199 protein-coding genes, 2 tRNA genes, 7 pseudogenes and 1 riboswitch (2 of these 209 running past the window's edge) are annotated in these 229300 nt (G+C 72.5%); of the genes and pseudogenes, 123 read left to right on the top strand and 85 right to left on the bottom strand.

All coding sequences use genetic code 11. From position 1 onward, the window contains the following. The 3 genes from ACQP1S_RS30170 to ACQP1S_RS30160 all read right to left on the bottom strand — a co-directional run. Nucleotides 1-284: the 5' end (the start) of a M23 family metallopeptidase gene (locus tag ACQP1S_RS30170; RefSeq protein ID WP_432901304.1), read on the bottom strand. 394 nt of this gene lie to the left of the window's left edge; 284 of the gene's 678 nt are visible here — the first part of the coding sequence; its start codon is at nt 282-284; its stop codon lies off the left edge, out of view. A 495-nt stretch (nt 285-779) separates the two neighbouring features. Then, complete coding sequence (locus tag ACQP1S_RS30165) at nt 780-1052, bottom strand: hypothetical protein (protein WP_432901302.1); 273 nt, start codon at nt 1050-1052, stop codon at nt 780-782. Nucleotides 1053-1055: 3 nt separating this feature from the next. Beyond that, complete coding sequence (locus ACQP1S_RS30160; protein ID WP_432901300.1) at nt 1056-1394, bottom strand: hypothetical protein; 339 nt, start codon at nt 1392-1394, stop codon at nt 1056-1058. Nucleotides 1395-1541: 147 nt separating this feature from the next. Between ACQP1S_RS30160 and ACQP1S_RS30155 the strand changes: the two genes are divergently transcribed. Beyond that, nucleotides 1542-2954 (top strand): helix-turn-helix domain-containing protein, encoded by a 1413-nt coding sequence (locus ACQP1S_RS30155; RefSeq protein ID WP_432901298.1) that lies wholly within the window; start codon nt 1542-1544, stop codon nt 2952-2954. Nucleotides 2955-2957: 3 nt separating this feature from the next. On the opposite strand, the gene ACQP1S_RS30150 is transcribed toward ACQP1S_RS30155, so the two are convergent. After that, complete coding sequence (locus ACQP1S_RS30150; protein WP_432901296.1) at nt 2958-3524, bottom strand: NUDIX hydrolase; 567 nt, start codon at nt 3522-3524, stop codon at nt 2958-2960. A 571-nt stretch (nt 3525-4095) separates the two neighbouring features. Here ACQP1S_RS30150 and ACQP1S_RS30145 point away from each other — a divergent pair. The 6 genes from ACQP1S_RS30145 to ACQP1S_RS30120 all read left to right on the top strand — a co-directional run bounded on the left by ACQP1S_RS30145 (nt 4096) and on the right by ACQP1S_RS30120 (nt 12313). Continuing rightward, on the top strand, nt 4096-4653 hold the full coding sequence (locus ACQP1S_RS30145; RefSeq protein WP_432901294.1) for a hypothetical protein: 558 nt from the start codon (nt 4096-4098) through the stop codon (nt 4651-4653). After that, nucleotides 4643-6580 (top strand): hypothetical protein, encoded by a 1938-nt coding sequence (locus ACQP1S_RS30140; RefSeq protein WP_432901292.1) that lies wholly within the window; start codon nt 4643-4645, stop codon nt 6578-6580. The genes ACQP1S_RS30145 and ACQP1S_RS30140 overlap by 11 nt, the downstream gene beginning before the upstream one ends. Before the next feature lie 784 nt (nt 6581-7364). Then, entirely contained in the window at nt 7365-8285 is a 921-nt protein-coding gene (locus ACQP1S_RS30135; protein ID WP_432901290.1) for a hypothetical protein, read from the top strand. 1057 nt (nt 8286-9342) lie between these two features. Further along, a complete protein-coding gene (locus ACQP1S_RS30130; RefSeq protein ID WP_432901288.1) occupies nt 9343-10902 on the top strand; it encodes a replication initiator in 1560 nt (519 codons plus the stop codon). Continuing rightward, on the top strand, nt 10899-11096 hold the full coding sequence (locus ACQP1S_RS30125; RefSeq protein WP_432901286.1) for an excisionase family DNA-binding protein: 198 nt from the start codon (nt 10899-10901) through the stop codon (nt 11094-11096). The genes ACQP1S_RS30130 and ACQP1S_RS30125 overlap by 4 nt, the downstream gene beginning before the upstream one ends. Then, nucleotides 11096-12313: a tyrosine-type recombinase/integrase gene (locus ACQP1S_RS30120; protein WP_432901284.1), complete on the top strand. Its 1218-nt coding sequence runs from the start codon at nt 11096-11098 to the stop codon at nt 12311-12313. The genes ACQP1S_RS30125 and ACQP1S_RS30120 overlap by 1 nt, the downstream gene beginning before the upstream one ends. Nucleotides 12314-13178: 865 nt before the next feature. Here ACQP1S_RS30120 and ACQP1S_RS30115 read toward each other — a convergent pair. After that, on the bottom strand, nt 13179-13751 hold the full coding sequence (locus tag ACQP1S_RS30115) for a hypothetical protein (RefSeq protein ID WP_432901282.1): 573 nt from the start codon (nt 13749-13751) through the stop codon (nt 13179-13181). A 208-nt stretch (nt 13752-13959) separates the two neighbouring features. Next, nucleotides 13960-14820, bottom strand: coding sequence for a sigma-70 family RNA polymerase sigma factor (locus tag ACQP1S_RS30110; RefSeq protein ID WP_432901280.1), 861 nt, complete (start codon nt 14818-14820; stop codon nt 13960-13962). A gap of 230 nt (nt 14821-15050) precedes the next feature. Here ACQP1S_RS30110 and ACQP1S_RS30105 point away from each other — a divergent pair, with 230 nt between their 5' ends. The 5 genes from ACQP1S_RS30105 (at nt 15051) to ACQP1S_RS30085 (ending at nt 20357) form a co-directional block, all read left to right on the top strand. After that, on the top strand, nt 15051-15506 hold the full coding sequence (locus ACQP1S_RS30105; RefSeq protein ID WP_432901278.1) for a hypothetical protein: 456 nt from the start codon (nt 15051-15053) through the stop codon (nt 15504-15506). Then, nucleotides 15506-15868 carry an HNH endonuclease gene (locus ACQP1S_RS30100; RefSeq protein WP_432901276.1) on the top strand — a complete coding sequence of 121 codons (363 nt, stop codon included), beginning with the start codon at nt 15506-15508 and terminating at the stop codon, nt 15866-15868. Before ACQP1S_RS30105 ends, ACQP1S_RS30100 begins: the two co-directional genes overlap by 1 nt. A 297-nt stretch (nt 15869-16165) precedes the next feature. Then, the gene (locus ACQP1S_RS30095) at nt 16166-17326 is read left to right on the top strand and encodes an AAA family ATPase (protein ID WP_432901274.1); all 1161 of its coding nucleotides are present in this window, start codon (nt 16166-16168) and stop codon (nt 17324-17326) included. Between the two features lie 948 nt (nt 17327-18274). Then, a complete protein-coding gene (locus ACQP1S_RS30090) occupies nt 18275-18610 on the top strand; it encodes a helix-turn-helix domain-containing protein (protein ID WP_432901272.1) in 336 nt (111 codons plus the stop codon). A gap of 517 nt (nt 18611-19127) precedes the next feature. Next, nucleotides 19128-20357: a tyrosine-type recombinase/integrase gene (locus ACQP1S_RS30085; protein WP_432901270.1), complete on the top strand. Its 1230-nt coding sequence runs from the start codon at nt 19128-19130 to the stop codon at nt 20355-20357. A 90-nt stretch (nt 20358-20447) separates the two neighbouring features. On the opposite strand, the gene ACQP1S_RS30080 is transcribed toward ACQP1S_RS30085, so the two are convergent. Together ACQP1S_RS30080 and ACQP1S_RS30075 are read right to left on the bottom strand one after the other, a co-directional pair. Continuing rightward, nucleotides 20448-20521 (bottom strand) — tRNA-Pro (locus ACQP1S_RS30080). A 302-nt stretch (nt 20522-20823) separates the two neighbouring features. Continuing rightward, complete coding sequence (locus tag ACQP1S_RS30075; RefSeq protein ID WP_091247765.1) at nt 20824-21717, bottom strand: metallophosphoesterase; 894 nt, start codon at nt 21715-21717, stop codon at nt 20824-20826. A 25-nt stretch (nt 21718-21742) separates the two neighbouring features. On the opposite strand from ACQP1S_RS30075, the gene ACQP1S_RS30070 reads away from it, so the two are divergent. Next, the gene (locus ACQP1S_RS30070) at nt 21743-22198 is read left to right on the top strand and encodes a GatB/YqeY domain-containing protein (protein ID WP_357895804.1); all 456 of its coding nucleotides are present in this window, start codon (nt 21743-21745) and stop codon (nt 22196-22198) included. Nucleotides 22199-22348: 150 nt separating this feature from the next. Here the strand turns inward: ACQP1S_RS30070 and ACQP1S_RS30065 are convergent, their stop codons facing one another. Beyond that, a complete protein-coding gene (locus tag ACQP1S_RS30065) occupies nt 22349-24778 on the bottom strand; it encodes a penicillin-binding protein (protein WP_432901267.1) in 2430 nt (809 codons plus the stop codon). Nucleotides 24779-25181: 403 nt separating this feature from the next. Between ACQP1S_RS30065 and ACQP1S_RS30060 the strand changes: the two genes are divergently transcribed. Next, complete coding sequence (locus tag ACQP1S_RS30060) at nt 25182-25505, top strand: WhiB family transcriptional regulator (RefSeq protein WP_091247760.1); 324 nt, start codon at nt 25182-25184, stop codon at nt 25503-25505. A 71-nt stretch (nt 25506-25576) separates the two neighbouring features. On the opposite strand, the gene ACQP1S_RS30055 is transcribed toward ACQP1S_RS30060, so the two are convergent. The 3 genes from ACQP1S_RS30055 to ACQP1S_RS30045 are packed head-to-tail and all read right to left on the bottom strand — an operon-like array spanning nt 25577 to nt 28389. Beyond that, a complete protein-coding gene (locus ACQP1S_RS30055) occupies nt 25577-26722 on the bottom strand; it encodes an ArsA family ATPase (RefSeq protein WP_432901265.1) in 1146 nt (381 codons plus the stop codon). Between the two features lie 57 nt (nt 26723-26779). Further along, on the bottom strand, nt 26780-27757 hold the full coding sequence (locus ACQP1S_RS30050) for an ArsA-related P-loop ATPase (protein WP_432901263.1): 978 nt from the start codon (nt 27755-27757) through the stop codon (nt 26780-26782). Nucleotides 27758-27783: 26 nt separating this feature from the next. Then, complete coding sequence (locus ACQP1S_RS30045) at nt 27784-28389, bottom strand: Rv0361 family membrane protein (RefSeq protein ID WP_432901261.1); 606 nt, start codon at nt 28387-28389, stop codon at nt 27784-27786. Nucleotides 28390-28716: 327 nt separating this feature from the next. Here ACQP1S_RS30045 and ACQP1S_RS30040 point away from each other — a divergent pair, with 327 nt between their 5' ends. From ACQP1S_RS30040 to ACQP1S_RS30010, 7 genes are all read left to right on the top strand, one after another. Then, nucleotides 28717-29199 carry a hypothetical protein gene (locus tag ACQP1S_RS30040; RefSeq protein WP_091247753.1) on the top strand — a complete coding sequence of 161 codons (483 nt, stop codon included), beginning with the start codon at nt 28717-28719 and terminating at the stop codon, nt 29197-29199. Nucleotides 29200-29244: 45 nt separating this feature from the next. Next, a complete protein-coding gene (locus ACQP1S_RS30035; protein WP_088959894.1) occupies nt 29245-29400 on the top strand; it encodes a hypothetical protein in 156 nt (51 codons plus the stop codon). A gap of 11 nt (nt 29401-29411) precedes the next feature. Beyond that, on the top strand, nt 29412-29873 hold the full coding sequence (locus ACQP1S_RS30030; protein ID WP_091247751.1) for a RidA family protein: 462 nt from the start codon (nt 29412-29414) through the stop codon (nt 29871-29873). 123 nt (nt 29874-29996) lie between these two features. Beyond that, nucleotides 29997-30797 carry an MBL fold metallo-hydrolase gene (locus ACQP1S_RS30025; RefSeq protein WP_432901258.1) on the top strand — a complete coding sequence of 267 codons (801 nt, stop codon included), beginning with the start codon at nt 29997-29999 and terminating at the stop codon, nt 30795-30797. Further along, nucleotides 30794-34366 carry an adenylate/guanylate cyclase domain-containing protein gene (locus tag ACQP1S_RS30020; RefSeq protein ID WP_432901256.1) on the top strand — a complete coding sequence of 1191 codons (3573 nt, stop codon included), beginning with the start codon at nt 30794-30796 and terminating at the stop codon, nt 34364-34366. Before ACQP1S_RS30025 ends, ACQP1S_RS30020 begins: the two co-directional genes overlap by 4 nt. A gap of 151 nt (nt 34367-34517) precedes the next feature. Next, entirely contained in the window at nt 34518-35027 is a 510-nt protein-coding gene (locus ACQP1S_RS30015) for a hypothetical protein (protein WP_432901254.1), read from the top strand. Between the two features lie 30 nt (nt 35028-35057). Continuing rightward, nucleotides 35058-36617, top strand: coding sequence for a serine/threonine-protein kinase (locus ACQP1S_RS30010; protein WP_432901252.1), 1560 nt, complete (start codon nt 35058-35060; stop codon nt 36615-36617). Here the strand turns inward: ACQP1S_RS30010 and ACQP1S_RS30005 are convergent. Beyond that, a complete protein-coding gene (locus ACQP1S_RS30005; protein WP_432901250.1) occupies nt 36604-36930 on the bottom strand; it encodes a hypothetical protein in 327 nt (108 codons plus the stop codon). The two genes, ACQP1S_RS30010 and ACQP1S_RS30005, sit on opposite strands and share 14 nt — an antisense overlap. Nucleotides 36931-37243: 313 nt before the next feature. On the opposite strand from ACQP1S_RS30005, the gene ACQP1S_RS30000 reads away from it, so the two are divergent. Both ACQP1S_RS30000 and ACQP1S_RS29995 read left to right on the top strand, forming a co-directional pair. After that, nucleotides 37244-38185: a transporter substrate-binding domain-containing protein gene (locus ACQP1S_RS30000; RefSeq protein ID WP_432901248.1), complete on the top strand. Its 942-nt coding sequence runs from the start codon at nt 37244-37246 to the stop codon at nt 38183-38185. Beyond that, entirely contained in the window at nt 38182-39222 is a 1041-nt protein-coding gene (locus ACQP1S_RS29995) for a hypothetical protein (RefSeq protein ID WP_432901246.1), read from the top strand. The genes ACQP1S_RS30000 and ACQP1S_RS29995 overlap by 4 nt, the downstream gene beginning before the upstream one ends. 7 nt (nt 39223-39229) lie before the next feature. On the opposite strand, the gene ACQP1S_RS29990 is transcribed toward ACQP1S_RS29995, so the two are convergent. The 9 genes and pseudogenes from ACQP1S_RS29990 to ACQP1S_RS29950 all read right to left on the bottom strand — a co-directional run bounded on the left by ACQP1S_RS29990 (nt 39230) and on the right by ACQP1S_RS29950 (nt 50511). Further along, complete coding sequence (locus ACQP1S_RS29990; protein ID WP_432901244.1) at nt 39230-40393, bottom strand: acyl-CoA dehydrogenase family protein; 1164 nt, start codon at nt 40391-40393, stop codon at nt 39230-39232. Next, on the bottom strand, nt 40390-42384 hold the full coding sequence (locus tag ACQP1S_RS29985) for an acetyl/propionyl/methylcrotonyl-CoA carboxylase subunit alpha (protein ID WP_432901242.1): 1995 nt from the start codon (nt 42382-42384) through the stop codon (nt 40390-40392). The genes ACQP1S_RS29990 and ACQP1S_RS29985 overlap by 4 nt, the downstream gene beginning before the upstream one ends. Nucleotides 42385-42395: 11 nt before the next feature. After that, nucleotides 42396-43997: an acyl-CoA carboxylase subunit beta gene (locus tag ACQP1S_RS29980; RefSeq protein ID WP_432901240.1), complete on the bottom strand. Its 1602-nt coding sequence runs from the start codon at nt 43995-43997 to the stop codon at nt 42396-42398. 118 nt (nt 43998-44115) lie between these two features. Then, nucleotides 44116-45312: an acyl-CoA dehydrogenase family protein gene (locus tag ACQP1S_RS29975; protein ID WP_432901238.1), complete on the bottom strand. Its 1197-nt coding sequence runs from the start codon at nt 45310-45312 to the stop codon at nt 44116-44118. 131 nt (nt 45313-45443) lie between these two features. Then, nucleotides 45444-47171 (bottom strand): annotated as a pseudogene (locus ACQP1S_RS29970) (acyclic terpene utilization AtuA family protein); the annotation flags it as partial. 122 nt (nt 47172-47293) lie between these two features. Next, nucleotides 47294-48064 (bottom strand): annotated as a pseudogene (locus ACQP1S_RS29965) (TIGR03084 family metal-binding protein); the annotation flags it as partial. Nucleotides 48065-48099: 35 nt separating this feature from the next. Further along, complete coding sequence (locus tag ACQP1S_RS29960; protein ID WP_432901236.1) at nt 48100-48786, bottom strand: TetR/AcrR family transcriptional regulator; 687 nt, start codon at nt 48784-48786, stop codon at nt 48100-48102. 106 nt (nt 48787-48892) lie between these two features. Then, the gene (locus ACQP1S_RS29955; protein ID WP_432901234.1) at nt 48893-49636 is read right to left on the bottom strand and encodes a metallophosphoesterase family protein; all 744 of its coding nucleotides are present in this window, start codon (nt 49634-49636) and stop codon (nt 48893-48895) included. A 197-nt stretch (nt 49637-49833) separates the two neighbouring features. Then, entirely contained in the window at nt 49834-50511 is a 678-nt protein-coding gene (locus ACQP1S_RS29950; RefSeq protein WP_067306583.1) for a Crp/Fnr family transcriptional regulator, read from the bottom strand. 220 nt (nt 50512-50731) lie between these two features. Between ACQP1S_RS29950 and ACQP1S_RS29945 the strand changes: the two genes are divergently transcribed. From ACQP1S_RS29945 to ACQP1S_RS29920, 6 genes are all read left to right on the top strand, one after another. Next, nucleotides 50732-51478, top strand: coding sequence for an adenosylcobinamide amidohydrolase (locus ACQP1S_RS29945; RefSeq protein ID WP_432901231.1), 747 nt, complete (start codon nt 50732-50734; stop codon nt 51476-51478). A 56-nt stretch (nt 51479-51534) separates the two neighbouring features. Further along, the gene (locus ACQP1S_RS29940; protein ID WP_432901229.1) at nt 51535-52689 is read left to right on the top strand and encodes a CapA family protein; all 1155 of its coding nucleotides are present in this window, start codon (nt 51535-51537) and stop codon (nt 52687-52689) included. Between the two features lie 51 nt (nt 52690-52740). Continuing rightward, entirely contained in the window at nt 52741-53529 is a 789-nt protein-coding gene (nth, locus tag ACQP1S_RS29935; protein ID WP_091247709.1) for an endonuclease III, read from the top strand. Then, entirely contained in the window at nt 53526-54233 is a 708-nt protein-coding gene (locus tag ACQP1S_RS29930; protein WP_432901226.1) for a redoxin domain-containing protein, read from the top strand. The genes nth and ACQP1S_RS29930 overlap by 4 nt, the downstream gene beginning before the upstream one ends. A gap of 115 nt (nt 54234-54348) precedes the next feature. Continuing rightward, nucleotides 54349-55047, top strand: coding sequence for an NUDIX hydrolase (locus tag ACQP1S_RS29925; protein ID WP_091247704.1), 699 nt, complete (start codon nt 54349-54351; stop codon nt 55045-55047). 58 nt (nt 55048-55105) lie between these two features. After that, complete coding sequence (locus tag ACQP1S_RS29920) at nt 55106-56284, top strand: MarP family serine protease (protein WP_091247702.1); 1179 nt, start codon at nt 55106-55108, stop codon at nt 56282-56284. A gap of 107 nt (nt 56285-56391) precedes the next feature. Here the strand turns inward: ACQP1S_RS29920 and ACQP1S_RS29915 are convergent, their stop codons facing one another. The 3 genes from ACQP1S_RS29915 to eccCa all read right to left on the bottom strand — a co-directional run bounded on the left by ACQP1S_RS29915 (nt 56392) and on the right by eccCa (nt 62688). Next, nucleotides 56392-57189: a phosphatase PAP2 family protein gene (locus ACQP1S_RS29915; RefSeq protein WP_432901223.1), complete on the bottom strand. Its 798-nt coding sequence runs from the start codon at nt 57187-57189 to the stop codon at nt 56392-56394. A gap of 41 nt (nt 57190-57230) precedes the next feature. Next, nucleotides 57231-58628, bottom strand: coding sequence for a type VII secretion-associated serine protease mycosin (gene mycP, locus ACQP1S_RS29910; RefSeq protein ID WP_432901221.1), 1398 nt, complete (start codon nt 58626-58628; stop codon nt 57231-57233). A 73-nt stretch (nt 58629-58701) separates the two neighbouring features. Beyond that, nucleotides 58702-62688 (bottom strand): type VII secretion protein EccCa, encoded by a 3987-nt coding sequence (gene eccCa / locus ACQP1S_RS29905; protein WP_432901219.1) that lies wholly within the window; start codon nt 62686-62688, stop codon nt 58702-58704. Between the two features lie 103 nt (nt 62689-62791). Between eccCa and eccD the strand changes: the two genes are divergently transcribed. Next, nucleotides 62792-64204, top strand: a complete 1413-nt coding sequence (gene eccD / locus ACQP1S_RS29900) for a type VII secretion integral membrane protein EccD (protein ID WP_432901217.1) — start codon at nt 62792-62794, stop codon at nt 64202-64204. 134 nt (nt 64205-64338) lie between these two features. Here eccD and ACQP1S_RS29895 read toward each other — a convergent pair whose 3' ends face one another. Further along, nucleotides 64339-64845: an inorganic diphosphatase gene (locus ACQP1S_RS29895; RefSeq protein WP_091247691.1), complete on the bottom strand. Its 507-nt coding sequence runs from the start codon at nt 64843-64845 to the stop codon at nt 64339-64341. A 696-nt stretch (nt 64846-65541) separates the two neighbouring features. Between ACQP1S_RS29895 and dacB the strand changes: the two genes are divergently transcribed. The 5 genes and pseudogenes from dacB (at nt 65542) to ACQP1S_RS29870 (ending at nt 71347) form a co-directional block, all read left to right on the top strand. Next, nucleotides 65542-67002: a D-alanyl-D-alanine carboxypeptidase/D-alanyl-D-alanine endopeptidase gene (gene dacB / locus ACQP1S_RS29890; protein WP_432901215.1), complete on the top strand. Its 1461-nt coding sequence runs from the start codon at nt 65542-65544 to the stop codon at nt 67000-67002. 140 nt (nt 67003-67142) lie between these two features. Beyond that, a complete protein-coding gene (locus ACQP1S_RS29885) occupies nt 67143-68210 on the top strand; it encodes a zinc-dependent metalloprotease (RefSeq protein ID WP_432901213.1) in 1068 nt (355 codons plus the stop codon). 73 nt (nt 68211-68283) lie between these two features. Then, nucleotides 68284-69039: pseudogene (gene tilS, locus ACQP1S_RS29880) on the top strand (tRNA lysidine(34) synthetase TilS); the annotation flags it as partial. Nucleotides 69040-69234: 195 nt separating this feature from the next. Beyond that, nucleotides 69235-69483, top strand: a pseudogene (locus ACQP1S_RS29875) (TilS substrate-binding domain-containing protein); the annotation flags it as partial. 235 nt (nt 69484-69718) lie between these two features. After that, nucleotides 69719-71347, top strand: a complete 1629-nt coding sequence (locus ACQP1S_RS29870; protein WP_432901211.1) for a gamma-glutamyltransferase family protein — start codon at nt 69719-69721, stop codon at nt 71345-71347. A 33-nt stretch (nt 71348-71380) separates the two neighbouring features. Here the strand turns inward: ACQP1S_RS29870 and ACQP1S_RS29865 are convergent, their stop codons facing one another. Continuing rightward, nucleotides 71381-72343 carry a GlxA family transcriptional regulator gene (locus tag ACQP1S_RS29865; RefSeq protein ID WP_432901209.1) on the bottom strand — a complete coding sequence of 321 codons (963 nt, stop codon included), beginning with the start codon at nt 72341-72343 and terminating at the stop codon, nt 71381-71383. A gap of 139 nt (nt 72344-72482) precedes the next feature. On the opposite strand from ACQP1S_RS29865, the gene ACQP1S_RS29860 reads away from it, so the two are divergent. The 4 genes from ACQP1S_RS29860 to folE all read left to right on the top strand — a co-directional run bounded on the left by ACQP1S_RS29860 (nt 72483) and on the right by folE (nt 76436). Then, nucleotides 72483-72632, top strand: coding sequence for a hypothetical protein (locus ACQP1S_RS29860; protein ID WP_432908511.1), 150 nt, complete (start codon nt 72483-72485; stop codon nt 72630-72632). A 100-nt stretch (nt 72633-72732) separates the two neighbouring features. After that, the gene (gene hpt / locus ACQP1S_RS29855; protein ID WP_091247681.1) at nt 72733-73308 is read left to right on the top strand and encodes a hypoxanthine phosphoribosyltransferase; all 576 of its coding nucleotides are present in this window, start codon (nt 72733-72735) and stop codon (nt 73306-73308) included. 423 nt (nt 73309-73731) lie between these two features. Beyond that, complete coding sequence (gene ftsH / locus ACQP1S_RS29850; protein WP_432901206.1) at nt 73732-75738, top strand: ATP-dependent zinc metalloprotease FtsH; 2007 nt, start codon at nt 73732-73734, stop codon at nt 75736-75738. A gap of 35 nt (nt 75739-75773) precedes the next feature. After that, nucleotides 75774-76436, top strand: coding sequence for a GTP cyclohydrolase I FolE (folE, locus tag ACQP1S_RS29845; protein WP_432908441.1), 663 nt, complete (start codon nt 75774-75776; stop codon nt 76434-76436). A 28-nt stretch (nt 76437-76464) separates the two neighbouring features. Here the strand turns inward: folE and ACQP1S_RS29840 are convergent, their stop codons facing one another. Together ACQP1S_RS29840 and ACQP1S_RS29835 are read right to left on the bottom strand one after the other, a co-directional pair. After that, complete coding sequence (locus tag ACQP1S_RS29840; protein ID WP_432901204.1) at nt 76465-77169, bottom strand: hypothetical protein; 705 nt, start codon at nt 77167-77169, stop codon at nt 76465-76467. A 166-nt stretch (nt 77170-77335) separates the two neighbouring features. Further along, on the bottom strand, nt 77336-79972 hold the full coding sequence (locus ACQP1S_RS29835) for an FtsK/SpoIIIE domain-containing protein (protein ID WP_432901202.1): 2637 nt from the start codon (nt 79970-79972) through the stop codon (nt 77336-77338). 224 nt (nt 79973-80196) lie between these two features. Here ACQP1S_RS29835 and ACQP1S_RS29830 point away from each other — a divergent pair, with 224 nt between their 5' ends. Beyond that, nucleotides 80197-80757 carry a hypothetical protein gene (locus ACQP1S_RS29830; RefSeq protein WP_432908438.1) on the top strand — a complete coding sequence of 187 codons (561 nt, stop codon included), beginning with the start codon at nt 80197-80199 and terminating at the stop codon, nt 80755-80757. A 2-nt stretch (nt 80758-80759) separates the two neighbouring features. Here the strand turns inward: ACQP1S_RS29830 and ACQP1S_RS29825 are convergent, their stop codons facing one another. The 7 genes from ACQP1S_RS29825 to ACQP1S_RS29795 are packed head-to-tail and all read right to left on the bottom strand — an operon-like array spanning nt 80760 to nt 89597. Then, a complete protein-coding gene (locus ACQP1S_RS29825; RefSeq protein WP_432901200.1) occupies nt 80760-81362 on the bottom strand; it encodes a hypothetical protein in 603 nt (200 codons plus the stop codon). Between the two features lie 13 nt (nt 81363-81375). Beyond that, complete coding sequence (locus tag ACQP1S_RS29820) at nt 81376-82542, bottom strand: M23 family metallopeptidase (protein WP_432908436.1); 1167 nt, start codon at nt 82540-82542, stop codon at nt 81376-81378. Nucleotides 82543-82550: 8 nt separating this feature from the next. Next, nucleotides 82551-83108, bottom strand: coding sequence for a hypothetical protein (locus tag ACQP1S_RS29815; protein ID WP_432901198.1), 558 nt, complete (start codon nt 83106-83108; stop codon nt 82551-82553). Beyond that, nucleotides 83105-85057, bottom strand: a complete 1953-nt coding sequence (locus ACQP1S_RS29810) for an MFS transporter (RefSeq protein ID WP_432901196.1) — start codon at nt 85055-85057, stop codon at nt 83105-83107. Before ACQP1S_RS29810 ends, ACQP1S_RS29815 begins: the two co-directional genes overlap by 4 nt. Before the next feature lie 2 nt (nt 85058-85059). Continuing rightward, nucleotides 85060-88857 (bottom strand): ATP-binding protein, encoded by a 3798-nt coding sequence (locus ACQP1S_RS29805; protein WP_432901194.1) that lies wholly within the window; start codon nt 88855-88857, stop codon nt 85060-85062. A 49-nt stretch (nt 88858-88906) separates the two neighbouring features. After that, nucleotides 88907-89269 carry a hypothetical protein gene (locus ACQP1S_RS29800; RefSeq protein WP_067302246.1) on the bottom strand — a complete coding sequence of 121 codons (363 nt, stop codon included), beginning with the start codon at nt 89267-89269 and terminating at the stop codon, nt 88907-88909. Nucleotides 89270-89282: 13 nt separating this feature from the next. Continuing rightward, nucleotides 89283-89597, bottom strand: a complete 315-nt coding sequence (locus ACQP1S_RS29795; RefSeq protein ID WP_091247662.1) for a hypothetical protein — start codon at nt 89595-89597, stop codon at nt 89283-89285. A gap of 355 nt (nt 89598-89952) precedes the next feature. On the opposite strand from ACQP1S_RS29795, the gene folP reads away from it, so the two are divergent. The 7 genes from folP to ACQP1S_RS29760 all read left to right on the top strand — a co-directional run bounded on the left by folP (nt 89953) and on the right by ACQP1S_RS29760 (nt 94593). After that, nucleotides 89953-90867, top strand: coding sequence for a dihydropteroate synthase (gene folP, locus ACQP1S_RS29790; RefSeq protein ID WP_432901191.1), 915 nt, complete (start codon nt 89953-89955; stop codon nt 90865-90867). After that, nucleotides 90864-91223, top strand: coding sequence for a dihydroneopterin aldolase (gene folB, locus ACQP1S_RS29785; RefSeq protein ID WP_432901189.1), 360 nt, complete (start codon nt 90864-90866; stop codon nt 91221-91223). Before folP ends, folB begins: the two co-directional genes overlap by 4 nt. After that, nucleotides 91220-91747, top strand: a complete 528-nt coding sequence (gene folK / locus ACQP1S_RS29780) for a 2-amino-4-hydroxy-6-hydroxymethyldihydropteridine diphosphokinase (protein WP_432901187.1) — start codon at nt 91220-91222, stop codon at nt 91745-91747. Before folB ends, folK begins: the two co-directional genes overlap by 4 nt. Before the next feature lie 67 nt (nt 91748-91814). Beyond that, nucleotides 91815-92288: a DUF3180 domain-containing protein gene (locus ACQP1S_RS29775; RefSeq protein WP_432908433.1), complete on the top strand. Its 474-nt coding sequence runs from the start codon at nt 91815-91817 to the stop codon at nt 92286-92288. 101 nt (nt 92289-92389) lie between these two features. After that, nucleotides 92390-93604 carry an ABC transporter permease gene (locus ACQP1S_RS29770; protein ID WP_432901185.1) on the top strand — a complete coding sequence of 405 codons (1215 nt, stop codon included), beginning with the start codon at nt 92390-92392 and terminating at the stop codon, nt 93602-93604. Between the two features lie 117 nt (nt 93605-93721). Continuing rightward, nucleotides 93722-94027 carry a hypothetical protein gene (locus ACQP1S_RS29765; RefSeq protein ID WP_091247651.1) on the top strand — a complete coding sequence of 102 codons (306 nt, stop codon included), beginning with the start codon at nt 93722-93724 and terminating at the stop codon, nt 94025-94027. Nucleotides 94028-94092: 65 nt separating this feature from the next. Continuing rightward, nucleotides 94093-94593, top strand: a complete 501-nt coding sequence (locus ACQP1S_RS29760; protein ID WP_432901182.1) for a hypothetical protein — start codon at nt 94093-94095, stop codon at nt 94591-94593. A 119-nt stretch (nt 94594-94712) separates the two neighbouring features. Here the strand turns inward: ACQP1S_RS29760 and ACQP1S_RS29755 are convergent, their stop codons facing one another. Next, a complete protein-coding gene (locus tag ACQP1S_RS29755; RefSeq protein WP_432901180.1) occupies nt 94713-95708 on the bottom strand; it encodes an ABC transporter ATP-binding protein in 996 nt (331 codons plus the stop codon). A gap of 2 nt (nt 95709-95710) precedes the next feature. On the opposite strand from ACQP1S_RS29755, the gene ACQP1S_RS29750 reads away from it, so the two are divergent. The 3 genes from ACQP1S_RS29750 to ACQP1S_RS29740 all read left to right on the top strand — a co-directional run bounded on the left by ACQP1S_RS29750 (nt 95711) and on the right by ACQP1S_RS29740 (nt 98323). Further along, the gene (locus ACQP1S_RS29750; protein ID WP_091247644.1) at nt 95711-96397 is read left to right on the top strand and encodes an ABC transporter permease; all 687 of its coding nucleotides are present in this window, start codon (nt 95711-95713) and stop codon (nt 96395-96397) included. Nucleotides 96398-96443: 46 nt separating this feature from the next. Next, nucleotides 96444-97166 (top strand): ABC transporter permease, encoded by a 723-nt coding sequence (locus ACQP1S_RS29745; protein ID WP_091247642.1) that lies wholly within the window; start codon nt 96444-96446, stop codon nt 97164-97166. 152 nt (nt 97167-97318) lie between these two features. Further along, nucleotides 97319-98323 (top strand): glycine betaine ABC transporter substrate-binding protein, encoded by a 1005-nt coding sequence (locus ACQP1S_RS29740; protein WP_432901177.1) that lies wholly within the window; start codon nt 97319-97321, stop codon nt 98321-98323. A 2214-nt stretch (nt 98324-100537) separates the two neighbouring features. Here the strand turns inward: ACQP1S_RS29740 and ACQP1S_RS29735 are convergent. Together ACQP1S_RS29735 and ACQP1S_RS29730 are read right to left on the bottom strand one after the other, a co-directional pair. After that, a complete protein-coding gene (locus ACQP1S_RS29735) occupies nt 100538-101707 on the bottom strand; it encodes an NADH-quinone oxidoreductase subunit D (RefSeq protein WP_176739043.1) in 1170 nt (389 codons plus the stop codon). Then, nucleotides 101704-102906: an SAM-dependent methyltransferase gene (locus tag ACQP1S_RS29730; protein WP_432908431.1), complete on the bottom strand. Its 1203-nt coding sequence runs from the start codon at nt 102904-102906 to the stop codon at nt 101704-101706. The genes ACQP1S_RS29735 and ACQP1S_RS29730 overlap by 4 nt, the downstream gene beginning before the upstream one ends. A gap of 328 nt (nt 102907-103234) precedes the next feature. Here ACQP1S_RS29730 and ACQP1S_RS29725 point away from each other — a divergent pair, with 328 nt between their 5' ends. The 7 genes from ACQP1S_RS29725 to ACQP1S_RS29695 all read left to right on the top strand — a co-directional run bounded on the left by ACQP1S_RS29725 (nt 103235) and on the right by ACQP1S_RS29695 (nt 110188). After that, the gene (locus tag ACQP1S_RS29725) at nt 103235-104212 is read left to right on the top strand and encodes a Rossmann-like and DUF2520 domain-containing protein (RefSeq protein ID WP_432901175.1); all 978 of its coding nucleotides are present in this window, start codon (nt 103235-103237) and stop codon (nt 104210-104212) included. 43 nt (nt 104213-104255) lie between these two features. After that, entirely contained in the window at nt 104256-105101 is an 846-nt protein-coding gene (gene panC / locus ACQP1S_RS29720) for a pantoate--beta-alanine ligase (RefSeq protein WP_432901173.1), read from the top strand. A gap of 28 nt (nt 105102-105129) precedes the next feature. Beyond that, on the top strand, nt 105130-105555 hold the full coding sequence (panD, locus tag ACQP1S_RS29715; protein WP_091247633.1) for an aspartate 1-decarboxylase: 426 nt from the start codon (nt 105130-105132) through the stop codon (nt 105553-105555). Nucleotides 105556-105655: 100 nt separating this feature from the next. Then, nucleotides 105656-106540 carry a septum formation family protein gene (locus tag ACQP1S_RS29710; protein ID WP_432901170.1) on the top strand — a complete coding sequence of 295 codons (885 nt, stop codon included), beginning with the start codon at nt 105656-105658 and terminating at the stop codon, nt 106538-106540. Between the two features lie 73 nt (nt 106541-106613). Then, a complete protein-coding gene (locus tag ACQP1S_RS29705; RefSeq protein ID WP_432901168.1) occupies nt 106614-108311 on the top strand; it encodes an L-aspartate oxidase in 1698 nt (565 codons plus the stop codon). Nucleotides 108312-108429: 118 nt separating this feature from the next. Beyond that, on the top strand, nt 108430-109326 hold the full coding sequence (gene nadC, locus ACQP1S_RS29700; protein WP_432901167.1) for a carboxylating nicotinate-nucleotide diphosphorylase: 897 nt from the start codon (nt 108430-108432) through the stop codon (nt 109324-109326). A gap of 103 nt (nt 109327-109429) precedes the next feature. Next, complete coding sequence (locus ACQP1S_RS29695; RefSeq protein ID WP_091247626.1) at nt 109430-110188, top strand: type III pantothenate kinase; 759 nt, start codon at nt 109430-109432, stop codon at nt 110186-110188. Between the two features lie 35 nt (nt 110189-110223). On the opposite strand, the gene ACQP1S_RS29690 is transcribed toward ACQP1S_RS29695, so the two are convergent. After that, nucleotides 110224-110964: a class I SAM-dependent methyltransferase gene (locus ACQP1S_RS29690; protein ID WP_432901164.1), complete on the bottom strand. Its 741-nt coding sequence runs from the start codon at nt 110962-110964 to the stop codon at nt 110224-110226. Nucleotides 110965-111056: 92 nt separating this feature from the next. Here ACQP1S_RS29690 and lysS point away from each other — a divergent pair, with 92 nt between their 5' ends. The 3 genes from lysS (at nt 111057) to ACQP1S_RS29675 (ending at nt 116050) form a co-directional block, all read left to right on the top strand. Continuing rightward, complete coding sequence (lysS, locus tag ACQP1S_RS29685) at nt 111057-112565, top strand: lysine--tRNA ligase (RefSeq protein WP_432901163.1); 1509 nt, start codon at nt 111057-111059, stop codon at nt 112563-112565. A gap of 112 nt (nt 112566-112677) precedes the next feature. Next, nucleotides 112678-113022 (top strand): histone-like nucleoid-structuring protein Lsr2, encoded by a 345-nt coding sequence (locus ACQP1S_RS29680; protein ID WP_168222573.1) that lies wholly within the window; start codon nt 112678-112680, stop codon nt 113020-113022. Between the two features lie 502 nt (nt 113023-113524). Continuing rightward, on the top strand, nt 113525-116050 hold the full coding sequence (locus ACQP1S_RS29675) for an ATP-dependent Clp protease ATP-binding subunit (protein ID WP_091247618.1): 2526 nt from the start codon (nt 113525-113527) through the stop codon (nt 116048-116050). 244 nt (nt 116051-116294) lie between these two features. Here ACQP1S_RS29675 and ACQP1S_RS29670 read toward each other — a convergent pair whose 3' ends face one another. Then, on the bottom strand, nt 116295-117200 hold the full coding sequence (locus ACQP1S_RS29670) for an A/G-specific adenine glycosylase (RefSeq protein ID WP_432901160.1): 906 nt from the start codon (nt 117198-117200) through the stop codon (nt 116295-116297). 96 nt (nt 117201-117296) lie between these two features. On the opposite strand from ACQP1S_RS29670, the gene ACQP1S_RS29665 reads away from it, so the two are divergent. The 3 genes from ACQP1S_RS29665 (at nt 117297) to ACQP1S_RS29655 (ending at nt 119331) form a co-directional block, all read left to right on the top strand. Beyond that, nucleotides 117297-117809 (top strand): glycine cleavage system protein R, encoded by a 513-nt coding sequence (locus tag ACQP1S_RS29665; RefSeq protein WP_432901158.1) that lies wholly within the window; start codon nt 117297-117299, stop codon nt 117807-117809. Nucleotides 117810-117924: 115 nt separating this feature from the next. Next, entirely contained in the window at nt 117925-118488 is a 564-nt protein-coding gene (locus ACQP1S_RS29660) for a peptide deformylase (RefSeq protein WP_091247610.1), read from the top strand. A gap of 120 nt (nt 118489-118608) precedes the next feature. Then, nucleotides 118609-119331, top strand: a complete 723-nt coding sequence (locus ACQP1S_RS29655) for a hypothetical protein (protein WP_432901156.1) — start codon at nt 118609-118611, stop codon at nt 119329-119331. A 65-nt stretch (nt 119332-119396) separates the two neighbouring features. On the opposite strand, the gene disA is transcribed toward ACQP1S_RS29655, so the two are convergent. The 4 genes from disA to ACQP1S_RS29635 all read right to left on the bottom strand — a co-directional run bounded on the left by disA (nt 119397) and on the right by ACQP1S_RS29635 (nt 124065). Next, nucleotides 119397-120578: a DNA integrity scanning diadenylate cyclase DisA gene (gene disA, locus ACQP1S_RS29650; RefSeq protein ID WP_091247948.1), complete on the bottom strand. Its 1182-nt coding sequence runs from the start codon at nt 120576-120578 to the stop codon at nt 119397-119399. A gap of 144 nt (nt 120579-120722) precedes the next feature. Further along, nucleotides 120723-122174, bottom strand: a complete 1452-nt coding sequence (radA, locus tag ACQP1S_RS29645; protein ID WP_432901154.1) for a DNA repair protein RadA — start codon at nt 122172-122174, stop codon at nt 120723-120725. 87 nt (nt 122175-122261) lie between these two features. Next, the gene (locus ACQP1S_RS29640; protein WP_432901152.1) at nt 122262-123083 is read right to left on the bottom strand and encodes a hypothetical protein; all 822 of its coding nucleotides are present in this window, start codon (nt 123081-123083) and stop codon (nt 122262-122264) included. Nucleotides 123084-123225: 142 nt separating this feature from the next. Then, complete coding sequence (locus ACQP1S_RS29635) at nt 123226-124065, bottom strand: UbiA family prenyltransferase (RefSeq protein ID WP_363666209.1); 840 nt, start codon at nt 124063-124065, stop codon at nt 123226-123228. A 46-nt stretch (nt 124066-124111) separates the two neighbouring features. Here ACQP1S_RS29635 and ACQP1S_RS29630 point away from each other — a divergent pair, with 46 nt between their 5' ends. The 4 genes from ACQP1S_RS29630 to ACQP1S_RS29615 all read left to right on the top strand — a co-directional run bounded on the left by ACQP1S_RS29630 (nt 124112) and on the right by ACQP1S_RS29615 (nt 127923). Continuing rightward, nucleotides 124112-124870, top strand: coding sequence for a methyltransferase domain-containing protein (locus tag ACQP1S_RS29630; RefSeq protein WP_432901150.1), 759 nt, complete (start codon nt 124112-124114; stop codon nt 124868-124870). 44 nt (nt 124871-124914) lie between these two features. Further along, nucleotides 124915-126081 carry an acyl-CoA dehydrogenase family protein gene (locus tag ACQP1S_RS29625; protein WP_432901148.1) on the top strand — a complete coding sequence of 389 codons (1167 nt, stop codon included), beginning with the start codon at nt 124915-124917 and terminating at the stop codon, nt 126079-126081. A 57-nt stretch (nt 126082-126138) separates the two neighbouring features. Continuing rightward, entirely contained in the window at nt 126139-127200 is a 1062-nt protein-coding gene (locus ACQP1S_RS29620; protein ID WP_091247596.1) for a type III polyketide synthase, read from the top strand. A gap of 159 nt (nt 127201-127359) precedes the next feature. Continuing rightward, on the top strand, nt 127360-127923 hold the full coding sequence (locus ACQP1S_RS29615) for a hypothetical protein (RefSeq protein WP_432901146.1): 564 nt from the start codon (nt 127360-127362) through the stop codon (nt 127921-127923). 20 nt (nt 127924-127943) lie between these two features. Here ACQP1S_RS29615 and ACQP1S_RS29610 read toward each other — a convergent pair whose 3' ends face one another. Further along, complete coding sequence (locus ACQP1S_RS29610; RefSeq protein ID WP_432901144.1) at nt 127944-128675, bottom strand: hypothetical protein; 732 nt, start codon at nt 128673-128675, stop codon at nt 127944-127946. 328 nt (nt 128676-129003) lie between these two features. Here ACQP1S_RS29610 and ACQP1S_RS29605 point away from each other — a divergent pair, with 328 nt between their 5' ends. From ACQP1S_RS29605 to ACQP1S_RS29585, 5 genes and pseudogenes are all read left to right on the top strand, one after another. Then, entirely contained in the window at nt 129004-129489 is a 486-nt protein-coding gene (locus ACQP1S_RS29605) for a CarD family transcriptional regulator (RefSeq protein ID WP_013288937.1), read from the top strand. A 54-nt stretch (nt 129490-129543) separates the two neighbouring features. Beyond that, complete coding sequence (gene ispD, locus ACQP1S_RS29600) at nt 129544-130239, top strand: 2-C-methyl-D-erythritol 4-phosphate cytidylyltransferase (protein ID WP_357895582.1); 696 nt, start codon at nt 129544-129546, stop codon at nt 130237-130239. 16 nt (nt 130240-130255) lie between these two features. Further along, nucleotides 130256-130738 (top strand): 2-C-methyl-D-erythritol 2,4-cyclodiphosphate synthase, encoded by a 483-nt coding sequence (ispF, locus tag ACQP1S_RS29595; RefSeq protein ID WP_432901140.1) that lies wholly within the window; start codon nt 130256-130258, stop codon nt 130736-130738. Continuing rightward, nucleotides 130719-130910 (top strand): annotated as a pseudogene (locus tag ACQP1S_RS29590) (tetratricopeptide repeat protein); the annotation flags it as partial. The gene ispF and the pseudogene ACQP1S_RS29590, both read left to right, overlap by 20 nt. A gap of 408 nt (nt 130911-131318) precedes the next feature. After that, nucleotides 131319-132161, top strand: a pseudogene (locus tag ACQP1S_RS29585) (tetratricopeptide repeat protein); the annotation flags it as partial. A 65-nt stretch (nt 132162-132226) separates the two neighbouring features. Here ACQP1S_RS29585 and ACQP1S_RS29580 read toward each other — a convergent pair. After that, nucleotides 132227-133408 carry a homogentisate 1,2-dioxygenase gene (locus ACQP1S_RS29580; RefSeq protein ID WP_432901138.1) on the bottom strand — a complete coding sequence of 394 codons (1182 nt, stop codon included), beginning with the start codon at nt 133406-133408 and terminating at the stop codon, nt 132227-132229. Nucleotides 133409-133503: 95 nt separating this feature from the next. Here ACQP1S_RS29580 and ACQP1S_RS29575 point away from each other — a divergent pair, with 95 nt between their 5' ends. The 5 genes from ACQP1S_RS29575 (at nt 133504) to ACQP1S_RS29555 (ending at nt 138098) form a co-directional block, all read left to right on the top strand. Next, nucleotides 133504-134397, top strand: coding sequence for a hypothetical protein (locus tag ACQP1S_RS29575; RefSeq protein WP_432901136.1), 894 nt, complete (start codon nt 133504-133506; stop codon nt 134395-134397). Continuing rightward, on the top strand, nt 134394-135590 hold the full coding sequence (gene fahA / locus ACQP1S_RS29570) for a fumarylacetoacetase (protein WP_432901134.1): 1197 nt from the start codon (nt 134394-134396) through the stop codon (nt 135588-135590). Before ACQP1S_RS29575 ends, fahA begins: the two co-directional genes overlap by 4 nt. Before the next feature lie 312 nt (nt 135591-135902). Then, the gene (locus ACQP1S_RS29565; RefSeq protein WP_091247579.1) at nt 135903-136112 is read left to right on the top strand and encodes a DUF397 domain-containing protein; all 210 of its coding nucleotides are present in this window, start codon (nt 135903-135905) and stop codon (nt 136110-136112) included. A 108-nt stretch (nt 136113-136220) separates the two neighbouring features. After that, a complete protein-coding gene (locus tag ACQP1S_RS29560; protein ID WP_091247577.1) occupies nt 136221-136703 on the top strand; it encodes an SRPBCC family protein in 483 nt (160 codons plus the stop codon). A 147-nt stretch (nt 136704-136850) separates the two neighbouring features. Beyond that, a complete protein-coding gene (locus ACQP1S_RS29555) occupies nt 136851-138098 on the top strand; it encodes a PQQ-binding-like beta-propeller repeat protein (RefSeq protein WP_432901132.1) in 1248 nt (415 codons plus the stop codon). A gap of 100 nt (nt 138099-138198) precedes the next feature. Here the strand turns inward: ACQP1S_RS29555 and hisC are convergent, their stop codons facing one another. The 4 genes from hisC to hppD are packed head-to-tail and all read right to left on the bottom strand — an operon-like array spanning nt 138199 to nt 142367. Then, a complete protein-coding gene (gene hisC / locus ACQP1S_RS29550; RefSeq protein WP_432901130.1) occupies nt 138199-139302 on the bottom strand; it encodes a histidinol-phosphate transaminase in 1104 nt (367 codons plus the stop codon). Next, a complete protein-coding gene (locus ACQP1S_RS29545) occupies nt 139299-140354 on the bottom strand; it encodes an RDD family protein (protein ID WP_432901128.1) in 1056 nt (351 codons plus the stop codon). The genes hisC and ACQP1S_RS29545 overlap by 4 nt, the downstream gene beginning before the upstream one ends. Nucleotides 140355-140394: 40 nt before the next feature. After that, the gene (locus ACQP1S_RS29540; RefSeq protein ID WP_432901126.1) at nt 140395-141150 is read right to left on the bottom strand and encodes an RDD family protein; all 756 of its coding nucleotides are present in this window, start codon (nt 141148-141150) and stop codon (nt 140395-140397) included. Between the two features lie 11 nt (nt 141151-141161). Further along, nucleotides 141162-142367: a 4-hydroxyphenylpyruvate dioxygenase gene (hppD, locus tag ACQP1S_RS29535; RefSeq protein WP_432901124.1), complete on the bottom strand. Its 1206-nt coding sequence runs from the start codon at nt 142365-142367 to the stop codon at nt 141162-141164. A gap of 140 nt (nt 142368-142507) precedes the next feature. Between hppD and ACQP1S_RS29530 the strand changes: the two genes are divergently transcribed. The 7 genes from ACQP1S_RS29530 (at nt 142508) to ACQP1S_RS29500 (ending at nt 149931) form a co-directional block, all read left to right on the top strand. Beyond that, nucleotides 142508-142996 (top strand): Lrp/AsnC family transcriptional regulator, encoded by a 489-nt coding sequence (locus ACQP1S_RS29530; protein ID WP_091247565.1) that lies wholly within the window; start codon nt 142508-142510, stop codon nt 142994-142996. A 163-nt stretch (nt 142997-143159) separates the two neighbouring features. Beyond that, nucleotides 143160-144611 (top strand): PQQ-binding-like beta-propeller repeat protein, encoded by a 1452-nt coding sequence (locus ACQP1S_RS29525; protein ID WP_432901122.1) that lies wholly within the window; start codon nt 143160-143162, stop codon nt 144609-144611. Between the two features lie 67 nt (nt 144612-144678). Beyond that, nucleotides 144679-146346, top strand: a complete 1668-nt coding sequence (locus ACQP1S_RS29520) for a fumarate hydratase (protein WP_363666177.1) — start codon at nt 144679-144681, stop codon at nt 146344-146346. Between the two features lie 118 nt (nt 146347-146464). Then, complete coding sequence (locus ACQP1S_RS29515) at nt 146465-146854, top strand: hypothetical protein (RefSeq protein ID WP_363803266.1); 390 nt, start codon at nt 146465-146467, stop codon at nt 146852-146854. Nucleotides 146855-146881: 27 nt separating this feature from the next. Then, on the top strand, nt 146882-147391 hold the full coding sequence (locus ACQP1S_RS29510) for a hypothetical protein (RefSeq protein WP_363803265.1): 510 nt from the start codon (nt 146882-146884) through the stop codon (nt 147389-147391). A gap of 691 nt (nt 147392-148082) precedes the next feature. Further along, a complete protein-coding gene (locus tag ACQP1S_RS29505; RefSeq protein ID WP_363803264.1) occupies nt 148083-148343 on the top strand; it encodes a GntR family transcriptional regulator in 261 nt (86 codons plus the stop codon). 187 nt (nt 148344-148530) lie between these two features. Then, nucleotides 148531-149931, top strand: a complete 1401-nt coding sequence (locus ACQP1S_RS29500; RefSeq protein ID WP_432901117.1) for a class II fumarate hydratase — start codon at nt 148531-148533, stop codon at nt 149929-149931. 116 nt (nt 149932-150047) lie between these two features. Here ACQP1S_RS29500 and ACQP1S_RS29495 read toward each other — a convergent pair whose 3' ends face one another. Continuing rightward, nucleotides 150048-150290 carry a hypothetical protein gene (locus ACQP1S_RS29495; RefSeq protein ID WP_432908428.1) on the bottom strand — a complete coding sequence of 81 codons (243 nt, stop codon included), beginning with the start codon at nt 150288-150290 and terminating at the stop codon, nt 150048-150050. A 622-nt stretch (nt 150291-150912) separates the two neighbouring features. On the opposite strand from ACQP1S_RS29495, the gene ACQP1S_RS29490 reads away from it, so the two are divergent. From ACQP1S_RS29490 to ACQP1S_RS29480, 3 genes are all read left to right on the top strand, one after another. Further along, nucleotides 150913-151725 (top strand): helix-turn-helix domain-containing protein, encoded by an 813-nt coding sequence (locus ACQP1S_RS29490; protein WP_432901114.1) that lies wholly within the window; start codon nt 150913-150915, stop codon nt 151723-151725. After that, complete coding sequence (locus ACQP1S_RS29485; protein ID WP_432901111.1) at nt 151716-151898, top strand: DUF397 domain-containing protein; 183 nt, start codon at nt 151716-151718, stop codon at nt 151896-151898. Before ACQP1S_RS29490 ends, ACQP1S_RS29485 begins: the two co-directional genes overlap by 10 nt. A 78-nt stretch (nt 151899-151976) precedes the next feature. Then, nucleotides 151977-152558 carry a GNAT family N-acetyltransferase gene (locus ACQP1S_RS29480; protein WP_432901108.1) on the top strand — a complete coding sequence of 194 codons (582 nt, stop codon included), beginning with the start codon at nt 151977-151979 and terminating at the stop codon, nt 152556-152558. Here ACQP1S_RS29480 and ACQP1S_RS29475 read toward each other — a convergent pair. After that, nucleotides 152515-153063 carry a CGNR zinc finger domain-containing protein gene (locus ACQP1S_RS29475; RefSeq protein WP_432908425.1) on the bottom strand — a complete coding sequence of 183 codons (549 nt, stop codon included), beginning with the start codon at nt 153061-153063 and terminating at the stop codon, nt 152515-152517. The genes ACQP1S_RS29480 and ACQP1S_RS29475 overlap by 44 nt on opposite strands. A 76-nt stretch (nt 153064-153139) precedes the next feature. Between ACQP1S_RS29475 and ACQP1S_RS29470 the strand changes: the two genes are divergently transcribed. The 3 genes from ACQP1S_RS29470 (at nt 153140) to ACQP1S_RS29460 (ending at nt 156650) form a co-directional block, all read left to right on the top strand. Next, nucleotides 153140-154102 (top strand): EamA family transporter, encoded by a 963-nt coding sequence (locus ACQP1S_RS29470; RefSeq protein WP_432901106.1) that lies wholly within the window; start codon nt 153140-153142, stop codon nt 154100-154102. A 77-nt stretch (nt 154103-154179) separates the two neighbouring features. Further along, a complete protein-coding gene (locus ACQP1S_RS29465; protein ID WP_432901104.1) occupies nt 154180-154869 on the top strand; it encodes an HAD family hydrolase in 690 nt (229 codons plus the stop codon). Nucleotides 154870-154958: 89 nt separating this feature from the next. Continuing rightward, complete coding sequence (locus ACQP1S_RS29460; protein WP_432901102.1) at nt 154959-156650, top strand: S8 family serine peptidase; 1692 nt, start codon at nt 154959-154961, stop codon at nt 156648-156650. A 215-nt stretch (nt 156651-156865) separates the two neighbouring features. On the opposite strand, the gene ACQP1S_RS29455 is transcribed toward ACQP1S_RS29460, so the two are convergent. Continuing rightward, nucleotides 156866-158215: a hypothetical protein gene (locus tag ACQP1S_RS29455; RefSeq protein ID WP_432901100.1), complete on the bottom strand. Its 1350-nt coding sequence runs from the start codon at nt 158213-158215 to the stop codon at nt 156866-156868. A gap of 635 nt (nt 158216-158850) precedes the next feature. Next, nucleotides 158851-159528 carry an IclR family transcriptional regulator gene (locus ACQP1S_RS29450; RefSeq protein ID WP_363666155.1) on the bottom strand — a complete coding sequence of 226 codons (678 nt, stop codon included), beginning with the start codon at nt 159526-159528 and terminating at the stop codon, nt 158851-158853. Nucleotides 159529-159590: 62 nt separating this feature from the next. Between ACQP1S_RS29450 and cysS the strand changes: the two genes are divergently transcribed. Further along, complete coding sequence (gene cysS, locus ACQP1S_RS29445; protein ID WP_432901097.1) at nt 159591-161006, top strand: cysteine--tRNA ligase; 1416 nt, start codon at nt 159591-159593, stop codon at nt 161004-161006. Continuing rightward, nucleotides 161006-162151, top strand: a complete 1146-nt coding sequence (gene rlmB / locus ACQP1S_RS29440) for a 23S rRNA (guanosine(2251)-2'-O)-methyltransferase RlmB (protein ID WP_091247545.1) — start codon at nt 161006-161008, stop codon at nt 162149-162151. Before cysS ends, rlmB begins: the two co-directional genes overlap by 1 nt. 223 nt (nt 162152-162374) lie before the next feature. On the opposite strand, the gene ACQP1S_RS29435 is transcribed toward rlmB, so the two are convergent. Next, complete coding sequence (locus tag ACQP1S_RS29435) at nt 162375-163466, bottom strand: ABC transporter ATP-binding protein (protein ID WP_432901095.1); 1092 nt, start codon at nt 163464-163466, stop codon at nt 162375-162377. 365 nt (nt 163467-163831) lie between these two features. Between ACQP1S_RS29435 and ACQP1S_RS29430 the strand changes: the two genes are divergently transcribed. The 6 genes from ACQP1S_RS29430 to ACQP1S_RS29405 all read left to right on the top strand — a co-directional run bounded on the left by ACQP1S_RS29430 (nt 163832) and on the right by ACQP1S_RS29405 (nt 167333). Continuing rightward, nucleotides 163832-163908, top strand: a tRNA-Thr gene (locus ACQP1S_RS29430). A gap of 172 nt (nt 163909-164080) precedes the next feature. After that, nucleotides 164081-165145 carry a hypothetical protein gene (locus tag ACQP1S_RS29425; RefSeq protein ID WP_432901092.1) on the top strand — a complete coding sequence of 355 codons (1065 nt, stop codon included), beginning with the start codon at nt 164081-164083 and terminating at the stop codon, nt 165143-165145. Between the two features lie 110 nt (nt 165146-165255). Then, on the top strand, nt 165256-165660 hold the full coding sequence (locus ACQP1S_RS29420) for a helix-turn-helix domain-containing protein (protein ID WP_091247539.1): 405 nt from the start codon (nt 165256-165258) through the stop codon (nt 165658-165660). Nucleotides 165661-165695: 35 nt separating this feature from the next. Continuing rightward, nucleotides 165696-166115 (top strand): VOC family protein, encoded by a 420-nt coding sequence (locus ACQP1S_RS29415; RefSeq protein WP_091247537.1) that lies wholly within the window; start codon nt 165696-165698, stop codon nt 166113-166115. Nucleotides 166116-166175: 60 nt separating this feature from the next. Then, nucleotides 166176-166793, top strand: a complete 618-nt coding sequence (locus ACQP1S_RS29410; protein WP_432901090.1) for a histidine phosphatase family protein — start codon at nt 166176-166178, stop codon at nt 166791-166793. Nucleotides 166794-166910: 117 nt separating this feature from the next. Then, nucleotides 166911-167333, top strand: a complete 423-nt coding sequence (locus ACQP1S_RS29405) for an ASCH domain-containing protein (protein ID WP_432901087.1) — start codon at nt 166911-166913, stop codon at nt 167331-167333. 10 nt (nt 167334-167343) lie between these two features. Here the strand turns inward: ACQP1S_RS29405 and ACQP1S_RS29400 are convergent, their stop codons facing one another. Together ACQP1S_RS29400 and ACQP1S_RS29395 are read right to left on the bottom strand one after the other, a co-directional pair. Continuing rightward, the gene (locus ACQP1S_RS29400) at nt 167344-168057 is read right to left on the bottom strand and encodes a hypothetical protein (RefSeq protein ID WP_432901085.1); all 714 of its coding nucleotides are present in this window, start codon (nt 168055-168057) and stop codon (nt 167344-167346) included. A gap of 186 nt (nt 168058-168243) precedes the next feature. Continuing rightward, nucleotides 168244-168822 (bottom strand): hypothetical protein, encoded by a 579-nt coding sequence (locus ACQP1S_RS29395; protein ID WP_432901082.1) that lies wholly within the window; start codon nt 168820-168822, stop codon nt 168244-168246. A 168-nt stretch (nt 168823-168990) separates the two neighbouring features. Between ACQP1S_RS29395 and ACQP1S_RS29390 the strand changes: the two genes are divergently transcribed. Together ACQP1S_RS29390 and ACQP1S_RS29385 are read left to right on the top strand one after the other, a co-directional pair. After that, nucleotides 168991-171378, top strand: coding sequence for a M4 family metallopeptidase (locus tag ACQP1S_RS29390; RefSeq protein WP_432901080.1), 2388 nt, complete (start codon nt 168991-168993; stop codon nt 171376-171378). A gap of 115 nt (nt 171379-171493) precedes the next feature. After that, nucleotides 171494-172267: an enoyl-CoA hydratase/isomerase family protein gene (locus ACQP1S_RS29385; RefSeq protein WP_432901078.1), complete on the top strand. Its 774-nt coding sequence runs from the start codon at nt 171494-171496 to the stop codon at nt 172265-172267. 6 nt (nt 172268-172273) lie between these two features. On the opposite strand, the gene ACQP1S_RS29380 is transcribed toward ACQP1S_RS29385, so the two are convergent. Then, nucleotides 172274-172870 (bottom strand): peroxiredoxin-like family protein, encoded by a 597-nt coding sequence (locus tag ACQP1S_RS29380; RefSeq protein WP_432901076.1) that lies wholly within the window; start codon nt 172868-172870, stop codon nt 172274-172276. 69 nt (nt 172871-172939) lie between these two features. On the opposite strand from ACQP1S_RS29380, the gene ACQP1S_RS29375 reads away from it, so the two are divergent. Continuing rightward, on the top strand, nt 172940-173554 hold the full coding sequence (locus ACQP1S_RS29375) for a TetR/AcrR family transcriptional regulator (protein WP_432901073.1): 615 nt from the start codon (nt 172940-172942) through the stop codon (nt 173552-173554). Nucleotides 173555-173652: 98 nt separating this feature from the next. Here ACQP1S_RS29375 and ACQP1S_RS29370 read toward each other — a convergent pair whose 3' ends face one another. Further along, nucleotides 173653-174096 (bottom strand): HNH endonuclease, encoded by a 444-nt coding sequence (locus tag ACQP1S_RS29370; protein ID WP_091247525.1) that lies wholly within the window; start codon nt 174094-174096, stop codon nt 173653-173655. A 461-nt stretch (nt 174097-174557) separates the two neighbouring features. After that, nucleotides 174558-175511 carry a hypothetical protein gene (locus ACQP1S_RS29365; RefSeq protein WP_432901070.1) on the bottom strand — a complete coding sequence of 318 codons (954 nt, stop codon included), beginning with the start codon at nt 175509-175511 and terminating at the stop codon, nt 174558-174560. Between the two features lie 220 nt (nt 175512-175731). Here ACQP1S_RS29365 and adhE point away from each other — a divergent pair, with 220 nt between their 5' ends. Continuing rightward, nucleotides 175732-178305, top strand: a complete 2574-nt coding sequence (adhE, locus tag ACQP1S_RS29360; RefSeq protein WP_432901067.1) for a bifunctional acetaldehyde-CoA/alcohol dehydrogenase — start codon at nt 175732-175734, stop codon at nt 178303-178305. Between the two features lie 48 nt (nt 178306-178353). Here the strand turns inward: adhE and ACQP1S_RS29355 are convergent, their stop codons facing one another. Together ACQP1S_RS29355 and ACQP1S_RS29350 are read right to left on the bottom strand one after the other, a co-directional pair. Beyond that, nucleotides 178354-179880, bottom strand: a complete 1527-nt coding sequence (locus ACQP1S_RS29355) for an FAD-dependent oxidoreductase (protein WP_432901064.1) — start codon at nt 179878-179880, stop codon at nt 178354-178356. A gap of 119 nt (nt 179881-179999) precedes the next feature. Next, a complete protein-coding gene (locus ACQP1S_RS29350) occupies nt 180000-180527 on the bottom strand; it encodes an MSMEG_6728 family protein (protein WP_432901062.1) in 528 nt (175 codons plus the stop codon). A 121-nt stretch (nt 180528-180648) separates the two neighbouring features. On the opposite strand from ACQP1S_RS29350, the gene ACQP1S_RS29345 reads away from it, so the two are divergent. After that, nucleotides 180649-182445 (top strand): NAD-binding protein, encoded by a 1797-nt coding sequence (locus tag ACQP1S_RS29345; RefSeq protein WP_432901060.1) that lies wholly within the window; start codon nt 180649-180651, stop codon nt 182443-182445. Here ACQP1S_RS29345 and ACQP1S_RS29340 read toward each other — a convergent pair whose 3' ends face one another. The 3 genes from ACQP1S_RS29340 to ACQP1S_RS29330 form a co-directional block, all read right to left on the bottom strand. Continuing rightward, nucleotides 182446-183681, bottom strand: coding sequence for an APC family permease (locus ACQP1S_RS29340; protein WP_432901057.1), 1236 nt, complete (start codon nt 183679-183681; stop codon nt 182446-182448). It lies immediately after the preceding gene. Nucleotides 183682-183846: 165 nt separating this feature from the next. Continuing rightward, nucleotides 183847-184362, bottom strand: coding sequence for a peptidoglycan-binding domain-containing protein (locus ACQP1S_RS29335; RefSeq protein ID WP_432901055.1), 516 nt, complete (start codon nt 184360-184362; stop codon nt 183847-183849). A 200-nt stretch (nt 184363-184562) separates the two neighbouring features. Next, a complete protein-coding gene (locus ACQP1S_RS29330; RefSeq protein ID WP_432901052.1) occupies nt 184563-185333 on the bottom strand; it encodes a phosphatase PAP2 family protein in 771 nt (256 codons plus the stop codon). Nucleotides 185334-185427: 94 nt separating this feature from the next. Here ACQP1S_RS29330 and ACQP1S_RS29325 point away from each other — a divergent pair, with 94 nt between their 5' ends. Then, a complete protein-coding gene (locus ACQP1S_RS29325) occupies nt 185428-186690 on the top strand; it encodes a DUF4032 domain-containing protein (RefSeq protein ID WP_432901050.1) in 1263 nt (420 codons plus the stop codon). A gap of 60 nt (nt 186691-186750) precedes the next feature. On the opposite strand, the gene nagA is transcribed toward ACQP1S_RS29325, so the two are convergent. The 3 genes from nagA to ACQP1S_RS29310 are packed head-to-tail and all read right to left on the bottom strand — an operon-like array spanning nt 186751 to nt 189796. After that, the gene (nagA, locus tag ACQP1S_RS29320) at nt 186751-187860 is read right to left on the bottom strand and encodes an N-acetylglucosamine-6-phosphate deacetylase (protein WP_432901047.1); all 1110 of its coding nucleotides are present in this window, start codon (nt 187858-187860) and stop codon (nt 186751-186753) included. Next, nucleotides 187857-188870, bottom strand: coding sequence for an ROK family protein (locus ACQP1S_RS29315; RefSeq protein WP_432901044.1), 1014 nt, complete (start codon nt 188868-188870; stop codon nt 187857-187859). The genes nagA and ACQP1S_RS29315 overlap by 4 nt, the downstream gene beginning before the upstream one ends. Continuing rightward, a complete protein-coding gene (locus tag ACQP1S_RS29310; RefSeq protein ID WP_432901041.1) occupies nt 188867-189796 on the bottom strand; it encodes an SIS domain-containing protein in 930 nt (309 codons plus the stop codon). The genes ACQP1S_RS29315 and ACQP1S_RS29310 overlap by 4 nt, the downstream gene beginning before the upstream one ends. 196 nt (nt 189797-189992) lie before the next feature. Here ACQP1S_RS29310 and ACQP1S_RS29305 point away from each other — a divergent pair, with 196 nt between their 5' ends. The 5 genes from ACQP1S_RS29305 to ACQP1S_RS29285 all read left to right on the top strand — a co-directional run bounded on the left by ACQP1S_RS29305 (nt 189993) and on the right by ACQP1S_RS29285 (nt 194172). Further along, on the top strand, nt 189993-190778 hold the full coding sequence (locus ACQP1S_RS29305) for a DeoR/GlpR family DNA-binding transcription regulator (RefSeq protein WP_091247503.1): 786 nt from the start codon (nt 189993-189995) through the stop codon (nt 190776-190778). A 119-nt stretch (nt 190779-190897) separates the two neighbouring features. Continuing rightward, nucleotides 190898-191908 (top strand): ABC transporter ATP-binding protein, encoded by a 1011-nt coding sequence (locus ACQP1S_RS29300; protein ID WP_091247501.1) that lies wholly within the window; start codon nt 190898-190900, stop codon nt 191906-191908. Further along, nucleotides 191905-192918: an ABC transporter permease subunit gene (locus ACQP1S_RS29295; RefSeq protein WP_091247499.1), complete on the top strand. Its 1014-nt coding sequence runs from the start codon at nt 191905-191907 to the stop codon at nt 192916-192918. The genes ACQP1S_RS29300 and ACQP1S_RS29295 overlap by 4 nt, the downstream gene beginning before the upstream one ends. A 176-nt stretch (nt 192919-193094) precedes the next feature. Further along, a complete protein-coding gene (locus tag ACQP1S_RS29290) occupies nt 193095-193493 on the top strand; it encodes a DUF3263 domain-containing protein (protein WP_432901036.1) in 399 nt (132 codons plus the stop codon). A gap of 166 nt (nt 193494-193659) precedes the next feature. Beyond that, the gene (locus ACQP1S_RS29285) at nt 193660-194172 is read left to right on the top strand and encodes an N-acetyltransferase family protein (protein WP_432901033.1); all 513 of its coding nucleotides are present in this window, start codon (nt 193660-193662) and stop codon (nt 194170-194172) included. Between the two features lie 343 nt (nt 194173-194515). On the opposite strand, the gene ACQP1S_RS29280 is transcribed toward ACQP1S_RS29285, so the two are convergent. From ACQP1S_RS29280 to ACQP1S_RS29250, 7 genes are read right to left on the bottom strand one after another with little or no spacing between them, the layout of a single operon-like run. Next, nucleotides 194516-196819, bottom strand: coding sequence for an AAA family ATPase (locus tag ACQP1S_RS29280; RefSeq protein ID WP_432901030.1), 2304 nt, complete (start codon nt 196817-196819; stop codon nt 194516-194518). 40 nt (nt 196820-196859) lie between these two features. After that, the gene (locus tag ACQP1S_RS29275) at nt 196860-197561 is read right to left on the bottom strand and encodes a hypothetical protein (RefSeq protein WP_432901027.1); all 702 of its coding nucleotides are present in this window, start codon (nt 197559-197561) and stop codon (nt 196860-196862) included. Nucleotides 197562-197605: 44 nt separating this feature from the next. Next, entirely contained in the window at nt 197606-198370 is a 765-nt protein-coding gene (locus tag ACQP1S_RS29270; protein WP_432901024.1) for a GTP-binding protein, read from the bottom strand. Further along, complete coding sequence (locus ACQP1S_RS29265; RefSeq protein ID WP_432901021.1) at nt 198348-198815, bottom strand: DUF742 domain-containing protein; 468 nt, start codon at nt 198813-198815, stop codon at nt 198348-198350. Before ACQP1S_RS29265 ends, ACQP1S_RS29270 begins: the two co-directional genes overlap by 23 nt. Next, nucleotides 198812-199282 (bottom strand): roadblock/LC7 domain-containing protein, encoded by a 471-nt coding sequence (locus tag ACQP1S_RS29260; RefSeq protein ID WP_432901019.1) that lies wholly within the window; start codon nt 199280-199282, stop codon nt 198812-198814. Before ACQP1S_RS29260 ends, ACQP1S_RS29265 begins: the two co-directional genes overlap by 4 nt. Beyond that, on the bottom strand, nt 199279-202089 hold the full coding sequence (locus ACQP1S_RS29255; RefSeq protein WP_432901016.1) for a nitrate- and nitrite sensing domain-containing protein: 2811 nt from the start codon (nt 202087-202089) through the stop codon (nt 199279-199281). Before ACQP1S_RS29255 ends, ACQP1S_RS29260 begins: the two co-directional genes overlap by 4 nt. After that, nucleotides 202076-203263, bottom strand: coding sequence for a hypothetical protein (locus tag ACQP1S_RS29250; RefSeq protein WP_432901013.1), 1188 nt, complete (start codon nt 203261-203263; stop codon nt 202076-202078). Before ACQP1S_RS29250 ends, ACQP1S_RS29255 begins: the two co-directional genes overlap by 14 nt. A gap of 368 nt (nt 203264-203631) precedes the next feature. On the opposite strand from ACQP1S_RS29250, the pseudogene ACQP1S_RS29245 reads away from it, so the two are divergent. Together ACQP1S_RS29245 and ACQP1S_RS29240 are read left to right on the top strand one after the other, a co-directional pair. Then, nucleotides 203632-206501: pseudogene (locus ACQP1S_RS29245) on the top strand (alpha/beta fold hydrolase). Further along, on the top strand, nt 206498-207472 hold the full coding sequence (locus ACQP1S_RS29240; protein ID WP_432901011.1) for an ABC transporter permease subunit: 975 nt from the start codon (nt 206498-206500) through the stop codon (nt 207470-207472). Before ACQP1S_RS29245 ends, ACQP1S_RS29240 begins: the two are co-directional and overlap by 4 nt. Before the next feature lie 154 nt (nt 207473-207626). Here the strand turns inward: ACQP1S_RS29240 and ACQP1S_RS29235 are convergent, their stop codons facing one another. Genes ACQP1S_RS29235 through ACQP1S_RS29225 form a run of 3 tightly spaced genes read right to left on the bottom strand, consistent with a single transcriptional unit; the run spans nt 207627 to nt 208543 of the window. After that, nucleotides 207627-207902, bottom strand: coding sequence for a hypothetical protein (locus ACQP1S_RS29235; RefSeq protein ID WP_432901008.1), 276 nt, complete (start codon nt 207900-207902; stop codon nt 207627-207629). Next, nucleotides 207890-208153 carry a DivIVA domain-containing protein gene (locus ACQP1S_RS29230; RefSeq protein WP_432901005.1) on the bottom strand — a complete coding sequence of 88 codons (264 nt, stop codon included), beginning with the start codon at nt 208151-208153 and terminating at the stop codon, nt 207890-207892. Before ACQP1S_RS29230 ends, ACQP1S_RS29235 begins: the two co-directional genes overlap by 13 nt. Before the next feature lie 42 nt (nt 208154-208195). Then, entirely contained in the window at nt 208196-208543 is a 348-nt protein-coding gene (locus tag ACQP1S_RS29225) for a hypothetical protein (RefSeq protein WP_432901003.1), read from the bottom strand. Between the two features lie 525 nt (nt 208544-209068). Here ACQP1S_RS29225 and ACQP1S_RS29220 point away from each other — a divergent pair. Next, a complete protein-coding gene (locus ACQP1S_RS29220) occupies nt 209069-209299 on the top strand; it encodes a winged helix-turn-helix domain-containing protein (RefSeq protein ID WP_091247470.1) in 231 nt (76 codons plus the stop codon). Between the two features lie 224 nt (nt 209300-209523). Here the strand turns inward: ACQP1S_RS29220 and ACQP1S_RS29215 are convergent, their stop codons facing one another. Both ACQP1S_RS29215 and ACQP1S_RS29210 read right to left on the bottom strand, forming a co-directional pair. Continuing rightward, complete coding sequence (locus ACQP1S_RS29215) at nt 209524-210696, bottom strand: sensor histidine kinase (RefSeq protein WP_432900999.1); 1173 nt, start codon at nt 210694-210696, stop codon at nt 209524-209526. Next, entirely contained in the window at nt 210693-211349 is a 657-nt protein-coding gene (locus ACQP1S_RS29210; protein ID WP_091247464.1) for a response regulator transcription factor, read from the bottom strand. The genes ACQP1S_RS29215 and ACQP1S_RS29210 overlap by 4 nt, the downstream gene beginning before the upstream one ends. Nucleotides 211350-211473: 124 nt before the next feature. On the opposite strand from ACQP1S_RS29210, the gene ACQP1S_RS29205 reads away from it, so the two are divergent. The 4 genes from ACQP1S_RS29205 to ACQP1S_RS29190 all read left to right on the top strand — a co-directional run bounded on the left by ACQP1S_RS29205 (nt 211474) and on the right by ACQP1S_RS29190 (nt 215207). Then, nucleotides 211474-212016 carry a hypothetical protein gene (locus ACQP1S_RS29205; protein WP_432900996.1) on the top strand — a complete coding sequence of 181 codons (543 nt, stop codon included), beginning with the start codon at nt 211474-211476 and terminating at the stop codon, nt 212014-212016. Between the two features lie 197 nt (nt 212017-212213). Continuing rightward, nucleotides 212214-213239, top strand: a complete 1026-nt coding sequence (locus ACQP1S_RS29200; protein WP_432900993.1) for an efflux RND transporter periplasmic adaptor subunit — start codon at nt 212214-212216, stop codon at nt 213237-213239. A 28-nt stretch (nt 213240-213267) separates the two neighbouring features. Next, nucleotides 213268-213954 (top strand): ABC transporter ATP-binding protein, encoded by a 687-nt coding sequence (locus tag ACQP1S_RS29195; RefSeq protein ID WP_432908423.1) that lies wholly within the window; start codon nt 213268-213270, stop codon nt 213952-213954. A 77-nt stretch (nt 213955-214031) separates the two neighbouring features. Then, entirely contained in the window at nt 214032-215207 is a 1176-nt protein-coding gene (locus ACQP1S_RS29190; protein ID WP_432908421.1) for an ABC transporter permease, read from the top strand. Between the two features lie 304 nt (nt 215208-215511). On the opposite strand, the gene ACQP1S_RS29185 is transcribed toward ACQP1S_RS29190, so the two are convergent. After that, a complete protein-coding gene (locus tag ACQP1S_RS29185; protein ID WP_432900990.1) occupies nt 215512-217287 on the bottom strand; it encodes a hypothetical protein in 1776 nt (591 codons plus the stop codon). Nucleotides 217288-218308: 1021 nt separating this feature from the next. Between ACQP1S_RS29185 and ACQP1S_RS29180 the strand changes: the two genes are divergently transcribed. Next, nucleotides 218309-218758 carry a DoxX family protein gene (locus tag ACQP1S_RS29180; RefSeq protein ID WP_091247453.1) on the top strand — a complete coding sequence of 150 codons (450 nt, stop codon included), beginning with the start codon at nt 218309-218311 and terminating at the stop codon, nt 218756-218758. A gap of 54 nt (nt 218759-218812) precedes the next feature. Here the strand turns inward: ACQP1S_RS29180 and ACQP1S_RS29175 are convergent, their stop codons facing one another. Then, nucleotides 218813-219535 (bottom strand): hypothetical protein, encoded by a 723-nt coding sequence (locus tag ACQP1S_RS29175; protein ID WP_432900986.1) that lies wholly within the window; start codon nt 219533-219535, stop codon nt 218813-218815. Nucleotides 219536-219836: 301 nt separating this feature from the next. Then, a riboswitch (SAM riboswitch) is annotated at nt 219837-219972 on the top strand. 9 nt (nt 219973-219981) lie between these two features. Between ACQP1S_RS29175 and thrC the strand changes: the two genes are divergently transcribed. The 3 genes from thrC to paaN all read left to right on the top strand — a co-directional run bounded on the left by thrC (nt 219982) and on the right by paaN (nt 224673). Next, complete coding sequence (thrC, locus tag ACQP1S_RS29170; protein ID WP_432900983.1) at nt 219982-221268, top strand: threonine synthase; 1287 nt, start codon at nt 219982-219984, stop codon at nt 221266-221268. Between the two features lie 533 nt (nt 221269-221801). Next, the gene (locus ACQP1S_RS29165) at nt 221802-222947 is read left to right on the top strand and encodes a GNAT family N-acetyltransferase (RefSeq protein ID WP_432900980.1); all 1146 of its coding nucleotides are present in this window, start codon (nt 221802-221804) and stop codon (nt 222945-222947) included. Nucleotides 222948-222999: 52 nt separating this feature from the next. Further along, a complete protein-coding gene (gene paaN / locus ACQP1S_RS29160) occupies nt 223000-224673 on the top strand; it encodes a phenylacetic acid degradation protein PaaN (RefSeq protein WP_432900978.1) in 1674 nt (557 codons plus the stop codon). Between the two features lie 219 nt (nt 224674-224892). Here the strand turns inward: paaN and ACQP1S_RS29155 are convergent, their stop codons facing one another. Further along, a complete protein-coding gene (locus tag ACQP1S_RS29155) occupies nt 224893-225423 on the bottom strand; it encodes an N-acetyltransferase family protein (protein WP_432900976.1) in 531 nt (176 codons plus the stop codon). 223 nt (nt 225424-225646) lie between these two features. On the opposite strand from ACQP1S_RS29155, the gene ACQP1S_RS29150 reads away from it, so the two are divergent. The 3 genes from ACQP1S_RS29150 (at nt 225647) to groL (ending at nt 229014) form a co-directional block, all read left to right on the top strand. Further along, the gene (locus tag ACQP1S_RS29150) at nt 225647-225850 is read left to right on the top strand and encodes a cold-shock protein (protein WP_067305333.1); all 204 of its coding nucleotides are present in this window, start codon (nt 225647-225649) and stop codon (nt 225848-225850) included. Between the two features lie 312 nt (nt 225851-226162). Continuing rightward, nucleotides 226163-227113 carry a hypothetical protein gene (locus ACQP1S_RS29145; protein ID WP_176739034.1) on the top strand — a complete coding sequence of 317 codons (951 nt, stop codon included), beginning with the start codon at nt 226163-226165 and terminating at the stop codon, nt 227111-227113. Nucleotides 227114-227391: 278 nt separating this feature from the next. Further along, complete coding sequence (gene groL / locus ACQP1S_RS29140; RefSeq protein ID WP_091247437.1) at nt 227392-229014, top strand: chaperonin GroEL; 1623 nt, start codon at nt 227392-227394, stop codon at nt 229012-229014. Nucleotides 229015-229075: 61 nt separating this feature from the next. Here the strand turns inward: groL and ACQP1S_RS29135 are convergent, their stop codons facing one another. After that, on the bottom strand, nt 229076-229300 hold the 3' end of the coding sequence (locus tag ACQP1S_RS29135; protein ID WP_432900972.1) for a S8 family serine peptidase. It continues 2220 nt past the right edge of the window; the window shows 225 of its 2445 coding nt (coding positions 2221-2445); its start codon lies off the right edge, out of view — the gene reads right to left on this strand; the stop codon is at nt 229076-229078.

Below are 229300 nucleotides of genomic sequence, written 5' to 3'. Positions count from 1 at the left end.
TCGTGGTCCACCTCGCCGTCGTGCACCGACACCACCCGGCCGGCGGCGGGGGCGAGGACGGGCCGCCCGAAGGCGAGGAACCGCTGCGGCGGCTCGGTCGCCAGCACCGTGCGCCAGTCACGCACGGTCGCCGTCCGCCGCCCCCGCACCGCCACGAAATCCATCGCGTACGTGGTGGCGAAGAGGTCGGTGCCGTGGCTGGGCACCCGCCGGGCGGGGCTGTTCTGGACCAGCCAGGTGCCGTGGAACGGCAGGGTGAGCACGACGGGGTCGACAGTGGACATGGCGCTCCTCCCGGTGCCGACCCTCACTGTACGGTTCCTCGCCGTCGTTGCGGCCGGGCGTTGTTCCTCGACCGGCAGTGGCTCCGCACGGTGAGTCACCTGGGCCGGGACACCTTCGCTGAGAACACGTATGCCCATCCGTCATATTCATGCCCGGCAGGCATACCGTCTGGACAGGTGGCAGGTGTCCCGGGTCATCCGAGGCTCGGGGTCGATGGTCAGCGGCCCGATCGGGGCCGTCGCGCCTACGATCGGCGGGGACCTACGTCGGCTTCGGGTTGCTGTGCTGTGCAGGGGCTCTCCTGCCTCGCGGTCGTCGTGGGTTTGTCTGCCGCTGTGGTGGAAGCCCAAGGGCTGACCCGACCGACCGTGGTCCGGAAACACCAGAGGGCACATCCGGTGATCGGATGTGCCCTCTGACCTCTGTCGGGGTGGCCGGATTCGAACCGACGACCTCTTCGTCCCGAACTGGCGGCAGGCTGGTCGGATCGGGTGTCATCCGAGGTCATCCGGCCTGCTGGGGTTCGTCCGGGCCGGGTGTGGTCGGCTCGGTTGCTGTACTCCGCTGCTGTACTGCTCGTCGACGAGGAACTGCCGGAAGTGGGTTCGCATCTCCAGCCAGTGTTGGTGTTCGTCGCAGGGGTGGAGTCGGCCGCAGCGGCACAGGCTCAGGGTTGACTCGGCGTGCTTGGTCAGCAGGATGTCCGCGTGGGCTACCTGGGCTTTGGCGTATTCCTGGAAGGCTGCCGAGGTGTAGAGGGCTCCCATCGGTCACCGCCCCGACCTGGGGGTGTGGCGGCGGTGCCAGAGGGCTTCGGCGACGGCGTCCATGGGGTCGATCTCGCCGGCCGCCAGGCGTTCACGGGTGACGGTGAGCCAGGGTGGTGAGGTCGGGGTGGATTCGCCGAAGGCGGTCCGCATCCCTTCCTGGGCGAGTCTGGCCGGTTGGCAGGGTTCGCGTTGGTTCGGGTGCCAGGTGCCGGTGGCCATGCAGAAGCTGGTGCTGTCGGGTCGGTGGGTTTCCCAGAGGGCGCGGGCCAGTCGCCACAGTAGGCGGTGCCGGCAGTCGGCGGGCGGTTCCACGGGTGGGTTGTCGACATCGAAGGACATGCGCCGACCATCGCGTCCGGCGGTGGGCCGTTCTATGGCCAGCGGTCATGTCACGGTGACATGGGACGGCTCGACCAGCCTGAATGGTCGCCCTAGGCTGTCGACCTGAACACCTTGAGTAGTCGGAACGCGACGCTGGGAGCTGCCGTGCTGCTCGATCCGCTGCGGATACCGGAGGATGCGTGGTCGCACGGCGAGGTGCTGGCCGTCCTGGCCGCCCGCGACATCGGCGGGCTGTTCCAGTGGATCACGAGTCTCACCGGGGCGAGTCAGAGCCGGATCGGGGCCGCCGTCGGGCTGGAGCAGGGCTACGTCAGCCGGATCATGGCCGGACGCAAGGTCACCTCGATCGACGTCCTGGAGCGGATCGCCGACGGCTGCCGGATGCCCGACCAGGCGCGGACCACGATGGGCCTGGCACCCCGACAGGCCGCACCGCCGCTCAATCCCACCCGGCGTACCCCCAGCGAGCCGACGGCTATCCGGACCTGGCAGGAGGACGTACGCAGTGCCGCAGAGCTTTGGCGAGGTGACGTGAACCGTCGAGACGTGCTCCGGCAGGTGGCTTTCAGCTCGGCCGGCTACACCCTGCCGGCGCTGCGTTGGTTCACCGCCCCCGACCCAGCTCCGGTCACCCAACCCGGACGCAGCGCGGTCGGTCAACCCGAGATTGACACCATCCGGGCGATGACGGCGACCTACCGCCAGTTGGACAACCAGTACGGCGGTGGGCACGCCCGCGACACCGTCGCCCGCTACCTCCACCAAGAGGTGACCCCGCTGCTCACCGACGGCCGGTACGACCACGCCACCGGTCAACGGCTGCTCAGTGCCGCCGCCGAACTGGCCCAACTCGCCGGCTGGCAGGCGTATGACACGGCTGAGCACGGCATCGCCCAGCGGTACCTGACCCTCGCCCTGGACTTCGCCCACGCTGCCGGAGACGACGGCCTCGGCGCGGAGATCCTCGCCGCGATGAGCCACCAGGCCACCTACCTCGGCCACACCGCCACCGGCCTCGACCTCGCCCGCGCCGCCGGCCGGACCGCCCGCCGCGCCGGGGTTCCCGTGCTGACCGCCGAAGCCCACGTCATGGAAGCCCACGCCTTGGCCAAGGCCAACGACGAACGGGCCTGCGCTGCCGCCCTGCATCAGGCGGAACAGGCTCTCGACCGAGCCGACCGCAGCAGCGACCCGCAATGGCTCAGCTACTTCGACGAGGCGTACCTGTCGGCCAAGTTCGGCCACTGCTTCCACGCCCTCGGCCGCACCACCCACGCCGAACGCTTCGCCGCCCGATCCCTACGCATGGACAACCGGTACGTACGTGGTCGGGCATTCAACCTGGCGCTGCTCGCCAGCGTCCACGCCCAGCAGGGCGAACCCGACCGGGCCTGCGCCATCGGCGCGGAAGCTCTGACTCTGACTAACCAGCTTCGCTCGGCCAGGGCCGTTCGCTATGTCCGCGACCTGCAAGCGCAGCTCGCCCCACATCGGCGGGTACCCGCCGTCCGGCACTTCACCGGTCGCATCGATGCCACCCTCGGCCCTCGACGCTGACCGTCACAGCTCTCCCCGGGCTTTGCGCGCCACCAGCTCCAGCACGGCGATCACCGTCCCGGCACCGACGATCTCACCCCGGGACACCAGCTCGTACGCCTCGTCGAGCGGAATCCAGGCGACCTGCTCAGCTTCGTTCACGTCCACGGGTGCGCCAATGTGCTCGGCGTGCCGGGCCAGGAAGAGCAGGTTCTCGGCGTCGGCAGTGCCGACCCAGGGTTGGAAGGACAACAGCGGCTCCACCGCCTGGGGTCGCCAGCCGGTCTCCTCCTCCACCTCCCGTACCGCGCACTGCGCCGGGTGCTCCTCTTCATCGACGTAACCGCCGGGCAGCTCCCACACCCAGCGGTCGAACACGAAGCGGTGCCGCCGCATCAACAGCAGGCGCTCCCGATCGTCCATCACGGCGACCATGGCCGACCGGGGAGCCCGGATCACGTACTGCTCGAAGCGCACCCCGTCGGGCAACTCCACCTCGGCGATGCTCAGCCGTGCCCGCCGGGTGTCGTCCACTACCCGCTCGCCGTGGATGGTCCACCGAGTCAACTCCCTCGCCTGCTCCTCCGCCACCCCGCCAGTATCCGCGCCGAACCTGACCACGCGCTGCGGGCCCGACGCACACCGGGCAGAGAGCTGTACGCCACCGAGCGCATCCCTTCCGCAAGGTAGGGCCTACCCCGCACCTCTCGCCGCGTAGTTTCAGGCCTTGCCAGCGAACTGCCCGGCAACGCTGATGGCTGTGGCCGCGATCGCCGAGAGCAGCCCACGATCGCGCCCAGGGTCGTCAGCCCTTCCCTGGGTGACGCCCAAAGCCTACGGTTCAGCTGACGCCAGGGCTGTACTGCGTGACCTAGCATAGTCAGTCGGTCCGGGTACCGAATGCAGGCTGCGATCTAGCACCACCGCGAGGATTAACACAGCAAGTGTCGGAATAGTGACAGACTGCAAGCGACTTGCTGTGGCTGTAGGGGCTTCAGTCGATAATCCACTAGTGACGCCTCGACGCCGACAGCTCGATCTGCCCGATACTGAGCAGGCACGCCTATTCAACTCCCTCGATCCTGCACCAGCGTTGGCCCTGCCGCCGGAAGGATACGCGCCGCTTCCGCGACCCAGACCGAGTCGTTTGCCCTTTGAGGCCATGTCGCCGTATGACTTCGAGGCACTAATTGCAGAGGTAGCCACGGCGGTGGACGGCCACCGAGAGGCCCGATTGTACGGCAGGCCCGGCCGGGCTGACGATGGCCGGGATGTGATTGCCACCGATGACGGTATGACGTATTTTGCGTACCAATGTAAGCGTGTGGCGCAATTCGACGGAGCGGCCCTGCGACGCGCGGTCACGGCGTTCGAGGTCCGGCAGCCGTTCGTCGTCACTAGTTTCATCGTGGTTGTGGCATGCATCGTTGACGCAAAAGACATAGAGACCGATCTTATTGATCTTCGGGCTGTGAGGCCCAGTCTCGATATTCAGGTTCGAGACGGCCGGGATCTGTCCAGGTCGCTACGAGAATTTCCGTCCGTTGTCGAAACCGCGTTCGGGTCCGCCATCCGCCGGGACTTCTGCAATGAGGAGGCTTCATCGACAGCGCCGGGTATTCGTCCTATGACTGCCACCGTGGCGGAGGGCGGTATTTCTATTCAGGCTGGCCGAGACATCAACGGAGCAATACACTTCGGGCAAAGCAGTGGAAGCTGACGACGACTTCGGCGCCGATGCTGGGGCAATGATCGCCGAAGCTGGCCCTAATGCAACGATCCTCCAGGCGCGCCGTGATTTGAACGTCACCTACGTGCGTGCTCGAGTGCCGCGCGTAGTGGTCAGTTCCAGAGACGTTCATGTAGCCGTTCATGCCTTCAGTTCACCGCATGGCTATGAGCGGGCAGAACATATCCTTTGGCGCGGGCATGCGGGCGTAGTTGTGCTGATGGGAGAGCCTCGCACTGGGCGGCATACTTGTGCGTTGTCGGTGTTGTGTCTCGGTACTGCTCAGCCCGTACATAGGCTGAACGTTACCTGGGGAGAGCACGATTTTCGTGATCTCCCGCGAGAAGGCAACGCTCGGTACTTGCTTGACATTACTTATGCAGAGGATTTATCCGAAGATTTTGCCGCCAACCTGCGTGATTATGGCCGCGAACTAGAGGCGATGAAGGCGAAGCTAGTCGTCATCGCAAGCACTGCAGTCTGGCAACAGTATGCCGACGAACTTGCCGACATTACGGTGCCTATTGGCCAACCTCGGGTTCTCGAAGTTGTGCGGGTCCGGTTGGATTATCAGGCGCGACGCACTAACATGCCTGGAGGGGAGCTCCTAGATGTCCAGGCTCTAGCGGGGATCGTCGAAGCGTTGAAGGATAGCGATGCCCCGCCAGACTACGGCGTTGGCCTCGCATCTGATATAAGCGCGCATGCGGAATCGCAAGAGGAATTGCTGCGATTTGCTGCGTCATGGAAGCGCTGGAATCGATACATTGTTGACCACCTTGCCAAGGACGCGCCGGGCAGTGCGGGAGAGCGAATTCTGCTCATAGCCGCAGCGGTTCTGGGCGGAGCAACGGTTGAAACGCTTTCTGAAGAGGCAAGCGCTCTGAGTGACAAACTTGGCATAGCGGTTGATCCTACGAGAACACTTGAGGGTGCCGACATACGTCAACAGCTAGCCAAGGTGGGGGCGCGCCGAATCGGCGACCGGGTTTATTTATCGGCCCGAGGTGCAGACCATGACGAAGTTGTTGACTATCTTTGGGAGCAAAGGCCTAACATCAGGAAGGCACTCTTCGCCTGGATCAACGACATGTCAGCTCGCAAACCTACTGACAGCGCTGAGAGTCGTCGACTTATCGAAGTGGTTCACCGCCTAGCATCCCGCCATCGATGGGTATCCGCAATTGATGTGCTCTTTAACTTGTTAAGCGGCAATCGTGATCAGAATCGGCGGGCCTATGCGGCTCTCGCTGGGCTCTTAGAGGATCCGCACGTCGGCCAGGCATTACAGAAGCGCCTTTACGATTGGGCCGGCGGCAGCCGAAATCTCGTCGAAGTAGCCAGGCTCTGTGGCGGCAAGGTCGGCGACAATTCGTTCACCGTTGCCGTCGTGCGGTTGCGTCGCGTTGCTGGTCGAGCGCAGACCCCTGCAGTCCGACTGGCTGTACAAGATGCATTGCGTTCTCATGCTGAGAGGACGAAACTGACTAGGGTGCTTTCGGTAGTTGAACAATGGCCCCAGCATGAGAGAACCATCGCGCTTACGGGGCTCCTCGATCCCGAGTGGCTGCATAGAACAGGCCGTCTCAATAACCGTTCGGGTGCGCAAGGTGAGCTAGAACTTCTTGACCCCCTGGCTGATGCATGGCTGTGGCTCATTAACGACCCTGCTGCGGGCGAGTTCAATACGGAGCTTATTCGTGGCTGGGGACGACTAGCAGATGTTCATCCGGAAACTCGTGCTCTAGCCGTGGAACTGCTTGTGACTGTCGTTGGGGCTGGTCAACCCAATCCCCCTATAGCGACAATCTTCCAGCAACTCTCCCCCGATATGTCTAAGGCAGTCATTGACTGCCTTAGAGGCAGACATGGCATTGAGTCAGTCGAAGGTAGAGAGGGTGTTGCGGCTGAGATCTGATGCGTCGTCGCAGTGTAGAGACTTTTCTGAATGAGGCTGACGCTCCACCGCCCTTTTGTGAGAGAAAGAACTTTACGTTCTACCTGATTAGCTCCAGTTTATTCGCGAACAGAATAATCAAGCCATCCCGATGCTCCTATGGATGTCAACCCAGTGACTCCTTGACCCCCAGGCAACGATCAATCTGGGCCGGCCTGCCCCTACTCGCGTCGTACCCTGGACTCTCGGTCCGTCGTCGTCCACCGGTGTGCGCGCCGGTCCGCCCCGATCGTCACTCAGTTAGTCACCCATCCGAGGTTGAAATGGCTCGTCGTCCTTCAGGGGTCAAGTCCTCGCCGTCCTGCCTCGGCATCGTGATCCTCCACGAGAACATGTCGACGGAGTGCGGCCGGGCCGACTGCCCCGGAACGGGTTCGATCCACGCGGCGGCCAACGTGCGCGCTTGCGGCATCACCGGCTGCGAGCAGTGCCCGTCGGGTCCGGGGTGGAGCGAGCAGACACCTTCGGTGTGAAGGAACCACCGGCCGGCGTTGAGCTGCTTCAACAGTAAGGCTGAGCTGTCCGAACGTTCCACCGGATTCCATGGACGTCCGGCACTGCCCGCGACCGTCGTCACCCAGTTGGTCACCCAGCCCGCGTGCAGACGTTGAAGCGGGGCTTGGAGCCACGATCACGCCTCGTGACAAAACTCGGACCAGGACGGTTGGAACCGAAGCTGGTTAGCCGACGACACCCGGTCGTTATCATATGCCCGCCATTGACAACGTCTGGGATGATGCATGGCGTGCCCGATGACAGCCGAGAAAGCCACGGCAGCCAACCCCAAGAGCGCGCACCAACCTTAGAGGATAAGCCGGACCACAGAATTGCCTATATCGGACTAGCCGTAACAGTCCTACCGTTTTTCATTGCCGCCATGCGCATGTACGTTGTAGCAAACGGCAATCTTTCAGTGATCAAATCACTTGGCTCCACACTCAATATACAAAGTCTGCTACTTGGTACATACTTGGGAATCCTCCCGGCTTTCTTTTTGTTCGGTGCCACGTTCTTGGTGTTCCATGTGTCGTTCACTGAATACCCGAATATAACTGGACGATGGCAACGCCTCGCAATGGCGGCTTGCTTGGCCATGTTCGGGGCAATGCTCTTGGATACCGATCAGGCGGTTGCCGTGGTCCTGTATGTCGCAGCAACTGCAGTTTCCTTAGTCCTCGCGGATGCCGCCGGCCGAATTCTCCTTGGGCGAGTTATTGCCAAGGCGGTTCTCTCAGGCGCAAGAGTGCCATTTTTCGGCCTCTCGGAGAGCGTGGCCGCGGAGATGGGATTCACTCCCTCCAAGGAGATGCTAAGGAGGGGTCGAATTGCTCGCAGAATATTGCGAGGGGGACGCTATTTCATCTACGGTGGGTTAGCACTTCTTCTTCTTGTGCAGGTTCTTTTCCCTCCGGGAATGTGGCTTCCAACCGAATCAATCGGAATACGAAGCCAGAAGACGGCGATAATCGGATACGTTCTCGATGAAAAAGATGATCGCGTAACCATCCTTCGCCGCGACGGTTTAGGTGTTGAGCGCTTTCATGTTGACGACGTGGTTAATCGCCAAATCTGCGATGATCGCTTAGAGAAAGAACCAGTATTTGTTAAGTTGTTTGGTCGCAGCGTAAGAACCGACAAAATTCCGGTTTGCAAAGAACTCCAGTAGCCACCGGCCGACGCCATCCCGTCTGCCGTCGACCCGCACTCCTGTGGAGCGGGCCGCCGCCCGGCCCGCCACGTCAAGACGGCCTTGACGCCCGTACGGACGCTGGCGGGTCGGGCGGTGGTCTGCTCGGCTCGCCCGGGTCGACGGTGGGCGGGATGGCTCCCCACCGTCACCACCCACGGACCGCGAGCCGCCGACGGCCCTCGGCCATCCTGGAGCCGGAGCGCCCCCGCCGGAGGCGCAGTAACCGCAACCCCGCTACCCGCCCGGCAGCCGCCGACGGACCCGGCGTGCGCTCCCCTACGCCGCGCGGTGCTCGCCGCGCGGCCCGGCCGGCTGCCGGCCCACCACCCCACCGGACAACGGCCTGTCGTCATCCGGCGGCCCACCGGGCTCCCCGCCCTCCGCGCCAGTCCGCCGGGCGTGTTGCGTGGCCGGAGTCGGAGCGCCAGCGGAGCGACGGACGCGCGCCCAGGCGGCGGCGCGTGCGGCCCGCTCAGGGCCGCCTTGATAGACGTACAGAAAGTCCTCCCACACCGGCCGGCAGCCGTCCGTCCTGCGGTTTCACGGCGGGTTGACGTGTCGGTACCCGGTGCTACTCTGGCCCTCGTCGAGCACACCAGCGCGGCCTTCCCGCCGGATCGCTGAACTCGACTTCGGAGTAACCGAGCGGCCTTCCTGCCGCTGACGCGGGCCACGTCCCGCCGGCTCTCGATCGCACCGGCCGTTGCCCCGGCCCGGAATCCGCTGAGCGGCCCAGCACGGCCTTCCCCGCCGTCCACGATGGCCCTCGGATTCGCGCACCTCGACGGGTGGGGGTCGCCTGCGGCAATCCACCGGAAGCCGACGACCAGGCACCCCACCCGTCCCGGCATCACCCAAGATCCAGGAACCCAGCTCAACGGCGGTCCAAGGCTGATGGCCTGCACCCGCCCTCCGGCGTGAGCCGCCCTCTCCGGCGGTGCCAGGAGACACCACGAACACCACCACCGGACACCGCTCCGGCGTCCGGTGGCAGTTCGTCGCCCGTCCCCTGCCACCTTTTGAGGAGAAAACCGTGTCCACCCTCACCGCCGGCCGTGACGCCCAAGCCCTGCACCGCGCCGCCGCCCCGGACTACTTCGGCTGGCTGGAGCACACCCGCGCCGCCGGAGGCTGCACCCGCCCGATCCGCCTGACCGGCACCCTCACCGCCGTCGAGCCCGGCACCGGACGCGTCCTGGCCGAGCAGCACACCGACGAGCTGCCCGACCGGACGCTCTACAAGGCGTGCGGCAACCGCCGTGCCGCCCAGTGCCCCGACTGCGCCTGGGTCTATGCCGGTGACGCCTTCCAGGTGGTCCGCTGCGGCCTGACCGGCGGCAAGACCATCCCCACCACTGTCAGCGCGCATCCGGTCGTCTTCGCGACCTTCACCGCGCCCTCCTTCGGCCCGGTCCACCATCGGCACATCCCCCGACACACCTGCGCCAACCGGCGGCGCTGTGACTGCCGACCGGCACCCTGCCGCGCCCGGAGCACCGCCGGCACCTGCCCGCACGGGCAGCCCGCAGCCTGCTTCACCCGCCACGACGCCGACGATCCGCAACTCGGTCGACCGCTCTGCCTGGACTGCTACGACCACGACCACCAGGCCGTCTGGAACTACTTCTCCGGCGAGCTGTGGCGGCGCACGAAACAGGCCATCGAACGCCACCTCACCGCAGTGTGCCGCCGACGTGGCATCCCCCACGTCCAGGTCGTCACCGGCTCCGGCCGGGTCCGGCGGGTGCCTCCGGTGCGGGTGTCCCACGGGAAGGTCGCCGAGATGCAGCGCCGGGGCGCGGTGCATTTCCACGTCCTGCTGCGCCTCGACGGCGTCGACCCGCACGACCGGCACGCCCTGGTCCCGCCGCCGGCCGGCGTCACCGTCGACGACCTCGACGCCGCCGTCCACGCCGCCACCCGACAGATCATCGTCACCACCCCACCGCACCCCGACCGCCCGCACGGCTGGCCGATCGCCTGGGGCGAGCAGATCGACGTACGCCGCATCGGCGTCAGCGACGGCGACGTGACCGACGCCAAGGTTGCCGCCTACCTCGCCAAGTACGCCACCAAGTCCACCGAGGTCACCGGCCACTGCTCCACCCGACTCACCCCGGACACCGTCGACGCCTACGCCGACCCGGAAGGCGACCACCTCGCCCGCCTCATCGACGCCTGCTGGCGACTCGGCCGCCCCACCCGGCACCACACCACCCGGACAGCCGGGAAGACAGAAGACCGTCAAGGCGACCTTGACACCACACCCAACGAGTACGCCGGGCTGCGCCGCTGGGCGCACATGCTCGGCTACGGCGGCCACTTCCTCACCAAAGCCCGCCGCTACTCGGTCACCTTCGGCCTGCTCCGCGACACCCGCGCCGCCTACCGCCGCACCGAGCACACCGACACCGCCGACAGCGACGACACCGCCGGCACCATCACCGTGGGCACGCTGGCCTTCGTCGGCTCCGGCTGGCTGACCGACGGTGACGCCCTGCTCGCCAACACCGCCGCCGCCCAACGCCGCGAACGCCAGCGCATCGGCCGCGAAGAACTCGCCCACCAGGCGTGGCCGGGGGTGGCGGCATGACCCAGCCCCTCACCCCACGCTGGTACTCGCCCGCCGAGGTGGCCGTCCTGCTCGGCTTCGGCCTGTCCAAGGTCAAGATGAAGATCGCCACCGGCGAGCTGCGCTCCATCAAGGACGGCAAGTACCGCCGTGTCCTGCCCGAGTGGGTCGACGAGTACGTCCGCGAGCAGGTCGAGCGGCAGGAGGCCGCCTGATGCCCGCCCGTACCCGCGCCAACGGCGAAGGCTCGATCTTCCCCTACCGCAACGGCTTCGCCGCGTACGTCTGGGTCACCAGGCCCGACGGCAGGCGGACCCGCAAGTATGTCTACGGCCAGACCCGGGAGGTCGTCCACGACAAGTGGATCAAGCTGCACCAGCAGGCCAAGGCCGGGCCGGTCGCCACCCGGGTGCCGACCCTCGGCGACTACCTGACCTACTGGCACCGGGAGGTCGTACGCCCCAACCTCGCGCCGCTGACCTGCGCCACCTACGAGACGATCCTCCGGCTGTACGTAATCCCGGGCCTCGGCGGGAAGCGGCTCGACCGGCTCCAGGTGCGCGACGTGCAGACCTGGATCAACGAGGTGGCCCGCACCTGCCAGTGCTGCGCCCAGGGCAAGGACGCCCGCCGCCCGGAACTCAGGCGGCGCTGCTGTGCGCTCGGCCGGTGCTGCGGTGACGTGCCGTCCGCCCGCACGGTCAAGGACGTCCGGGGCGTGCTGCGCTCCGCGCTTAACCACGCCGCCACCGAGGAGTTGGTTACCCGCAACGCCGCCGCACTGGTCAAGCTCCCACCGGTCCGCCGCCGCAGGGGCCGGGCGTGGACCAGCGACGAGGCCCGTCGGTTCCTGGAATCCGCGCGGGCCGACCGCGATCCGCTCTACGCCGCGTACGTGCTGATCCTGGTGCTCGGCCTGCGCAAGGGTGAGGTGCTCGGCCTCACCGGGGACGCCGTGGACCTGGCGGCGGGGGAGTTGTCGATCGGCTGGCAGTTGCAGCGGGTCGGCGGCCAACTGCTGCACCGGGAGACCAAGACGCAGACCTCGGACGCCACCCTCCCGCTTCCGGACATCTGCGCGGCGGCACTCGCCCTCCGCCAGCAGGCAAGGAAGGCCGACCGCGACGAGGCGGGCATCGCCTGGCAGGGCTCGCCACTGCTGTTCACCACCCGCTACGGAACCCCCATCGAGCCGCGTAACTTCAACCGTTCCTGGGATGCCCGCTGCGCCCGCGCCGGAGTTCGGAAGATCACCGTGCACGACGCCCGGCGTACCTGCGCGACCCTGCTCGTCGACCTGGACGTGCACCCGCGCGTCATCATGCAGGTGCTCCGGCACGCCGAGGTGTCGGTCACGATGGAGATCTATTCGCAGGCGTCCTCGGACGCCACCCGCGACGCCCTCAAGCGGCTGGGGGAGAGCCTGCGGTGACTGCTGCTGTACTCCACTGCTGTACAGAAGCACTAGAGGGCACATCCATGGATCGGATGTGCCCTCTTACCTCTGTCGGGGTGGCCGGATTCGAACCGACGACCTCTTCGTCCCGAAGGCGGATGAGAGCTGCTAGAAAACGTCGGCAGGTATGCAGACTTGCCATTCGTTGTTGTACACCCGTCACTCATGGTCGAACAACATCAACGACTGTCAAGGATTCTGCTGACTTCCTGCTGACTACGTGGACCAGCGTGAGAGGGCATGACGGAACGCGGCCGGCGGGTTACGTCAGCGCTGAGACCAAGCAGGAGTCGTTTACCCGGGCCGCCCCGGGCTCGACGCCCCATGGATAGACGGCAACCCCGGTTGTCACCCCGTCGTCCGGGGTGTTGCTGCTGTTCAGGCTGGGCTTTAGGTCGTCACCGGGTGGTGGTGACAGTGGTGAGAGCCCTGCGGGGGTGTCACCGCCCTCGGCGCGGCCGGCGGGGTCGAGTTGGGCGGCACGGTGACAACCGGGGTTGTCGCCGGGCGGCAGCCATGAACGGCGACGGGGCGGGAATGGGGCGGGGCGCGTTGACACGCTGACAATCGCCGATCCGCGCGACGCTTTCGCAGGTGGAAGGGGGTATGAGGGTGTCAACGGGGGGTGTTGACAGGCGTTGACAGGCGTTGACACCCGGACCGGGCGACGGCGAACTGTCAACGCTGTCAACGCCTGTCAACGGAGGGCGTAGACACCTTCCCGTGCAATCTGAGCTGCGGAAACGCTGCCATGAGGGGCGATTGTCAGCGTGTCAACGCTTCCCGGGGGTCCGTCCCCTAACGAGGGCCCGCTAAGGGCCACGCAGAGACATCGGCTCACCTACTGCAAGCGACAGATGACCGCCGTAGCGTCGTCTCGATGCTTGTACCTCGGCCAAACCATGCCGTACGGGTCGCGGTCCTCGAACTCTCGCGTCATGGCGATCAGCTTTGCCGGTCCTAGGTCGTAGGAGATCTCTAGCAAGGAAGGCCAGTCCATCGCGTTGAAGTCCGTCACGAGAAGCGCAGCGCCATCTGACAGCAGGGCGGCCCCTCGAACGTCGCTAGCAATTCCGCTTTTTGCATGCTCGGCAGCCGCCGGATTAACCTGGGCCACCCAGTATCCCCCTGGCTGATTTCGGACCTTCTGTTGCTCCTGAATTAGCGTGAATAGCGCGTCAGTGTCGCGCTTATTGCCGGCGGCGCTGGCTGCCTTTGCGCTGCTTGAAGCAAAGGACTCTACCGCCTTATCCTGCACCACCAGCGGTTCATTGCCAATGATGTCAAGCGCTAGGATGGAATCGGAGAGGATGAGGTATTCGAGCGACTCGCCGATTTGGCGAACCACTGCCACCGTCGAGCATGGCGAACCAGGGTGAGCCAGGTCGCATGAATCCCGGTGCATCATCGCCACGCTGTCGATAGCCAGGGCTAGCGATTCCGCCAGTGTCCGGTTAGTGTCACCGCTTAGGCTTAGTAGCTTGCATCCGAGTTGGTGAACGTACCAAGGTGTTCCATGAATGCACCCGGTTTCTGGGGCCTCGGACAATCCGTCAAGAACGACAGCGATGCGGGTCGTTGCTCCAGCCCAGTCCTCGTTTCGCCCGTCCGGGCGTCCCGACTCACTTGCGACGCTGACGCGCATTTTGCCTCCCTGGCTGGTGAATCGGTGCTAGGAGTTCGACGCGGTTGACTTGCCGTGAATCGGGATTCCATCCGCACTCGACTAAGCATGACCAGCGACCGGCCTTGACGTCTCTATAGAGTTCGCCTAGTTCTTGTTCCAGATACATTGCAGCACCTTGGCCGCCCGGTGCATGAATCCCTGCCATGTAAAGCCAGTAACCTCGTCCGTCTGGTCTGGGAAGGCGGCCAAGGTATGCGTAGTCGCCGGGTTCTCCGGAGTCTTCGGGGGAGCGAAACTTCTGCCCTGATGCTTTGTCGAGAAGATACCAGCCATCGGCGTCATTCTCGAACCCGTAACGCTCATCAGCGGCCAGCATTTGAGCAATGAGCGGAGATCTGCGAGGGCCGCATACAACTACTAGCCCATCCCTATTTAGGTCGATAAGCCCGGGGGGGATAATGTATTCCACCTCGGCAACGTCCAGGTCTAGCCGACGTGCCGTGCGATTCAGAATCTCGATGGCGACCGTGTGTTCCTGGTGAACCACAGGGCGGCCAGATTCGCCCTCCTGCTTAGTGTCGACCGCGATCGTTACGGGGGAGCCGTCGGAGAATATTGCGCGCTCCGGTGCCTTCTTCGTCGCAGTGCTGAGCTGCGACAAACGTGCGCGGCTTACACCCGCCTTGTCGGCAATCTCTGACAACGTCATTCCTTGGCTACGAAGGTAGTCCACGGTGTCCCGGCGGATCTTGCCCAGTTCGGCGATCGCGCTCTGGTAATCGGCCAGAGTTTCGGTCGCCAGGCGCACGCGTTCCAGCGGCTCTGGGGTGTCTCTGACCCTCTGTAGCTCATCCACGGGCTCCCCCTTCTAGGTGGACACCAGTCTAGTAAGGGGGGTTGCGGAACACCACCGACCCCCTTGACGAACCGGTCGTCGCCCCCTTACGGTCATCGTCGTAAGGGGGGTTACCGACCGGGCTGAAGGTCAGCTAGCGGTGGTTGGTAGTCCGCATAGAACGGCCCCGGTGGGGCGGCTACCCCACCGAGGCCAGTGCATCAACCCGTTTCCAGCGAAGGAGTACGAAGATGCAGGTCAAGGCTAACCCCTCGGCGGCGACCGTCGACAGCCCCGCTGTTCCGGTGGTGTCGATTCCGTGTCGCTCGGGTGACTTCGAGTCCACTGGCGTGACCGTCGTGCAGGTCGCGGTGGCGCTGCCGTTGTCGCTCGATGACCTGGTGATGGCGCTGATGCTGACCGAGTGCAGCATGGCCGAGGTCGCCGAGATGAGCCTTGCGGAGATCCGGGGCGAGGTCGCCTACGTCCTCGGCGCGTACGGCCTGGCCGCGCTGCACGACGCCGTAGCCCATGACCGGAACCCGCGTACGGCGCACCTCGGCGAGGCCGAGCGCGCTCACCGGCGTATGTGCGAGACGCGAGTGGTCGCGGCGTTCGGCCTGCCGATGCCGGTGCCGGCCCCTCGCCGGGCGCGGGTCGCGTCCCGGTCGATCGGTGCCCGCCGCGAGTTGACGACGGTGGCGTGATGGCGCGGCCGAACTCGGCCCGCATGCGGGCGATCAAGCGGGCGTTGGCCGATCGGGACGGCGCGGGGTGCTTCTACTGCGGTCACCCGTTCGCCACGCTGCTCGGCGCGACGGTGGACCACCTGATCCCGCAGAGCGTCCTGCCGGGGTGGGCGCTGATGAACCTGGTGTTGGCCTGCCGGCCGTGCAACGAGGCCAAGGCCGACCAGCTCCCGCAGGTGTTCCTGCGCGCCGCCGGCTGCGCGCCGCTGCCGCGCCGACCGCACCCGTTCGTCACCACCATCGCCGCGCTGGCGGCCCGCCTGGCGCGCGTCGAGCTGCGCCACCAGGTGACAACCACGGTTGTCACCGCCGGTCGGTGACGGATGCGCCCTGGTGGCTTGCGTCACCGGGTGCGCGTCACCGGACGACCGAGGGCCGGACCCGGGTCCGGCCCGCCCAGACCACACCCGCACCAATCGAACGGGAGTCACCCTGTGACCGCCACGAACCGACCACGATTGGACCGGCTGACGCCGGACTCTCCACCACCACGGACCCGGCCGGGCCGATCTTCGGACCCGGGTGTCCGACCACCCCAAGCGGCTGAAACACTCCGCAGCGCGGCGACGGGCGGACCTGATCCCGCTGCCGAGTGGTTCAGCCGATCTGACCCGGAGATGCCCCCGCCGCCGGTAGGTCTGGACGGCATCACCGCCGGTCACGCCCCGGATGGTGAACCGTTCCATGAACCGGTCAGCACCGGTCAGGTTGAGCCCGGCGGACCCGCCGAGCACGGCCGCACGATCCTGCTGACCCCGGCGTCACAGATCCGGATGCGCCCGGTCGCCTGGACGTGGACCAACCGCATTCCGTCCGGTGCGCTGACCGTGATACCCGGGCGGGAGGGCATCGGAAAGTCGCTGACCCTGGCGTGGCTCACCGCGCAGATCACCCGGGGCATCCTGCCCGGTCGGCACCACGGCACCCCGCGTCCGGTCATCTACGCCGCCACCGAAGACTCCTGGTCGCAGACCATCGGCCCGCGCCTCTACGCGGCCGGCGCGGATCTCGACATGGTGTACCGGGTCGACGTCCAGCACGACGGCGGGTTTGACGCGCTGACCCTGCCCCGTGACTGCACGGCGCTGGGCCGGGAGATCCGACGTTTCGGCGTGGCGCTGCTGGCCGCTGACCCGCTGCTGTCGCTGATCCACTCCGGGATCGACACCCACCGGGACCGCGACCTCCGCACGGCCCTGGAACCCCTCGTGAACATGGCCGACCGCACCGGGTGCGCGGTGGTCGGGCTGGCGCACTTCAACAAGTCCGCCAGCCCGGACGCCCTGAACCTGATCACCGGGTCACGGGCATTCTCGGCGGTGGCACGGGCCGTGATTGCGATTGCCCGTGACGACGACGCCGGAGACGGCTCGTGCGTCATGTCCCAGGCGAAGAACAACCTTGGCCCCCTGGACCTGCCCTCGCTGCGGTACGTCGTGGAGTCGGTCGAGATCCCCACCGACGAGGGACCGGCGTTCGTCGGGAAGCTGACCATCACCGGGGAGTCCGACCGGTCTGTGGGCGACATCCTCGGTGACAGCGCGGGCGGCACCGTGGAGGACCGTACCGAGCGCGACGAGTGCGCCGACTGGCTGAAGGCCTACCTCATCAGCAAGGGCGGCGAAGCAGCCCGGGAGGACGTGCTCAAGGCCGCCCGCGCCGCCGGGTTCGCCGAGGCGACCCTCAAGCGCGCCCGCAGCCGCGCCAAGGTCACCACCACCCGCGCAGGCTTCCCGTCCACCTCGATCTGGCAACTCAACCCCGCTCACGGAACGTGACGGGCTGCGCCAGTCGGCTCACAGTCGGCTCAGTCAGCTCACCTCACGGAAGCTGAGCCGACTGGGCTGACTGAGCCGACTGGCGCGCCGACTGGCCGATCCGGTCACGGTCCGTCACTCCGCTAGTCGCGGCCAGGTGTCAGCGCTGTCAACGCCTGTCAACGGTCGGCGCTGACAGCGCGACACCCGCCCCGACCAGTACAAACCCGCCGATCAAGAGGGAGTGTCAACGTGTCAGCGCCACCACCACCCCCGCCGGCCACGCCGCACGGCCAGGCGACCGGAACCCGGCCCGCTCAGAGCCACACAGACGCATCGACGCATGGCCTAACCCCGACCCGGGTCGGATCATGCGCCTACGGCCCTCTCAGTGGCCCGCCCTGCGCCCTTCTGCCGCACTGCCCCGCCAACCCTCTACAGAGGACGGACGGGCCAGGAACGACCGGCATCGGGCCGCAGAGCGGGCGTGACGCAATCCCGCCGGCTGGCATCCGTCACCCGACCATCGACCCTCCTAGCCCTAGGACCGGCCACCTCCTAGACCTAGGAGCGCCCCAAGGAGCGAAACCCGCTGCCCACCAGGGATCTAGCGGTCTAGGACCAACCAGCCGGCCACCCCGCCCACCCGCGCCAGCGGCCAGCACGACGACCAGGCACCTCCTAGCCGACCGGCGACGCAAGCCACCTGACGACAACCCCGGTTGTCACCGCGCCGCCCAGCTCGACCGCGCGGGCGTTGCGTCACGGCCAGGCGGCAACCGTCACCACGGCGGGTCGCGGCCCGCCCGCGACCGGTCGCGCCAACGCGACCCGCACCGCGACCGACCCGACCAGCACCAACGGCCAACGGTCGCGGGTCGCGGCCACCCCGCCAGAAGCCCAGGAACCCGCCACACAGCGCTCCACCGACCCCCAGCAGCCGCTACCGCTACCCCGGAGGACACCACCGTGAGCACCGTCATCCCCTTCCCCTACCGACCGAACCCGACCACCCCCACCGGAGCGGGGGGCACCTCCACCGGTCGACCGGCGAAGGTCGCCAGCGCCGTCTACACCGTCGCCGAAACCGCCGAGATCCTGTCGCTGTCGCTCGGCTCCACCTACGCCCTGGTCCGCTCCGGCGAAATCCCCGCGATCAAGCTCGGCGGCCGGTGGCTCATCCCCAAAGGCCGACTCCACCGCTGGCTTGACGACCTGCCCGAGGCCAGCACCGAGGACGTAGCCGCCGAACTGGACCGCATGGAACGCGCCGAACAACGCCAGCACCGACGCAACGGCGCATGAGATGGCCCCTCCCCCGGTCGGTGCCTGCCGAGCCGCACACCCGGGGGCGGGGCCATCTCATCGGCCGGCAGTGCCGCTAGGTCTAGCGCCACCACCCGCTAGACCTAGCGGCACCGCTAGCGGCCCAACCCCGCCCCCACCTGGCACCTAGCGCCTATCGGCACCACCGGTCAGAACGACTGAACCCCTCCACAGCGACCGACCGACGTGGGTTCAGCAGCGCTAGACGACCGCGACGCCTCACCCGTCAGATACACGCTCCGTCACCAACCACCGGCCGTCCGACCGTGCCAGCAGGGCTGCAATCGATAGCAGCCCGCCCTGCTAGCGATAGCAGACGTGCTAGCAGCCAATCGCCAGCCCTACCAGCGGCATAGCAGATAGCAGCCCACCAGCACCAACACCCCGAACCCCCACCAGAACCCGAATCACCACCCCCGCAAGCCCTGCTAGCACGGCCGACCACCGGCCGCGCCACAGATAACACACCGTCACCAACCCAAGGAGATCCACAACCGTGGGACACATCATCCGTACTGACGCAGGGACCTACCGCGCCAACTGGCGCGACGCGACCGGACGACAGCGGGCGAAGACCTTTCCGACCAAGAAGCGAGCGAGCACGTTCCTGGCCGAGACTGAAGCGGCGCTGATGCGAGGCACCTACGTGGACCCGCATGCCGGTCGCGTGCTCTTCGAGGTCTACGCGGCCAAGTGGGCCGCCGGCCGCAATGACGAACTGGTGACCATCGCTCGGGACGCCTCGGTCATGCGGCACCGGGTGCTGCCCCGGTGGGGTGCGGTACCGGTTGGCCGGATCAACCACTCCGACGTTCAGCAGTGGGCAACCGAGCTGGGTCAGCGCCTGGCCCCGGCGACCGTCCGGGAGTGCTGCCGTCTTCTGCGGGCTGTGCTGGCGCTGGCCGTTCGGGATCGAATCATCGCCGAGAACCCGGCCGATGGGGTGCGCTTGCCCAAGCGCCGTCGCACGGACGCCGATGAGCAGGTCATCACCCGGGAGGCGTTCGCCGCCCTACTGCCGGAAATCCCGGAGCGCTACCGGGCGTTGGTGGCGCTGGCGGGTGGAACCGGGCTGCGGTGGGGGGAGTGCGTGGGCTTGACGTGGGACACGATCGACCTAGACAAGGCCACGGTGAGGGTCAGCCGGGTTGGGGCCGAGGTGGCAGGAACGGTGACCTTCAAGCCCTACCCGAAGTCCCGCGCGGGACGGCGTACCGTGCCGCTACCGCCGTTCGCCGTTCGGGAGCTGCGGCGCCACCGCAAGGCCGTTCCGCCGGGCGCGGCCGGCGAGGTCTTCACCAACGAGGCCGGTGGGTCGATGCGCCGCACCGTCTTCCGAGCGTGGATCTGGCGGCCGGCGCTGGTGCGCGTCGGGCTTCTCGGCCAGGTGGTCCAGGTCGGCCCCCGCGCGTGGCGGGCAACCTGGCGCGACCGCGACGGCAACGAGGTCAGCGAGGAACTTCCGAACCGCCGGGCTGCCCGCGCTCGGGTGTCCCGCATGGCGCAAGGTGGGTTGCGGTTTCACGACCTGCGGCACTCCTACGCCACCTGGTTGATCACAGACGGTGTGCCGATCAACGACGTGGCCCGCGTGATGGGGCACGAGCAGATCTCCACCACGCTCGATCGGTACACGCACGCATTCGAGGCGGGTGCTGACCGGGTTCGGGAGTCCTTCGCTGACTTTCCGCTGACGATCGAGCAGAACGAGGGCAAGGAAGGCTAGCGAGAATCGACGTGGTTCGCTGAGTTGAAGTGTCAGCTTTGCAGTATCGGGCCAGGTGAGATGGTGTCTCACCTGGCCCGATCTCCTCGGTCGGGGTGGCCGGATTCGAACCGACGACCTCTTCGTCCCGAACGAAGCGCGCTACCAAGCTGCGCCACACCCCGAGGCGTGCGGTGAAATAGTAGCCCACCCGCTCCGCCGAGCAAACTCGGTACCCCCCCGGCCCGGCCGCTCGGTGGCCGGGGGACCCGATGATCCTCCGCTGCTCGGCCCCACCCCGCCGTCGACCGGCTCGCCGTCTGCCGCCTCCATGATCAGATTGCGATTTTGTGCAAGTTTGACGGCGTGTCGTCTCCATTTTCGCAATCTGATCATGGAGCGGGGGTGGATGGGGCGAGGCCAGTGGGGTGGGCAGCAGAGCAGGGGCAGCAGCGGAGCAGGGGCAGCAGAGCGGCGTGAAGGAGGGTCAGCGGGGGGTGAGGGTGAGGATGCTGGCCTCGGGTGGGCAGGCGAAGCGGACCGGGGCGGTGGGGTGGGTGCCGAGGCCCGCCGAGACGTGCAGCCAGGAGTCGGAGCCGGGCCAGCGGTGCAGGCCCTTCGCCATGGCACGGGGTAGCCCGCAGTTGGTGACCAGCGCGCCGTAGCCGGGTACGCAGACCTGCCCGCCGTGGGTGTGCCCGGCCAGCAGCAGGCCGAAGCCGTCGGCGGCCATCTGGTCGAGCAGGGCTGGTTCCGGGGCGTGGGCGAGCGCGATGGACAGGTCCGCGGTGGGGGTTACCGGGCCGGCGACGGCCGGGTAGTCGTCCTGCCCGATGTGCGGGTCGTCCACGCCGACCAGCTCGACCAGGCGGCCACCGGCCTTGACCGAGGTACGGGCGTTGTTGAGGTCCGCCCAGCCGGCGCCGGTGAGCACGTCGCGCAGTTCCTCGTACGGCAGGGCGGCGCCCTCGGCGTACTCCCGGTGGGGCAGGAAGTAGGTGAACGGGTTCTTCCAGACCGGCCCGGTGTAGTCGTTGGAGCCGAAGACGAACGCCCCCGGGTAGTCGAGCAGTGGTTGCAGGGCGCGCAGCACCCCGGGCACCGCGTCGGGGTGGGCCATGTTGTCCCCGGTGACCACCACCAGGTCCGGGTCGAGGGCGGCCAGCGACGCCACCCACTGCTGCTTGCGCCGCTGGTCGGGCATCATGTGCAGGTCCGACAGGTGCAGCACGCGCAGTGGCTCGGCGTCGGCCGGCAGCACCGGCACGTCGTACCGGCGCAGGGTGAACATGTTGCGTTCGACGAGGGACGCGTACGCCAGGGTGGCCGCTCCGGCGGCGACGGTCCCGGCGGCGAGGCCGAATAGTGTGCGCTTTCGCATGCCGACCAGGGTAGTTTGAGCGTCCATGAGCACGCTGAAGGACCGCCTGACCGCAGACATGCGCGCCGCACTCAAGGCGCGCGACGAGCTGACCACCTCCACGTTGCGGATGGCCCTGGCCGCCGTCGGGAATGCCGAGGTCGCCGGCAAGGCCAAGCGCGAGCTCTCCGACGACGAGGTGCTCGCGGTGCTGACCAAGGAGGCGAAGAAGCGCCGGGAGGCGGCTGCCGCGTTCGCCGACGCCGGGCGCGCCGAGCAGGCCGACAAGGAGACCGCCGAGGGCGTGGTGCTGGACCGCTACCTGCCGAAGCAGCTCTCCGATCAGGAGTTGACGGAGCTGGTCTCGGGGGCGCTCGCCACCGGCGGCTTCACCGACAAGTCCCAGATGGGCCCGGCGATGAAGGCGGCTCAGGCCGCGGTGGCCGGCCGGGCCGAGGGTGGTCGCGTCGCCGCCGAGGTACGCCGACAGCTCGGTCTCTGACCCACCGTCGCCGGTAGGGGCCGGCGGCGGGTCAGGTCGAAGCGCCCGGACCGCTGCGGTGGCGGGTCAGGTCCAGGCGCCCGGATCGATGCGGCGGACACGCGACGGGCGGGCACCCCGTGTGGGGTGCCCGCCCGTCGTCGGTACGGGTCAGTTGTTGCCTGGTGGGCGACCCGGTGGGTTACCGGGGTTGCCCGGCGTGTTGCCCTGGTTCGGGGTGCTGCCGCCGCCGCTGCTCACCTCGATGGTGACCACGCCGCCCTTGATGGTGCGGCCGTCGGGGCTGGTGCCGGCGACGGAGCCGGCCGGGCAGTCCGAGGCGATCTTGTTGTCGGAGACGACGACGGAGAAGCCGGCGTCCTTGAGCCTGCTCCGGGCACTGTCCACCGACTGGCACTTCACGTTCGGGATGGACCGCTGGTCGCCATTGATGATCTTGCCGTTGGGTGGGGTGAACTCGATGCCGGGCTTGCCCTTCATGGCGTCCCGCAGCGTCTGGTAGACCGCCGGGTTGATGCCGGTGGGCGTGTCGTGGCCCATCTGCTGGTTGGTCTGCGCCCAGTCCGGGTCGGCCATGATGCCGGCCACCGCGAACTGCTTGGTCATCGCCACCAGGGACGAGGTCTTCTCACCGTCGGTGGTGCCGGACTTGCCGGCCACCGGCTTGCCGACGATGCCCCGGACGTTGCGGGCGGTCGCCCCGGAGCACTTGGAGACCGAGGACCGGTCACCGACCGGGCAGCGGGCCGCGTCCACGGCGGCCCGGGCCACCTCGGTGCTGATCCGCTGCTCGCAGCGCGGGTTGGCGACGTCGAGCTTGTTGCCCTCCGGGTCCCTGATCTGCTGCACCGGGATCGGCTCGCAGAACTTCCCGTCGGCCGCCAGGGTGGCGTAGGCGTTCGCCAGCTCCAGCGGGGTGGTCAAGGAGACACCCAGGGTGAACGCGCCCCACTGGTTGGCGCCGCCCTCCTTGGTGGCCCGGCGGGCGTCGTCGCTGCTGCGGAAGGTGATGCCGAGCTTCTGCGCCGCCTTGATCACGTTCTCCGCGCCGACCTGCTGCTCCAACGGGACGAAGTAGGTGTTGACCGAGTTGCCGAACGCGGTCCACATGTTGTGCAGGCCGGCCATGCTCGGCGAGGCGTTCTTGGGGCAGTAGAAGTGCGTCCCCGCGCAGGCGGCCGGGGAGCCCTGCTCGACGATGTACTCCGACTTGAACTCCGCCGGCGAGTTGATCGGGTAGGCGAGCGGGACGCCCTTCTCCAGCGCGGCCACCATGGTGAACATCTTGAACGTCGAGCCGGCCTGGTAGCCGGTGATGCCCTGACCGCCGCTGAGCAGCGGATTCACCGTGTTGGGGTAGTTGCCCCGGATCTTCTTCTTGGCCTTCTTGGGGTCGCTGGAGTACTTGTTCTGCGGCTTCTTCGGGTCATCGATCTTGAAGTTCCGGTTGACCGACAGCGCCCGTACCCGGCCGGTGCCCGGCTCGATCGCGGCGACCATCCGGGCGGCCTTGCTGTTCACCCCGAGGTTCTTGCGGACGGCCCGGTCGGCGCCGTTCTGCGCCTGCACGTCCAGCGTGGTGGTGATGGTGTAGCCGCCGCTCTTGAGCCGCCGCTCCCGGTCGTACGTGGTGGAGCCGAAGGTCTCCTGCGTGAGCCACCAGCGGTAGAAGAAGTCGCAGAAGAAGCCCCAGTCCTTCTGGTTGGTGGCGACGCAGCCGTTCGGGGTGCGCTTGTCCTTCACCACCAGCTTGACCGCCTTGGCGGCGTCCGCCTCCTGCTGGGTGATGGCCTTCGTCTTGACCATGTTGTCGATGACGTAGTTGCGCCGGTCGAGCGCGAGCGGGTAGCCGCTGCGGGTGGTCGGATCGTTGGTGGTGGGCGCCTTGACCATGCCGGCCAGCAGCGCCGCCTCCTCGATCTTGAGGTTCTTGGGGGACTTGCCGAAGTACACCTGGCTGGCGGCGAAGACGCCGTACGCGCCGTTGCCGAAGGAGGCGAGGTTCAGGTAGCGGGTGAGGATCTCGTCCTTCGAGAATTCCTTGTCGACCTGGAGGGCCAGGTTCATCTCGCGGATCTTGCGGGCGCTGGTGTCCTCGGTCGCGGCGACCACGTCCGCCGGGTGGGTGGCCGAGTAGGCGATGGCCAGCCGGACGTACTGCATGGTCAGCGTGGACGCGCCCTGCTGGGAGTTGGCGCCCGACTGGTTGTTGACGAAGGCCCGGGCGATGCCGTTCAGGTCGACGCCGTTGTGCTTGTAGAAGTCGTGGTCCTCGGCGGCGATGATCGCCTTGAGCATGTTCGGGGAGATGTCGGCGAACTTGACGTCGCGCCGGTTCTCGTCGTAGAGGGTGGCCAGCGGGGTCTTGTTGTCGCTGGCGAGCAGGTAGCTGATCTGTGGCGCGCGGGCCACGGTCAGCTCCTTGGGCAGCGCCCCGAAGGTCTCGGCGCCGGCCTTCGCGGCCAGGCCGGACATCGCCACCGCGGGGAAGGCCGCTGCCGCCACCACCACACCGGCCAGCAGGCCGCAGATCAGTAGCGATGCGGCGTTGGTGAAGACATTGTGGTCACGTTTCCGCATCCAGGTCACCTCGACAGGGTACGCGAGTAGGGAACGAGGGGCGCTGGGGCGTTCTTTCCCCATTTCCTGCGCGCGCCGACCTCGTTGTGCTAAACGCACGACCCCCGGTGCGAGGTTGCGTGTGACCCGCGCCGAGTCTCCACCGATCGGTGGAGCCCGCGCAGCGTTTTCACGTACTCCGGCCGGGTAAGCGGCGATCGAAGGCCCGGGAAGCCGGGACTGTCCGGAATGTTGGATTTCGCCGACAACGTTGCGTAATCATGCGACTACAGAGCATGATGGTGGCGCGACACGAGCCACACGTCGTCCGTGCCTCCTTGGGGGAAGGAACGGGCCGGACGACCGGGGGAACGACGGCTGGTCGCACGAGGTCGGTAGGTACTGCAAGGGGGGACGTGTACAGATGGGGATGATCACTGACTGGCCGTCGCTGGCGGCGTGTCAGAACGGGGACCCGGACGCGTTGTTCGTACAGGGTGCCGAGCAGAACGTGGCCAAGCGGATCTGCCGCAGCTGCCCGGTGCGGTACGAGTGCCTGGCAGACGCGCTCGACAACCGCATCGAGTTCGGCGTCTGGGGTGGCATGACCGAACGGGAACGTCGGGCGCTGTTGCGCCGGCACCCGCAGGTGGCGAGCTGGCGCAAGATGTTCGAGGCGGCAATGAAGAAGAACGCCAAGGACCGGACCGGCAAGGACAAGATCCTGGTCACCGCCGCCGCAGGCTGACCCGGCCCGGCTGCCCGCCGGTCGCCCCGGTGGCCTGCGCCGCCGGTCGCCCGGGGGCCTGTGCCCGCCGGTCAGGCCCGGCTGATCGCCGCGCCGATCGTCCGTAGCCCGTCGACGTCGTGCACGTCGGCGGGCTGCGCCGTGACCGACACCGTCGGCACCGCCGGGAACGCCTCGGTGAACCGCTGGGCGACCTGCTCCTCGCGGACCGCCTGCTGCGCCAGCGCCGCGTGCGCGCGCAGCACGTCGACCGTGGCGTCGTGCCCACCCAGGCCCGCCAACCGGTCGGCCGCCGCCCGGCTCTCCACCGCGCCCAGGGTCACCGCCGGCCGGTGCACCCGGTTGAGCACCAGCCCGGCCAGTGGCATCCGCTCCTCGCCCAACCGCCCGGCGAAGTAGGCGGCCTCCCGGACCGCGTCCGGCTCCGGCGTCGCCACCAGCAGGAACGCCGTCTCCCCCGCCTGGAGGATGCGGTACGTCTGCTCGGCCCGCTGCCGGAACCCGCCGAACATCGAGTCGAGGGCGGCGACGAAGCCGGAGAGATCGGTCAGCAACTGCGCCCCGAGCACCTTCTGCACCACCCGGGAGAACATCCCGAAGCTGGCGGTGACGAAGCTGAACATGCTCCGCCCCCCGCTGCGCGCCGGGGCGAGCAGCAGCCGCAGCATCCGGCCGTCCAGGAAGCGGGAGAGTCGGGCCGGGGCGTCCAGGAAGTCCAGCGCCGAGCGGGACGGCGGGGTGTCCACCACGATCAGGTCCCACTCGCCCCGGGCGTGCAGCTGACCCAGCTTCTCCATCGCCATGTACTCCTGGGTGCCGGCGAAGGTGGAACTCATGGCCTGGTAGAACGGGTTGGCGAAGATCTCCGCAGCCTTCGCCGGGTCGGTGTGCTGGAGCACCACGTCGTCGAAGGTGCGTTTCATGTCCAGCATCATGGCGTGCAGCTCACCGCTGCCGGCCTCGACGTCGATCCCCTTGACCCGGCGGGGGGTGTTGTCCAGCTCGGTCAGGCCGAGCGACTGGGCCAACCGGCGGGCCGGGTCGATGGTGAGCACCACCGTGCGCCGGCCGTGCCGCTCGGCCGCCCGCAGCGCCAACGCCGCCGCGGTGGTCGTCTTGCCGACCCCACCGGCGCCACAGCAGACCACGATGCGCACGCCGGGGTCGGCGAGGATCTGGTCGACGTCCAGCACGGGCGCCGCGTCTTCGGAAGGCACCGATCGAGCGTATCGGGCCGGGGGGGTCCGTGCGTCCGGGCCGACGTGAGCTGTGCGTCAATCCGCCCGGCGGAGGATCCCGGCGAACGCCGTCAGCCCGGCGCGGTCCACCCCGTCGGGCAGCAGCGGCAGCTCGGTCACCGGTCGTCCCAGCTCCGCCAGGTCGGTCCGGAGCGAATCCTCCAGCTCCCGTCGTACCTGCTGGTCCCGCGCCTCGCCGGCCAGCCCGGCCACGGTCGCCGGATCGGTCGGCAGGCCGGCGGCGGCCAGCCCCCGCTTCAGCTCCGCCCGGGTCACCGCCCGACCGGTGGTCAGCGGCGGGCGGGCGGCGTTGACGATCACCCGGCCCACCGGGAAACCGAGCTGGGTCAGCTCGGCGATCGCGTCCACCGTCTCCTGGACCGGCATCTCCTCCAGCAGCGTCACCACGTGCACCGCCGTCATCGGGGAGCGCAGCAGCGCCGAGACCCCCTCGCTCTGGGTCTTGATCGGGCCGACCTTCGCCAGTCGGGCGGTCTCGGCGGTGACGTTGAGGAAGCGCCCGATCCGGCCCGTCGGCGGGGCGTCCAGCACCACCGCGTCGTACACCCGGCGTTGGCCGGTGCTCCGGGTGGTGGCCTCCTTGACCTTGCCGGTGAGCAGCACGTCCCGCAGGCCGGGGGCGATGGTGGTGGCGAAGTCGATCGCGCCGAGCTTGCGCAGCGCCCGGCCGGCCGCGCCGAGCTTGTAGAACATGTCGAGGTACTCCAGCAACGCCTCCTCGGCGTCCACCGCCAGGGCGCGCACCTCGCCGCCGCCCGGGGCGTCGGCGAGGTGACGCTCGGCGTACGGGAGCGGCTCGACGCCGAAGAGCTGGGCGATGCCCTGCCGGCCCTCCACCTCGACCAGCAGGGTGCGATGTCCCCCGGTGGCCAGGGCGAGCGCCAACGCCGCCGCCACGCTCGTCTTGCCCGTGCCGCCCTTGCCGGTCACCACGTGCAGGCGGGACGGCCATCCGGTGCCGGCCGGGTCGGCCGGCCGCTCAGCTGCTCGCACCGGTCGAGCCTATCCACCCCACGTGGTCAGCCGACCTCGCAGACCCACCAACCCGTCTTCCGTACCACGGTGAACCGCAACGACTGCTCGGCGATCTTCTCGTCCGCGGTGGTCAGGGTCAGCTTGGTGGAGACGGTGGCCCGGTCGCCGTTCTGGTTGTCGACGGCCGGGCTGGACCAGCGGAACCGGGGGTTGGTGTAGAGCGTGGTGTACTTCTGCACCTCGGCCACCTTGGCGCTGATCTTCTGCTGGTCGCGGGACTCCGCGCAGACGAAGTTGGCCGCCCTGCCGGCGTCCCGGTCCTGGTAGACGGCGGTGAGGAAGCCGTCCACCGCCACCGTCGGCTCCTTGGCGCCCTCGCCACCCTCGGTGTTGCGCAGGGTCAGGAAGGCGAGCGTTCCGCCGCCACCGCAGAGCACGACGGCCGCGACCAGCGCGAGCGAGGCGACCAGCACGCCACGTCGCCGCGCGGGGGTCGGTGTCCGGTACGCCGGGTAGCCCGACGGCGACGGCGCGGCGGTGCCGGACGGGGAGGTGCCGGGGGCGGTCGTACCGCCCCGGTCGGGTTGGTCCTGCCGCGGCGCTGGCACGCCCGGCGATCCGCTCGCGCCACCGAACGGTGGTTGGGTCATGTGGTCCCCCGGGGGATGGGGCGCCGTCGCCGCCCCTGGCGACGACGCGGGTACGGGCGCGGCGGGCGACCCCTGATCGCCCGTCCGAGGCGCAAGGGTAACGGTCGATAGGCGGGGCGTGGCGGACCGCTCACGACCTGCGGTGGGTCGCGATCACCTTTCGGACCAAGCATCTGTCGCATATGTGACTTTGGGTGATCGATCGCGCGCGTCTCGTTGTCCGTCGCCCCGGCCGGGTCCTACGTTCGTCCGGGTGTGGGGGAGCGGATCGGGTCGGCGCCCGGTCCAGACGGCGGTCATTCACGGTACGAGGCCGGAGGCAGGTACATGCGCGACGCGGAGAACATCGCCCGAGCCCACTTCTCACCAGGAGACCGGGGGAGGCGGGGCGGTTCGGCCGGTGACGTGGACGGGCCGGGTGGTGGACTGCCGATGAACGAGCGGTCCTACCGGCGCTGCGCCGAACCGGCCGAGGTGCTGCGGATCCTCGGCCGCCCCGCTGACCGGAGCCGGGACGACGAGGAGCCCGGCTACGTCATCCACCTGCCGATCCGGGTGGCCGACCTGGCGGCGGCGACCGCCCTGGCCGGCACCGTGGCCACCTCGCTCGGCTTCCTCGTCGAACTGGACGCCGGCGAGACCACCGTCTCCACCGCCGACGACCAGAACAACCGGCACCGGGTCTTCTGCGACCTGCTGCTGCCCGACCGGTCCCGCTGCCCCCAGCCGTACGACCACACCGGCCAGTGCGGCGAGTTGCCCACCGCCCCGGAGCAGCGTCCCGCGCCCCGACCGTCGCCCGGACCGTAGGCTGTCGGCGGAACAGTCCACGTCAGGCAAGGGAGCCTTCCACCGATGCAGAAGTGGGAATACGCCACGGTCCCGCTGCTGGTCCACGCGACCAAGCAGATCCTCGACAACTGGGGCGAGGACGGCTGGGAACTCGTCGCCGTGGTCCCCGGCCCGAACCCGGACCAGTTGGTCGCGTACCTCAAGCGCCCCAAGGGCTGAGGGGTCCGACGATGAGCAACGGACCCCACGCCAAGCTCGCCGAGCTGGGTCTGGCCCTGCCCGACGTGGTGCCGCCGGTGGCGAGTTACGTGCCGGCCGTGCAGTCCGGCCAGCACGTCTACGTCTCCGGTCAGCTGCCGGTGGCCGAGGGCAAGCTGCTCGCCACCGGCCAGGTCGGCGCGGGTGTCTCGCCCGAGCAGGCCAAGGATCTCGCCGAGCGGTGCGCGCTGAACGCCCTCGCCGCCGTCGATTCGCTGGTCGGCCTGGAGAACATCGTCAAGATCGTGAAGCTGACCGGCTTCGTGGCCTCGGCACCGGGCTTCCACGGCCAGCCGGCCGTGATCAACGGGGCCTCCGACCTGCTCGGGTCGGTCTTCGGTGAGGCCGGCCGGCACGCCCGCTCCGCCGTCGGGGTGGCCGAGCTGCCGCTGGACGCCCCGGTGGAGATCGAACTGATCGTCGAGGTCGCCTGACCGCACCGTCACTCCCCACGAGAAGGCCGGCCGGTCCGGTCGAAAGCCGTGAACGGCCACAAATCCTGTGGGCCGGTCCGCAAGATCGCGGGGAGTGGCGGGCGGGGTCGTACGATCGCAGCCATGACCGGGCATGTGACGGCACCGCCGGCCGCGCTGGCCGACCGGCTGCCGGACTGGGTGACGTTGCTGCGTGCCCCCAACCCTGGGCCGATGACCCTGGAGGGCACCAACACCTGGGTGCTGCGCGCCCCCGGAGCGCAGTACGCGGTCGTCGTCGACCCGGGTCCGCCGGACGAGGGGCACCTGGCCGCCATCGCGGCGCACGCGCCGATCGGGTTCGTGCTGATCACCCACGGGCACCCCGACCACACCGAGGGCGCTCCCCGGCTGAGCGAGCTGCTCGGTGGCGTGCACGTGCTCGCCGTCGATCCGGCGCACACCATCGGCGGTCAGCCGTTGACCGAGCCGGGCGAGCAGTTCGGCGGCTTCGGGCTGAGCATCGACCTGGTCGACACCCCGGGGCACACCGCCGACTCCGTCTGCTTCCTGGTGGAACACGGCGGCGAGCGGGTCGTGCTGACCGGCGACACCATCCTCGGCCGGGGCACCACCGTCGTCGCCCACCCCGACGGCAACCTCGGCGACTACCTGACCAGCCTGGGGCGGCTCGGCACGTACCAGGGGGTCCCGGCGCTGCCCGGGCACGGCCCGGCGCTGGCCGACTGCGGCGCGGCGGCCGACTTCTACCTGGCCCACCGTCGGGCCCGGCTCGACCAGGTCCGGGCCGCCGTCGCCGAGGGCGCCGGCACCGCGCCCGAGGTGGTGGCGAAGGTCTACGCCGACGTGGACCGGTCGTTGTGGTGGGCCGCCGAGTGGTCGGTCCGCGCCCAGCTGGAATATCTCGGGGTGGAGCAGCCGTGACCTGCCCGGTGTGCGGCACGCTCGCCGTCCCGGGCGGGCGGTTCTGCCACAACTGCGGGGCGGCGCTGCCCGCCGCCGCCACCCTGCCGACGGCCGAGCGCCGGGTGGTCACCGTGCTCTTCGGCGACCTGTCCGACTTCACCTCGTGGTCGGAGGATCTCGACCCGGAGCGGGTGGGTGCGGTCACCGACCGGGTGCTCGCCGCGCTCGCCGGTGCGGTGAAGACCTTCGGCGGGCACGTCGACAAGCTCACCGGCGACGGGATCATGGCGGTCTTCGGTGCCCCGGTAGCCCACGAGGACGACGCCGAGCGGGCCGTCCGGGCCGCCCTGTCGATGCAGCGGGCGGTGCGCCGGGTGCTGGACGACGAGCGGGGCGGCGGTGCGCCGCTCGGCCTGCGGGTCGGGCTGAACACCGGCGACGTGATCGCCGGCATCCAGGCCGCCATCGAGTACACGGTCATCGGGGACACGGTGAACACCGCCGCCCGGCTGGCCGACGCCGCCGCCGTCGGCGCGATCTACGCCGGTGCCCGGACCTCGTCGGCCACCCGGCACGTCGCCTCCTGGCGGGTGCTGCGCCCGCTGCGGCTCAAGGGCAAGCGCGAGCCGGTCGAGGCGTTCGAGCTGCTGGGCCTGCTGGACGCCCCGGGCACCCGGTCGGGCCTCGGCGACGAGGCGCCCTTCGTCGGGCGGGAGACCGAGATCGGCCGGGTCGCCGGCCGGCTCGCCGAGGTGATCGACCGGGGCGAACCCCGGGTGCTGCTGATGACTGCCGAGGCGGGGATCGGCAAGTCCCGGTTCGCCGCCGAGGTGGAGCGCCTCGCCGCCGGTTACGACGTCGGCGCCGGCCGGTACGCCGCCCACAGCGGCGCCCGGGTGCTCTCGGTCCGCTGCGCCGCCTTCGGTGAGCGACGTCGGCTGGCTCCCCTGGCCGACCTGGTCCGGGCCGCCGTCGGCCTGCCCAACGACACCTCCACCGCGCTGACCCGGCCGGCCGTGGAGGAGCGGCTGCGTCGGCTCGGCCAACGGCTCGCCCGGCTGCGTACCGATGTGCCGCCGATCGCCGGAGACCAACTGTTGGCCCTGCTCGGTTACGCCGAACTGCCCGGTAACGCGGGCGACCAGGACGGGTGGGGCGCCACCCCGCCGGCCGCCGACGCCGAGGCGGTGCCGGTCGCGGTGGCCGGGCTGCTCAGCGCCCTGGCCGCCGAGGCGCCGCTGGTGATCGTCGTCGACGACCTGCACGACGCCACCGGCGAGACGATCGCCGCGCTCGGAGCCACCCTGTCCCGGCTCACCGGCCCGGTGCTGGTGATGCTGCTGGGCCGCCCGGAGCTGGTCCGGACCGCCGGGGCGCTGACCTGGATCGCCGACGCCGAGGTGCACGCGTTGCCGCCGCTACGCGGTGCCGACGCCTCCCGCCTGCTCACCAGCTATCTCAACGGCGGCAAGCTGCCGCCGGCCGACGCCGACCGGTTGCTCGCCACCGCCCAGGGCAACGCGTTCTATCTGGCCGAACTGGTCACCCTGCTGCGGGAGCGGGGCGCGCTGACCGCCGGCCCGGACGGCGGCTGGCGGCTGGTACCGGGCTCGCTGGGCAGCCGGTTGCTCTCCCGGGACCTCGCCGCCGTGCTCGCCGCCCGGATCGACGCCCTCCCGCCGGAGGCCCGTTCGGCGCTGCGGGACGCCGCCGTGGTCGGTGACGTGGTGCCCGCCGGGGCGCTGGAGGCGCTGCGCGAGCAGCGGGCCGGACGGGACGGCCGACCCGCCGCGGTGGCCGCCGTCGAGCTGGAACGGGCCGTGGAGGAGCTGCTGCAACGTCGGATGCTGCACCGCACCCGGACCGGCTTCGCGTTCGCCACCCCGCTGATGCGCGAGGCCGCCTACGTCGGGGTGAGCAAGGCCGAGTTGGCCGAACGGCACGCCGCGCTGGCCCGCTGGGCCACCGGAGTCCCCGGGTCGTCGGTCGCCCCGCCGGGCGGGTTCAGCGACGCCGCCCGGGACGACTTCGTGGCCGAGCAGGTGGAGCGGGCCGCCACCCTCGCCGACGCGGTGAAGCTCCGCCCGGACTCGCCGGCCCGGACGGTCGCCGGGCTGGGGGTGGCCGCGCTGGGCCGGGCCGCCCGCCGGGCGTTGCAGGTCGGTGAGCCGGCGCTGGCCGTCGAGCACGCCGAACGCGCCGCCGAACTGGCCCGCGAGGGGGTGCCCCCGGTCGACCGGGTGGCGCACGCGCGCGCGCTGCTCCAGGTCGGTCGGGTCGGTGACGCGCTCGCCTTCGCCGAGAAGATCGCCGCGAACGCCGGTGACGACGCCGCCACCCGGGCCAGTGCCCTGCTGCTCGCCGGGCAGGCCCACCAGACCTCGGGCGACCAGGTCCGGGCGGCGGCCTGCTGGCAGGAGGCGTTGCAGGTGGCCACGGCCGGGGAGGTGACCAACCTGCGGGCCTCGGCGATGCGCCGGCTCGGGATGGCCGACTTCGTCGCCGGTCGGCTCGGCCAGGCGAGCAGCCGGCTCGCCGCTTCCTACCAGATCAGCCTCGCCGCGAAGGACCTGCGGGGGCAGGCCTGGGCGTTGCAGAACCTGGCCTGGGTCACCACCACCCGGGGGGACTTCGCCGGCACCGACGCGGTGCTCGGTCGGGCCGCCCGGCTCTTCGCCGAGTTGAAGGACCCGTACGGGCGGGCCTGGCTGCGCGGCACCACCGCCTTCGCCCGGCTGCTGGCCGGCCGGCTGGGGGAGGCCTGCCGGCTGGCCGGGATCTTCCTGCCGTTCGGGGAACGGGTCGGCGAGGCGTGGGCGGTGGGCACGTTGCGCGCGGTCGAGGCGTTCGCCGGTGCGGAGCTGGGCGAGGTGGCCGAGGCGGACCGGCAGGCCCGGCGGGCGTACCGGGACTTCGCCGCGGTCTCCGACGACTGGGGGCGCGGGTTCGCGCTGGTCGTCCGGGGTGTGGTGGCACGGGGGCTGGGTGAGCCGGAGCACGCCGCCGACCTGTTCACCGACGCCCTGGCGTACGCCGGGCGGACCTCGCACCCGCTGCTCACCGGGATGGCCGGCACGTTGCGGGGTTTCGTCGCGCTGGACATGGGCGACTGCGAGACCGCCGAGCGGGACGCCCGGGCGGTGCTGACCGCCGTCGAACCGCACAATCCGCAGGCCCCGGCGCAGGCCGCGCCCCGGGTGCTGCTCGCCACCGCCCGGCTCGCCGCCGGGGACCCGGCCACCGCGGTCGGGTTGCTCGCCCCGGTGGCGACGACGGCGGCGAAGGCACCGACGCTGCTCTTCTCCCGCCGGCAGACCCTGGCCCGGTACGCGTCGGCGCTGCTCGCCCACGGTCAGCAGGAGCAGGCGTTGGACTGGGCCCGCCGGGCGGTCGCCGCCCCGGCGGAGGACGTCCGCAGCCAGGTGATCGGCGCGGGGGTGCTGGCCGAGGCGTTGGCGGCCTGCGGCCACCCGGCGGAGGCGCTGGCCAGTGCGCAGGAGGCGGTACGGCTGGCGTACGCGACCGAGCAACGCAGCGAGCGGGCCGGCGCCGACGCCCTGCGGGCCCGGCTGGCCGCCGACGCCTGACCGGCGCGGACGCCTCGCCGTCGGCGGCCGGTGGGGGCGGAGCGGTAGGTCTGTCGGTTACGGGGATGTGCGCGTATCGGCGGGGACGGTTAGCGTGTCACTTCACGCGACCGCCCCTCGGTGCCGGTTGCGCCGTCGGGTGGGGGAGCAGATGAGGTTGCCGCGTTCGGGCGCCGGTTGGACGATCGCGGTCTTCGGGGTGCTGGCGGTGCTGCTCGGGGCGCTCGGGCTGGTGTGGCCGCAGGCGCAGCTGAGAATGCTCGGCTTCGAGGTGCCGCAGACCCGGGGTCCCGGCGACTACACCGGCACGTTCCTCACCGCGTCCGCGATGGCCTCGTTCAACATGGGCGTCTACTACCTGCTCGCGGTGGCGACCGAGTGGCGGGCGTTCTACCGGTTCACGGTGGTCTTCCGGCTGGTCACCTTCACCGTCTTCACGCTGACCGTGCTGGCCGACGTGGCTCCGGACCGGTTCATCGGGGTGGCTCTCTGGGAGGGGGCGGGCGCGGTGGCGACGGCGATCGGCCTGCGGTGGGACGCCCGTCGATCGACCGGCAACGCTCCCACTCCGGCGGAATCCCAGGTCAGCGGCGTCACCGAGGGTGCGTCGAGCGGGTCGGCCCTGGCCGGCCCGGCCGCTCCCGCCGGTACGGACCGCTGAGCGCCCCGGCGGAACGGGTATTTTCGAGCCGTGACCGAGACCCCGCCCGGCGCCCTCCGGCTGCCCATTGTGCCCGGTCTAACCGATTTGAGGGTCTTTGCCCGAGGCGGCTACGCCACCGTCTACCGGGCCACCCAGATCTCCGTCGGCCGGGAGGTCGCCGTCAAGGTGGAGAACCGCACCCTGGACAGCGAACGGGACCAGGCCCGGTTCCTGCGGGAGGCGCGGGCGGCCGGGCGGATGTCCTCGCACCCGCACGTGGTGGACCTCTTCGACGTCGGAGTGACCGTCGACCAGCACCCGTACCTGATCATGGAGCTGTGTGACGGCTCGTACGCCGAACGGATGCGGACCTCGCCCCTCGACGCGTCCGAGACCCGTGACCTCGGCATCAAGATCGCGGACGCGCTGGCCCACTCGCACGCGGCCGGGGTGCTGCACCGCGACGTCAAGCCGGCCAACATCCTGCACTCGCACTTCAACTCGGCGGTGCTGGCCGACTTCGGGCTGGCGGTACTGGCCGAGGCGCGGGACGCCTCGGTCACCCTGGAGGTGCTCACCCCGGCCTACGCGCCGCCGGAGATGTTCAACCACAGCCCGCCGTCGCCGGCCGTCGACGTGTACGCCCTCTGCGCCACCCTCTATGCGGTGATGACCGGCCGGCCCCCGCGCTGGCAGTCCGAGCGCAACCCGAGCCTGGTCACCGTGCTGGAGTTGTTCCACCACCCGATCCCCGACCTGCCCGGGGTGCCGACCGAACTGGTCGACGTGCTCCGCGCCGGGATGTCCAACGACCCCGACGCCCGCCCCTCCGCGCTCGAACTGCGTGACCTGCTCACCGCGTTGCCCGTCGACCCGGCTCCCGCCCCGGTCAGCGGCGCGCCGGTCTCCGGCGGGCCGTCGACCGGCGGATCGGGCGGCGGTGGGCCGTACACCCTCGGATGGACCACCGGTCAACCCGGGCGGATCACCGGCCAGCCGAGCCCGCGTCCACCCGTCCAGGACGACCAGCCGACCGTGCCGCACGGCGAGCGGCGGCGGCGGCGCTGGTTCTTCGGCGGGGCCGGGGTGCTCGCCCTGGCCGCCTCGGCGAGCGCCGGGGCGTGGGTGGCCGGCGGTGCCCCACCGTTGGCCGGGCCGACCGCCGCCCCGTCGACCGTCGGCTCGTCCAGCCCGGCCGCCCGCTGGGGCACCCTGCCCGGCTGCGCGGCCGACGGTACGGCCGCGACCCTGCCGCCCGGTGCCCGGTGCGCCCCCGTACTGGAGTGCTTCGGCCCGGTACGGCTACGCGGCGACCGGGCGGAGGCCCCCCAGGTCTCCTGCGAGGGGCGGCACACCTGGGAGACCTACGTGGAGGGTCAGTTGCCGGCCGCGCTGGCCGGGGCCGGGCATGCCGCGATCAGCGTCGACCCGACGGTCCGTTCGGTGTGCAACGCCCGGACGTTCCGGCTGACCAGCGGGATCGACTACGCCAACGGTTGGCGGCTGGAAGTGCTGCCGCCCGGCGAGACGGAGCTCGACCGGACCTACCGCTGCCTCGCCGGGCGGGGGGTGGACGCCCTGGTCGCACCCACCCTCACTGGTCGCTGACCTCGCGCATCCGGTGCAGCCGGCTCAGCACCGCCGCGCTGTCCAACGCGTCCAGGGTGTCCGCGTCGAGGAATGATCCCGGCTGCAACTGTCCAGGGTGGGGCGCTGCGGCCGGCGCCTCCCCGGAGTCGCGTTCGCGCAGCGCGGCGAGCGCGGTGCCGGTCACCGTCGCGAAGAGGACACCGAGCAGCGCCAGCCCCACGGTCAGGATGCCGGCGGGATGCCGGAAGACCAGGACCACCAGCACCGCACCGGTCGCCAGCGCCGCGACCACCGCCACGGTCCGTGCGTCCGGCTTCAGGATTCGGCTCACCTGACAAGCATGGCCTGAACGGGCGCGCTGTCAAACCATACGGCTCGGCGTGGTTGACCGTTCTGCCTAGAGTGACGAAACGTCGGGATGCCGTCGCGCTGTCGCTGGGCACGACAAGCCGACCGAGGTCGCCCTGCTCCGGGTGAAAGCCTGCGGCCAGCAGGCCCGGATCGGCGGCCTCCTCCCGACCCGGGTGGCCCGGCACCGACATCGCGCCGGCCGCACCGTTCCTCCCGGCCGGGTGGCACGACGGAGATGGACCGGAGCGGCTACCCTCGGTGTCCCCCAGGCTGTCCGTCAGCGAGGTGCGCCGATGAACGACACGTCCGCCCGCCATCGGGTCCGATCGGTCGCCACCACCCTGGCGGTGGCACTGACCCTCACCCTGGCCGCCGCCGCCGGTTGCGACAACCGCCGCGAGCCGTCGCTGCCCTCGGTGCGCGACAAGCTGCGGGAGTCGCACATCGACGGTCAGCCGAAGATCAAGATCGGGGTGGCCACCACCGAGCCGTTGATGGGCGAGCTGCGCAACGGCGCGCACGCCGGCTTCGACGTGGAGATCGCCCGCTACGTCGCCTCCTACCTCGGCTACGAGGGCGACCAGCGCATCGAGTGGGTCTCGGTGACCACCGAGGACCGCATCCCCGCCCTCCAGGGTGGCCTGGTCGACCTGGTGGTCTCCAGCTTCTCGATCACCGAGGAGCGGGAGAAGCTGGTCAGCTTCGCCGGGCCGTACTTCGTCACCACCCAGGAGGTGATGGTGCCGACCCGGCTCAAGGACAAGATCCGCACCATCGAGGACCTCCGCGAACCGGCCTACAAGGTCTGCACCAGCGGCGGCTCCACCACCGAGGCGGAGCTGGCCAAGCACGACGTGAAGGCGCTGGTGGTCAAGGAGGTCGGCGACTGCGTCAAGGGCATCCGGGAGGGCCGCTACGACGCGGTCAGCTCCGACGAGACGATCCTCGCCGGCTTCCTCTCGCTCTATCCGACCGAGTTCGAGATCGTCGACATGCCCTTCGGCACCAGCGAACTGCTCGGCATCGGCGTGCCGATCGGCGATCCCGCCCTGCGTGACCTGGTGGCCTTCGCCCTGCAGAAGAGCTACCTGGCGGGGCGCAACGGGATCAGCAGCCCGTGGCTCACCGCGTACAACCGGACCCTCGGGCCGTGGTTGAAGGCGGAGAAGGCACAGCCGCAGCCGCTGAACGTGCCGGACCTGGTCGACTTCGACGACAAGGCGCCGACCCGGTGACCGCCCCGGCCGTACCGCAGGATCTGGGCGCCACCACCGTCCCGGTGCGTGACGGCTGGGACCCGGCGGTGGAACGGCGGGCGCGGGCCAGCCAGTCGTTCTGGACGGCGGTGGTGGGCGTGCCCGCCATCTTCTCCGTGCTGCGCCTCGGCGTCGAGGCGGGCGGCGAACTCCAGACCACGCTGCTGCTGGTGGCGAACGTCGGGCCGGTGAACCTGCTGGCCGGCTTCCTGACCACCGCCGCCCGGCTGCTCTCCACCGGCCTGGTCGCGGTCTTCGCGTTGGGCGCGGTGCTGCGGGTGAGCGTCGAACGGATGCCGACCACCGTCCGTCGCCCGCTCTTCGTCCGCTGGGCGGACCTCACCCCGGCCTGGTTCGTGCTGGCCAGCTTCCTGATGGCCATGGTCACCTGGCAGCTGCTCTATCTGCCGCTGCTGCTGCCGGCGTTCGTCGCCGCCTTCCAGCTCACCCCGGCGCGACTGCACGAGCACCTCGTGCTCCGGACGCTGATCGTGGTGACGCTCCTCGCCGGTTACGGCTGGCTGCTCGCCCCCACCCTGGTCGACGCGTGGCAGCAGCGGGAGCTGCTCGCCCTGGTGCTGTTCGTCGCCCCGCCGCTGCTCGCGCTCGCGGTGCCCGGTCCGCTGCCCGGGGCGGTGATCCGGCCGCTCGCCTCGATCACCGAGGCCGCGGTGCTGGCCATGCTGGTCTGGGCGGCGCTGCCGGTGATCACCACGCCGGTGCTGCCGCTGACCGTGACCACCGTGGAGTCGAGCCCCGGCGTCACCGAGGACGTCCGGGGGCACGTGGTCACCGTGGACGACGTCAACATGGTGCTGCTCCAGGAGCGCGGCGGCGTCCGGTACGTGCCGGTGGACGACGTCCGCGCCCAGGTGCTCTGCCCCAGTGAGGAGGAGCTGCCCCGGCACCGGCTGCGGGTCCGGGACTACCACGTCGAGGACTCACTGCTGGAGGGGCTGGGCCGGCGGGTCCGCCCGGTGCACCGCACCGACGCGGCCTGCCGCACCCTGCGCTGAGCCGGGGTCAGTAGGACTTCTCCTGGCCGAGCACGTGCTGGGCGACGAAGTTGAGGATCATCTCCCGGCTGACCGGGGCGATCCGGCCGGCCCGGACCGCGCCGAGCAGCGTCGCCACGCCGTACTCGGTGGTCATGCCGGCCCCGCCGAGGGCCTGCACGGCGGTGTCCACGGCCAGCGCGGCGGCCTCCCCGGCGGCGTACTTGGCCATGTTGCCGGCCACCCCGGCCTCCAGGTCGCGGCCCGCGTCGTACAGGGTGGCCGCCTTGTGGATCATGAGGCGGGCCAGCTCCACCTGCACCGCCGCGTGCGCCAACGGGTGCGCGACCCCCTGGTGCGCGCCGATGCTCCGCCCACCCCAGACCTTGCGGGTGGCGGTGTACTCGCTGGCCCGCTCGATGGCGTACCGGCCGGTGCCGACGCCCATCGCGGCGACCGTGATCCGCTCCGGGTTCAGCCCGCTGAACAGCGCCGGCAGGCCGGCGTCCAGCGACTCACCGACCAGCGCGTCGGCGGGCAGCCGGACATCGTCCAGATAGAGCAGGAACTGGTTCTCCGGGGAGACGATCTCCATGTCGAGGGCGGACCGGGTCAACCCGGCGGCGTCGGTCGGCACCACGAACAACGCGGGCTTGAGCTTCCCGGTCGCCGCATCCTCGGTACGGGCCACCACCAGCACGTACTGCGCCTCGTCCACGCCGGAGATGTAGCACTTGCGGCCGGACAGCAGCCAGTCGTCGCCGTCGCGGCGGGCCACCGTGCCGAGCCGGTGGAAGTTCGACCCGGCGTCCGGCTCGGTGATCGCGAAGACCACCTTCAGCGAGCCGTCGGCGAAGCCGGGCAGGAAGCGCTTGCGCTGCTCCTCGGTGCCGTGCCGGTGGATCACCGTGGCGGCGATGGCCGGCGACACCACCAGCAGCAGCAGCGGACAACCGGCGGCGGCCAGCTCCTCGCCGACGATGGCCAGCTCGGTGAGGCCGCCACCGCCGCCGCCGTACTCGGTGGGGACGTTCACGCCCAGGTAGCCGAGCCGACCGGCCTCCTCCCACAGCTCGGTGGTGTGCCCGCCGGATTTCGCCTTCTCGACGAAGTAGGAGTGGCCGTACCGGCGGCCCAGCGCCCGGACGGCGTCGCGGAGCTGGTCCTGCTCCGGGGTGAGGTCGAAATTCATCGGGGTGCCTCCTCGGGGTTGACCACGGCCAGCACCGCACCCGTCTCGACCTGCCCACCGGTGGGCACCGGCAGGTCGGCGACCACGCCGTCGGTCGGGGCGAGCACGGGATGTTCCAGCTTCATCGCCTCCAGGGTCAGCAGCAGGTCACCGGCGGCGACCCGCTGACCGACCCCGACGTGCACCCGGGTCACCGTGCCGGGCAGCGGCGCGAGCAGCGACCCGACCGCCAACGCCACCCGGGGCAGCGGGAAGCGGGGCAGCTCGGTCAGCTCCGCCGCCCCGTCCGGGCCGTCCACGAACACCACCGACCCCGCCCGGTGTACGCGGAACACCCGCCGCACCCCCGCCACGTCGAGCAGCACCCGGTCCGCCGCCGCCGTCACCAGCGTCACGGGCGACGCCGGTGGGTCGGTGGGCGGCATCGGTGGGTCGGTGGACCAGTCGGCGAGACCACCGGACCGGTCCAGCCGGTAGCGCACCTCGATCCCGTCGCCGGTGCGGTCGGCGTACCGGACGACCTGGGGGAAGGCCGGCACGTTGCGCCAGCCCGACGGGAGGCCGGCGAGCACCGGGGCGTCGTCCCGTCGCGCCGCGGCGCAGGCGAGCGCGGCGGCCAGCGCCGCGACCGGGAGCTGGTCGGTCGGCAGCAACGGCGCGAAGACCTCGGCGTGCGCGTCCAGGAAGCCGGTGTCCACCTGCGCCGACCCGAAATCCGCGCTGCGCAGCACCCGGACCAGCAGGTCCCGGTTGGTGGCCACCCCGTGCAGCTCGGCGCGGGCCAGCGCTCCGGCGAGCGCCCGGGCCGCCTCGGCCCGGGTCGGCGCCCAGGCGACCAGCTTGGCGAGCATCGAGTCGTAGTGCACGCCCACCGTCGAACCGGTGCACACCCCCGAGTCGAGCCGCAGGCCCCGGGTCGGGGCGAACCCGCCGACCACCCCGGGCACCGCGAACCGGTGCAGCATGCCGGTGGCCGGGCGGAACCCCTGCGCCGGGTCCTCCGCGCAGAGCCGTACCTCGATGGCATGGCCGTCGGTCGGCGGAGTCGCCGCCACCGGCAGCGCCCCGCCCTCGGCGACCAGCAGTTGCAGCCGGACCAGGTCCAGCCCGGTGACCGCCTCGGTGACCGGATGCTCCACCTGGAGCCGGGTGTTCATCTCCAGGAAGAAGAACTCGCCGCTCGGCGCGAGCAGGAACTCCACCGTCCCCGCCCCGACGTAGTCGACCGCCCGGCCGGCGGCGACCGCCGCCGCGTGCAGCCGCTCCCGCACCCCGTCGGGTAGCACCGCCGGAGCCTCCTCGACGATCTTCTGGTGCCGACGCTGGATCGAGCAGTCCCGCTCACCGAGGGCCACGACCGTGCCGGCGGTGTCACCGAAGATCTGTACCTCCACGTGCCGGCCGCGCTCGACGTACCGCTCGATGAAGACCGTGTCGTCACCGAACGCGGCGGCGGCCTCGCGGCGCGCGGAGTCGACGGCCGCCGCCAGGTCGGCGGGGTCGCGGACGATGCGCATCCCCCGACCGCCGCCCCCGGCGGACGCCTTGACCAGCACCGGGAAGTCGGTGATCTCGTCGCCGTCGGTCCAGGTGGGCAGCATCGGCACCCCTGCCCCGGCGAGCAGTTCCTTCGCCGCCAGCTTGTCGCCCATCGCCGCGATCGCCCCGGCCGGCGGGCCGACCCAGGTCAGGCCGGCGTCGGTCACCGCCGCCGCGAACCCGGCGTGCTCGGCGAGGAAGCCGTAACCCGGGTGGACGGCGTCCGCACCCGTGCGGCGGGCCGCGTCCAGGATCGACCCGATCCGCAGGTACGTCTCGACGGGCGTGTTCCCCGGCAGCCGGACCGCCTCGTCGGCCTCGGCCACGTACGGCGCGTCGGCGTCGGCGTCGGAGTGCACGGCGACCGTCGCCACGCCGAGCGCCCGGCAGGTGGCGAAGACCCGCCGGGCGATCTCCCCCCGGTTGGCCACCAGCAGTTTCCGAATATCCACCGTCATGCCCCCTACATCCGGAAGACGCCGAAGCCGTCGGCGCCCTTCACCGGTGCGTTGTGGATCGCCGACAGGCAGAGCCCGAGGACGGTACGGGTGTCCCGGGGATCGATCACCCCGTCGTCGTAGAGCCGGCCGGAGAGGAACAGCGCCCCGGACTGCGACTCGATCTGTTGCTCGACCATCATCCGCATCGCCGCGTCGGAGTCCTCGTCGTAGTCCCGGCCCCGGGCGGCGGCGGCCTGCCGGGCGACGATCGACAGCACCCCGGCGAGCTGCGCCGGCCCCATCACCGCCGACTTGGCGTTCGGCCAGGTGAACAGGAACCTCGGCTCGTACGCCCGGCCGCACATGCCGTAGTTGCCAGCGCCGTAGGAGGCGCCCAGGTTGACCGTCAGGTGCGGCACCGTCGAGTTCGACACCGCGTTGACCATCAGGGCGCCGTGTTTGATGATGCCGCGCTGCTCGTACTCGGTGCCGACCATGTAGCCGGTGGTGTTCTGGAGGAAGAGCAGCGGGGTGTCGGCGGCGTTGGCGAGCTGGATGAACTGGGCCGCCTTCTGCGCCTCCGCGCTGAACAGCACCCCCCGGGCGTTCGCCAGCACGCCCACCGGATAGCCGTGCAGCTCGCCCCAACCGGTGACCAGGGCGGTGCCGTACGCCGGTTTGAACTCGTCGAACTCACTGCCGTCGAGCAGCCGGGCCAGCACCTCTCGCGGGTCGAACGGCACCTTCAGGTCGGCGCTGACGATGCCGAGCAACTCCTCCGGGTCGTACCTCGGCGGTCGGGGCGCCGGATCGCGCGGCGGTGGACCCTGCTTGCGCCAGTTGCACCGGCGGATGCACTGCCGGGCCAGCCGGATGCCGTCCCGCTCGTCCTCGGCGAGATGATCGGCGAGACCGGACGTGCCGGCGTGCATCGCCGCGCCGCCCAGCGACTCGTCGTCGGTGACCTCGCCGGTGGCCATCCGCACCAGCGGCGGCCCGGCCAGGTAGACCTGGGACCGGTCCCGGATCATGATCACGTGGTCGGACATCCCCGGCACGTACGCGCCACCGGCGGTGGCGTTGCCGAAGACCACGCTGACCGTGGGGATCTTCGCGGCGGAGAGCCGGGTCAGGTCGCGGAACACCCGACCGCCCGGGATGAAGATCTCCGCCTGGGTGGGCAGGTCCGCCCCGGCGCTCTCCACCAGGTTGACCATCGGCAGCCGGTTCGCCAGGGCGATCTCGCCGGCCCGTCGGGTCTTCGCCAGCGACCACGGGTTGACCGCGCCGCCGCGTACCGTCGGGTCGTTGGCGACGATCAGGCACTCGACGCCCTCGACCACGCCGATGCCGGTGACCACGCTCGCCCCGACCGGGAAGTCGGTGCCGTACCCGGCGACCGGTGACAACTCCAGGAACGGGCTGTCCCGGTCCAGCAGCAGCTCGATCCGCTCCCGGGGCAGCAGCTTGCCGCGCCCGTGGTGCCGGGCCACGTACTTCTCGCCGCCGCCGGCCCTCGCCTGGTCGAGCGCGGCGTCCAGCTCGGCCAACCGGTCCCGCAGCGCGTCCCGGTTGGCCACGAAGGCCGGCGCGGACGGGTCGATCGCACTGTTCAGCGTGGTCACGGGTTCCCCTCGTTCGTTCGCGACTGCGGGGCTCGCAAACCCGGCTCACTCCTCGCGCTCACAGGTTCGTCTGTCGTTCGCGACTGCGGGGCTCGCAAAACCGGCTCACTCCTCGCGCTCACAGGCCCAGGCCTTTTGCGATGATCTCGTTCATGATCTCGGTGGTGCCGCCGCCGATGCCGAGGACCCGCGCGTCCCGGTAGTGCCGCTCGACCTCGGCGTCGCGCAGGTAGCCGAACCCGCCGTGCAGTTGCAGCGCGGCATCCACCACCTGGTCGCAGGCGGCGACCGCGACGTTCTTCGCCATCGCCACCTCGGTCACCACCGGCTCGCCCGCCGCCACCCGGGCGGCCACCTGGTGCACGTACGCGCGGGCCGCCTCGGCGCGGGTGTGCATCTCCGCCAGCCGGTGCCGGACCAGTTGCCGGCTGGCCAGCGGACGGCCGAAGGTGGACCGGTCCCGGCACCAGCGGGTCGCCAGCTCCACGCAGCGCTGCGCCGTCGCGTACGCCTGGGTGGCCAGGGAGAGCCGCTCGGTGGCGAAGTTCTGCATGATCGCCAGGAAGCCGGTGTCCTCCTCGCCGATCCGGTTGGCCACCGGCACCCGGACGTCGACGAAGGACAACTCGGCGGTGTCCGAGCAGTGCCAGCCGAGCTTGTCCAGCTTGCGGCCGACGGTGAACCCGGGCGTGCCCCGGTCGATCACCAGCAGGTGCAGCGATCCGCTGCCGGGGAAGTCGCCGCAGACCGCCGTGGTGACGAAGTCGGCGCGTACCCCGCTGGTCACGTACGTCTTCGACCCGTTGACCAGGTAGTGGTCGCCGTCGCGGCGGGCGGTGGTCCGGATCGAGGCGACGTCGGAGCCGCCGTCCGGTTCGGTGACCGCCAGCGCGCCGATCAGCTCACCCGCCAGCGTCGGCCGGACGTACCGGTTGACCAGGGGATCGTCGGCGGCGGACCGGCGGGCGGCGAGCCGGCCGCCGAGCGTGCCGCCGGTGCGCGCCCCGGCCGCCGCGACGATGTGCGGCAGCGCGATGCCGTGGGTGAAGAGTGCGGCGATCAGCCCCGAGGAGCCACCGGAGCGGATGATCTCCTCGGTGACCACGATCGAGTCGAGCAGGTCACCGCCGCTGCCGCCGACCGAATCGGGGAAGCCGATGCCGAGCAGGCCGATCTTCGCGGCGGTGGCGTGCAGCGCGCGGGGGACCTCACCGGCCCGCTCCCAGTCGGCCAGGTGCGGCAACACCTCCCGGGTCACGAAGGTCCGGGTCACCTCCCGCAACTGCCGCCGTTCCGGCGTGTCCACGATGGTCATCCGTCCCCCTCCCCGACCGATCCCTCCGGCCCGGGTGCCGCGTCCGGCCCGGCCGCCGTGCCCGGTCTGCCTGCCGCGTCCGGCCCGTGCGCCGCGTCCGGCCCGGCTGCGGGTGGTCCGGCGGGGGTGGTGGGCAGGTCGACGAGGCGGGCGCGGAGCAGCTCACCGAGCGCCTTGGCCTGCGGATCGAACCGGGTGGAGGCGGCCACCCCGGCCCCGAGCAGCCCCCGGATCACGAAGTTGACCGCCCGCAGGTTCGGCAGTTCGTGCCGCTCGACCGTCAACGCCGTGGTCTCCGGCAGCAGGTCGGCCAGCCGCGCCACGGTCAGCCACTCCCGCAGCCACCCCCAGGTGGCGTCGGTGCGCGCCCAGACGCCGAGGTTGGCGTCACCGCCCTTGTCCCCCGACCGTGCTCCGACCAGCTCGCCCAGCGGCCCCCGCCGGGTCGGCCCGGCCGCCGGTGCCGAACCGGTCGGCACCCCGGGTGTCGTCGGGTCGGCCACGGTCCGCACTGCGCGGTGCGCCACGGTCTGCGCTGCGGCCGGCGCCACGGTCGGCGCTACGACCGGCGCCACGGTCTGTGGTGGCGGGGGGATCGACACCCGGGTGCCGTCCGGCAGGACGGCCAGGTGGGGCACGTCGGCCTGCGGCACGGCATCGGCGGTGAAGACGCCGTACGGGGTGGCGTCTCCGGGCAGGGTGGTCAGCGTGCAACCGGGATAGGAGGCCAGGGCCAGCTCCACCGCCGCCGCCGAGAACGCCCGCCCGGCCCGCGCCCGGTCACCGTCGCGCAGGTGTACGTGCAGCAGCGCGCTCGCCGTCTCGGTGTCGACCGCGTCGACGTGGTCGGTACGGGCCAGGGTGAACTCCAGCCCGTCCGCGCCGACCGCCGCCTCGACCTGCCCCCGGACCAGGGCCGCCTTGGCCGGGATGTCCAGCCCGCAGAGCACGAAGGTCATCGAGTTGCGGAAGCCGCCCAGGTTGTTGACGCCCACCTTGAGGGTGGCCGGCGGTGGGGTGCCCCGGACCCCGTCCACCCGGACCCGGTCCGGCCCGTCCGGGCGCAGCCGTACCGTGTCCAGCCGGGTCACCACGTCGGGGCCGAGATAGTCGGGGCCGCCCACCTCGTACAACAGTTGGGCGGTGACCGTCTCGACGGTGACCGCGCCGCCGGTGCCGGGGTGCTTGGTGAGCACCGACGAGCCGTCCGGGTGGATCTCGGCGATCGGGAAGCCGGGCCGGTGCCCACCGTCGGGCAGCTCGGTGAAGAAGCTGAAGTTGCCGCCGGTGACCTGGGCCCCGCACTCGATCAGGTGCCCGGCGACGGTGGCCCCGGCCAGCGCGTCCAGGTCGTCACGCCCCCAGCCGAACCGGGCGATGGCCGGCCCGACCGCCAACGACGCGTCGGTGACCCGCCCGGTGACCACCACGTCCGCCCCGGCGTCCAGGCAGGCGGCGATGCCGAACGCGCCGAGGTAGGCGTTGGCGGTGAGCGCGTCCGGTCGGGGCAGGGCGTCGCCCTCGACGTGACCGACCCGGACGGCGAGCCCGAGCCGGTCGGCGAGCGCGCCGATCGCGGCGGCCAGCCCGGCCGGGTGCAGCCCGCCCGCGTTGGTGACGATCCGTACCCCCCGGTCCAGGGCGGTGCCGAGGCAACCTTCGAGCTGGCGGAGGAACGTCCTGGCATAGCCGAGGTCGGGGTCGCGCAGCCGGTCCCGGCCGAGGATCAGCATGGTCAGCTCGGCCAGGTAGTCGCCGGTCAGCACGTCCAGCTCGCCGCCGTCGAGCATCTCCCGCCAGGCGGTGAACCGGTCGCCGTAGAAGCCGGAGGCGTTGCCGACCCGGAGCACGCCGCTCATGCGGTCGCCCGGATGCGCTCGTCCAGGCCGTCGCGGGGTGCCGCGTCGCCGGTCCCGGACGCCTCGTCGCGTACCGTCCGCCGGTCGTCCTCCGGCGCGACCCGTTCCCGGCCGGTGCCGTGTGGTGCGCGGCCGGCTCCCGGTGGGCCGGCGAAGGCCTGGGCCACGTCGAGCCACGCGTCGGCGGTCGGGCCGGTGGCGACCAGGGCGAGGTCGGCGCGGTGCCGGCGCTGGGTGACCAGCAGGCAGAAGTCGAGCGCCGGGCCGACGACCCGGTCCGCCGCGTCGGCCGGCCCGAAGGCCCAGCGCGACCCGTCCGGTGCGGCGAGTGCGACCCGCACCGGCGTCGTCGGCACCGGCCGGCCGTGGGCGGCGAACCCGTGCCCGAGGGTACGGAACCCGAGGTGCGCGACGTGCCGCAACCGCGCCGTCGGGGTACGGGTGACACCGAGCGCCTCGGCAACGTCCTCGCCGTGCGCCCAGGTCTCCATGATCCGGGCGGTGACCATCGAGGGGGCCGACATCCGGGTGCCGTACCAGGGCAGTTTCTCGCCGGCCGGCACCGCGGTGAGGGCGGCGGTGAGCGCGGCCCGGCCACTGCGCCAGCGGTCGAGCAGGGCGGCCGGCGGGGCCAGGAACTCGACCACCCCGTCCTCGACCAGCCGGCCCGGATCGGCGGCCGAGGTGACCGAGGCGTAGAACGCCGCCGGGTCGGTGGCGGCCAACCGCGCCACGTGGTCGGTCCAGGCGAGGTGGGCGATCTGGTGGGCGACCGTCCAGCCGGGGGCGGGTGTCGGCCGCGTCCACGCCTCGGTGGGCAGCGCATCGACGAGCGCGTCGAGCTGGTCGGACTCGTCGGTCAGGTCGGCGAGCAGTGCGGTCGGGTCGACCATGGTGCCTCCCGGGCGGGTGGGCCGATGAGCGTGGGTCAGGGCCGGGCGGTGCGGTGGGCGTCGGGTCGGGTGGGGCCGGTGGGTGTCGGGCCGGGTTGGTCGTGGGGCGGGTGTGGTCCGGGGGTGAGCAGGGTGGCGAGCTGGCGTTTCCAGGTGTGCAGCAGCGCGGTACGGCGGGCCGAGTCGTCGTTGAGCAGGTTGGCCACGCCGAGCCCGCGGAGCAGGTCGAGGGTGGCCTGCACCGCCTCGCGGACCCCGGGTCGACGCTCGTCCACGTCGAGCAGCGCGACGGTGAGCCGGTGCATCTCCCGACCCACCCGGGCCTCCAGCGGCACCAACGCGCCGCGCAGCTCCGGGTCGGTGCGGGCGGCCACCCACAGCTCCAGCGCGGCGACGAAGAGGGGCCCGGTGAAGGCGGCACCGAGCAGGTCGATCACCCGGTCGAGCCGTTGCGGCCCGACCGGCAGCGCCTCGGCCTCGACGCGCAACTCCTCGGCGCGCCGTTCGGCGAGGTGGGCGACGGCGGCGGTGACCAGGGCCGCCTTGGTGGGGTAGTGGTGCAGTTGGGCGCCGCGTGAGACACCGGCGTGGGCGGCGACCACGGTGGTGGTGGTGCCCGACCAGCCGTACCGCACCAGGCAGTCGACCGTCGCTTCGAGCAGCCGGGCCTGGGTGGCGCGGCTGCGCTCCTGCTGGGGGACGCGGGTCGGGGCGGCAGACACGGGAACAGCGTGCCGCCGTCGAAACAAACAGTCAAGCCTGACTTTTTTGCCCGGGTGCTCCGGCCCGGTCCGCTGGTGCTCCCGGTGCTGTCGAGACGATGGCTGGTCAGCGGCCGTGGCGCGGGGCGAAGGCGGTGAGCGCATCGAGGTCGCTGTGCCGGGAGCGCAGATACTCGTCGGCCCAGGCGGCGGCGTCCGGATAGCCCGACTCGGTGGCGACCCGGGCACAGGCCGCATCGACGTCGAACGCCGTACGGCGCAGCTGCACCCCGGGGCCGAGCAGCGCCCAGTACGCCCCCGGCCCGCCGTACGGCATGCCCACGCTGCCCGGATTGACCACCAGGCGGCGGTCGACCAGCCGGGTGAACGGCATGTGGGTGTGCCCGCAGACCACGGTGCGCACCTGCGCGGGCAGCCCGGCGAACACCTCCGCCCAGCGGGCCGGCCGGGAGTCGACCAGCACCACCTCCTCGTCGTCGCGGGGGGTGGCGTGGCAGAAGAGCACCGGGCCGAGGCCGGCGACCGGGAGGGTGAGCGTCAGCGGCAGCGCGGCCAGCAGGTCCACCTGATCGGCCCGGAGCTGGTCGGCCGCCCAGTTCGAGACGTCGTGCTCCGACGGCCGGCCGGCGCGGGCCTGCACCAGTTCCCGGTCGGCGTTGCCGCGTACCCAGCGGACCCGGGGACCCAGCCCGGCCAGCAGGTCCAGCACCTCGACCGGCTGCGGGCCGGCCGCCACGTCACCGGTCACCACGATCAGGTCGGCGGCGGCCACCTCCGGCTCGGCCAGCACCGCCTCCAGGGCCGGTAGCGCGCCGTGGACGTCGGAGAGCACCGCGACCCGTTCCCACATCGGTCCACGGTCGCGCACCGCGAGCGGGGTTGTCGAGAAATTCTGCGCCGGGCAGATCGGGTACCGGTGACCGGATCACCGAGGCCGGCCCGGATGCCGGCACGGGCGGGCGGAACAGTCGCCGGCCGGACCGGTACGCGAACGAGCCAGGGCCGCCGGTCGGGGCGGCCCTGGCTCGGGTGCGTACGCGGTGTCGGTCAGACCCGGGCGCGGCGGGCGAGACGCTCCGGGTCGAGGATGATGATGCTCTTGCCGTCCAGCCGCAGCCAGCCCCGCGAGGCGAAGTCGGCGAGCGCCTTGTTGACCGTCTCGCGGGAGGCGCCGACGAGCTGGGCGATCTCCTCCTGGGTCAGGTCGTGGGTCACCCGCAGCACGCCGCCGTCGCGGGTGCCGAACCGGCCGGCCATCTGGAGCAGGTTCTTGGCGACCCGGCCCGGCACGTCGGTGAAGATCAGGTCGGCCAGCGAGTCGTTCGTCCGGCGCAGCCTACGGGCCAGCACCCGCAACAACTGCTCGGCGATCTCGGGCCGGTTGTTGAGCCAGGGCCGCAGCGCCTGCTTGCGCAGCCGGACCAGCCGGGTGTCGGTGACCGCGGTCGCGGTGGCCGTGCGCGGGCCGGGGTCGAAGAGCGACAGCTCGCCGACCATGTCCGACGGGCCCATCACCGCGATCAGGTTCTGCCGGCCGTCGGCTGCCCGACGCCCGACCTTGATCTTGCCTGACAGGAGGATGTAGAGACTGTCGCCGGGCTCGCCCTCGTTGAACACGATCTCGCCCTTGCGGACGTCGATCGTCTCCATCTCCTTGGCGAGCGCCTCGGCAGCCTCCGGGTCGACACCCTGGAAGATCCCGCTGCGAGCCAGTACCTCATCCATCGCGCACCTCCGGTTGCGCGCTGCCGTCCCTCGGCCGGGTCCGCCGTCCGCTGATCCCTCGCGCGCCGCCAAGTCTAGGCGCATGTGAGGACGAATCAGAGCTGCACCCCGGGAATCTTGATCGTTGGGCGTAACCCCGCCGACCCGATCGGCCACTACGATCATCCGCCCCAACCACCTGCTCACCGGCAGTTGTCGCCGCTGGTCGTAGGGTGGCCGGGTGCTGAGCGACCCCGTGCTGACCCACCGCCCCGAGGACGGATGGGACATTCCACTCCTGGTGTGGCGGGCCCGCTCACCACTGCGGGCGGTCAGCTCCGGTCCGCTCGGTGGCGGGGTCGGCGTACGTCACTGGGTGGTCAATGCGACCGTGCCGATGTCGTACCACCGGGACGACCCGGCGGCCCACCTGGCCGCGCTCGCCGACCGGCTCGGCCTCGACGGGCCCGGGATCGGCCTGCTGACCGGCGTGGACGTCGCCGAGGTGGTGACCCGGACCGACGCCGGGGTACGGGCCTGGGTCACCGTCGGCCTCGGCACCCCCCTCTGGGCCGCCGCCCCCGCCCAGCCCGCCGCCCCCGCCCAGCTTCAGGCCCCGGCGCAGCCCGGCACCCCGGCGCAACTCCAGGCCCCGGCCCCGGACCAGCCCGCCGCCCCGGCTCCGGCGCGGGTGGGGACGGTCAACATCGTCGTCTACGTGCCGGCCGCGCTCGGCGACGCCGCGCTGGTGAACGCGGTCGCCACCGCCACCGAGGCGAAGTGCCAGGCGATCGGGGAACTCGGCCTGCCGGGCACCGGCACCCCCACCGACGCGGTCACCGTGCTCTGCCCGCCGCCCGGCCGGGCGGAGCCGTACGGCGGCCCCCGGTCGACCTGGGGTGCGCCGCTGGCCCGGGTCGTCCACGCGGCGGTCCGCGACGGCGGGTCGGTGCCCTGTGTCCCGTGGTCGCAGCAGCGGTCGTGCTGAACTTCCGTCCGATCGGCCGTCGTCGGTCGATTACCCACCCGGTAGCGTCGCGGGCGATGTACTCTGCCGCCTTCTCCCAGCCCCGTCCCCGCCGCCGCGCCGCGTTCGCCGCCGGCGCGTTGCTCGCCGTGCTCCTCGCCGGCTGCGCCCAGCGCGACACCCCTGACCCGGTCTGGCGACCGGGCGGTGGCGGTGGGGCCAGCGGCTCCCCGGTGCCGACCACCGGGGCGACCGGCAAGGACGAGGCGGTCGTCCTGTCGGCCACCGGGGACATCGTGATGGGGATGGCCCCGTCCCGGCTGCCCGCCAACGGCGGCAAGGGCTTCTTCGACGAGGTCAAGGGCGCGCTCAGGGCCGATCTGGTGATGGGCAACCTGGAAGAGCCGCTCACCACCGACACCGGCACCGGCAAGTGCGGCGCGAACGCCAGCAACTGCTACCAGTTCCGGGTGCCGCCGGAGTACGCCGGGCACCTCAAGGACGCCGGTTTCCAGCTGCTCAACCAGGCCAACAACCACGGCTACGACTTCGGCCCGCAGGGCTACGAGAACACCCAGCAGGCGCTGGAGAAGCACGGCCTGAAGCACACCGGTGCGCCGGACCAGATCACCGTGGTCGAGGTCGGCGGGGTGAAGGTCGCGGTGGCCGGCTTCTCGTCGTACCCCTGGTCCAACAGCCTGGTCGACATCGACGCCGCCAAGGGGGTCGTCGAGAAGGCCGCCACCATGGCCGACCTGGTCGTGGTGCAGGTGCACATGGGTGGCGAGGGGTCGGACAAGACCCGGGTCCGGCCGGGCACCGAGATGTTCCTCGGCGAGAACCGGGGCGATCCGGTGAAGTTCTCCCACGCCATGATCGACGCCGGGGCCGACCTGATCGTCGGGCACGGCCCGCACGTGCTGCGCGGGATGGAGTTCTACCAGGGCCGGCTGATCGCCTACAGCCTGGGCAACTTCGCCGGGGGCGCCCGGTCGCTCAACCCGACCGGCCGGCTCGGCTGGGGCGGGGTGCTGAAGGTCTCCCTCAAGCCGGACGGCAGCTTCGCCGGCGGCTCGTTCACCTCCACCCGGATGAGTTCGGTGGGCAAGCCGGGGATGGACTCCGCCGACCAGGGGCTCGGGCTGGTCAAGCAGCTCAGCGGCAACGACTTCCCGCGTACCGGGGCGCGGTTCGACGGCAAGGGGAAGATCAGCCCGCCCGACGCCGGCTGACCGGCGGCGTGGCCCGGCGGTGCGTCGGGGCGGCGACGTAGGCTGGCCGGCGTGACCATCAGCTCTCCCGGCCGGGTCGAAACGGATCTCGGCCGCACCCGGCGTGCCCGGCGGATCGGCCGGGCACTGACCGAAGCGCACCCCGACGCCCACTGCGAACTGGACCACTCCAGCGCGTTGGAGCTGGCCGTCGCCACGATCCTCTCCGCGCAGTGCACCGACAAGAAGGTCAACGAGGTCACCCCGAAGCTCTTCACCCGTTACCCGACGGCGGCCGACTACGCCGGGGCGGACCGGGCCGAGCTGGAGGAGCTGATCCGGCCGACCGGTTTCTACCGCAACAAGACCGACTCGCTGATCAAGCTCGGGCAGGCCCTGATCGAGCGGCACGACGGCCGGGTCCCCGGTCGGCTGGCCGACCTGGTGACGCTGCCCGGGATCGGCCGCAAGACGGCCAACGTCATCCTGGGCAACGCCTTCGACGTCCCGGGGATCACCGTCGACACCCACTTCCAGCGGCTGGTGCAGCGCTGGGGGCTGACCATCCAGACCGATCCCGTCAAGATCGAACACGAGATCGGGGCGATCTTTCCGAAGCGGGAGTGGACCATGCTCTCCCACCGGATCATCTTCCACGGCCGGCGGGTCTGCCACGCCCGCAAGCCCGCCTGCGGGGCGTGCACCCTGGCCCGGCTCTGCCCGTCGTACGGGCTCGGGCCGACCGAGCCGGCCGCCGCCGCAAAGCTGCTCAAGGGGCCCCGCGCCCGGGAGCTCGCGGTCGCCGCCGGGGTCGACCCGGAGCTGGTGCCGGCCCAGGCCGTCGTCGCGGAGGCACCGTGAAACGTCGGTTCGCCGCGCTGCTCGTCCCGGCGCTGCTGATCCTCGCCGGCTGCACCGCCACCGCCGCGCCGGAGGGCGCCGCCACCGGCCCCGACCGGGCCCCGCGCCCGTCGCCGTTCGCCGACTGCGCCACCCTGGCCGACCCGCCGGGCACCGCGCCCACCGCCCCCGCACCCACCGGGTCCGTCGCCCCGTCCGGCCCGGCCGCACCCACCGGGTCCGCCGGCGCCACCGACAGCGGGGGTACGGGCAGCAGCCCGGCTCCGGCCGGCGGCGGTGGCAGCCTCCTGCCCGAACTGGTGCTCTCCTGCTTCACCGGTGGTGCCCCGGTGGCGTTGCGCGACGTCCGGGGCCCGGCCGTGATCAACGTGTGGGCCTCCTGGTGCCCGCCCTGCCGCCAGGAGCTGCCCGCCTTCCAACGGCTCAGCGTCCGCGCCGCCGGCCAACTCCAGGTGATCGGGGTGAACAGCCGGGACAGCCGGGACGGTGCGCAGGCCATCGGCGAGGACTTCGGCATCCGGTTCCCGGTGCTCTTCGACCAGGGGGAGGCCCTGCAACGGGAGCTGCGCCGCACGGCGGTCCCGCTGACCCTGCTGGTCGACGCGCAGGGGCGGGTCCGGCACACCGACACCTCCGGCGCGCTCGACGACGCCCGCCTCGCCGAGCTGGTCCGCCGGCACCTCGGCCTGGCGGTGCCCGCGTGACCTCCCGCCCCCGCGCGGCCTCCCGCCCCCGGGTGGCCTTCTTTCGCCTCCCGGTTGCCCCCGGCCGTCGCTGCGCGGCATCCGGTCAGGTCCCGGTCGGTCCGGAGCGGGGTCGATGAACTCCCGTCCGCCGTCCTGGTTCGACCCGCTGCTGGACCGGCTCGGCACCGCCCGCGCCGAGGACTTCACCCGACTGACCACCCCCGAGGAGGGCGGCCGGGAGAGCGCGGTGCTGGTGCTGCTCGGTGAGCAGCCCGGCGTCGGCCCCGACGTGCTGGTGCTCCAGCGGGCCGCCACGCTGCGCAACCACGCCGGCCAGCCGGCCTTTCCCGGTGGTGCGGCCGACCCGGAGGACGCCGACGTGCGGGCCACCGCGCTGCGCGAGGCGAACGAGGAGGTCGATCTCGATCCGGCCAGCGTGACCGTCCTCGCCGAGCTGCCGAAGCTCTGGATTCCGGTCAGTGACTTCGTGGTCACCCCGGTGCTGGCCTGGTGGCACAGCCCGCATCCGGTGCACCCCCGGGAACCGGCCGAGGTGGCGCACGTCGCCCGGCTGCCCGTCGCCGAGCTGGTCGACCCGGCCAACCGGATGCGGGTCCGCCACTCCAGCGGCTGGATCGGCCCGGCGTTCTCCGTCCGGGGGATGCTGGTCTGGGGCTTCACCGCCGGAGTGCTGGCCGCCCTCCTGGAGATGGGCGGTTGGGCCCGGCCGTGGCCCTCGTCGCGGGTGGTCGAGCTGCCGCCGACCGGGGTCACCCCGGCCCCCTCGGCCGGCACCGAGGAAGCCGACGAACTGGCCGGTCCGCTGACCTGATCATTACGTTCCGCAGCCGCAGCGCCGCACCGATGTCCGGTGCACGTACCCTTGACCGGTGTCGGCCGTGGATCTCGTTCTGCTCCTGCTCATACTCGTGTTCGCGATCAGCGGATACCGTCAGGGCTTCGTCATCGGGGCGCTGTCGTTCTCGGGGTTCTTCCTGGGTGCGCTCATCGGTCTCCAGCTCGGGCCGTTGCTGGCCCGCCAGTTCATCGACAGCGGGACAAGGGTGCTGGTCTCCCTGGTCGCGGTCTTCGGGCTCGCCGTGCTCGGTCAGGCGTTGGCCGGTTGGCTGGGCTCCCACCTGCGGCGCACGATCACCAACGACACCGCCAAGCGGGCCGACGACGTCGGCGGCGCATTCGTCTCGATCCTCGCGGTGATGCTGGTGGCCTGGCTGGTCGCGGTCCCGCTGGGCTCCTCGTCGCTGCCCTGGCTGGCCGCCTCGGTCAAGAACAGCGCGCTGTTGACCGTGGTGGACCGGGTCCTGCCCGACCAGGCCCAGGAGCTGTCCACCGCGCTGCGGGACACCGTCGACACCAACGGGTTTCCCGACGTCTTCAACGGTCTGGGCCGTACCTCGGCGCGGCAGGTCGCCCCGCCGGACCCGGCGCTGGCCGGCTCCCAGGTGGTGGCGAACAGCCAGCGGGCGGTGGTCAAGGTGCTGGGTTCCGCACCGAGCTGCTCGCGCCGGATCGAGGGCTCCGGCTTCGTCTACGCCGACGACCGGGTGATGACCAACGCGCACGTGGTGGCCGGCACCCGCTCCGTCGCGGTCGAGCTGCGCGGCGAACGGTACGACGGTGAGGTCGTCGTCTACGACCCCGACCGCGACCTGGCCGTGCTGTACGTGCCGGGGCTGCCCGGCCCGTCCCTGCGCTTCGCCGCCGGGCAGGCCGGCAGCGGCGCGGACGCGATCGTGCTGGGTTTCCCGCTCGACGGCCCGTACGACGCCCGGCCGGCCCGGGTCCGGGACGTGGACCGGATCGAGGGCCCGGACATCTACAACGCCAGCAAGGTCAACCGGGAGATCTACACGATCCGGGCGCTGGTCCGCAGCGGGAACTCCGGTGGCCCGCTGGTCTCCTCCAACGGCCTGGTGCTCGGGGTGATCTTCGCGGCGGCGGCGGACGACCCGAACACGGGTTTCGCGGTGACCGCCGAGGAGGCCCGACCGGTGGCGCTGGCCGGCGCGGAGCGTACCCGTGGGGTGGGCACCGGCGACTGCACCTGACCCGACCGTCGACGCCCCGGCCGGCTTGGGCCACCGGGCGGAGCACCCGCTTGGCGACCCGGGCGGCGATGGCGGACATGGCCGCGCAGTACCCGGCCGGTGGGCCGCTATCCGTGCGGGCCCGGCGGGTCGGCCAGTTCCGGTACCACCCCGTCGACCGTGGCCCGGGAGGCCGGCAGCCCGGCCTGCTCCCGCCAGGTGCGGAACGCCGCCGAGGTGGCCGCCACCACCGCCACCCCCAGCAGGTAGCCGCCGAGCACGTCGCTGACCCAGTGCACGCCCAACGCCACCCGGCTCAGCCCGGTCACCCCGACCAGCAGCACGGCGGCCGTCCAGAGCAGCACCCGGGCCACCGGGCGGTCCCGGGTGAACGGCAGGAACACCAGCAGCAGCACCCCCGCCGCGAGGGTCGCGTTCAGCGCGTGCCCGGACGGGAAGGAGAACCCGGCGGCCCGGGCCACCGGATCGAGCAGCTCCGGCCGGTCCCGGCCGACGAGCAGCTTCAGCAGCGCGCCGAGCGCCCCGCCGACGACCATCGTGGTGACCACCCAGAGCGCCAGCCGGCGGGCCCGGCGGCACCACAACCACACCACCACGACCAGCGCGGCCACCCGCAGCGGGCCCGGTGAGGCCAGGTGCGTCCACGCCTTCAGCGCCCGTACCCACACCGGATGGTCGGCGGCGAACCGGTGCAGGGCGTCGGTCACCGCCGCGTCCAGGCCGTGCAGCGGCGACCAGGCACCCACCACCAGCACCGCCAGCAACGCGAACGGCACCAGCAGCAGGAACGCCGCCACCGACGCCAGGGTCAACCGCAGCCCGAACGAGTGGTCCCGGTCCAGGCGGCGGTCCCGCCAGGACCGGCCCGGCGGGGGTACGGAGGCACGCGGACCGGAGGAACTCATGCGACCTGCTCTACCCACCCGTACGCGGAATCAGGCCCGGCTCAACGACCCCACAGCCGGAACCGGCGGACCATCAACGCCACCCCGGTGACCAGGGCGACCATCACGGCGACCCCGGTCCAGAGCCGGCGGGGGGCGGCATCGTCCGCACCGCCGGCCGGCTGGGCCGTCCACCGGGTGTGCTGTCGTGGCGCGGTGAAGCCGAGCGGGTCGCTGCCGGTGCCGCCGGCCCGGGCATCCTCGGCGGAGCCGGGGGCCGGGCCGAACCCGACCACCCCGGGGGAGTCGTTGTCGTCCAACGGGTTTCGGTAGACCAGCGGCACGTCGGCGGTGAGCGCGGCGACCGGATCGACCAGGCCGTACCCGAAGCGGTCGTCCCGGCCGGTGGGGCCGATGTCCTTCGCGGTGCTCAGCAACCGGTTCACCACGTCCCCGGCGGACATCTCGGGGTAGCGGGCGCGGACCAGGGCGGCGGTCGCCGTCACCAGCGGCGCGGCGAAGCTGGTGCCCTGCACCCCCCAGTAGTTGCTCGGTGGGCGGGCCCCGACCAGGCCGGTCGCCGGGGCGGTCAGCGTGGTGGCGTGACCGGTGATCGAACCGGACCAGAGGTTCTCGCTGTCGCGTTCCAGGCCGGCCACCGCGATCACCCCCGGCTCCCGCGCCGGGTACCAGACCTTCGACGTGGTGGACGTGGCGACGTTGCCGGTGCAGGCCACCACCACCACGTCCCGGGCGAACGCGTAGTCCAGCGCGGCGGCCAGGGCCGGGCTGTCGCCGCTGCCGCCCAGGGACAGGTTGATCACGCGGGCGCCGTTGTCGACCGCCCAGCGCACCCCCTTGGCGACGATCATCGCGTCGTCGTAGCGGTTCTCGTCGTCGAGCACCCGGACCGGCAGGATCCGGGCGTCCGGCGCGAGCCCGACCACCCCCCGCCGGTCGTCGCCGCGCCCGGCGATCAGGCTGGCCACCGTGGTGCCGTGCCCCACCGGGTCCGGCTCGTCGCCGCCGGCCGGGGAGACCAGATCCATGCCGGGCAGCACCTGGCCGACCAGGTCGGGGTGGGCACCGTCCACCCCGGAGTCGATCACCGCCACCGTCACGCCGCGTCCGGTCGAGGTACGCCAGGCGGTGGCCGCGTCCAACTCGTCGAGCTGGAACTGGTCGGTGCGGACCCGGTCGGCGCGGGCCCGCACCGGGGCGAAGTCGGGCTCGGTCAGTGGGGTGCCGGCGCGCGGCCCGGCCAGCGCGCCCGGTCGGCCGGCCACCGTGGAGACCGCCGACGGGGCCAGCCCGGCGACCGGGGTCGTGGCGGCGGCGGGTGGTGGGGCCGTGCCCAACACGGTGACGGTGGTCGCCGCGACGCCGAGCAGCGCCCGCCCGGCGAACCGGTGCAGCGCCGTCGGGGAGCCCTGCCCAACCCTGGTCACATCGTCAGCCATTCATCACGGGACACCTGCTGCACGGAGATTACCGGTTCCCCCCGCCGACACGGCACGTTCCGGCACACCGGGATCACGGTGGCGGCAGATGGGCCAACTGCACGAGGCGTACGCCCTCGCGTCGGGTGACCAGCCGGCCACGCCCCGCCGGCAACGGACCCGGCCGGACCGCACCCACCAACTGTCCCTCGTCCGGGCTGCCACTCATCACCAGCCCGGCGGTGGACAACTCGCGCAGGCGCTGCACGATCGGCTCGTACTGGGAGCGGCCGGCGCCACCGCAGCGGCGGGCCAGCACCAGGTGCAGGCCGACGTCGCGGGCCTGGGGCAGGTGCTCCTCCAGCCCCCGCAGCGGGTTCGCCGGACCGCTGGCCACCAGGTCGTAGTCGTCGACCAGGATGAACAACTCCGGACCGGACCACCAGGAGCGGTCCCGCAACTGTGCCGGGGTGACCTCCGGGCCGGGCAGCCGACCCTGCATGTAACCGGCGACCGACTCGATCAGCTCGGTGGTGTGCGCCGCCGCCGTGCCGTACCCGATCAGGTGGTCGGTCTCGACGGTGCCGAGCAGGCTGCGCCGGTAGTCGACCAGGATCACCCGGGCCTGCTCCGGGGTGAACCGGTCGATGATCGAGGTGGCCAGCGCCCGCAGGAACGACGACTTGCCGCACTCGGCGTCGCCGAAGACCACGAAGTGCGGCTCGGTGGCGAAGTCGAGCAGCACCGGGCGCAGGTCCGCCTCGGCGATCCCGACCGGGAACGCCAGGCCGGAGCCGGCGGCGGTGTCCAGCTCGGCGTACGGCAGCACCGGCGGAAGCAACCGGACCCGGGGCGCGGCCGGCCCCGACCAGGCGTCCACCACCGCCTTGACCAGATCGGCGGTGTCCCCGCCGGCGAACTGCGGTAGGGCGGTGAGCAGGTGCAGGCTCTGCGCGGTGATCCCCCGCCCCGCCTGCTCCGGCACCCCGGCCGCCGCCGTCCGCTTCACCACCGAGTCGGACGGGTCACCCAGGCGCAGCTCCAACCGGGACCCGAACAGGTCCCGGATGCCGGGCCGGAAGTCCAGCCAACGCACCGCGCTCGCCACCACGTGCACCCCGTACGACAGGCCCCGGGTGGCCAGGTCGGTGATCAGGGGTTCCAGGTCGTCGTACTCGCCACGCAGGGTGGCCCAGCCGTCCACCACGAGGAACACGTCACCGAACGGGTCGACGGTGGGCTGACCGGCGTCGGCGAGCGTCCGACGCCGCTTGCGCCACGCCGCCATCGACTCCACCCCCAGCTCGGTGAAGCGGCGTTCCCGCTCGGCCAGCAGGGCGGCGATCTCCCCGACGGTACGCCGGACCACCGTCGGGTCGGCCCGGCCGGCGACCCCGCCCACGTGCGGCAGCTCCCGCAGGGCGGTCAACCCGCCGCCACCGAAGTCCAGGCAGTAGACCTGCACCTCGGTCGGCGTGTGGGTGAGCGCCAGCGCGCAGATCAGCGTCCGCAACGCGTGCGACTTGCCGCTCTGCGGCGCGCCGACCACGGCCACGTGCCCGGCCGGCCCGCCCAGCGCCAACCACAGCAGGTCGCGTCGCTGCTCGTACGGCTTGTCGACGATCGCCACCGGCACCTGGAGGCCGCCGTGCAGCTCCGGGTTGGCGAAGCCCAGGCCACGCTGCGGGTCGACGCCGGGCGGACCGAGCAACTCGTCCAGGGTGGGCGCGTGCTCCAGCGGCGGCAGCCACACCTGGTGGGCCGGTGGTCCCTGCCCGGCCAGCCGGCCGACCAGCGTGTCGAGCAGGCTCTCGGTGTCCTCCTCGACGGCCGGCAGGGCCACCGGGGCGACCGGTTCCGGCACCGGCACGACGTGGGTGGAGAAGGCGAGCAGCCGGACCGCGCCGCCCGCCCCGCCGCCGGTCACCCCGCCCCGCCGCCGGACCGGGCCGGAGACGTAGGTGGCCCGGAACCGGACCAGCGGGTCGGTGCCGGCGCGCAGGTAGCCGTGCCCGGGGGAGCGGGGCAGCTCGTGCGCGTCCGGCACCCCGAGCACCGTCCGGGACTCCAGCGCCGAGAAGGTGCGCAACCCGATCCGGTACGACAGGTGGGTGTCCAACCCGCGCAGCCGCCCCTCCTCCAACCGCTGGCTGGCCAACAGCAGGTGCACGCCGAGCGACCGGCCCAGCCGGCCGATCTGCACGAACAGGTCGATGAAGTCGGGCTTGGCCGACAGCAGCTCGGAGAACTCGTCGCAGACCAGCAGCAGCGACGGCAGCGGGGCGAGCGGCGCGCCGGCCGCCCGGGCCCGTTCGTAGTCGCGCAGGCTGGCGAAGTTGCCGGCCCGGCGCAGCAGCTCCTGGCGGCGCATCAGCTCGCCGTTGATGGCGTCCACCATCCGGTCGACCAGCGGCAACGCGTCGACCAGGTTGGTGATCACGGCGGCGGTGTGCGGCAACCGGTCGAAGGAGGCGAAGGTGGCCCCGCCCTTGAAGTCGACCAGGACGAAGTTGAGCTGCTCCGAGCTGTGCGTGGCGGCCAACGCCAGCACCAGGGTACGTAGCAGCTCCGACTTGCCGGAGCCGGTCGCGCCGATCAGCAACCCGTGCGGGCCCATCCCGTCCTGTGCCGACTCCTTGAGGTCCAGCTCGACCGCGCCACCGTCCACGCCGACGCCGATCGGCACCCGCAGCCGGTCGCGGGACGAGCGGGGCAGCCAGCCCTGGTCGGCGGTGAACCCCTCCGGGTCGCCGAGCCCGAGCAGTTCGGGGAGGCCGGGTTCGGCCCCGGGGGCGGCCTCGGTGCCCCGGCCGGCGGCGGCGAGCCGCAGCGGGGCGAGCCGTCGGGCGACCGCCTCCGCGTCGGCGACGTCCAGCCGGTCGGCGCTGCCCACCTCGGCGTGTCCCTCGGCCGACCAGGAGTGCAGGCGTCCGGCGCGTACCTCCAGCAGCAGGGCGAACCGGTCCAGCAGGCGCGGCGGCGGGGTGTCCAGGTCGAGCACGGTGACCGCGTCGATGCCGCCGTCGCCGGTCAGTTCGGTGGCGTCGGTCAGGTCGCCGCCGTCGAGGAGCACCACCACGTGCGGGCCGTCCGTGGCAGGCCCGGCGGGGCTGAACCGGGACCGGCTGGCCAGCACCTCGCCGAGCAGCCGTTCCAGCTCGACGGCGGAGCTGGTGACCAGCCGGACCGGGCCGAGCGCGTCGACCCGGGTCGGGTGGTGGGCGTGCGGCAGCCACTTCACCCACTCCCAGTGTCGACGCCGTTCCGGGCCGGCGCAGACGGCGACGAGCAACTCGTCGGGGGCGTGGAAGACGGTGAGCTGGGTGATCATCGCGCGGGCCAGCGCCTGCGCGTCGGGCGACCCAGTGCCGGGGCCGTCGTCCGCCGCCGGGCCGCCCGGCCGTCCGGTCCCACCCGGCTGCCCACCCCGGACGAAGACCCGGGCGAAGCTGCGCAGCGACAGTGCCACCGGCAGGTCCGGCACCACCGAGTACGCGTCGAGGAAGCGCCGCAGCGCCCCGGCGGTCATCGGCTCCAGTTCCTCCAGAGGGCGGGTGACCGGCGGGACCAGCGGGGTGGCCAACGTCTGCGGCCCGACCGCGACCCGGACCACGCCGAAGTCCGGGTCGCCGGGTCGCCGCTCCCAGACCCGGTGGCTGTCCACCGTCGACCAGAGCCGGTCCGGGTCGGGATGCCGGTAGTACAGCCCGGCCCGCTGCTGCCGGGCGGTCTGCCGGACCCGTCGCCGCAGCGCGGTCAGGTGCCGCAGGTACTCCCGGCGGGCGGCCATCATCTCCGACTTCCTCGGCGTGCCGGAGGCGCTGCCCCAGGAGGTCATCAGCATCGCCACCGAGGAGAGCCCGAACATGCCGCCCACCACGTACGAGTAGGCGCCGCCGCCACGGCCGAACATCATCGCCATCGCCACCGTGCCACCCAGCATCGGCAGCACCATCAGCGCCTGCTGCCAGCGTCCGCCGGTGACCACGGGGATCTCCGGCGGGCCCTCCACGGGCAGCTCGCCGATCGGGATCTCCGGCGCGGGCCGGCGCGGTGGCCGCTTGATGACGACAGTGGACAAAAGGCACCTCCCTGTGGCGCTCGGTAACCCGAACCTGGCTCATCGTAGGTAAAGTGCGCGTCGTCCGTCAGCCACCGCTCCCGATCGATATGGAGTCCAGTCGATGACCACCGGGCTGGCCAGGGTCACCATCAGCGCCCCCGGGCGACGCGTCGACGTGGCCCTGCCGGAGCAGGTGCCGCTGGCCGAGCTGCTTCCCGAGGTGCTGCGGCACGCCGGTGCGGGGCTGGCCGACGACGGCGAGCGGCACGGCGGCTGGGTGCTGCGGCGTACCGATGGTGCGGTGCTGGTGACCGCGCAGGCGCTGCTGCCGCAGGGGGTGCGCGACGGTGAGGTGCTGCACCTGGTGCCCGCCCACGACCAGTGGCCCGAGTTGGAGTACGACGACGTGGTCGAGGCCATCGCCGACGGCGCCCGCCGCCGGGGCGTCGCCTGGTCGGCGTCGACCACCCGGGCCGCCGCGCTGGCCGGGGCGGGTGTCCCGCTCGCCGTGGGGCTGCTCGCCGTCCTGGCCGCCGGGCCGGGGCAGCCCGCCGGCTGGCCCGCGGCGGGCACGGTGGCGCTGCTGCTCACCCTCGCCGGCACGGTCGCCTCCCGGGCGTACGGCGACGGCCCGACCGGGGCCATCCTCGGTGGCTACGCCCTGCCGTACGCCGCGGCGGCGGGCGCCCTCGCGGTCAGTTCCGGGGACCCGGTCGGGGTGTTGCGGCCGCTGCCGTGGCTCGGTGCGCCCGAACTGCTCGCCGGTGCGGTGGCGCTGCTCCTGGTCGCCGTGCTGGGCCTGCTCGGCGTCGCCACCCGGTTGCGGGTCTTCGTGGCCGGTGCGACGGTCGGCGCGGTGGGTGCGCCCGCCGGCCTGGGCGGGCTGCTGCTCGCCCCGGCCGACACCGCCGCCGTGCTGCTCTGCGTGCTGGTCTTCGCCCTCGGGGCACTGCCGCTGCTGGCGATCCGGCTGGGCAAGGTGCCGCTGCCGCCGATCACCCTGCCGGACGGCCCGACGGGCGGCCCGACGGGCGGCCCGGACGGGGTGCGGGACCTGCCGGACCGGGGCCGGGTGTACGCGGCGGTGGCCCGCAGCGAGGAGATGCTGACCGGGATGCTGCTCGGGCACGCCACCCTGGTCGTCGCCGCCGTGCTGGTGCTCGCCGTCAGCGGCGGGGTCGCCGGGCGGGTGCTGGTGGCGGTCGGTGCGGCGGTGCTGCTGCTGCGTTCCCGGCTGTTCGTGGCGGTCCGGCACCGGGTGCCCCCGGTCGCCGCCGGGCTGGCCGGGTTCGCGGTGCTCGGCACGGTGCTCGCCGGCCGGTCGGGGACCCTCGGGCTGCTGGCGTTGAACGGGGGCGGGCTGCTCGTCGCACTGCTCGCCATCGCCGCCGGTACGACGTACGCCCGGCGGCCGGTCTCGCCGTACCTCGGTCGGGTGGCCGATCTGACCGACACCGCGCTGGTGGTGTCGGTGGTGCCGGTGGCCTGCGCGGTGCTGGACCTCTACGACGCCGCCCGGGGCCTGCTGGGCTGACCGCGCCCCCGGCCCGGCGGCGCGTGCGGACCGGGCGGCGGGTGACCGGGCGACGTGGCCGGCGGATGATCGGCCGGGCGGGCCACGACGAAGGCCCGGACCGCCGGGTCCGGGCCTTCGGTGGAGCTGGTGGGTCAGTGGGCGGCGCCGCCCTGCGCCTCGGCGTCCCGGGCCCGCTGGTAGGACGCCAGCACCTCGGCCTCGGCCTCGACCCGGCCGACCCAGGTCGCGCCCTCGACCGACTTGCCCGGTTCGAGATCCTTGTAGACCTCGAAGAAATGCTGGATCTCCAGCCGGTCGAACTCGCCCAGGTGGTGGATGTCGCGCAGGTGCTCCTGGCGGGGGTCCTCGTAGGGCACGCAGAGGACCTTGTCGTCGCCGCCCTTCTCGTCGGTCATCCGGAACATGCCGATGGTGCGGCAGCGGATCAGGCAGCCCGGGAAGGTCGGCTCGGGGACCAGCACCAGCGCGTCCAGCGGATCGCCGTCCTCGCCGAGGGTGCCCTCGATGAACCCGTAGTCGGCCGGGTACTGGGTCGACGTGAACAGGGTGCGGTCCAGCCGGATCCGGCCGGTCGCGTGGTCCACCTCGTACTTGTTTCGGTGACCCTTCGGGATCTCAACCGTGACGTCGAAATCCATCTCCCACGCTCCCTCGTCTGCCCACGCTGGCTGAACGGAACCACTGACGCCCCCGGTGCGGATGGAATGGCCACCCGTCGGCTCCGGACGCCGCATAGTCTTCGGACCGAAGTAGTGTCACCCAGGCGAGTTCGGCGGCGGGAGGAGGGGGTCGTGGGGAGGGAAGATTCACACTACCGCCCGGAGGGGGTTGACGGCCGGGGATCGGGCCGACCCGTGACCGGTGGGGCCACCGGCCGGGTCTCGGTGCCCGACGCGAACGTGCCCCGCCGCCCCGAGTCGGCTCCCGAGCCGTCGCCCGCTCCCGAAGCGCCGCGGGCCGCCGGTCGGGCCGCCGAGCATCCGCCGCCGCCGGCTTGGCGTCCGCCGTCGTCGGCCACCGCCGGTCGCGCGGTCGTCGGGTCCGCCCCGGTGTCGTCGCCCCCGTCCCCGCCGTCCGGCTCCGCCCCGGCCTCCGGTTCCGCGTCTGTTCCGTCCTCCGGCTCCGGGTCGGTCCCGCCGCACCGCGGCGCGGCGTCGGTCTCGTCGGTCTCCGCCCGTGGCGCTGCGGCGTCGCCTTCCACCCACCCGGTGTCGCCCGCCCACCCCGGGTCGCCCGCCCACCCCGGGCCGCCCGCCCACCCCGGGCCGGTGTCACGTCCTGCGCACCCCGGGGCCGCAGCGGTCGCTGTGCCGCCGGGAGGTGGCGGCCCGCCGGTGCCCGGCGCGTCGCCGCGGCGTCGTCGACGGTGGCTGCCGGTGCTGCTGGTGGCCGTGCTGCTGGTCGGCCTCGCCGGGGCGGCGGTGGTGCTCCGTCCGGGCCCGGTCGCCGGTTGGCTGGGCGCGGACCCCACCCCGTCGGCCGCCGCGCCGCCCCCCGAGCCTGACCCGTCCCCGGTGCTCGCCGGCCCCGACGCCGCCGCCCCCGAGCCGACCCCCGCCGGGGTACGCGCCGCAGTCGAGCCGCTGACCGGTGCCGCCGCCCTGGGCAGCCGGGTCAACGTGTCGGTGGCCGACGTGGTCAGCGGCGAATCGTTGTACGCCAAGGGCGGCGACGACGGCACCGTCCCCGCCTCGGTCACCAAGCTCGCAACCGGGGTGACCGTGTTGAAGGCGCGTGGCCCCGGCTACCGGATCACGACCCGCGCACTCGCCGGGGCGAACCCGGGCGAGGTGGTGCTGGTCGGCGGTGGCGACCCGACGCTGGCAGTGGACAAGTCCGGCTTCTACCCCGGCGCGGCCCGGCTCGACACTCTCGCCACGCAGGTCAAGCAGGCTCTCGGTGGCACCGCCCCCACCCGGGTGGTGGTCGACTCCAGCCTCTTCCCCGGCCCGGTCCACGAGCCCGGCTGGGACGCGGACATCCCGACCGGCGGCTTCGGCGCGTCGATCACCGCGCTGATGACCGACGGCGCGCGCCGGGACCCGGTGCGGGCGCGGAAGACGTTCGCCGACAGCCACGGCGCGGCCGAGCGGTACGCCGAGCCGGACCTGGCCGCCGGCCGCTCCTTCGCCCGGCTGCTCGGCCTGCCGGAGGGCGGGGTGGTCCGGGGCACCGCCCCGGCGGCCGCCGGCGCGACGGCGAGCGGCGCCCCCACGCCCGGCACCGAGTTGGGCAAGGTCGAGTCGCTGCCGATGATCCGGCTGGTCGACATCATGATCACCGACAGTGACAACGTGATCGCCGAGGCGCTGGCCCGACAGGTCGCTCTGGCCCGCAACCAGCAGGCGTCGTTCACCGGCGGGGCGGCGGCGATGGACGAGGTGATCGGCGAGCTGGGCCTGCCGGCCGACGAGATCAGCCTTGCCGACGGCAGCGGGCTGTCCCGCAGTAACCGGATCAGCCCGTCGCTGCTCACCGACCTGATCGCGGTGGCCGGCAACGGCACGCACCCGGAGTTGACCGCGATCTTCGGCGGCCTCCCGGTGGCCGCCTGGTCGGGCACCCTCGGCACCCGGTACGAGTCGACGGCCACCGCCGCCGGGGCCGGCGTGGTCCGGGCCAAGACCGGCACGCTGACCGGGGTGCACGCCATCGCCGGCCTGGTGACCACCCGCGACGGCCGGCTGCTCACCTTCGCCGTGCTCACCGACCGGGCGCCGGCCGGCGACCCGGAGGTCACCCGCGCGGCACTGGACCAGATCGCCGGCGCGCTGGCCAGCTGCGGCTGCCGCTGACCGCCCGCATGCCCTGACCTGCCGCGGCGGGTGGGGCGTGCCCTGACCTGCCCCGGGGGCGGGGGGTGCTCGGGCCGGCCACCGGGCGGCCCGTCGCGCGGAACCGGCCGGGGTGTCGCGGCGCGGGTACGGTGGGTGCCATGGCGCAGTTCGTGGACTGGGATCTGGCCGCCGCCACCGCAGGGGCGCTGAGCAAGTCGGGCCCCCGCGTGTCGTACGCGGAGGCCACCGAGGTGGTCGGCGACCTGCGCCGGCTCACCGACGAGGCGGCCGGACACGTCGCCGACTACACGGGGCTGCGCCCGCAGGTGGGTCATCCACCGGTGCGGGTGGTGGACCGGCGGGACTGGGCGGCCACCAACATCGCCGGCCTGCGCGAGGTGATCACCCCACTGGTCAGCCGGCTCTCCGGCGACAAGCCGCCCGGCGTACTCACCGAGGCAGTCGGCTCCCGGCTCACCGGGGTGCAGGCCGGCACCGTGCTGGCGTACCTCTCCGGCCGGGTGCTCGGCCAGTACGAGGTCTTCTCCGCCGACCCGGGGCAGCTGCTGCTGGTCGCGCCGAACATCGTCGAGGTGGAGCGGAAGCTCGGGGCCGACCCGCGTGACTTCCGGCTCTGGGTCTGCCTGCACGAGGTCACCCACCGCACCCAGTTCACCGCCGTGCCGTGGATGCGGGCGTACTTCCTCGGTGAGGTGCAGGCGTTCGTGGATGCCTCACAGGGCACCGAGCATCTGGTCGAGCGGCTGCGCCGGGGGGTGTCCACGCTCTCCGACGCGGTACGGGACCCGGACGGCCGCACCAGCGTGCTGGACATCGTGCAGACCCCGGCGCAGCGGGCCGTGCTGGACCGGCTCACCGCGCTGATGACCCTGCTGGAGGGGCACGCCGAGTTCGTGATGGACGGCGTCGGTCCGCAGGTCATCCCCAGCGTGGAGCGGATCCGGGCGGGATTCAACCGCCGTCGTGAGGCGGGCAACCCGTTGGAGAAGGCGATCCGCCGGCTGCTCGGGGTGGACGTCAAGATGCGCCAGTACGCCGAGGGCCGCAAGTTCGTGCACGGCGTGGTGGAGCAGGTCGGGATGGCCGGCTTCAACAAGATCTTCGGTTCGCCGCTGACCCTGCCCCGGCTGGACGAGCTGGGTGACCCGGCCGCCTGGGTGGCCCGGGTGCACGGGCCGGCCGCCGCCACCCCGACCGCCGGCTGACCCGGTGGCCGGTCGGCCCCGATCCGTCGACCCGGCCGCGGTCGGGCGGCGCGTCTCCGGTGCTCGTCCGGGGGTGGCCCTCGCCCCGTCGGTGGCCGCCATCCGGGTCGCGGTACGCCGTGCGCTGGCCGGTCTGCCCGCCGAGGGGCCGGTGCTGGTGGCCTGCTCGGGTGGGGCGGACTCGCTGGCCCTCGCCGTCGCCACCGCCTTCGTGGCGTCGCGGCTCGGCCGACAGGCCGGTCTGGTGACCGTCGACCACGGGTTGCAGGTCGGCTCGGCCGAGCGCGCCGCCGCCGTCGCCGAGTGGGCCGGGCGGGCCGGGTTGGCTCCGGTCGAGGCCGTGGCGGTGACGGTGGCCGGGCGTCCCGGTGGCCCCGAGGCGGCGGCCCGGCAGGCCCGCTACCAGGCGCTGGCGGACGCCGCCCGACGGCACCGGGCCGCCGCCGTCCTGCTCGGACACACCCGCGACGACCAAGCCGAGACGGTGCTGTTGGCGCTGGCCCGGGGGGCCGGCCCGCGAGGGCTCTCCGCGATGCCCGCCCGGCGGGACCTGGCCGGGGTGCCGCTGCTGCGTCCCCTGCTCGATGTCACCCGGGCGCAGACCCGCGACGCGTGCGCGGCGCTGGGCCTGGCCCCGTGGCAGGACCCGCACAACACCGATCCGTCGTACGCGCGGGCCCGGGTCCGCGCCGACGTGCTGCCGGCACTGGTCGCCGCGCTCGGCGAAGGGGTCCTGGACAATCTGGCCCGTACGGCCCGACTGCTGGCCGCCGACACCGCCGCCCTGGATGACCTGGCCGCCGCCGCCCTCGCCGCCCCGCAGGGACCCCACAGTTCCCGGTCCGACGCGCCCCGGTCCGACGCGCCCCGGTCCGACGCGCCCCGGTCCGACGCGCCCCGGTCCGACGCGCCCCGGTCCGACGCGCCCCGGTCCGGGGGGCCCCTCCCTGACGGGTCGCGTACCGGCAGCCGCCCGTCCGACGAGTTGTCACCCGACGGATGCTGGTCCGGCGGACCGCTGTTCGACGGGCTCCGGGTACGGGACGGTGGGGGGTTGTCCGTCGTGGCGCTGGCCGGGTTGCCGGGTGCGGTACGCAGCCGGGTGCTGCATGCCTGGGCCCGGGAGTTGGGGGCCCCGCCCGGTGCGCTCTCCCACCGTCACGTCGACGCGTTGGACGCGCTGGTCACCGCGTGGCGTGGGCAGGGCGCGACGGCGCTGCCGGGCGGGGTGCGCGTCTGTCGTCGGGGCGGTCGGCTGCTGCCCGTCGACTGAGTACGTCTCGGCCGGGGCGGTCGGGGTCGGGTGGGCAGGGGCGGGGAAGCGATGATCAGATTGCGGTTTCGCGTATCCGGGTCGGCGTGTCGTGCCTGTTTCCGCAATCTGATCATGAGGTGTCGGGCTGCCCTCGCTCGCAGAACGACAGCTCGGTAGGGGTGGACCGGGCACCACCGGGGCATGCCGGAGCGACGGGGTGGGCGGGTTCGTGGTGGTGCGGTAGACAGGGCGGATGGCGTACCCCCGGCGTGCCCTGTTCGCCCCGCACGGTGCCGTCTCGACCAGCCACCCGCTCGCGGCGGCGGCGGGCCTGGCCGTGCTGCGGCGCGGCGGCAACGCCGTCGACGCGGCGCTGGCCACCGCGATCACGTTGACCGTGGTGCAGCCGCCGTCCAACGACATCGGTGGTGACCTGTTCGCCATCGTCTGGGACGGCGACCGGCTGCACGGCCTCAACGCCGCCGGGCGGTCACCGGCCGCGTTGACCCGCGAGATGGTGCTGACCGCCACCGGCGGGGTGTCGGCGACGCCGGTGGACGCGCTGGGCGGCGCGCAGGCGCGCGGGCCGGCGATGCCCGCCCGGGGCTGGTTGCCGGTGACCGTGCCCGGTGCCCCGGCCGGCTGGCGGGACCTGCACGACCGGTTCGGCGTGCTGCCCTTCGCCGACCTGTTCACCGACGCGGTCGGGTACGCCGAGCACGGCCACCCGGTCTCCACCGGCACCGCCGCCACCTGGGCGCGGGCCCTGGCGCAGCCCGCGCCGACCGGTGACGCGTACGCCGAGTTCGACCGGATCTTCACGGTGGCCGGTCGGGCTCCACGGCCCGGCGAACGCTGGCGCAACCCGGCGGCGGCCCGCACGCTGCGGCTGATCGCCCGCAGCGGCGCGGACGACTTCTACCGGGGCACCATCGCCGAGGCGCTGGACCGGCACGCCGCCCGTACCGGCGGATTCCTCACCGCCGCCGACCTGGCTGCCCACACCTCGACCTGGGTCGACCCGGTCAGCGTCCGCTACCGGGGGCACGAGGTGTGGGAGTTGCCGCCACCGGGGCAGGGGCTGGCCGCGCTGCAGGCGCTGGGCGTCCTGGGCGGCCTCGACCCGGCCGCCGACCCGGTGCAGCGGGTGCACCGGCAGGTGGAGGCGGTCAAGCTCGGCTTTGCCGACGCGCACGCGCACGTGGCCGACCCGGAGCGCGCCACCGTGCCGACGGCCGGCCTGCTCGATCCGGGCTACCTGGCGGCGCGGCGGGCGTTGCTCACCGACCGGGCCGGTGACCCGGTGGCCGGTGATCCGGAGCGGGGCGGCACCGTCTATCTCTGCACGGCCGACTCCGACGGCCTGATGGTCAGCCTGATCCAGTCCACCTACCTGGGGTTCGGCTCGCGGGTGGTGCTGCCCGGGTACGGTTTCGCCCTGCAGAACCGGGGCACCGGATTCCGGCTCGATCCGGGGCACCCCAACGTGGTCGGGCCGGCCAAGCGGCCCTTCCACACGATCATCCCGGGCTTCCTGACCCGCGACGGCGCACCGGTCGGGCCGTTCGGGGTGATGGGTGGGCACATGCAGCCGCAGGGGCATGTCCAGCTCGTTGCCGCGACCGTCGACGACGGCCGCGATCCGCAGGCCGCTCTCGACGCCCCCCGCTGGTACTGGCACGCCGGCCGGACCCTGCTGGTGGAGCCGACCCTGGCGGCCGAGCCCGGCCTGGTCGCGGGGTTGCGCGCCCGGGGCCACGAGGTCACCGTCGCCGACGAGCCCTCGGTCTTCGGGTACGGGCAGGCGCTGTGGCGTGCCCCGGCCGGCGGCTGGGTGGTCGGCGCGGAGCCCCGGGTCGACGGTGCGGCGCTGGGCTACTGACCCCGGCCCGGGGTGACCTCGACCGGACGCGGGTCAGCCGGTGGGGATGCGGTCGCGGAAGGTGGTGCGGTAGCCCTGCGGGGTGGTGCCGACCCGGCGGGCGAAGTGGTGGCGCAGGGCGGCGGCGTCGGGGAACCCCGAGCGGCCGGCAACGCTCTCCACGCTGAGCCGGGTCTCCTCCAATAGCCGGCGGGCCAGCAGCACCCGCTGGTTGGTCAGCCAGTCGTGCGGGGTGGTGCCGGTCTCGGCCCGGAACCGGCGGGCGAAGGTGCGCGCGGACATCCCGGCGCGGGCGGCCAACTCGTCCACCGTGGTCGGCTGGTCCAGGTGGCCGATCAGCCAGCTCAGCACCGGTTCGAGGGTGGGCGCGTCGGGGGTGGCCGGGATCGGCGCCTCGATGTACTGGGACTGGCCGCCGTCGCGGTGCGGGGGGACCACCATGCGCCGGGCCAGCCGGGTGGCGGTGACCGAGCCGTGTTCCTGGCGGACCAGGTGCAGGCAGGCGTCGATGCCGGCGGAGGTGCCGGCGCTGGTCAGCACGGGTCCGTCGGCCACATAGAGGCTGTTGCACCGGACCCGGGCCGAGGGGTGCCGGCGTTGCAGCTCGTCGGCGTACCTCCAGTGGGTGGTGCACTCCCGGCCGTCGAGCAGACCGGCCGCGCCGAGCACGAACGCCGCGGAGCAGAGGCTGAACACGTGCGCCCCCCGGTCGGCGGCGCGGCGCAGCGCGGCCAGCACCGCCTCCGGCACCTCACCACCCTGGGTGTACGCGGGGACCGCGACCAGGTCGGCGTCGTCGACCGGGGCGAGGTCGGCGTGCGGGGTGAGGTCGAAGCCGGAGGCGGTGCGGACCGGGCCGCCGTCGGCGGTGCAGACGGTGAACCGGTAGCCGGGGAACCCGTCTTCGGTGCGGTCGGTCCCGAACACCTCGGTGAGCACGCCGAGTTCGAAGACGGCGACCTGGTCCAGGGCGATGACGGCCACCGATCGAATCATGTGACGAGGGTAACCGGACAGGTGGCAGAAAATCGAGGGGGCATGGCGTTGCTGCCACTGTCCCGGCCCGTGTCGCGGGCGGAAACTGAACATCAGTCCGGTGCGCACCGGCGGCGAAAACCACTCAGATCCCAGGAAAGTGAGCGCCGCCATGGAGTTCCTGTTGCTTCTGTTCTTCCTCCTCGCGCTGGCCGTCGCTTCGGCGTTCGGCCTGACCGCCGACACCCGTGACTCCGCCGACTGGAAGCCCACCGAGGAGGGTCGCCGCTGGCGGTCCCGTGCCTGCTGAGGTGTTTGCTCCCGTTGTGCCAGAAAAACCCGCGGTGGGACCGCGCCAGAAGGTGCGGCCCCGCCGACGCGGGCCGTCCGGCGTACGGCAGGCTAGGAGCATGGCTGACGGCTCCTGGTACGACGCCGACATCGATCACGTGATCATCTCCGAGGCGCAGATCCGCGAGAAGACGGCGGAGCTGGCCAAGCAGGTCTCGGCGGACTACGCCGGGGTCACCGACGGACTGCTGCTCGTCTGCGTACTCAAGGGTGCGGTCATGTTCATGGCCGACTTCGCCCGGGCGCTGGGTCGGCAGGGCCCACCGGTGGAGCTGGACTTCATGGCCATCTCCTCGTACGGCCAGGGCACCACCTCCTCCGGCGTGGTGCGCATCCTCAAGGACCTGGACCGGGACATCGCGGGCCGGCACGTGGTGGTGGTCGAGGACATCGTCGACTCCGGCCTGACCCTGTCCTGGCTGCTGCGGTACCTGGAGTCCCGGTCGGCGGCCAGCGTCGAGGTGGTGGCCCTGTTCCGCAAGCCGGAGGCGGTGAAGGTCCCGGTCCCGGTGAAGTACGTCGGCTTCGACATCCCCACCGAGTTCGTGGTCGGCTACGGCCTCGACTTCGGCGAGCGCTACCGCGAGCTGCCGTACGTCGGCGTGCTCAAGCCCGAGGTCTACGCCCGGGCCTGACTTCCGCTCGTATCGGTCGTCATCGAGCGGACGTTCAGCGGGCTCCCAGCCAATCCGACTACGGTAGGGGTGGGTGGCGTGGGGGCAGCTCCGCGCCCGGCACCCCGACCGCGTGACCGGGCGGTCGACGGAGCCGGTGCGCAGTTCCCCGCCACGTCGGCTGAGACCCCGGTTCGCCGTCCGCGTGAGTGCCGGGCTCGCAGGCTCGCATCTCGGGGTCACGAATGTCCCCGACTGCGGGGCTCGCAAGCTCGCTCCTGGCGCGCACGGTGTACCGTCGAATGACCGCGGTGCGGCAGTTCGCGCGCCCCGGGGTCGAGGCCGGCCCGCACGGCGGCTCGACGCCGCCATCGGCGGCGACACCATTCAGACGGTCAGGACGTCGATCAGGAGGATGCGGGCGCCTCGGCGCTCGACAACAGCATGGAACGTACGCGTTTCTTCCGCCGACCGGTGGTCTGGATCATCCTGGTCATCCTCGGCGCCGTTGTGCTCAGTCAGCTGTTCACCGCTGGTCCCAGCTACCACCGGGTGGACACTTCCGTTGCGCTCGACCAACTGCACACCGCCAAGATCAACAAGGTCGTCTTCCAGGACAAGGAGCAGACGCTCCAGCTCAACCTGGCCGAGAAGACCAAGTTCGGCGACACCACGACCGACCGGATCGAGGCCCAGTTCCCGTACCAGGCCGGCGAGCAGGTCTGGAACGAGGTCCTCGAGGCCAAGGCGGGCAACCGGGTCACCGGCCCGGCCGACGCCAAGGTGTCGTCCGACAGCATCTGGGTGAGCCTGCTGGTCAACCTGCTGCCCATCGTGCTGCTCGTGCTCCTGCTGCTGTTCTTCATGTCGCAGATGCAGGGCGGCGGCTCCCGGGTGCTCAACTTCGGCAAGTCCAAGGCGAAGATGATCACCAAGGACACCCCGAAGACGACCTTCGCGGACGTGGCCGGGGCCGAGGAGGCGGTGGAGGAGCTCCACGAGATCAAGGACTTCCTCCAGAACCCGGCGAAGTACCAGGCACTGGGTGCCAAGATCCCGAAGGGCGTGCTGCTCTTCGGCCCGCCCGGTACCGGTAAGACGCTGCTGGCCCGCGCCGTGGCCGGCGAGGCCGGGGTGCCGTTCTACTCGATCTCCGGCTCCGACTTCGTGGAGATGTTCGTCGGTGTCGGCGCCAGCCGGGTCCGTGACCTCTTCGAGCAGGCCAAGGCGAACGCCCCGGCGATCGTCTTCGTCGACGAGATCGACGCCGTCGGCCGGCACCGTGGCGCCGGCATGGGCGGTGGCCACGACGAGCGCGAGCAGACCCTCAACCAGCTGCTCGTCGAGATGGACGGCTTCGACACCAAGGGCGGGGTCATCCTGATCGCCGCCACCAACCGGCCGGACATCCTCGACCCGGCGCTGCTGCGTCCGGGCCGCTTCGACCGGCAGATTCCGGTCGACGCCCCCGACATGGAGGGCCGCAAGGCGATCCTGCGGGTGCACGCCAAGGGCAAGCCGTTCACGCCCGACGTCGACCTCGACGCGGTCGCCCGGCGTACCCCCGGCTTCTCCGGGGCCGACCTGGCCAACGTGATCAACGAGTCCGCGCTGCTCACCGCCCGCAAGGAAGAGCGGGCGATCAGCAACGACTCGCTGGAGGAGTCGATCGACCGGGTGGTCGCCGGACCGCAGCGCCGGACCCGGGTGATGAGCAACCAGGAAAAGAAGATCACCGCGTACCACGAGGGTGGGCACGCGCTGGTCGCCTGGGCGCTGCCGCACGCTGCGCCGGTGCACAAGGTGACGATCCTGTCCCGGGGTCGTTCGCTCGGGCACACCCTGGTCCTGCCGACCGAGGACAAGTACACCCAGACCCGGGCCGAGATGATCGACACCCTGGCGTACGCCCTGGGTGGGCGGGCCGCCGAGGAACTCGTCTTCCACGAGCCCACCACCGGCGCCGGCAACGACATCGAGAAGGCCACCCAGTTGGCCCGCGCGATGATCACGCAGTACGGCATGAGCCTGAAGCTCGGCGCGATCAAGTACGGCACCAGCGGGGACGAGCCGTTCCTCGGCCGCAACATGGGTCACGAGCGGGACTACTCCGACTCGGTCGCCGCGGAGATCGACGGCGAGATGCGGGCCCTGATCGAGCTGGCCCACGACGAGGCCTGGGAGATCCTGGTGGAATACCGGGACGTCCTGGACAACATGGTCCTGGAGCTGATGGAGAAGGAAACCCTCTCCACCGCCGACATGGCCCGGATCTGCTCGCGGGTGGTGAAGCGCCCGCCGATGGCCCCGTACAACGGCTTCGGCAAGCGTCTGCCCTCCACCGAGCCGCCGGTACTCACCCCGGCCGAGAAGGAGAAGCTCGCGGCGCAGGCCACCGCGGACGGCATCTCCGTCGGCGGCTCCTCGAACAACTCGGACGGTCTGCACTGAACCCCGACGCCGCGGCCAGCCCCGACAACCCGGGGCTGGCCGCCTCGTCCACCGAGCCCGGTGACGAGACGCTCGACTACGTCGCCGCCCGGCTGATCAGCGGCAAGCTCAACGGCCGCCCGATCGAGGACACCATGGACCTCGGCCGGATCGAGAAGGCGGTCCGCGAGATCCTCATCGCGGTCGGGGAGGACCCCGACCGTGACGGCCTCCAGCAGACCCCGGCCCGGGTCGCCCGGGCGTACGCCGAACTCTTCGCCGGCCTGCGGGTCGACCCGGCCCAGGTGCTCAGCACCACCTTCGAGGCCAACCACGAGGAGTTGGTGCTCGTCCGGGACATCGACGTGATGAGCCTCTGCGAACACCACCTGCTCCCGTTCCGGGGCAGCGCGCACATCGGCTACATCCCCGGCCCCGACGGCCGGATCACCGGCCTGTCCAAGCTGGCCCGGCTGGTCGAGGTCTTCGCCCGCCGCCCGCAGGTGCAGGAGCGACTCACCTCGCAGATCGCCGACCTGCTGATGAGCAGACTGCAACCGCGCGGCGTGATCGTGGTACTCGAATGCGAACACATGTGCATGGCGATGCGCGGCATCCAGAAGAGCGGTGCCAAGACCATCACCTCGGCCGTCCGCGGCGTGCTCCAACACGACGCGAAGTCCCGCGCCGAGGCGATGTCGTTGATCATCCCCCGCTGAGCCGCCGGCCCGGCCGACGCCGCCCGGATCAGCCGGCCAGTAGCGCCAGCATGATCCCGGCGGCGACCACCACCGCCGGCACCAGGCAGGTCAGCAGCCCCAGCCGGGGAGTGTGGTCCCACCGACCGTCCGGCCCCGGGGGGAACAACCGGCTCACCCCCACCCGACCGGCCGCGAACGCCACCGCCGGCATCGGCAGGCCCACCAGCAGCGCCACCACACTCACCGGGCCGGCACCCGCCGTCAGGAACAGCACCAACTGCACCACCGGCACGACCAGTGCCAGCGGACCGTACACCAGCAGGTTGCGCCACCGGGGCGGCCAGGCAGCCGGACGCGGCGCACCGCGCGCGGCCAACGCCGCGTCCGCGCCCTCCGCCCAGCTCTGCGCCCTGCGTAGGCCGGCCAGCACCGCCGCCGGACCACCCACCATCGCCCGGGCGGCCTCGGTCAGCTCCGGTGGCGTCGGGGCCAACGAGATCGCCGGTACGCCCAACTCGCGCAGTCTCGCCTGCTGCGGCGCCAACCGGGCACGTACCCCGGTCAGCTCCGCACGGGCCGCCTCCACGGCGCGGGACTGCGCGGCGGCGGCCGTCGCGGCACCCCGGCGTACCCCGTCGAGCTGGCGGGCGGCGGCCAGGTAGTCGGTCCAGGCGGCGGACACCGACGGGGCCGGTTCCCCGGCCGGCCGCTGGCGGACCGGTGCCACCGTCACGGCGTCATCGATGCTCACGCCCGACGCCCCTCACGATCAGCCACACCCGGTCCCCTTCGCGGTCGGTCACCTGCGGTCCTCCTGGCGGGCGCTCCCGTGCGGTTCCCCGCACGGGCAGGCCGGGCCTGATTCCCCGCACGGGCCCACGCCACGGCGGGTCGCGCCCCATCGTCCGCAGGGCCGGTCACGGCTGGTCCGCCTCGTCGGCGAACGGCACCAGCACCGTGCCCCGGTCGTCGGCGGTCTCCCAGAGGACCACCCGTCCGGGCCGGGGACGCCACTGCACCGGATGCCCGAAGAGCGGGGCGAGTTGCGCGCCCGGCACGTCGACCGCAGCGACCGTGGCCAGCTTTCCCACCTCGCCGTCCGGCTCCACCAACCCGGCGAACGGCGGAACCGTCCGCCACCAGCCGAGCAGGTGCCGACCTGCCGGTGGACCCTCCCGCAGCAGAGCGCGCAGCCGGTCCGGCGGCAGCTCCTCCGCCGCAGGCGCGTCCACCCCGAACACCACCAGGTAGGTCGGGTCGGGACCGGCGGCCGCGGTCAGCAGCCCGGGCCCGTCCACCGTCGACACCCGATGACGCTCGCCCAGCTCGGCGGCGAGCGCGGCGGCCAAGGGGGCGAACCCCTCGGCCAACGGGGCGATCACGAACTCCGCACTGCCCGGCGGATGGTGCGCGGCGGTGCTCCGGGCGGCCGTCGCCAGCAGCGTCGCCGCCGCCGCACCCGGCCCGAGGACCGCCAGGTTGCGCCCCGCCACCGGACCCAGCGGCACCGCCACGGTCGTCCGCGCGACGTCCACCGCCCGACCCAGCAGAGCCGCCGGAGCACCGGACCGCCCGGCGACGGCAGCCCGCATCCGCGGGTCGTTGCGCAGTAACGGCCGGGCCCACCCGGCGAAGACCACCGGCGGTACGGCACCTTCCGGCCGCGCCGCGAACAGGCGATGCCGCAGCCGCTCGACAACCTCGGGGGCGTCGTGCGGATCGGGGAACCGGACCAACCGCTCGTGCCCCCGGGTCGCGCCGCGCGGACCGCCCAACCCACCGGCGGTGTTCACCACCGCGCTGCCCACCGCCAGACCGGCGGCGGCGTCGTTGGTCGGCATCAGCACCGCACTGCCACCGGCGAGCGCCACCCGCACCGGGAACTGCCCCAGCACCGAGTCCCGGGGCGCAGACCCCGCACCGACACCCAGGTCACCGGCACCGGCCAGGACCAGATGGACGCCGTACCCGCGCCCCGAGCGGGCCAGCCCGTCCAACCGGGCCAGCACCTCGGCGGCCACCGGATCCCGATCCGCCAACAGCAGCGGAAAATTGTCGATGACGCAGACGATGCGCGGCAGCACCTGATGGTCACGCAGCTCCGCGAACCGCTGGCCCCCGGCCCGCGCCGCCGCCTCCTCCCGCCGGTGGATCTCCGCCGCCAACTGATCGAACAGGTCCCGGACGTACTCCGGGTCGGTGGCCATCCCCGCCGCGCGGACCTGCGGCAGCCACGATCGGTCCCGCTCGGTCTGGAGGAACTCCACGAACGACTCGCCGTCGCCCAGGTCCACCAGGTACAGCGCCAGCTCGTCCGGGCCGTACCGGGCGGCCAGGCCGAGCAGGGCGGTGGTCAGGAACGCCGACCGGCCCGCATCCGACCGGCCGCTGACCAGCCAGTGCGGGGTCAACTCGGTGAAGCCCACGGTGACCGGCCGGCCGCCGGCGTCCCCGACCGCGGTGGACAGGCCGTCGACCGACGTCGTCGTCCACAGCGCCGCGTCCTCGGGCGGCAGCAGCTCGGCGAGGCCCAACCGGGAGCCTGCCTCCACCTGGTCGGCCAGCCGACGACAGACCGCCCCGATCAGCTCCGGGCCGGGATCCTCGTCGACGAGGACGGGGCAGTTCAGCCCACCCGGCGACTCGGTGCCCGGTCCGCTGAACGGGCTGCCCGGCGGATCACCCACCAGCGCGTACGAGGTGCGCAGCCGTACCGGCGTGGCCTGCGGCAACGGCGGCCGGCCGACCACCGGCCAACCAGCCACCACTAGATGCAGGCCGGCAACCCGACCCCGCTCGGCCAGCGCCACGATCCGGTCCAGATCGCTCGACCCGGTCGACTCGGGCAGCCCGGCGATCACCAGCAACAGGGTCCGATCATGTCGACGGGGTCGACCGTCCCCCGGGGAAACCCACTGCTCGGCCTCGGTGAGCACCGCCCGTAGCCCGGCCACGTCCGCCGCCGGTGGTGGCAGCAGACCCGCGTCGACCAGCGCCGCGAACGGGGCGAAGACGCCGTCACCCCCGGCACCTCCCGGTCTCGCGCCGTCGCCCCGGGCGCCGCCCGGGCCGGTGCCGGCGCTTGCGCCGACGCCGGGTCTGATGGCGGTGCCGTCGACGCCGCGCACCAGCAGACAGCCTGCGGGGGTGGCCGCCAGCATCCGCAGCAGTACGGCACGCAGCAGGCCGCGAACCCGGGGGTCCCGGACGTCCGCGTCGAGCGTCAGGTGCCCCGAACCGAGCAACGGCACCAGCGCCGGGAAACGTGCATCCTCCAGCGGCGCCGCCACCCCGATCCGCACGAAGGGCGGATTGTCCTCACCACACGGGGCGTCCGCCGACACGGTCTCCAGGGCGGCGCCGGCCCAGCCCGGTGCGAGCAGGGCGGCGGCGCTACGCAGCCGGTCCGCCAGTTCGTACTGGCGACGCTGGTCGGCGGGGGCCGGGCGGATCTCGTCGAGGACGGTGGTAGCCGCGGCAACGGTAGCGGCGGCGCGGCGGTGCAGGGCTGCGGCGCGGTTCGTACGAGCCTTCGGACCGGCCACCGCGTCCACCCCTCTTTCCGAGGCGCGTCCACCCCTCTGTCGAGGTGGGAAACTCCCCGACTGCAGACCGTATCCCAGCCTCGGCCGCTCCTCCGGGAAGCACGACGGCGATGCGCCGGGCTTGTCGCAAATAGCGGTGAACTCTCACCTCCCGAGGTTGTCCTGTCACGATCCGCAGCTTCCGGGGCATTGGGTACGAGGCGCCCAGCCGATAGCCTCAGGGGGTGGAATCAGTGCAGCCCCCCGCCGGTTCCCAGGTGTCCCGCGTACCGGCGCAGCGGACCCCGCCGGACCAGTTGGCACCCCCTGCGCCGCTGCCGGTGCCGCAACGGCGGCCCCGCCGGCTCCGGACCGTCCTCACCGTGGTGGCCGGGGTGTTGGCGTTGCTCTGTGTGGGAGGCGGGGTGACCGGCTACGTGCTGTACGAGCGAGCCGCCACCCCCGACCGGAGCGCCCCGGACGTCGTGGTGGACAACTACCTTCGCGAGTTCCTGGTCAACGAGAACGACACCCGCGCGGAACTCCTCGTGTGCGACGGAAAACCAGGTGGACTGGCCGAACTACGAGCACTTCGTGACGACCTGCGCGACAGGGAGCGCCGCTTCGCAACCGAGCTTACGGTCAGTTGGGGCGCCCTTTTGATGAGCCGACATGGTGAGACTGCCGAAGTGGAGACCGATCTCATTCTCTCAGCCGCTGTGGACGGCATCTCCCAAAGTGATCGGCAGCATTGGCGATTTCAAACCCGACTCAAAGACAACTGGAGAGTCTGCGAGGCAACCAAGAGCATCTGAGCTCATTCGATCCATAGTAGGTGGACTGGGACTTCCAGGGTGGTGGGCGGCTGCCCACGCCAAGCCCAGCGGTACCACTCCAACTCCGGAGTCACTCGGACGCAGATGTCGCCGTCGGCACCGGAGTAGGGCTCGGTCACTGCGCGGAGATCGCGGTGTTCCACAGAGTCCTCGACGCGCACCACTCGTCGGCCGCTGACCGCATCGGTCTCGAAGACCGGGGTGGGGGCCGGGTGCGTCGGTCCGTCCAGGGAGACCAGCCGGATTCCCTTGTCGTGGGTTGGGTCGACGGCCGAAGGTCGGGCCCCGACAGTCTCCACCCAGACCCTCTCCACGGGGACGAGCGGGGCGAAGACCTCTACCTGATCGGCCTCCGCCCGGTACCACTCGTGTTCCGGGATGACCGGCACATAGGTACGGCTTCCCTGCACCACTCGTTCGTCGGCGCGGAGGTCCCCCCGCCAGCCGAGGCCCGGCAGCCCCATGAGGACACGACGGCCACGTAGCTCGACCCGGCCGGTGGCGGGAACGATGTGGATCGGCCGTGGTGGTTGCGGTGCCCAGTCGGGCTGACCGGCGAAGGGATCCGGCAGCGGTCCGCTCATCGTTGCGGCAGCCTCATGCCCGGCCGTTCAGCGGTGCACCGCGCTGCCGCATGAACGGCACCGGGTTGATCCCGCCGGAGAAACTGCGGTCGCTGTCGACGTGCACCTCGAAGTGCAGGTGCGGACCGGAGGAGTTGCCGCTGCTGCCGACCAGCCCGATCACCTCACCGGCCTTGACGAGTTGCCCAGGAACCACCCGGGGTTTCTCGATCATGTGGCAGTAGCGGCTGACGTATCCGCCGGCGTGCAGAATGTCGACGAACCATCCGCATCCGCCCTTGCCGGGAAAGCCGTCGACATCGCAGTTACGAACGCCGTTGTGGTCCGGGTCGCAGCGGGCAACCAGCACCCGACCGGTGGCCGCAGCGTGGATCTCGGTCCGCTTGCGGGCACCGATGTCCACACCGTTGTGACGAGGCCGGCTGGCGGTACGAAATCCGGAGCCGACTCCACCGTCGATCGGCGCGGTCCACCCGGAAGCGGCGATGGCCCGTGCGGAGGCCCGGTCGCAGACCGCGCGCTCGGCGATCTGGACCGTCCGGGCGGCACCACCGGCCAGTGCGTTGACGATCTGGCTCGCGATGTCCTCGTGCTTGGCGTAAGCATCGGGGTAGGCGCTGATCTGCACTTTCTGCGCTGCCCGGGTCAGGGACATCCGGTCCCAGCCATCGACCTTCAGCAGCTTCTCGTAGAATTTGCGGGCCGCGTAGTCGGGACTCATCCGTTGCGTGACGCTGCCCCAGCCGGCTCGCTGCTGGAACAGGCCGACGGAGTCGTGGTCGGAGCCGACACCCTCGTTGGGGATCCCACGGGAACCGGCGACGGTGCTGTTCGAGAGGTTTCGCAGGGCCGACTCCTGCATCGCCGTGGCCACCGCGATCACCCATCCCCGGGGTGGCACCTTCATGTCCTGGCCGACCTTGATGATGATCGCCGCGTTACGCATCTGACTGGCTCCGTAGACCGACATCCGCGGCATCTTGCCGGTGACGTTCACCTGGTGCTCGTCGTCGCACTGCTGCTCGTTCGACACCAGGCTCTCCTGGTCACCGCCAAGATTGGTCAGGAAGAACGCCGCGCTTCCACCACCGCAGCAGAGTAGGGCGAGGGTGCCGGTGAGCGCGGCGGCGACGGCACCAATCCGAATTCGGCGACGAGGCGGTTCTCCCGTTCCCGACATTCCAGCAGTCATTCCCGCTCCCAGTCCACGGCATCCACCAACCAGCGACCGTCGGGCGCAACCAGTTCCAGCCGCAGCTGTCCGCTCTCCAACGGAACCAACACCTCTGCGAAGACCGCCGTCCGAGGACGGAGGGTCGCGGTGCCGGTGACCTTCTCGGCCGGCACCCCGGCCGGTTCGGCACCGGAGAGCTTCTCCGTGAGTTCGGGCGTCGACAGCGGTCGAAGGCTCGCCTGCCACTGCTCGGCGGTGGCGGTGCCTCCACCCAGCCAGGCAGTGGTGAACCGGGTGGCTGTCTGTTCGGGGGTCAGTTCGCCGGGTCGGGTACGTGGCGACTCCGGGGCTGGGGTGGCGATGACGCCGTCGTCGCCCGCCTCCGGATCGACTGTGGTGATCGGTTCACGCGGGCGGCTACTCAGCCCCGCCGTCAGGTCGCTGGGACCGCCCACCAGACGGGCCGTGCTGATCACACCGAGGACCAGCACGGCGATCCCGAGCGCGATCCCGAGGCGCGACCGGATGAGCCGGGTGAAGAGGAACTCCACTGCTCGCCGCATCACCGTCACCTGGCCTCGGAGCGAATCCTGGGACTGGGCTTGACCGGTGCTGGCGCAGCAGAGTCGGGTCGGTAGACCACGAACGACGGGGCCTCCTCCGGCACGTCCGGCTCGGTCCAGGTCGCGGGTGGATTCCGACGGGGGCGGGGCGCGACCTTGGGCGGGCCACTGTCACGTGAGGGCGACCTCGGCCCGGTCTCTTCGGCCCGTTCCCGGCCATCTGGCCGATCTCCCTGAACAGGTGCGCTGACGGTGGAGTGACTGGGGTCTTCCCGTCTGGCCTCGGGTCGTAGCCCCGCCGGTTCCAGCGCGGCACCACGCCGCCGGGTGATCTTCGGCTCGGCCGTGCCACCAGGCTCGGCCACGTCGAGCCGGGCGGCGACGCGCATATCCCGGAAGAACCGACGGTGCCACGACCCGGCAGAGCCCACCGCCTCACTGCTGTCCTTGCCGCCCAGTTGGGTGATCCGTCGGTAGGGACGTAGCAGTAGCCAGCCGACCACACCACAGAGCCAGACCAGCACCACCTGGAGCCAGCCGGGCAGGGTGGGAGTGCTCATGATCAGGTCAACGGCGAACAGGTAGATCGCCGCACCGGTGCCGAAGATGGCGATGTTGAATACAGCGGCGACGACGGCATTCGCCAGTCGCCGCAGCCCGGCGCTGGCCGGGCGGAGTAGGCCGACCGTGCCCAGGATCGGAGCGGCGATCACCGCCCAGCGGAAGATCATGAAGCCGAGCAGGACCAATAATGAGGCGGTGAGGTCGAACATGGCGAAGAGCAGCGAGGCGAGCACTGCGATGAACCCGGAGCCGATCCGGTCCATGTCCCGGCTGCCCTGCAGATACTCGTAGGCTTCCGGATTCTCCACCTTGATCTGTTCGGCAACGGTCATCCATTGTTGCTGCTTGGCCTTGATGGTCGCCTCACGGGTGGCGGGGTTCTGCCGAAGCTTCTCCGCCTCTTCCCAGGAGAGCGATTTGGCATCGTAGAGGGCCGCTCCGTACTTCTGCGCAGTCTCGCTGTCCGCAGAGCCCAGGACGCCACGCAACCAGTTTCGGTACAACATCGACTCGGTGGCAGTATCGCTGGCACGAACGGCAGGAGGGCGCTTGTCCACGCATGCGTCGGGGTTCGGCAGAACACATCGGTCTGGCGGAATGTCGCGGGTCGCAGGTCCGACGGCGTCGTGTACGACGCCCAGGGAGGTGATGAGTGTGCCGTCGGCTATGTTGGCGGACTTCACCGGCCAGGCTGCCAGCGCGGTCACCGCGACCATTACCAGCAGTGCCCAGCCTGCGGTGGTCATCGCATTGCTCATGTCCGACTGGCGGGAGCGCCAGAGCAGATACAGGCCCACCACGCAGAGCGTCACGATGCCGAAGACGCTGAATACCTTCTGGTAGACGGCCTTGGTCGCCTTCTCCACCAGTGGATCGGCCCAGTCCCACATCGATCGCGGGTCCCAGGCGCGCTCCCGCAAGGCGTTCGAGGCACCCACCACTGCGGTGGCCATCATCAGTTCGCCGTTGGCGACGGTCGTGGTGAACTTGTAGTCCGGGTGGAGGACGGTCGAGGCGCATCCCCCCTCCACGTCGTACGTGTTGAAGCTGTAACCGCCGTAGCCGTAGTCGCTGTAGAGGCCCTTCGGCCCCGGGAGTTTCGACGCGTCGGGCCGGGAGGCGAACCACCCGGCCAGGCCGGAGTCCGGGGCTGAGGGAACCGGTGGCTTGCGGCAGTCGACCTCCGTCTCACTGACCTGCTTCAGTTTGGCGACGCAGGCGCGGAAGTCGGCCTGCCACTCCTTGGTGGTGCAGAGGTTCGCGGCGGCCTGTGCCGTCACGGGCGGTACGGCGTACGCCGGTGTGGCCCCGACCACCGGCCAGGCGATCGTGGCACCGGCGAGTACGCCGAGTGCGAGGAGGAGCGCCGTGATCCGTGCCCGGGCCCTCGCCATTGTCACGCCTCCAGATCAGCCAGGACGGTCGGCAATATCCCGGCGGCCTGAGCGACCGCTGCGGGGGTGGTGTCGAGGTGGTTCAGCAGCCCCTCGACGTACGACACGTCCACCCGGACCTTCTGCACCCGGCCGTCGACGTCGCGCATGACGAACTCGCGGAAGCCGAGCCGGGTCGCCGAGGCGGTGTCGACGGCGGAGAGGGAGGCCAGGGTGGCTTCATAACCGTCGTCGACCGGGACCCGGAGCAGCCGGAGCGCCTCGGAGGCGATCTCGGTGTCCTCGGCGATCCGGCCGACGAAGACGGTGGAGACGAGGTTCTGGACGTCGAGGCCGAGGATGTCCTTGGGGTTCTGTGAGGCGACCAGGGCGGCGAGGTTCCACTTGCGGGAGTCGCGGGCGAGCCGGACCAGGAAGGAGCGGCCGGAGCGCCACCCCTCCATGAAGTGTGCCTCGTCCAGTCCGACGAGTTTGCGGGAGGACATCGACCCGCCGTAGCAGCGGCGCACGGCGAGGCGGTGCGCGGTGTGCAGCATCGGCAGGGCCAACGCCTCCTCGGCCGACCAGTACTCGCGTTCGATCTTGAGGTCGGGCAGTCGGAGGCCGGCCATGGTGATCACGGTGAGCGCCGCGTCCGCGCCGAGCAGCCCTTCCGGCGGGCGGCCGAAGAAGAGCATGGCCAGCGGCATCTCGGCGGTGTCGAGCAGCAGGTGGGCCAGTTCCCGCCCGGCGTCGTCGTCGAGCCCCTGCAGGCAGGTGACCACGTCGTCCAGGGTGGACGTCTCCTCGGCCGGCACCTGGCGTACCGCGTGTCGGAACAGGGTGGCGGTCGATGCCTCCCGGGCCACCTGCGGCGGCACCAGCATCATGCAGATGTCCTGGACCAGCATGCGTCGCTCGGCCCGGGCGTTGGAGACGGCGATCTCGAACTCCCGGTCACCTGCCGCACCGCTGGTGAACTCGCTGCGCAGCGGGGTGGGGATGAGCGCGTACGGCGCCAGCGTCCCCGGCTCCGAGCCGGTCAGGTTGAGCACCCGGGCGTACGGCTTGAGCTCGGGCATGGCACAGAGCCGGGCCAGCGGTCCGGACGGGTCGAGCAGGGTGACCTGCACACCCCGTCGGGCGGCCAGGTAGCCGAGTGCGCCGAGCAGGGTCGACTTGCCACCGCCGGGTTCGGCGACGAAGACGGCGAGCCCGGAGCGCTCGCGTACCTCCATCGGGAAGTGCAGGTCGAGGAAGACGGGCCGACGGCAGGTCCCGGCGGTACGACCGATCAGGTCGCCCCGGCGGTCGCCGACGGTGGACGCCGCCTGGGGGAGCGCGGCGGCCAGCAACGGGACCGGCATCCGGCGGACGTAGCCGGTGTTGGCGATCGGCTCGCCGGGGATGAACTCCCGGGCCAGCCAGTCCTGGTTCTTCGGGTGTTGCAGGGAGATGCGCAGCTCGCGGGAGTAGAGCTGGATGAGCCGGCGGGCCCGTTCCATGCACTCCTCGCGGGTCCGGCCGCCGACGGCGATCCGGTGCCAGCCGTGCGCCCGTGCGGAGTCCACCGGCAGGCCGGTGGTCATCTCGTCGCCGATCACCAGCGCCCGCTTGGCGAGCCGTTCCAGCTCGGGTGGGGCGTCGATGCCGTGTTCGGCATAGTCGAGTTGCTGCGAGCGGATCATCCGTAGCCGGTGTTCGAGGTTACGGAAGGAGTCACCGGAGCCGAGGATGTCGACCCGGGTGGAGATCTCCATCGGCCAGGGCAGCCGCTCGTGGAAGTGCAGCCAGGGCTCGTGTCGTTCGGGGATCTCCAGCGGCTCCATCCGGCCGACCGCGAGCACGGCGACGTGCCGTTCCTCGCCGGTCATCCGGTTGACCAGCTTGACCGTCGTGCCGTACGGGGTGCGGTAACGCTCGACCTGTTCGGTGAGGGCGAGCAGGTCGCCGCGTTCCCACCGGCCGTTGGTCACCGGGGAGAGGGTGCCGGGCGGGGCCATGCAGAGGGCGACCGAGCGGTAGAGCAACCATTCCAGCTCCTGCGCGGTGACCCGCCGGCCACGCATGCCGAAGCTGCCCAGCACCTCGTCGAACTGTTCGACGGTGCGGCCGAGCTTGCGGCGTTCCCCATCGGCGGTGCCCTTGCCGAAGGCCCGCAGCAGCCGTTCGGTGAGGGAGTCGCCGAGCGAGCGCCGGGCGAAGGTGACCCCCAGGTAGGTCTGCCCCTCGGCGTGGTTGACCGACATCAGGTGCTGCTGGGCGGCGACCAGGTGGTCGGCCCAGCCGTGTGTGCCGGGGACGTCGGGCAGCGGCGACGAAGTGTGCGCGTCGATGGTGCGGGCCCACTCGTCGGCGGGGAACGGCCGGGTGGTGCGGCGCAGGTGCAGCCGGAAGCCGGCCAGGCCGGCGTACTGCTCGGAGATCGCGGAGAGCAGCGCCTCACGCTCGGCGTCCGGTCGGAACGCCCACCGGACCTCGGGGAGCCAGTACCAGGCGGTGACGGTGTTGGGGGTGAAGGTCAGGTGCCCGGCGATCTCGGTGATCGCCAGGTCGATCGAGGGGTCCCGGTCACCGAACTTGATCTTTGGTGGGCGTACCCGGACGGGCTTGGTCGCCTCGGTGCGGCGGCTCGCCGCACGTTGCCTCGGTGCGGCCAGTTCGCGGGAGCCGGGTTCGGCGGGTTCGGACCGGTCGGGCTCGACGAGTGCGCGCCGGGCCGGTTCGGTGGTCAACGCGCCGACCGGGGTGGTCACGGCCTCCACCCGGACCGGCCCGGCCGGCTCCGGCCAGGCCGCTTCGGCGGCCTCCGGCCAGGCCGGCTCGACGTGCTCGGGCCAGGCCGCCGTGGTGGACTCCACCGGGGTCGGCCGGGGCCGAGCCGTCAGCGCCGCGTCCCGCCGGGCCTGCTCGGCGCTCTCTCGCCGCGACAGCTCGGCGGCCTCAAGCCGGGCGGCTTCTGCCGCCGCACGGCGGGCGTGTTCGGTGGCCTCGCGCTGCGCCGCGTCGGCGGCCTCACGCCGGGCCGTCTCGGCGGCCTCGCGCTGGGTCTGCGCGATCGCCTCCCGCCGGGCTGCTTCGACGCCCTCGCGCCGGGCCTGCTCGGCAGCTTCCCGGCGGGCCGTCTCGGCGGCCTCGCGTCGGCTGCGGTCGGTCGCTTCCCGGGCCCGTTCGGTGGCCTCGCGGCGGGCCCGTTCGGCCGCCTCCCGTGCGGTGAGCGGCTCGCCGGTCTCCCGGGGGAACAGCTCGGCCGGGACCCGGCGTGGCGCCCGCTGCGGAGGTTCGGTCGGCCGGGCGCCGGTCGGCGCCGGCGCCGGTCGGTCGCCCTGCTGGTGCGGAACCCGGGTACGGGCGGGCCGCTCGGTGGGTGGGGCCGCTTCGATGGCCGCCGGAGGTGCCTGCGCCTCGATGGCCGCCGGTGGGGTCGGCGCGGCGGCCGGTCGGTGCGGGGCGGGCTGGTGCTGCCGGCCGGGGCCGCGTCGCGCGGGGCCACCGGGGGACGGGGCACCGGGAGACGGGGGGGTGCCGGGGCGTGGACCGCCGCCGAAGAGATCGAGGAAGGGGGAGTCGATGTCGGTGCCGTCACCCACCAGCATCGGCGCGGCGGAGACCGGCTCGACCGGGGAGGTGTCCACACCGGGGGTGGCCCGGGGTGCCTGGAAGACCCCGATGCCACCCTGGCCCGGGCCGGTGAGCAGGGCCGGGTCGTACGGCTCGTCGTCCCGCAGCTCCTCCTGGGGGTAGTCGAACGACCGCGCACGGTTACCGTGCGGGGCACTGTGTCGTCCGGCCGGGAAACCCGGCGTGGAAGAGCGACTCATTCGACCGCCTCACCCATGTGGTCCGACTGCCCGATGCGGGTACACCCGGTCATGCCAGTTCCTCCCGGATCCTGATCCGGCTGCCGACCAGGCGGGGGTCCCGCAGTTCGGCGGCCGGCTCCCGGGTGCGTCGCCAGTCGGTGAGCGCGGTGCGGATGACCATCCGCGCCGGTCGGTCCGGGTCGACGTACCGGAAGATGAACGAGGTGCTCACGATGGCGAGCGCGATCTCCCAGGCGGGGAAGAGCTCGACCTGCAGCGTGAACAGCCAGTGGATGAACATGTAGAGGGGTACGAGCAGCATGAACAGGCCGTACTGGGCGTAGGGCAGGTGGACCGGAAGGGTGTAGCCGGGCGGCCCGAGGTAGACCAGGCGGGCCCGGTAGATGTCGTCGTCGGTGCGCAGCCGCATGTCTCGCCCGCGCCTATTCGAAGATCAGATCGATCAGGTAGTCACCGATGAAGAACAGTGTGGCCGCGCCGGCGATGAAGGCCAGCCCGACGATCGCGATGGCCGAGCTGGTGAGCACCTTGGAGATCTCGCCCCGGCTGGCCCGCCCGATGAAGATGACCCCGAGCACGGCGAGCAGGATGGGTGCGATCTTGCTGGCGAAGAAGGTGACGACACCGTTGGTGTCGATGCCCTTGGGGGCTGGTTCGGCGAGTGGCGCCGTCGCCAAGGTGTGCAGCACCTGCGCGACGCCGGACGACGTCGTCTCCATCAGCTCGAAGGCGATCACTGGAACCTCCCCATAACGCGGCCGGCGACGCCGCGGTGGTGCAGTAGGCAAGCCTGGCGGGAATGTGCTCACTGTGCACCGCGTCGCTGACGCGGTGCGGGTTTCCCACCACGGAGAGTGGCGAGATTTGGGGGGATTTTCCCGCTTTGGCCCTCCCTCCAGGCTTCGCCATCTCTTGATGCTGGGCAATTTCACAGCGTACGGGCCGCCCCCCTTTGCGACAAGCCGCGAAGAGTCGACCCGATTCGGCCCGGAAGACCGATAGTACACCTGTGCTAACCGGCACGTCAGCTCGTCGCGGAGGGGGCTGGTGGGGGTTCCCGGCAGGCCCCGGCGCGACCGGTACCGTCTAGTCGTGACCGATCTGGTACGGGCGCAGGCCCCGGTGGTGATGGGCGTCCTCAACGTCACGCCCGACTCCTTCTCCGACGGCGGCCGATACGCGGATCTCGACGCCGCCGTCGCACACGGGGTGCGACTGCGCGCCGAGGGTGCGCACCTGGTGGACGTCGGGGGCGAGTCCACCCGGCCGGGCGCCGACCGGGTCGACCCGGGGACCGAGGCGGCCCGGGTGCTGCCGGTGATCCGGGAACTCGTCGCCGCCGGCGTGCCGGTCAGCATCGACACCACCCGGGCCCCGGTGGCCGAGGCGGCCGTCGTCGCCGGTGCCGCCGTGGTCAACGACGTCTCCGGCGGGTTGGCCGACCCCGACATGGCCCGGGTGGTCCGCGACGCCGGCTGCCCCTGGGTGCTGATGCACTGGCGGGGACATTCGCGGGGGATGCGCGAACTGGCCGCCTACACCGACGTGGTCGCCGACGTCCGGGCCGAGTTGGCCCAGCGGGTCGACGACGCGCTGGCCGCCGGGGTGGCCGCCGACCGGCTCGTGATCGATCCCGGGCTCGGCTTCGCCAAGACCGCCGCGCACAACTGGGAACTCAGCGCCCGCCTGCCGGAGCTGCTCGACCTCGGTCTCCCCCTGCTGTTCGGGGCCAGCCGCAAGTCCTATCTGGGCCGGCTGCTCGCGGCCGCCGACGGCACCCCACGGGACACCGACGGCCGGGCCGCCGCCACCGTCGCCACCAGCGTGCTCGCGGTGGCCGCCGGGGCCTGGGGGGTACGCGTGCACGACGTCCGGGGCACCGTCGACGCGCTCGCCGTCTGGTCGGCCACCGGCCGCCCCCGGCTCACCATCGCCCCGGGCGCCATCGCCCCGGGCGTCACCGGGAAGAGCCCGGTCCACACCAGTCGAGGGAGTGCGGGACGATGACCGACCGGATCGCCCTGACCGGCCTGCGGGCCCGGGGCCGACACGGCGTCTACGACTTCGAGCGCGCCGAGGGGCAGGTCTTCGTGGTCGACGCCGTCCTCGAACTCGACCTCGCCCCGGCCGCCCGCTCCGACGAGGTGACCGACACCGTCCACTACGGCGAGTTGGCGCAGCAGCTGGTCGCGGTGGTCACCGGGGAGCCGGTCAACCTGATCGAGACGCTCGCCGACCGGCTGCTCGCGGTCTGCCTGGCCGAGCCGATGGTCGCCGCCGCCACGATCACCGTCCACAAGCCCGAGGCCCCGATCCCGCACACCTTCGCCGACGTGGCCGTCACGATGCGGCGTACCCGGTGACCCGGGCGGTGCTGTCGATCGGCAGCAACTTGGGTGACCGGCTCGGCCACCTGCGGGCCGCGGTGACCGGCCTCGGCAACGCGGTGCTGGTGGTCTCCGGCGTCTACGAGACACCCCCCTGGGGGGACGCCGAGCAGCCGGCGTACCTCAACGCGGCGGTGATGGTCGCCGACCCGGCGGCGGGCCCGGGTGACTGGCTGGCCCGCGCCCACGCCGCCGAGCGGTCCGCCGGCCGGGTGCGTGACCCGGCCCGTCGGTTCGGGCCGCGCACCCTCGACGTGGACGTCGTCGCCGTCTGGGACGACACCGGTCGACCGGTGCTCAGTGACGATCCCGAACTGACCCTGCCGCATCCGCGCGCCCACCAGCGCGCCTTCGTGCTCCGGCCGTGGATCGACATCGACCCGCACGGGCGGCTGGCCGGTCACGGCTGGCTCACCGACCTGCTCAACGCCGAACCGGTCGCCGGTGACGCCCTGGAACTGAACCCGCGCCCCGATCTGGCGTTAGAGTCGGACTCATGAACCAGTGGAGCCGGCCGGCATGACGCAGTCCCGACCGCCCCGTGACCAGGAGCCCGACGGGTCGAGGATGGGCCCCACCCGGTTCTCGACCCTGGTGGTCGCCGTGCTCGCCGCCGCCGCCCTGGCCTGGCTGCTGATCAGCAGCTTCTACTACAGCGGCATGCCCCGGTTGCCCTGGCTGCCGGTGGTCACCCTGGGCGGGCTGGCCGTGCTGGAGGCGTACGCAGCGGTCAACACCCGGAGCCGGATCGAGCGCAAGCCCGGCCGGGAGCCGGTCAACCCGCTGCTGGTCGCCCGGTTCGTGGTGCTGGCCAAGGCATCCGCGCTGGCCGGGGCGATCTTCCTGGGCTGTTACGCCGGGCTGACCGGCTGGCTCTTCGTCGAGCCGACCAACGCGGCGATCCAGGACCGGCCGGCCGCCGGTGCCGGTACGCTCGCCTCGCTCGCCCTGGTCGCCGCCGCACTCTGGCTCGAACGCTCGTGCCGGGTCCCCGAGTCCGACGACGACGCCGACGACCGGCAGGGCCGATCCGGCCGCTGACCGAGGGGTTACGTCCGGCCCTGCGCGCGGGTACGGTGCCTGGCGACCGGAGAACAGTCAGCCGTCACCGGGGACGGCCGGTCACGTGGGAGGCGCACCGCATGGTGTACGACGAACCGGGCCGGGCGGCGTCGGCAGAGGCGCCCGCGACCGCGCTGGACAACGTCTTCGACGACCCGACGCACGGCGAGCCCGGCCGGGACCGGCTCGGCGTGCACGTGGCCTGGGAACTGGTGCTGCTGATCGCCCTCGCGGTACTGGCCTACCTGCTCTGGCGGGAGAACCCGGACGCGGTGCGCGGGTCGGGTCTTCGTCGGCTGCTCGTCGACGCGGTCGCGCTGGGCCTGCTCGTCGTCGCCGCCGGGCTGAGCCTGCGTACCGCCGCGGTGAACCTGGCGATCGGCCCGGTCGCGCTGGCCGCCGCGCTGCACTTCGCCGAGCAGGGCGACCGGGGGGTGTCCACGGCGGTCGTTCCGGCCCTGGTCGCCGCCGCGCTGGGCGGGTTGGCCCTGGCCTGGGCGGTGGTGGTGCTGCACGTTCCCGGCTGGGCGGCCAGCCTCGCCGCCGCCGCCGGGATGATCGTCTGGATCGAGCGGCGGACCCTGCCGGTGGCGGTGCAGGCCGACTACGACCCCCGGCGCAACGCCTACTACCTGTTCGCCGGCTTCGCCGCGGTGACCGTCCTCCTCGGGGCGTTCGGCGCGATCCGGGCGGTGCGTCGGCTGGTCGGCCGGTTCCGGCCGGTGGCCGATCCGGCCCGCCGTCGCGGGATGGCCGCCGCCCTGGTGACCGCCGCCGCGCTGATCGCCTCCACCGTGCTCGCCACGCTCGCCGGGGTGCTCATCGCCGCCAACGGGACCGGCCCGGTCACGCCGACGTCGGGGCTGGACTGGACGGTGCTCGCGGTGGGCGTGTCCATGCTCGGCGGTGCCAGCGCGTACGGCCGACGTGGCGGAATCTCCGGCGCCCTCCTCGCGGTCGGTCTGGTGGTCACCTACCTGGCCTGGGCGGCCGAGACCGGCGCCCCCACCGACCGCTGGGCGGTCGGTGGGGTGGCGCTGGCCGGCGGTCTGCTGGTCACCCGGCTGGTCGAGACGTACGGCCGGCCCCGGACGGCCCGGGGCGAGCCGGTGGAGCTACCGCCGGTGCGGGACGGGGCGATCAGCTCCGGCTGGTCGATGCCACCCGCCGGCGAGGCGCGCAACTGGACCCCGGCGCTGCCGGAGCGGACGACCGACGTCGACACCCCGCCCGATCCCTGGGAGGCCCCCCGCTGGCAGAGCGGTCCACCCCGCTGGGACGCCGGCGAGCGGTGACCCACCGGGCCGGCGGCCACCCGGTCGGGCCGCGCACGGTGACCGGATCGGTGGCGGTGCGGGCGGGCGGGCGTGGACGACGGGCCGGGAAGGATCTCGCCGGTTAGGCTCGCGGGCATGACCGAGACTCCTTCCGCCGGCACCGGCCACACCTTCGACCAGCTCGACGCCCTCTCCACCGAGGAGCTGCGGGAGCGGGCCTTCGCGCGGGCCCGGGAGCGGCGGGACGTCCGGTTCTTCTGGTCGGTGTTGCGGCACCTGCCGAACGCCGACGAGGCCGCCGCCCTCGACGGGGCACCCAATTCGGTCGGGCCCACCATCGACGAGGCGTCGGCGCTGTGGCGGGAGCTGACCGGGCACGGCTACGAGGAGTCCGCGCCGCTGCTGCGGGCCGCGTTCATCGACTACCTGATGCAGCATTGAGCGGTCGCGCCGCCGGATGGCGGGAGAGGTTTGCCGGCCGTGGCGGGTCGGGAACTTCCCGCCGCATGGCCCTCACCCACCACCCCCGCACCGTGCGGGGGTACGGCACCGCCGCCGGCACCGGCACCCTCGCCGCGCTGATCCTCGTCGGCGTCTGCGGCAGCCCGTGGTACGTCGCCTGGGCCGAGGCGCACACCGACCCGAGCTCCGCCGGTGGCTGGTATCTGCGGCTGCTCGCCTGGCCGGCCTGGCGGGTCGAGTCGGCGGACCCGGCGCACGGGGTGCTCGCCACCGACCTGCGGGCCATTCTGCTGCTGGTGTTCGCCGCCGCGCTGCTCTACCTGCTGCCGGCCGGACAGGTGGCCCGGGTGCCGGGCTCGGCCAGCCAGTTCTTCTCCGGCTGGGCCGCGTACACCCTGGCCGGGGCGGCGGCCACCCTGCTGGCGGCGCTGTTCACCTCGGGCGGCTCGCTGTTGGCCGCCTTCGAGACCACCGGCACCGGAGCCGGTTACGGCTTCTTCGCCGGCTGGATCATCGGGCTGGCCAGCCTGGGCGGCCGGGCCTGACCCGCTGCCGGGCCGCGACCACGCCCCGGGCCGCGACCCCGCCCCCGGCCCTGGCCGCCGCCCGGCCTGACCCGGTCCGCGCGGAACTCCGGGCCCGGACCGGTGGCAACGCCGGCCGGCTAGCTGCCGGGCCGTCCGAGGTCTAGGACCCGGGTGCGGCTGAGCGTGCCGGCCGGCCGGCCGTCGGCGGTGACCAGGACCGCGTCCGTGCCGGCGGTCAGCATCGCGGCCAGCGCGTCGTACGCCGAACGGCCCAGCGGCAGTTCCGGCAGGGTGGCGTCGGTGGCCGCCCCGTCGAGCACCTCCCGGGTGACCGGGGTGACCGCGAGCCGGCGGATGCCCCGGTCCGCGCCGACGAACTCCCGGACGAACGGTGAGGCGGGGGCGCCGAGCAGGGCCGCCGGGGTGTCGTACTGCTCCAGCCGGCCCCCCTCGGAGAGCACCGCGATCCGGTCGCCCAGCCGGACCGCCTCGTCCAGGTCGTGGGTGACCAGCACGATGGTCTTGCGGACCTCGGCCTGGAGCCGGAGGAACTCCTCCTGCAACCGGGTCCGCACGATCGGGTCGACGGCGGAGAACGGCTCGTCCATCAGCAGCACCACCGGGTCGGCGGCCAACGCCCGGGCCACCCCGACCCGCTGCCGCTGACCGCCGGAGAGTTCGTGCGGGTAGCGGCGTCCGAACTGGGCCGGGTCCAACCCGACCAGCTCCAGCAACTCGCCGCTGCGCTGCCGGATCCGCTCCTTCGACCAGCCGAGCAGCCGGGGTACGGTGCCGACGTTGGTGGTCACCGTCTGGTGCGGGAACAGCCCCACATTCTGGATCACGTAGCCGATCCGTCGGCGCAGTTTCACCGGGTCGACGCGGGTGATGTCCTCGTCGCCGAGCAGGATCCGGCCGCCGGTCGGCTCGATCAGCCGGTTCACCATCCGCAGCACGGTGGACTTTCCGCAGCCGGACGGGCCGATCAGCACCACGAGTTCGCCGGCCGGCACCTCCAGGCTCAGCTCGCGGACGGCGTCGGTGCCGTCCGGGTACCGCTTGCGGATGCCGTCGAGCGTGATCGAGGCGGCGCTGTGTCCTGCGTCGCCGGTGCCCCCGGGGGTAACGTCCACGTGTGTCCTTCCACCTGAGTTACCGGGCCGAGCCGGGTAATCCGTGGTTCTCCTGGCAGTACGTGCGGGACAACTCTGACACCATTCTCGCCGCGCTGCGCGAGCACGCCTCGCTGACCGGTCGGGCGGTGCTGCTCGCCGCGCTGGTCGCCCTGCCGCTGGCGGTGGTGGCCTACTGGTACCGACGTCTCACCGGCCCGATTCTCGCACTGACCGGGGTGCTGTACACGATCCCCTCCCTGGCCCTGTTCGCGTTCATCGCCCCGTACCTGGGTATCGGCGCGGTGACCGTGCTGACGGTGGTGGTGCTGTACGCGCTGCTGGTGATCGTCCGCAACGCGGTGGCCGGGCTGAACCAGGTGCCTCCGGAGGTCCGCGACGCCGCCGAGGGCATGGGGTACGGCAGGTGGGCCCGGCTGTTCCGGATCGACCTGCCGTTGGCCCTGCCCGGCATCCTCACCGGCGTACGCCTCGCCACCGTCTCCACGGTCGCGCTGGTCACCGTCGGCGTGGTGATCGGTCGCGGCGGGCTGGGTCAGCTGATCTTCGCCGGGTTCCAGAACAACTTCTACAAGGCCCAGATCATGACCGGTACGCTGCTCTGCGTCCTGCTGGCCCTGGTGCTGGACCTGATCCTGGCCGGCGTGGGTCGCCTGCTCACCCCCTGGCTGCGGAGCCGCCCCCGATGAGTGCGGCGCAGCGGAGCCCCGTAGTCGCGAACGAAGGGTTGATTCGGTGAATCCGGTGCAGCAGGCGGTGGTCTGGCTCAATGATCCGCTCAACTGGACCAACCCGGGTGGGGTGCTGGACCGGATCGGGGAGCACCTGAGCATGTCCGCCGCGGCGGTGCTGCTGGGCTGCCTGGTGGCCTGGCCGATCGGTCTCTGGCTGGGGCACTCGGGGCGCGGTGGCGGGGCGGTGGTGCTGATCTCCAACCTGACCCTGTCCATCCCGACCCTGGCGCTGTTGACCATCCTGCCGTTGACCTTCCTCGGCTTCGGCCGTCCGGCGGTGGTGGTCGCGCTGGCGGTCTTCGCGGTGCCGCCGCTGCTGGCCAACGCGTACACCGGGGTGCGGCAGGCCGACCCGGAGGCCCGGGACGCGGCGCGTGGGATGGGGCTGTCCGGGTGGCAGGTGCTGCGGCGGGTGGAGTTGCCGCTGGCGGTGCCGTATCTGGCCGCCGGGTTCCGCACGGCCGCCGTCCAGGTGGTGGCGACGGCGGCGCTCGCCTCGTTCGTCAACGGCGGGGGACTGGGCCAGATCATCCGGGCCGGCTTCGGGCTGGACATCGCGGCCGGCGGCGGGCAGATCATCGCCGGTGGGGTGTTGGTGGCCGGGCTGGCACTGGCGGCGGAGGGGGTGTTGGCGTTGGTCGAGCGGGTGGCGACCCCGCGTCCGCTGCGGCGTACCCGGCGGGCGGCCAACCGGCGGGCAGCGGACGCCACGGCGGGAAATTGATCTGCCGCATGACGATCAGGTGACGAAAATCCCTCAGAGTTTGTCGGTCGGTCCTGGAGGATATTGGCTGGAACTTGCGGGCGGCGATCGTCGCCCGTCGGACACGCGGCCGGCCCTGCACGGGCCGCGCCGGGACACGGGAGGCGGGCACGATGCGCGTACGGACACGGCTGGCGGTGGGCGCGGTGGGTGCCCTGACCATGGCGGGTCTGTTGACCGGGTGCGGAGACGCCGGCTCGTCCGGCACCGATGCTCCGGAGCAGGGCGCGAGCGGTGCGGGCTGCGCCCCGGTCGCCGGTGACCAGCTCGTCGTCCTCGACGACGACAAGTTGCTCCAGAACACTGACAACATCATTCCGGCGGTCAACGCCAAGGTGGCGAACCCGCAGCTCCTCGCCGCGCTGGACAAGGTCTCCGCCGCGCTGGACACGCCGAAGCTGATCGCCCTCAACAAGGCCGTCGACGTGGACCGCAAGACGCCGAAGGCGGCGGCCGAGGAGTTCGCCTCGGCCAACGGGCTGACCACCGGCATCGCCAAGGGCCCGGGTGGCCAGATCGTCGTCGGGGCGGGCAACTTCTCCGAGAGCCAGACCCTGGCCGAGCTGTACAACATCGCCCTGACCGCCGCGGGCTACCAGGTCAAGGTGCAGCAGATCGGCAACCGCGAGCTGTACGAGCCGAGCCTGGAGAAGGGCGAGATCCAGGTCGTCCCCGAGTACGCGGCGACCATGGCGGAGTTCCTCAACACCAAGACCAACGGCAAGGACGCCACCCCCGTCTCCTCGCCGGAGTTGGACAAGACGGTCAGCGCGTTGAAGTCCGAGGGCGACAAGGCGGGCATCGCCTTCGGCACGCCGTCCTCGGCACAGGACCAGAACGCCTTCGCGGTGACCAAGGCGTTCGCCGACAAGTACGCCCTGAAGACCCTCTCCGACCTGGCGGCGAAGTGCTCCGGCAAGGACACCGTGCTGGCCGGCCCGCCGGAGTGCCCGCAGCGGCCGAAGTGCCAGGCCGGTCTGGTCGAGGTCTACGACTTCAAGGCCGGTTCGTTCAGCTCGCTGGACGCCGGTGGCCCGCAGACCAAGAACGCGCTGAAGACCGGCACCGCCAGCGTCGGTCTGGTCTTGTCGTCCGACGGCGCGCTCGCCACCAGTTGAGCGTGAGCCCGGTCGCGGTCGGCTCCCCCCGACCGCGACCGGGCCCGTGCGCAGTTCCACCCACCGTTCTCCGCCGACGGAGCGCAATGATCGGCTCCCGGCCACGGGGCAGGGCAGGTCCGCCCCGCGAGCTGGCCCGCTGCGCCGTACCGGCCGAGATCGGGGCATTCCTGCCCTGGGACCGTTCCCAGTCAGCACACATCTCGGTAGGCTGCACAGCCATGCCCTCCCCGGTCGTCTCCGAGAAGCGCAGCCCCCAGCTACTGACCGTCCTGTTCTGGATAGGGGTGGCGCTTGCGCCGATCGCCGCGCTGATTCTGCTGTTCGCCGACGGCAACGGTCCGCTGCGGTTCGCCGCGGTGCTGGCGATCACCGCCGTGGTGCTGATCGGCCTCTCCATCGCGCTGCGGGCCGACGGCGGCAGTGGGTCGTCCGACGCGGAGGTGCTCGACGAGTTGGAGCATCTCCGGCGCGAGTTGCGCAGCGAGATCGTCGCCGCCGCCCAGCGGGGCAACCAGGCGCTGGACCAGTCCCAGCGGACCGAGGAACAGGTCACCGCGTTGCGTCGTCGGCTGGACGCGACGGCGGCCGAGCTGGCTGCGGCCGCCGTCGGCGCGCCCGTCGCCGAAGATCGGGCCGCTGGTGCGGGCCGGGCCCGGGTCCCGGCCGTCGAGCCGGCACCGGAGGCCCCGGTCGGCCGTCGGCGGGCCGCCGCCGAGGAGTCCACGCCGGACTGGGGGCCGGCGGACGACGCCGAGCCCAGCGGGGCGGGCCGGGGCCGGGCCGCCACTGACCGGGAGGCCGCCGCACCGCCCGGCCGCCGGTACGCCCCGGAGCGCCCGACCACCGGCCAGGCCGGCATGTACGGCGCGTCCGGCCGGGAAGCACGCGACGGAATGCCCGCTGCCGAGTCGGCGTCCCGTCCGCTCGGGGTGGTGCGGCACACCGAGACCGTGCACGTGACCACCCGGCACACCGTCGTCGACGGCTCCGATCCGACCAACGGCTACGGCGGCGGGTACGCCGGTCGTTGGACGGCCGGCCCGGAGCAGTCGTCCTGGGCCGGTGGGGAGCCGGAGCGCCCCTGGTCGGGTCAGGCCGAGCCGCCCGGCCGGGACTGGTCCGCCCCGTCGGACGACCGGTCCCGGGGTGCCCGTCCGCCGTCGCGCGACGAGCGGTCCTGGCCGGCGACGTCCGGCCCGTCCTGGGGCGCGCCGGCCGACGACCGTGAGCCGGCCCGCCCTGACCCGGGCCGCCCTGACTCCGACCGCCCCGAGTGGTCCCCGGCCGGCGGGGAGGCCGGCGTCTGGTCGTCCGGCGGCCGGGCCGGCTGGGCCGGTGCCCGCGCCGAGCCGCCCGCGCCCGAGGTGCACGCCGGTGACCGGTGGGCCGAGGCTCGTGCCGATCCGCCCGCCCGCGAGGTACGCGCGGGCGACCGGTGGGCCGAGGTGCGCGACGACGGGCGTGCCCGGGAGGTGCGGGTCGGGGAACGTCGGGCGGCGGTGCACGCCGACGGTGCCGGTTACCACTACTCCGACCGGTGGGCCTCGGTCCGGCAGGAGGACGCGTACCGGGACGAGCCGGGGCGGACCGGTGAGCGGTGGGCCGAGGACCGATCGGCGCAGGACGATCGCCCGGCGTTGCCGGCGGGCGGTGTCCCGGTGCCGCAGCAGTGGCGGGAGCCGGCGCGTAGCCACCGACCGGCCGAGGAGTGGCCGGCCCGAGCCAGCCAGCCGGTGCAGTCCACGCCGGAATGGTCGGCCCGGACCGCACCGCCTGCGCAGCCCGCACCGGACTGGTCGGCGCCGGCTGCCCCGCCGGCCCGGGACCGGCCGGGACGGGCCGCCCAGCCGGGCGGGAGTGGCCCGCCCGCACCGCCCCCAGCCGGCACCGGACTGGTCCGCGCGCGCCGGGCAGTCGGCACCGGACCGGCCCGCGCGCGGCGACGACCAGCGGTGGGGCGGGCAGCCGGCCGAGCAGTGGCGGGACCGGGAGCCGGTGGTGTCGTGGCGTACCCCCGAGCCCGAGCCCGAGCCGCGCGGCCATCAGCAGTGGGGTGGCGAGGAACGGTACGGCTACCCGCCGCAGGACGACGCCCCGCGCGCGGGTGGCCACTGGCGCTGACCGGCCGGCTGCCGGGTCAGGCCCGTGCAGTGCCGGGTCAGGCCCGTGCAGTGCCGGGTCAGGCCCGTGCAGTGCCGGGTCAGGCCCGGGTCACTTGTCGATGTCGCCGACCACGAAGAACATCGAGCCGAGGATGGCGATCAGGTCGGGCACCAGGCAGCCGGGCAGCAGCGTGGCCAGCGCCTGCACGTTGGCGTACGAGGCGGTGCGCAGCTTGAGCCGCCACGGCGTCTTCTCGCCCCGGGAGACCAGGTAGTACCCGTTGATCCCGAGTGGGTTCTCGGTCCAGGCGTAGGTGTGCCCCTCGGGGGCCTTGACCACCTTGGGCAGTCGGGTGTTCACCGGCCCGGTGAGCCGGTCGACCCGGTCCAGGCACTGTTCGGCGAGGTCGAGCGAGGCGTACACCTGGTCGAGCAGCACCTCGAAGCGGGCGTGGCAGTCCCCGGCGGTGCGGGTGACCACCGGCACGTCGAGCTGGTCGTACGCCAGGTAGGGGTCGTCGCGGCGGAGGTCCAGGTCGAGGCCGGAGGCGCGGGCGACCGGCCCGGACGCCCCGAACGCGGCGGCGTCGGCGGCCGAGAGCACCCCCACCCCGACGGTACGGGCCAGGAAGATCTCGTTGCGCCGGATCAGCCTGTCCAGGTCGGGCATCCGGTGGCGGACCTCGCCGATGGCGGCGCGGGCCCGTCCGGTCCAACCGGCGGGCACCTCCTCCTTGAGCCCGCCGACCCGGTTGAACATGTAGTGGATCCGGCCGCCGGAGACCTCCTCCATGACCGCCTGGATGGTCTCCCGTTCCCGGAACGCGTAGAAGACCGGCGTGATCGCACCGATCTCCAGCGGGTACGAGCCGAGGAACATCAGGTGGTTGAGCACCCGGTTCAGCTCGGCCAGCGCCATCCGCAGCCAGGTGGCCCGCTCGGGCACCTCCAGGCCCATCAGTCGCTCCACGGCGAGCGCCACGCCCAGCTCGTTGGAGAACGCCGACAGCCAGTCGTGCCGGTTGGCCAGCACGATGATCTGCCGGTAGTCGCGGACCTCGAACAGCTTCTCCGCGCCCCGGTGCATGTACCCGACGATCGGTTCGGCGGCGACCACCCGTTCCCCGTCGAGCACCAGCTTGAGCCGCAGCACGCCGTGCGTCGACGGGTGCTGCGGGCCGATGTTGAGCACCATGTCGGTGCCGAGCTGCTCCCCGCCGGCCCCGGTGCCGACGGTCAGCTCGCGCAGTTCACCGGTGTCCGTGGTCATGCCGGTCATCGTGCCATGAGCACATCGACGGCGACGCCGACCGGCTGGAGCAGCCAGTAATGCCCGCCGAGCCCGGCCGGGTCGGTCAGCTCCGCCGCCGCCGACGCCGTGGCGAGGGCCCGCACGTACCCGGCGGGGTCGGTGCCGGCCAGGCTCAGCGGCGGTCGCCCACCGTCGACCCCGAGCGCCCGCAGCGCCTCCCGCTGCGACACCAGCGTGTACGCAGACCCGGCGACCTGCGCACCGGCGGCGGCGACGGAGTCCATGGCGACGTGTGCGGTGATGTCGCACGACCCGTCCGGCACCGGCGGCACCTGGCGTCCACCCCAGTACCCGGTCAACGTCCCGCCCACCGGTCGCCCCTCCCGCACGTGCCCGTAGTCCACCGCGACTGCCACCCCCCGCCCCACCCGCTCCACGGCCCGCCCCCACGCCTCATCCCGGCTCCGCCCGATCTCCACCCGGTCGATCAAGAGGTTTGCGTCAGGTGCCGGGCCAGTTTCTGACGCAAACCTCTTGATCACCGGACTCGACCCGGGGGGTGGGGTGGGGTGCCAGTGGGTCAGCCAGGTGGTGTCGGGGGTGGTGAGTGGGGGGCCGGGGGATTCGGTGCCGGTGCGGGGGTCGACCAGGCGGTAGTGGTGGCCGGTTTCGGTGCGGCCGGCGATGTCCAGGGGGATGTTGTCGAGCCATTCGGTGGCGATCAGGAGGCCGGTCAGGGCCGGTGGGATCTCGGCGGTCCAGTCGATGTCGGAGGGGAGATCCGGTGGGCGGGGGGCCAGTTCCACGGCGGTGAGGCGCAGGCGGTGGGCCAGCGGTGACGGCGCCGGGCGGGTGCCCGTCGGGGAGGTCGTGTGGGGGGCGGCTGTGCGGGGGAAGGTCGTGTGGGGGGAGGTGGTGCGGGGGGTCGCTGTGTGGGGGGTGGCCGTGGCCGGGGTGGTGGCCGGCGGTGCGGCGTGGCGGGCCAGGGTGGCCAGGGTGCGGAGCAGTTCGCCCCGGCCGGCACCGACGTCCACCACGTCGAACGGGGTGGGGAAGCCGAGGGCGGCGTCCAGGCGCGACACGAGCCGGAACACCGCCGCCGCGAACGCGGGGGAGGCGTGCACGCTGGTCCGGAAGTGGTCGGCCGGCCCGGCACCGGAGACGAAGAAGCCGTGCGGCCCGTAGAGGGCGGCGTCCATGGCGTCCCGCCACCGTGTCGGGTGCATTCCGGGTTCAACGTCCGTCACCGTGCCGACCCTACGGTCTGCGGGCAGGAGTCGGGCGAAGCCGTACACGGTCACCTGCCACACCGGGCCGCAGTGCCCGCCGGGCCGTGGTGCGTCTGCGCCACCGGCCATGGTGCGCCACCGGCTGCCGTGCGTCACCGGGCCGTGGTGCGTCACCGGGCCGGATGCGTCACCGGTTGCGGTGCGCCACCGGGCAGCCTGGCGCCTGCGGTCGGTGAAGGTTTTCACACATCCTTGTTCGGGTTCCCTGCCCCCGGCGCATACTTGCGATCGACCGGTACCCCCTTTCGAGGACTGGATCGTTGCCATGAGCGCACCGCTGCGCCCGCGTCCGACCGCCCTGCCCAGGGCCGCCGGAGCGCAGGGTCCCGCCGCCCCCGGCGTCCCGTTCGTCCTGCCCGCCAGCCTCACCGTCGGTGTCGTCGGCGCCGGCCGGGTGGGTGCCGTGCTCGGGGCGGCGCTGGTCGCCGCCGGGCACCGGGTGGTGGCCGCCTCCGGCGTCTCCGGGGCGACCCGGGCCCGGATCGCGCTGCTGCTGCCGGAGGCCGTGAACCGGTCCGCCACCTCGGTCGCCCGGGACGCCGCCGACCTGCTGCTGATCTCCGTGCCGGACGACGCGCTGGCGGGAGTGGTCGCCGGGCTGGCCGACACCGGGGCGTTGCACCCCGGCCAGGTGGTCGCGCACACCTCCGGCGCGCACGGCCTGGCCGTGCTGGCCCCGGCCGCCGCCGTGGGTGCCCGGCCGCTGGCCCTGCACCCCGCGATGACCTTCACCGGTACGCCGGACGACCTGTCCCGGTTGGCCGGCATCTCCTACGGGGTGACCGCCCCGGTGGAGTTGCGGGCGGCGGCGGCCCGGCTCGTCGCCGACCTGGGCGGGGTGCCGGAGTGGGTGGGGGAGACCGACCGTGTCCTCTATCACGCGGCGCTGGCACACGGCGCGAACCACCTGGTGACCCTGGTCAACGAGGCGGCCGACCGGCTGCGCGACGCGGGGGTGGCGCAACCGGAGAAGGTGCTGGCCCCGCTGCTGCGGGCGGCGTTGGAGAACGCTCTGCGGCTCGGCGACGACGCGCTCACCGGTCCGGTGTCGCGCGGCGACGCGGGCACCGTACGACGGCATCTGGCCCGGTTGGCGGAGACCGCGCCGGAATCAGTGCCCCCCTACCTGGCGTTGGCCCGACGGAGCGCGGATCGGGCGATCGCGGCGGGCCGGCTGCGCCCGGTGGACGCCGAGTCGCTGCTCGACGTGCTGGCGGGCATCCACCGCGAGGTAGCGGCGTGAGCCGGGTTTGCGCGCCCCGCAGTCACGAGCGAAAGGCGATCCAGTGACGGACCTGGTGCACACGCGGGCGGAGCTGGCGAAGGCCCGGGCGGGTCTGGCCGGCACGGTCGGTGTGGTGATGACGATGGGCGCGCTGCACGCGGGGCACGAGACGCTGATCCGGGCGGCCCGGGAGCGGGTCGACCACGTGCTGGTGACGATCTTCGTGAACCCGTTGCAGTTCGGTCCGCACGAGGACTTCGACAGGTATCCGCGCACCCTCGACACCGACCTGGAGGTGTGCCGGCGGGCCGGCGCGGACCTGGTGTTCGCCCCGGCCGTGGCGGACATGTACCCGGCCGGGCAGCCCACGGTCCGGGTCAACCCGGGGGACCTCGGCGAGGAGTTGGAGGGGCAGAGCCGGCCCGGTTTCTTCCACGGGGTGCTGACCGTGGTGTTGAAGCTGCTCCAGCTCACCCGGCCCGATGTCACCTTCTTCGGGGAGAAGGACTATCAGCAGCTCACCCTGGTCCGCCGGATGGCCCGGGACCTGGACGTGCCGGTCGAGGTGGTCGGGGTGCCGACCGTACGGGAGCCGGACGGCCTGGCCCGGTCCAGCCGCAACCGTTACCTGTCGGCGGACGAGCGACAGGTCGCGTTGAGCCTGTCCGCCGCGCTGCGGGCCGGTGCCGACGCCGCCGGGCGGGGAGCCGATGCCGGTGACGTGCTGGCCGCCGCGCACCAGGTGCTCGGCGAGGTGCCGGGGGCGCGACTGGACTACCTGGTGCTCACCGATCCGGAGCTGGAGCCGGGGCCGGTCGTCGGGCCGGCCCGGCTGTTGATCGCGGCCTGGGTGGGCGACACCCGGCTGATCGACAACCTGGCCATCCAACTCGCTCCCCGCACCTGACCCCGTACCTCACTGGAAAGGCACCACGATGCTCCGCACCATGCTCAAGTCGAAGATCCACCGGGCCACGGTCACCCAGGCCGACCTGCACTACGTCGGCTCGGTGACGGTGGACCAGGATCTGCTCGACGCCGCCGATCTGCTCCCGGGCGAGCAGGTGGCGATCGTGGACGTGACCAACGGGGCCCGGCTGGAGACGTACGTGATCCCGGGGGAGCGGGGCAGCGGGGTGATCGGCATCAACGGCGCGGCGGCGCACCTGGTGCACCCGAACGATCTGGTGATCCTGATCTCGTACGGTCAGATGGACGACGCGCAGGCCCGGACGTACCGTCCCCGGGTGGTCCACGTCGACGCCGACAACAGGGTGATTGAGCTGGGCGGCGATCCGGCTGCGGCGGCACCCGGGACGGCCGGTGACCCGGTGCCGAGCCCGCTCGCCGTCGTCGGCTGACCGGAATTCCGGTCTGTTACCGGAAGGTCATTTTTGGTTACCCTGGTCTGACCGTCGGATTGACGGTCGTCGGCTCGGGGAGGCCGCGTTGCGTCGTCCGATGAGGGTCATGATCGCCGCGTTGGCGGTGGGGGCGGTCCTGGCGGGTTGCGGCGCGCCGGGCGGCCTCGACGGGGATCTCACCGACGACTGGGTGGCCCTGCCGGCGGCCGGCCCGTTCACCCCCGAGGCGGGGGTGTGCCAGGCCGCCGACTTCACCGACACGGTCGCCCTGGCGGCGTACGCGGCGGTGGACTGTGCGCTGCCGCACCGGGTGGAGACGGTGCATGTGGGCACGATGCCGGGTGAGCGGGCCACCGCCCCGCCCACCGGTTCCCCGGAGCTGCGGGGTGCGTTCGCCGAGTGCGACACCCGGGCCGCCGGTTACCTGGGTGACGACTGGCGGGCGGGCCGGCTGCGGTTGGCGGTGGCGCTGCCGACCGGGCCCGGCTGGGCGGCCGGGGCCCGCTGGTTCCGGTGCGATCTCAGCGAGCTGACCACGGTCGAGGCGGCGGCCACCGTGGTCACCCGTACGGGCAGCCTCCGGGACGCGTTGAAGGGCCCGTCCCCGCTGCGGTTGGGCTGCCAGCGGGCGAAGAGCGGTCGGGGCGCCGGGGTGCAGGTGCTGGTGCCGGTGGAGTGCTCGGCCGGGCACGAGGCGGAGTTCGTGGGTGCCTGGAAGGCCCCCGACCGGCCCTATCCGGCCAAGGACGTCGACTGGCTGCCGCTGTACGCCGGCTGCCGCACCCTGCTGGGCCGCTACGTGGGCGTGCCGGACGATGCCGACCTGCGGTTCCGTAGCGGCGTGGTGGTGCGTCCCCCGGGTCCGGGCCGGTGGCGGGTCGGGGACCGGGGGGTCCGCTGCTACCTGTGGTTGAGCGACCGGACGGTGACCACCTCGCTGAAGGGGGGCGGCCCGGCCGCCCTGCCGGTCCGGACGAAGTAGCGGACGGGGTAGCCGAAACCACTCGTCCCGCCCCCGCCGCCCATCGCGAGGATCGTTCAGGTTGACTGTGGGTATGGAACTTCCGCCGACCGTCGAACTGCCGGCTCTGCCCAGACTGTTGGCTGCTCCCGCGCCCGGTTGGGTGGAGACCACCGACGTGATCGTGGTCGGCTCCGGGGTGGCCGGGTTGACCGCCGCGCTGCACCTGCGCGAGGCGGGCCTGCACGTCACCGTGGTCACCAAGGTCAACATCGATGACGGTTCGACCCGCTGGGCGCAGGGCGGCATCGCCGCCGTACTCGATCCGGCCGACTCGCCCGCCGCGCACGCCCGGGACACCGAGATCGCCGGGGTCGGACTCTGCGACCCGGCGGCCGTCCGGCTGCTGGTGGAGGAGGGCCCGCTGCGGCTGCGGGAGCTGATGCGCATCGGTGCGGAGTTCGACCGCAACCCGGACGGCTCGTTGATGCTCACCCGGGAGGGCGGGCACCGGGCCGACCGGATCGTGCACGCCGGTGGCGACGCCACCGGGGCGGAGGTGCAGCGGGCCCTGCACGCGGCGGTCCGCCGGGACCCGTGGATCCGGCTGGTCGAGCACGCCCTGGTCCTGGACCTGCTGCGCGCCCCCGGAGACGGCCCGGATTCCCCCGGCCCGGCCTGCGGCATCACCCTGCACGTGCTGGGCGAGGGCAGCGAGGACGGTGTCGGCGCGCTGCTGGCCCGCGCGGTGGTGCTCGCCACCGGCGGGATGGGCCAGGTCTTCTCGGCCACCACCAACCCGGCGGTCTCCACCGGTGACGGCGTGGCGTTGGCGATGCGGGCCGGCGCGGCGGTCACCGACATCGAGTTCGTGCAGTTCCACCCGACCGCGCTGATCGTGCCGGAGCAGGCCCGGGTGCCCGGCGCCGGCCTGGCCCAGCAGCCGCTGGTCTCGGAGGCGCTGCGCGGCGAGGGCGCGCACCTGGTCGACGCCGACGGCAAGCGGTTCATGCTCGGCCAGCACGAGTTGGCCGAGCTGGCCCCCCGGGACGTGGTGGCCAAGGGCATCCACCGGGTGCTGCTGGCCTCCGGGGCCGACCACGTCTACCTCGACGCCCGGCACCTCGGCGGTAACTTCCTCGCCGGGCGGTTCCCGACCATCGTCGCGTCCTGCCTGGCCATCGGGGTGGACCCGGCGACCGACCTGATCCCGGTCGCCCCGGCCGCCCACTACGCGTCCGGCGGCGTCCGCACCGACCTGCGCGGCCGGACCTCCATCCCCGGCCTGTACGCCTGCGGCGAGGTCGCCTGCACGGGCGTGCACGGCGCGAACCGGCTGGCCAGCAACTCGCTGCTGGAGGGGCTGGTCTTCTCCCGTCGGATCGCCGAGGACATCGCCGCCGGGTTGCCCGCGCAGGCGCAACCGGCGCAGACCGGCGCCTGGGTGGGTGGCGGGGGTGGGGTGCTGCCCGCCGAGGGGGTGCCCACGTTGCAACGGGCGATGACCCGGGGCGCGGGGGTGCTGCGGTCGGCGGCGACCCTGGCCGCGACCGCCGCCACCCTGACCGAGCTGGGGCAGGGCCAGGGTCGGCCGGGCACCGCCGGCTGGGAGGCGACGAACCTGGTCACCGTGGCGTCCACCCTGGTCGCCGCCGCGTACGCCCGCCAGGAGACCCGGGGCTGTCACTGGCGGGAGGACTTCCCCGTGGCCGACGAGCGGTGGCGCGGCCACCTCGTCGCGGCCGTCGGTGCCCGGGGCGAGCTGACCGAACGCTGGGAGGGTCTGTCCTGACCACCCGGAGGGGCGGGCGCGGGGCGCGAGCCCCGCAGTGGCGCGAACGACGGGGCACCGGGAGTCCGAGGAGCGGGCCGGGGTTGCGAGCCCCGCAGTGGCGATCGAAGGAGGAGCAGTGCGGGAATCCACGCGACAGGCGCTGACGGCCGGTGGGCTGGACCCGGAGCGGGTCCGGCGGGTGATCGTCGACGCGCTCACCGAGGACCTGGGGGCGGACTTCCTCGACGTCACCAGCGTCGCCACCATCGCGGCCGGGCAGACCGACACCGCCGACCTGGTGGCCCGGGCCGACGGGGTGGTGGCCGGGTTGGCCGTGGCCGCGGCGGTCTTCGAGCTGGTCGGTGAGGTGACGGCTGCGGAGCGTACCGTCGAGGTGGTGGTGGTGGCCCACGACGGTGCGCGGGTGGCCCCCGGTGAGGTGCTGGCCACGGTGACCGGCCCGACCCGGTTGCTGCTCACCGCCGAGCGCACCGCGCTGAACCTGCTCTCCCGGATGTCCGGGGTGGCCACCCACACCCGGGCCTGGGCGGACGCCCTGGCCGGCACCAAGGCGACGGTGCTGGACACCCGCAAGACCACCCCGGGCCTGCGGATGCTGGAGAAGTACGCGGTCCGGGCCGGCGGCGGCACCAACAAGCGGATGGGCCTGTACGACGTCGCCATGATCAAGGACAACCACAAGCTGGCCGCCGGGGGCATCGGGGCGGCCTTCCGGCGGGTCCGGCAGACCTTCCCGGAGGTGCCGGTGCAGGTCGAGGTGGACACCCCGGCCGAGGCGGTGGAGGCGGTGGAGGCCGGTGCGGACTTCCTGCTGCTGGACAACATGTCCCCGGCGACCCTGCGCGAGGTGGTCGCGGCGGTCGGCGACCGGGCCGAGCTGGAGGCGACCGGTGGGCTGACCCTGGAGGTGGCCGCCGAGTACGGGGCGACCGGGGTGGACTACCTCTCGGTGGGCGCGCTGACGCACTCCTCGCCGATCCTGGACATCGCCCTGGACCTGCGCGAGCGGTGACCCCGACGGCCGCCCGGCCGTTCGGCCGCCCCCGGTCGGCGTCGGTGCCGGGCCCGGCCCACTCCTCGCGCCCGGCGGCCCGGCCGGCGTCTAGGCTGCGTGCGTGCTGCTCTGCATCGACATCGGAAACACCAACACCGTGCTGGCGACCTTCGACGGCGACAAGCTGGTGCACTCGTGGCGGATCAAGACCGACGCCCGCTCGACGGCGGACGAGCTGGGTCTGATGTTCCGGGGGCTGCTGGCCGGTGACGCGGTGGAGATCACCGGGGTGGCCGCCTGTTCGACGGTGCCGGCGGCGCTGCGCTCGCTGCGGACCATGCTGGCCCGCTACTACGCCGACCTGCCGAGCGTGGTCGTCGAGCCGGGGGTCCGCACCGGTGTGCAGTTGGCCATCGACAACCCGAAGGAGGTCGGCGCGGACCGGGTGGTCAACACGCTGGCCGCGTACACCCTCTATGGCGGTCCGTCGATCGTGGTGGACTTCGGCACGACCACCAACTTCGACGTGATCAGCGGCCGGGGGGAGTTCCTCGGCGGGGCGTTCGCCCCGGGCATCGAGATCTCCTTCGACGCGTTGGCGGCCCGCGCCGCCCAACTGCGCAAGGTGGAGGCCAACAAGCCCCGTTCGGTGATCGGCAAGAACACCGTGGAGTGCCTCCAGTCCGGCCTCTACTTCGGCTTCGCCGGGCAGGTCGACCGGATCGTCGAGCGGATGACCGAGGAGCTGGGCCAGGTCAGGGCGGTGATCGCCACGGGCGGGCTGGCCTCGGTGGTGATCGGCGAGTGCCGGACCATCACCCACCACGAGCCGATGATCACCCTGATCGGCCTGCGCATGGTCTACGAACGCAACAACTGATCAGTTCGGCCGCCCGCCGGTGCCGACCCGGCGGTTCAGCGCCGTCGGGCCCGGAAGACCAGGGTCTGGTACGGCAGCTCGACGGTCTCCCGGCCGGCCAGGTCGGGGTGGGTGGCGAACAGCTCGCGCAGGTCCCGGTCCACCTGCTGCCGTTGCTGCGGCGGGGCGAGCAACCAGTGTGAGCGGGTGCGCATCATCCCGACGACCTCGTCGGGGGTGACGGTCGTCCGGTGGGCGAACCGACCGAGCTCGACCGGGCCGAAGGCCGCGCCGAAGGAGGTCACCTTCTCGGTCAGGTCGCTGACGCTCTCGCCCATCTGCGCGATCCGCCCCAGCGCGGCCACCCAGCCGACCGAGTCGTCCCGGGTGTTCCAGATGGGGGCGAAGATGCCGCCCGACCGCAGGATCCGGGCAATCTCGGGATGCGCCCGTTCCCGGTCGAACCAGTGGTACGCCTGCCCGACCAGCACCGCGTCGGTGGCCGCGTCGGGCAGCGGAACCGCTTCGGCGGAGCCGGCCAGCGCGGTGATCCCGGGCACGGTCCCGTCGAGTTGGGCCCGCATCGCCGGGTCGGGTTCCACCGGGGTCACCCGGTGGCCGAGGGCCCGCAGGTCACGGGTGAGGATGCCGGTGCCGGCACCCAGGTCGACCACGTGCGCGTCGTCGCCCGCGTCGGCCAGTGCCCAGCGCAGCGCCTCGGCCGGATAGCCGGGTCGAAACCGGTCGTATTCGGCGGCGACCGTACCGAAGGAGCGTGCTCGGGTGTCCTCGACCATGGCGGGCAGGTTATCCCGTAACGGCCGGCCGGGGGCTTGAGTACGCTCATGGGCTGACCCCGTCGAAACTCCCTTAGCCGAGGAAGCGTGCCGTGACCGAGCAGAACGCCGTGCCAGTGGACCCCGCCGACGACCTTCCCGAGCAGATGAAGGTCCGCCGGGAGAAGCGGGACCGGATGCTCGCCGAGGGCGTCGAGCCGTACCCCGTCGGTTTTCCCCGGACCAGCACCCTGGCCGAGGTGCGCGAGCGGTACGCCGAGCTGCCCACCGACACCGCGACCGGCGACCGGATCTCGGTCACCGGTCGGGTGATCTTCGTCAGGAACACCGGCAAGCTCTGCTTCGCCACCCTGCGCGACGGCGACGGCACCGAGTTGCAGGCGATGCTCTCCCTGGACCGGGTCGGCGCGGAGCGGCTGGACGCCTGGAAGCGCCTGGTCGACCTGGGTGACCACGTGGGTGTCGCCGGCGAGGTGATCACCAGCCGGCGGGGTGAGCTGTCGGTGCTGGCCGACGAGTGGGCGGTGACCGCCAAGGCGCTGCGTCCGTTGCCGGTGGCGCACAAGCCGCTGAGCGAGGAGGCCCGGGTCCGGCAGCGGTACGTGGACCTGGTCGTCCGCCCGCAGGCCCGGCAGATGGTCCGGACCCGGGCCGCGGCGGTGCGCAGCCTGCGTGACTCGTTGCACGGTCAGGGATTCATCGAGGTCGAGACGCCGATGCTCCAGTTGCTGCACGGTGGCGCGGCGGCCCGCCCATTCGTGACCCACAGCAATGCACTCGGTACTGATCTGTATCTGCGAATCGCGCCGGAACTATTTCTCAAGCGCGCCGTGGTCGGCGGGGTCGACCGGGTGTTCGAGATCAACCGCAACTTCCGCAATGAGGGAGTCGACTCGTCGCACTCGCCGGAGTTCGCGATGCTGGAGACCTACCAGGCGTACGGCGACTACGACACGATGGCCGACCTGACCCGTAATCTCGTGCAGCAGGCGGCGGTGGCGGTCAGCGGCTCGACGACGGTGACCCACGCCGACGGTCAGGAGTTCGACCTGGGCGGCGAGTGGCGCTCGGTGACCCTCTTCGGGGCGATTTCCGAGGCGCTCGGCGAGGAGGTCACGGTCCGCACCGACCGGACCCGCCTGGTGGAGTACGCCGACAAGGTGGGGCTCGCCGTCGACCCGAAGTGGGGTCCGGGCAAGTTGGCCGAGGAACTGTTCGAGGAACTGGTGGTGCCGAGCCTCCGGTCGCCGACCTTCGTGCGGGACTACCCGGAGGAGACCAGCCCGCTGACCCGGGCGCACCGCAGCGAGCCGGGCCTGGCCGAGAAGTGGGACCTCTACGTGCTCGGTTTCGAGCTGGGCACCGCGTACACCGAGCTGGTGGACCCGGTGGTGCAGCGGGAGCGGCTGGTCGCGCAGGCGCAGCTGGCCGCCCGGGGCGACGACGAGGCGATGCGGCTGGACGAGGACTTTCTCCGGGCGATGGAGTATGGAATGCCGCCGGCCGGGGGTATGGGAATGGGAATCGACCGGCTGCTGATGGCGCTGACCGGGCTGGGAATTCGGGAAACCATCCTCTTCCCGTTGGTCCGGGCCGAGTAGCCGCCGACGTGACCTTTGCCGGGTCGTTACGGCATCCTATTGACGCGGCAAGCATCGGGCGGGTTATCGTGCTCCTATTGCAGGAGCACCCTGCTCGAAAGGAATGTGGGACGTGGCCAAGCAGATCATTCACAAGCTGGTCGATGACCTGGACGGCGGGGACGCGGACGAGACCGTCAAGTTCGCCCTCGACGGCGTTCAGTACGAGATCGACCTGTCGAACTCCAACGCCGACAAATTGCGGGACGTTTTCGCGCCGTACGTGGCCGCCGGCACCCGGGTCGGCCGGGGCGGCGTGGTCGTGGGCGGCCGGGCCGCCCGGGGCCGGGGCGGCGCGACCGCCGACCGCGAGCAGAACAAGGCGATCCGGTCCTGGGCCAAGAAGAACGGCAAGGACATCTCCGACCGGGGTCGCATCCCGCAGGAGATCGTCGACGAGTACCACGCGACCCGCTGAGTCGTCAGTGGCGAATCGACGCCGGGCCGGAGCACCCCTCCGGGCCGGCGTCGCCGTCTCGGGCCGCCGGCCGGCGTCGCCGTTCCGGGTGTCCGGCGGGAAGCCCGTTCCCGGTGGGTCGGTCGGCGTCGCCCGCTGCGGGCCGCCGGCCGGCGTCGCAGGGGTGCGGGGGAGGGAAGTTCTCCGGGTTCGGAAGCGTTGTCCACAGGCGGTGGAGACTTCGTCCACAGCCTGTGGATGACCCACGAGGCCCCCGGAGGGCGTTGTGCACCCCGGGTGAATTTCGCTCTGCGCGTACAGGCTGGGGTGCCGGAACACCTCCTGAGCGCGGATGGTTGGTCAAAACGACGTCGGAACGGCTCGGTACGAGGAGACACGACCTCAGCGGAGTCGGTCAGCGGCGATAGAGTAAGGAGGTGCGGACGCCCGTCCCGGACGTCCGCGCACCGGCCCCGCCAAGATCTCGCAGTCGAGGCGCACGGCACGTGAGGAGCACGAGGGCATGTTCGAGCGGTTCACCGACCGAGCGCGACGGGTTGTCGTCCTGGCCCAAGAAGAGGCCCGGATGCTCAACCACAACTACATCGGTACGGAGCACATCCTGCTGGGCCTGATCCACGAGGGTGAGGGCGTCGCCGCCAAGGCCCTGGAGAGCCTCGGCATCTCCCTGGAGGGCGTCCGTCAGCAGGTCGAGGAGATCATCGGCCAGGGTCAGCAGGCGCCGAGCGGGCACATCCCGTTCACGCCGCGGGCCAAGAAGGTGCTGGAGCTGTCCCTGCGCGAGGCGCTACAGCTCGGCCACAACTACATCGGCACGGAGCACATCCTGCTCGGGCTGATCCGTGAGGGCGAGGGCGTCGCCGCCCAGGTGCTGGTGAAGCTCGGCGCCGACCTCAACCGGGTCCGCCAGCAGGTGATCCAGCTCCTCTCCGGCTACCAGGGCAAGGAGCCGGCCGCCGCCGGCACCGCGCCGGGTGAGGCCGCCCCGTCGACCAGCCTGGTGCTGGACCAGTTCGGTCGTAACCTGACTCAGGCTGCCCGCGAGGGCAAGCTCGACCCGGTGATCGGGCGCGAGAAGGAGATCGAGCGGGTCATGCAGGTGCTGTCCCGCCGCACCAAGAACAACCCGGTCCTGATCGGTGAGCCCGGCGTCGGTAAGACCGCCGTGGTGGAGGGCCTGTCCCAGAAGATCATCAAGGGCGAGGTGCCCGAGACGCTCAAGGACAAGCAGCTCTACACCCTCGACCTCGGTGCGCTGGTCGCCGGCTCCCGCTACCGCGGTGACTTCGAGGAGCGCCTGAAGAAGGTGCTCAAGGAGATCCGCACCCGGGGCGACATCATCCTGTTCATCGACGAGATCCACACCCTGGTCGGTGCGGGTGCCGCCGAGGGCGCGATCGACGCGGCGAGCATCCTCAAGCCGATGCTGGCCCGCGGCGAGTTGCAGACCATCGGCGCGACCACCCTCGACGAGTACCGCAAGCACCTGGAGAAGGACGCCGCGCTGGAGCGTCGTTTCCAGCCGATCCAGGTGGGTGAGCCGTCGCTGGCCCACACCATCGAGATCCTCAAGGGCCTGCGGGACCGCTACGAGGCGCACCACCGGGTCAGCATCACCGACGCAGCCCTCGTGGCAGCCGCAACTCTGGCCGATAGGTACATCTCCGACCGGTTCCTGCCGGACAAGGCGATCGACCTGATCGACGAGGCCGGGGCCCGGATGCGGATCCGTCGGATGACCGCGCCGCCAGACCTGCGTGACTTCGACGAGCGGATCGCCCAGGTGCGCCGCGACAAGGAGTCCGCGATCGACGCGCAGGACTTCGAGCGGGCCGCCCAGCTGCGCGACAAGGAGAAGCAGCTCCTCGGTCAGAAGGCGCAGCGGGAGAAGGAGTGGAAGGCCGGTGACCTGGACGTCGTCAGCGAGGTCGACGACGAGCAGATCGCCGAGGTCCTGGGCAACTGGACCGGCATTCCGGTCTACAAGCTGACCGAGGAGGAGACCTCCCGGCTGCTGCGGATGGAAGACGAGCTGCACAAGCGCGTCATCGGCCAGGAGGACGCGGTCAAGGCGGTGTCGAAGGCGATCCGGCGTACCCGGGCCGGCCTGAAGGACCCGAAGCGACCGTCCGGCTCGTTCATCTTCGCCGGCCCGTCCGGTGTCGGTAAGACCGAGCTGTCCAAGGCGCTGGCCGAGTTCCTGTTCGGCAGCGAGGACGCCCTGATCCAGCTGGACATGTCCGAGTTCCACGACCGCTACACGGTGTCCCGCCTGGTCGGTGCCCCTCCCGGCTACGTCGGTTACGACGAGGGTGGGCAGCTGACCGAGAAGGTCCGTCGTCGCCCGTTCTCGGTGGTGCTCTTCGACGAGATCGAGAAGGCCCACCCGGACGTGTTCAACACCCTCCTCCAGATCCTGGAGGACGGCCGGTTGACCGACGGCCAGGGCCGGATCGTGGACTTCAAGAACACGGTCATCATCCTGACCACCAACCTGGGCACCCGGGACGTCGCCAAGGCGGTGTCGTTGGGCTTCCAGCAGTCGGAGGACTCCGAGTCCACCTACGACCGGATGAAGCAGAAGGTCAACGACGAGCTCAAGCAGCACTTCCGGCCCGAGTTCCTCAACCGGATCGACGACACCATCGTCTTCCACCAGCTGCGCCAGAACGAGATCCTCTCGATCGTGGACATCATGATCCAGCGGATCGAGGGCCAGCTCCGCAACAAGGACATGGGTCTGGAGCTGACCGACAACGCCAAGAAGTACCTGTCCAAGAAGGGCTTCGACCCGGTGCTGGGTGCTCGTCCGCTGCGTCGGACGATCCAGCGCGACATCGAGGACAACCTCTCCGAGCGGATTCTGTTCAACGAGCTGATCCCTGGTCAGATCGTGGTGGTGGACTGCGAGGGAGACCCGGACGACATCGAGAAGTCGAAGCTGGTCTTCCACGGCTCGGACCGCCCGGCCGAGGTGCCGGACGCCGTCCCGGCCGACCTGGGTGGCGCTGCCACCACCGGCGAGTAGCACCCGACCGACCGGTAGGACAGAGCACGAGGGCGACGGCCCGGTGGCGCGAGCCACCGGGCCGTCGCCTGTTTGTCCACCGACCCTGGTGAAGATCCAGCCACCGTGCTGACACGGCGTCCGACTGCCGACGGAAGATCCTGCCCAGCGTGCTGACGCCGCGTCCGGCGACCGGCCCGGACCCGCACCACTGCCATCAGCGACGCCACCCCGCGGCGGCACCCGTCGCGCCGTGACCCCCGGATCAGCCGGGGAGGGGCTGGGCGACGGGGCCGTCGCCGATGAGCCGGAAGCTCTCCTCGCCGACCGGCTCGACCAGGCCGTCCTTCACCAGCCCGGCCAGTGCGCGGGCCCGCTGGACGTCGTCGTGCCACACCTGGTCGAGCCGCTGGTGCGGCACCGGGCCGGTGGTGTCCCGGAGCACCCCGAGCAGCAGCCCCCGCACCTGACGGTCGGTGCCGGCATAGCGTTGGGGCCGGCGGGTCGGGCCGGTGGGCGCCGCCTGGCCGGAGGCCCGCCAGGCGCAGACCGACTCGACCGGGCAGGCCGGACAGCGCGGCGAGCGGGCGGTGCAGACGATCGCGCCGAGTTCCATGAAGGCGGCGCTGGCCAGTGCCGCGGCGGCCGGCTCGATCGGCAGCAGCTCCGCGCAGGCGACCAGGTCGGCCGGGGTGGTGGCCGGGCCGGCATCCGGGTCCCCGGCGACGGCCCGGGAGACGACCCGCCGCACGTTCGTGTCGACCACCGGATGCCGCTGACCGTACGCGAACGCGGCGACCGCCCGAGCCGTGTAGGTCCCGATGCCGGGCAGTGCCAGCAATTGGTCCAGTTGGTCGGGCACCCGACCGCCGTGCCGTGCCACGATCGCCACCGCGCACTCGCGTAGCCGTACCGCCCGACGGGGGTAGCCGAGCCGGCCCCACATCCGGATCGCCTCGGCCGGGGTGTCGGCGGCGAGGGCAGCGGGATCAGGCCACCGGGCGAGCCAGGCGTGCCAGGCGGGCAGGACGCGCACCACCGGGGTCTGCTGGAGCATGACCTCGCTGACCAGGATCGGCCAGGCCCCGATGCCGGGCACCCGCCAGGGCAGGTCGCGGGCGTTCTGCTCGTACCACCGGCTGACCAGGGTGGTGAAGGTCGGTTCAGTCATCGCGCCGACGATGATGTCACGCGGTACCTTCCCGATGGTTGGGCGGGCCGGGCGGGGCGTCACCGGGTCGCCGGGCGGATCGGGCAGAATGCCCGGATGAGCGAGCTCGCGATCACCGTCATCGGTCGGGACCGGCCCGGCATCGTGGCCGACGTCGCCGAGGTGCTCGCCCGGCTCGGCGCGAACCTCACCGACTCCACCATGACCCGGCTACGCGGTCACTTCGCCATGACGTTGATCTGTGTCGGCCCGACCGCCGTCGAGGTCGAGGCCGCCCTGACGCCGCTGGCCGCCGACGGTCAACTGCTGGCCACCGTACGCGCGGTCACCCCGGACGGTACGACGACGCCGGCGGGTGAGCCGTACGTGCTGGCGGTGCACGGCGCTGACCGGATGGGCATCGTGGCGGCGATGACCCGGGTGGTCGCCGAGAGCGGCGGCAACGTGACGGATCTGAGCACCCGGTTGGCCGGTTCGCTCTACGTGGTGGTGGCCGAGGTGGACCTGCCGCTGGGCAGCGCCGACGACCTGACCGGTCGGCTCTCCGGGGTCGCCGCCGACCTGGGTGTCGGGTTCTCCCTGCGCCCCGCCGACCCGGATCTGCTGTGAGCGCGAGGAGTGAGCCGGGTTTGCGAGCCCCGCAGTCGCGAACGACAGACGAACCTGTGAGCGCGAGGAGTGAGCCGGGTTTGCGGGCCCCGCAGTCGCGAACCGAGGTAAACCCGTGAGCGAGGAACCGTACGCCGGACTCGGCGGCTGGACCCCGGCGGCGCTGGGCGTGCCGGGGGAGGTGCGCCGGGTGGTCTGCGCCCCCGAGCCGGTGCTGAGCCGGCCGGGGCCGGAGGTCGACCCGACCGCCGAGGAGACCGTCCGGCTCGCGGCCGACCTGGTGGCCACCATGCGGGTCTCGCCCGGCTGTGTCGGTCTGGCGGCGCCACAGGTCGGGGTGGGTGCGCAGGTGTTCGCGGTGGACGTGACCGGTCATCCCAAGGCGGTGACGGTGCATGGCACGTTCGTGCTCTGCAACGCCCGGGTGGTGGAGGCGAGCCGCTGGAAGCCGGGCCGGGAGGGCTGCATGTCGGTGCCGGATCTGACCGGCGACGTGAAGCGGGCCAGTCGGCTGGTGGTCGAGGGGGTGCTGCCCGGCAGCGGTGCGCCGGTCCGGCTGGTCACCGACGGCTTCGAGGCCCGCGCCCTGCAACACGAGATCGACCACTGCGCCGGGCTGCTCTTCCTCGACCGGGTGGCCGGCGCCCACGCGGTGTACCAACGCAAGGTCTACCTGTGACGTGGGTCGGCGTGGATTCCGGGCGACCGTCGCGAGTGGAGGGTCGTTTCCCGTCCGCCGGCCGACGCCCGGCGAGTCGTGGTCGGTCCTGATGCGTCGCGCCGCTACGGTGGGGGCATCATGCGTCTGACGGTCGGTCCCCTGCCCTCCGCCGTGTACTGGCGGCGTCGCGCCGTCGTACTCGGAGCAGGGCTCCTCTTCCTGATTGTCCTGCTCTACTCGTGCACCCGATCGGGGGACACCGGCACCACATCGGGTACCGGGTCCTCGCCGTCGGTTCCTGCGGCGGGTGGGGCCTCCCCGACGGCGGCCTCGCCGACCCCCGGGTCCGCGTCGCCGTCCGGTGCGGCCGATGCGCCGGACTCGTCGGCCGCGCCGACCACCGAGCCGGGCACGAGCAGCACGCCGCCGGCCGATCCGCCCGTCAACCCGGCCCGGGTGGACGACGGCACCTGCACCGACAGCGAGGTCCAGGTGACGCCGGTGGCGCTCCCGGCCGAGGTGCGTCGGGGTGCTCCGGTGGACCTGAGCCTCAAGATCAAGAACAGGTCCCAGCGGACCTGTAACCGGGACGTCGGTGCGGACGTCCAGGAGTTGTTCATCAAGTCCGGGGCGGAGAAGGTCTGGTCGTCGGACACCTGCGGCACGGGCAAGGGCTCCGACGTGCAGTCCTTCACCCCCGGGTTCGAGCGTTCCTACCAGCTCACCTGGAACGGCATGGACGCCAGCCGGTGCAGCCAGGGTGTGGCCTCGGGCCCCAACCCGCCGGCCGGCAACTACCAGGTCTTCGCCCGGGTGGGCACCAAGCTGAGCGAACCCGTCAAGCTGGTCGTCACCGGCTGACCCGGCGTGTTGCCGGTGCCGACCGGCTCACCCGAGCCGGTCGGCCTGGTCCATGACCGCGCCGGTCAGACGTAGCGTTCCAGGATGGATGCCTCGGCCAACCGGGACAGCCCCTCCCGTACGCCCCGGGCCCGCGCGTCGCCGACCCCCTCGACGGCCTGCAGGTCCTCCACGGTGGCGCCGAGCAGCCGCTGGAGGCTGCCGAAGTGCAGCACCAGCCGGTCGACGATGGCCACCGGCAGCCGGGGCACCTTGGCCAGCAGCCGGAACCCGCGCGGGCTGACCGCCGCATCGAGCGCGTCGGAGGCGGCCGGGTAACCGATCGCCTTGGCCACCGCGACCAGGTCGATCAGTTCGGTCGCGCCGAGCAGGTCGAGCTCGACCAGGGCCTCGTCGAGGGTGCGCGACTTGCGGCCGGTGGGCAGGTAGTCCCGAATGACCAGGGTACGGTCGGCGTCGACGCCCGCCATCAGCTCGTCGAGTTGCAGGGCGAGCAGCCGGCCGTCGGTGCCCAACTCGACCACGTACCCGGCGATCTCGTCGGCGATCCGGCGGACCATCTCCAGCCGCTGCACCACCGCGACCGCGTCTCGGACGGTGACCAGGTCCTCGATCTCCAGCGCGGAGAGGGTGCCGGAGACCTCGTCGAGGCGGAGCTTGTAGCGCTCCAGGGTGGCCAGGGCCTGGTTGGCCCGGGAGAGGATCGCCGCCGAGTCGTCCAGGACGTGCCGTTGGCCGTTGACGTAGAGGCTGATGATCCGCATCGACTGGCTGACCGAGATGACCGGGTAGCCGGTCTGTCGGGCCACCCGCTCCGCGGTGCGGTGCCGGGTGCCGGACTCCTCGGTGGGGATGGACGGGTCGGGCATCAGGTGCACACCGGCCTGGACGATCCGGGTGCCGTCGCTGGAGAGCACCACCGCGCCGTCCATCTTGCACAGTTCGCGGACCCGGGTCGCCGAGAACTCGACGTCCATCGGGAAGCCGCCGGTGCAGATCCCGTCGACGACCTTGTCGTAGCCGAGGACGATCAGGGCGCCCGTCCGGCCACGCAGGATGCGTTCGAGCCCGTCGCGCAGGGCGGTCCCGGGTGCCATCAGGGCGAGGTTGGCCCGCAGCGGATCACCGGCGCTGCCGGTGGCCCCGGTGACGCTCACGCTGATCGGACGGGTGGGCGAGCCCACGGCGGCGGCGCGGGTGTGGGGCGTCGCGCCGGCAGGCTTGGCGGCGTCGCGGTCGGTCGGCACGCGCACAGTCTACGGACTGCCCTGCGGTGGGTGCTCTCGTGGTTACTGTGATGTGTCACGGCGTTGGATTTCCTCCATCCGCCTGACCTGGCGGTTGTTGTCCGGTATGGCCCGACCGGTCCCCGGCCGTTCGCCACCGACCCGTCACTCCACGGATGCGCGGGCGACCGCCTGGAGCGCCGACCGCACATCCGTGACCTCGATCACCCGCATCTTGTCCGGGCCGGCACCGGTGCTCTCGGGGCCGCATCCGGTCGGCACGAGGGCCGTCCGGAAGCCGAGCCGGGCCGCCTCGGCGAGCCGGCGGGGGACCGCGCCGACCCGGCGTACCTCGCCGGTCAGCCCGACCTCGCCGATCGCCACCAGGTGCGGCGCGATGGCCAGGTTGAGCCCGCCGGAGGCGACCGCCAACGCGACCGCGAGATCGGCGGCCGGCTCGACCACCCGGATGCCGCCGACGGTGGCCGCGAAGACCTCCCGGTCGTGCAGGGTCAGTCGCTCGGTGCGGCGTTGGAGCACCGCCAGCACCATCGCCAACCGGGCCCCGTCGAGCCCCGACACGGTACGCCGGGGCGAACCGGCCACCGTCGCCCCGATCAGCGCCTGCACCTCGGTCAGCAGCGCGCGTCGCCCCTCCATCGCCACCGTCACGCAGGTGCCCGGGACGGGCTCGGAGTAGCGGGTGAGGAAGAGCCCGGAGGGGTCGGCCAGGCTGCTGATGCCCCCCTCGTGCATTTCGAAGCAGCCGACCTCGTCGGCCGCGCCGAACCGGTTCTTGACGCCCCGGACCATCCGCAGCGAGGAGTGCTTGTCGCCCTCGAAGTGCAACACCACGTCGACCAGGTGCTCCAGCACCCGGGGCCCGGCGACCTGGCCGTCCTTGGTGACGTGGCCGACCAGCACGGTGGCGATGCCGCGTTCCTTGGCGACCGCGACCAGGGCGGCGGTGACGGCCCGCACCTGGGTCACCCCGCCCTGCACCCCTTCACTGCCGGTGGTGGAGATGGTCTGCACCGAGTCGAGGACCAGCAGGCCCGGCTTGACCGCGTCGAGGTGGCCCAGCACGGCGCTCAGGTCGCTCTCGGCGGCCAGCCAGAGCTGCTCGTGCAGGGCGCCCATCCGCTCGGCGCGCAGCCGGACCTGGCTGACCGACTCCTCGCCGCTGACCACCAGCGACGGGCTGCCGGCGGTGGCCGCCCACTGCTGCGCCACGTCGAGCAGCAGGGTGGACTTGCCCACCCCCGGCTCACCGGCGAGCAGGACCACCGCGCCGGGTACCAGACCGCCGCCGAGGACCCGGTCGAGTTCGCTGACCCCGGTGGGTCGGGCCCGCGCCGGCGCGGCGCTGATCGTGGCGATCGGCCGGGCCGGCTCGGCGGGCATCCGGGAGCTGACCACCCGGCCGGAGACGACCGGGCCGGTGACCGTGCACTCGACCACCGAACCCCACTCGCCGCACTCCGGGCAGCGTCCCACCCACTTGGGCGGCTGGTGACCACAGGCGTCGCACTCGTAGGCGGGGCGGGGCTCACGGGCGGCCCGGCCCCGGGACGCGCCGGACGCACCACGGGCGGGAGTCGATCGGGGGGTGGTCACCCCAGGACGCTAACCCCCACCGGTGACGAAAACACCGCCGGCGTGGTCGTCGCCACGCCGGCGGTGTCGGTGGTGCGGGTCTCCGGGTCAGCCGCCGTGGCCGGAGCTGCCCTCCTGGCCGCTCTCCTCGCCACCCTCACGGTGCACGATCGGGGAGGCCGGGGGAGCCGGGCTCAGCGGCACACCGACCGGCACGGGGGTGCTGACGGTACGGCCGCCGCCGAAGTCGAAGGTCAGGTTGACCTGCTGGCCGGTGCGCAGCGCCTCGTTCAGCCCGACGAGCTGGAGGTGCCGGCCGTTCTGCACGTTGAGCTGCACGTAACTGAGAGCCGGGATCTCGATCCGGGCCGGCTGACCGGCCGGCGCGGACGGACTGGCCCCCTCCGACGGCGAAGCGACCTCCGACGGGGAGGCGCCGCCGGACGGGGAAGCCCCCTCCGACGGGGAAGCCCCCTCCGACGGGGAGGCGTCGCCGGACGGGGAAGCTTCGCCGGACGGCGAGACGCCCTCCGCCGGGGAGGCGCTGCCCGACGGCGAGGCGCTGCCCGACGGGTAGGCCGAGCCGGACGGGCTGGCCGAGCCGGCGGCACCGGTGAGCACGATCTGCCGGGCGCTGTCGGTGGTGACGGTGACGGTGACCGGTTCCCGCGTGTCGTTGTAGATCACCGTGTTGAGCGCGGCGTTCGCGCCGGCGGCGAGGCCGCTGTCACCCGGGTAGTCGACGTAGAGGCCGCGCACCTTGTACGCGTTGTCCGGCGTCTGGACGTTCACACCCTGGACCGACGGCTGCTTGTTGGCGGTCTCGGACACCTGGCCCGCCCCGCAGCCCGTGGCCAGCAGGGCGGTCGCCCCCACCAGGCCGGACAGCAGCAGGGTGGCCCGCCGGGAACCCCTGATCGAGCGCGTCACGTCGGTCCTCCTCGTCACGATCCCCACCCGGTGCGTATCCCGGGCACGGGGTGGTCATACCCGCGCAGACCGCGCTCCAGGGTAGTTGGGGCTGATCGAGGGCCGCACACGGACCCGGCGTCGCCACCCGGGCGGGTGCCGGTCAGACCACCCGACCGCTCGCCACCAGCAGCACCACATCGATCAGGGCCACCACCAGCACCGCCCGGAAGGCGGCCACCGAGCGACCGTCGCGGCGGGTGGCGGCGCGGCCCGCGTACCAGCCGATGGCCGGCACCGCGACGGCCGCCGCGACGGCCGACCAGCCGACCCACGACGGCGGCCCGGGTGGCCCGAGGACCAGGGCGACGGTGGCGGCGAACAGCAGCCCGGCGGCGGCCAGCCGGCTCCCGGTCGCGCCGAGCAGGTGCGGCAGCCCGCGCACCCCGGTCCGGGCGTCGTCGGCCAGGTCGGGCAGCACGTTGGCGAAGTGCGCGCCGGCACCCAGGCAGGCCCCCGCGACGACCAGCCAGACCGGTGGCGTGGGTGCCCCCGGCAGGGCGAGGACCACGAAGGCGGGCAGCGTGCCGAAGGAGACGGCGTAGGGCAGCACCGAGACCGGGGTGGACTTCAGCGGCCAGTCGTAGAGCAGCGCCGACACCAGGCCGAGGGTGTACCAGAACGCGGCGACGGGGTTGGTGGTCAGCGCCAGCAGTGGGGTGGCGAGCGCGGCCAGCAGGGCGGCCACCGCCACCGTCCGGCGGCCCACCGCCCCGGCGGCGACCGGCTTGTCGGGACGCCCCACCGTGGCGTCCCGGCCGGCGTCCACCGCGTCGTTGGTCCAGCCGACGGCGAGCTGACTGGCCAGCACGGTGAGCACCACGGCGACCGTCCCGGCCGGACGGTGGCCGACCCCGACGGCGAGCAGCCCGGCCACCGTGGTCACTGCCAGACCGGGCTCCGGATGACTCGCTCTGACCAGCCCTAACACCGTCCTCGACATAAGGGAAGTCTGGTCGTTACCGGCCGGTCGTGCCACGCTCGATGCCATGCGTGACGGTCCGGTGTCCAATGGTGCCCGGGTGCTGCCCCCCAACGATCCCCGCCAGTACGACGACCTGGCCGGCGAGTGGTGGCGACCCGACGGCGCCTTCGCGATGCTGCACTGGCTGGCCCGGGCCCGCGCGGCCCTGGTGCCGCCGACGACCCGACCCGGCGCACTCCTGGTCGACCTGGGCTGCGGCGCCGGACTGATGGCCCCGCACCTGGTCGGCAAGGGCTACCGGCACGTCGGGGTGGACCTCACCCGGTCGGCGCTGGAGCAGGCGGCGGCGCACGGGGTGACCGCGCTCGCCGGTGACGTCACGGCGGTGCCGCTCGCCGACGGTTGCGCCGACGTGGTGGCGGCCGGTGAGGTGCTGGAGCACGTGCCCGACTGGCGGGCCGCGGTCGGCGAGGCGTGCCGCCTGCTGCGCCCCGGTGGGCTGCTGGTGCTGGACACCCTCAACGACACCGTGCTGGCCCGGCTGATCGCGGTCGAGGTGGGTGAACGGCTGCCCGCCGTGCCCCGGGGCATCCACGACCCACGGTTGTTCGTGGACGACCGTGAGTTGGTCGCCGAGTGCGCCCGGCACGGTGTCGCCCTGCGGGTCAGAGGCGTGCGACCGGACCTGTGGGGGACGCTGGGCTGGTTGGCGCGGCGTACCGGTGGCGGTGCCGGTCGCGCGGCACGCCCCGGCGGGCCCATGATCCGACCGACCTGGTCCACGGCGGTGCTCTACCAGGGCCGGGGGGTCCGACACGGGTAGTCGCCCCGGCTCGGGGTACCAGGAAGACCCAGGAAGGGGACCGAATGACTGTGGACGCTCTGGCGGCGGCCCGCCGGTTGGCGCCGAGGTTCGCCGCGCGGGCGGCCGGACACGACCGGGACGGCACGTTCCCGGCCGACGACTTCGCCGACCTGCGGGAGTCGGGGCTGTTCGGGCTGATGGTCCCGGCCGGGCTGGGCGGCGCGGACGCCTCCTTCGCCGGGTACGCGGCGGTCGCCACCGAGCTGGCCCGGGGCAACGGCGCGACCGCGCTGGTGTTCAACATGCACGCCTCGGTCACCGGCGCGCTCGGCGCGGTCACCGAGGAGTTGGCCGAGGCGCTGGGCGTACCGGACGAGGCGTTGGTCGCCCGGGACCGGCTGCTCCGGGCGGCGGCCGAGGGCGCCTGGTACGCGGTGGCGATGAGCGAACGCGGCGCGGGGGCCCGGTTGTCCCGGCTCAGCACGGTCTACGAGCCGGTCGACGGCGGTTGGCGGATCAAGGGGAGCAAGACGTTCTGCTCCGGGGCCGGTCACGCCGACGGCTACCTGGTGGCCGCCCGCAGCGCCGCCGACCCGGCGGTGGTCTCCCAGTTCCTGGTGCCCGCCGGGGAGGGGGTGACCGTGGAGCCGACCTGGGACGCCCTGGGCATGCGGGCCACCTCGTCGCACGACCTGCACCTGGACGTGACGGTGCCGGCGGACCGGCTGCTCGGTGGCGTGGAGGGGCTGGCCCTGGTGGTCGCCCAGCTCATGCCGCACTGGCTGGTGGCCAGCTACGCCGCCGTCTACGTGGGGGTGGCCCGGGCCGCGGTGGACGCCGCGGCCGAGCACCTCAACGCGCGGGACCTCGGCGGCCTGCCGGCGGTCCGGGCCCGGCTCGGTCGGGCGGACGCGGCGGTGGCGGCGGCGCAGCTGGTGGTGGCCGAGGCGGCCCGCCGGGTCGACGACGCCCCCGGCGACGCGGAGACCAACCGGTGGGTGTGGCGGGCCAAGCTGCTCGCCGGCAGCACGGCGGCGGAGGTGGCGGCCTCCATGCTGGAGGCGGCCGGCACCTCGGCGACCCGCCGGGGGCATCCGCTGGAACGGCTCTACCGGGACGCCCGCTGCGGCTCGCTGCACCCGGCGACCTCGGACGTGTGCGCCGACTGGCTCGGGGTGGCGGTGCTCGGGGGTGACCCGGACCGCGACGGAACGGCCCCTCGTTGGTGAGGGTGACGGAGGTCGGGGTGGCCGCCGGACGGGCAGTGCGACGAGAGGTGGGGACAGATGGCCGTGCCGTTGATCGCGGGGCTGGGTACGGCGCAGCCGCCCGGGGCCCGTCAGGACGAACTCTGGGCGGGTTACTTCGCGAAGCACTTCTCGGGTCCCACCCGGGCACTGGCCGAGCGGATCTTCGCCAACTCGGGGGTGTCCCACCGGCAGGCGGCGGTCAACCCGTTGCTGGAGGACGTCTCCGACTGGCCGACCGGCCGGCGGATGCGGCGTTACCAGGTGGAGGCCCTGTCGCTGGGCAAGGAGGCGGTCGGTCGGGCGTTGACCGCCGCCGGGCTCGCGGCGGGTGACCTCGGTCTGTTCGTGGTCTGCTCCTGCACCGGGTACGCCACCCCCGGGCTGGACATCCTGCTCGCCCGGGACCTGGGCATGGCGCCGGACACCCAGCGGATGTTCGTCGGGCACATGGGCTGTTACGCGGCGCTGCCGGGGTTGGGCGCGGCGGGTGACTTCGTGACCGCGCGGGGCCGGCCGGCGCTGCTGCTCTGCGCCGAGCTGACCAGCCTGCACATCCAGCCGGCGTCGGCCCGGATGGACACCCAGCAGATCGTCTCGCACGCCCTCTTCTCCGACGCGGCGGTGGCCACCGTGCTGGTCCCGGGGACGGAGACCACCCCTCAGGGGTACGCGTTGCGCGAGGTCGCCTCGGTCACCGACACCTCGACCGCCGACCACATGACCTGGGACGTCACCGACACCGGTTTCCGGATGGGTCTGTCGCCGAAGGTGCCGCAGGTGCTCTCGGCGCACGTCCGGGGGCTGGTGGACGGCCTGCTGGCCCGGCACGGCACGACGATCGCCGAGGTCGACGGCTGGGCGGTGCACCCGGGGGGACCGCGCATCCTGAACGTGGTGGAGCGGGAGCTGACCCTGCCCGCCGACGCCCTGGCGGCCTCCCGGGCGGTCCTCGACGAGCACGGCAACTGTTCGTCACCCACCGTGCTGCTGATCCTGGACCGGTTGTTCCGGGCGGCGGTGCCGCCCCGGTGGATCGTGTTGCTCGCCTTCGGCCCGGGACTGACCCTCTACGCCGCTCTCCTCGAACGCCGGTCCTGATCCGCGTGGGGCCCGTCGACCCGGCTGCCGACCGGCCGCCGTCCCGGGTCCGGCCCCGGGTCACCCGCACGGTCCCGACTGAGGCATATTACCTGGTCAGGGCCGGTTGGGTCGGCGCTGCGCCGAGCGCCGCCGCCGGCTCCTGGTTACCCTCGCCGGGTGGGGGTCGAGGTGGGCGGCAATGACCGGCTGCGCGGTGCGGTGCTGGCCGGCGCGGCCCTGCTCGCCCTGGTCGCAGGCGGCTGGTGGTGGTCGGCCACCGCCCCGGTGACCGGTCCGGCCGGGGTGGTGGCGGCGGTGTCGCCGAGGCCGTCGACCGGTGCGGAGGCGACCCGACGCGTGGTGGTGCTCGACATCCGGACCGGGCGGGTGCTGGAGTCGACCGAGTTGCCCGGTGCCTCGGGCGACCCGGACGTGGGGCTGCCGACGTTCACCGACACCTGGTGGCGGGAGCGGATGACCCTGGTGGCGGGCCGGCCCCCGGTGCGTCGGGAGTCACCGCCCGACGGCGTACGCCACCTGTTGCAGTACCGCTGCTCCGGGGACGGGACGCTGTCGGTCTCGATCCTGCACGACGATCCACCGCAGCAACGGCGTACGGCCTGCGACGGCGAGTTGGTGGCGTGGGAGCTGACCGGGCCGGACGGGCGTACCCGGTTGGAGTTCTCGGCGGTGGGACCGGGCTCGGTGGAGCTGGAGGCACAGGTCGTCGCGGTGCCCTGAGCGACATCTGCCGAGCAGGATCAGCCGGCGAGCCGGACCAGGTCGCCCCGGTAGTCGGCGGCGGCACCCAGCTCGGGCAGGACCCGGACCACCGTGCCGGCCCGGTCCACCAGCAGCGCCGGGGCGGTGTCGGGCCGGGCGGGCAGGTGCAGCGCGGCGCGTAGTTCACCGGCGGGGTCGGCGAGGGCGCGTACCGGGCCGCCGACCGGCGGGGCGGGGGTCACCTCGCGTCCACCGGCGACGCTGACGACCTGGACGCCGTCGGGTGCCGCGCTGGCGGCGGCGGCCACCTGCGCGGCGCACGCGCAGCCGTCCACCAGAATGATCATCGCGGGGAGCAGGCCGCGCAGCGGCACCGGCGTCTGGTCGACGTCGACCAGGTCCAGCGCGGGCAGCGACCGCCCGACCAGGGGGGCCGGGGTGGCCGACTGCGGCAGGACGGTGGGCCGGTCGGTGCCGCGGAACGACCGCGGCCAGGTGACGGTGACCAGGCCGACGCTGGTGGCGAGCACCGCCACCAGCAGCATCAGCAGGGGCAGCCCGAGCGGTGGCCGGCCGTCCGGGCGGGCGGTCAGCCCCAGCCGGCGTCGCCACCGGGTGGTCGAGGCGCGTCGGCGCAGCTCGCGACGGAGCTGGACGGCCTCGTCGGCCAGCGCGGACGCGTCATCGGGCACGACCACCCGGCCCCACTCCGGTGGCAGATCGGGCAGCCCGTCGGACGGGCCGTATCCCTCTGCGTCAGGCTTGCCCATCGAGCCCCCCGGTAAGCGGTGCGGCGAGCGGTGTGCGGTACCCCTCCAGGGTCCCGCACGGACCCTCCTGCCGCTAGACCTGGGCGGTCAGGACGCCGCCGGGCTACCATGGGAAGAGCGCATAGCCCGAGAAATCCACGCTCCGATCACCCATACCGGGTTGTCATCCGCTGCTCACGGAGCGTGTTTGAACCACTGGTTTGGCTGCCTGTCAAGCCGAAGCAAGACCTCTCACAGGGCCCCTGAGCTGCGCCAACGGTCAGGACGGCAGCGGGACATTGGTGCCTGAGCGTGTTACCCTAGACACAGCGAAAGGGGTTTCGAACCTATGGTTTTCAGCGTCGGCGAGACCGTTGTCTACCCCCACCACGGGGCCGCACTCATCGAGGCAATCGAGACTCGGGTCATCAAGGGTGAGCCCAGGGAATACCTGGTCCTCAGGGTCGCACAGGGTGACCTGACGGTCCGGGTGCCCGCCGAGAACGCCGAGATCGTGGGTGTGCGCGAGGTGGTCGGCGAAGAGGGCCTGGGAAAGGTCTTCGACGTGCTCCGTGCACCGCACACCGAAGAGCCGACCAACTGGTCGCGGCGTTACAAGGCGAATCTGGAGAAGCTGGCCTCCGGCAATCCGCTGAAGGTCGCCGAGGTCGTCCGCGACCTGTGGCGTCGGGAGCGGGAGCGGGGCCTTTCCGCGGGTGAGAAGCGCATGCTCGCCAAGGCCCGTGACATTCTCGTCGGCGAGGTCGCGCTGGCCGAGAAGAGCACCAAGGACGAGGCGGAGACGCTGCTCGACAAGGTCCTCACCGAGGCCTGATCCGACCGCATCGTCGTACCCACCCCGCAGCGAAGAATTCCCGAGGACCGCGACGTGACCGCGCAGCTCAATCCGCGCGGTGACGTCGCGGTCCTCGTTCCTGCTGCCGGTGCCGGGGTACGCCTCGGTCCGGGCGGTCCCAAGGCGCTCCGCCTGCTCGGCGGTGAGCCGCTGCTGGTGCACGCGGTACGCCGGATCGCCGCCGCGCCGTCCGTGCACACCGTCGTGGTCGCCGCGCCGGCCGCCGAGGTCGACGCGGTCCGGCGGCTGCTGGCCCCGGTCGCCCCGGTCCTGGTGGTGGCCGGTGGCGCCGAACGACAGGAGTCGGTGGCGAACGCCCTGGCTGCCGTACCCCCCGGCCCGGGCATCGTGCTGGTGCACGACGCCGCCCGGGCGCTCACCCCGTCCGCGCTGGTCGAGGCGGTGGCGGCGGCGGTCCGGGCCGGCCACCGGGCGGTGATCCCGGTGCTCCCCGTGATCGACACGATCAAGGAGGTGGACGGGGACGGCGTCGTCCTCGGCACCGTCGACCGGTCCGCCCTGCGGGCCGTGCAGACCCCGCAGGGTTTCCGTCGGGAGGTGCTGGCCGCCGCGCACGCCGCCGCCGGTGATCCGCTCACCGACGACGCCGGCCTGGTCGAGCAGCAGGGTGTCCCGGTGTTCTGCGTCCCTGGCTCGGAGTACGCGCTGAAGGTCACCCGCCCGTTCGATCTGACCCTGGCCGAGCACCTGCTGGCCGCCGGGCACTGACGCGTACTCTCGATTCATGATCGTTCCCCGGGTCGCCGTCGGCACCGACATCCACGCCTTCGCCGCCGGCCGGCCGTGCTGGCTGGCCGGCCTGCACTGGCCCGGCGAGGACGGTCTGGCCGGGCACTCCGACGCCGACGTGGTCGCGCACGCCGCCTGCAACGCGTTGCTCTCCGCCGCCGGGCTCGGTGACCTCGGGGCGAACTTCGGGGTGGACGAGCCGGAGTGGGCCGCCGCCTCCGGGGTGGCCCTGCTCACCGAGTCCGCCCGCCGGGTCCGTGCGGCCGGGTTCGCGATCGGCAACGTCTCGGTGCAGGTCGTCGGCAACCGCCCCCGGATCGGGCCGCGTCGCGACGAGGCGCAGCAGGTGCTCTCCGCAGCGGTCGGCGCACCCGTCACCGTCACCGCCGCCACCAGTGACGGCCTGGGCTTCACCGGGCGCGGCGAGGGCCTCGCCGGCATCGCGGTGGCCCTGGTCTATGACGCGATGGCCGGGTAGGCCCGCGATGACCGACGACGAATCGACCCTGGACGGCTACCGGCAGCGGGCCCAACTGCTGGCCGAACTGGGCCGCTACGACGAGGCCGCCGAGGAGTTGGGCTTCGCGCTCGCCCTGGCCCCCGCCGACCCGTCCGCGTTGACGCTGCTGGCGCGGCTGCACCTCGCCGCCGGTCGCCCCGGTGCGGCGGTCGTCGCCGCCGACGCGGCCATCACCCCGACCCGATCCGACCCACCGCGGCATCCCGGGCCGCCGCACCCGTCCGGACCGCCGCCGTCGTCCGGGCCGGATGCTCCGCCGGGGTGGCCGGCGTCGACGACCCCGCCGGACGCCCTGACGCCGCCTGCACCGTCGGACCCGCCTGCATTACGGGACCCGGCTGCACCGCTGGCCCCGCTAGACCCGGCTGCCCCGCTAGGTCCGCGGAACCAGGGTGCACCGCTGGGCCCGCCGGACCCGAGTGCCCCGCCCGGTCCGACGGTGCGGGCACCGCAACCGCCTGCGCTGCCCGCACCGTCGGACCCGGCGGCACCGTCCGGCCCGCCCGGGCCCCCGGTCGGTGCCGGTCCGGCTGACGGGGCGGGTCACCTCGGCCCGGGCGTCGACGGATCCGGGGAGGTCGGCGCGGTGGTGCCGACCGCCGCGCTTGTCGTCCGGGCGATCGCCCTCGCCGACCTGGGGGAGTACGCCGAGTCGGCGCGTACCGCCGATCGGATCCTGGCGGCCGGGCCGACCGACGCGTACGCCCAGCGGAGCGCGGCGGCGATCCTGGCCGAGGCGCGCAACGGCCAGCCGGCGCTGAATGCGGCCTGGCGTGGGGTGGAGTTGGCCCCCGACGAGCCGCAGGCGCACCTGGTGCTGGCCCTGGTCGCCGGTCGGCTGGAGTTGTTCGACCTGGCCGAACGGGCCTACCGGGAGGCGTTACGGCTCGATCCGGAGCTGGCCGGGGCGCGGCACGACCCGGGGGTGCTGCGGCTGGAGCGGCGGCGCTGGGTGCTGGCGCTGGAACAGGTGGCCGCGTTGGCGCCGGTGCAGCCGGCCCGTGCGGAGAAGCTGCCGGTGTGGACCGGGCTGCGCCGGCTCGTCCTGGTGGGCAGCGGCTGGTCGCTGCTCGCCAGCCTGCTGCTCGCGTTCCTGTCCGCCGGCGGGGCGGGGGCGAGTCGGCTGGTGGCGGTGCTGGCGGCGGCCGGTGGCGGCCTGCTGGCCTGGCGGCTCGCCCGGCGGCTCCCCGAGCTGAGCCGGGTCGTCCTGCCGGTGCTGCGCCGGGAGGACCGGCCATTGGCGTTCGCCGTGTACGCGGTCCCGGCCGGCCCGGCCCTGCTCCTGCTCTTCGCCCTGGTGGGCAGCCCGTGGCCGCTGGTGGCCGCCATCGCCGTGGCGGTCCCGGCCACCCTGATCGCCGCCACCCGCGCGGGCGTCTAGGGCGGTCCCGGCCACCCTGATCGCCGCCACCCGCGCGGGCGTCCAGGGCTGTCCCGGCGGGACGGTCAGGGGTGGCGGGTCCAGGTCCAGGCGTAGCCGGGGTCCTCGCACTCCACGGCGGCGTCGCAGAGGTCGAGCGGGCGGAAGGTGTCGACCATGACGGCCAGCTCGTCGAAGAAGTCGACGCCGATCGACCGCTCCGCCGCGCCGGGCTGCGGGCCGTGGGTGAAGCCGGACGGGTGCAGCGAGATCGAACCCTGCCCGATGCCGGAACCGCGCCGGGCCTCGTAGTTGCCGCCCGTGTAGAAGAGCATCTCGTCGGAGTCGACGTTGTGGTGGTGGTACGGCACCGGGATGGCGTCCGGGTGGTAGTCGACCTTGCGGGGCACGAACGAGCAGATCACGAAGTTCGGGCCCTCGAAGGTCTGATGCACCGGCGGCGGCTGGTGGAGGCGGCCGGTGATCGGCTCGAAGTCGTGGATGGAGAACGCCCACGGGTACTGGTGGCCGTCCCAGCCGACCACGTCGAACGGGTGGTGGGCGTAGACGTGCCGGGTCCAGGCGGTGCCGGTGGCCCGGGAGCGGTGCCGGACCAGCACCTCGACGTCGGCGCCGTCGACCAGGAGCGGCGCGTCCGGCCCCCGGACGTCCCGCTCGCAGTACGGCGAGTGTTCCAGGAACTGGCCGCGCACCGACAGGTAGCGCCGGGGTGGGCCGATGTGCCCGGTGGCCTCGATGGTCAGCAGCCGGACCGGGGTGTCGCCGGTGGGGACCAGCCGGTGCACGGTCGAGGTGGGGATGACGACGTAGTCGCCGGCGACCAGGTCGAGCACGCCGAAGCTGGACTCCAGCCGCAGCGTGCCCGCCTCGACATAGAGGCACTCGTCGCCGGTGGCGTTGCGGTAGAGCGGGGACGGCCGGTCGGCCAGCGCGTACCCGATCCGGACGTCGTCGTTGGCGAGCAGGTGCCGCCGGCCGAGCACCGGGTCGGCCCCCGCGCCGTCGAGCTGGTGGGTACGCAGGTGGCGTGGCTTGAGCGGATGGTTCGGCAGTCGGGTGTACCCGGGCGGGGTGAACTCCTCGGCGGCGACGATCGCGGTCGGCGGATACCGGTGGTAGAGCAGGGACGAGTCGGAGGAGAAGCCCTCCTGGCCCATCAGCTCCTCGGTGTAGAGGCTGCCGTCGGGTTGGCGGAACTGGGTGTGCCGCTTGCGGGGCACCTCGCCGACGCTGCGGTAGTACGGCATGTCGCCTCCCGTAATGTCCCGATATCCGGCCGACGGCGTCCGATAACCGGACGTCACTGTCCGTTCCTTGACAGCGTCCCGTAGATTCTTGTCTCGTGTCAACGCAGGTCCCCCGCCTCCTCGCCGGACTCGTCGACGACGCCGCCGTCTTTCCGCCCGGCAGCGCGTCGCTGCCCGACGCGGTCACCGCACACCGCGAACACCGCGCCGCCTGGTACGCCGACCTGGTCGGCCCGCTGCTGGTGCCCGCCTCCGCCGTCGCCGACGACGCGCTGACCGACCTGACCGAGGGCTTCCCGGTCGGGCTGATCGGCGACACCGGCATCGCCCGGCTGCCCGCCGCGCTGGCCCGCCTCGACGCCGCCGGCATCGTGGTCCGGCAGGTCGAGGCGGCCGTCGCCCGACGCGGCGAGGACCCGCAGCCCGGCCTGGCCGAGCTGCTCCGGCTCGCCGGGGCGGGGGTGGACCCCGGCCGGGAGCCGACCCGGCCCGGCGAACCGGCCGGCTACTGGTACGCGGAGCTGCCGCTGACCTTCGGGCTGACCGCAGCGCTGGACACCCTCGCCGGGGCCCGTGCGGCCGGCGTGCCGATCGCCGCGAAGTTCCGCACCGGCGGACTGGCCGCCGAACTCTTCCCCACCCCCGTCGAGCTGGCTGCGGTGATCTGCGCCTGCCGGGACCGGGACCTGCCGTTCAAGCTGACCGCCGGCCTGCACCACGCGGTACGCCACCTCGACCCGGAGACCGGCTTCACCCACCACGGCTTCGGCAACGTGCTGGCCGCCACCCTCGCCGCCGCCGCCGGTGCCGAGGTGGACGCCGTCGCCGTGCTGCTCGCCGACACCGACGCGGTGCGGCTGGTCGAGCCGGCCCGGGCGGCCCGCGACACCGACCGCCCGCTCTGGATCGGGTTCGGCTCGTGCAGCGTCCGGGAACCACTGACCGATCTGATCCGGCTGGGGCTGGTGAACGGGGGATTCGACCGATGAGCTGGGTGACGGGCGCGGACGGCTCGCCGTACGGCGTGACCAACCTGCCGTACGGGGTGTTCCGGCACGGCGGGCAGCCGCCCAGGATCGGCGTACGCGTCGCCGATCTGGTGTTCGACCTGGCCGGCGCGGAGTCGGCCGGGCTGGTGCTGGCCGCCGGGGCGTTCGGCCGGCCCACCCTCAACGACTTCATGGCGCTGGGTCGCCCGCAGTGGACGGCGGCCCGGCAGCGCCTCGTCGAGCTGCTCACCGACCCGGCGCACCGACCCGCCGTCGAGCCGCTGCTGGTGCCGCTGGCCGAGGTCGAGCTGCTGCTGCCGTTCGAGGTGGCCGACTACGTCGACTTCTATTCCTCGGAGCACCACGCCGGCAACGTCGGGCAGATCTTCCGCCCCGGCCAGCCCCCGCTGCTGCCGAACTGGAAGCACCTGCCGATCGGCTACCACGGCCGGGCCGGCACGGTGGTGGTCTCCGGCACCCCCGTCGTCCGGCCGACCGGGCAGCGGGCCACCGACCAGGGCCCGACCGTCGGCCCGTCGGTACGCCTCGACATCGAGGCCGAGGTGGGCTTCGTGGTCGGGGTGCCGAGCGCGCTGGGCGACCGGGTGCCCACCGCCGACTTCGCCGACCACGTCTTCGGGGTGGTGCTGGTCAACGACTGGTCGGCCCGGGACATCCAGGCCTGGGAGTACCAGCCACTCGGGCCGTTCCTCGGCAAGTCCTTCGCCACCTCCGTCTCCGCCTGGGTGACGCCGCTGGACGCCCTGGCCGACGCGTTCGTCCCGGCCCCGCAGCAGGACCCGCCGGTGCAGGACTACCTGCGGCAGACCCCGCACCTGGGGCTCGACCTGCGGCTGTCGGTCGAGTGGAACGGCGAGCAGGTCACCGCGCCACCGTTCGCCGGCATGTACTGGACGCCCGCCCAGCAGTTGGCCCACCTCACCGTCAACGGCGCGTCCCTGCGGACCGGCGACCTGTACGCCTCGGGCACCGTCTCCGGCCCCGAGCGCGGCCAGGTCGGCTCGTTCCTGGAGCTGACCTGGGGTGGTGCCGAACCGGTCACCGTCGGCGGGGACACCCGCACCTTCCTGGCCGACGGGGACACCGTCACCCTGCGGGCCACCGCCCCCGGCCCGGACGGCACCACCGTCGCCCTCGGCGAGGTCACCGGGCAGATCCTGTCCGCCCGCTGACCCACCGGCCCGGCTTCGACCGGCCCGGCTCCATCGCACCCCGCCTACGCCTGGGCCGGCTCCTACCGGCCGGGTGTCGGTCCGGTGGCAGCCTGTCCGGCGTCGGCCCGGCTTAGACCGGCGGGGCACCGCTCCGGTGCCGGCCCGACCGTCCGGCACCGGGTCGTGCCGGTCGCACCGGCTGTCCGATCGTCCGCGCCTCCTGCCGCGTTTGTCCCTCGGATTCCGTCGACGCACCCCGCGTCGCCCGCCTCCCGTCGGCGGCGTGGGGTGCGTCGGCGTGACACGTCCCAGCGGACAGGAGGTAGGAGCATGAACGATCTCGTCGGCGCGGTGTGGCGCACCAGTAGCCGGTCGAACGACCAGGGGCTCTGTGTGGAGGTGGCGGACAATCTCGTCCGTACCCGAGCAGTGGTCGGGGTACGCGACTCCAAGGACCCGTCGGGTCCGGCCCTGGTCATCGGCCCACCGGGTTGGACGGCGTTCGTCGACGCCGTCCGGGAAGGGCTGTTGCGGCCCTGATCAACCCCGTCACCGGTGCCTCGGTAGGGGCACCGGTGACGGGAATTTCATCGTCCGGCCCCCCGCTGGCCGCTCACCCGCCGTACCGTGGACGGCACGGGAGGTGTCATGTCGACGGTTGCGGTCACCGATTTCATCGAGGCGCCGGCCGTCGACGTGTGGGCGCTCCTGACCGACCTGCCGGTCCGCGTCGACTGGCTCTGCACGGTCAGCGCCGTCGAGCTGCTCACCCCCGGGCCGCTCGGCCCGGGCACCGCCTGGCGGGAGACCCGCACCCGGCCGGACGGTGGCGACCAGGCGGAGGAGTTCCTCGTGCTGGCCGCCGAGCCACCGCACCGGCTGGTGCTCAGCTCCCCCGGCATCGGGGTGGACTACCGGATCACCTGGACCCTGCGCACCGTCCAGCGCCGTCGCCGGGGTTGCACCGCCCTCACCGTCGAGCACCGGGCGCTGCCGACCGCCCCGTACGGTCGGATGTTGGCGCTGCTCTTCGGCGGTCTGGCTGCGCGGACGGTGGAGGGCGCGATCCGGCGGGACCTGACCGCGCTGGCCGCCACCGTGCGCAGCGCCGGCCGGGCCACCGCAGCCTGACCTCGCGCCCCGCCTCCCCCGCCCGCACTCCCCCGTCCGGCGTCCGGTGTCCCGCCGGAGCCGGTTCGGGAATCCTTCGCGCGACGTGGCGTGACCTGACCGGTCCCGAGGGGGGACGCCTGGGTAGGGTGCCGGGCGGAGGTGGGCATGGGAATCCCGAAGGGACGGCGGCGACTCGTGGTCGCGGCCACCGCGCTGCTCACCCTCGTGGCGGTCGCCGGTATCGGCTACCGGGTGCTCGCCCCCGCCGAGGTCGTCACGCCCGCCCAGGGCGCACCCCCGCCCGCCGGCACCCCCGCGATCGGGGTGGTGGGCCGGCTGCCGGTCGCACCCCTGGTGGTGGCGGGACGGCTCCGGGTCTATGCCGCCGAGCGTCAGCTCTATGCCGACCAGCCCGCCGACGGCCGCAACCGGGTCACCCCGTTCTGGTCGTACCGGCGCTGGCCCGCCTCGCTCGACGGGGTGCTGGCGGCCGGCACGACGGTGCTCAGCCACTGGTCGGACGGGAAGCTGGTGGCGCTGGACGCGCTCACCGGCCGGGTCGCCTGGCGGGCCGACGGGCCGACGCCGGACGACACCCCGCCCGCCCGGCGCACCGGGGCGGCCACCGTCTGGGACCCGCGTGGGATCTCCGTCGCCCCCGCCCCGGCGGGCCGGACGGTGCTGGTGGTCTCCGGGGCGGGCAGTCTGCGCGGCTACGACCTCGCCGACGGACGGGCGCTCTGGCGGGTCGACGGCGACCGGGACTGCCGCACCGACCTGGGCACCACCGCCGCCGGGCAGGTCTTCTCCGTCGACTCCTGCGGTGGGCCGACGGCGGTGGAGTTCCGGGACGTGTCCACCGGCACGGTCGCCACCCGCTGGCGACCGCCGGACGCCCCCGACCGGTTCACCGTCACCCCGGTCGGCTGCCTCACCCCCCGGTCGCAGTGCCGAGGGTTGCGCACCGACGACGGCTCCGGCGGTCGGGGCTGGCAGGTCGGCCCGGGTGCGCCGATGGCCGCCCCCGCCCTGGCCGCCGCCGACAGCACCCTGGTCGGTGAGCTGGCCGTCGGCGACGACGGCGGGGTGCTCAAGGGGTGGGAGGCACGCAGCGGCAAGGAACGCTGGCAGCGTGGCGACCTGGGCCCGGTGACCGTCCTCGCCACCGAGGCCGGCCGGCTCTACGTGCTGACCGAACGCCGGGAACTGATCACCCTCGACCCGGTCACCGGTGCCCAGCGGTCCCGGTTCCCGATGACCCCCGGCCGGGACGGCATCGGCTGGAAACCCGGCCGGGCGTACGCGGCAGGCGGCTACGTCGCGGTGGAGCGGCTGCGGGAGCGCGCCGACCCGGCCGACGACGACCAGGCGTACTTCCTGATGGCCGAGCCGGTGGTGCTCGCCGCGACCTGACCCGGCCCGGCGGTCCCCGACCTGCCCCGCGCCCCGGCGGACCCTGCCTGATCTCGGACCCGGCGGGGCCCCGACCTGCGCCGGGCCCCCGACCGACGGCTCAGGACAGGGCGGCCTCCGCGGCGGCCAGGAAGACATCGTTCTCGGCCGGGGTGCCGATGGTGACCCGGACCCCGTCCCCGGCGAACGGCCGGACGATCACGCCGCGCGTCTCGCACGCCCTGCCGAACGCCACGGCCCGCTCACCCAGCGGCAACCAGACGAAGTTGGCCTGGCTGGACGGCACGTCGGGGACGAACTTGCGCAAGGCCTCGGTGACCCGGTCCCGCTCGGCGACGACCAGCGCGCAGCGGCGTTCGACCTCGTCGGCCTGGGCCAGCGCGGCCAGCGCACCCGCCTGGGCGGCGGTGTTGGTGGAGAACGGGGTGACCACCTTGCGGATGGCGGCGGCCACCTCGGGGGCGCCGACCAGCCAACCGATCCGCAGCCCGGCCAGCCCCCACGCCTTGGACAGGGTACGCAGCACCACCACGTTGGGCCGGTCCAGGTAGGTCAGGCCGTCCGGCACCGCCGGATCGGTGACGAACTCCCGGTACGCCTCGTCGATGACGACCAGCACGTCGTCGCCGACGGCGTCGAGGAACCGGTCCAGTTCCGGCTTGCGTACCGCCGTGCCGGTGGGGTTGTTGGGGTTGCAGACCACCACCATCCGGGTCCGGTCGGTCACCGCCGCGGCCATCGCCGCCAGGTCGTGTCCGTGGCCGGCGTCGTTGGGCACCCGCACGCTGCTCGCGCCGCTGGTCGCCGCGATGATCGGGTACGCCTCGAACGAGCGCCACGAGTAGAGCAGCTCGTCGCCGGGCAGGCAGGTGGCCCGGACCAGGTGTTCGGTCATGGCCACCGACCCGCAGCCGGTGGCGATCCGGTCGGGGTCCACGCCGTACCGCTCGGCGAGCGCGGCGCGCAGCGCCACCACGCCCATGTCCGGGTAGCGGTGTGAGCCGGCGACCGCCTCGGTGACCGCCTCGACCACCCCGGGCAGCGGCCCGTACGGCACCTCGTTGCTGGCCAGCTTGATCGCCTCGGCCAGGCCCAGCTCGCGGGCCAGGTCGGCCGGGCTGCGTCCGGGTACGTAGGCGGGCAGGGCGTCCAGGTCGGCGCGGGTCAGCCGCAGCGGGGGCTGGTGACGTCCGGTGTCGGTCATGGGGTGTCTCCCGGGGGCTCGGGGTGGTCGCGGTCGGTGGGGGTGTCGGGGTGGTCGGCGCGCGGCACCTGCACCACGACCGTCTGGGCCCGTTTGTCGTGCAACGCCTGGCGCAGCGGGTGGTCGAAGAGTGCGGAGACCGCGTCGACGAACTGGAGCAGCAGGCCGAGCCCGCAGCAGAACCACAGCAGGGTGGGCATGCCCATGGTGCTCCACCGCCGGGTGGCCCGGCCGAAGCCCAGCGGCTGGTCGGCGTCGAGCGGCACCGCCCGGATGCGCAGCAGCCGCTTGCCCAGGGTCTGCCCGCCGGAGGCCATCGTCGGCACCTCGTAAGCGAACCAGAGTGCGGTCGCGATGACCAGGATGGCGATCTGCAGGCCGCCGGCCTGCTCACCGATGGCCGGCAGGCCCTCCCGGGAGGAGTCGCCGGCCATCGCCCGGCGGACCGCCTCCCGCAGGTAGGGCGCGGTCTCCTCGAAGTACCGCCAGACGAACCAGCCGTTGACCACCGCGTTGAGCAGGAGGACGACCCCGAAGTCGATCAACCGGGCGAGCAGTCGGGCACCGTAACCGGCCAGCGGCACGCCGTGCGGGCGGGGCTCGGGTGGACGCCCCGGCCAGGTCGGGTACGGCCAACCGGGCGGCGGCCCGCCGGGCTGTCCGACCCGGTGGCCCTCCGGCTGCCCGGCCCCCGGGTGTACGGGCTGCCCGAGCCCGGGTTGCCCTGCTCCGGGTTGCCCTGCTCCCGGTTGCCCGGTCCACGGCATGCCCGGCGTGCCGGGTGCTCCGGGCCCGTCGGGCGGTGCGCCTGATGCGCCGGGCTGACCGGGGGCGTTCGGGGTCCACGGGGGTGCCGAGGGCTGACCGGCTGCGGTCGGGCTGCCGGCGGCCGGGGCGGGCGGCTCTCCGACAGGCTCCGGTTCGGGCGGCGGCGGACCGTCCGGTGGGGTGGCGTCGACCGGGATCGGGGCACCGATCCAGCCCTCACCGTCCCACCACCGTCGGGTGGTCGGCTCGGCCGGGTCGACGTGCCAGCCTGGTTGCACGCTCACGGTCTGGCCCTGCGCTGTCCGGTGCGGTCGCTCTGGTCGCTCACCCGGCAACCTTAACGACGACGGTGCCGGCGAACTTGTCGTGGAGGCACTGCTGCCACGGCTTGTCCCAGAGCTGCCACAGCCCGTCCAGGTAGCTGAAGCCGGGAATGACCGTCCCGACGCCCTGGTGGACGACCCACCGCTTGGCCGCCGCCTTGCGGGTCAGCGTGCCGGCCGGGTCGAGCGGCACCACCTGGAGCTTCATCGCCCGTTTGCCGATGGTCTGCCCGGTCTTGAACATCATCTCGACCAGGTAGAGGTAGCTCAGGACGAACATCACCAGGAAGATCACGGCCTCCAGCGCCAGCAGCGGCAGCAGGAAGCCGGCGAACGGGTCGGCGATGAGCTGGCCGTCGGGCCCGGTGCTCAGGTCCGGCAGGACCAGCATGAAGAAGACGATGAAGGCCGGCACGACGAAGACCAGGCTGGCCGCCCCGAGCACCAGCCCGTCGATGAGCAGGGCGAGCAGCCGGTCACCGAAGCCGGCCAGCGGCAGCCCGCGCGGTGACAGCGTCGGGGAGCCGGGCGGCGGCATACCGGGCACCGGTGGGTACCCGGGCAGCCCGGCGTACGGGCCGGGCGGCGTCGGGTAGGCACCGGGCTGCGGATACCCGGCGGGCGGGCCGCTGTACGGGCCGGGTTGCGGCGGCACGGCGTACCCCTGGGGGTGGGGGCCGCCGGGCGGGGCGAAGCCGCCGGCGGCGGGCGGAGACCCACCGGCCGGCGGCGTCGGGAACGTCGGAGGCTGCGTCACGCGAGACAGTGTTACAGGTTGCCGCGCGCTTCCTGCTCCCGCTCGATGGCCTCGAAGAGCGCTCTGAAGTTGCCCTTGCCGAAACCGAGCGAGCCGTGCCGCTCGATCAGCTCGAAGAAGACCGTCGGGCGGTCCTGCACCGGCTTGGTGAAGATCTGGAGCAGGTAGCCGTCCTCGTCCCGGTCGACCAGGATCTTGCGGGACTTCAACTCCTCGATCGGCACCCGCACGTTGCCGATCCGGGCCCGCAGCTCCGGGTCGTCGTAGTACGAGTCGGGGGTCTCGAGGAACTCGACGCCGGCCGCCCGCATCGCGTCGACGCTGGCCAGGATGTCGTTGGTGGCGACCGCGATGTGCTGCGCGCCGGGCCCCTGGTAGAACTCCAGGTACTCGTCGATCTGCGACTTCTTGCGGGCCATCGCCGGCTCGTTGAGCGGGAACTTCACCTTCCGGGTGCCGCTGGCGACGACCTTGCTCATCAGCGCCGAGTAGTCGGTGGCGATGTCGTCGCCGATGAACTCCGCCATGTTGGAGAAGCCCATCACCCGCTTGTAGAACTCCACCCACTCGTCCATCCGGCCGAGTTCGACGTTGCCGACGACGTGGTCGACCGCCTGGAAGAAGCGCTTCGGCTGGAGGCCGGCGGCGATCATCGGCTGCCGGTCGACGATCGGGCCCCGGGCCACGAAGCCGGGCAGGAACGGGCCGGTGTAGCGGGACCGGTCGACCAGGGTGTGCCGGGTGTCGCCGTACGCGGCGATGGTGGCGAGCCGGACGGTGCCGTGCGTGTCGGTCACGTCGTGCGGCTCGATGAGGCCGGTCGCGCCCTGGGCCACGGCGTGCGCGTAGGCGGCGTCGACGTCCGGCACCTCCAGCGCGATGTCGCTGACCCCGTCGGAGTGCTTCGCGACGTGGTCGGTGCCGGCGGCGTCGGGGCGGACCGCGCCGGTCAGCACGAACCGGGCCGAACCACTGGTCAGCACGTACTCGGCGTGGTCGCGGTAGCCCTGTTCCGGGCCCCGGTAGGCCACGCAGGTCATGCCGAACGCGGTGGAGTAGTAGTGCGCGGCCTGCTTGGCGTTGCCGACCAGGAAGTGCACGTGGTCGAGACCCTTGACCGGGAACGGGTCACGGGTGATGTCGTGGTCGACTGCGCCGACGAGCGTGTCGACGTCGATGTCCTCGGTCGACTGGGGTCGGTCGATCGCCTGGGTCACGGTGGCCTCCCTCGGTTGCGGCCGGCTTCGTGGGCCGGTGGTCCGACAGCTCTTCCAGGCAGCATCGTGGTGGCCCCATCCGCTGGGCAACCGTCACCTTTTCCCCTGGTCAGGTTGCGCAATCGGTAGGGTGTGCAGCCATGAACGCTGGACAGGGTGTACGGCTCGACGCGCTGGACGGCAGGCTGGTCCAACTCCTCGCCGACGAACCCCGGATCGGGGTGCTGGAATGCTCCCGCCGGCTCGGGGTGGCCCGGGGCACCGTCCAGGCCCGGCTGGACAAGCTGGTCGACCGGGGGGTGATCGGCGGCTTCGGGCCGGAGATCTCCCCGGCGGCGATCGGGTTCGCGGTGACCAGCTTCGTCACCCTGGAGATCAGCCAGCGGCACGGCCACGACACGGTCACCGCCCACCTGGCGGCGATCCCCGAGGTGCTGGAGGCGCACACCATCACCGGGGCGAGCGACCTGCTCTGCCGGATCGTGGCCCGCTCCAACACCGACCTGCAACGGGTGATCGACCAGATCGTCTCGTCCGAGGCGATCCGCCGGGCCTCCACGATCATCGCGCTCGCCGAGCAGATCCCCTACCGCACGCTGCCCCTGCTCCGCTCCGCCGCCGGGTCGTGATCAAGCCAATTGGGCTGATATAGCGGCATCCGAAGGCTGTGTTGGTGCTATACCGGCGATGTTGTGATGCGTCCGATCTGCCCGACGGGTGCGTCGTCCGCCAGGGAGAAAGCGGGGCGACACTCCGGCGCGGGGGCGGGGCGGGGAGGTGAACGTCGCTACGGTGTGCGGTGTGAAGGGCCTTGGCGGGGTGCGGGGAGGGCTGCTGCTCGGGCTCGTCATCGTGATCGCGCTCGCCGTCACCGGGGTGTGGAACCCCTTCCCCGGGGTGTGGGACTGGGTCGACCGCAGCGAGCCGATCTCCGAACCCGACGTGCTCTGGCAGCAGCGGGTCGGCGGCACCCCGAAGAGCGTCACGATCGTCGGCGACGCCGTCGTGGTCGAGCAGCGGACCCGCATCGAGGTGCGCAGCCTCGCCACCGGCGCCCCGCTCTGGGAGCGCAAGGCAGACTGGTCGGCGGTGGCCGGCGGCGACCGCGACGCCGTCGTCGCCGTGGGCAAGCTCCTGGTCAAGGGGTACGAGCTGATCGACCCCACCACCGGGGCGGTACGTCGGCGCGACAGCGACGCGGTGGCCGTCTGGACGTACCGGAACATGCTGCTGGACGCCCGGTGTGTGGCCGCCACCGACTGCACGTTGAGCGCCTGGGACCCGCGTGGCACCAGCCCACTGTGGACGGCCTTCCTGCCCGGCGTCAGCAGCGGGCTCTTCGCCGACAACCCGGGCCTGCTCGGCACCCGGCGACTGACCGCGCAGCGGATCGACGAGGCGGTGGCCGGGCCGGAGGCGGTGCCGCCGCTGCTCGGCTTCCCGGTGGACGGCCGGGTGCACGTGGTGGACACCGCCACCGGCCGGGTGGTGCAGAACGTCGAACCGGGCCGCGACGAGCGGTTGTCCGTGGTCGGCGGCCGGATGCTCAAGATCAGCGCGGTCTCCGTCGACGGCAGCTGCCAGTACGCCGTCTCGGCCCGGGACCCGGCCACCGGGCAGGAGGTGTGGCGGCGTACCGGGCTCAACCTGCGCACCGCCGACAGCGCCGGGTGCGTGCAGCGGGAGGACCCGCAGGGGGCCCGCAACGTGCTGATCGGGGTGGCCCCCGACGGGCGGGAAACGGTCCTCGACGGGTACGACGGCCGGCTGTTGCAGGTGAACGCCGAGGGGGAGAAGCTGCTCGCCGTCGACGACCGCTACGCCCTGGTGCGCAGCGCCGACAAGGATTCGGTCATCGCCCGGGAGCTGGGTGCCGGCAAGGCCCGCTGGACCCGGCCGGCCGGCGCGAAGGCGGGCGCGGCGCTGACCCCGTACGCGGCGGTGCTGACCGGGGACAAGCCGAGCCGACTGGTGGCCGTGGACCCGCGTACCGGCCGGGAGTTGGTGGTGTTGCGGACCAGTGCCAACGCGCTCGCGGTCGGGCGCAACGGCATGGTCGTCGGCGAGGGCCGGGAGATCGGCTACGTCCGGTTCGGGGCGGGCGCCGGCGCACCGCCACCCGCCGCGCCGCCGGCCGGGTCGGACGGTGGCGGCGGTCCCGGCCCGGGGCGTACCGGTGGCGCACCCGACGTCGGGGACAGCTGCGGACCGAAGCGGGAACTCTGCGCCAACGGCAACGGGTGAGAGCGGCGTCCCACGACCCACCCGGCGGGTGTCACCGATCGACCGGTCTGCCCTAGGCTTTTCCGACATGAGCAGTGCCGCCGCGTTCTCGTACGCCCCCTTGCTGCCGACCGGGCCCGACCAGACGGAATACCGCCTGGTCACCGACGAGGGCGTCGACGTCGTCCACGGGCCGGGGGGCCGCCGTTTCCTGACCGTGGAGCCGGCGGCGCTGACCGCGCTGACCGCCGAGGCGATGCACGACATCGCCCACTACCTGCGGCCGGCCCACCTGGCCCAGCTCCGGTCGATCATCGACGATCCGGCGGCCTCGCCGAACGACCGGTTCGTCGCGCTGGACCTGCTGCGCAACGCCAACATCGCCGCCGGTGGGGTGCTGCCGATGTGCCAGGACACCGGCACCGCGATCGTGATGGGCAAGCGGGGGCGGCACGTGCTCACCGACGGCGGTGACGCCGAGGCGATCTCGCGCGGGGTCTACCAGGCGTACACGAGGCTGAACCTGCGGTATTCGCAGCTCGCCCCGCTGACCATGTGGGACGAGCGGAACACCGGCAGCAACCTGCCCGCCCAGGTCGACCTGTACGCCGAGGACCCGGACGGTCACCCGGACGCGTACAAGTTCCTGTTCATGGCCAAGGGCGGCGGCTCGGCCAACAAGTCCTACCTCTACCAGGAGACGAAGGCGCTGCTCAATCCGACCCGGATGATGCAGTTCCTGGAGGAGAAGCTGCGGCTGATCGGCACCTCGGCCTGCCCGCCGTACCACCTGGCGGTCGTCATCGGCGGCACCTCCGCCGAGTACGCCCTCAAGACCGCCAAGTACGCCTCGGCGAAGTACCTCGACGCGCTGCCCACCCAGGGCTCGATGAGTGCGCACGGCTTCCGTGACCTGGAGCTGGAGGCCGAGGTGCTGGAGCTGACCCGCAACTTCGGCATCGGCGCGCAGTTCGGTGGGCGCTACTTCTGCCACGACGTGCGGGTGGTCCGGCTGCCCCGGCACGGGGCGTCCTGCCCGGTGGCGATCGCGGTCTCCTGCTCGGCCGACCGGCAGGCGGTTGCCAAGATCACCCCGTCGGGGGTGTGGCTGGAGCGCCTGGAGACCGACCCGGCGCGCTATCTGCCGGACGTCACCGACGAGACCCTCGACGCCTCCGACGTGGTGCGCGTCGACCTCAACCGCCCGATGGACGAGATCCGGGCCGAGCTGTCGAAGTACCCGGTGAAGACCCGGTTGTCGCTGACCGGCCCGCTGGTCGTGGCCCGGGACATCGCCCACGCCAAGATCGCCGAGCGGCTCGACGCGGGCGAGCCGATGCCGCAGTACCTGCGCGACCACGCCGTCTACTACGCCGGCCCGGCCAAGACCCCCGAGGGCTACGCCTCCGGCTCGTTCGGCCCGACCACCGCCGGCCGGATGGACGCGTACGTGGCGAAGTTCCAGGCGGCCGGCGGCTCCCAGGTGATGCTGGCCAAGGGCAACCGGTCCGGCCAGGTGACCCGCTCCTGCCAGCAGCACGGCGGCTTCTACCTCGGCTCGATCGGCGGCCCGGCGGCCCGGCTGGCCCAGGACTGCATCCGGCACGTCGAGGTGCTGGAGTACGCCGAGCTGGGCATGGAGGCGGTCTGGAAGATCGAGGTGGAGGACTTCCCGGCCTTCATCGTGGTCGACGACAAGGGCAACGACTTCTTCGCCGAGGTCACCAAGCCGGTGCTGACCGTGGGCCGCCGCTGAGGGCGGGTCGCCGCTGAGCAACGACACGCGCTGCTCAACTCTCTTATTCGATTCACCTCCTCTCCTGGAGTGCTAGCCTGCCTGGGAGATCATGGAGGTTTCCTTGCCGCATGTAGACGTGGATGAAGCCACGGACAAGTACCTTGCCTTTGCTGCCAGTATTGCCGGGTTGACCAAAGGGGAGGTGGTGGCACGACTGGTGTTGCAGGCCCAGGCAGCGACTGCTCTGCCCCTCGGTGACGGGGGCAACGAGGAGCCTGCTTCCATTCGGGTTTATGCCGACTACGCCGGCCACCGTACCTACGCGTCCTTCGTGCCCGGACCAGGCCGGATCGATATCACCTCTGGTCCGCTGGCTGGGCAGTCCTTCCGGACCCCTAGTCAGGCGGCCCGGGAGATCGTCAAGCACTACAACCCTAAGGTGAGCCCGCACCGGAACGGCTGGAGCTTCTTCTTCCTGGCCACCACCGGTGCGCCGCTTCAGAGCCTCCGGCACCGGGCAGTGTGAGGCAGCCGGATGGGATCGCATATCTACGTGGACGAGACCAAGGAGCGAGGGTTCCTGCTCGTGGCGGCCACACTGGACGACTCGTGTCTGACGGCTGCTCGGGCCACCGTCGGCCGATTGGTGTTCCGTGGGCAGCGCAGTATCCACTTCTGCAAGGAGCGGGACGAGCGGCGGCGTCAGATTCTCCGCGTCTTCCGAGATCTTCCTGCGGAGATCGTGATCTACGACGCGACGGCGTATCGGAACGACAAGCCTGCCCGTGACGCATGCCTGCGCGGCCTCGTCGCCGACGCTGCCAAGATGGCAGCCGAGCGGTTGGTGCTGGACCTCGATACATCGTGTCTCGGCTCCGACAGGAGCCTTCTCGGATACGAGTTGGGTTCGGCGGGCCTGGCAGGTCGGCTCCGCTACGACCACATCAACGCCCACGCGGATCATCTGCTCGCGGTCCCGGACGCTGTGGCCTGGTCATGGGCCAAGGGTGGGCAGTGGCGTGCCATGGTCCGGCGCATGGTCGTGGAGGTGCGGAAGGTGTGAACTGCGCCAAAACGCGCGAAACCCGGCCCACCCACCGTCCGGAAGGCTGCCGGGTTCACTTCCTGCAGCTAGTGCCACAGGCACTTGCATGCTAACTGACCTGCGGGGGTCCGGCAAGTCGTCCCGACTTGACTCCTCTCAGCTTCATTAGGTGGCCTGATGAAATCCGGCGTATGCCTAGGCGGAAGTGCGTTTCGGCGCGGTCCACCCGCATACGCAGGCGACGAAGCCTCCGGCGTGTTCGCCGGAGGCTTCGTCGCAAGAAACATCGTGTTTAGCCCTCGCAGTGATACGACTCGTACTCGTACAACGCCGTCACGCCCTCCCCTCGGTCGAGGTCGGAGAGGGTCAGGAGCTTCACGGAGACCGTGACGTGCTGCCCCGTTGACCCACTGCCTGCGTCGAACCACACCTCCGCCATACCCCTGTCAGGCAACTCTCGTGGGCCAATCGCCAGGATCGTCATGAGGAGCGCCTTCTACATGGGGCCGGCCGGAAGGGCTCAGGGAAGATGTTCATCGGGTCGGACCTCCCGTGTCCGATCAAGGCCCCGGGTGGCGTGTCCGCGCCACTCGGGGCCGTCCTGTCTGTGGAGCTAGCCAGGACCTTACCGCTAGCCGCCTAGGGTGCCTAGGGTGCCTTAGGTGCCGTTATTGCCGAGGATGCTCTTGCCGCCGCTGATGATTGAGGCATGACTACAGAGATCGACCCGATGTCGCCGGTGCCGCGATACCGGCAACTCGCGGCGATCCTGCGTAAGGCGATCGAGGTCGGCCAGTACCCGCCCGGGAGTCGACTCCCGTCCGAGAAGACCCTGAACCAGACTCACGGCGTAGCGCGGGAGACCGCCTCCAAAGCGATGGACGCGCTGGCGGCCGAGGGTCTGGCCGTCATGGTTCCCGGCGTGGGCTGGCACGTCCCGCCCGAGGTCGCCGGTAGCCCCGACGCCTAGAGCCTGTGTCGAAGGCGGAGGTTGTCAGCGGAAGATCGTGCTCGATCCTGGAAAGAGTGGCATCCGGTTGCGGGTGATACCACTCTTTCCCTGATCGAGTTCCCTGATCGAGCGCGATCTTGCCCTGCCGCCTGCAATCTCCGGAGCCTCGCTGCGAGCAGGGGGAGCGCGGGGCAGGATGGGACGGGTGACGACTCCAGAGGCAGCGGGCTACCGGATCGAACGCGACTCGATGGGCGAGGTGGAGGTGCCCGCCGAGGCGTTGTGGCGGGCGCAGACCCAGCGCGCGGTGCAGAACTTCCCGATCTCGGGCCGGGGCATCGAGCCGGCCCAGATCAAGGCGCTGGCCCAGATCAAAGGGGCCGCCGCGCTGGTCAACGGCGAGCTGGGGGTGATCGGCGCGGACGTCGCCGAGGCGATCGCCGCCGCCGCCGCGCACGTGGCCGACGGCGGGTACGACGACCAGTTCCCGATCGACGTGTTCCAGACCGGTTCGGGCACCTCGTCGAACATGAACACCAACGAGGTGATCGCCACCCTGGCCACCCGGGAGCTGGGCCGGGACGTGCACCCGAACGACGACGTGAACGCCTCGCAGTCCAGCAACGACGTCTTCCCGTCCTCGATCCACCTGGCCGCCACCCAGTTCGTGGTGGAGGACCTGCTGCCGTCGCTGAAGCATCTGGCGGGGGCGTTGGAGGCGAAGGCGGCCGAGTTCGAGACGGTGGTCAAGGCGGGGCGTACCCACCTGATGGACGCCACCCCGGTCACCCTGGGGCAGGAGTTCGGCGGCTATGCCGCGCAGGTCCGCTACGGCGTCGAGCGGCTGGAATCGGCGCTGCCCCGGCTGGCCGAGCTGCCGCTGGGCGGCACCGCCGTGGGGACCGGCATCAACACCCCGCTGGGCTTCGCCGGCAAGGTGATCGAGAAGCTGCGCACCTCGACGGGGCTGCCGTTGACCGAGGCCCGTAACCACTTCGAGGCGCAGGGGGCGCGGGACGCGTTGGTCGAGACGTCCGGCCAGCTGCGCACCGTCGCGGTCGGGCTCTACAAGATCGCCAACGACGTACGCTGGATGGGGTCCGGCCCCCGGGCGGGCCTGCGGGAGCTGCGCATCCCCGACCTCCAGCCCGGCTCGTCGATCATGCCGGGCAAGGTGAATCCGGTGGTCGCCGAGGCGGTGCGGCAGGTCTGTGCGCAGGTGATCGGCAACGACGCGGCGGTCGCCTTCGCCGGTTCGCAGGGCGACTTCGAGCTGAACGTGATGCTCCCGGTGATGGGCCGCAACCTGCTCGAATCGATCAAGTTGCTCTCCGCGTCCAGTCGGATCTTCGCCGACCGCCTGGTGGTCGGCCTGGTCGCGGACGCCGAGGTCTGCCTGGCGTACGCGGAAGGGTCACCGTCGATCGTCACCCCGCTCAACCGCCACCTCGGGTACGACGAGGCCGCCTCGATCGCCAAGGAGGCGCTGGCGAAGCAGGTCTCCATCCGCGAGGTGGTGATCTCCCGGGGGCACGTCGACTCCGGCAAACTCACCGAAACCCAGCTCGACGAGGCCCTCGACCTGCTCCGCATGACCCACCCCTGATCCGCCCTCCGTCCCCGGCCGGCCGCCCGGGGCCGGCGCGGCTTGATCGACTCCTGTGGGCCGATGTAGCGGTGCCAGCTGGATTCGACAGCGCTACATCGGCCCCCGTGAGTGGATCATGGCTCGGCAGGTGGGCGGGTGCGGGGGACCCAGGCGAGAAAGCGGGCGAAGAGGGCCGCCGGGTCGGGGCCGGTGTCGGGATAGAGGTGGTACAGGTCGGCGGCGGCGTCGTGCAGCACCGTGCAGAGATAGATGTTGAGCGCGACCCGGTCGTGGGCGTACTCGGAGACGAGGGTGAGTCGGGCGGCCCCGCAGGGCCACGGCGCGGCACACACCCGGCACAGCCAGAGCGGGCGCAGCGGTAGGTGCGGGCGCGGATGCGTCGGGCCCGGCCCGCCACTGCCGGCGGGTTCGGGTGGTCCACCGGTGCGGCGCGGCCCGTCCGGGCCGGCCGCCGGGCTCACCGGCGTCCCCGGTTGGCGCGCCACTCCTGGGCCAACGTGAGCCAGCCGACCCGCCCCACCCGGGGAAACGACACCGTGGTGTCCTCCCACCCGGGCGGGGCCGATCCGGTGCCCGGCGCGGCGGTCGGGGACGCGGCCGTTCCGCCGGGCGGGCGGGCGGCCGGTCCGGCGGTCGGGGGAGCGGGCTGCCCGGGTGGGGCCGCTTCGGGGCGCCGGGCGGGTCGGAATCTGCGGGCAAGCCGGTGTCGCCAGGTGAGCCGGGGCATCGCGTCGCCTCCATGGTGGGTCGGCTGGTCGTCTCCCCCGGCGGTGGGACCGCCGGCCGGGGAGCGGGCTGTCCCACCGCGACACCGGCCGACCGGAGGGAGGGCGGTCGATGTCGCACTTCACAGTCTGCTGATGAAACCACTACCGTGTGAAGGGTTGTTATCGGCTTCCGGACTTGTCCTGTGTTTGCGGCGTCCCTGGTCGGCGTGGTGTCGGAGTCGATCGTCGGGGCGCTGGAGGGCTGCTGGAGATGACGGACGGGCGGATGACGGCGGCGGCCTTCCTCGTCGCCGAGCTACGGCGGGCCCGGACCCGTCGGGGCTGGAGCCAGGACGAACTCGCCAAGGCGGTCAACTACTCGGCGTCGATGGTCAGCGCGATCGAGCTGGGCCAGCAGCCGCCCATCGCGAAGTACCTCGAACTGGTCGACAAGGCCCTCGACACCGGCGGCACCTTCAGCCGGATGCTCATCCAATTGGTCGCGCTCGACCGGGCGCAGGTGTGGCTTCGTGGTTGGCGCGCGATTCTCGCGGACGCGTGGGCACTGCGGTGGTTCGACCCGCTCCATGTTCCAGGGCTGCTCCAGACCGAGGCATACGCGCGAGCGGTCTTCGAGTCCGATCCGATGCTCGATCCGGAAGAGGTCGAACGCCGGCTGGCCGACAGGATGGACAGCCAACAGACGCTCTACACCGAACGATCCCCACGTCTCGTGGCGGTCCTGGACGAGGCCGTCCTGCGCCGGCGGGTCGGTGGCCGCAAGGTCATGTGCGACCAGGCTCTACACCTTGCGCGCATCGCCACGGAGCATCCGCAAATCCGACTACACGTGGTCCCTTCGTCGGCCGACGAGTATCCGGGCCTGAACGGGCCGTTCATCCTGGCGAGTCTGCCGGGCGACGTTGAGTTGGCGTTTCTCGGCGGTCAGATCGGCGGGCAGGAACTGGACGACCCGGCTGACCTCCGGCGTCTTCAGCGCACCTGGGAAGCTACCCTCGGCGTGGCCTTGCCACCGCAGGAGTCGATCGAGCGGCTAAGGGAATTGTCTGAGTCATGGAGTTGACCGGGGCTGGTTGGCGAAAGAGCCGCCGGAGTGGTTCTAACGATCAATGTGTTGAGGTGGCGACGAATCTGGTAGGGGTGGTCGGGGTGCGGGACAGCAAGGACCCGGCCGGCCCGGTGCTCACCTTTCCGGCGTACTCCTGGCGGGTCTTTGTGGCCGCCCCCCCGCGCTGACCTGCCCGGCCGCCGCTTGCCCGGCGCCGCCGGGATAACCGGTCGACCGGACGATCGGTGGCCGGCATGATCCGGGGCGTGACCGGTGTGGACGGGGTGCTGCTGACGACGGAACGGCTGCGGCTGCGCCGCTTCACCATGGCCGACGTGCCGCATCTGGTCGAGCTGGACAGCGACCCGGAGGTGATGCGGTTCCTCACCGGCGGGCGACCCACCCCGCTCGCCACCGTACGCGACGAGCAGCTGCCCCGGCTCCTCGACCAGTACGACCGGTATCCGGGGCTCGGCCGCTGGGCCGCCGAGGACACTGCCGACGGCGCCTTCCTGGGGTGGTTCGCGCTCGACCCGTCCGACGACGGTGCCGGGCCGGAGCTGGGTTACCGGTTGCGCCGCGCGGCCTGGGGGCGCGGCCTGGCCACCGAGGGCGCCCGCGCGCTGGTCGGCCACGCCTTCGACATCCCGGGGGTACGCCGGGTCTGGGCGCAGACGATGGCGGTCAACGTACGCTCCCGGGCGGTGCTGGCGAAGGTCGGCCTGCGCTATGTCCGCACGTTCCACCTCGACTGGGCCGAGCCGATCGCCGGCACGGAGCAGGGCGAGGTGGAGTACGAGCTGATCAGGGCCGACCACCGGCCGCCTTCCGGGCCCGGTAGGCGCTGACCGCGACCCGGTTGCCGCAGCCCGCCTCGCAGAACCGTCGGGACCGGTTCCTGGACAGGTCCACCAGCACGTTGCCGCATTCGGGGTGGGCGCAGTGCCGCAGTCGGCCCAGCTCGTCGCCGCGTACCAGGTCGGCGACGGCCATCGCCGCCTCGACGGCCATCCGGGTGGCCAACGGGGCGTCCCGGGGCGCGGCGTGCACGTGGTAGGGCTCGTCGTCGTGCCGGACGAGCTGTGGCAACGCCCGGGACTCGCGGAGCAGGTCGTTGACCACGGCGACGACGGCGTCCGGTTCGTCGTCCCAGAGCCGGCGCAACCGGGGGCGCAGCGCCCGGACGGCGCGTAGCTCGGCCTCGGTGTGTTCGTGCCGACCGGTCCACCGGTTCGCGGCGATGAAACGGTCCAGTGCGGCGATGTCGGGCAGCCCCTCGCCGTCCCGGTTCTCGGTGTTGACCAGGGCGGCAGCGGCGATCAGCCCGCACTCCGTGTCATGAGCGAAAAGCAACTTGACCCCTGTCGTCATCGGCCGCTAGCGTCACTGGCGTAATCCTACTTTGCTGATGTCACTCCGGAGGAGCCCGATGCCGCCCCGATCCACCGTCGGCACCGGGCTGGCACTCGCCCTGCTCTCCGCCGTCACGTTCGCCACCTCCGGCACCTTCGCCCGCTCGTTGATCGAGGCCGGCTGGTCGGCCGAGGCCGTCGTGGTGGCCCGGGTCGGCCTGGCCGCCCTGGTGCTGGCCGTCCCCGCCGTGCTGGCGCTGCGTGGCCGAGCCGGGGTGCTGCGCCGCAACCTCGGCCCGGTCGCCGTCTTCGGCCTGCTCGGCGTCGCCACCGCTCAGGCGTGCTTCTTCAACGCCGTCCGCTACCTGCCGGTCGGGGTGGCCCTGATGCTGGAATATCTCGGCATCATCCTCGTGGTGGGCTGGCTGTGGCTGGTGCACGGGCAGCGCCCCCGCCGGCTCACCGTGGTCGGTTCGCTGGCCGCCCTGGTCGGGCTCGGCCTGGTGCTCGACCTGACCGGCGCGGGCCGCCTCGACCCGGTCGGCGTGCTCTGGGGGCTCGGCGCGGCCGTCGGGTTGGCCGGCTACTTCGTCCTCGCCGCCCGGGTCGACGCCGACCTGCCCTCGGTCACCATGGCCAGCGGCGGGATGGCCGTCGGGGCGGCCGTGCTGGCCCTGCTCGGCCTGATCGGGGTGCTGCCGCTGCGGGCCACCTTCGGCGCGGTCGACTTCGCCGGGCTGCGCACCAGCTGGCTCGTCCCGATCGCCGGACTGTCGCTCATCGCCGCGGTGGTGGCCTACCTGACCGGGATCGCCGCGACCCGCATCCTCGGGGCCCGGCTGTCGTCGTTCGTCGGGCTGACCGAGGTGATGTTCGCGGTGCTCATCGCCTGGCTGTTGCTGGGTGAGCTGCCGGTGCCGGTGCAGCTCGCCGGGGGTGCGCTGATCGTCGCCGGGGTGGCGCTGGTCCGCCTCGACGAGCTGCGCGAGGGCCGCACCGAACGGGCGGCGGAGCGGACGGACGAGCCGGCCCTGACCTGAGCCGGCCCTGACCTGAGCCGGGGCGGTCACGCGGCGCTGACCTGAGTCGGGATCGGCGCTGTGAGAGGGTGTCGGACATGCTCAGCGTGGTGGTGTTCGACGCCGACGAGACCCTGATCGACCTGCGCCCGGCGGTAACCGGTGCCCTGGCGGCCGTACTGGAGGAGATGCGACGCCGGACACCGGTGGCGGCCGGGGTGACCCTCGCCGAGGTGGAGTCCGACTGGCAGGCGGTCTTCGGGGCGATGACCGCCGCACCGGTGATGGAGATCCGCCGGGCCGCGCTGGCCCGGTCGCTCGACCGGGCCGGGCTGGTCGGCCAGCTCGACGAGTTCGCCGAACTCTTCTTCGCCCGACGGTACGCGCTCAGCCACCCGTACCCCGACACCCTGCCGGCGCTGGCCGCCCTGCGCGCCGACTTCACCCTCGGGTACGCCACCAACGGCAACAGCCGGGCCGAACGCTGCGGCCTGCCCGGCGCATTCGCCTTCGAGTTGTACGCCCACGAGCACGGCCTGCCCAAGAAACCCGACCCGGCGTTCTACGCCGCGATCGTCGACGCCGCCGGGGTGCCGGCGGAGCGGATCGCGTACGTCGGCGACTCGCTCGCCCACGACGTGCTCGGCCCCCAGCAGGCCGGCATGTGCGGCATCTGGCTCAACCGGCTCGGTCTCCCGCTCCCCGCCGGGGTACGCCCCGACGCCGAGGTGGGCACGCTCACCGAGCTAGCGGCGGTACTGCGCAGCCTGCAACCGACGAATGCCTGATGCGGGGCGAATTCGGATTTGTATCTGGCGGAATTGCCGCCGGTGCTATGGGATGGCTGCCACGTCCCTCAACGAGAGGATCTCATGTGGTGAGCAAGCGCTTCACCGCCGGAGCCGTCGCGACCGCGGCGGCCCTGGCACTTACGGTGACCGGCCTGACCGTCCCGGCGAACGCCGGGCCGACCACCAGCCGTACGTTCACCGTGGTGGCCGAGGACGGCGTCTCGGCGGATACGGCCATCGCCGCGATCCGTGCCGCCGGCGGCACCGTCGTGTCCCGTACGGACGACGTCGGTCTGTACCAGGTCACCAGCGACCGGGCCGACTTCGCCGGCCGGGTCACCGCCGCTTCCGCGCTGGTCGGCGCGGCCGAGCAGCGGGCCATCGGCCGCAAGCCCAAGCTGGACCGGGTCGCGCAGGAGAACCTGCTGACCCAGACCAAGCAGGCGGTCAAGGCCAAGGGCAACGCCAACGGCAAGAAGCTCGACCCGCTCGACGACAAGCTCTGGGGCCTCGGCATGATCGGGGCCGACAAGGCCCGCAAGGTCATGCCGGGCGACAAGCGGGTCACCGTCGGTGTCCTGGACACCGGCGTCGACGCCAGCCAGCCCGACCTCGCGCCCAACTTCAACTGGGCGCTGTCGCGCAACTTCGCCCCGGACATCGCCGACATCGACGGCCCGTGCGAGGTGGCGAGCTGCCTCGACCCGGTCGGCACCGACGACGGCGGGCACGGTACCCACGTCGCCGGCACCATCGGTGCGGCGGCCAACGGCTTCGGCCTGTCCGGCGTCGCCCCGAACGTCTCCATCGTGGAACTCAAGGGCGGCCAGGACTCCGGGTACTTCTTCCTCAACTCGGTCGTCAACGCCCTGGTGCACGCCGGCAAGTCCGGGCTCGACGTGGTGAACATGTCGTTCTACGTCGACCCGTGGCTCTACAACTGCACCGCCAACCCGGCCGACTCGCCCGAGTCGCAGGCCGAGCAGCGGGCTGTCATCAAGGCGATGAAGCGGGCCCTGAACTTCGCCCACAACAAGGGCGTCACCCTGGTCGGCTCGCTCGGCAACAACCACGAGGACCTCGGCGCGCCCCGCACCGACGTGTCCAGCCCGGACTACGGCGCCGACCCGTACCCGCGCCCGATCGACAACAACAGCTGCTGGGACTTCCCGGTGGAGGGCCCGCACGTGATCGGCGTGTCCGCCGTCGGCCCGTCCGGCAAGAAGTCCGACTACTCCAACTACGGCACCGAGCAGATCTCGGTCGCCGCGCCGGGTGGCTGGTTCCGGGACGGCTTCGGCACCGACACCCACCGCACCGACGGCAACATGATCCTCTCCACGTACCCGAAGAAGGTGCTCCAGGAGGAGGGTTCGGTCGACGAGAACGGCAACGTCGTGCCGGGCTTCGAGAACTCGGTGTTCAAGCAGTGCACCACCGCCGGTGAGTGTGGCTACTACACCTACCTCCAGGGCACCTCGATGGCGTCGCCGCACGTCAGCGGGGTCGCCGCGCTGATCGTCAGCAAGTGGGGCAAGAAGGAGGGGAAGGACGGCTACGGCCTGGCGCCGGCCAAGGTGGAGCAGCACCTCTACCGGACCGCCACCGAGCACGCCTGCCCGGAGCCGCGCCTGCAGAGCTACGCCAACGAGGGCCGCTCGGCCGAGTTCGACGCGTACTGCGCCGGCTCGCTGAACTTCAACGGCTTCTACGGGTACGGCATCGTGGACGCGAACGCCGCGGTGCGCAGCCCGCTCAAGCCGAACGTCGCCCCCTGACGCGGCTCTACACCCCAGGCTGAGGCCCGACACCCGGGCTGACGCTCGACATTCAGGAGCGGCCCGGACGACCTCGGTCTTCCGGGCCTCTCCGTGTCTCGCCCCGCCCCGTGTCTCGCCCCGCCCCGCGTCCGCTCGGCGGTGATCGACTCCAGGGGGCCGATGTTGCGGTATCGGGGTAAGGGGATGGCGCAACATCGGGCCAAGAGAGTGGATCATCGGCGCCAGCCGCGTTGGGTGAGGACTGCGCGTGCCTCGCGGACCACGGTGGGGAAGTCATCCCTCAGACGGCGGCTTGTCACGTGCAGGACGATCCAGCCGGCGGTGACCAGTTGGTTGAGTCGACGGCGATCGCGGTGCAGTTGATCCGGACCGGTGTGCCAGTGTCCGTCGTACTCCACCGCCACCCGGAACTGCGGCCAGGCGAGATCGGGGTGCAGGACCAGACCCGACGGCAACCGTACGGGATGCTGCGCGACGGGCCGGGGCAGGCCGGCCAGCACGAGCCGTACCCGCAGGTGTGACTCGGGTGGCGACTGCGCGGCCGGATCGGCCAGGTCGAAGACCCGACGGGCCCGGCGGCCACCCCGCCGGTCGGCGAAGTGCTGCGCGATCTCGGCGAGGGCAGCCGGGCTGGTCAGGCCCCTGCCGAGCAGCGAGTCGACGATGCCGACCGCGCGGACCGGTTCCAGCCATGCCGCCGTTTCCCAGGCGGCGAGCGTGGGGGACGACCGAGGTAGGGCGGGCGGTGTCGGGTGCGGGCCGGTCGGCGGTGGGCGGACGCCCGTCAGCGTTGCGGCGGTGACCGGGTTGGCCTCAGCCGACCCGGGGAGTGGCCTGTTCCGGCTGATCGGCACACCACTGCCGGCCCTTTCCGGAAGCGCGGCTGGGATGGTGGGCAGGGCCGGCTCGGGGTGCAGAGCAGGTGTGGTGGGGATAGCGGGCCAGGGCCGGGTTGGCGTGGTGAGACCGGCCGATGTGGCACGGTTCGCTGTCGCTGTCGCTGTCGCTGTCGCTGTCGCTGTCGCTGGTGTGGGTGTGGGTGTGGCGTCCTCGGGGAGTTGGCGGGAGGCATGCGGTTGCGCGAGAACCGCCGACCCGCCGGTGGCGGCAACGGTGTGCACCCGGATGCCGCCGGGGGGACCAGCCCATCCACCACCCGCGCCACGCCGAGCCCCACCTGCGCCGGGCCGGATCCCACCAGTAGAGGTGGGACGGGCCGTACCGGGATAGGCGGACGTGACCGCTCCCTGGGAGCCGACCCGGGCTGCCCGGGGCACCAGCACGTGCACCTCGTCACCGAAGCCGGCGGCATGCTCGATCCCGTGCAGGTAAGCCGCCGACGGGCCGGCGATCACCGTGCCGGCGGGCATCCGGAGGAGGGCGGCGCGGCAGGTCAGGGCGTGGTCCCGGTCGAGGCGGGCATCGGCGTAGACGTCGTGGCCGAGGCGGAGCCAGGATGCCCCGCGCAGGTGGTGGCGGGTGAGCAGGCCCTGCCGGATCGCGTCCGAGCCGCGGAACACCTGCCAGGCGAGGGCGACCGGGCGATGGGGTCGAGGTGGCATGACCCCAGCCTCGGGTCTCCCGGTCGTCCGGCGACACCCCTGTGGACAACCACGCCTGCCCGCGAACCGGCCTCCTGTGGACAACCCCCACCACACGCCGAATCGTGGTACCCGCGCCATCGCTCCCGCTCCCGGTTCCCCGCTCCCGCTCCCGGTTCCTGCTCCACCTCGGCTTTCGACTCCCGGTCGCGCCCCGGTTCCCGCCCGCTTCCGCCCGCTTCCGCCCGCTTCCGCTCGGGCCCGCCCGCTCCCGCCCGCTCCCGCCCGGGCCCGCCTGTTCCCGCTCGGGCCCGCTCCACTGGCTCGCGCCCAGGCCCGCTCCGAAGCTGAGCGGGCGATACGCCTTGATCGACTCATGTGGGCCGAAGTTGCGGGGTGGAGGTGGGCGGGATGCCGCTACATCGGCCCCGATGAGTCGATCATCCGGCGACGAGACAGGGCGGAGCAGGGCTGGCGGGGGTCAGGCCAGCCTCACAGTCAGGTCAGGGCAGGCGGGGGTTAGGGCAGGGCGAGGGTCAGGGCAGGACGGGCCAGCCTCACAGCCAGGTCAGGGCAGGGCGAGGGTCAGGGCAGGCGGGGGTCAGGGCAGGGCGGGGTCAGGACGGGGCAGATCAGGGCTGGTGGGGCCGCTGCGGTCAGGACAGGGCGGTGGCGATCGTCCGGGCGGCGGTGGTGACCTGTGGGCCGACCGTGTCGACCGGCAGCGGGGCCAGCGAGATCACCCCGACACTCGCCTCCAGACCGGGCACCCCGAGCACCGGCGCCGCCACCCCGTACGCCCCGGTCTGGAGTTCCCCGGTGGTGCTCACCGGGGCCGCGTGGCCGGCCCGCCCGGCGAGGACGGCCCGCCCGGCGGCCCCGCGTTCCAGCGGGTGCCGGGTTCCCGGCCGGTACGCCACGTGGAACGACGTCCAGCTCGGCTCGACCACGGCGAGGGCTACCCCCTCGCCGCCCTCCACCACGGTCAGGTGCGCGGTCGCCCCGGTCTGTTCGGCGAGCCGACGTAGCGCGGGCAGCGCCCCCTCGGCCAGCAACGGTTGGGCCCGGCGGGCCAGGTGCAGCACGCCGACACCGAGACGCAACCGACCGTCACCGCCCCGGCGCAGCATGCCGTGTCCGGTCAACGCGCCGACCAGTCGGTAGACGGCGGCCCGGCCGATGCCGAGCCGGTGGGCGGCCTCGGTGACGGTCAGCCCGGCCGACGCGTCGGCGACCAGGTGCAGCAGGCGCAGGCCCCGGTCCAGGGTCTGCGCCGTCTCGCCACCCGCAGGCGCCTGGTTGCCCGGCTCACCGGGGGCTGCCGTCTTCTCCACAGCAGGAGCGTACGACCCGGCTCGGGCCGACCCCGGAAAGCACGGACAGCTACCCTGGTACGGTGACGCTACGCCTGTATGACACCGCTGCCCGATCGGTGCGGGACTTCGTCCCGCGGGAAACCGGCAAGGTGGGGGTCTACCTGTGTGGTCTCACCCTCCAGTCGCCGCCGCACATCGGTCACCTTCGCTCCGGCGTCAACTACGACGTGTTGCGGCGCTGGCTGTCGGCTGCCGGTTTCGAGGTCACCTTCATCCGCAACGTGACCGACATCGACGACAAGGTCCTCGTCAAGGCGCAGGAGCAGGGCCGTCCGTTCTGGTCCATCGCGTACGCCAACGAGCTGATCCTGGCCCGCTCCTACCGGGCGCTGAACGTGCTGCCGCCGACGTACGAGCCGAGGGCCACCGGGCACATCCCGGAGATGCACGAAGTGATCGCCCGGCTGATCGAGACCGGACACGCCTACCCGGCCACCGACGGCTCCGGTGACGTCTACTTCGACGTGTCCTCGTGGCCGGCGTACGGGTCGCTGTCCGGTCAGTCGCCGGACGACATGCAGTCCGCCGGGGACGCCCCCGAGCGGGGCAAGCGGGACCCCCGGGACTTCGCGCTCTGGAAGGGCGTCAAGCCGGACGAGCCGGCCGACGCCTACTGGCCGTCCCCGTGGGGCCGGGGCCGCCCCGGCTGGCACATCGAGTGCTCGGCGATGTGCCTGCGTTACCTCGGGGCCGAGTTCGACATCCACGGCGGTGGGCTCGACCTGATCTTCCCGCACCACGAGAACGAGATCGCCCAGTCGCAGGCCGCCGGGTTGCCCTTCGCCCGTTGGTGGGTGCACCACGGGCTGCTCAGCATCGGCGGCGCCAAGATGGGCAAGTCGCTCGGCAACGCCCTCGACCTGAGCTACGTCGACTCGCTCGGGGTGCGACCGGTGGAGCTGCGCTACTACTACGCGGCGGCGCACTACCGGTCCCGGATCGACTACTCGGAGGACGCGCTGCGCGAGGCGGCGGTGGCGTACCGGCGGATCGAGGGGTTCGTCCAGCGGGCCGTCGAGCGGGTCGGCCCGGGGCAGTTCGGGGAGCTGCCGGCGGGGTACGTCGCCGCGATGGACGACGACCTCAACACCTCCGCCGCGCTCGCCGTCCTCCAGTCGACGCTGCGTGACGGCAACACCGCGCTGGCCGAGGGGGACGATGTGACCGTCCGCACCACCCTCGCCGCCACCCGGGCGATGCTGGATATCCTCGGGGTGGACCCCCTCGACCCGGCCTGGGCCGGCGGTGGTCGCGCCGACGATCTGCGCGGCGTGGTGGACTCCCTGATCGCGCTGGCCCTGGAGCAGCGCGCACAGGCCCGCAGCCGCAAGGACTGGGCCGCCGCCGACGCCGTCCGCGACCAGCTCAAGCTGGCTGGCGTGGTCGTCGAGGACACCCCCCAGGGCCCCCGTTGGACTATTGGAGAGCAGGACTGATGGCCGGCAACTCGCAGCGCCGTGGCCGGCGACTGACGCCGAAGGCGGGTGCCCCCAAGGGCTCCGGTGGCAAGAACAAGGACTCCCTCGCGGGTCGGGGCAAGACCCTGCCCGCCGACGAGCGGCCCTGGCACAAGGCGTACTCGGGCACCGAGAAGCTGCCCCAGCGCACCGCCTGGAAGCAGGACAAGGAGCGTCGGGCGGCGGTCGACGAGGGCCGTGCGCCCAAGATCGGCCAGCCTGGCACCAAGGACACCACCTGGGGCAAGGGCACCCGGGGGATGGCCCCGGTCCGGGCCGGCGCGGGTGGTCGCGGCGGCGCGGGTGGTCGGGCCGGCGCAGGTACGGGCCGTGGCGGTCCCCGGGTCGCGCCGGGGCGCAAGTCCAACCCGTCCCGGGACAGCCCGGAGCTGCTGGTCGGTCGGAACCCGGTGCTGGAGGCGCTGCGCGCCCAGGTGCCGGCGACCGCGCTCTACTCCGCGCAGGGCATCGACGCCGACGACCGGATCAACGAGATCACCCGGACGGCCGCCGACCGGGGCATCGCCATTCTGGAGATCAGTCGGGCCGAGCTGGACCGGATGACCGGCGGCGTGCTGCACCAGGGCGTCGGCCTCCAGGTGCCGCCGTTCGCCTACCAGCCCTTCGAGGACCTGATGGCGGCCGCGCTGGAGCAGGCCGCCCCGCTGCTGGTCGCGCTGGACGGGGTCACCGACCCGCGCAACCTGGGTGCGGTGATCCGGTCGGCCGCCGCGTTCGGCGCGCAGGGTGTCTTCGTACCGGAGCGTAGGGCGGCCGGGATCACCGCGACCGCCTGGCGGACCAGTGCCGGCGCGGCGGCGCGGGTGCCGGTGGCCCAGGTCACCAACCTGACCCGGTCGCTCAAGGCGTGTCAGGACGCCGGCTTCATGGTGGTCGGCCTGGACGCCGACGGCGACACCGACCTGTACGACCTGGAAGCCGCCGTCGGCCCGCTGGTCGTGGTGGTCGGCTCCGAGGGGCGTGGCCTGTCCCGACTGGTGGGGGAGACCTGCGACCTGACGGTCAGCATCCCGATGATCTCCGAGGTGGAGTCGCTGAACGCCAGCGTCGCCGCCGCCGTCACCCTCGCCGAGGTGGCCCGCCGCCGCGCTGCGGAAGGCTGACCGGCCGCCGGCACCGGTGCGACCCGGCCGGGTAACCGGCGGCCGGCACCGGTGCGAACCGCCGTCCCGGGACGGCCACGCGCCGACAACTGCGGGCTGATGTCGGGGAAGTGGTCGCCGTCGCGTCCGGCGGCGACCAGGCCGAACAGGGCACGGCCGGGGGATGACATACGAAAAAGGGGGCGGTCCGCCGAAGCGGACCGCCCCCTTTCGCGCGGTGGAATCAGATGCGCTGGCCGGTGGCCGCGTGGAAGACGTGGTTGCGGCCGGCGCGCGGCTTGACGAACACGGTGTCACCCATGTTCGGCATGGTCCGCCGGTCGGTGCGGACCACGAAACGCTCCTCGTGGCCCTCCAGCGCGGCGTGCCCGTAGACGTTGGCGTCCGAGCCGAGGTCCTCGACCAGCTCGACCACGACCGGCATGCCGCCCTCGGTCGGGCTGACCAGGTCGCAGTCCTCCGGGCGGAAGCCGACGGTGACCTTGTCGTTGCCACCCTCGCCACGGGCCGCCTCGACCTGCTCGCGGGTCAGCGGGATGTGCAGCTCGGCGAAGGCCGCGCCCCGCTCGTTCAGCGGCACGGTCTTGATGTTCATGGCGGGGGAGCCCATGAAGCCGGCGACGAAGACGTTCGCCGGGGTGTCGTAGAGCGCGCGCGGGGTGTCCACCTGCTGGAGGACGCCGTCGAGCATGACCGCCACCCGGTGACCCATGGTCATGGCCTCGACCTGGTCGTGGGTGACGTAGACCGTGGTGATGCCGAGCTTCGCCTGGAGCGAGGCGATCTGGGTACGGGTCTGCACGCGGAGCTTGGCGTCGAGGTTCGACAGCGGCTCGTCCATGAGGAAGACCTGCGGCTCGCGGACGATCGCCCGGCCCATCGCGACGCGCTGGCGCTGGCCACCGGAGAGCGCCTTCGGCTTACGGCTGAGGTACTCCTCCAGCTGGAGCAGACCGGCCGCCTCCTTGACCCGACGGTCGATCTCGGCCTTGGGGGTCTTGCGCAGCTTGAGGGCGAACGCCATGTTCTCGTACACCGACATGTGCGGGTAGAGGGCGTAGTTCTGGAAGACCATCGCGATGTCGCGGGCCTTCGGCGGGAGGTGGGTGACGTCCCGCTCGTCGATGTAGATCGCGCCGTCGTCGACGTCCTCCAGGCCGGCGAGCATCCGCAGGCTGGTGGACTTGCCGCAACCCGACGGGCCGACCAGGACGAGGAACTCCCCGTCGCCGATCTGGAGGTCGAGCTGGTTGACCGCGGGGCGTTCGGTGCCCGGGTAGATCCGGGATGCCTTCGCGTACGTGACCGTAGCCATGGTGGTGCGCTTCCTTTCACCGGCAGGAACGTGCCGGACGATCCGAGTGAAGGAGCTGTCGGCACCCACGGTGCCGACCTGCGGACCCCATCCGGAGGCAGCCGTAGCCAACCCCGGGTGTCATCCGTGTCACTGCACGGTAAACGGGATTTCCAGCTGTGCCAAGACGGGATACATCGAGTGGGACGGACGGCATACGCATTTCGGTCAGGCAGGCACGGCCGGGCATCAATCCCCTCGCCTGATGGGGGTGCGGTGCGCCGATTCGTCGGTGGGACGGGCGCAGAATTGACGTTTTCCATGCTCGGGGACCCTGCCGGCCGGGATTTCCCGACGTCAGTCGCTATGCTGACGTCGCACCACGCGCCCCTGTAGCTCAGCTGGCCAGAGCACTCGCCTTGTAAGCGAGATGTCGCCGGTTCGATCCCGGCCGGGGGCTCCAATTCCACAGCACGGCCGCCACTGGCGTTGCCGCCTGTCGATCCGTCGATATCGACCGGGCGCACGCTCCTGTCATCACCTCTGCCCTGCGTGACCGAATGGTCACTTCCGGTGGATGAATCGAGCTGGTTGAGTGGAAGGACCCCACCCCACCGGCTGAGACGGGCTGCCTCATGATCCTCATCGCCCCGCGTCGACTGTGCACCATCCTCACCGTCGGCCTGCTGGCGGCGACACTTGTCGCCCCCGGAGCCGCGATGGCCGCGCCGAGGACGGACAGCGTCCCGGCCTGCATGATGCATCCGCTGCCCCTGCCGGCCGGCGCGAGCCTGGCCTGGGACGCGATGCTCGTCGACCCGGCCGGCCGGTTCATCGTCGGCACCGGCAGGCGGGCCACCGACCAGGGGCAGGAGTCGCTGCTGCTGCGGTGGGACGGCCCGCGCGTCACCGTGTTGACGAGATCACCCGGTCTGCTGGTGGCCGTCAACCGGCACGGCGTCCTGGCCGGCGACAGCTCCACCAGCACCGGCAACCGACCGTGGCGCTACCGGGACGGCCGGGTGGAGTGGCTGCCCCTGCCGCCGAACGGGATCGGCGGCTATGTCACGGCCGTCAACAGCCGAGGGGACATCGTCGGCTACGGCGGTTACCTGGAGGAACCGGTGACCCTGCTCTGGCCGGTCGACCGACCGGACACCGTCGAGGTTCTCGAGCCCGGCGGCATACCGGTGGCGGTCCTCGACGACGGCACCATCGTCGGTGAGGTCCCCGCCGAGGAGGACCGCTCGTCGCGCGATGCCGGGGCGCGTGCCGCCGCCGGGCGCGGGGTCGCCCCGCCGCCCGTTGCCTGGGTGCGTCGTCCCGACGGGCGGATCGACCGGCTCACCGCGCCCGGGGCCGTGAAGTCGACGGTGCGGGCGGCCCGGGGAACCTGGGCGGTCGGCCTTGTCGCCGACACGGCGGACGGTCAGTACTGGCGGATGGTGCGCTGGGACCTGCGCACCGGGGTGGCGACCCCGGTCAGACCGGGATTGATCGCCATGACGGGCGTCAACGCCGCCGGTAGCCTGCTCTCCGACTCGATGGTCGATCACCTTGATCGCCGGGTGCCACTGCGCAGCGTCGTCTCGGACCCGGTGACCCGCGTCATCGCCGAGGCCATCGCCGACAACGGTCTGGTCGTCGGCAGGGCCGCCGGCCTGCAGGTCTCCTTCCCGGTCCGGTGGAGCGGCTGCTGAGCGTTCCGGATCTCCGCAGGGCCCACCGTCGCCGGTCGCGGCGGGACCACGCCGGTCGGTCCGGCTGGGTAGCCTGGTCGGCGCGGAGCTAGGACGACGGGCGGGGGCCGATGAGTCGTGCGGTGGAGCAGTCGAACCGGGCCATGTTGCGGGCCCGGGACGCGATGGACCGGGCGTACGCGGACCCGTTGGACATCCCGGCGTTGGCCCGGATCGCGCTGGTCTCCGAGGCGCACTTCATCCGCACCTTCCGGGCCACCTTCGGTGAGACCCCGCACCGCTACCTGCAACGACGTCGGGTGGAGCGGGCGATGGCGATGCTGGTGGAGACCGACCGGGACGTCACCGAGATCTGTTACGCCGTCGGGTTCAGCAGTCTCGGCTCGTTCAGCCGTACCTTCCGGCAGATCGTCGGCGAGTCGCCCAGCGGATACCGCAGCAGCCGGTCGGCGGGCGACGGGCCGGTGCCGAGCTGCTTCGCCAAGGCCTGGACCAGGCCCAGCAGTTTTGGATAAGCAGCAGGTCAGGGGCCTGGCATAGCGTTCCCGGCATGACGATGAACGCGATCACCCGTTCCCAGCTCTACGTCCTCGACCAGGACGAGGCGCTCGACTTCTATGTCGGCAAGCTGGGCTTCGAGGTCAATACCGACCAGGATCTGGGCTTCATGCGGTGGCTGACGGTCAACGTGCCCGGCGACCCGCAGCGGGAGGTGCTGCTGGAGAAGCCCGGTCCGCCCGCGCTGGACCCGGCGACCGCCGAGCAGGTCCGGGAGCTGCTGACCAAGGGTGCGATCGGCGGGTGGCTGAGCATCACCACCGACGACGCCCACAAGACGTACGAGGATCTGGTGGGCAAGGGCGTCGACATCACCGACGAGCCGACCGAGCGCCCGTACGGCATCGACTTCGGCATCCGGGACCCGTTCGGCAACCGGATCCGCATCGGCCAGATGTTCCCCCGGGCCTGAGGGCGGCGTGGTCGGGAAGCGCGGGTTACGCTCGCGCCTCCCGACCCTGACGAGGCGGCGATGGGTGTGCGGCTGCTCTACCTGGCCCGGCACGGCGAGCAGGATGGCGGATCGACCGACGGCGCGCTCTCCGCCCGGGGCCGCCGGCAGGCGACGTTGCTGGGAGAGCGGTTGCGGGGCGTACCGCTGCGCGCGGTGCACCACGGGCCGTTGCGCCGGGCCGGGGAGACCGCCGCCCTGGTCGCGGGGTCGCTGCCCGGCGTTCCGGTGTACGCGACCGAGCTGGCCGGCGACCACCTCCCGCACGACACCGATCCGACCGGCCTGCCCGGGGCGTACGCGGAACTGCTGGCCGGCTTCGCCGCGCGGGAACGGATCGACGGGCCGCGCCGCACGGCGGAGGCGGTGGCCCGCTTCGCCGTCGCATCAGCCGAGGCCCCGGCCGACGTGGTGGTGCGTGAGCTGGTGATCACCCACAACTTCCTGATCGCCTGGCTGATCCGGCACGCGCTGGAGGCCCCGGTTCACCGCTGGCTGGGGCTCAACCTGCAGCACTGTGCACTGACGGTGATCAGGTACGCCGCCGCCGGGCCGCCGAACCTGATCACCGTCAACGATGTGGCGCATCTGCCGGCGGACCTGCGGGGCACCGGTCTGCCACCGGAATACCGGGTGTGAGCGGCGCGGCCGGCGGCACATCAGGTGTGGGCGGCGCGGCCGCCGGCATGCCGGGTGTGGGGCGCGGCCGCCGGAATATCGGGTGTGGGCGGCGTGGTCGGCGGCTACCGTCGCCCGATGACCGCGCCGAGCTTTCCCGATCTGCCGAAGTGCGAGTTCGCCTTTCCCGGTCCGCTGCGCGACCAGCTCGTGGCCGCCGTGCTCAGCGGGGAGAAGACCTCCACCACCGGTCTGCTCCAGGACTACGAGCGTGACGCTGAGCCGCTGCCCGTCGTGGGTGACCGGGCGGTGGTGGTCGACTCCGCCGAGCGTCCGGTCGCGGTGATCGAGGTGACCGAGGTGCGGCTGGTCCGGCTCGGCGACGTCGACCTCGATCACGCCCGGGACGAGGGGGAGGGGTACGACTCGGTGGCGGCCTGGCGGGCCGGCCACGAGGGGTTCTGGCACGGGTCGGACTACCTGGGCTGGCTCGGTGACCCCGGGTTCCGGGTGGACGACGACACCGTCGCCGTGGCCGAACGGTTCCGGGTGGTCGGGTGAGGCTGGCCGGTCAGCCGGTGGGCTGTTCCAGCTCGTCGCGTACCGTCAGGAAGTCCTCCTTGCGGTCGGGCTGCTTGGTGGCGGTCAGGAAGACCACCACCCCGGCGATCTCCGGGTCGGCCCAGGCGCAGGCGGTGAGATGACCCTCGTCGGCGGTCCGGCCCCGCCCGCAGCGGGCCTCGCCGCCGAACCGGCCGAACTCCACCGTCCTGAGCTTCGGAATCCGGTACGGCTTCAGCAGCCGGGCCAGGGTGGCCTGCGGGTCGGTGATCCGGCCCGAGACGGCGCTCACGATGATCGTCTCGGGGCCGTTCCGACCCCGGCCATACGTTCTCTCGACGGTGCTGGTGGCCGGGGTGGCCTCCCGGGCCAACTCGTTCAGCCGGAACCGGGGCAGTCCGGCCGGCAGCCGGGCACCCGAGCGGGGCAGACCGAGCAGGGTGTCCGGGGTCCGCAGCGTCCGCGCCGCCGCTGTCGGGGCGGGGCCCGCCGACTGCCCGGCGTCGGCCACCGCGCAACCGGAGACCAGGACGGCGGCGACCATCGCCGGCAGCACCCCGGCCAGGCCGAGCGGTCGACGCGGGCCGGCCTGGTGACGCCTGTCGGCCAGGCCGAGCGGGCGGCGCGGGCCGGCCTGGTGGCGCACGTCGGCCGGGCCGGCCGGGCGGCGCGGATCGGCCAGGTCGAGCGGGCGGCACGGACCGGCGGGTCGTCTCTTCGGCACAACGCTCCTCGCGGCAATCGGAGCGGGTAGGTTATCCGACCGGTGTCGCCCCGGTTTGTCGTCGGTCCCCCGGTTTCACGGTGGGCAGTTCTCCGGTCCGGGGCGGCGGAGTCGGGTGTGGGCGGGCACCGCACCCGGGCCTGGTGCGGTGCCCGCTCGGAGGGTCGACGGCCACCGCGTCGGTGGTCAGCCGGTCGTGGTGGTCTTCAGCAGCAGGGCGGCCAGTTGGGGCGCGGCGGCCGGCGGTTGCGGACCGCTCGGGCAGTCGGACCACTCGACGCTGCGGGTCCCGACGGTGAGCTGATAGGCGTAGGTGTCCGCGCAGCGGCCGTCGGGCGGGCCGCCGCGGCTGCGGGTGGCCGGGCCGGTGAGCGTCCGGAGCTGGTCGAGCTGTGCCGGGGTGAGCCGGCCGGTACGGGTCGTGCCGGCCCGGTCGGTCGTGGTCCATCGACCGTCGGGCTCGACGGTCACCGTGTCGCGGTTCCCCGCGAAACCACCGGAGCGGGTCAGGGTGACCCGGTCGACGGTGGCGGCGGACTCCGTGACGCCGGGACCCCGCGTGGTGCCGGCGTCGGCCGTACCGCCCGGGGTGCCGTCACCGGGAGCGGCGGTCGGGGTGGTGGGGGTGGCCGGGGTGGCGGTGGTGGCCGTTGTGGTGGGGGTGGCGGGCGGTGCCGCAGGTGAGCCCGGGTCGCGCGCTGAGCAGCCGGTCAGCAGGCCGAGGGAAACCGTGATCGTGGTCAGGACCAGGGCGGGTGATCTCATGCCGTTCCGACGCGCATCGACGTCAATCGGTTCCCCGGGCAGGACCCCTCCTCCGTTCGGCCAGTGTCGTGTCATGGAACCGCTCCATCCCTTCTCTTTTCTTCGGTGTATCGCTATATCTACATGCGTGACCACCCCCGTCACATCTTTCCCTTGCCAGGAGGGCACGTGAAAAGACCCGTCGCCGCCGTCAGCGCAGCTCTGCTCACCAGCGGATTGCTGACCTGCGTCGTCACCGCAGCGCAGGCGGCTCCGGCCGCCCCTGCCCCCGACACCGCCCCTGCCGCCCGCGCCGAGAGCCTGCTGCGCAGCAACCCCGGTGCCGTGCAGGGCGTCAGCGGAGAGGCCTACCAGGCCGTCCGTACCAAGGTCGACGCCAATGGTGCGGCGCACGTCCGCTACACCCGCACCTACCAGGGTCTGCGGGTGTACGGCGGTGACTTCGTCATCCACACCGCGCCCAACGGCACCCTCGCCGGCACCTCGGTCGGCCTGGCCGCTCCGCTCACCCTCGACACCGCCGCCAAGATCTCTCCGGCGGCGGCCAAGGCGACGGCGCGCAAGGCGTTCTCCGGCAAGATCACCGAGGTGGGCGCACCGGAGCTGTTCGTCGACGCCAGCTCCGGCAAGGGCCGGCTCGCCTGGGAGACCGTGCTGTCCGGCTGGAAGGCCGACCAGCAGACCCCGTCGAAGCTGCACGTCATCACCGACGCCAGCACCGGCCGGGTCATCGGCGCGCACGACGAGATCGAGTCGGTGGTCGGCAGCGGCCAGGGCATCTACACCGGCTCGGTCAGCATCGACACCACGCTCTCCGGCAGCACCTACCAGATGATCGACCCGTCGCACGGCAACGGCCGCACCTGCGACATGAACAACGGCACCAGCACCTGCACCACGTTCACCGACGCCGACAACGCCTGGGGCGACGGCACCAACACCAACCGGCAGTCCGCCGGCGTCGACGCCCACTTCGGTGCCGCCAAGACGTTCGACTACTTCAAGAACGTGCACGGCCGCAACGGCATCTTCGGCAACGGCGCGGGTGTGCCGAGCCGGGTGCACTACGGCCGCAACTACATCAACGCCTTCTGGGACGGCGCCCAGATGACCTACGGCGACGGCGCCAGCAACGCCCGCCCGCTGGTCTCCCTCGACGTGGCCGGCCACGAGATGAGCCACGGTGTCACCGAGGCCGTCGCCGGCCTGGTCTACTCCGGCGAGTCGGGCGGCCTCAACGAGGCCACCAGCGACATCTTCGGCAACATGGTGGAGTTCTACGCCGCCGCGCCGAGCGACCCGGGCGACTACCAGGTCGGTGAGAAGATCAACATCAACGGCAACGGCACCCCGCTGCGCTACATGTACAACCCGTCGCTGGACGGCTCGTCCGACTCGTGCTGGACCACCAGCACCAAGAACAAGGACGTGCACTACTCCTCCGGCGTCGGCAACCACTTCTTCTTCAACCTCGCCGAGGGCACCGGCGCCACGTCGTACGGCACCTCGCCGGTCTGCGGCTCCGCCCCGGCGGTCACCGGCATCGGCCGGGCCAAGGCCGAGAAGATCTGGTACCGCGCCCTGGACGTGTACTTCACCTCCAACACGTCGTACGTCAACACCAGCACCCCGGCGAACACCGCCCGCGCGTACAGCCTGAAGGCGGCCACCGACCTGTACGGTAGCTGCTCCACCGAGTACAAGGCCGTCCAGGCGGCGTGGACCGCGGTGGCCGTGGCCGGCAGCGACGCCCCCTGCTCCTCGACCGGTAACGACTTCTCCGTCGCGCTCTCCCCGACCTCCGGGTCGGTGACCGCGGGCGGCTCCGTCGCCACCACCGTCGCCACCGCGACCACCAGCGGCACCGCGCAGACCGTGACGTTCTCCGCGTCCGGCCTGCCGACCGGCGCGACCGCGTCGTTCAGCCCGGCCTCGGTGACCTCGGGTGCGTCGTCGACCCTGACCATCGCCACCTCGGCCAGCACCCCGGCCGGCAGCTACACGGTGACGGTCACCGGCACCGGCGCGGTGGCCCACTCGGCCAGCTACGCGCTGACCGTGAGCAGTGTCGGTGGCAGTTGCACCGCCGGCCAGAAGCTGGGCAACCCCGGCTTCGAGTCCGGCAACACGGTCTGGGCGGCCAGCACGGGCGTCATCGGGCAGAACGGCGCCAGCCAGCCCACCCACGGTGGCACCTGGAACGCCTGGCTGGGCGGCACCGGTGGCACCCTGACCGAGACGCTCTCCCAGTCGGTGAGCCTGCCGGCCGGCTGCGCGACGTACAACTTCAGCTTCTGGCTGCACATCGACACGGTGGAGCGCACCACGACCGTCGCGTACGACAAGTTGACGGTGCAGGTGCTCAACTCCTCCGGCACCGTGCTGGCGACCCTGGCGACCTACTCGAACCTGAACAAGGCCACCGGGTACACCCAGCGCTCGTTCTCGCTGGCCGCGTACGCCGGCCAGAGCGTGACCCTGAAGTTCACCGGCACCGAGGACGCCTCGCTGCGGACGTCCTTCGTGGTCGACGACACCGCGCTCGACGTCTCCTGACCTGACCGCTGTGTCGGCGGGCCCGACGACCACCCCTCCTGGGTGGTCGTCGGGCCCGCGCCGTTATGGTCGCCGCACCGACGCGGCACGTGCCGGTGGCGCGACGAGAGGGGTGGTGGCGGTGTCGGACGCGGAGTTGACCGTCGGGGTGACCGGCGCGGTGGCGACGGTGACGATCCGGAACCCGGGCCGGCGCAACGCGATGACCCCGGCCATGTGGCGTCGGCTGCCGGTGCTGCTGGACGGCCTGGAGGCCGACCCGGCCGTCCGGGCCCTGGTGCTCACCGGCGCCGACGGGGCGTTCTGCGCCGGCGCCGACCTCGGTGACCTCGACGAGCTGCTGGACGCGAACGGGGACGCGGGCATCGCGGTCGCCGCCGAGGAGCGGCTGGCCGCGTTCGCCAAGCCCACCGTCGCGGCGGTGCAGGGCCCCTGTGTGGGCGGTGGTTGTCTGCTCGCGGTCGCCTGCGACCTGCGGATCGTCGCCCCGGACGCCCGGTTCGGGGTGCCACCGGCCCGGCTCGGGCTGGTCTACCCGGCACCCACCACCCGGCGGTTGACCCGGCTCGTCGGCCCGTCCACGGCCAAGTTCCTGCTCTTCACCGCCGAGTTGATCGACGCCGAGCGGGCGTTGCGGGTCGGCCTGGCCGACGAGGTGGCCGACGACCTGACCGGCCGGGTCGCCGCGATCACCGCCGCCATCGCCGCGCGTTCCCAGCTCAGCGTCGCCGCCGCCAAGGAGATCGTCGACGACCGGGCCGGCCCGGCCCGGATCGCCTGGTGGCACCGGAAGGTACGGGACAGCGGTGAGGCCCGCGAGGGCGTCGCCGCCCGCCACGAGCGCCGCACGCCCGACTTTCCCTGGTCCCCGTCCGCCGCCGGTCACTGACCGTCGTCAGGACGCCGGGCGCGGCCGGGACTGGGCCGACGGCGGGTATGGGGCGGCCAGGGTGAGCAGTTCGTCGACCGACCACTGGTCGTAGGCGTGTTCGCCGTACCGGCTGGCGATGACCCGGCCGTCCGGTGCGACAAGGAAGTCGGCGGGCAGCCCGAGCCGGCCGTGGGGTTGCCGAGCGGCGGGCGGGCGCTCCCGGCCGCGCAGCATCCCCCAGGTGCTGCGCAGCACGGCGGACAGGACCGGCAGCCAGGCCCGGGGGTGCAGCAGGGCCCTGGGGGACGACTCGACGCCGAACTCCCGGTAGAGGCGCAGGCCCGGGTCCGCGATCAGCGCGAACGGCAGCCCGGCACTGTGTTCACGCAACTCGTCGGCGGGCGAGTGGAAGACCACCACCTCGCGGATGCCGGCGGCCTCGATCTCGGCGTGCCGTCGGACGATCGAGCGGAGATGCAAATGGCAGATCGGGCAGCCGGCGAAGCGGCGAAACTGGAGGTGGATCAGCCGCTGCGGGTCGGGGATGTCGACCGGTGTGCCGGTCACCGGGTCGAGTCGGCGGTCGGGCACGGTGGAACCGGGGGCGAAGGTGCGTGCCACGGAGCCTCCCATTGTAGGCGTACGTTGTACTCCTACAGGGTTAGGCTTACGCTGTACGCTGTCAAGGTCATGCCTCGCCCCCGTTCCCTCACCCCGGGTCAGCTCGCCTCCGCCGCCCTGGCGGTGATCGACCGCGACGGGCTCCCCGCGCTCACCATGCGGGCCGTCGCCGGGGAGTTGGGCAGCAGCCCGATGAGGCTCTACCGCTATGTCGTCGACCGGGCCGCGCTGGAGGCCCTCGTCGTCGACGCGGTGCTGGCAGAGGTGGACACCACCCCGCCGGGCGGTGGCGACTGGCGGGACCGGGCGGCCACTCTGGTCCATCGGATGCGGGTGGCGATCGGCAGGCATCCCGCCGTGACCCCACTGCTACCCGTCCACCGGCACCGCTCATCGACCGTGCTCCGTTGGACCGAGACGCTACTCGGCGTCCTCACCGATGGTGGCCTCGACGGCACCCGCCGGGTGATAGCTCTACGTGCCCTCCTCGCGTACGCCGTCGGCGCGATCCAGCTGGAACATCTGGGCCCGCTCTCCGGAGCCGGGACCACCGCGATGGCGGCGTTGTCCCCGGTGACCTTTCCGCATCTGACGGCCACCGCTGCCGAAGCCCGCAGACTGGAGCCGGATGCGGAGTTCGGCGGCGGTCTCGACCTCCTCCTCCGGGGCATCGACGACCGCTGACGAGCGGCGAGGAGTCTGAAGGTGGGACGACGAGGGCCGGCGGGCGTCGCGCCGGGGCGTACCCCGACGCGACCCCCTGTGCCCGCCGGCCGGTCCCGTCACCGCCCGGCGAGGCTCGCCCAGCTCGGCGTCAGTGGCTCCTGCCGCAACGGCATGCCGGCCTCGGCCGGCGTCCGGTCCCCCTTGCGCTGGTTGCACCCGTAGCAGGCGGCGGTGGTGTTCCGCCAGGTGTTCCGGCCGCCGCGCGAGCGGGGCAGCACGTGGTCGACGGTGCCGGCCGACCCGCCGCAGTACGCGCACCGGCCACCGTCGCGGCGCAGCACACCGGCCCGGGACCAGGCCGGACCGGCGCTGAACCGCCAGCGGGTGACGACGTACCGGACGAGGCGGACCACCCGGGGGACCGGGAAGACGCCGATCACCCGGTCCGGCTCGGCCTCGTGGATCTCGGCGACCCGGCGGCACAGCATCCGGATCGCGTGTTGGACGGTGACCCGGTGCAGCGGGCCGAGGTCGGCGTTGATGACGAGGACGGCGTCCACCGGGCTCTCCCTTCACGGTCGGCGGTTGATCGGGCCGGCCGGTGGGGCCGCCCGTCCGGAGCGGAACCGGCCGGCCGGACCCGCCGCCGGGCCCGCGTGTGGGCCTGGGCGACGAAGGCCGCCCGGTCCACGTGGGACGGGGCGGCCGGCGCGTGCGGGTACGCGTCAGCCGGGATTCCCGTCCCGGGGGTGTTCGGCTCGGTAACCGTCGATGGGTAGCGTCGACCACGCGCTGGTGAGGTGCGGCGACGTCATGGCGTGCTCCCGAATCGACTGGTTGACCTTGCGCGGACCACGGTAGGCGCGGCAGTACGGGCGGGCAACGCATTTCGATGTCCTCACGCCACTCCGCTCACCGGGCGATCTTGGCGGTAAGTGGCCCCTCCGGGGGCCGGAATCTTCCAAGATCTACGGGGACTGCCGTGTTCGGTGCTCGTCGGCCCAGCCGACCGGGTGCCGTCCTACGAGCGGACCGACCAGACGGTGACGTCGACCGAGGCCGGTGTCGACCCGTAGCGGTTGTGGTCGATCCGGACGTAGTTGACCACCGTCGGGTCGCCCGGGTCCGGCTGGCAGTAGGTGACCGGGGTGCGGTCGACCAGTTCGAGATCGATGCTCGAATACCGCTGGGCCTTCGGGTTCCGGCAGCCCTCGTAGCTGAGGTCGTCCGGGTCGTCGGTCCAGTGGTAGAGGGCGAGCTGGTGGTCCTTCGCCTGGAAGATCAGGGTGCCCGCGCCGGTGCCCCTCGCCAGCCGGGGTTTCGGCAGGAAGTAGACCGAGTCGTCGGCGAGCAGCTTCCAGTGCGGCGCGTCCGTCGGCGGCACCCAGTCCGGCCCGATCGGCCCCTTGGTGGGCGTCGGTCCCACCGTGGGGGTCGGCGCGGGGGCGGGCGTCGGCCCTACCGGAACGGAGGTCGGTGGCGGTCCGTCCGGGCTGGCGGTGGGCGTCGGTCCGACCGAGGTCGGCGCGTCGGTGGGGTCGGTCGGTGCGGCGTCGACGGAGGTCGTCGGGGTGGGGGAGACGTTCTGCGCGTCCGACTTGCGGTCCGTCGGCCAGGAGAGCACGGCCACCGTACCGACGGTCATCAGCAGCAGCGTGGCGATCCCGGCCGGCAGTCGCCAACGGTGCCAGCGGCGGCGCGGACCGGGGGCGGGCGGGGTGGCGGCGGCTCCGGCCGGTGCGTCGATCGCGGGCGGGGTCGTCCCCGCCGGCAGGGCGGCGGCGTCCGTCGCCGCCCGGGAGTGGCGCGGGTCGATGGCGCTGAACAGGGACAGCAGCCCGAGCGCGCTCGCGGCGAAGACGCCGGCCAGGCCCACCAGGGCGTTGGCGTTGTCGACCCCGGTCCGCCAGGCCAGCACGGCCACCCCGACGGCGGCCACGGTGAGCAACGTGTAGACCTTTCGCGGTCCCGTCATGCGCATCATGGTGGACGGGACCGGCGGGACCCGGTGTCGGGTAGGCGACGCTGCGTGGTCCCCGGGCGACATCGGGACCTTCGGCTGACCAGGGACACCCGGGCCGGCATGACGACGGGACCTTTGGCCACTGCCGAAGGGGTCCTTGCGCCCCACCGCCGAGACGCCCGTCGATGGATGCTGAGGCTGTCCGAGACGCCGCAACCGCCGAGGTGAAAGCATGTCGACCGCACTTGCCACCACGATCGACGCCCTGGTCGCCGACGGCCTCAAGGCCCTGGCCGACTACGACCGCTACGACCAGGAGCAGATCGACCACATCGTCCGGAAGGCGTCGGTGGCCGCGCTGGACCGGCACGCCGCGCTCGCCCAACTCGCCGTCGCCGAGACCGGTCGGGGGGTGTTCGAGGACAAGGCGGTGAAGAACATCTTCGCCTGCGAGCACGTCACGCACAGCATGGCGAAGACCCGTACCGTCGGGGTGATCAGCCGCGACGAGATCAGCGGCATCGTCGAGATCGCCGACCCGGTCGGCGTGGTCGCCGGGATCACCCCGGTCACCAACCCCACCTCGACCACCATCTTCAAGGCGCTGCTGGCGTTGAAGACCCGCAACCCGATCATCTTCGCCTTCCACCCGGCGGCGCAGCGGTGCAGCGTCGAGGCGGCCCGCACGGTACGGGACGCGGCGGTCGCCGCCGGCGCGCCGGAACACTGCGTGCAGTGGATCGAGGAGCCGTCGGTCGAGGCGACCACCGCGCTGATGCACCACCCGGGGATCGCGACCATCCTCGCCACCGGCGGCAACGCCATGGTGCGGGCCGCGTACTCGGCGGGCAAGCCGGCGCTCGGCGTGGGCGCGGGCAACGTGCCCGCCTGGATCGAGGCGACCGCCAAGCTCAAGCGCGCGGTCAACGACATCGTGCTGTCGAAGTCGTTCGACAACGGCATGATCTGCGCCTCCGAGCAGGCCATCATCCTCGACGCGGCGATCCACGACGCCGCCATCGAGGAGTTTCGCACCCTGCACGCCCACCTGGCCACCGCCGCCGAGAAGGAGAAGCTGGAGACGCTGCTCTTCCCCGCCGGCAAGCTCAACCCCGACGTGGTCGGCCGGACCGCTGGCTGGATCGCCGAGGCCGCCGGGATCACCGTCGCGCCGGACACCTCGATCATCCTGGCCGAGGTCGACCGGGTCGGCCCCGACGAGCCACTGACCCGGGAGAAGCTCTGCCCGGTGCTGGCCGTGCTGCGCGCCGACAGCCGCGAGCAGGGCCTGCGGTACGCCGAACAGATGGTCGAGTTCCACGGCCTCGGGCACAGCGCCGTCATCCACACCGCCGACGAGGACCTGGTGGAGGAGTTCGGCCGCCGGGTCAAGGCGGTCCGGATCATCTGGAACTCGCCGGCCTCGCAGGGCGGCATCGGCGACATGTACAACGCGTTCCTGCCGTCGCTGACGCTGGGCTGCGGCAGCTACGGCCGCACCTCGGTCTCCGACAACGTCTCGGCGGTGAACCTGCTCAACATCAAGCGGATCGGCCGGCGGAACAACAACATGCAGTGGTTCAAGGTCCCGTCGAAGATCTTCTTCGAGGCGAACGCGATCCGCTATCTGGCCGAGATGCCCGACGTGCACCGGGTCACCGTGGTCACCGACGCCACCATGACCCGGCTCGGCTTCGTCGACCGGATCAACCGGGTGCTGCAACGCCGCCCCGAGAAGATCGCCCTCCAGATCATCGACGACGTGGAACCCGAACCGAGCGTCGCCACCGTCGACCGGGGCGCCGCGCTGATGCGGGCCTTCCGGCCGGACACCATCGTCGCCCTCGGCGGCGGCTCGGCGATGGACGCGGCCAAGGTCATGTGGCTGCGCTACGAGCACCCGGACGTGGTCTTCGACGACATGCGGGAGAAGTTCTTCGACATCCGCAAGCGCGCCTTCACCTTCCCGACCCTCGGCGCGCTGGCCCGGCTGGTCTGCATCCCGACCACCTCGGGCACGGGCGCGGAGGTGACCCCGTTCGCGGTGATCACCGACCACCGGACCGGCAAGAAGTACCCGCTGGCCGACTACGCGCTCACCCCGACCGTGGCGATCGTCGACCCGGTGCTGACCGCCAGCATGCCGGCGACCATCGCGGCCGACAGCGGCTTCGACGCGCTCACCCACGCCATCGAGGCGTACGTGTCGGTGTACGCGAACGACTTTACCGACGGCTTGGCCCTGCACGCCATCCGGCTGATCTTCGCCAACCTGGAACGGGCGGTGGTCGACGCCGACCCCGGGGCGCGGGAGCGGATGCACAACGCAGGGACCATCGCCGGGATGGCGTTCGGCAGCGCCTTCCTCGGCATCGTGCACGCCATGTCGCACACCCTCGGCGCGACGTTCCACATCGCCCACGGTCGCACCAACGCGGTACTGCTGCCGCACGTGATCCGCTACAACGGCACCGTCCCGTCGAAGCTGTCCGGCTGGCCCCGCTACGAGAGTTACCGGGCACCCGAGCGGTTCGCCGACATCGCCGCGCTGCTCGGCCTGCCGGCGGGCACCCCGGCGGAAGGGGTGGCGTCGCTGGCCGACGCGGTGGAGCGGCTGCGCGACGCGGTCGGCATCGAACCGTCGTTCGCCGCGATCGGCGTCGACCGGACGGCGTACGAGGCGGCGCTGCCCCAGCAGGCCCTCAACGCCTACGAGGACCAGTGCGCCCCGGCCAACCCCCGGATGCCGATGCTCGACGACATGCAGCAGCTCATGCGGGCCGCGTACCAGGGCACGCCGCGCTGACCGGTCAGCCCGCCCGGCCCGACGGGTCGGGCGGACACCCCGGGCGGCTCACTTCCCGGCGAGCAGTCCCCGGGGGCGGATGGAGCGGACCGGTTCGGCGGCGGCCCCCTCGGCGCGCAGGATGTGGTTGGCGGCGATGATCCCGGTCGCCGCCGACCGCTCCATCAACGCGCTCGGGAAGTCGGTGCCGATGCCGTCCCCGGCCAGATAGAGGCCGTCGGCGTCGGTACGTACCCCGGGCCGGCCGGCGTGGCTGCCGGGGGTGAACGCCGGGGCCTGCGCCTCGACCCGGGCGCGCAGCTCACGGACGCCCAACCCGGCGACCTCCGGCCAGAGCGCGACCAACTCGGCGCGCATCCGTTCGGCCAACTCCCCGGCCGGCACCCCCTCGTCGCAGGCGTACGCGTGCAACTCCACCACCGCGCCACCGGTGCGTTGCGCCCAGCGGCGGGACTCGTTCTCCAGCCGGTGGTAGAGGGTCACCGAGTCCAGGGTGGGCTGTCGGGACACCCCGCTGAACACCGCCCGGTCGGCCCGGACGTCCCCGTCGAGCCAGTACCGCGCCACCGCGTACGGCGGGCCGGGCCGACCGAACGCGGGCATCCGCACCACCAGCTCGGGTGCCGCCGCGACCAGGCCGGGGGAGGCGGCGACCAGCGCGGCCAGCGCGGGCGGGTCGACGGCCAGCACCACGTGCCCGGCGGGGTGGACGGTGCCGTCGGCGGTGGTGACCCGCCAGCCGTCCGGCTCCCGGTCCAGCCGGGTGGCGGCGACCCCGGTGCGCACCCGGCCGCCGTGCTGCGCCACGTGCCGGGTCAGCGGCTGCCAGATCGCCGTGGCGTAATCCTCGTCGGGGCAGTCGAACGCCAGCCCCTCCGGGTTGCCCAGCAGATAGAAGTGGAACTGGGCGATCATCTCGGCGGCCGACATCTCCGCCTCGTGGTTGAAGAACGAGTGCGAGAAGACCTCGAACAGCATCGCCCGCGCCCGGTCCGGCAGCTTCAGCGAGGCGAGCAGCGCATCGGCGGTGGTGTCGTCGAACTCGGCGTAGGTGCGCACCGGGTCGTAGCTGAGCAGCGGCAGCGCGGCATCCCGGTCCATCCCGCGCAGGTCGGTCAGGCGCAGGCTGGGGCTGCGCAGCAGGAGCGCCAGCAGGTTCACCGGCGGGGCCGGGGGCAGCCTGCCGAACTCCTCGGTGGGCCACTGCGCGGACAGGATCGGGTAACCGGGGATCGGCTTGAGGAAGCCGAGCGTCGGGTCGACCCGGCGCAGGATCGACCGCCAGTTGTAGTACTGCCGGAAGAACGCGTGGAAGCCGTGCTCGTTGACCTGGCTGCCGTCGGCGAGCGCCTCCGGCCATGCACCGAGCCGGCCGCCGAGCGTCGGCGCGGCCTCCAGCACGGTGACGTCCACCCCGCGTTCGGCGAGCACCACCGCCGCCGACATGCCGGCGATCCCACCGCCCACCACCACGGCCGTGGTCTGCCGGGCCGCCCGGGGGGCACCCCCACCGCCCGGGTCCACCACCTGCTCGCGTACGCCGATGAGCCGGCCCAGCTTCTGCGACAGCGCCATGTGCACCTTCCGACCCGAGGGCCCCCAGTCTGCCTGACCTCGCCGGATCCGGCCCGGTCAGGCAGGTTCGCCACCACCGGCGGAGGCGTCGGTGGGGTCCCGGCGGTGGCGGCGGCGGATCACTCGGCGGGAGTGTTGCCGGGGTCCCCGGCGGGAGCGTCGGCCGGTTGCCCGGCGACGAGCGGGGCCCGGCCGGACGGGGGCCAGACGTACTCCAGGCCGGACGGAACGTCGCCGAACCGGGGGCGGTAGTGGTCGGGGTCCTTGCGCAGCAGCGCCGCGCGGTGGCTCAGGTGCAGGTCGTCGCGGCCCAGCCAGGGTGGCAACTCGCCGGCAGCGGCCAGCTCGGCCTGGGTGCGTACCCGGCCCGCGCCCCGGGCGGCGGTCAGGTCGGTGACCAGCGTGGCTGCGCAGGTGTCCGCCCGACCCGCCGCGCACCAGACTGTGCACACGTCCAGCCCGTATCGGGTCAACGCCTCCTCGTAGCCGGCCCACATCTTGACCGCCGGGTGGTGCCGCCAGCCGTAGCCCGGCCGGGTCAGGCCGCGCAGCACCTGGAGCGCCTCCACCCGCTGCTTGCCCAGCCGCCGTTGGTCGAGGACCCGCGCGCTGGCCAGGAAGTCCGGGTACGGCAGGAAGGTCTGCACGGCGCTGCTCTACCCACCGTCACGCCCACCATGCCTGCGGGACCACCCGCGTCGTCCCCGCACCGGCCGGTGCGGATCACCAGGGCTGCGCCCGCCGCGACCGGCTGGCTACCATCCGGGCATGGCCGAACCCCTGCGTGATCGTGCCCGGCGCGCGACCGGCTGGCGGCTGCGGATGAACGGCGACTCCCACCCGCACTACGTGATCTGCGGCAACGACCCGCTGGCGTACTGGGTGGTCCGGGCGCTGTTCGGCACCGAGCCGGCCCAGGGCCGGGTCCGGATCACCCTGGTCGTGCCGGAGCGCCGCCGCTCGGAGGGCCCCGACGGGCGGGACATCGACGGGGTCCAGGTGATCCGGGCCGACCGGCTCGACGAGGCCACCTTCCGCCGGGCCGGTCTGGCCGGCGCGGACGGGTTGGCCCTGCTGCACCAGGACGACGTGGGCAACATGCACGCCGCGCTCTGCGCGCAGGAGGTCGAACCCCGGCTGCGCCTGGTGGTCCGGATGTTCAACACCAGCCTCGCCAACGGCCTGCGGCAGCTCTTCCCCGACTCGGCGGTCCTGTCCGACGCCTCGATGGCCGCCCCGGCGTTCGTCGCCGCCGCCCTCGGCGAGGTCGCCCCGACCCACTTCCGGCACGGCGGCCGTACCCTCTACGTGGCCCGCCGGGACGACGTCCGTCCCGCCGACGTGGTGTGCGGGCTGGCTGTCACCACCGACCCGGACCTGGTCCGGGTGTTGCCCGCCGACGAGTCCGCCGCCGACGTGGTGCTCGCCGAGGCGACCGGCCAGCCGGCCGGCACCGAGCTGGCGGCCCGCCGGCTGGTCCGGGCCCGGCGTCGCCGGCAGCCCCTCGCGGTGCTGCTCCGGGCGGTCCGCAGCTTCGCCACCCGCAAGATCGGCATCGCGGTGCTCACCCTGCTCGGGGTGATCGCGCTGCTCGGTTGGCTGAACGCCCGCGCGGTCGAGGTGAGCTGGACGGAGGCCCTCTATCTGACCCTGGTCACCACGCTCAGCGGCCAGGACCCGGACGTCGCCAAACCGGCCGCCGCCCAGATCATGCAGGTGGTGCTCAACCTGGCCGGGCTGGCGCTGATCCCGCTGAGCACCGCCGTGGTGGTCGACGGCATCGTCAACGCCCGGCTGGCCCTGCACGCCGGTCGCATCCAACCGGAACGCACCGGGCACGTGGTGGTCGTCGGGCTGGGCAACATCGGTACCCGGGTGATGGCGCAACTGCACGACTTCGGCGTCGAGGTGGTGGCGATCGACCGGAGTGCCGAGGCGCGGGGTGCGGCGCTGGCCCGGCGGCTGGGCGTACCGCTGATCGTCGGGGACGCGGCCCGGGAGGAGACGTTGCGCTCGGCCTCGGTGGAGCACTGCCAGGCGCTGGTCGTGGTCTCCACCGACGACGGGGTCAACCTGCGGGCCGCGTTGAACGGCCGGGCGCTCAACCCGGAGCTGCGGGTGGTGCTGCGGCTCTTCGACGGCGACTTCGCCGAGCGGATCCAGCGGGCCTTCGGCATCGGCATCTCGCGCAGCGTGTCCTACCTGGCCGCGCCGTCGTTCGCCGCCGCACTGCTGGACCGGGCGGTCATCGCCACCATCCCGGTCGACCGGCACGCCCTGCTGGTGGTGGAGGTGCCGGTGGTGGCCGGTGCCGCGCTGGACGGTCGCCCCCTCAGCGCGGTGGCCCGCCCCGGCGAGGTGCGCCTGCTGGCCCACTCCCGGGTCGGCCAGAAGACCGACTGGAGAGCGGACCCCCGGATGGTGATCTCGGCGGGGGACCGGCTGACCGTGGTGGCCCGCCGGGCCGGGCTGGGTGCCCTGATCCGCGAGACCACCCCGCCCCCGCCGCCGGCCCCGCAGCAGCCGCCCGCCGGGATCCCGACCTCGCGTGATCCGCAGGAGTGACTAGCGGCCGGGGCGGAGGGCGTACCAGAGCGCGCCGAGGGCGAGCACGCCGGAACCGGCGAGGACGCTGGCGGTCGGCAGGTTGACCGCGAGCAGCAGGCAGCCGACCAGCCCCAGCGCGGCGAGCGCCTGGACGGGCAGCCGGCGGGCCGGGTCCCGGCCCAGGGTCAACGCGGCGGCGTTGGTGATCGCGTAGTAGACCAGCACCGTGCAGCTGGAGAAGCCGATCGCCCCGCGTACGTCACCGAGCGCCACCACCGCCACCACCACGGCGGCCACCGCCAACTCGGCCCGGTGCGGGACCTGGCGGACCGGGTGCACGGCGGCCAGTGCGCCCGGCACGTCCCGGCGGCGGGCCATCGCCAGCACCGTCCGGCCCACCCCGGCGAGCAGGGAGAGCAGCACCCCGGTCACCGCTACCGTGGCCCCGGCCCGAACCACCCAGGCCAGACCGGGCAGCCCGGCGACGGTCACCACGTCGGCCAGCGGCGTGGCGGAGGCGGCCAGCCGCTCCGGGCCGAGGACGCCGACCGCGACCACCGCGAGGACCAGGTAGACCGCCAGCACCACGCCGAGGGCCAGCGGCACCGCCCGGGGGATGGTGCGGGCCGGGTCGCGGACCTCCTCACCGAGGGTGGCGATCCGGGCGTACCCGGCGAAGGCGAAGAAGAGCAGCCCGGCGGCGGTCAGCACGCCCCGGGCCGTACCGCCGCCCTCGGCGAGCCGGTCGAGCCGGACGTCCCCGGCGGCCAGGCCGGTCACCGCGACCAGGGCCAGCACCGCCAGCACCACGACCACCAGCACCGTCGTGGCGGCGACGGTCCGGGTGACGCCGCGCAGGTTCACCGCGGTCACCGCGAGCACCGCGCCGACCGCGACCAGTCGGGCCTGTCCCGGCCACAGGTACGCCCCGATGGTCAGCGCCATCGCCGCGCAGCTCGCCGTCTTGCCGACCACGAAACCCCAGCCGGCGAGGAACCCGGCGAACGGGCCGAGGCGTTCCCGGCCGTAGACGTAGCTGCCGCCGGACTCCGGGTAGCGGGCCGCCAGCCGGGCCGAGCTGGTCGCGTTGCCGTAGGCGATGAACCCGGCCAGCGCCAGCGCCACCAGCAGCCCGCCGCCACCGGCAGCGGCGGCGGCCGGGGCGAAGACCACGAAGACGCCCGCGCCGAGCATCGCCCCGAGCCCCACGACCACCGCATCGGGTACGCCCAACCGCCGGCTCAGTCGATCCACCACGGCAGGCTATGTGCCGGAGGTGAACGGGCGGTCCCCGCCGCGCAACCGGGCCGGCAACTTCACCGCCTGGTCTCCGCGCCGGTCATGGTGTGCGGTTCGCGTTGTCCACGGTCGTGAGGCGTAGCCGGCAACGCACTCACCCGGCAGTCATCCGACGTACGGTCAGGAGCAGATGCTGAAGTTCGCGTAGGTGTACGAGAGGAGTTGCCACTCCAGGTCGGGGCCGAGGCTCATGTCCCACCTACCGTCGGCGCGGCGACCGAAATAGATGAAGTTGGTGCCGGCACCGTCGTAGTAGAACCACGACTCGTACACGCTGAGGCGGGTTGCCGCCTTGGTCAGGGTCCCGGAGCCGACGACGCCGTCGCTGCGTAGGCCCCGGTCGCTCTGCCACTTCGTCGTGGCGGCGGTCGTGACCGGCCCGAAACGACAGTCGATTCCGGAGCGGTCGAGATAGCCGTCGGCCCACAGGATCATCTGCCACATGGCGACGACGTTGTGGTGCGGGCGCGTCGAGGCGGAGATGGGGCCCTCATCCGCCCAGTCGTCCGTCCACGTCCCCGCACCCGCGACGTACCCCTGGCTGACGGAAGCCGACGCCGGCGCTGCGGAAGTGGCGAGAGCACCGAGCATGGCGACGGCCACCGCCGTCGCGACGACCCTGGTTCGCAGAAACATGGGCATCCTCCTCTGCCTGCCTGCCGGGCTCCGCTGGATACAGGCTCGACGATTTCTCGTCCGTTGTCAGGCAGCCTTCCGTCGTCAGGCGGGCGGGAAGCGGACAGTTGGCCCAGGGCGGGGCGGGGATCTTCGTATCCCTCGCTCCGCTTCGCCGGGGCAAGGCGTCACGTTCGCCACCGGACGATATCGCGGCCCAGCTAGGCGTCGGAGGTGAACGGGCGGTCCCGGTGGCGCAACCGGCCCGGTAACGGCAGGTCGTCCCAGGGGAACCGGCGCAGCAACCGATCGAGCAGCAGCCCGAGCAGCAGCCCGGCCACCGAGTCGGTCAACCAGTGCCAGCCCAGGTAGGTGGTGGTGCACAGGAGCACCAGCGTCGGCACCAGCCAGACGGCGGTGACCAGCGCTCGGGGCATCCGCCGACCGACGGTCCGCAGCAGCGGGGCGAGCAGCAGGGCGAGTACCCCGTACCAGACCATCGCGCCGGCCACGTGCCCGGACGGGTACGACTGGGCGTAGCCGACCGGCAGGTCGTGCTGGAACAGCGGCAGGGTCTGTTCCGGCGGCAGGAAGGGTTCCTTGATGCTGGCGGTGGGGGCCGGGCGGGCCGTCCACACCTTGAGCGGGCCGATGGTCAGCAGGGTGAGCACGAAGGCGACCACCGGGGGCAGCACCGGGCGGACCGAGCGGAGCCGGACGGCCAGCAGCACCCCCAGGGCGGCGGCCAACAGCGCCAACGGGGTGCCCTGGCCGATCAGGTTGAGCACTCGGGCGACCCAGTAGGCGGCGGCCGGCCGGTGTGCGTCCGCCCAGTCGGCGACCGCCCGGTCGATGCCGAAGAGGTGGTCGGTGGCGAGCGCCACGGTCAGGCCGACCAGGGCGGTGAGCAGCAGCAGGTCGCACCACCAGCCGGCCGGGCGGACCGGCCGGAGCCGTGCTCCGCCGCGTACCGTCGTGGTGGTCTCCCGCACGCGATCACGCTACCGGCCCACCCCGGCGGCCGTGGTGGCGCGGTCCGTGGCCTGGCGTGGCGCGGCGGGGGATCTCGCGGCCCGGGGTCGATGTGTGTCGAACCACGAAGGGAGGCGTACGCCGGGGGTTGCCGGCACACTTGTCCCCGTGCGGATCACCTCGGCCCTCGTCGACCCGGCGCTGCTCGACCTCCCCTGGTCGACCCCGCTGGAGGAGTGGCCTGCCCGGCACCTGGTGGCGCTGCCGCAGGGCATCTCCCGGCACATCGTCCGGTTCGTCCGTCTCGGCGACTACGTGTACGCCGTCAAGGAGACCGGGGAGCGGGTCGCCGAACGCGAGTACGACCTGCTGCGGGCGCTGGAACGGATCGGCTTCCCGTCGGTGGAGGCGATCGCGATCGTGGCCGACCGGCAGGCCGACGACGGCACCCCGCTGGACCCGGTGCTGATCACCCGGCACCTCCAGTTCTCGCTGCCCTACCGGGCGCTGTTCTCCCGCACGCTGCGTCCGGAGACGATGGGCCGGCTGCTCGACGCCCTCGCCGTGCTGCTGGTCCGGATGCACCTGACGGGCTTCTTCTGGGGCGACTGCTCGCTGTCCAACACCCTGTTCCGCCGGGACGCCGGGGCGTTCGCCGCCTACCTGGTCGACGCCGAGACCGGTGCGCTGCACCGCTCGTTGTCCAACGGGCAGCGCGGTGAGGACCTGGAGATCGCCCGGGTCAACATCTTCGGTGAGGCGCTGGACCTCCAGGCGGCCGGGCTGCTGCACGAGTCGATCGACCCGGAGGTGGTCTGCGAGGAGGTCGTGCAGCGCTACGAGCGGCTCTGGCACGAGATCACCTACGAGCAGCAGGTCGAGCGGGAGGCCCGGCACGACATCGAGGGCCGGATCCGCCGGCTCAACGACCTGGGCTTCGACGTGGCCGAGGTGGCCCTGTCGACGGTCGACCACGGGCGCTACCTGGTCCGCCCGAAGGTCGTCGACGCCGGCTACCACACCCGACGGCTGATCCGGCTCACCGGTCTCGACGCCGAGGAGAACCAGGCCCGCCGGCTCCTCAACGACTTGGACGCCTACCGGGTGGAGAGCGACCTGACCGACGAGCAGCAGGCGGCCCACCGCTGGCTGACCGAGGTCTTCGAGCCGGTCGTCCGGGCGGTCCCCGCGCACCTGCGCCACAAGCTGGAACCGCAGGAGATCTTCGCGCAGATCATCGAGCACAAGTGGCTGCTCTCCGAGCGGGCCCGCCGGGACGTGGGGATGGGGCCGGCGGTGCAGTCCTACCTGTCCGACGTGCTGGTGCACCGGCCCGACGAGCAGGCCGTCCTGGGCGTCGAGGTCCCGACCCCCTGAGCCGCCCCTCCCGGCCGACCGGCCGGAAGGAGCGGACCTCCCGGCGGGCCGGGACAGGTGTCAGTCGAGCCAGGTGCCGGCGCGCATCACCCGCACCACGTTCAGCTCGTCGTCGAGCACCACCAGGTCGGCGCGGAGACCCGCCTGGAGGGCGCCGACCCGGTCACCCAGACCGATGGCCCGGGCCGGGGTGGTGGCGACCATCCGTGCCGCGTCGGCGATCGGGATGCCGGCGGTGACGGCGTGCCGCAGCGCCGCGTCCATGGTGAGGGTGCTGCCGGCGATCGCCCCGTCGTGGGCCAGCCGGGCCACCCCGGCGGCCACGGCGACGGGCTGGCCGCCCAGCTCGTACTCGCCGTCGGGCATGCCGGCGGCGGCCATCGCGTCGGTGATCAGCGCGACCCGTTCCGGGCCGGCCACGGCGGTGGCGAAGGTGAGCATGCCGTCGTGCAGGTGCACCCCGTCGGCGACCAGCTCACAGACCACGTTCGGGGCCTCCAGCAGGGCCACCACCGGGCCGGGCTCGCGGTGGTGCAGCGGGCGCATCCCGTTGAACAGGTGGGTGCCGACGCTCGCCCCGGCCGAGACGGCGGCCCGGGTCTGCTCCCAGGTCGCGTCGGTGTGGCCGACGGCGGCGACCACCCGGTGCGAGGTGAGCAGCTTGATCGCGTCCAGCGCGCCGGGGCGCTCCGGGGCCAGGGTGACCATCCGTACCGTCCCCACCCCCTCCGCGATGAGCTGCTCCAGCTCCTCGGTGGACGGGTCGCGGAGGAACTCCGGGTTCTGCGCGCCGCAGCGGGCCGCCGACAGGTACGGCCCCTCGAAGTGGACGCCCGCCAGCACGCCCTCGCGGACCAGCGGCGCGAACGCGGCGGTCGCCGCGCGCATCAGGTCGAACGGGGAGCTGACCAGGCTGGCCAGCAGGGTGGTGGTGCCGTGTCGCAGGTGGAACGCGGCGGCCTCCCGGGCGGCGTCGGCGTCACCGGTGGTGAAGGTGTGCCCGCCCCCGCCGTGGGTGTGCATGTCCACGAAACCCGGCACGATCCAGTGCCCGTCGCGCTTGGCCGGGTACTCGGCGACCGCGGTGATCCGCTCGCCGTCCAGCTCCACGCACCCCTGCCGGACCACGCCGGTCGGGGTCACCACCTTGCCGGTCACCCGCTGGGTCATCGTCTCTCCAGACTGTCGAGGGCGAGCAGGGCGGCACCGAGGCAGCCGGCCTCGTCGCCGAGGGCCGCCGCGACCAGGCGCGGCTCCCGATGGAAGGTCATCCGTTCGTGCAGGGTGGCGCGGAGCGGGCCGAGCAGTTGCTCGCCGGCCCGGGCCAGACCGCCGCCGATGACCATGGTGTCCACGTCGTAGAGGGCCTGCCCGGTGGCGAGCCCGTCGGCGAGCGCCTCGACGGCCTCCCGCCACACCTGCCCGGCCAGTTCCTCACCGGCCGCCGCCCGCCCGGCCACCTCGGCCGCGCTCACCGCCGTACCGGCCGGGTGCGTTGCCGCGCCGGCCGGGGGTGCTGCGGTGCCGACTCCGGGCGGGCCGGCCTGCGTCGTTGCGTCGGCCAGTTCGGCGTAGCGGCGGGCGATGGCCGAGGCGGACGAGACGGCTTCCAGGCAGCCGGGCCGGCCGCAGCCGCAGCGCGGGCCGTCGGGGCGTACCAGGATGTGGCCGATCTCGCCGGCCGCACCGTGCGCGCCGACGGCGGCCGACCCGGCGACCACGTGCGCGGCGGCGATGCCGGTGCCGATCGCGACGAAGAGCACGTGCCGGGCGTCCCGGCCGGCGCCGAGCCGGGCCTCGGCGATCCCGCCCACCCGCACGTCGTGGCCGAGCACCGCCGGCAGCCCGAGCCGTGCACCTACCAGCTTCCGCAGTGGTACGTCCCGGAAGCCGACGTTCGCCGACCAGACCGCCACCCCGGCGGCCTCGTCGACCACTCCGGGCACGGCGACGCCGCAGGCCACCGGGGTCGACCCGGCGGCGCGGGCCCGGTCGGCCAGCCCCTCGGCGACCGCCAGGACGGTCTCCACCACGGCGTCCGGGCCGCGCCCGGCGTCGGTCGGGTGCCGTTCGGCGTGCGCCACGCTGCCGTCCGGGCGGACCAGGGCGCACTTCATGCCGGTGCCGCCGACGTCCAACGCGACGACGAGTTGTTCGCCGTCGCCCGGCCCGTCGGTCATGCCAGCACCACTGAGCGGGTCAGGTGCCGGGGCGCGTCCGGGTCCAGACCCCGGCTGGTCGCCAGGGCCACCGCGAAACGCTGGGCCAGGATCAGGTCGGCCATCGGGTCGACCGGGGTCCGGCCGGCCGCCCAACTGCCCAGCACGGTGTGGCAGCCGTGGTGCCGGCTGTGGACGAACGCCGCCCCGGTCGCCGCCACGTCCTCCGGCAGCCCGTCGGGTAGCTCCCCGAAGGCCCAGACCAGCCGGCCGGGCGCGGCGATCGAGATGGGGCCGTGCCGGTAGTCCATCGCCGGGTACGCCTCGGCCCAGAAGGTGGCCGCCTCGCGGCACTTCAACGCGGCCTCCTGGGCCAGCCCGACCGTCCAGCCGCGACCGAGGAAGGTGGCCTGGTCGATGCGGGCCGGGTCGAGCGGCAGCGGGGCCCGGACGGCGACCTCCGCGTCGGCGGCCAGCGCCTCGACGTTGTCGCCGAGGTGGGCGCGGAGCAGCGCCAGTGCGGTGGTGGCGAACCGGGTCTGCACCACCGAGCGCTCGTCGGCGAAGGGCATCGGCACGGCCGTGTCGGCGAACGTGACGGCGGGCGAGCCGGGGTCACCGACCAGGACGGTGCTGGGTGTCCGGCCGCGCAGCGCGGTGAGCAGGTCGAGCACCTCCGTGGTGGTGCCGGAGCGGGTGATCGCGATCAGCCGGTCGTAGCGGCGCCCGGCGGGGAACTCGCTGGCCTGGAAGGCGTCGGTCTCGCCGTGGCCGGCCCGCTCGCGCAGCCCGGCGTACGCCATGGCCATGAACCACGACGTGCCGCAGCCGACGACGGCGACCCGCTCCCCGGGCTGGGGGAGGCCGGCGGCGACGGTGCCGACCAGCCGGGCCGCCTCCCGCCAGCAGTCGGGCTGGCTGGCGATCTCCGCGTCGACGTACGCCATGGGAACTCCTCGCACAGGGGAGGGAGGTGCGCAATACGGCTCATTACCACCGTCTTTCGCGCGTTATTCTGCGCGAACGGGGGTGCGCGTGGCAACCTGGCCCGGGACCGCGCAGTCGCGGGTTTTGCGCACCGGGAGTTTCGCGCACTACTGTGCACGCAATCGATCACCCTTGGTGCAGAGTCGGAGGCCCCCCGTGGACCGCTACGCCAGGTGGAACGCTCTGCTCGAGATGCTCACCGGCAGCGGGCGGGTCAGCGTGGAGGAAGCCGCCGATCGGCTGGACGTCTCGCAGGCCACCATCCGGCGTGACTTCGACCAGCTCGCCCAGCAGCAGATGATCACCCGGACCCGGGGTGGCGCGGTCGCCAACGGCGTCTCGTACGACCTGCCGCTGCGCTACAAGACGGCCAAGCACTCGGCCGAGAAGCAGCGGATCGGTGCCGCCGCCGCGGCGCTCGTCTCCCCCGGCACCGTGGTCGGCCTCAACGGCGGCACCACCAGCACCGAGGTGGCGCGCGCCCTGGCCGTCCGCCCCGACCTGAACACCAACGCCGAGGGTGCCCAGCTCACCGTGGTCACCAACGCCCTGAACATCGCCAACGAGCTGCTGGTCCGGTCCCGGATGAAGGTGGTGGTCGCCGGGGGTGTGGTGCGGCCGAAGTCGTTCGAGCTGGTCGGGCCGCTCGGTGGGGCGTTGCTGCGCGAGGTCACCCTGGACGTCGCCCTGTTGGGCGTGGACGCGCTCGATCCGCAGTTGGGTGCGGCCGCCCACCACGAGGGGGAGGCGGCGATGAACAACCTGATGGTGGCGCGGGCCAAGCGGGTCGTGATCATCGCGGATTCGTCCAAGCTGGGCGGTCACGCGTTCGCCCGGATCTGCCCGGTGGAGCGGGTAGAGACCCTGGTGACCGACTCCGGGGCGGCCCCCGAGCTGGTCGATGCGTTCCGCGCCGCCGGCGTGACCGTCGTCTGCGCCTGAGTCACTCGTTGGTACACCGTCGGTAGCGATCCACGCACCGATGCATACCGGGTATTGCCCTGGCGGGTATACCGAGTATGGTGACCGCTGTCATCAGCCACCATCGGGGGAGGCGCAGCTTGTCGGCTGTCCTGGAGATCGAAGGTCTACGTAAGACGTACAAGAGTCGTCGGCGCGGTGTCCGCAACGCGCTGGACGGCTTCGACATGCGGGTGGAGGCCGGTCAGGTGCACGGCTTCCTCGGCCCCAACGGGTCGGGGAAGACCACCACCCTGCGTACTCTGCTCGGGTTGATCCAGCCCGACGGCGGGCGGATGGCCATCCTCGGCCAGGAGGTGCCCGCCGCGCTCCCCACCGTTGCCGGTCAGGTCGGCGCGATCGTGGAGAGCCCGCAGTTCTTCCCGCACTTCTCCGCCCGGGACACCCTGTCCCTGCTGGCCGGGGCCGGCGACGTCCCCGCCGTACGGGTCGACGAGGTGCTGGAACTGGTCGGGTTGCGGGACCGGGCCGATGAGCGGGTCAAGACCTACTCACTCGGCATGAAGCAGCGGCTCGCCGTCGCGTCCGCCCTGCTCAAGAACCCCAAGCTGCTGATCCTCGACGAGCCGGCCAACGGCCTCGACCCGGGCGGCATCCGGGAGATGCGTACCCTGATGCGCACCCTCGCCGAATCCGGGATGACCGTGGTGCTCTCCAGCCACATCCTCGGCGAGATCCAGCTCATCTGCGACGAGGTCACCATCATCTCGCTGGGCCGCCGGGTCGCCGCGGGCCCGGTGGAGCAGGTGCTGGCCCAGCACTCGCATGGTGGCGTACGGGTGCGGCTGGACGCCGCCGAGGACCTCGCCGCCGCCGCCGAACTGCTCGGCCGGGCCGGTGTCGCGGTCACCCGCCACCCCGACCACCTGATGCTGGCCGGCGTCGACAAGCCGGCCACGGTCAGCCGGCTGCTCGCCGAACAGCACCTGTACGTCAGCGAACTGGCCCCGGTCGCGGTGGACCTGGAGAGCGTCTTCCTGGAGATCACCGCCACCGCGCCGGTCCCCGGTCAGCACCGCCAGGTCGATCAGTCCGCCAAGATCGGCGAGCCGGGCCACGCCGGCGGCACCACGGGAGGGTGGGGCGCATGAGCCTGTACGTCACCGAGCTGCGTCGGCTGGCCAAGCGCCGGCTCACCCGGGTCATGCTGGTCCTGCTCGTGCTCGGCCTGACCGGCATCGTCACCGCCTTCACCTTCTCCAGCCACAAGCTCTCACCAGCGGTGATCGCCCAGGCGCAGGCCGAGTCGGACGCGAACTTCCGGGACGCCGTCAAGAGCTGGGAACGCTCGATCGTCGAGTGCGACGCGGCCAAGGCCCGTGGCGAGCAGACCGAGGACCGGTACGGCCCGAACTGCGGCCGGGACTGGCAGCCCACCGCGGACATGTTCGACCCGAAGTGGAACCTGCCCTACCAGTTCGACTTCCGGGGCGAGTTCGGGATCTTCATCGCCGTCTTCGCCGGAGCGGTGGCGCTGTTCGCCTTCCTGATCGGCGCCTCGTTCGTGGGGGCCGAGTGGAGCAGCGGCGGGATGATGAACCTGCTGCTGTGGCGGCCGAAACGGCTCACCGTGCTCGGCACCAAGCTGGCCGCCGTGCTCACCATCCTGACCGGGGTGACCGTGGTTCTCGGCGCGCTGTGGACACTGGCCTTCTGGCTGATCGGCACCTACCGGGGGACCACCGCGAAGGTCACCTCCGGGGTCTGGCAGTCCGCCGGGATCAGCGGCCTGCGGGCGCTGGGGCTGATCCTCGCCGTCGGCGCGGTGGCCTTCGCGCTGGCCTCGCTGGGCCGGCACACCGCGATGGCGCTCGGCGTGGCCGTCGGCGTCGGGGTGGTCAGCGAGATCGGCATCCGGGTCGCCACCACGATCGCCGGGGTCCGGTTCGGGGACCGCTGGGTGCTCTCCACCTATGCGCTGGCCTGGTTCCAGAAGCAGTGGAAGCTGGTCGACTACCGATCCTGCGACTTCTCCCAGGGCGAGTGCACGCCGAAGGAGATGCTGGTGACCTGGCAGGACTCGGCGCTGGTGTTCGGCATCGGCACCGCCGTGGTGGTGGTGGCCGCGTTCTGGATGATGCGTCGGCGCGACGTCACCTGAGCCGGGTGCCGCCCCCGGTGCGGGCGGTACCCGGATGCGGCGGGCCCGTGTCGACCGACGGTCGGCGCGGGCCCGCCCGTCGTCTGCGGTGTGCCTCACCCGTCCGGGGCGGAGCGTCGCCCACCCTGGTTAAGCTGGGTTTCCCCGCCCGGCCGTCCACCCTGCCGAGGAGCGCCATGCCGCCCGCCGACGCCGTTCCCCGGTCCGAGCCGTCGCCGGAGCCGGTCGACACGCCGTCGCAGGTGCCCTCGCCACGGTCTGCCCCGGATGCCGAGCGGGCGTCCGTCGGTGGCGACGAGCTGACCGGGGCCGAGCGGGCCGGTGAGCGGGCGGCGGCGGGCGGCGACGAGTTGACCGAGCGGGAGCTGCGCATCCTCGCCTTCGAACAGCAGTGGTGGCGGCACGCCGGGGCCAAGGAACAGGCCATCCGGGACACCTTCGGGCTCTCCGCCACCCGCTACTACCAGTTGCTCAACGGCCTGCTGGACCGTCCCGCCGCGCTGGTCGCCGAACCGCTGCTGATCGGCCGGCTGCGTCGGCTACGCGCCTCCCGGGCCCGCAACCGACGTCGCTGAACGCCCCGGAGCCGGTGCCGAGGGCCCACCAGGGCGGCGCAGCCGTGACAACGGAGCGTGAGGTGGCCTGCGCCGGTGGGACGACCGGACGAGACCTCCGACCAGACCGCCAGTCACCCGCGGAAAGGGGTGGACGGCGGCCGGTGCGGACGGCAGACTGCGGCACGTGACAGGTGCGGTACGGCTGGAACCGGTGGACGAGGCGAACCTGGAGTCGTTGCTCTCCGTAGCGGCGGCGGAGGCTGAGCCGAGTGATGTCATGCCCCCTGTGGACGCCCCCGCCGGCTGGTCGCACGCCCGTCGGGAGGCGTTCCGGGAGTTCCACCGGGCCAGTTTCGGTGGGCTGGACGGACCGACCCGCACCCTGATGTTCGTGGTGCTCGTCGGCGGCGAGGTGGTCGGCATGGTGCGGATGGCCCGCTGTGCGGCCCCCGGAGTGGCGGAGACCGGGATGTGGCTCGGCCGGTCGGCCCGGGGGCGAGGGCTCGGTGCCGCCGCCCTGCGGGAGTTGCTGAACACCGCGGCGGCGGCCGGCATGCACTCCGTCGTCGCGGACACCACCCCGGACAACGTGGGAGCCATCACGGTGCTGCGCAAGTGCGGCGCGAAACTACGTGAAGAAGGCGAGAAGGTGTACGCGGAGCTCTCGCTCGACGCGACTCCGCCCGCCGCCGGCTGACCCCTCGTCGCCGGGGTGAACCATCGGCACAGCAGCGGATCGCTGGTCCCGGGGCGAACGGCGGCGTGGGTCGGTGTGTCGGGCACCTGGCGTCGCCGGGTGCGGCGACGGCATACGTCGAGGGCGGCGTGCCGTCGGCACCCATGCTTCCGCAGGGAGCGGTATGCCGGGCTGTCATATTCATGCCGCTCAGGCATACCGCTCCCTGCAACATCTACTTGTTCGCGGCGACACGCCCGAACTGGCCGGCCCACACACCCCCTGGTCGGCCAGGCATCTCACGGCCAGGCTGACCAGCTCGCCGGTCCCGCTCCTGGCCCGCCTGCCCGGGATCACGCGCTGGTCAGCCCGCGTGCTTGTCCGCATAGGCGGCGAGCCAGGCCACCTGCGCGGGGTCCAGGGAGGGGCGGACCCGGTCGCGGGCGGTGGCGACGTGGGCGGCGGTGACCGTGGCGGCGGACAGCGATTCCCGCATCGCGGCCAGCGCCGCCTCCCGCACCAGCGCCGCACAGTCCGCCGCGGAGAAGCCGGCCAACTCCCCGCCGAGCGCGGCCAGGTCGACGTCCTCGGCGAGCGGCACGGCGCGGGACGCTGCGCGGAGGATCTCCGCCCGGGCGGGGCCGTCCGGCGGCGGCACGTACACCAGGCGTTCCAGCCGGCCGGGGCGCAGCAGGGCCGGGTCGACCAGATCCGGCCGGTTGGTCGCCCCGACCACCACCACGTTGCGCAGCGCCTCCACCCCGTCCAACTCGGTCAGCAACGCGGCTACCACCCGGTCGGTCGTACCGCCGTCGGTGGCCTGGCCGCGCACCGGGGCCAGCGCGTCCATCTCGTCGAGGAACACCAACGTCGGCGCGGCCTCGCGGGCCCGGCGGAAGAGTTCGCGGACCGCCCGCTCGCTCTCGCCGACCCACTTGGAGAGCAACTCGGCGCCCTTCACCGACAGCACGTTCGCCCGCCCGGTCCCGGCCAGGGCGGTCACCAGGTAGGTCTTGCCGCAGCCGGGCGGCCCGTAGAGCAGCACCCCCCGGGGTGGCTGCACCCCCAACCGGGCGAAGGTGTCCGGGTAGGTCAGCGGCCAGAGCACCGATTCGGTGAGGGTCTGCTTCACCTCACCCAGCCCGCCGACGTCGTCGAGGGTGACAGTGGCCAACTCCAGGGTGGACGACGCCATGGTGGTCGGCCGGACCACCTCCAACGCCGCCGAGAAGTCGGCCATCGCCACCGTCGGCGTCTCGGCCGTCTTCTGCCGCAGCGCCGCCCGCACCCCGGCCTCCCGCACCAGCGCGGCCAGATCGGCGGCGACGAACCCGGGGGTACGCCCGGCCACCTCGTCCAACCGGACGTCCTCGGCCAGCGGCACCTGCCGGGTCAGCACGGTCAACTGCTCCCGGCGCAGCGCCGGATCGGGCAGCGGCACCGTGATCCGCAGCGACAACAGGTCGGGTGCGCGCAGTCCCGGGTCGACCGACTCCGGGCGCGAGGTGGTGCACACCACCGCCGTACCCGATCGGACGGCCCGGGCGAGCACCTGCCGGAACACGGTGGCCAACGGGCCGGCGTCCTCGGCCGGGGCGAGCGCCTCCACGTCGGTGACCAGCAGCACCGACGGCCCGCCGTCGGCCAGGTCGGCGGCGGTCTCGCGCAGCCGTCGGGCCGCCGCGTCGTTGGTCAGCGCGGCGAGTTCCGGTGCCCACAGCGGGCGTACCCGGGCACCGACCGCCTTGGCCACCGCCCGCACCAGCGCCGACTTGCCCGAGCCGGCCGGCCCGCTGAGCAGCACGCCGAGCGAGACCGTGGTGCCCAGCCGGCCCAACACCTCCCCGTGGTGGAAACCCAGGTCCAGCAGTTCGGTCAGCTCCTCGGCCTGGGCGCGCAGCCCGGGTAGCTCGTCCACGTGCGGCACGTCGTCGTCGTACGCCGACGCGCCGTCCGCCCCGGCGGCGGTCGCGGCCTGCGGCCCACCGGCCGCCGCCCCCGCCGAGGTGCCGGTGGACCGGCCGGGCGAGGGGCCGTCGGTGCGGGTGGTCCGACCCCGGTCCGGGCGGGCCGGGCCGGAGGAACCGTGGGTGACCTGGCCGTGTTCCCAGCCGACCACGGTGTCCATGGTCACCAGGGCGCCGGTCTCCGGTTCGGCGGCGACCACGGTCAGCAGGGTGCTCGTCCAGGCGTACCCGACGGTGTTGGCGAGGCTGCGCCGGGCGGCCTCGACCAGGCCGCGCACCGAGGCGTCGGGGAGGACGTCCTGGGGCAGCAGGGAGACGTTGTCACCCTCGGTGACCACCTTGCCGAGCAGGGCGAGCCGGAGCATCTCCGGGGAGACTGCGGCGACCACCGCCACCGGGCCGGCCAGGGTCACCCGCCGGGCCGGGGTGACCGGGGCCGGGGCCACCGTCACCTGACCGCCGTCGCGCAGACCGAGGTTGCCCAGCGTGAGGTCGTCGGCGTAGAGCAGGGCGGCGCTGGCGGTCGGCTCGGCGGGCGCGACGATCCCGGCGGTCACCCGCCTGCCGGCCAGCCGTACCGGGTCACCCGGGCGCAGCGCCAAGGCGGTCAGCACCTCCGGGTGCAGCCGGACGATGCCGCGTCGGGCGTCCAGCGCGGCCGGGCGCAGGCTGGCGGTCAGGGTCAGGTCCGGTTCGGGCATCGCCCGACAGTAGCCGCCCGTCGCTGCGGACACCCGGCGGTCAGTCGTCGTTGTCCAGCAGGGTGGGGTCGCGACGGATCAGTTCGGCCAGCCGGGCCGCCGGGTCGACGCCGGGCATCTCCCGGGCCGGCGTCCAGGCCGGTGGGTTCCGGTCCGCCAGCGGCCAGGCCGGCGGTGGGGTGGGCGACGGGTCGACCGGGGCCCGCGCCCCGGCGTCCGTCCGCCCGTTGCGGTCCCCGGTGTCCGTCCGCTCGACCCGCAGCGGGTACGTCCGCCCGGCGTACTCGACCCGCAGCGCCACGGTCAGGCCGGGATGGGCGGCGACCACCCGGCGGACCGCCTCGGCCACCTCCTCCACCGGGTCGGACCCGGCGGCGGGCCCTCCCGCCCCGGTCCGCCCGAGCCTGGTCCGAACCAGTTCCGCCTGCCCCGCTCCGGGCTGCCCCGCTCCGGTCGGTCCCGGCCCGGGCTGCCCCGGCCCGGTCGGTCCCGTGCCGGGCTGCCCCGGCCCGGTCGGTCCCGTGCCGGGCTGCCCCGGCCCGGTCGGTCCCGTGCCGGGCTGCCCTGGCCCGGTCGGTGCCGCTATGGGGTACGCCGGGCCCGTGGTCGCCCGGCCGGTGGCCTCGAAGGCCAGGGTCGACACGCCGTCGTCGGCCTCCGCGCCCTGGTCGGCCGACCGGCGACGGCGGGCCTCCTCACGGCGTGCCAGCCGGGCCAGTGTTTCGTCCAGACCACCTCTCATCACGTCCCCCTCTCCGATGGAAACGGCTCCGGGCGCCGATTCGTTCAGACGCCCTTCTCCCGTACCGCCCGGTCCAGCGCCCGGTCCAGGACGACCAGCAGGGCGTCCCGCACCGACAGCCGGTCCCGGGCGTCGAACTGCACCAGCGGTACGTGGTCGCCGATCGCCAGCGCCCACCGGATCGCGCCCAGCTCGTGCGTCAGCCGGCCGTCGAAGGTGTTCACCCCGACCACGAAGGGCAGGCGGGCCCGCTCGAAGAAGTCGATTGCCGGGTAGCAGTCGTCCAGCCGGGAGCTGTCCACCACCACCAGCGCGCCGAGCGCCCCCCGGGCCAGGTCGTCCCACATGAAACCGAACCGGTGCTGACCGGGCGTGCCGAACAGGTAGAGCTTCAGGCTGCGGTCGATGGTCACGCAGCCGAAGTCCATCGCCACCGTGGTGGTGGTCTTCGCGCTGCGGGTGCCGGGATCGTCCACGCCGATGCCGGCGCTGGTCATCTCGGCCTCGGTGGTCAGCGGGGCGATCTCGGAGATCGCGCCGACCGTGGTCGTCTTGCCCACCCCGAAGCCGCCGGCGATCAGGAGTTTGACCGGGATCGGTGGGGCGACGGCCGGGCCGGTCCGGGTGTCCGGGGCGGGCGGTGCCGTCGCCGTCGGCGGCCGGTACGGCGGTGGTGGCGGCGCTGACGGCGGGTGTGGCGGTGCCGTCGGGGGGCCGCCCACCGGCTGGCCGTAGCGGGCGGAGGCACTGTTCGCGGCGAGCCCGCCGAGCGGGGCGACCGGCCATTCAGGAGATCGCACGGAGTCCATCAATCACTCGCAGGATGAGGTCGGGGTCAAATGCGTCGTCGACGGCGCCGACGTGCACGTCGAGGTGGCCGGCGGCCCGCAGGTCGCCGACCAGCACCCGGGTCACGCCGAGCTGCAGCCGCATCCGGGCGGAGATCTCGGCGACCGAGATCGGTTCACCGCACAGGGCGACGATCGCCTGCAGCTCGGGCGCGAGCAGGGCCGACAGCAGGGCTGCCCGGCCCGGCTCGGACCGGGCGGTGACCTGGGTCTCCAGGCCGATCGCCGGGTCCGCGCCGGACACCCGCCCGGCGGTCAGGACGAACGGGCGGGGGCTGGCCGGCCGCTCGGGCTCGGGCTCGGGGACGGGCGTCGTCGTCCCGTCCCCCGTGGGGGCCCGCAGGTAGGGACGGACCCGGACCAACGGTTCGGGTTCCGATTCCTCACCGGCGGCGTCCCGGGTCATTGCTGAACGGCGTTCTTCAGCTCGGCGATGAGTCTCGGTGTCAGCGCCCCGCCGGCCCGGCCGGCGAAGAGCGTCATCTCGTACGCGACGGTGCCCAGGTTGGCCGACCGGTCGGCGATCACGCCGAGCACCGAACCGCTGCTGATCGCGGTGATCAGCAGGTAGCCGTCGGCCATGTCCACGATCACCCGGTTGAGCCCGCCGAGGGCGTACCAGCTGGCGGCGCCGCCGGCCAGGCTGGTCATGCCGGAGACGACGGCGGCCAGGCGTTCGGCGTTGGACCGGTCCTTGATCGACGACATGGCCATCAGCAGCCCGTCGGAGGAGACCGCGATGGCCTCCAGGACCCCGGCGGTGCTGGTGGTGAACGAGTCCAACAGCCAGTTGAACGTGCGCGCCTCCGGGCTGAGATCCCCGGCGGGGTGATTCTGGTAGTCGACGTTCTCGTGTACGTGCGGGCTGTTCACCGTGTCGTTCCTTCTTCAGTGCGGTGGTCGGGGCGGACTTCGCGCAGAGCCCGGGCGACGCCCGTCTCGAACGCGTTGATGAGATCGCGGACCTCGCCGGGATCTCCCGGATGCTGGCTGGGCGGTTGCCGAGGGGGTGAGACGGTCAGATTGGCGCCCGGTATCCGTCGGGTCAGGCGGGGTGTCGCCGGGTCGACGGGGGGTGCGGTGGCGGGCCTTGCCTGTTCGGCCCGCTGCACCCCGGACTGGAACTGCTCGACGAGGGCGCGGGCGGCGGCCGGGTCGGCCCGGGTGCCGTCCACCGGGCCGACGGCCGGGGCGGTGCGGGGCAGGCTGGCCCCGGGCACCCGCTGCCGGATTCCGGGCAGCGCGGCGGGCCGGTCCGCAGGGATCGGGCTGGGCTGCGGATTCGCCGGGATCGGGCTGGCCTGCGGGATCGCCGGGCTCGGGTTGGCCTGTGGGACCGTGGGAAGCAGGGTGGCCTGCGGGACCGTCGTGTGGGGCTGGTCGGCGTCGACCGGGGTCACCGTGGCGGTGCCCCGGGCCGGCAGGACCGTCCCGACGACGACGGCGTCGGCGGGCTGGACCGGTTCCGGGTCGGCCGGCACGGTGCCGAACGCGTCCCAGGGGCCGGCGGTCTCCATGCTCCGGGTCGCCTTGCTGAGCAGCGTCGGATCGAACCCGGGCAACGCCGTGGAGTCGACCGCAGGCCAGGTCGAACCGGCATCGGCCACGGGCCGGGCCAGGCCCGCATCGACCAGCGGGCGGGCCGGGTCCGCGTCGAGCACGGCCGGCGTCCGGCCGGTCCGCAGCGGTCCGTCGGTGCCGGGCGCCCCGGGCGTGCCGGTCGTCGCGGGCCGCTCCCGCGAGGGGAGCGCCCCTTGGTTGGCGGGTCCGGGCCGGTCCCGCGACGGCAGCGCGGCGCGGGCGACGGGTGCACCGTGGCGTCCGGTGGTGGCGCGGGCCAGGGCGGAGCCGGGGAGCACCAGACTGGCGGTCACCCCACCACCGGCGGTCGCAGCCAACTCCACCGTCCAGCCGTGCCGGCGGGCCAGCCGACCCACCACGAAGAGCCCGAGCACCTCGGACGGGGCCAGGTCCAGCCGCTCCCGGCGGGTGAACCGGGCGTTCTCCTCGGCCAGCCGTTGCTCGCTCATGCCGATGCCCTGGTCGATCACGGCCAGCCGGGCACCGTCGTCGGTCGGTTCGGCGGTGACGACGACCCGGGTGTGCGGCGGGGAGAACACGGTGGCGTTCTCCATCAGCTCGGCCAGGGCCAGCACCAGGTCACCGATGATCGCCGGCACGGCGACCACCTCCGGGGGGACCCGTACGTCCACCCGGGTGTAGTCCTCGATCTCACCGAGCGCCAACCGGACCACGTCGGCCACCGGAATCGGTGCGACGTGCGCGTCGTCGCCCGTCGCACCGGAGAGCACCACCAGGCTGCCCGCGTTACGGCGCAGCCGGCTGGAGATGTGGTCGAGCCGGTACAGGTGCTCCAGCCGGCCCGGCTCGGTCTCCTGCTGCTCCAGCCGGTCGATCAGGGCGATCTGCCGGCCGACCAGGTTCTGGGTACGTCGGCCGACGTGACCGAACATCTGGGCCACGTTCCGCCGGCTCGCCACCTGCCGTTCCACCAGCCGGGCGGCGGTGCTCTGCACCCGTTCGAAGGCGCGGGCCAGGTCACCGATCTCGTCCCGGGCACCCACGTCGACCGGGTCGAGGCGTACCGGTGGGGTGGTTTCCGACTCGTCGTCGGCGACCCGGACCAGCTCGGACTCGGCGACCCGGGCGACCCGGTCGGCGGAGCGGGTGAGCCGGGTGAGCGGTCGGGCCACCGCCCGGCCGACCGCCACGGTGAGCAGGATGACCGCGATCAGGATTCCGACGATCAGGAGGGTCACCCAGTACGCCCCGGCGAGCGCCACCTGCCGGTCGGCGCGCACCTCGGCGGTGACGTCGGCGGCCAGCTTCTTCTCCACGAACTGGCCCAGGGTGATCATCGAGGCGACGGTGGGGAAGAGGGTCGCCACGTCCAGCGAGCCGATCGCCGTGGCCGGGTCCAGCGCGCTCTGGTTGAGGAAGTCCGGGCCGGTGCGGTTGGCGACCGCGACTTCCTCCAGGGTGAGCAGGTCGAGCTGCTCGGGGGTGACCAGGGCTTGGAGCCGGGCGCTCTCGTCCTGAAGGACGGCGAAGTTCGCCACGTAGGCGGTGACGGTCTGGGCGTTGGGCCGGGCGGCGACCAGCACGATCAGGGTGGCGCCGGCGCTGAGGCTCTCACCGGTGCGCAGCAGGCCGTCCAGGGCCAGCACCTGCCGCCCGGTCGGGGTCCGGGTGTCCGCGTGGAGGCGGAGCTGGAGCGAGTTGATCAGGGCGGTGTTCACCGGCCCGTACCCGGCCATGATCTGGTCGGGGCCGGTCTGGCCGGCCACGGCCGCCGTGCGGAGGGCGGCCAGTTGCCGTACCCCGTCGAGGGCGGTGTCGACCTCGGCCGGCAGGGTGTCGCCGAAGTCGGCATGCAGGTCGGCGATCCGGTCGTCCACCTCGGCGACCTTCTGCACCAGGTCGGTGCGCTCGACCTGCTTGAGCAGCAGGCCGATGGCGAGCAGACGTTCCTGCTGGAGATGTTGGAGGATCGTGCCGACCCGGCTGGCGATCCGGACCCGGTCGGCGAGGTCGCCGGCCTGTTGCGCCACGGTGGCCCGTTCCCAGACCACCGGTACGGTGAGTCCGACCATGCAGAGCAGGGGGACCATCAGCAGCAGGGCCAGCTTGCCCCGGATCCGGAGCCTACCGAGCAGCATCGAAGGGCCTCCACCGGTCGGGTTCGGGGCGCTGCCCCGCAGGCTGGAGCACCGGCATCGGTCCGGCCGGTAGCCGACCGGACTGCGTCGGCGGCTCCCACCGGGGGTTGCCGGTGGCTTCGGTCGGCTCGCCCGGTGCGGTGCCCCGGCCGCCCGGGGTGCCGGTGCGGCGGGCCAGCCAACCGCTCGCGCCGAGCGCCGCCAGGAGCAGCCCGGCCATCCCGCCGGCGGCGAGGATCAGCAGGTCGTCGCGGTCGAGCTGGTCGATCCGCTGGCGGAGCAGTTGGTCCAGCTCGTCGAGGATGACCGGCTGGAGTTCCCGGGTCGCGCTCTGCGCCTGGGTCCGGGCGGCGGCGAGTTTCGTCAGGTCCACCGCCGGCGTCCGGCTGTTGGGTTGGGACAGCGCCGCCAACGCCTCGACCGCCCGCTGGTAGTTGTCGAGCGGGGTGAGCGCGCCCGCGCCGATGTCGGCGCTCTCCGAGGTGTCGACCACCGTCTGGAGGTCGCCGACCAGGTCGCCCGCCGGTTGCAGGGCGGCGAACCGGAGGGTGGCCAGTTCGCCCAGGGAGCGGGCCTGCTCGGCGGCGGGCCGCTGCGGCATCAGCACGGCCAGGTCGACGAGCCGCCCGGTGGCGACCATGGCCTTCGGCATCTCCTCGCCGACGCCGTCCTGGAGGAAGTACGAGTCGGAGCCGGGGTCGCGGATCAGCCCGGAGGTCTCGCGGATCTTGCCGTGCAGGGCGAGCAGCAGGTCGGTGACCTCGCCGTACGCGGTGAAGGCGGCTTCCGGGTCGGTGAGCGACCGGCTGGGCAGGCCCTCCAGTTTCGCCCGCAGCCCGGCCCACCGCTCGGTGCTGCGCAGCTCGTCGCCCACCCGGGTGTCGACCGCCGCAGCCGCCTCCACCGCCCGGTCCAGGGCGTCCCGGGGGGCCGGTCGGCCGGCGACGGCGGCGGTCTGCGCGTCCACCAGCGCCTCGGTGACCGGGCCGAGGGCACGCAGGTACTCGACGCCGAGGCGTTCCCGTGCGGCCAGCTCGCGGTCGGCGTCCACCATCCGGTGGCCCTGTACGACGAGGAACGCCACCGGCAACAGCAGCGCGGTGGCGAGTAGCAGCGGCAACAGGCGGCCCGGTGTCCTGGGCCGTCGACGGACCCGCGAGGCGGGAACGGTCATGGTTGTCTCCTCCGGCGGCGGCGCAGGGGTTCGGGGATGGCGTGACACTTCGGTCCCGTGCGTCGGACCGGAACCTAATCGAAGGTCGATCCCTGGCCAGAGGTCTGCACCGGTCAGTTTTGCGTCACTTCGAGTGATGTGACGTGACATCGACCTGCCCGACACGCTCCGTACTGTTGTCGGAGTGACATGCTCGTTTCCATTGTGATATGGCGTATTAAGCGTCAATTCACGGAGTCCGAACTCGTTCTGGGTGAACGCCGGGTGACCTTGTGCGTTTGACCTGTCCGGTCGACGATCGGCCGGTCAGGACGGACGTACGGCGGATCTCAGTCAACGCTCAGCTTCCGGGCCGTACCGTGAGCCGAATGAAATCGCCGCTGTCGGCCGCCCGGCTCCGCCGTGCCCTGCCCACCGGTCGTCGCGCGGTCGCCGCGTCGGTGGTCGTCGTCCTGCTGGCGGCGGTCGTCGGGTGGGCGGTCTGGCCGGACCGGCCGGGGTTCCGCACCGAGTCGGCCATGCTCGACGTGCGCTCCGGGCCGGGCGGCGACGAGCCCGTCGACCTGGACACCACGTTCTATCTGCCGCGTGCCGCGTCGGCCGACCGGAAGGTGCCGGCCGTGCTGCTGGCCCACGGCTTCGGCGGTACGAAGGACTCCGTCCGCGCCGACGCCGAGGACCTGGTGGGCCAGGGTTACGCGGTGCTGACCTGGACGGCCCGGGGCTTCGGCCGCAGCGGTGGTCAGATCCACCTGGACAGCCCCGACTACGAGGTGCGCGACGCCCAACGGCTGCTGGACTGGCTGGCCGCCCGCCCCGACGTGCGTACCGACGCCGCCGGTGACCCCCGGGTCGGGGTGGTCGGCGGCTCGTACGGCGGCGGCCTGGCCCTGCTGCTGGCCGCCCAGGACCCCCGGGTCGACGCGATCGTCCCCATGATCACCTGGAACGACCTGTCCCGCGCCTTCCTGCCGGAGAGCACCGGGAAGCCGGCCACCGAGGGCGTGTTCAAGAAGGGCTGGGCCGGCATCTTCTTCGGGGGCGGCGGCAGCGCCGGCTCCGGGCCGGCCGGGCTCTCCGGCAACTCCGCCGCCGCCGGGCCGGAGGGCGCTCCCGCGTCGGCCGGTGCGCCCAGCCCCCGCCGGGCGGTGGACCGGGCAGCGGATCGTCGCGCGCCCCGGGGGCCGCCGCCGACCCGTCCTGCGGCCGGTTCGCCGCCGACGTCTGCGCGGCGTACCTGCGCATCGCCACCACCGGTCGGGCCGACCAGGCGGCGGTGGACCTGCTCCGGCGTTCCTCCCCGGCCGACGTGCTGGGCCGGATCAAGGCCCCCGCCCTGCTGGTGCAGGGCGAGGCGGACACCCTCTTCCCGCTGGCCGAGGCGGACGCCAACGCGCGCGGCATCGCCGCTGCCGGCACCCCGGTCCGGGTGGCCTGGTTCACCGGCGGCCACGACGGCGGCTCCGGGCCGACCAGCGACTCCGACCGGGTGAAGTTCCTGACCGTGCAGTGGCTGGACCACTACGTCAAGGGCACCGGCGCGGCCCCCGGCGACGACTTCACCTTCTCCCGGATCGCCGGCTTCGACGCCCTGGACCGGGGCCTGGTCGCCACCGGTTACCGCACCGCCGACTACCCGGGGGTGACCGGGGACGCCCGGCGGGAGGTGCCGGTCGACGGGCCGGCCCAACCGGTCGCCAACCCGCCCAACGGCAACCCGGCGGCGATCTCGGCGATCCCGTTCGCCGGTTCGCTCGGCTCCCTGCTCGACGGGGTGGCCGGCGACGTACCCGGTCAGCACGCCCGGTTCGAGTCCGCGCCGCTGATCGAGGCGGTGGACGTGGTAGGCGCACCCACCGTCACCGTCCGGGCCGCGTCGGCGACCGGTCAGGCGGTCCTGTTCGCCAAGCTCTACGACGTCGACCCGGCCGGTGCGGCGACGCTGCCGGACGGGCTGGTCGCCCCGATCCGGTTGACCGGGCTGCCGGCCACGATCGACGCGGCGCAGCCGGTCCAGGTCACCCTGCCGGCGATCGTCCGCCGGGTCGAGGCCGGGCACCGGCTGCGGCTGGTGCTGGCCACCGCCGACCAGGCGTACACCACGCCGGCCGTGCCGGCCGTCTACACGGTGGCGGTCGACGGCGCGGTGAGCCTGCCGACGGTCGCCGCCACGCCGATCCCGACCACCGCCACGGTGTGGCGCTGGGTGCTGGTCGGCCTGCTGGCCGCGATCGTGGTCGGGCTCGTCGTGGTCGTCGCCGTGGTCCGCCGCCGGCACCGCCGCCAGGACGACTCCGTCCATCCCGAGTACGCGGGCATCCCGCTCGCCGTCCGCAACCTGCGCAAGGAGTACGCGGACGGCTTCGTCGCAGTCTCCCGGGTGGACTTCGAGGTGCACCCCGGTCAGGTGATGGGGCTGCTCGGCCCGAACGGCGCCGGCAAGACCACCACCCTGCGGGTGCTGATGGGCCTGACCCAGCCGACCGCCGGGGAGATCTACGTCTTCGGGCACCGGCTGGTGCCCGGCTCACCGGTCCTGTCGCGGATCGGCGCGCTGGTGGAGGGGCCGGGATTCCTGCCGCACCTGTCCGGCCTGGACAACCTGCGGGCGTACTGGCGGGCCACCGGCCGACCGTGGGCCGACGCGCACTTCGACGAGGCGTTGGAGATCGCCGGCCTGGGTGACTCGGTGCACCGGCGGACCAAGAACTACAGCCACGGCATGCGGCAGCGGCTGGCCATCGCGCAGGCCATGCTGGGCCTGCCGGAGCTGCTGGTGCTCGACGAGCCGACCGACGGGCTGGACCCGCCGCAGATCGCCGAGATGCGTCGGGTGCTCCAGCGGTACGCCACCGACGGCCGGGCGGTGCTGGTCTCCAGTCACCTGCTGGCCGAGGTGGAGCAGACCTGCACGCACGCGGTGGTGGTCAACAAGGGCCGGATCGTCGCCTCCGGCCCGGTGGAGGAGATCGTCGGCGAGTCGCCGAGCACCCTGTTCGAGGTGACCGACCAGGCCGCCGCGCGGGCGGTGCTGAGCCGATTCGACGCGGTGCAGGTGCTGACCGCCGACGACGCCGGAGGACTGGTGGTGGACACGAACGGGACCGCCCGCAGCGAGGTGGTGGCCGAGCTGGTCCGGGCCGGGATCGGGGTGGACCGGGTGGTGCCACGGCGTCGCCTGGAGGATGCGTTCCTCGCCCTGGTGGGCGAGAACTCTCGGGGAAGCGGTGACCGGTGATGGCAGGTTCTTCGGTGGGCTCGCCGTCGGGCGCTGACCCGAACAGCGGTGCGGCTTCGGGCGGCGCGGTCCGGGGCGGTGTGGCTTCGGGCGGTGCGGCGACGGGTTCGTTCGGGCCGGGTGGGGCGGCGGTCGGGTACCGGCCGGGGGCGACCCTGCCGTTCGGGGCGGAGTTCCGTCGGCAGGCGTCGCGGCGACGTACCCAGTTGGCGCTCGGGTTCATGGTGCTGCTGCCGCTGATCATCCTGGTGGCGTTCCAGTTCGAGTCCGGGGACGACGACGGCAGCGGGCGCGGCGAGTTCGCCAGCCTCGCCGACCTGGCCACCTCGGGCGGGCTCAACTTCACCCTGTTCTCGATCCTGGTGTCGGCGTCGTTCCTGCTGGTCGTGGTGGTGGCGCTGTTCTGCGGTGACACGGTGGCCAGTGAGGCGAGCTGGGGGAGCCTGCGCTACCTGTTGGCGGTGCCGGTGCCCCGGGCCCGGTTGTTGACGGTGAAGTTGCTGGTGGCGCTGGCGTACTCCGGGCTGGCCCTGCTGTTGTTGGCCGGCACGGCCCTGCTCGCCGGCACCCTGCGCTACGGCTGGACGCCGCTGACCAGCCAGGTGGCCACCGAACTGACCCCGACCGAAGGGCTGGTGCGGCTGCTGGCGGTGCTCGGCTATCTGGCGGTGGTCCTGCTGGTGGTGGCCGGGCTGGCGTTCCTGCTGTCGGTGATCACGGATGCCGCGCTGGGCGCGGTCGGCGGCGCGGTGCTGCTGTGGATCCTGTCCAGCATCCTGGACCAGATCACCGCGCTGGGGGCGCTGCGGGACTTCCTGCCGACCCACTACAGCAGTGCCTGGCTGGGCCTGCTCTCCACCCCGATGCAGACCGACGACGTGGTCCGGGGCGCGATCTCGGCGATCAGCTACGCCACCCTGTTCTGGGGCCTGGCTTTCTGGCGCTTCACCCGCAAGGACATCACCAGCTGACCCGCTGGCCGCTCGGCGGTCGCCGAGGGCCTGCGGCATCGCGAGGGCTTCGCCATGGTGCCGATGTTGCGGTATCCCTGGCAGGCGGATACCGCAACATCGGCACCACTGAGTTGACCATGAGGCTGCGTGAGCCGCCCCGGGCGCGGGTCGCTCATTCGGGCGTCGGCGCGCACCCACCGTCGTGGCCGGCGGGGCGACCACAGCGGGCGGCCGGGCGCAGGTCGGGGCCGTCGAGCGGAGCGTCGCACCAGATCCGGGTACGCGCGAACTGCCGGTCCTCCTCGGACAGCGTCGTCTCGCCGAAGTCGATGGCGAGCACGTGCCCGAGCGAGCGACGCAACGCCATCGCCAGCGCGGCAACCTCGTCGACGCTGGTCAGCCTGGTCGGCAGGTGGATGATCCAGCACGGGTCGGTCACCGGGGCCACCACCTGTTCCGGGCCGCTCTCGTCCGGCGGCAGTCGATGTGCCCCGACCCCCACCGTCGCAGCGCCACCCGGATGCGCTCACCCTCGGTGCTGGCGGTCGCCAGGTCACGGGTGACCCGTTCCAGCTCGTCGGCGACCTGGTCGAGGAAGGCGTACACCTGCTCGGGGTCGAGACCGCGCCACCGGCGGGTGCCGAAGGTGACGGTGCGGACGTGCTGCGGCAGCAGCCGCCGCCCCGCTCGATAGATCATCCTGTCTGGCCTTTCCGTCCGGGTGCCGCGCAGGTCGGCGCTTCAGCGGACCGCATGTCCGGCCCCCGACAATCCGCCGGTGTACGACCCCAGCGCGGCGACGGCCGAGGTCAGGCACTCGGCCATCAGGTCGAGCTGTTCGGCGGCGTGCTGCCACTGCCGGGCGGTGGTGTGGGTGTCGTGCTGCCACTGCCGGGCAGCCGCCGGGGTCGGGTCGGTCGCCCGGGTCACGTCGGCCGGTGGGGCGTCGGCGTTGGCCGTGTCGTGGAGCTGCTGCCCGGCGGCGTTGGCCGTGTCGTGGAGCTGCTGCCCGGCGGCGGTGACCCGGGCCGGGAGCTGCCGAATCCGATCGGCCGCCGCACTCCACTGGCTGCCGACGGTGTCCAGCACCTCGACCAGCCCACTGAGTAGTGCCCCGCTCGACGTTCCCGGCGGCGACCCGGAGCCGGCGTACCCCGTCGGTGACCTGCTGGTCCACCTCGCCGGCCAGGTCGAGGGCGTCCCCGCCGCTGCGCCGGGCCAGCCGGAGCGCCGGATGCGTGCGCCCCGCGCCGACGCGTTGCAGCAGCACCAGGGCGGCGGCCACCCCGAGGTACGTCTCCCGCAGCTCGGCGGCCACCTGCTCGACCGCCCAGATCGCACTGGCGACCGGCACCTGCGCACTTGTCTCCACCGTGCCTCCTCTGCCCGGGTGGGTGCCGGGGCAGCACGCCGACCAGCTCGGAAGGGGGTTCCGGCTGCCGCGTGCGCACTGCCCGGCGCTGTCCGGGTCTTGTCCCGGAGGGCGAACCGGCCCTGGTGCCAACCCGGGCGGCTCACCTTCATGCTATTGCGACTAGTGACATAGGTCAACCAAGCGCTTGAGGCGAGTTGCACAACGTGATCAGATGGGATTGCCAACCCGGGAGGATCACCATGCCCGCGATTCCGCTGAGCTATACCGACATCGCCGCCGACATCACCAGCCGGATCAAGGGTGGTGAGTATGGGCCGGGGGCCAAGCTGCCGTCCTACTCCCAGCTCGCGGACCTCTATTCCGTCTCGTTCTCCACTGCTGCACGAGCCGTGGCGCTGCTGCGTGACCGGGGAGTGGTGATCGGCGCCCCGGGGCGCGGAGTGTTCGTCCGCGAGGCGGGCCACCCGTGACGTTCGCCTCCGACGGGAGGTGGCGAGGGCGGTTCGAGGGATTGGTCGAGGGTGCCGTCGACCGCGCTGAGGTGGACCTCATGATCATTGGCGGTTTAGAGAGACGACACGCCGTGTCGAGTACTCGTAAATGTTCAATGATCATGGCTCGCCTGCTCCGCCCGTGTTCCGCCCAGCCCCGCTCAGAAGGGCGCGCTTCCCTTGTGAGCGGGCTCGGGGCGGGGTCAGGGGGCGGTGGGGAGGGCGACGGTGACCACCAGGCCGCCCTCGGGGCGGGGGACCGCCCGCACCGTGCCGCCGTGTGCCCGCGCCACCGCCCGGACGATGGAAAGTCCCAGGCCGAATCCCCGCTGACCGGCGGCCCGTTCCCGGTTGAGCCGGCGGAACGGCAGGAACATCGTCTCGATCTCGTAGCCGGGCACCACCGGCCCGCTGTTGCTGACGGTCAGGGTGGCCCGGCCGTCGACCACGGCGGTGGTGATCGAGAGCCAGCCGCCCTCGTCGACGTTGTGCCGGACGGCGTTCTCCACCAGGTTCTGGGTGAGCCGTTCCAGCAGCACCGGGTCGCCGACGGTACGGGCCGGCGTCAGCGAGCAGGTGACGCCGAGCGTGGTGGACCGGGCGGTCTGCTCCGCGACGTGTCCGGCGACCTCGGCGAGGTCCACGTCGGTGTGTTCGGCGAGTTCGTTCTCCGAGTCGGCGAGGGTGAGCAGACCGTCGATCAGCCGCTCGTGGCGCTCGTTGACCGACAGTAGGGTCTCGCCGAGCTGCCGCAGCTCGGCGGGGGCGTCCGGGCGGGTGATCGCCAGTTCGACCAGGGACCGGTTGATCGCCAGCGGGGTACGCAACTCGTGTGAGGCGTTGGCGACGAAGCGCCGTTGCCCGTCGAAGGAGCGGTCGAGTCGTTCGAGCATCAGGTCGAACGTGTCGGCCAGCTCCTTCACCTCGTCGGTCGGCCCGGCCAGGGCGATCCGCTCGTGCAGTCCCCGGCCGGCGCCGTCCGCCCCGGCGATCCGGCGGGCCGTGCCGGTGATCTGCTGCAACGGCTGTAACGCCCGGCCGGCGACCAGCCAGCCGAACGCGACCGCGGCGATGGTCACCACGGCCAGCGCCACCCCGCCCTGGGTGAGCAGCGAGTCCAGGGCGTCCCGGCGGGCGTCGTCCTGTACCTGCCGGACGAGGTTGCGCAGGTGCTCGGCCTGCTCGGCGTTGATCTGCGTGCCCTGGGGCAGCGAGATCGACTCCTTGCCGCCGTTCCCGCGCAGGTTGAACCCGAGACCGTGGGCGAGCCGCTGGTCCACCAGCACGTACGTCACGGCGAGCAGTACCGTGCCGGCGAGCAGGAACAGGCCACCGTAGATGAGGGTGAGCCTGGCCCGGATGGTCGGTTTCCTCATCGGATCTGGTATCCCACTCCCGGGACCGTCTCGATGACCGGTGGGTCGCCGAGCTTGCGTCGCAGCTTCATCACGGTCACCCGCAGCACGTTGGTCATCGGGTCGATGTGCTCGTCCCAGGCCCGTTCGAGGAGTTCCTCGGCGGAGACCACCGCGCCGTCGGCCCGCAGCAGCTCGGCCAGCACGCCGAACTCCTTGCGGGACAGCGGCACGAAGTTCCCGTCCCGGGTGACCTGCAACCGGGACGGGTCCAGGACGATCCCGGCCCGGGTCAGCTGCGGCGGAGCGGCCGGCCGGGTCCGCCGGGTCAGGGCGTGCACCCGGGCGCTCAGCTCGACGAACGCGAACGGCTTGGTGAGGTAGTCGTCCGCGCCGATGGCCAGGCCGGCGACCCGTTCCCGGACGGCGGCGGCAGCGGTCAGCATCAGGATCCGGGTGTCCCGCTCGGCATTGACCAGGGCACGGCACACGTCGTCGCCGTGCACCACCGGCAGGTCCCGGTCGAGCACGACCACGTCGTACCCGTTGACGCCGATGCGTTCCAGGGCGGCGTCGCCGTCGTAGGCGACGTCGACCGCGAACGACTCCCGGCGGAGCCACTCGGCGATCGCGTCCGCGAGCAGTTTCTCGTCCTCGCACACCAGTACGCGCACCGTTCCATCCTCGCCTATGCCGGGATAACCACCGCGTTAACGTTGCCGTTTACGCCCTGGATACCGCCTGAGGAGTTGAGTTATCCCTAATGCCGGCTCTCTGCCGGTCGAAGGGAGACCGACGATGCGACGAAATCCACTGAGCCTGCTCCTGGTCGTGCCCGTGGCGGCGGCCCTGGCCCTGAGCGGCTGCCAGTCCGGCAGCGACGACGACTCCGGGGTGGCCACCGCCGGTGGCGGCGGGGCGGAGCCCTCGATCTCCGCCGCCGGGATGAGCGACGAGCAACGCCAGCTCAAGTTCACCACGTGCCTGCGGGAGCAGGGTCTCGACGTGCCGGACCCGCAGCCGGGGCAGAAGGGGCCCCGGTTCGACGGTGGGTCGGACGTCGACCCGGCCAAGGTGCAGGCGGCGCTCCAGCAGTGCCGCGAGTACGCCCCCAACGGCGGGCAGCCCCGGCAGCTCGACGCCGCCCAGGTCGAGCAGGTGCGCAAGCTGGCCCGGTGCATGCGGGAGAACGGGGTGCCGAACTTCCCCGACCCGGCGGCCGACGGCCGCATCCAGCCCGGTCGGGCCGGCATCGACCTGAAGGACCCGGCGGTGAAGACCGCGTTCGACAAGTGCCGGGAGACCGTGCCCAACCTCGGTGAACGCCGGGGGACGTCATGACCGGCGCACCCCGATCCGCTGACCCGTCCGTCACCGTCCCGCCTGCCGTCGAGCCGTCTGCCGCAGGCCCGGTTGCCGCTGACCCGTCCCGCACCGGCCCGTCCCGCACCGGCCCGCCCCCCGGCCCGGGTGCGTCACCGGTCCGGCGGCGACGCCCGCGACCGGGTTTCCTGCTGGGGGCGGCGGGGCTGCTCGTGGTGGCGGTGGCGGCAACGGCGGTCACCTTCGCCAGTGGCGGCCACGCCGACCGTGCGACGTCGCCCGACCGCAGGCCGCCGTCGACCACCAAGGTCACCCGGCAGACCCTGGTCGACCGGGAGACCAAGAACGGCGAGCTGGGGTACGGCACCCCGCGCGCCCGGGACAGCCGACTGAGCGGGACGGTCACCTGGCTCGCCCCGGGCGGCGCGACGGTCAAGCGGGGTAAGACGCTCTACCGGATCGACGACGAGCCGGTGGTGCTGCTCTACGGCGGCCTGCCCGCGTACCGGGTGCTGCGTTCCGGGGTCAGCGGCACCGACGTCAAGCAGTTCGAGCAGAACCTCGCCGCGCTCGGGCACACCGGCTTCACCGTCGACGAGGATTTCACCTCGGCGACCGCCGACGCGGTCCGGGGCTGGCAGGAGGATCTCGGCCTGCCGGAGACCGGCCAGATCGAGCCGGCCCGGATCGTCTACGCCCCCGCCGAGGTCCGGGTGGAGAGCCACGGCGTGGAGGTGGGCGACACCGTCGGCGCGGGCAAGGCGGTCCTCTCGACCACCGGCACGACCCGCCTGGTCACCTGCACCCTGGACGTCGAGGACCAGCGGCTGGCCCGCAAGGGCGCGGAGGTGACCATCACCCTGCCGGACGGCACCCGCAGCACCGGCCGGGTCGACACGGTCGAGACGGTGGTGCAGACCTCGGCGGCGACGACCGGCAAGGACGCGGAGACCGACACCAGGATCGAGGTGACCATCACCGGCGACGACGCCAAGGCACTGGCCGGCTACGACAAGGCGGCGGTGGACGTCGGCCTGGTCGCCTCGGAACGCGCCGACGTGCTCACGGTGCCGGTCGCGGCGCTGCTCACCCTGGCCGAGGGCGGCTACGGACTGGAGGTGGTCGAGGAGGGCGGCACCCGGATCGTCGCGGTGCGTACCGGCCTCTTCGCGGACGGCCGGGTGGAGGTCTCCGGCGAGGCGGTCACCGAGGGGCTGACCGTGGGGATGCCCGGTGACTGAGCCGCCCCGGGCCGACCTTCCCGAGCACGTGGTCGTGCTACGCGACGTGACGAAACGCTACGGCGACACGGTCGCCGCCCTCGGGGGGGTGTCGATGACCGTCGACCGGGGTGCCCTGGTGGCCATCGTCGGCCCGTCCGGGTCGGGGAAGTCCACCATGCTCAACGTGATCGGCACCCTGGACCGGCCCAGCTCGGGCGCGGTCCACATCGACGGGTACGACGCCGCGCGGCTGTCCGACCGGGAACTGTCCGCCCTGCGGGCCAGCCGGATCGGCTTCGTGTTCCAGCAGTTTCACCTGGCTGCCGGCGTACCACTGGTGGAGAACGTGGCGGACGGCCTGCTCTATGCCGGGGTGGCCCGGCGGGAGCGGCGGCGGCGGGCGGAGGTCGCGCTGCGGCGGGTCGGCCTGGGGCACCGGCTGGACCACCGGCCGCACCAGCTCTCCGGCGGGGAGCGGCAGCGGGCGGCGATCGCCCGGGCGGTGGTCGGCGAACCGCCGCTGCTGCTGGCCGACGAGCCGACCGGCAATCTCGACTCCAGCTCCGGCGCGGGGGTGATGGAGCTGCTGCACGAGCTGCACGCGGCCGGCACCACCGTCGTGGTCATCACCCACGACCGGGAGATCGCGGCGAGCCTGCCCCGGCAGGTGCAGATGCGCGACGGGCTGATCGTGGCGGACTCCGCCGCCCCGACCGAGGGGGTACTCCGATGACCACCACACCGCTGCGGTCGACCGGCGCGGCCCGGCGAACCGGCGCGGGGCGACCGGATCGGCTGCGGCCGGCCCGGATGAGCCCACAGGACGTGCTGCGGGTCGGCGGCGTGGGGCTGCGTACCCGGCCGCTGCGGGCGTTCCTGTCCGCCCTGGGCATCGCCATCGGCATCGCGGCGATGATCAGCGTGGTCGGCATCTCCTCGTCGTCGCGGGCCGACCTGGACCGGACCCTGGCCGCCCTCGGCACCAACCTGCTCACCGTCGCGCCGGGGAGCACCCTGTTCGGGGCCGACGCCCAGTTGCCGGTCGAGGCCGCCGGCATGATCAGCCGGATCGGCCCGGTACGCCAGGTGTCGGCCACCGCCCAACTGGCCGACACCCCGGTCTACCGGTCGGACCGGATTCCGGCGGCGCAGACCGGCGGGTTGGGCACCCAGGCGGTGGAGTTGGACCTGCTCGACACCGTCGGTGGCGTGCTGGCCAGCGGGACCTGGCTCAACGGGGCCACCGCGAGGTATCCGGCCACGGTGCTCGGGTCCGTCGCCGCCGAGCGGCTCGGGCTCGGTGCGGCCGGGCCGGACGTCCAGGTCTATCTGGACGGGCGGTGGTTCACCGTGATCGGCATCCTGCAGCCGGTCCCGCTCGCGCCGGAACTCGACTCGTCGGCCCTGGTCGGTTGGTCGGCCGCGACCACCTACCTCGGCCTGGACGGGCATCCGACCCGGATCTACACCCGCTCGGCCGAGCAGCACGTCGAGTCGGTCCGGGCGGTGCTGGCGGCGACGGCCAACCCGGAGCAGTCCAACGAGATCCAGGTCTCCCGGCCGTCCGATGCGCTCGCCGCCCGGCAGGCCACCGATGAGGCGTTCACCGGTCTGCTGCTCGGGCTGGGCGCGGTGGCGTTGCTGGTGGGCGGGGTGGGGGTGGCCAACACCATGGTCATCTCGGTGATCGAGCGGCGGGCCGAGATCGGCCTGCGGCGGTCGCTGGGCGCCACCCGGGGACAGGTCCGGACCCAGTTCCTCGCCGAGTCGCTGCTGTTGTCCGCCCTGGGCGGGCTGGGCGGGGTGCTGCTCGGCAGCCTGGTCACCACCGGTTATGCCAGCTCACAGGGGTGGCCGACGGTGGTGCCGCTCTGGGTGGTGGCCGGCGGCATCGGGGCGACCATCGGCATCGGCGCGGTGGCCGGGCTCTACCCGGCGATCCGGGCCAGCCGGCTCTCACCCACCGAGGCCCTTGCCGCCCCGTGACCGGCACGCCCCCGACCGCCGGACGGGCCGGGGCCGGGTCGGTGACGCCGGCGGGGTGAAGCCGGGGTGACGCCGGCCCGGGGGGTCGGGTGGGTGCCGGCCCTGGCCCGGACGGGTGGGGCGTGACCCTGGCCCGGGCGGTCGGGGTAGGGCGTGGCCCGGGCGGTCGGGGTAGGGCGTGGCCCGGGCGGTCGGGGTAGGGCGTGGCCCGGGCGGTCGGGGTAGGGCGTGGCCCGGGCGGTCGGGTGGCTCGGCGGCCGGTGGGGACCTCACCGGCCGCCGAGCCAGGGTCAGTCGGCCGGGGTCAGCGCCGGCTGACCCGGATCAGCTCCCAGCCCCCCTTCGGGACACCGGGCGTCGGGTCGGTGCGCAGGTTCATCGGGTTGGCCATCCCGAGATAGAGCGTGGAGCCGTCCACGACCATGGTCCGGACACCCTGGTTGAGCGGGTTGCCGAAACCTCCGGTGTCCACCGCGCGGGCAGGCTGGCCGGGCGCGTCGAACGACCAGAGATCGGCGCCGAAGGTCGGCGGGCTGGTCACCGCGCCGGCCGGGGACTTCGCCGCGCCGGCCGGGGGCGTCGGCATCTCGCCCTCCAGCGAGATGTAGGCGAAGTCCATGGTGCCGACGTAGAGCCGCCCGCCGGCCACTGCCATCTTCCAGGCGTACAGGTTGAACGGGTCGCCGAAGCCGGAAGCGCCGTAGAGCGGGGTGGTGCCGGTGGGCGCCGGGGCCCAGGCGCCGACACCGTTGTTGGCGGCCGGGTCGTACGCCGGCAGCGTCGACTCGCCGTAGAGCGTCTCGATCCGTTCGTGCGTGCCGCCGAGGTCCTGGCCCCGGAAGACGGCGAACGCCCGCTGGGTGTTCTGCACGGTGGCCTGGAGCTGCGCCTGGCTGCGCGGCGGATACACCGACACGTGCAGCGCGGTCGCCTGCAACGGCACGTGCATGGTGCCCCAGTGCAGCCGGCCGCCGTAGGAGGCGAGACCACCGAGGGCGTACGCCCGGCGGACCACCGGGTCGGGCTCGTAGTCGGCGGCCGACCACACCTGCGTCCAGTTGCCGGCGTCCGTCGGGTTCAGGCCGGGCGCGCCCGCAGCCAGCGGCGGGCTCATCCAGATGCTGGCCAGGTCGGTGGTGTCGGCGCTGTCGGTGCTGTGCGCGGCCGGTGGGGCCGCCGCCGGGTCGACCTGGTCGGGAATCCGGGCCACCGCGCCGTCGACGATCGCCTTCGGCCAGGTCGAGACGTAGAGCCGACCCTGGTGCTCGGTGAGGTCGGCGACCTGGGTGGGCAGGTCGGCGACCTCGGTGAAGGCGAACGGGTCGGTGCGGTCGCCGGTCCAGCGCAGCACCCGGCCGGCCTCGCCGCCGTTGGCACCCAGCCCGACCCCGGCGTAGAGCACGCCCCCGGCGACCACCCAGTGCCGGATGTTCTCGTACGCCGAGAGGTTGGTGGAGCCGAGGTACCGGCCGGTGAGGGTGTCGAAGGCGAACACGTTCACCCCGCCGACCACGCTCGGGCCGCCGAGGAGCACGACCCCCTGGTGGGCGGCGGCGCTGCGCAGCCCCGCGGTCGTGTGCAGCAGGTTCGCGTCCGCCGGGGAGGCGGACGTGATGTCGGCGGTGCGCTCGGTGAGCCGCTCGGTGGCCAGGTCGTAGGTGTAGACCTCGGGGGTGCGGTGGTCGCCGAGGGTGGCCGGCAGGGCGGGGTTGCCCCGGGCCGGCTGGCTCTGGCCGAACTCGCAGACGTAGTCGTCGTTGAGGATCGGTTCGCGGACCTGGTAGCCCTCGGGCTTCAGGCAGAGCACGTTCGCCCCGGTGCCGAACCAGAGCCGGCGGCCGGCCTGGGCGAGACCCCAGACGTACGACTGGTTGACCTTGGGCTGCCCCACGGCGCAGGGCGGTCCGGGTGGATAGTCGACACCGACGCCGGCAAAACACTCGTCGGCGGCGGCCTTGGCGAGCAACCGTACCGTTTCGGGTCGGGTTTCAGCGCTGGCCGGGGTGGCGAGGACGGGCAGCAGGGTAAGGGTCGCGAATGCGGCCAGCAGTCGTCCGGGCAGGCGTGTTCGACGTCGCACGATGGTCCTTTCCGTGAACAATCAGTCGAGCTTGCGGTAGCCGGGATGGGGTGGCCCGGACCGCTCTCGACCAGGGGGATGGTTCATCAACATGGCGCACGGAATCGCAGGTAAAGCCCAAGAATGCATCGACCAATAGGAATGAAGATCGCCGGATCGAGATGGCTGTCCGGCCTGGTGAGGCGGGGCTTGGTGGGTGAATTCGAGGGCGAGCGCCGCAATTCCGGGAGCAACGTGGTGATGAGGCTAACGGATTACGGCTGCTGTTATCGCGGTAGAACTTGTTAAGGATTTTTGAACCGTCAGGTCTGCTGTCCGACGCGGTGGATGATTGTCGGATTGCGTGTCGAGGCGCACCGAACGGGCACCAGCGGAAATTGCTGATGGGTGGGGCGTTCGGGGTGTCGCGGGTATATCGCGCCAATCGGCCGCCGTCGTCCGGGTCGGCGCGCGGGCCGGGATGGGCGGCATCGGTCCCCGGCGGTGTTCGGGGTGCCGCCGGCGGAGATGGGCCCGGGGCGTGTTGGCCGCCACGAGCAGCGGAAACTTGCATCATGGTCGAGCGGTGCGGTGGTGGCGTGCCCGGGGCCGGGCCCCGAGGTGGGGCCGGGTGGGTTCCGCAGGTGGTGGTGTGGGTGTGGTCCGGTCGACCCGTCGGGCGATCCGGACCGCCCGGAGAGATCTCCGTATGAGCCCACGCGAATTGTGCGCATATTCATTCTGTATAAACTTTGCATATGAACTTGATGACAGTTAATTCATAGTTAACAATCATTACGTTCGCGCGCCTGGCGGGTTGGCGGCGGCGGCCGTTGGCGACGGGTGAACGACGGCACGGTCACCGGCCCGTACGCCCGGTGTGGCCCCGGATCCCGGTGTCAGTGCGACGGCGGGGCGACCCCGGAGGCGGGGGTGAGGTACTGTTTCGCAGTGGGATCTTCCCGGCAGCAAAGTTTTTATCGATTTAAGCGCTTCGATGCCTCATCATGGGTGGGAGTTAATCCCTTCCATGGAGGTTCCCATGAACGTCTCTCGGCTCGGCGGGCCGACTCTGTCGCTGTACCGCATCGTCATCGGCCTGCTGTTCATGCTGCACGGCCTGTCCTCGGTCTTCGGGTTGTTCGGCGGCAGCCCCATGACCGGCAAGGCTGTCCCGGTCGGGGCCTGGCCCGGCTGGTGGGCCGCATTGATCCAGCTGGTCTGCGGCGCGCTGGTGCTGGCCGGGCTCTTCACCCGACCCGCCGCGCTGCTCGCGTCCGGCTCGATGGCGTACGCCTACTTCGTGGTGCACCAGCCGCAGGACCTGCTGCCGCTGCGCAACGGGGGCGAGCTGTCGGCGCTCTTCTGCTGGTCGTTCCTGCTGATCACGGTGCTCGGCCCGGGCTCCTGGGCGCTCGACACGCTGCTCGCCCGCCGGAGCGCCGAGGCCCCGTCGGCACCGGCGGCCGTACCCAGCTCGGTGCCGGCCTGACGCACTGACGGCGTCGCCGGAGCCTCGACGAGGAGGCTCCGGCGACGCTTCCGGTCAGGGGTTGTAGGGGGCGTCGGTGTGGCTCACCTCGGTGAGAGTGGAGCCGGAGAGCTTGAAGACCGACGTCCGCTTGATGTCCAGCTCGGCCATGCCCCGGCTGGGGCTGCGGGTGAGCCAGACCACTGTGGCTTTGCGTCCGGCCACGCTGATCGAGACGACCGGGGTCCGGTCCCCGAGGTCGGTCAGTGCCCGGAACACCGGCAGGCCACCGCTGTTGCGCCACGCCGCGAGCGTGTAGAAGGTGCCGCTGCCCCCGGAGTTGACCGCCACCGCGCCCACCGCGTCCTCCGCGCCGTCGCCGTCCATGTCGCCGATGCCGCAGGGCTTCTGGAGCGTCACGGTGGCCCCGTCCTCGCCGGACCACTGCCCCCCGGCCAGCGGCAGGTAGTCCGGGTAGCCGTTGTAGGGCGTCTTGCTGCTGCCGATGCGGGCCTCCGCCAGATGGGCGCAGGTCAACGGGGCCTTGACCGGGGCGGCGGCGGTGGTCGGGGCGACAGCCGGCGCGGTGGTGGGGGCGGCCTTCGCCTCCGGCGACGACTCCGCCTCGGTGGGAGTCGCCTCGGGGGAGGCAGCACTGAGCACCGAGGCGGTGGACGGCCCGGTGGACGGGCCGGCCGTGGGCGCTGCCCCGTCCGTTCCGCCCTGCTCACCCCCGCAGGCGGCGGTCAGCAGGCAGACCAGGGTGAGGGTCGCAAGGCTCGACGGGATCCGTCGCATGGGCGGGGGGTCCTCTCTCGACGTCAGATCTCCCGCACCGTACTGATCGATGGCAATGTCGGTCATCGGCTCGACGGCCGTCCCGTACCGGCCTGTCGGAGCGCGGTCAGGGGCCGACCGGAGGGCCGGCGTGCGGGCGGCTCCGCGGCGCGCGGGCGGGCGTACTGAGCTGGAAACTTGCCCGAAACATCAATGGCTGTCGGCGCTGCCGGCGAACCGCCGCCGAGCGGGTGGTTCACACCGTGGGAAGCGGGCTGGGCGATGGCCGCGAAGCTGCCTAGACTCGGTGGCACAACTGCATACCTCATCCAGAGGGGCTGAGGGATACGGCCCGACGACGCCCCGGCAACCACCCCGCGCGCTCATCGCTGAGCGTCCCGCGGGGCAGGTGCCAATTCCGTCCCCGCCGCAGGGTGCGATGCGGGGAAAGATGAGAGGAATCCGACATGACGTCGACGCTCGCCGCCCCTGGTATCGACACCACCGCCAGCCCCGCCCGCGCCCTGGTCTGCCGCGCCTGCTCCGCCCGCTACCCGCTCGCCGCGCAGCACGCCTGTTACGAGTGTTTCGGCCCGCTGGAGGTCGACTACGACACCGCCGCGCTGGCCACCGTCACCCGGGAGCAGATCGAGGCCGGCCCACAGAACATCTGGCGGTACGCCGCGCTCCTGCCCGCCGGCCAGGACCCGGCCACCCGGGTCACCCTCGACCCGGGGCTCACCCCGTTGGTGGCGGCCCCGAACCTCGCCGCCGAGCTGGGCATCAGCGCGCCGCTGTGGATCAAGGACGACAGCGCCAACCCGACCCACTCGTTCAAGGACCGGGTCGTCTCGGTGGCGCTGACCGCCGCGCGGGCGCTCGGCTTCCAGCGGTTCGCCTGCGCCTCGACCGGCAACCTGGCCAACTCGGTGGCCGCCCACGCCGCCCGCGCCGGAGTGCCGTCGGTGGTCTTCATCCCCGGCGACCTGGAGCAGGGCAAGGTGATCACCACCGCCGTCTACGGCGGCGACCTGGTCGCCATCGACGGCTCGTACGACGACGTGAACCGGCTCTGCGGCGAACTGGTGGAGACCGACGAGTTCGAGGACACCGCCTTCGTCAACGTCAACGTCCGGCCGTACTACGCCGAGGGTTCCAAGACCCTCGGGTACGAGGTGGCCGAGCAGCTCGGCTGGCGGATTCCCGCCCAGGTGGTCATCCCGATGGCCTCCGGTGAACTGCTCACCAAGATCGACAAGGCGTTCACCGAACTGGTGGAGATCGGTCTGGTCGAGGCGCCCGCCGGGGGCTGGAAGGTGTTCGGCGCCCAGTCGGCCGGCTGCAACCCGATCGCCGCCGCCCTGCACGCCGACACCGACACCATCACCCCGGTCCGGCCGACCGGCATCGCCAAGTCGCTCAACATCGGCGACCCGGCCGCCGGCCTGTACGCCCTGGAGGCGGTGCGCCGGACCGGTGGCTGGATGGAGTACGTCGACGACGACGAGATCCGCGCCGGCATCCGGCTGTTGGCCCGGACCACCGGCGTCTTCGCCGAGACGGCCGGTGGGGTGACCGTGGCGGTGCTGCGCAAGCTCGTCGAGTCCGGCAAGCTCGACCCGGCCGCCGAGACGGTCGTCTTCAACACCGGCGAGGGCCTGAAGACCATCGACGCGGTCGCCGGTGAGGTCGGCCCCACCCACCGGATCAAGCCGTCCCTGCGCGCCGCCCGCGACGCCGGCCTCCTCTCCTGACCCACGTCCATGACGTGACGCCCGCCCGTGCGCGCCCGCGGTGCGGCCGTCCGCAGTGCGCGCCCGCGGTGCGGCCGTCCGCAGTGCGCGCCCGCGGTGCGGCCGTCCGCAGTGCGCGCCCGCCGTGCGTGTCCGCCGCGCCCGTCTGCGGTGCGTGTCTGCGGTGCGTGTCCGCGGTGCCCGTCCGCGGGCGTGATCGACTCGCTTGGGCGCAAAAGGCGGTGTCAGCCGGCCGGGACACCGCCTTTTCGGCCCAGTTGTGTTGATCATCGCGACCGGGGCGGCGTCTGGACGGAGTGGATCTCTGGGTGACCGGAATTTCGCGGTGAGTGGCGAAAACCCGCAGGGAAGGACTTGACGGCAGGAACCGGACAGCGCAAGATGCTCCGTGCGGGAGGGCTTTCGCCGGAGACTTTTCAAGTTCTTGCGACCCAACGCCGGAGGCGTTGTGCGAACGTCCCTCCCGACCAACGTGCAAGGGGGCCAGCGGAAATCCGCTGGCCCCCTTCGTCGTACGCCGGAAGACTCGCGGCGTGGACCTGTACATCGCGGCACTCGATCCGACCGACCAGCCGACCCTCGACGCGGCCTACCGGATCGCGGCCACGGCCGAGGCGATGGACGCGCCCGACCTGCCGCCGCTGTGTCGGCGTCGGTTCGAGGCGCCGTTGCGGCATCCGATGCCCGGCATCGACACCCGGTGGTCGGTGGCGCACCTCGACGGGGTGCCCGTCGGCTGGGTCCGGATCAACCTGCATCTGTGGGAGAACACCGAGAACGCCAGTATCGAGCTGGTGGTGGACCCGGCGTACCGGCGTAGAGGGGTGGGCCGGGCGCTGTTCGCGCACGCCCGGGAGCTGCTCCGGGAGACCGGCCGCAAGCGGGTGGTCGGCTCCGCCGTGGCCGCCCTGCCGGGTGCGGAAGGGCCCGGCGAACCGCGCCGGGAAACACCCGGCGACCTGGGCGGGGAAGCGCCGGACAACCTGGGCGGGGAAGCGCCGGGTGAGTCGGGCCGGGAAGCACCAGGCGAGTCGGGCAGGGACATGCCGGGCGGGGAGCTGGCCGGGGCGGCCTTCGCGGCGGCGCTCGGCGCGAAGGCGGCGCTGGTCGACGTCCGCCGTCGGCTCGACGTCGCCGCGCTCGACCGGCGACGGCTGGCGGCCCTGCTGGCCGACGCGCGCTCGGCCGCCGCCGGCTACCGCACGGTCCGTTGGCGGGACCTGCCCCCGGAGGAGTACCTCGCCGACGTCGCGTACCTGGAGGGCCGGCTGCTGGCCGACGCGCCGATGGGGGATCTGGAGTGGGAGCCGGAGCAGGTGGACGCCGAGCGGATCCGGGGCATCGAGCGGGCCCTGGACGCGCGGGGGGTCCGCCGGTACAGCGTCGCTGCCGTGCACGAGGCGTCCGGCCGGCTGGTCGGATGGAGCCTGCTCAGCCTGGCCGCGAACACCACCCGGCACGCCTGGCAGCAGATCACCATCGTCGACCCGGCGCACCGGGGGCACCGGCTCGGCCTGCTGTGCAAGGCCGAGAACCTCGCACACACCCTGGCGTACGAGCCGGAGCTGCAGATGATCGACACCTACAACGCGGCGGCGAACAGCCACATGATCGCGATCAACGAGCAGCTCGGCTTCCGGCCGGCGGCCGGATCCACGGAGTGGCAGCTGACCATCTGAACTGTGACACGCCCCTACTGATCTGGCCGTCATCTGTTGCATGATGGCGGGCATGACGGAGACCCCGCACCCGCTGTACGACAGGCACGCCGACACCCTGCACCGCGCGCTGACCGCGATCACGGAACGCGGGTACTGGTCCGCCTACCCCGAATCGCCCAGCCCCCGGGTGTACGGCGAGACCGCCGCCGCCGACGGGAAGGCCGCCTTCGAGGCGTACCTCGGTGGTGATTTTCCGCTCGACCAGCCGGGCACGGGCGACCGGGTCGCCACCGAGACGAGCCCGTTCGGGGTGGCCCTGGACGTGCGCTACCCGCACCCGGGCGCGGACGAGGCGGTCGCCGCCGCCTCCGCCGCCCTGCCGACCTGGCGCGACGCCGGCCCGCAGGCCCGGGTGGGGGTCTGCCTGGAGATCCTCGCCCGGCTGCACCGGCACATCTTCGAGCTGGCCAACGCGGTGCAGTTCACCAGCGGGCAGGCGTTCGTGATGGCCTTCCAGGCCGGCGGCGCGCACGCGCTGGACCGGGCCCTGGAGGCGCTCGCCTACGCGTACGCGGAGATGACCCGGCACCCCGGGACGGCCGGCTGGGAGAAGGCCGCCGGCAAGGGCGACCCGCTGCGGATGACCAAGACGTTCCACGTGGTGCCGCGCGGGGTGGCCCTGGTGATCGGCTGCAACACCTTCCCGACCTGGAACTCGTACCCCGGGCTGTTCGCCTCGCTGGTCACCGGCAACCCGGTGGTCGTCAAGCCGCACCCGCGCGCGGTGCTGCCCCTGGCGATCACCGTGCGGTACGCCCGGGAGGTGCTCGCCGAGGCCGGCTTCGACCCCAACCTGGTGCTGCTCGCCCCCGAGGCCCCCGGCGAGAAGCTGGCCTCGACGCTGGCCCTGCACCCGGCCGTGAAGATCGTCGACTTCACCGGCTCCACCGGGTACGGCGACTGGCTGGAGGCCAACGCCCGGCAGGCGACGGTCTACACCGAGAAGGCCGGCCTGAACACCGTCGTGATCGACTCCACCGACGACTTCGCCGGGATGTGCCGCAACCTGGGCTTCACGCTGACCCTCTACAGCGGGCAGATGTGCACCACCTCGCAGAACATCCTGATCCCCGCCGCCGGCATCGCCACCGACCAGGGGCACAGGAGCTTCGACGAGGTGGCCGCCGGCATCGCCGCCACCATCGGCAAGCTCACCGCAGACCCCGCCCGGGGGGTCGAGTTGACCGGCGCGATCGTCAACGACGGGGTGCTGGAGCGCCTCGACGAGGTCGCCAAGGTCGGCCAGCCGGTGCTGGAGTCGCGTACCGTCGCGCACCCGGCGCTGCCCGACGCGGTGGTCCGGACGCCGACGGTGGTCAAGCTCGCCGCCACCGACACCGAGGTGTACGGCCAGGAATGGTTCGGCCCGATCTCCTTCGTGATCGCCACCGACTCGACCGCGCACAGCATCGAGATCATGCGGGCGACCGTGGGGGAGTCCGGCGCGCTGACCGCCGCCGTCTACTCGACCGACGAGGCGGTGCTGGACGCCGTCGAGGCCGCCGCGATCGACGTCGGGGTGCACCTGTCGGCCAACCTCACCGGCGGGGTCTTCGTCAACCAGTCCGCCGCCTTCTCCGACTTCCACGGTAGCGGCGCGAACCCGGCCGCCAACGCCGCCCTCACCGATGGCGCCTACGTGGCCAACCGCTTCCGCATCGTCCAGTCCCGCCGCCCCGCCTAACCCCCCGCTCCCACCCCACCCCCACCCCACCCCACCCCACCCCCGTCCGCGCCCCGGCTGCGGCGGGGGTGGTCGGTGATCAAGAGGTTTACGTCAGTTCAACCGCTCGGACTGACCTAAACCTCTTGATCACCGGGGAGGGTGGGGGCGGGTGAGGGCGGGGGCGGGGTGGAGGGGGTGGGGGGAGGGGTGGGGTGGGGGTTTGGTGGGTGGGTGGGGTTAGGCGGGGCGGCGCATTTGGAGTTCGCGTAGGGCGGGGATCTTGGGGTGGGGGAGGCGGACGCCGGTGTCGGTGAAACCCAGGCGGTGGTAGGCCCGGTAGGCGCGGTCGTTGCCGACCACCACCTCCAGCATGAGCTGCGGTCGGCCGCAGGCGCGGGACCAGGCGGCCACCTCGTCGACCAGCGCGCCGAGCAGGCCGGTGCCACGCCAGCCGGGGGTCACGTAGACCGCGTAGATCACGGTCAGGTCCGGCTCGTCGGGGGCGACGGTTCCGCCGGCGTGCCCGATCAACCGGCCGCCCGGGTCCGCGACGAACTGGGCGGTGTGACACCCCTGGGACACGTACGCGATCCGGGCCGCGTACTCGGCATGCGGTCGGGCGGCGGCCTCGGCGACGGTTTCCAGGAAGGCCAGTGGCGCGTCCGCGAGCATCTCCAGCCGCAGCGCCCGCATCCGGGCGGCGTCCTGCGGACGCACCCGGTGCACGGGGGCCGTCCGGGTCGCCGGCGGGGCCGGGGCAGATGTCATGTGCGCATGCATACCGCAACGATGACCGCCGATGAGTAACCGGGTCGATACCCGTCCGATTTAGCCCGATTTGAGGTCGTGCGCGGTCGTCACTCCTCGTGTAGCGTGCGATTTCGGTCACCGATTCAGCGGCCTTCACCGATCGCCGAAACGGTGGCTCTCCGCTGTCGGCCCGCCGGCATCCCGGGGTTGTGGAACGCCGCGCAGAGTGAGGAAGTGCACCGTGGCACAGGGCACCGTCAAGTGGTTCAACTCCGAAAAGGGCTACGGCTTCATCGCCGTCGACGGCGGGCAGGACGTCTTCGTCCACTTCTCCGCCATCGAGATGGACGGCTACAAGGCGCTCGACGACGGTCAGCGGGTGGAGTTCGAGATCGCCCAGGGGCAGAAGGGTCCGCAGGCCGAACGGGTCCGCGTCATCGCCTGACCCTGCGGTGTCGAGGGTCCCACCCGTCGGGCCACCCGCGTGACGGGTGGCGGCGGGGGTCGGTGCCGGGGAAGATCGTGAACCGTCCAGGCGTCCCGCTGAGGAGGGTTCATGTCCGACCAGTCACCTTCGGGTTCACCCGACCCCGCTGCCGGGTCACCGGGCGGACCGTGGGGGCCACCGTCCGGGCAGTCGCCCTGGGGCCCGACGTCGGGACAGCCCTCTTGGGGGCCCTCGTCGGGGCAGCCCTCGTCGGGGCAGCCCTCGTCGGGGCAGCCGCCGTCGGGGCAGCCGCCGTGGGGTCCGTCCGAAGTGGGGCCGGTCGGCTGGAGTTATCCGGCTCCCGGCGGCCCGTACCCGGGTTACCCGCCGGGTGGTGGTGGCGGTTTCCCGCCGGGCGGGGGCTACCCGCCGTACACCGCCGGTGCCTGGGGTCCGGAGGACCCGCTGGTCAATCCGCCGTACGCCGGGCTGGAGGGCTGGTTCGCCCGGTGCACCGGCGCGTTGCGCCGGAGTTGGCGGACTCTGCTGCCGTTGATGCTGCTCACCCAGGTCGTGCCCGGAGTGGCCGTGTCCCTGCTCTCGCTCGGTATGGGGCCCGACGCCACCACGCTGCCCGCCGACGGCTCGCTCCCCGCCGGCTACCTCAGTGACCTGGTGATCTACGGGGTCTCGGTGTTCCTGGTCGCGCTGGCCTTCGGGGTGGTGCAGGGCGTCGGCTGGGCGGGCGGCACCTGGGTGGTGGCCCGGCAGGCCGCCGGCCAGCCGGCCGACCTGCCCGGCGCGCTGCGCTACGGCGCACGCCGCTGCCTCGGACTGTGGGGCTGGATGCTGGTGCTGGGCCTGCTCGTCGGGGTGGGCCTCTGCCTCTGCCTGCTGCCCGGCATCTACCTGGCCTTCGCCCTCGCCCTGGCCGGCCCGGTCTACCTGTTCGAGGGGCAGAACCCGATCGGGCGCTCCTTCCGCATGTTCCACGACCGGTTGGGCATGGTGCTCGGCCGGGTGGCGCTGGTCGCACTGGCGGTGTTCCTCGGCAGTGTGCTCGGTGGGGTGGTGGAGTCTGTCGGCATCCTGCCGTTCGGCACCGACCCGTTCACCGCGCCCGGTACCGCCGTGGGTGCGGTGGCGGTGATCCTGGTGAGCGCGGTGCTGGTGGTCCCGGTGTACCTGGTGCAACTGGTCGGCCTGGTCGTGACGTACGCCGAGCAGCGGGCGCAGGAGGGGCCGGTGAACGTCGTGCGACTGGTGGCGGAACTCGGCTGACCGGCCCGATCGTGCTTGCACTCGGCAGGGGAGAGTGCTAAACAAGTCATTGGCACTCGCATACGCTGAGTGCCAATGGTCGGGGCGGTAGGGCCACGGTCACACCGACGTCTCGATGGCGTCGGGTGGCACATGGCCGGTCGTCGCGGGCTGTCCGGCCCGACCGAGGAGGACGTCGTCGTCGCCAGGTGGCGACGTCCCCAAGGTGCGTACACCAGGCGGCCCGTCCGGGACACAACACCCGGGTGGCCCGTGAGTGTCCAGGAGGACAACGCCGTATGGCCAAGATGATCGCGTTCGACGAAGAGGCTCGCCGCGGCCTCGAGCGGGGCATGAACCAGCTCGCCGACGCCGTAAAGGTGACCCTCGGCCCGAAGGGCCGCAACGTGGTGCTCGAGAAGAAGTGGGGTGCCCCCACCATCACCAACGATGGTGTGAGCATCGCCAAGGAGATTGAGCTCGAGGACCCGTACGAGAAGATCGGCGCCGAGCTGGTCAAGGAGGTCGCCAAGAAGACCGACGACGTCGCCGGTGACGGCACGACGACGGCGACCGTCCTGGCCCAGGCCCTGGTGCGCGAGGGTCTGCGCAACGTGGCCGCCGGCGCCAACCCGATGGCCCTGAAGCGGGGCATCGAGGCCGCCGTGGCCAGCGTCTCGGAGGAGCTGTCCAAGCTCGCCAAGGACGTCGAGACCAAGGAGCAGATCGCCTCCACCGCCTCCATCTCCGCCGGTGACAGCACCGTCGGCGAGATCATCGCCGAGGCGATGGACAAGGTCGGCAAGGAAGGCGTCATCACCGTCGAGGAGAGCAACACCTTCGGCCTGGAGCTTGAGCTCACCGAGGGCATGCGCTTCGACAAGGGTTACATCTCCGCGTACTTCATGACCGACCCGGAGCGTATGGAGGCCGTCTTCGACGACCCGTACCTCCTGATCGTCAACAGCAAGATCTCCTCGGTGAAGGACCTGCTCCCGATCCTGGAGAAGGTCATGCAGTCGGGCAAGCCGCTGCTGATCATCTCCGAGGACATCGAGGGCGAGGCCCTGGCGACCCTGGTCGTCAACAAGGTCCGGGGCACCTTCAAGTCGGTCGCCGTCAAGGCGCCGGGCTTCGGTGACCGCCGCAAGGCCATGCTCGCCGACATCGCCATCCTCACCGGTGGTCAGGTCATCAGCGAAGAGGTCGGCCTCAAGCTGGACGCCGTCGGCCTCGACATGCTGGGCCGCGCCCGCAAGGTCGTGGTGACCAAGGACGAGACCACCATCGTCGACGGTGCCGGTGACGCCGACCAGATCCAGGGTCGGGTCAACCAGATCCGGGCCGAGATCGACAAGAGCGACTCCGACTACGACCGTGAGAAGCTGCAGGAGCGGCTGGCCAAGCTGGCCGGCGGCGTCGCGGTGATCAAGGTCGGCGCGGCCACCGAGGTCGAGCTGAAGGAGCGCAAGCACCGCATCGAGGACGCCGTCCGCAACGCGAAGGCCGCCGTCGAGGAGGGCATCGTCCCGGGTGGTGGCGTCGCGCTGGTGCAGGCCGGCAAGACCGCCTTCGACAAGCTGGACCTGGCCGGTGACGAGGCGACCGGCGCGAACATCGTCAAGGTCGCGCTGGACGCCCCGCTGCGGCAGATCGCCGTCAACGCCGGCCTGGAGGGTGGCGTGGTCGTCGAGCGCGTCCGCAACCTGGACGCCGGTCACGGCCTCAACGCCGCCAGCGGTGAGTACGTCGACCTGCTGGCCGCCGGCATCATCGACCCGGCCAAGGTGACCCGGTCGGCGCTGCAGAACGCCGCGTCGATCGCGGCGCTCTTCCTCACCACCGAGGCCGTCGTCGCGGACAAGCCGGAGAAGACCCCGGCCGCCCCGGCTGGCCCGGGTGGCGGGGACATGGACTTCTGAGTCCAGCTCCAACGCCGAAAGGGGCGGGCCGCGCAAGCGGTCCGCCCCTTTCCGTGTCCCGTCAGCGGCGGGCTGCCCGCACCGCCGCGTACGCGTCGACCAGCCCGGCCCCGGTCGATGCCGCCACCGGGCCGCAGCTGAGGTCGGCTGGCCCGGCCGGTTGCGCGGTGTCCCGCAGGATGCTCCGGGTCCGGTCCAGGTCACCGACCAGCGCCGGATTCGCCGACCACATCAACGCCACCACGCCCGCCACCTGCGGGGTGGCCATCGAGGTGCCGTCCTCGGC

Source organism: Micromonospora matsumotoense, assembly GCF_050951065.1.
Classification (GTDB): domain Bacteria; phylum Actinomycetota; class Actinomycetes; order Mycobacteriales; family Micromonosporaceae; genus Micromonospora; species Micromonospora matsumotoensis.
The sequence above is the reverse complement of the archived record's forward strand: the minus strand, read 5'-3'. Positions and strand labels throughout refer to the sequence as shown.

What these genes read in the sequence shown, in the direction of transcription:
- ACQP1S_RS30165 (WP_432901302.1), bottom strand. Translation starts at nt 1,052, where the DNA reads ATGGGAGCCCTCTACACCTCGGCAGCCTTCCAGGAATACGCCAAAGCC.
- ACQP1S_RS30160 (WP_432901300.1), bottom strand. Translation starts at nt 1,394, where the DNA reads ATGTCCTTCGATGTCGACAACCCACCCGTGGAACCGCCCGCCGACTGC.
- ACQP1S_RS30145 (WP_432901294.1), top strand. Translation starts at nt 4,096, where the DNA reads ATGTCGCCGTATGACTTCGAGGCACTAATTGCAGAGGTAGCCACGGCG.
- ACQP1S_RS30125 (WP_432901286.1), top strand. Translation starts at nt 10,899, where the DNA reads ATGACCCAGCCCCTCACCCCACGCTGGTACTCGCCCGCCGAGGTGGCC.
- ACQP1S_RS30120 (WP_432901284.1), top strand. Translation starts at nt 11,096, where the DNA reads ATGCCCGCCCGTACCCGCGCCAACGGCGAAGGCTCGATCTTCCCCTAC.
- ACQP1S_RS30105 (WP_432901278.1), top strand. Translation starts at nt 15,051, where the DNA reads ATGCAGGTCAAGGCTAACCCCTCGGCGGCGACCGTCGACAGCCCCGCT.
- ACQP1S_RS30100 (WP_432901276.1), top strand. Translation starts at nt 15,506, where the DNA reads ATGGCGCGGCCGAACTCGGCCCGCATGCGGGCGATCAAGCGGGCGTTG.
- ACQP1S_RS30095 (WP_432901274.1), top strand. Translation starts at nt 16,166, where the DNA reads ATGCCCCCGCCGCCGGTAGGTCTGGACGGCATCACCGCCGGTCACGCC.
- ACQP1S_RS30075 (WP_091247765.1), bottom strand. Translation starts at nt 21,717, where the DNA reads ATGCGAAAGCGCACACTATTCGGCCTCGCCGCCGGGACCGTCGCCGCC.
- ACQP1S_RS30070 (WP_357895804.1), top strand. Translation starts at nt 21,743, where the DNA reads ATGAGCACGCTGAAGGACCGCCTGACCGCAGACATGCGCGCCGCACTC.
- ACQP1S_RS30065 (WP_432901267.1), bottom strand. Translation starts at nt 24,778, where the DNA reads ATGCGGAAACGTGACCACAATGTCTTCACCAACGCCGCATCGCTACTG.
- ACQP1S_RS30060 (WP_091247760.1), top strand. Translation starts at nt 25,182, where the DNA reads ATGGGGATGATCACTGACTGGCCGTCGCTGGCGGCGTGTCAGAACGGG.
- ACQP1S_RS30045 (WP_432901261.1), bottom strand. Translation starts at nt 28,389, where the DNA reads ATGACCCAACCACCGTTCGGTGGCGCGAGCGGATCGCCGGGCGTGCCA.
- ACQP1S_RS30040 (WP_091247753.1), top strand. Translation starts at nt 28,717, where the DNA reads ATGCGCGACGCGGAGAACATCGCCCGAGCCCACTTCTCACCAGGAGAC.
- ACQP1S_RS30035 (WP_088959894.1), top strand. Translation starts at nt 29,245, where the DNA reads ATGCAGAAGTGGGAATACGCCACGGTCCCGCTGCTGGTCCACGCGACC.
- ACQP1S_RS30030 (WP_091247751.1), top strand. Translation starts at nt 29,412, where the DNA reads ATGAGCAACGGACCCCACGCCAAGCTCGCCGAGCTGGGTCTGGCCCTG.
- ACQP1S_RS30025 (WP_432901258.1), top strand. Translation starts at nt 29,997, where the DNA reads ATGACCGGGCATGTGACGGCACCGCCGGCCGCGCTGGCCGACCGGCTG.
- ACQP1S_RS30015 (WP_432901254.1), top strand. Translation starts at nt 34,518, where the DNA reads ATGAGGTTGCCGCGTTCGGGCGCCGGTTGGACGATCGCGGTCTTCGGG.
- ACQP1S_RS30000 (WP_432901248.1), top strand. Translation starts at nt 37,244, where the DNA reads ATGAACGACACGTCCGCCCGCCATCGGGTCCGATCGGTCGCCACCACC.
- ACQP1S_RS29990 (WP_432901244.1), bottom strand. Translation starts at nt 40,393, where the DNA reads ATGAATTTCGACCTCACCCCGGAGCAGGACCAGCTCCGCGACGCCGTC.
- ACQP1S_RS29975 (WP_432901238.1), bottom strand. Translation starts at nt 45,312, where the DNA reads ATGACCATCGTGGACACGCCGGAACGGCGGCAGTTGCGGGAGGTGACC.
- ACQP1S_RS29955 (WP_432901234.1), bottom strand. Translation starts at nt 49,636, where the DNA reads ATGTGGGAACGGGTCGCGGTGCTCTCCGACGTCCACGGCGCGCTACCG.
- ACQP1S_RS29950 (WP_067306583.1), bottom strand. Translation starts at nt 50,511, where the DNA reads ATGGATGAGGTACTGGCTCGCAGCGGGATCTTCCAGGGTGTCGACCCG.
- ACQP1S_RS29940 (WP_432901229.1), top strand. Translation starts at nt 51,535, where the DNA reads ATGTACTCTGCCGCCTTCTCCCAGCCCCGTCCCCGCCGCCGCGCCGCG.
- ACQP1S_RS29925 (WP_091247704.1), top strand. Translation starts at nt 54,349, where the DNA reads ATGAACTCCCGTCCGCCGTCCTGGTTCGACCCGCTGCTGGACCGGCTC.
- ACQP1S_RS29915 (WP_432901223.1), bottom strand. Translation starts at nt 57,189, where the DNA reads ATGAGTTCCTCCGGTCCGCGTGCCTCCGTACCCCCGCCGGGCCGGTCC.
- mycP (WP_432901221.1), bottom strand. Translation starts at nt 58,628, where the DNA reads ATGGCTGACGATGTGACCAGGGTTGGGCAGGGCTCCCCGACGGCGCTG.
- eccD (WP_432901217.1), top strand. Translation starts at nt 62,792, where the DNA reads ATGACCACCGGGCTGGCCAGGGTCACCATCAGCGCCCCCGGGCGACGC.
- ACQP1S_RS29895 (WP_091247691.1), bottom strand. Translation starts at nt 64,845, where the DNA reads ATGGATTTCGACGTCACGGTTGAGATCCCGAAGGGTCACCGAAACAAG.
- ACQP1S_RS29885 (WP_432901213.1), top strand. Translation starts at nt 67,143, where the DNA reads ATGGCGCAGTTCGTGGACTGGGATCTGGCCGCCGCCACCGCAGGGGCG.
- ACQP1S_RS29870 (WP_432901211.1), top strand. Translation starts at nt 69,719, where the DNA reads ATGGCGTACCCCCGGCGTGCCCTGTTCGCCCCGCACGGTGCCGTCTCG.
- ACQP1S_RS29865 (WP_432901209.1), bottom strand. Translation starts at nt 72,343, where the DNA reads ATGATTCGATCGGTGGCCGTCATCGCCCTGGACCAGGTCGCCGTCTTC.
- hpt (WP_091247681.1), top strand. Translation starts at nt 72,733, where the DNA reads ATGGCTGACGGCTCCTGGTACGACGCCGACATCGATCACGTGATCATC.
- ftsH (WP_432901206.1), top strand. Translation starts at nt 73,732, where the DNA reads ATGGAACGTACGCGTTTCTTCCGCCGACCGGTGGTCTGGATCATCCTG.
- ACQP1S_RS29825 (WP_432901200.1), bottom strand. Translation starts at nt 81,362, where the DNA reads ATGAGCGGACCGCTGCCGGATCCCTTCGCCGGTCAGCCCGACTGGGCA.
- ACQP1S_RS29820 (WP_432908436.1), bottom strand. Translation starts at nt 82,542, where the DNA reads ATGTCGGGAACGGGAGAACCGCCTCGTCGCCGAATTCGGATTGGTGCC.
- ACQP1S_RS29810 (WP_432901196.1), bottom strand. Translation starts at nt 85,057, where the DNA reads ATGGCGAGGGCCCGGGCACGGATCACGGCGCTCCTCCTCGCACTCGGC.
- ACQP1S_RS29805 (WP_432901194.1), bottom strand. Translation starts at nt 88,857, where the DNA reads ATGAGTCGCTCTTCCACGCCGGGTTTCCCGGCCGGACGACACAGTGCC.
- ACQP1S_RS29800 (WP_067302246.1), bottom strand. Translation starts at nt 89,269, where the DNA reads ATGCGGCTGCGCACCGACGACGACATCTACCGGGCCCGCCTGGTCTAC.
- folB (WP_432901189.1), top strand. Translation starts at nt 90,864, where the DNA reads ATGACCGACCGGATCGCCCTGACCGGCCTGCGGGCCCGGGGCCGACAC.
- ACQP1S_RS29775 (WP_432908433.1), top strand. Translation starts at nt 91,815, where the DNA reads ATGGGCCCCACCCGGTTCTCGACCCTGGTGGTCGCCGTGCTCGCCGCC.
- ACQP1S_RS29770 (WP_432901185.1), top strand. Translation starts at nt 92,390, where the DNA reads ATGGTGTACGACGAACCGGGCCGGGCGGCGTCGGCAGAGGCGCCCGCG.
- ACQP1S_RS29765 (WP_091247651.1), top strand. Translation starts at nt 93,722, where the DNA reads ATGACCGAGACTCCTTCCGCCGGCACCGGCCACACCTTCGACCAGCTC.
- ACQP1S_RS29760 (WP_432901182.1), top strand. Translation starts at nt 94,093, where the DNA reads ATGGCCCTCACCCACCACCCCCGCACCGTGCGGGGGTACGGCACCGCC.
- ACQP1S_RS29740 (WP_432901177.1), top strand. Translation starts at nt 97,319, where the DNA reads ATGCGCGTACGGACACGGCTGGCGGTGGGCGCGGTGGGTGCCCTGACC.
- ACQP1S_RS29735 (WP_176739043.1), bottom strand. Translation starts at nt 101,707, where the DNA reads ATGACCGGCATGACCACGGACACCGGTGAACTGCGCGAGCTGACCGTC.
- ACQP1S_RS29730 (WP_432908431.1), bottom strand. Translation starts at nt 102,906, where the DNA reads ATGCACCCGACACGGTGGCGGGACGCCATGGACGCCGCCCTCTACGGG.
- ACQP1S_RS29725 (WP_432901175.1), top strand. Translation starts at nt 103,235, where the DNA reads ATGAGCGCACCGCTGCGCCCGCGTCCGACCGCCCTGCCCAGGGCCGCC.
- panD (WP_091247633.1), top strand. Translation starts at nt 105,130, where the DNA reads ATGCTCCGCACCATGCTCAAGTCGAAGATCCACCGGGCCACGGTCACC.
- ACQP1S_RS29710 (WP_432901170.1), top strand. Translation starts at nt 105,656, where the DNA reads ATGAGGGTCATGATCGCCGCGTTGGCGGTGGGGGCGGTCCTGGCGGGT.
- ACQP1S_RS29705 (WP_432901168.1), top strand. Translation starts at nt 106,614, where the DNA reads ATGGAACTTCCGCCGACCGTCGAACTGCCGGCTCTGCCCAGACTGTTG.
- ACQP1S_RS29690 (WP_432901164.1), bottom strand. Translation starts at nt 110,964, where the DNA reads ATGGTCGAGGACACCCGAGCACGCTCCTTCGGTACGGTCGCCGCCGAA.
- ACQP1S_RS29675 (WP_091247618.1), top strand. Translation starts at nt 113,525, where the DNA reads ATGTTCGAGCGGTTCACCGACCGAGCGCGACGGGTTGTCGTCCTGGCC.
- ACQP1S_RS29670 (WP_432901160.1), bottom strand. Translation starts at nt 117,200, where the DNA reads ATGACTGAACCGACCTTCACCACCCTGGTCAGCCGGTGGTACGAGCAG.
- ACQP1S_RS29665 (WP_432901158.1), top strand. Translation starts at nt 117,297, where the DNA reads ATGAGCGAGCTCGCGATCACCGTCATCGGTCGGGACCGGCCCGGCATC.
- ACQP1S_RS29655 (WP_432901156.1), top strand. Translation starts at nt 118,609, where the DNA reads ATGCGTCTGACGGTCGGTCCCCTGCCCTCCGCCGTGTACTGGCGGCGT.
- ACQP1S_RS29635 (WP_363666209.1), bottom strand. Translation starts at nt 124,065, where the DNA reads ATGTCGAGGACGGTGTTAGGGCTGGTCAGAGCGAGTCATCCGGAGCCC.
- ACQP1S_RS29630 (WP_432901150.1), top strand. Translation starts at nt 124,112, where the DNA reads ATGCGTGACGGTCCGGTGTCCAATGGTGCCCGGGTGCTGCCCCCCAAC.
- ACQP1S_RS29625 (WP_432901148.1), top strand. Translation starts at nt 124,915, where the DNA reads ATGACTGTGGACGCTCTGGCGGCGGCCCGCCGGTTGGCGCCGAGGTTC.
- ACQP1S_RS29620 (WP_091247596.1), top strand. Translation starts at nt 126,139, where the DNA reads ATGGCCGTGCCGTTGATCGCGGGGCTGGGTACGGCGCAGCCGCCCGGG.
- ACQP1S_RS29610 (WP_432901144.1), bottom strand. Translation starts at nt 128,675, where the DNA reads ATGGGCAAGCCTGACGCAGAGGGATACGGCCCGTCCGACGGGCTGCCC.
- ACQP1S_RS29605 (WP_013288937.1), top strand. Translation starts at nt 129,004, where the DNA reads ATGGTTTTCAGCGTCGGCGAGACCGTTGTCTACCCCCACCACGGGGCC.
- ispF (WP_432901140.1), top strand. Translation starts at nt 130,256, where the DNA reads ATGATCGTTCCCCGGGTCGCCGTCGGCACCGACATCCACGCCTTCGCC.
- ACQP1S_RS29580 (WP_432901138.1), bottom strand. Translation starts at nt 133,408, where the DNA reads ATGCCGTACTACCGCAGCGTCGGCGAGGTGCCCCGCAAGCGGCACACC.
- fahA (WP_432901134.1), top strand. Translation starts at nt 134,394, where the DNA reads ATGAGCTGGGTGACGGGCGCGGACGGCTCGCCGTACGGCGTGACCAAC.
- ACQP1S_RS29565 (WP_091247579.1), top strand. Translation starts at nt 135,903, where the DNA reads ATGAACGATCTCGTCGGCGCGGTGTGGCGCACCAGTAGCCGGTCGAAC.
- ACQP1S_RS29560 (WP_091247577.1), top strand. Translation starts at nt 136,221, where the DNA reads ATGTCGACGGTTGCGGTCACCGATTTCATCGAGGCGCCGGCCGTCGAC.
- ACQP1S_RS29555 (WP_432901132.1), top strand. Translation starts at nt 136,851, where the DNA reads ATGGGAATCCCGAAGGGACGGCGGCGACTCGTGGTCGCGGCCACCGCG.
- hisC (WP_432901130.1), bottom strand. Translation starts at nt 139,302, where the DNA reads ATGACCGACACCGGACGTCACCAGCCCCCGCTGCGGCTGACCCGCGCC.
- ACQP1S_RS29530 (WP_091247565.1), top strand. Translation starts at nt 142,508, where the DNA reads ATGAACGCTGGACAGGGTGTACGGCTCGACGCGCTGGACGGCAGGCTG.
- ACQP1S_RS29520 (WP_363666177.1), top strand. Translation starts at nt 144,679, where the DNA reads ATGAGCAGTGCCGCCGCGTTCTCGTACGCCCCCTTGCTGCCGACCGGG.
- ACQP1S_RS29505 (WP_363803264.1), top strand. Translation starts at nt 148,083, where the DNA reads ATGACTACAGAGATCGACCCGATGTCGCCGGTGCCGCGATACCGGCAA.
- ACQP1S_RS29490 (WP_432901114.1), top strand. Translation starts at nt 150,913, where the DNA reads ATGACGGACGGGCGGATGACGGCGGCGGCCTTCCTCGTCGCCGAGCTA.
- ACQP1S_RS29485 (WP_432901111.1), top strand. Translation starts at nt 151,716, where the DNA reads ATGGAGTTGACCGGGGCTGGTTGGCGAAAGAGCCGCCGGAGTGGTTCT.
- ACQP1S_RS29470 (WP_432901106.1), top strand. Translation starts at nt 153,140, where the DNA reads ATGCCGCCCCGATCCACCGTCGGCACCGGGCTGGCACTCGCCCTGCTC.
- ACQP1S_RS29465 (WP_432901104.1), top strand. Translation starts at nt 154,180, where the DNA reads ATGCTCAGCGTGGTGGTGTTCGACGCCGACGAGACCCTGATCGACCTG.
- ACQP1S_RS29455 (WP_432901100.1), bottom strand. Translation starts at nt 158,215, where the DNA reads ATGCCACCTCGACCCCATCGCCCGGTCGCCCTCGCCTGGCAGGTGTTC.
- rlmB (WP_091247545.1), top strand. Translation starts at nt 161,006, where the DNA reads ATGGCCGGCAACTCGCAGCGCCGTGGCCGGCGACTGACGCCGAAGGCG.
- ACQP1S_RS29435 (WP_432901095.1), bottom strand. Translation starts at nt 163,466, where the DNA reads ATGGCTACGGTCACGTACGCGAAGGCATCCCGGATCTACCCGGGCACC.
- ACQP1S_RS29425 (WP_432901092.1), top strand. Translation starts at nt 164,081, where the DNA reads ATGATCCTCATCGCCCCGCGTCGACTGTGCACCATCCTCACCGTCGGC.
- ACQP1S_RS29420 (WP_091247539.1), top strand. Translation starts at nt 165,256, where the DNA reads ATGAGTCGTGCGGTGGAGCAGTCGAACCGGGCCATGTTGCGGGCCCGG.
- ACQP1S_RS29415 (WP_091247537.1), top strand. Translation starts at nt 165,696, where the DNA reads ATGACGATGAACGCGATCACCCGTTCCCAGCTCTACGTCCTCGACCAG.
- ACQP1S_RS29410 (WP_432901090.1), top strand. Translation starts at nt 166,176, where the DNA reads ATGGGTGTGCGGCTGCTCTACCTGGCCCGGCACGGCGAGCAGGATGGC.
- ACQP1S_RS29405 (WP_432901087.1), top strand. Translation starts at nt 166,911, where the DNA reads ATGACCGCGCCGAGCTTTCCCGATCTGCCGAAGTGCGAGTTCGCCTTT.
- ACQP1S_RS29395 (WP_432901082.1), bottom strand. Translation starts at nt 168,822, where the DNA reads ATGAGATCACCCGCCCTGGTCCTGACCACGATCACGGTTTCCCTCGGC.
- ACQP1S_RS29375 (WP_432901073.1), top strand. Translation starts at nt 172,940, where the DNA reads ATGCCTCGCCCCCGTTCCCTCACCCCGGGTCAGCTCGCCTCCGCCGCC.
- ACQP1S_RS29365 (WP_432901070.1), bottom strand. Translation starts at nt 175,511, where the DNA reads ATGACGGGACCGCGAAAGGTCTACACGTTGCTCACCGTGGCCGCCGTC.
- adhE (WP_432901067.1), top strand. Translation starts at nt 175,732, where the DNA reads ATGTCGACCGCACTTGCCACCACGATCGACGCCCTGGTCGCCGACGGC.
- ACQP1S_RS29355 (WP_432901064.1), bottom strand. Translation starts at nt 179,880, where the DNA reads ATGGCGCTGTCGCAGAAGCTGGGCCGGCTCATCGGCGTACGCGAGCAG.
- ACQP1S_RS29345 (WP_432901060.1), top strand. Translation starts at nt 180,649, where the DNA reads ATGGCCGAACCCCTGCGTGATCGTGCCCGGCGCGCGACCGGCTGGCGG.
- ACQP1S_RS29335 (WP_432901055.1), bottom strand. Translation starts at nt 184,362, where the DNA reads ATGTTTCTGCGAACCAGGGTCGTCGCGACGGCGGTGGCCGTCGCCATG.
- nagA (WP_432901047.1), bottom strand. Translation starts at nt 187,860, where the DNA reads ATGACCCAGCGGGTGACCGGCAAGGTGGTGACCCCGACCGGCGTGGTC.
- ACQP1S_RS29315 (WP_432901044.1), bottom strand. Translation starts at nt 188,870, where the DNA reads ATGACCGACGGGCCGGGCGACGGCGAACAACTCGTCGTCGCGTTGGAC.
- ACQP1S_RS29310 (WP_432901041.1), bottom strand. Translation starts at nt 189,796, where the DNA reads ATGGCGTACGTCGACGCGGAGATCGCCAGCCAGCCCGACTGCTGGCGG.
- ACQP1S_RS29295 (WP_091247499.1), top strand. Translation starts at nt 191,905, where the DNA reads ATGAGCCTGTACGTCACCGAGCTGCGTCGGCTGGCCAAGCGCCGGCTC.
- ACQP1S_RS29290 (WP_432901036.1), top strand. Translation starts at nt 193,095, where the DNA reads ATGCCGCCCGCCGACGCCGTTCCCCGGTCCGAGCCGTCGCCGGAGCCG.
- ACQP1S_RS29280 (WP_432901030.1), bottom strand. Translation starts at nt 196,819, where the DNA reads ATGCCCGAACCGGACCTGACCCTGACCGCCAGCCTGCGCCCGGCCGCG.
- ACQP1S_RS29275 (WP_432901027.1), bottom strand. Translation starts at nt 197,561, where the DNA reads ATGAGAGGTGGTCTGGACGAAACACTGGCCCGGCTGGCACGCCGTGAG.
- ACQP1S_RS29270 (WP_432901024.1), bottom strand. Translation starts at nt 198,370, where the DNA reads ATGGACTCCGTGCGATCTCCTGAATGGCCGGTCGCCCCGCTCGGCGGG.
- ACQP1S_RS29265 (WP_432901021.1), bottom strand. Translation starts at nt 198,815, where the DNA reads ATGACCCGGGACGCCGCCGGTGAGGAATCGGAACCCGAACCGTTGGTC.
- ACQP1S_RS29255 (WP_432901016.1), bottom strand. Translation starts at nt 202,089, where the DNA reads ATGCTGCTCGGTAGGCTCCGGATCCGGGGCAAGCTGGCCCTGCTGCTG.
- ACQP1S_RS29250 (WP_432901013.1), bottom strand. Translation starts at nt 203,263, where the DNA reads ATGACCGTTCCCGCCTCGCGGGTCCGTCGACGGCCCAGGACACCGGGC.
- ACQP1S_RS29230 (WP_432901005.1), bottom strand. Translation starts at nt 208,153, where the DNA reads ATGATCTATCGAGCGGGGCGGCGGCTGCTGCCGCAGCACGTCCGCACC.
- ACQP1S_RS29220 (WP_091247470.1), top strand. Translation starts at nt 209,069, where the DNA reads ATGCCCGCGATTCCGCTGAGCTATACCGACATCGCCGCCGACATCACC.
- ACQP1S_RS29215 (WP_432900999.1), bottom strand. Translation starts at nt 210,696, where the DNA reads ATGAGGAAACCGACCATCCGGGCCAGGCTCACCCTCATCTACGGTGGC.
- ACQP1S_RS29205 (WP_432900996.1), top strand. Translation starts at nt 211,474, where the DNA reads ATGCGACGAAATCCACTGAGCCTGCTCCTGGTCGTGCCCGTGGCGGCG.
- ACQP1S_RS29190 (WP_432908421.1), top strand. Translation starts at nt 214,032, where the DNA reads ATGAGCCCACAGGACGTGCTGCGGGTCGGCGGCGTGGGGCTGCGTACC.
- ACQP1S_RS29180 (WP_091247453.1), top strand. Translation starts at nt 218,309, where the DNA reads ATGAACGTCTCTCGGCTCGGCGGGCCGACTCTGTCGCTGTACCGCATC.
- ACQP1S_RS29175 (WP_432900986.1), bottom strand. Translation starts at nt 219,535, where the DNA reads ATGCGACGGATCCCGTCGAGCCTTGCGACCCTCACCCTGGTCTGCCTG.
- thrC (WP_432900983.1), top strand. Translation starts at nt 219,982, where the DNA reads ATGACGTCGACGCTCGCCGCCCCTGGTATCGACACCACCGCCAGCCCC.
- paaN (WP_432900978.1), top strand. Translation starts at nt 223,000, where the DNA reads ATGACGGAGACCCCGCACCCGCTGTACGACAGGCACGCCGACACCCTG.
- ACQP1S_RS29155 (WP_432900976.1), bottom strand. Translation starts at nt 225,423, where the DNA reads ATGACATCTGCCCCGGCCCCGCCGGCGACCCGGACGGCCCCCGTGCAC.
- groL (WP_091247437.1), top strand. Translation starts at nt 227,392, where the DNA reads ATGGCCAAGATGATCGCGTTCGACGAAGAGGCTCGCCGCGGCCTCGAG.